This window comes from Pseudomonas sp. WS 5010 (genome assembly GCF_012985565.1).
GTDB lineage: Bacteria > Pseudomonadota > Gammaproteobacteria > Pseudomonadales > Pseudomonadaceae > Aquipseudomonas.
In genome coordinates this window covers 57,672-269,629 of sequence record NZ_JAAQWQ010000007.1, presented here as the reverse complement: position 1 = coordinate 269,629, position 211,958 = coordinate 57,672, and the positions used below count along the sequence as shown (strand labels likewise).

General features: G+C 61.0%; 199 protein-coding genes, 3 tRNA genes and 2 pseudogenes (1 of these 204 only partly in view). 105 read left to right on the top strand and 99 right to left on the bottom strand.

The window, feature by feature from the left end; genetic code table 11:
• Positions 1-230 precede the first annotated feature (230 nt).
• From HBO11_RS24380 to HBO11_RS24370, 3 genes are read left to right on the top strand one after another with little or no spacing between them, the layout of a single operon-like run.
• Complete coding sequence (locus HBO11_RS24380; RefSeq protein WP_169954800.1) at positions 231-890, top strand: paraquat-inducible protein A; 660 nt, start codon at positions 231-233, stop codon at positions 888-890.
• On the top strand, positions 877-1,500 hold the full coding sequence (locus HBO11_RS24375) for a paraquat-inducible protein A (protein WP_169954801.1): 624 nt from the start codon (positions 877-879) through the stop codon (positions 1,498-1,500). Before HBO11_RS24380 ends, HBO11_RS24375 begins: the two co-directional genes overlap by 14 nt.
• Positions 1,493-3,796, top strand: coding sequence for an MlaD family protein (locus HBO11_RS24370; protein ID WP_169954802.1), 2,304 nt, complete (start codon positions 1,493-1,495; stop codon positions 3,794-3,796). The genes HBO11_RS24375 and HBO11_RS24370 overlap by 8 nt, the downstream gene beginning before the upstream one ends.
• Positions 3,797-3,865: 69 nt before the next feature.
• Here the strand turns inward: HBO11_RS24370 and mksF are convergent, their stop codons facing one another.
• Genes mksF through mksB form a run of 3 tightly spaced genes read right to left on the bottom strand, consistent with a single transcriptional unit; the run spans position 3,866 to position 8,671 of the window.
• A complete protein-coding gene (gene mksF, locus HBO11_RS24365) occupies positions 3,866-6,706 on the bottom strand; it encodes an Mks condensin complex protein MksF (RefSeq protein ID WP_169954803.1) in 2,841 nt (946 codons plus the stop codon).
• The gene (gene mksE / locus HBO11_RS24360) at positions 6,703-7,404 is read right to left on the bottom strand and encodes an Mks condensin complex protein MksE (RefSeq protein ID WP_169954804.1); all 702 of its coding nucleotides are present in this window, start codon (positions 7,402-7,404) and stop codon (positions 6,703-6,705) included. Before mksE ends, mksF begins: the two co-directional genes overlap by 4 nt.
• Positions 7,394-8,671, bottom strand: a complete 1,278-nt coding sequence (gene mksB, locus HBO11_RS24355; protein WP_169954805.1) for an Mks condensin complex protein MksB — start codon at positions 8,669-8,671, stop codon at positions 7,394-7,396. Before mksB ends, mksE begins: the two co-directional genes overlap by 11 nt.
• A gap of 229 nt (positions 8,672-8,900) precedes the next feature.
• Between mksB and HBO11_RS24350 the strand changes: the two genes are divergently transcribed.
• Both HBO11_RS24350 and rimI read left to right on the top strand, forming a co-directional pair.
• Entirely contained in the window at positions 8,901-9,647 is a 747-nt protein-coding gene (locus HBO11_RS24350; RefSeq protein ID WP_169954932.1) for an energy transducer TonB, read from the top strand.
• Positions 9,640-10,092 carry a ribosomal protein S18-alanine N-acetyltransferase gene (rimI, locus tag HBO11_RS24345; protein WP_005784514.1) on the top strand — a complete coding sequence of 151 codons (453 nt, stop codon included), beginning with the start codon at positions 9,640-9,642 and terminating at the stop codon, positions 10,090-10,092. Before HBO11_RS24350 ends, rimI begins: the two co-directional genes overlap by 8 nt.
• 134 nt (positions 10,093-10,226) lie before the next feature.
• Here the strand turns inward: rimI and HBO11_RS24340 are convergent, their stop codons facing one another.
• The gene (locus HBO11_RS24340) at positions 10,227-10,631 is read right to left on the bottom strand and encodes a serine kinase/phosphatase (RefSeq protein ID WP_169954806.1); all 405 of its coding nucleotides are present in this window, start codon (positions 10,629-10,631) and stop codon (positions 10,227-10,229) included.
• Between the two features lie 138 nt (positions 10,632-10,769).
• On the opposite strand from HBO11_RS24340, the gene can reads away from it, so the two are divergent.
• Positions 10,770-11,414 carry a carbonate dehydratase gene (gene can, locus HBO11_RS24335; RefSeq protein WP_169954807.1) on the top strand — a complete coding sequence of 215 codons (645 nt, stop codon included), beginning with the start codon at positions 10,770-10,772 and terminating at the stop codon, positions 11,412-11,414.
• On the opposite strand, the gene HBO11_RS24330 is transcribed toward can, so the two are convergent.
• The 3 genes from HBO11_RS24330 to HBO11_RS24320 form a co-directional block, all read right to left on the bottom strand.
• The gene (locus tag HBO11_RS24330) at positions 11,411-11,935 is read right to left on the bottom strand and encodes an SET domain-containing protein-lysine N-methyltransferase (RefSeq protein ID WP_169954808.1); all 525 of its coding nucleotides are present in this window, start codon (positions 11,933-11,935) and stop codon (positions 11,411-11,413) included. The two genes, can and HBO11_RS24330, sit on opposite strands and share 4 nt — an antisense overlap.
• Positions 11,936-12,105: 170 nt before the next feature.
• Positions 12,106-13,275 (bottom strand): hypothetical protein, encoded by a 1,170-nt coding sequence (locus tag HBO11_RS24325; RefSeq protein WP_169954809.1) that lies wholly within the window; start codon positions 13,273-13,275, stop codon positions 12,106-12,108.
• A 652-nt stretch (positions 13,276-13,927) separates the two neighbouring features.
• On the bottom strand, positions 13,928-15,346 hold the full coding sequence (locus HBO11_RS24320; protein ID WP_169954810.1) for a TIGR00366 family protein: 1,419 nt from the start codon (positions 15,344-15,346) through the stop codon (positions 13,928-13,930).
• Between the two features lie 183 nt (positions 15,347-15,529).
• Between HBO11_RS24320 and HBO11_RS24315 the strand changes: the two genes are divergently transcribed.
• Complete coding sequence (locus HBO11_RS24315; RefSeq protein WP_169954811.1) at positions 15,530-16,813, top strand: MFS transporter; 1,284 nt, start codon at positions 15,530-15,532, stop codon at positions 16,811-16,813.
• 253 nt (positions 16,814-17,066) lie between these two features.
• A complete protein-coding gene (locus tag HBO11_RS24310; protein WP_169954812.1) occupies positions 17,067-17,963 on the top strand; it encodes a cation diffusion facilitator family transporter in 897 nt (298 codons plus the stop codon).
• Positions 17,964-17,966: 3 nt separating this feature from the next.
• Here the strand turns inward: HBO11_RS24310 and HBO11_RS24305 are convergent, their stop codons facing one another.
• Positions 17,967-18,641 (bottom strand): heavy metal response regulator transcription factor, encoded by a 675-nt coding sequence (locus HBO11_RS24305; RefSeq protein ID WP_169954813.1) that lies wholly within the window; start codon positions 18,639-18,641, stop codon positions 17,967-17,969.
• Between the two features lie 182 nt (positions 18,642-18,823).
• On the opposite strand from HBO11_RS24305, the gene HBO11_RS24300 reads away from it, so the two are divergent.
• Genes HBO11_RS24300 through HBO11_RS24290 form a run of 3 tightly spaced genes read left to right on the top strand, consistent with a single transcriptional unit; the run spans position 18,824 to position 24,396 of the window.
• Entirely contained in the window at positions 18,824-20,047 is a 1,224-nt protein-coding gene (locus HBO11_RS24300) for a TolC family protein (protein ID WP_169954814.1), read from the top strand.
• Positions 20,048-20,064: 17 nt separating this feature from the next.
• On the top strand, positions 20,065-21,228 hold the full coding sequence (locus HBO11_RS24295) for an efflux RND transporter periplasmic adaptor subunit (RefSeq protein ID WP_169954815.1): 1,164 nt from the start codon (positions 20,065-20,067) through the stop codon (positions 21,226-21,228).
• Between the two features lie 18 nt (positions 21,229-21,246).
• Positions 21,247-24,396 carry a CusA/CzcA family heavy metal efflux RND transporter gene (locus HBO11_RS24290; protein ID WP_169954816.1) on the top strand — a complete coding sequence of 1,050 codons (3,150 nt, stop codon included), beginning with the start codon at positions 21,247-21,249 and terminating at the stop codon, positions 24,394-24,396.
• Between the two features lie 11 nt (positions 24,397-24,407).
• On the opposite strand, the gene HBO11_RS24285 is transcribed toward HBO11_RS24290, so the two are convergent.
• From HBO11_RS24285 to HBO11_RS24270, 4 genes are all read right to left on the bottom strand, one after another.
• Positions 24,408-25,814: a heavy metal sensor histidine kinase gene (locus HBO11_RS24285; protein ID WP_169954817.1), complete on the bottom strand. Its 1,407-nt coding sequence runs from the start codon at positions 25,812-25,814 to the stop codon at positions 24,408-24,410.
• A complete protein-coding gene (locus HBO11_RS24280) occupies positions 25,811-26,485 on the bottom strand; it encodes a heavy metal response regulator transcription factor (RefSeq protein WP_169954818.1) in 675 nt (224 codons plus the stop codon). The genes HBO11_RS24285 and HBO11_RS24280 overlap by 4 nt, the downstream gene beginning before the upstream one ends.
• Positions 26,486-26,719: 234 nt before the next feature.
• Positions 26,720-26,914, bottom strand: a complete 195-nt coding sequence (locus HBO11_RS24275; RefSeq protein WP_169954819.1) for a hypothetical protein — start codon at positions 26,912-26,914, stop codon at positions 26,720-26,722.
• 174 nt (positions 26,915-27,088) lie between these two features.
• A complete protein-coding gene (locus HBO11_RS24270) occupies positions 27,089-28,417 on the bottom strand; it encodes an OprD family porin (RefSeq protein WP_169954820.1) in 1,329 nt (442 codons plus the stop codon).
• A 258-nt stretch (positions 28,418-28,675) separates the two neighbouring features.
• On the opposite strand from HBO11_RS24270, the gene HBO11_RS24265 reads away from it, so the two are divergent.
• Together HBO11_RS24265 and HBO11_RS24260 are read left to right on the top strand one after the other, a co-directional pair.
• On the top strand, positions 28,676-29,008 hold the full coding sequence (locus HBO11_RS24265) for a DUF2790 domain-containing protein (RefSeq protein ID WP_169954821.1): 333 nt from the start codon (positions 28,676-28,678) through the stop codon (positions 29,006-29,008).
• 103 nt (positions 29,009-29,111) lie between these two features.
• Complete coding sequence (locus HBO11_RS24260) at positions 29,112-30,428, top strand: PAS domain-containing methyl-accepting chemotaxis protein (protein WP_169954822.1); 1,317 nt, start codon at positions 29,112-29,114, stop codon at positions 30,426-30,428.
• On the opposite strand, the gene HBO11_RS24255 is transcribed toward HBO11_RS24260, so the two are convergent.
• Both HBO11_RS24255 and HBO11_RS24250 read right to left on the bottom strand, forming a co-directional pair.
• Positions 30,421-30,957, bottom strand: a complete 537-nt coding sequence (locus HBO11_RS24255) for a GNAT family N-acetyltransferase (protein ID WP_169954823.1) — start codon at positions 30,955-30,957, stop codon at positions 30,421-30,423. The genes HBO11_RS24260 and HBO11_RS24255 overlap by 8 nt on opposite strands.
• A 72-nt stretch (positions 30,958-31,029) precedes the next feature.
• Complete coding sequence (locus HBO11_RS24250) at positions 31,030-31,914, bottom strand: LysR family transcriptional regulator (protein ID WP_169954824.1); 885 nt, start codon at positions 31,912-31,914, stop codon at positions 31,030-31,032.
• A 95-nt stretch (positions 31,915-32,009) separates the two neighbouring features.
• Between HBO11_RS24250 and HBO11_RS24245 the strand changes: the two genes are divergently transcribed.
• Positions 32,010-33,410: an MFS transporter gene (locus HBO11_RS24245; RefSeq protein WP_169954825.1), complete on the top strand. Its 1,401-nt coding sequence runs from the start codon at positions 32,010-32,012 to the stop codon at positions 33,408-33,410.
• Between the two features lie 22 nt (positions 33,411-33,432).
• Here the strand turns inward: HBO11_RS24245 and HBO11_RS24240 are convergent, their stop codons facing one another.
• A complete protein-coding gene (locus tag HBO11_RS24240; protein ID WP_169954826.1) occupies positions 33,433-34,242 on the bottom strand; it encodes an AraC family transcriptional regulator in 810 nt (269 codons plus the stop codon).
• Between the two features lie 154 nt (positions 34,243-34,396).
• On the opposite strand from HBO11_RS24240, the gene ddlA reads away from it, so the two are divergent.
• Positions 34,397-35,491, top strand: coding sequence for a D-alanine--D-alanine ligase (gene ddlA, locus HBO11_RS24235; RefSeq protein ID WP_169954827.1), 1,095 nt, complete (start codon positions 34,397-34,399; stop codon positions 35,489-35,491).
• 116 nt (positions 35,492-35,607) lie between these two features.
• On the opposite strand, the gene ggt is transcribed toward ddlA, so the two are convergent.
• Positions 35,608-37,452, bottom strand: a complete 1,845-nt coding sequence (ggt, locus tag HBO11_RS24230; RefSeq protein ID WP_169954828.1) for a gamma-glutamyltransferase — start codon at positions 37,450-37,452, stop codon at positions 35,608-35,610.
• A 203-nt stretch (positions 37,453-37,655) separates the two neighbouring features.
• On the opposite strand from ggt, the gene HBO11_RS24225 reads away from it, so the two are divergent.
• The 4 genes from HBO11_RS24225 to HBO11_RS24210 all read left to right on the top strand — a co-directional run bounded on the left by HBO11_RS24225 (position 37,656) and on the right by HBO11_RS24210 (position 44,050).
• Positions 37,656-38,156, top strand: a complete 501-nt coding sequence (locus tag HBO11_RS24225; protein ID WP_169954829.1) for a sigma-70 family RNA polymerase sigma factor — start codon at positions 37,656-37,658, stop codon at positions 38,154-38,156.
• Positions 38,156-39,103 (top strand): FecR domain-containing protein, encoded by a 948-nt coding sequence (locus HBO11_RS24220; protein ID WP_169954830.1) that lies wholly within the window; start codon positions 38,156-38,158, stop codon positions 39,101-39,103. The genes HBO11_RS24225 and HBO11_RS24220 overlap by 1 nt, the downstream gene beginning before the upstream one ends.
• A gap of 125 nt (positions 39,104-39,228) precedes the next feature.
• The gene (locus HBO11_RS24215; protein ID WP_262381107.1) at positions 39,229-41,712 is read left to right on the top strand and encodes a TonB-dependent receptor; all 2,484 of its coding nucleotides are present in this window, start codon (positions 39,229-39,231) and stop codon (positions 41,710-41,712) included.
• Between the two features lie 283 nt (positions 41,713-41,995).
• On the top strand, positions 41,996-44,050 hold the full coding sequence (locus tag HBO11_RS24210; protein WP_169954831.1) for a TonB-dependent receptor: 2,055 nt from the start codon (positions 41,996-41,998) through the stop codon (positions 44,048-44,050).
• A 105-nt stretch (positions 44,051-44,155) separates the two neighbouring features.
• Here the strand turns inward: HBO11_RS24210 and HBO11_RS24205 are convergent.
• Positions 44,156-44,232, bottom strand: a tRNA-Met gene (locus HBO11_RS24205).
• Positions 44,233-44,692: 460 nt separating this feature from the next.
• Here HBO11_RS24205 and HBO11_RS24200 point away from each other — a divergent pair.
• The gene (locus HBO11_RS24200) at positions 44,693-45,910 is read left to right on the top strand and encodes an MFS transporter (RefSeq protein ID WP_169954832.1); all 1,218 of its coding nucleotides are present in this window, start codon (positions 44,693-44,695) and stop codon (positions 45,908-45,910) included.
• A gap of 37 nt (positions 45,911-45,947) precedes the next feature.
• Here HBO11_RS24200 and HBO11_RS24195 read toward each other — a convergent pair whose 3' ends face one another.
• The gene (locus HBO11_RS24195; RefSeq protein ID WP_169954833.1) at positions 45,948-46,499 is read right to left on the bottom strand and encodes an RNA polymerase sigma factor; all 552 of its coding nucleotides are present in this window, start codon (positions 46,497-46,499) and stop codon (positions 45,948-45,950) included.
• A gap of 261 nt (positions 46,500-46,760) precedes the next feature.
• Here HBO11_RS24195 and sctW point away from each other — a divergent pair, with 261 nt between their 5' ends.
• The 11 genes from sctW to sctU are packed head-to-tail and all read left to right on the top strand — an operon-like array spanning position 46,761 to position 56,915.
• Positions 46,761-47,852 carry a type III secretion system gatekeeper subunit SctW gene (gene sctW, locus HBO11_RS24190; protein WP_169954834.1) on the top strand — a complete coding sequence of 364 codons (1,092 nt, stop codon included), beginning with the start codon at positions 46,761-46,763 and terminating at the stop codon, positions 47,850-47,852.
• Complete coding sequence (gene sctV, locus HBO11_RS24185; protein WP_169954835.1) at positions 47,849-49,945, top strand: type III secretion system export apparatus subunit SctV; 2,097 nt, start codon at positions 47,849-47,851, stop codon at positions 49,943-49,945. Before sctW ends, sctV begins: the two co-directional genes overlap by 4 nt.
• Positions 49,946-49,954: 9 nt before the next feature.
• On the top strand, positions 49,955-50,860 hold the full coding sequence (locus HBO11_RS24180; RefSeq protein WP_169954836.1) for an FHA domain-containing protein: 906 nt from the start codon (positions 49,955-49,957) through the stop codon (positions 50,858-50,860).
• Complete coding sequence (locus HBO11_RS24175; protein WP_169954837.1) at positions 50,857-52,215, top strand: FliI/YscN family ATPase; 1,359 nt, start codon at positions 50,857-50,859, stop codon at positions 52,213-52,215. Before HBO11_RS24180 ends, HBO11_RS24175 begins: the two co-directional genes overlap by 4 nt.
• The gene (locus tag HBO11_RS24170) at positions 52,202-52,627 is read left to right on the top strand and encodes a YscO family type III secretion system apparatus protein (RefSeq protein ID WP_169954838.1); all 426 of its coding nucleotides are present in this window, start codon (positions 52,202-52,204) and stop codon (positions 52,625-52,627) included. Before HBO11_RS24175 ends, HBO11_RS24170 begins: the two co-directional genes overlap by 14 nt.
• Positions 52,624-53,082: a type III secretion system HrpP C-terminal domain-containing protein gene (locus HBO11_RS24165; protein WP_169954839.1), complete on the top strand. Its 459-nt coding sequence runs from the start codon at positions 52,624-52,626 to the stop codon at positions 53,080-53,082. Before HBO11_RS24170 ends, HBO11_RS24165 begins: the two co-directional genes overlap by 4 nt.
• Positions 53,079-54,101 (top strand): FliM/FliN family flagellar motor switch protein, encoded by a 1,023-nt coding sequence (locus HBO11_RS24160; protein ID WP_169954840.1) that lies wholly within the window; start codon positions 53,079-53,081, stop codon positions 54,099-54,101. Before HBO11_RS24165 ends, HBO11_RS24160 begins: the two co-directional genes overlap by 4 nt.
• Positions 54,098-54,751 carry a type III secretion system export apparatus subunit SctR gene (sctR, locus tag HBO11_RS24155; protein ID WP_169954841.1) on the top strand — a complete coding sequence of 218 codons (654 nt, stop codon included), beginning with the start codon at positions 54,098-54,100 and terminating at the stop codon, positions 54,749-54,751. Before HBO11_RS24160 ends, sctR begins: the two co-directional genes overlap by 4 nt.
• A gap of 7 nt (positions 54,752-54,758) precedes the next feature.
• Positions 54,759-55,022 (top strand): type III secretion system export apparatus subunit SctS, encoded by a 264-nt coding sequence (gene sctS, locus HBO11_RS24150; protein ID WP_169954842.1) that lies wholly within the window; start codon positions 54,759-54,761, stop codon positions 55,020-55,022.
• A gap of 10 nt (positions 55,023-55,032) precedes the next feature.
• The gene (gene sctT / locus HBO11_RS24145) at positions 55,033-55,821 is read left to right on the top strand and encodes a type III secretion system export apparatus subunit SctT (RefSeq protein WP_169954843.1); all 789 of its coding nucleotides are present in this window, start codon (positions 55,033-55,035) and stop codon (positions 55,819-55,821) included.
• Positions 55,818-56,915, top strand: a complete 1,098-nt coding sequence (gene sctU / locus HBO11_RS24140) for a type III secretion system export apparatus subunit SctU (RefSeq protein ID WP_169954844.1) — start codon at positions 55,818-55,820, stop codon at positions 56,913-56,915. Before sctT ends, sctU begins: the two co-directional genes overlap by 4 nt.
• Here the strand turns inward: sctU and HBO11_RS24135 are convergent.
• From HBO11_RS24135 to HBO11_RS24055, 17 genes are all read right to left on the bottom strand, one after another.
• Entirely contained in the window at positions 56,912-57,274 is a 363-nt protein-coding gene (locus HBO11_RS24135; protein WP_169954845.1) for a transcriptional regulator, read from the bottom strand. The two genes, sctU and HBO11_RS24135, sit on opposite strands and share 4 nt — an antisense overlap.
• A gap of 5 nt (positions 57,275-57,279) precedes the next feature.
• Positions 57,280-57,483, bottom strand: a complete 204-nt coding sequence (gene hrpT / locus HBO11_RS24130) for an HrpT family type III secretion system protein (RefSeq protein WP_169954846.1) — start codon at positions 57,481-57,483, stop codon at positions 57,280-57,282.
• A complete protein-coding gene (gene sctC / locus HBO11_RS24125; RefSeq protein ID WP_169954847.1) occupies positions 57,480-59,621 on the bottom strand; it encodes a type III secretion system outer membrane ring subunit SctC in 2,142 nt (713 codons plus the stop codon). Before sctC ends, hrpT begins: the two co-directional genes overlap by 4 nt.
• Before the next feature lie 408 nt (positions 59,622-60,029).
• On the bottom strand, positions 60,030-60,248 hold the full coding sequence (locus HBO11_RS24120; protein WP_169954848.1) for a hypothetical protein: 219 nt from the start codon (positions 60,246-60,248) through the stop codon (positions 60,030-60,032).
• A 94-nt stretch (positions 60,249-60,342) separates the two neighbouring features.
• A complete protein-coding gene (gene sctL, locus HBO11_RS24115) occupies positions 60,343-60,933 on the bottom strand; it encodes a type III secretion system stator protein SctL (RefSeq protein ID WP_169954849.1) in 591 nt (196 codons plus the stop codon).
• A gap of 555 nt (positions 60,934-61,488) precedes the next feature.
• A complete protein-coding gene (sctJ, locus tag HBO11_RS24110; RefSeq protein ID WP_169954850.1) occupies positions 61,489-62,283 on the bottom strand; it encodes a type III secretion inner membrane ring lipoprotein SctJ in 795 nt (264 codons plus the stop codon).
• Positions 62,284-62,289: 6 nt separating this feature from the next.
• Positions 62,290-62,448 (bottom strand): type III secretion system rspB, encoded by a 159-nt coding sequence (locus HBO11_RS24105; protein WP_169954851.1) that lies wholly within the window; start codon positions 62,446-62,448, stop codon positions 62,290-62,292.
• Between the two features lie 310 nt (positions 62,449-62,758).
• Positions 62,759-63,103, bottom strand: coding sequence for a hypothetical protein (locus tag HBO11_RS24100; protein WP_169954852.1), 345 nt, complete (start codon positions 63,101-63,103; stop codon positions 62,759-62,761).
• Between the two features lie 46 nt (positions 63,104-63,149).
• A complete protein-coding gene (locus HBO11_RS24095; RefSeq protein WP_170059003.1) occupies positions 63,150-64,073 on the bottom strand; it encodes a sigma 54-interacting transcriptional regulator in 924 nt (307 codons plus the stop codon).
• A gap of 425 nt (positions 64,074-64,498) precedes the next feature.
• Complete coding sequence (ychF, locus tag HBO11_RS24090; RefSeq protein WP_099167955.1) at positions 64,499-65,599, bottom strand: redox-regulated ATPase YchF; 1,101 nt, start codon at positions 65,597-65,599, stop codon at positions 64,499-64,501.
• A gap of 22 nt (positions 65,600-65,621) precedes the next feature.
• Positions 65,622-66,206 carry an aminoacyl-tRNA hydrolase gene (pth, locus tag HBO11_RS24085; protein WP_003208389.1) on the bottom strand — a complete coding sequence of 195 codons (585 nt, stop codon included), beginning with the start codon at positions 66,204-66,206 and terminating at the stop codon, positions 65,622-65,624.
• Positions 66,207-66,374: 168 nt separating this feature from the next.
• Positions 66,375-66,974, bottom strand: coding sequence for a 50S ribosomal protein L25/general stress protein Ctc (locus HBO11_RS24080; RefSeq protein WP_169954853.1), 600 nt, complete (start codon positions 66,972-66,974; stop codon positions 66,375-66,377).
• Between the two features lie 138 nt (positions 66,975-67,112).
• Positions 67,113-68,054, bottom strand: a complete 942-nt coding sequence (locus HBO11_RS24075) for a ribose-phosphate pyrophosphokinase (RefSeq protein ID WP_003171603.1) — start codon at positions 68,052-68,054, stop codon at positions 67,113-67,115.
• Between the two features lie 45 nt (positions 68,055-68,099).
• Positions 68,100-68,174, bottom strand: a tRNA-Gln gene (locus tag HBO11_RS24070).
• A 36-nt stretch (positions 68,175-68,210) separates the two neighbouring features.
• Entirely contained in the window at positions 68,211-69,059 is an 849-nt protein-coding gene (ispE, locus tag HBO11_RS24065; RefSeq protein WP_169954854.1) for a 4-(cytidine 5'-diphospho)-2-C-methyl-D-erythritol kinase, read from the bottom strand.
• A 1-nt stretch (position 69,060) separates the two neighbouring features.
• Positions 69,061-69,678 carry a lipoprotein insertase outer membrane protein LolB gene (lolB, locus tag HBO11_RS24060; RefSeq protein ID WP_070996768.1) on the bottom strand — a complete coding sequence of 206 codons (618 nt, stop codon included), beginning with the start codon at positions 69,676-69,678 and terminating at the stop codon, positions 69,061-69,063.
• Positions 69,679-69,682: 4 nt separating this feature from the next.
• Entirely contained in the window at positions 69,683-71,407 is a 1,725-nt protein-coding gene (locus tag HBO11_RS24055; protein ID WP_169954855.1) for a tetratricopeptide repeat protein, read from the bottom strand.
• A 182-nt stretch (positions 71,408-71,589) separates the two neighbouring features.
• On the opposite strand from HBO11_RS24055, the gene hemA reads away from it, so the two are divergent.
• The 6 genes from hemA (at position 71,590) to HBO11_RS24025 (ending at position 76,957) form a co-directional block, all read left to right on the top strand.
• Positions 71,590-72,879: a glutamyl-tRNA reductase gene (gene hemA / locus HBO11_RS24050; protein WP_169954856.1), complete on the top strand. Its 1,290-nt coding sequence runs from the start codon at positions 71,590-71,592 to the stop codon at positions 72,877-72,879.
• Positions 72,876-73,958, top strand: coding sequence for a peptide chain release factor 1 (prfA, locus tag HBO11_RS24045; protein ID WP_169954857.1), 1,083 nt, complete (start codon positions 72,876-72,878; stop codon positions 73,956-73,958). The genes hemA and prfA overlap by 4 nt, the downstream gene beginning before the upstream one ends.
• Positions 73,959-74,789, top strand: coding sequence for a peptide chain release factor N(5)-glutamine methyltransferase (prmC, locus tag HBO11_RS24040; protein WP_169954858.1), 831 nt, complete (start codon positions 73,959-73,961; stop codon positions 74,787-74,789).
• Positions 74,783-75,538, top strand: a complete 756-nt coding sequence (locus tag HBO11_RS24035) for a molybdopterin-synthase adenylyltransferase MoeB (RefSeq protein WP_169954859.1) — start codon at positions 74,783-74,785, stop codon at positions 75,536-75,538. The genes prmC and HBO11_RS24035 overlap by 7 nt, the downstream gene beginning before the upstream one ends.
• Positions 75,531-76,325 (top strand): glutamate racemase, encoded by a 795-nt coding sequence (murI, locus tag HBO11_RS24030; RefSeq protein WP_169954860.1) that lies wholly within the window; start codon positions 75,531-75,533, stop codon positions 76,323-76,325. The genes HBO11_RS24035 and murI overlap by 8 nt, the downstream gene beginning before the upstream one ends.
• Positions 76,326-76,438: 113 nt before the next feature.
• On the top strand, positions 76,439-76,957 hold the full coding sequence (locus HBO11_RS24025; protein ID WP_169954861.1) for an acyloxyacyl hydrolase: 519 nt from the start codon (positions 76,439-76,441) through the stop codon (positions 76,955-76,957).
• 122 nt (positions 76,958-77,079) lie between these two features.
• Here the strand turns inward: HBO11_RS24025 and HBO11_RS24020 are convergent, their stop codons facing one another.
• The 12 genes from HBO11_RS24020 to HBO11_RS23965 form a co-directional block, all read right to left on the bottom strand.
• A complete protein-coding gene (locus HBO11_RS24020; RefSeq protein WP_169954862.1) occupies positions 77,080-77,385 on the bottom strand; it encodes a YkgJ family cysteine cluster protein in 306 nt (101 codons plus the stop codon).
• Positions 77,386-77,439: 54 nt separating this feature from the next.
• Positions 77,440-77,919 (bottom strand): DUF2878 domain-containing protein, encoded by a 480-nt coding sequence (locus tag HBO11_RS24015; RefSeq protein WP_169954863.1) that lies wholly within the window; start codon positions 77,917-77,919, stop codon positions 77,440-77,442.
• The gene (locus tag HBO11_RS24010) at positions 77,912-79,183 is read right to left on the bottom strand and encodes a cyclopropane-fatty-acyl-phospholipid synthase family protein (RefSeq protein ID WP_169954864.1); all 1,272 of its coding nucleotides are present in this window, start codon (positions 79,181-79,183) and stop codon (positions 77,912-77,914) included. Before HBO11_RS24010 ends, HBO11_RS24015 begins: the two co-directional genes overlap by 8 nt.
• Positions 79,170-79,973 (bottom strand): DUF1365 domain-containing protein, encoded by an 804-nt coding sequence (locus HBO11_RS24005; protein WP_169954865.1) that lies wholly within the window; start codon positions 79,971-79,973, stop codon positions 79,170-79,172. Before HBO11_RS24005 ends, HBO11_RS24010 begins: the two co-directional genes overlap by 14 nt.
• Positions 79,970-81,217, bottom strand: a complete 1,248-nt coding sequence (locus HBO11_RS24000; protein ID WP_169954866.1) for an FAD-dependent oxidoreductase — start codon at positions 81,215-81,217, stop codon at positions 79,970-79,972. Before HBO11_RS24000 ends, HBO11_RS24005 begins: the two co-directional genes overlap by 4 nt.
• Positions 81,214-81,996 (bottom strand): SDR family NAD(P)-dependent oxidoreductase, encoded by a 783-nt coding sequence (locus HBO11_RS23995; protein WP_169954867.1) that lies wholly within the window; start codon positions 81,994-81,996, stop codon positions 81,214-81,216. Before HBO11_RS23995 ends, HBO11_RS24000 begins: the two co-directional genes overlap by 4 nt.
• Positions 81,993-82,415 (bottom strand): nuclear transport factor 2 family protein, encoded by a 423-nt coding sequence (locus HBO11_RS23990; protein ID WP_169954868.1) that lies wholly within the window; start codon positions 82,413-82,415, stop codon positions 81,993-81,995. Before HBO11_RS23990 ends, HBO11_RS23995 begins: the two co-directional genes overlap by 4 nt.
• Entirely contained in the window at positions 82,408-83,853 is a 1,446-nt protein-coding gene (gene phrB, locus HBO11_RS23985) for a deoxyribodipyrimidine photo-lyase (protein ID WP_169954869.1), read from the bottom strand. Before phrB ends, HBO11_RS23990 begins: the two co-directional genes overlap by 8 nt.
• A complete protein-coding gene (locus HBO11_RS23980; RefSeq protein WP_169954870.1) occupies positions 83,854-84,789 on the bottom strand; it encodes a MerR family transcriptional regulator in 936 nt (311 codons plus the stop codon).
• A 3-nt stretch (positions 84,790-84,792) separates the two neighbouring features.
• Entirely contained in the window at positions 84,793-85,764 is a 972-nt protein-coding gene (locus HBO11_RS23975) for a DUF523 and DUF1722 domain-containing protein (RefSeq protein ID WP_169954871.1), read from the bottom strand.
• Between the two features lie 101 nt (positions 85,765-85,865).
• Complete coding sequence (locus tag HBO11_RS23970) at positions 85,866-86,081, bottom strand: TIGR02450 family Trp-rich protein (RefSeq protein WP_169954872.1); 216 nt, start codon at positions 86,079-86,081, stop codon at positions 85,866-85,868.
• Positions 86,078-87,064, bottom strand: coding sequence for an FAD-dependent oxidoreductase (locus HBO11_RS23965; protein ID WP_169954873.1), 987 nt, complete (start codon positions 87,062-87,064; stop codon positions 86,078-86,080). The genes HBO11_RS23970 and HBO11_RS23965 overlap by 4 nt, the downstream gene beginning before the upstream one ends.
• A gap of 197 nt (positions 87,065-87,261) precedes the next feature.
• Between HBO11_RS23965 and HBO11_RS23960 the strand changes: the two genes are divergently transcribed.
• Positions 87,262-88,161, top strand: a complete 900-nt coding sequence (locus HBO11_RS23960; protein ID WP_169954874.1) for a TIGR01777 family oxidoreductase — start codon at positions 87,262-87,264, stop codon at positions 88,159-88,161.
• A 14-nt stretch (positions 88,162-88,175) separates the two neighbouring features.
• Positions 88,176-89,198 (top strand): ferrochelatase, encoded by a 1,023-nt coding sequence (gene hemH / locus HBO11_RS23955; RefSeq protein ID WP_169954875.1) that lies wholly within the window; start codon positions 88,176-88,178, stop codon positions 89,196-89,198.
• A gap of 156 nt (positions 89,199-89,354) precedes the next feature.
• Here hemH and HBO11_RS23950 read toward each other — a convergent pair whose 3' ends face one another.
• From HBO11_RS23950 to algW, 3 genes are all read right to left on the bottom strand, one after another.
• The gene (locus HBO11_RS23950) at positions 89,355-90,074 is read right to left on the bottom strand and encodes a DUF4198 domain-containing protein (protein WP_169954876.1); all 720 of its coding nucleotides are present in this window, start codon (positions 90,072-90,074) and stop codon (positions 89,355-89,357) included.
• 12 nt (positions 90,075-90,086) lie between these two features.
• Positions 90,087-92,195 (bottom strand): TonB-dependent siderophore receptor, encoded by a 2,109-nt coding sequence (locus tag HBO11_RS23945; RefSeq protein ID WP_169954877.1) that lies wholly within the window; start codon positions 92,193-92,195, stop codon positions 90,087-90,089.
• A 75-nt stretch (positions 92,196-92,270) separates the two neighbouring features.
• Positions 92,271-93,431 (bottom strand): Do family serine endopeptidase AlgW, encoded by a 1,161-nt coding sequence (gene algW, locus HBO11_RS23940; RefSeq protein WP_169954878.1) that lies wholly within the window; start codon positions 93,429-93,431, stop codon positions 92,271-92,273.
• Between the two features lie 102 nt (positions 93,432-93,533).
• Between algW and HBO11_RS23935 the strand changes: the two genes are divergently transcribed.
• The 3 genes from HBO11_RS23935 to cysN all read left to right on the top strand — a co-directional run bounded on the left by HBO11_RS23935 (position 93,534) and on the right by cysN (position 97,367).
• Positions 93,534-94,292: a Nif3-like dinuclear metal center hexameric protein gene (locus tag HBO11_RS23935; protein WP_169954879.1), complete on the top strand. Its 759-nt coding sequence runs from the start codon at positions 93,534-93,536 to the stop codon at positions 94,290-94,292.
• 249 nt (positions 94,293-94,541) lie between these two features.
• A complete protein-coding gene (cysD, locus tag HBO11_RS23930) occupies positions 94,542-95,459 on the top strand; it encodes a sulfate adenylyltransferase subunit CysD (protein WP_029295601.1) in 918 nt (305 codons plus the stop codon).
• Between the two features lie 9 nt (positions 95,460-95,468).
• Complete coding sequence (gene cysN / locus HBO11_RS23925) at positions 95,469-97,367, top strand: sulfate adenylyltransferase subunit CysN (protein ID WP_169954880.1); 1,899 nt, start codon at positions 95,469-95,471, stop codon at positions 97,365-97,367.
• 174 nt (positions 97,368-97,541) lie between these two features.
• On the opposite strand, the gene HBO11_RS23920 is transcribed toward cysN, so the two are convergent.
• The 3 genes from HBO11_RS23920 to HBO11_RS23910 are packed head-to-tail and all read right to left on the bottom strand — an operon-like array spanning position 97,542 to position 100,940.
• Positions 97,542-98,441 carry an acyltransferase gene (locus HBO11_RS23920; protein ID WP_169954881.1) on the bottom strand — a complete coding sequence of 300 codons (900 nt, stop codon included), beginning with the start codon at positions 98,439-98,441 and terminating at the stop codon, positions 97,542-97,544.
• On the bottom strand, positions 98,442-100,541 hold the full coding sequence (gene pta, locus HBO11_RS23915) for a phosphate acetyltransferase (protein ID WP_169954882.1): 2,100 nt from the start codon (positions 100,539-100,541) through the stop codon (positions 98,442-98,444).
• Positions 100,542-100,601: 60 nt separating this feature from the next.
• Positions 100,602-100,940, bottom strand: coding sequence for a DUF3565 domain-containing protein (locus HBO11_RS23910; protein WP_169954883.1), 339 nt, complete (start codon positions 100,938-100,940; stop codon positions 100,602-100,604).
• On the opposite strand from HBO11_RS23910, the gene HBO11_RS23905 reads away from it, so the two are divergent.
• The 3 genes from HBO11_RS23905 (at position 100,909) to HBO11_RS23895 (ending at position 103,302) form a co-directional block, all read left to right on the top strand.
• The gene (locus HBO11_RS23905) at positions 100,909-101,394 is read left to right on the top strand and encodes a peptidylprolyl isomerase (RefSeq protein ID WP_017476012.1); all 486 of its coding nucleotides are present in this window, start codon (positions 100,909-100,911) and stop codon (positions 101,392-101,394) included. The two genes, HBO11_RS23910 and HBO11_RS23905, sit on opposite strands and share 32 nt — an antisense overlap.
• A gap of 136 nt (positions 101,395-101,530) precedes the next feature.
• Positions 101,531-102,013 carry a glutathione peroxidase gene (locus HBO11_RS23900; protein WP_169954884.1) on the top strand — a complete coding sequence of 161 codons (483 nt, stop codon included), beginning with the start codon at positions 101,531-101,533 and terminating at the stop codon, positions 102,011-102,013.
• A gap of 185 nt (positions 102,014-102,198) precedes the next feature.
• Positions 102,199-103,302 carry an NADH:flavin oxidoreductase gene (locus HBO11_RS23895; protein ID WP_169954885.1) on the top strand — a complete coding sequence of 368 codons (1,104 nt, stop codon included), beginning with the start codon at positions 102,199-102,201 and terminating at the stop codon, positions 103,300-103,302.
• Between the two features lie 93 nt (positions 103,303-103,395).
• Here the strand turns inward: HBO11_RS23895 and HBO11_RS23890 are convergent, their stop codons facing one another.
• The 3 genes from HBO11_RS23890 to cysZ all read right to left on the bottom strand — a co-directional run bounded on the left by HBO11_RS23890 (position 103,396) and on the right by cysZ (position 106,485).
• Positions 103,396-104,598 (bottom strand): glycosyltransferase family 1 protein, encoded by a 1,203-nt coding sequence (locus HBO11_RS23890; RefSeq protein WP_169954886.1) that lies wholly within the window; start codon positions 104,596-104,598, stop codon positions 103,396-103,398.
• A 55-nt stretch (positions 104,599-104,653) separates the two neighbouring features.
• The gene (locus HBO11_RS23885) at positions 104,654-105,646 is read right to left on the bottom strand and encodes a cytochrome-c peroxidase (protein WP_169954887.1); all 993 of its coding nucleotides are present in this window, start codon (positions 105,644-105,646) and stop codon (positions 104,654-104,656) included.
• Positions 105,647-105,729: 83 nt separating this feature from the next.
• Complete coding sequence (cysZ, locus tag HBO11_RS23880; protein WP_169954888.1) at positions 105,730-106,485, bottom strand: sulfate transporter CysZ; 756 nt, start codon at positions 106,483-106,485, stop codon at positions 105,730-105,732.
• Positions 106,486-106,777: 292 nt separating this feature from the next.
• Here cysZ and trxB point away from each other — a divergent pair, with 292 nt between their 5' ends.
• Entirely contained in the window at positions 106,778-107,740 is a 963-nt protein-coding gene (gene trxB, locus HBO11_RS23875; RefSeq protein WP_169954889.1) for a thioredoxin-disulfide reductase, read from the top strand.
• Between the two features lie 184 nt (positions 107,741-107,924).
• Here trxB and HBO11_RS23870 read toward each other — a convergent pair whose 3' ends face one another.
• The 5 genes from HBO11_RS23870 to HBO11_RS23850 form a co-directional block, all read right to left on the bottom strand.
• A complete protein-coding gene (locus tag HBO11_RS23870; protein ID WP_169954890.1) occupies positions 107,925-108,263 on the bottom strand; it encodes a HopJ type III effector protein in 339 nt (112 codons plus the stop codon).
• Positions 108,256-108,552: a DUF1244 domain-containing protein gene (locus HBO11_RS23865; protein ID WP_057437796.1), complete on the bottom strand. Its 297-nt coding sequence runs from the start codon at positions 108,550-108,552 to the stop codon at positions 108,256-108,258. Before HBO11_RS23865 ends, HBO11_RS23870 begins: the two co-directional genes overlap by 8 nt.
• 24 nt (positions 108,553-108,576) lie before the next feature.
• Positions 108,577-108,948: a dihydroneopterin triphosphate 2'-epimerase gene (folX, locus tag HBO11_RS23860; protein ID WP_057437798.1), complete on the bottom strand. Its 372-nt coding sequence runs from the start codon at positions 108,946-108,948 to the stop codon at positions 108,577-108,579.
• A gap of 55 nt (positions 108,949-109,003) precedes the next feature.
• The gene (folM, locus tag HBO11_RS23855; protein ID WP_169954891.1) at positions 109,004-109,711 is read right to left on the bottom strand and encodes a dihydromonapterin reductase; all 708 of its coding nucleotides are present in this window, start codon (positions 109,709-109,711) and stop codon (positions 109,004-109,006) included.
• Between the two features lie 61 nt (positions 109,712-109,772).
• Positions 109,773-110,333, bottom strand: a complete 561-nt coding sequence (locus tag HBO11_RS23850) for an antibiotic biosynthesis monooxygenase (protein ID WP_169954892.1) — start codon at positions 110,331-110,333, stop codon at positions 109,773-109,775.
• A gap of 214 nt (positions 110,334-110,547) precedes the next feature.
• On the opposite strand from HBO11_RS23850, the gene HBO11_RS23845 reads away from it, so the two are divergent.
• The gene (locus HBO11_RS23845; protein WP_169954893.1) at positions 110,548-111,507 is read left to right on the top strand and encodes a MerR family transcriptional regulator; all 960 of its coding nucleotides are present in this window, start codon (positions 110,548-110,550) and stop codon (positions 111,505-111,507) included.
• 2 nt (positions 111,508-111,509) lie between these two features.
• On the opposite strand, the gene HBO11_RS23840 is transcribed toward HBO11_RS23845, so the two are convergent.
• Positions 111,510-112,115, bottom strand: a complete 606-nt coding sequence (locus HBO11_RS23840; protein ID WP_169954894.1) for a hypothetical protein — start codon at positions 112,113-112,115, stop codon at positions 111,510-111,512.
• Positions 112,116-112,173: 58 nt separating this feature from the next.
• Positions 112,174-112,641: a PAS domain-containing protein gene (locus tag HBO11_RS23835; RefSeq protein ID WP_169954895.1), complete on the bottom strand. Its 468-nt coding sequence runs from the start codon at positions 112,639-112,641 to the stop codon at positions 112,174-112,176.
• Between the two features lie 103 nt (positions 112,642-112,744).
• Between HBO11_RS23835 and HBO11_RS23830 the strand changes: the two genes are divergently transcribed.
• Positions 112,745-113,200 carry a flavodoxin gene (locus HBO11_RS23830; protein WP_169954896.1) on the top strand — a complete coding sequence of 152 codons (456 nt, stop codon included), beginning with the start codon at positions 112,745-112,747 and terminating at the stop codon, positions 113,198-113,200.
• On the opposite strand, the gene HBO11_RS23825 is transcribed toward HBO11_RS23830, so the two are convergent.
• Positions 113,181-114,077 (bottom strand): LysR family transcriptional regulator, encoded by an 897-nt coding sequence (locus HBO11_RS23825; RefSeq protein WP_170059002.1) that lies wholly within the window; start codon positions 114,075-114,077, stop codon positions 113,181-113,183. The genes HBO11_RS23830 and HBO11_RS23825 overlap by 20 nt on opposite strands.
• A gap of 92 nt (positions 114,078-114,169) precedes the next feature.
• Between HBO11_RS23825 and HBO11_RS23820 the strand changes: the two genes are divergently transcribed.
• The 9 genes from HBO11_RS23820 (at position 114,170) to HBO11_RS23780 (ending at position 124,691) form a co-directional block, all read left to right on the top strand.
• Positions 114,170-114,562 (top strand): CidA/LrgA family protein, encoded by a 393-nt coding sequence (locus tag HBO11_RS23820; RefSeq protein WP_169954898.1) that lies wholly within the window; start codon positions 114,170-114,172, stop codon positions 114,560-114,562.
• Entirely contained in the window at positions 114,552-115,238 is a 687-nt protein-coding gene (locus HBO11_RS23815) for an LrgB family protein (RefSeq protein WP_169954899.1), read from the top strand. Before HBO11_RS23820 ends, HBO11_RS23815 begins: the two co-directional genes overlap by 11 nt.
• Positions 115,239-115,389: 151 nt before the next feature.
• Entirely contained in the window at positions 115,390-116,172 is a 783-nt protein-coding gene (locus tag HBO11_RS23810) for a class II aldolase/adducin family protein (protein WP_169954900.1), read from the top strand.
• The gene (locus HBO11_RS23805) at positions 116,172-117,116 is read left to right on the top strand and encodes an alpha/beta hydrolase (protein ID WP_169954901.1); all 945 of its coding nucleotides are present in this window, start codon (positions 116,172-116,174) and stop codon (positions 117,114-117,116) included. The genes HBO11_RS23810 and HBO11_RS23805 overlap by 1 nt, the downstream gene beginning before the upstream one ends.
• Before the next feature lie 181 nt (positions 117,117-117,297).
• The gene (locus HBO11_RS23800; RefSeq protein ID WP_169954902.1) at positions 117,298-118,209 is read left to right on the top strand and encodes an SDR family oxidoreductase; all 912 of its coding nucleotides are present in this window, start codon (positions 117,298-117,300) and stop codon (positions 118,207-118,209) included.
• Between the two features lie 482 nt (positions 118,210-118,691).
• Entirely contained in the window at positions 118,692-120,482 is a 1,791-nt protein-coding gene (locus HBO11_RS23795; protein WP_169954903.1) for a DUF1302 domain-containing protein, read from the top strand.
• A gap of 30 nt (positions 120,483-120,512) precedes the next feature.
• The gene (locus HBO11_RS23790; protein ID WP_169954904.1) at positions 120,513-121,880 is read left to right on the top strand and encodes a DUF1329 domain-containing protein; all 1,368 of its coding nucleotides are present in this window, start codon (positions 120,513-120,515) and stop codon (positions 121,878-121,880) included.
• Between the two features lie 36 nt (positions 121,881-121,916).
• Positions 121,917-122,099 (top strand): hypothetical protein, encoded by a 183-nt coding sequence (locus HBO11_RS23785; protein ID WP_170059001.1) that lies wholly within the window; start codon positions 121,917-121,919, stop codon positions 122,097-122,099.
• 51 nt (positions 122,100-122,150) lie between these two features.
• Positions 122,151-124,691, top strand: a complete 2,541-nt coding sequence (locus HBO11_RS23780) for a LuxR C-terminal-related transcriptional regulator (RefSeq protein WP_169954905.1) — start codon at positions 122,151-122,153, stop codon at positions 124,689-124,691.
• A gap of 294 nt (positions 124,692-124,985) precedes the next feature.
• Here the strand turns inward: HBO11_RS23780 and HBO11_RS23775 are convergent, their stop codons facing one another.
• The gene (locus tag HBO11_RS23775) at positions 124,986-125,774 is read right to left on the bottom strand and encodes an IclR family transcriptional regulator (protein WP_169954906.1); all 789 of its coding nucleotides are present in this window, start codon (positions 125,772-125,774) and stop codon (positions 124,986-124,988) included.
• Positions 125,775-125,893: 119 nt separating this feature from the next.
• On the opposite strand from HBO11_RS23775, the gene hmgA reads away from it, so the two are divergent.
• The 4 genes from hmgA to HBO11_RS23755 all read left to right on the top strand — a co-directional run bounded on the left by hmgA (position 125,894) and on the right by HBO11_RS23755 (position 130,593).
• Positions 125,894-127,177, top strand: coding sequence for a homogentisate 1,2-dioxygenase (gene hmgA / locus HBO11_RS23770; protein ID WP_169954907.1), 1,284 nt, complete (start codon positions 125,894-125,896; stop codon positions 127,175-127,177).
• A 3-nt stretch (positions 127,178-127,180) separates the two neighbouring features.
• The gene (gene fahA, locus HBO11_RS23765; protein WP_170059000.1) at positions 127,181-128,479 is read left to right on the top strand and encodes a fumarylacetoacetase; all 1,299 of its coding nucleotides are present in this window, start codon (positions 127,181-127,183) and stop codon (positions 128,477-128,479) included.
• A gap of 12 nt (positions 128,480-128,491) precedes the next feature.
• Positions 128,492-129,127, top strand: a complete 636-nt coding sequence (maiA, locus tag HBO11_RS23760) for a maleylacetoacetate isomerase (protein WP_169954909.1) — start codon at positions 128,492-128,494, stop codon at positions 129,125-129,127.
• A 110-nt stretch (positions 129,128-129,237) separates the two neighbouring features.
• Complete coding sequence (locus HBO11_RS23755; RefSeq protein WP_169954910.1) at positions 129,238-130,593, top strand: aromatic acid/H+ symport family MFS transporter; 1,356 nt, start codon at positions 129,238-129,240, stop codon at positions 130,591-130,593.
• Positions 130,594-130,674: 81 nt separating this feature from the next.
• Here the strand turns inward: HBO11_RS23755 and HBO11_RS23750 are convergent, their stop codons facing one another.
• Positions 130,675-131,478: a transglutaminase family protein gene (locus HBO11_RS23750; RefSeq protein WP_169954911.1), complete on the bottom strand. Its 804-nt coding sequence runs from the start codon at positions 131,476-131,478 to the stop codon at positions 130,675-130,677.
• A gap of 185 nt (positions 131,479-131,663) precedes the next feature.
• Here HBO11_RS23750 and HBO11_RS23745 point away from each other — a divergent pair, with 185 nt between their 5' ends.
• The gene (locus tag HBO11_RS23745) at positions 131,664-132,683 is read left to right on the top strand and encodes a Glu/Leu/Phe/Val dehydrogenase (protein WP_170058559.1); all 1,020 of its coding nucleotides are present in this window, start codon (positions 131,664-131,666) and stop codon (positions 132,681-132,683) included.
• A 53-nt stretch (positions 132,684-132,736) separates the two neighbouring features.
• On the opposite strand, the gene HBO11_RS23740 is transcribed toward HBO11_RS23745, so the two are convergent.
• Positions 132,737-132,997 carry a YebG family protein gene (locus HBO11_RS23740; RefSeq protein WP_003188807.1) on the bottom strand — a complete coding sequence of 87 codons (261 nt, stop codon included), beginning with the start codon at positions 132,995-132,997 and terminating at the stop codon, positions 132,737-132,739.
• 333 nt (positions 132,998-133,330) lie between these two features.
• Between HBO11_RS23740 and HBO11_RS23735 the strand changes: the two genes are divergently transcribed.
• Positions 133,331-133,780 carry a phosphate-starvation-inducible PsiE family protein gene (locus tag HBO11_RS23735; protein ID WP_169954913.1) on the top strand — a complete coding sequence of 150 codons (450 nt, stop codon included), beginning with the start codon at positions 133,331-133,333 and terminating at the stop codon, positions 133,778-133,780.
• Position 133,781: 1 nt separating this feature from the next.
• Here the strand turns inward: HBO11_RS23735 and HBO11_RS23730 are convergent, their stop codons facing one another.
• The 3 genes from HBO11_RS23730 to HBO11_RS23720 all read right to left on the bottom strand — a co-directional run bounded on the left by HBO11_RS23730 (position 133,782) and on the right by HBO11_RS23720 (position 137,095).
• Complete coding sequence (locus HBO11_RS23730; protein WP_169954914.1) at positions 133,782-134,099, bottom strand: DUF3509 domain-containing protein; 318 nt, start codon at positions 134,097-134,099, stop codon at positions 133,782-133,784.
• Between the two features lie 269 nt (positions 134,100-134,368).
• Positions 134,369-135,658 carry a serine/threonine transporter gene (locus tag HBO11_RS23725; protein ID WP_169954915.1) on the bottom strand — a complete coding sequence of 430 codons (1,290 nt, stop codon included), beginning with the start codon at positions 135,656-135,658 and terminating at the stop codon, positions 134,369-134,371.
• 60 nt (positions 135,659-135,718) lie between these two features.
• Positions 135,719-137,095, bottom strand: coding sequence for an L-serine ammonia-lyase (locus HBO11_RS23720; protein ID WP_169954916.1), 1,377 nt, complete (start codon positions 137,093-137,095; stop codon positions 135,719-135,721).
• A 137-nt stretch (positions 137,096-137,232) separates the two neighbouring features.
• Here HBO11_RS23720 and HBO11_RS23715 point away from each other — a divergent pair, with 137 nt between their 5' ends.
• Both HBO11_RS23715 and HBO11_RS23710 read left to right on the top strand, forming a co-directional pair.
• Positions 137,233-138,180 (top strand): LysR substrate-binding domain-containing protein, encoded by a 948-nt coding sequence (locus HBO11_RS23715; protein WP_032857665.1) that lies wholly within the window; start codon positions 137,233-137,235, stop codon positions 138,178-138,180.
• 212 nt (positions 138,181-138,392) lie between these two features.
• Positions 138,393-138,800 (top strand): HPF/RaiA family ribosome-associated protein, encoded by a 408-nt coding sequence (locus HBO11_RS23710; RefSeq protein ID WP_099167987.1) that lies wholly within the window; start codon positions 138,393-138,395, stop codon positions 138,798-138,800.
• A gap of 195 nt (positions 138,801-138,995) precedes the next feature.
• Here the strand turns inward: HBO11_RS23710 and fecA are convergent, their stop codons facing one another.
• From fecA to HBO11_RS23695, 3 genes are all read right to left on the bottom strand, one after another.
• Positions 138,996-141,341 carry a TonB-dependent Fe(3+) dicitrate receptor FecA gene (gene fecA, locus HBO11_RS23705; RefSeq protein ID WP_169954917.1) on the bottom strand — a complete coding sequence of 782 codons (2,346 nt, stop codon included), beginning with the start codon at positions 141,339-141,341 and terminating at the stop codon, positions 138,996-138,998.
• Positions 141,342-141,432: 91 nt separating this feature from the next.
• Positions 141,433-142,377, bottom strand: coding sequence for a FecR family protein (locus HBO11_RS23700; protein WP_169954918.1), 945 nt, complete (start codon positions 142,375-142,377; stop codon positions 141,433-141,435).
• Positions 142,374-142,862 carry a sigma-70 family RNA polymerase sigma factor gene (locus HBO11_RS23695; RefSeq protein ID WP_169954919.1) on the bottom strand — a complete coding sequence of 163 codons (489 nt, stop codon included), beginning with the start codon at positions 142,860-142,862 and terminating at the stop codon, positions 142,374-142,376. Before HBO11_RS23695 ends, HBO11_RS23700 begins: the two co-directional genes overlap by 4 nt.
• Positions 142,863-143,188: 326 nt before the next feature.
• On the opposite strand from HBO11_RS23695, the gene HBO11_RS23690 reads away from it, so the two are divergent.
• The 8 genes from HBO11_RS23690 (at position 143,189) to dacB (ending at position 151,683) form a co-directional block, all read left to right on the top strand.
• Positions 143,189-143,491 (top strand): DUF3649 domain-containing protein, encoded by a 303-nt coding sequence (locus HBO11_RS23690; RefSeq protein ID WP_169954920.1) that lies wholly within the window; start codon positions 143,189-143,191, stop codon positions 143,489-143,491.
• On the top strand, positions 143,488-145,062 hold the full coding sequence (locus HBO11_RS23685; RefSeq protein WP_169954921.1) for a PepSY-associated TM helix domain-containing protein: 1,575 nt from the start codon (positions 143,488-143,490) through the stop codon (positions 145,060-145,062). Before HBO11_RS23690 ends, HBO11_RS23685 begins: the two co-directional genes overlap by 4 nt.
• Positions 145,062-145,388 carry a DUF3325 domain-containing protein gene (locus tag HBO11_RS23680; RefSeq protein ID WP_169954922.1) on the top strand — a complete coding sequence of 109 codons (327 nt, stop codon included), beginning with the start codon at positions 145,062-145,064 and terminating at the stop codon, positions 145,386-145,388. Before HBO11_RS23685 ends, HBO11_RS23680 begins: the two co-directional genes overlap by 1 nt.
• A 6-nt stretch (positions 145,389-145,394) precedes the next feature.
• Complete coding sequence (locus HBO11_RS23675; RefSeq protein ID WP_169954923.1) at positions 145,395-145,973, top strand: RNA polymerase sigma factor; 579 nt, start codon at positions 145,395-145,397, stop codon at positions 145,971-145,973.
• A complete protein-coding gene (locus HBO11_RS23670) occupies positions 145,970-146,947 on the top strand; it encodes a FecR family protein (RefSeq protein WP_169954924.1) in 978 nt (325 codons plus the stop codon). Before HBO11_RS23675 ends, HBO11_RS23670 begins: the two co-directional genes overlap by 4 nt.
• A gap of 528 nt (positions 146,948-147,475) precedes the next feature.
• Positions 147,476-147,625 (top strand): type B 50S ribosomal protein L36, encoded by a 150-nt coding sequence (gene ykgO / locus HBO11_RS23665; protein ID WP_020297337.1) that lies wholly within the window; start codon positions 147,476-147,478, stop codon positions 147,623-147,625.
• A 110-nt stretch (positions 147,626-147,735) separates the two neighbouring features.
• The gene (locus tag HBO11_RS23660; protein WP_169954925.1) at positions 147,736-150,159 is read left to right on the top strand and encodes a TonB-dependent receptor; all 2,424 of its coding nucleotides are present in this window, start codon (positions 147,736-147,738) and stop codon (positions 150,157-150,159) included.
• Between the two features lie 69 nt (positions 150,160-150,228).
• Entirely contained in the window at positions 150,229-151,683 is a 1,455-nt protein-coding gene (gene dacB / locus HBO11_RS23655) for a D-alanyl-D-alanine carboxypeptidase/D-alanyl-D-alanine-endopeptidase (protein ID WP_169954926.1), read from the top strand.
• 63 nt (positions 151,684-151,746) lie between these two features.
• On the opposite strand, the gene HBO11_RS23650 is transcribed toward dacB, so the two are convergent.
• The gene (locus HBO11_RS23650; protein WP_169954927.1) at positions 151,747-152,622 is read right to left on the bottom strand and encodes an AraC family transcriptional regulator; all 876 of its coding nucleotides are present in this window, start codon (positions 152,620-152,622) and stop codon (positions 151,747-151,749) included.
• A gap of 136 nt (positions 152,623-152,758) precedes the next feature.
• Between HBO11_RS23650 and HBO11_RS23645 the strand changes: the two genes are divergently transcribed.
• Positions 152,759-153,670, top strand: a complete 912-nt coding sequence (locus tag HBO11_RS23645; RefSeq protein ID WP_169954928.1) for a DMT family transporter — start codon at positions 152,759-152,761, stop codon at positions 153,668-153,670.
• 118 nt (positions 153,671-153,788) lie between these two features.
• Here the strand turns inward: HBO11_RS23645 and norR are convergent, their stop codons facing one another.
• Positions 153,789-155,330: a nitric oxide reductase transcriptional regulator NorR gene (gene norR, locus HBO11_RS23640; RefSeq protein WP_169954929.1), complete on the bottom strand. Its 1,542-nt coding sequence runs from the start codon at positions 155,328-155,330 to the stop codon at positions 153,789-153,791.
• A 156-nt stretch (positions 155,331-155,486) separates the two neighbouring features.
• On the opposite strand from norR, the gene hmpA reads away from it, so the two are divergent.
• Positions 155,487-156,668: an NO-inducible flavohemoprotein gene (gene hmpA, locus HBO11_RS23635; RefSeq protein ID WP_169954930.1), complete on the top strand. Its 1,182-nt coding sequence runs from the start codon at positions 155,487-155,489 to the stop codon at positions 156,666-156,668.
• Positions 156,669-156,909: 241 nt separating this feature from the next.
• Complete coding sequence (locus HBO11_RS23630; protein WP_169954931.1) at positions 156,910-157,416, top strand: disulfide bond formation protein B; 507 nt, start codon at positions 156,910-156,912, stop codon at positions 157,414-157,416.
• Between the two features lie 553 nt (positions 157,417-157,969).
• Here HBO11_RS23630 and HBO11_RS28815 read toward each other — a convergent pair.
• Positions 157,970-158,184 (bottom strand): annotated as a pseudogene (locus HBO11_RS28815) (hypothetical protein).
• 27 nt (positions 158,185-158,211) lie between these two features.
• Here HBO11_RS28815 and cyoA point away from each other — a divergent pair.
• Genes cyoA through cyoE form a run of 5 tightly spaced genes read left to right on the top strand, consistent with a single transcriptional unit; the run spans position 158,212 to position 163,036 of the window.
• Positions 158,212-159,150 carry a ubiquinol oxidase subunit II gene (cyoA, locus tag HBO11_RS23625; RefSeq protein ID WP_029300208.1) on the top strand — a complete coding sequence of 313 codons (939 nt, stop codon included), beginning with the start codon at positions 158,212-158,214 and terminating at the stop codon, positions 159,148-159,150.
• A gap of 3 nt (positions 159,151-159,153) precedes the next feature.
• Complete coding sequence (gene cyoB, locus HBO11_RS23620; protein WP_057444528.1) at positions 159,154-161,172, top strand: cytochrome o ubiquinol oxidase subunit I; 2,019 nt, start codon at positions 159,154-159,156, stop codon at positions 161,170-161,172.
• Between the two features lie 3 nt (positions 161,173-161,175).
• Positions 161,176-161,802, top strand: coding sequence for a cytochrome o ubiquinol oxidase subunit III (gene cyoC / locus HBO11_RS23615; RefSeq protein ID WP_038446230.1), 627 nt, complete (start codon positions 161,176-161,178; stop codon positions 161,800-161,802).
• Positions 161,802-162,137: a cytochrome o ubiquinol oxidase subunit IV gene (gene cyoD / locus HBO11_RS23610; protein ID WP_029300215.1), complete on the top strand. Its 336-nt coding sequence runs from the start codon at positions 161,802-161,804 to the stop codon at positions 162,135-162,137. The genes cyoC and cyoD overlap by 1 nt, the downstream gene beginning before the upstream one ends.
• 11 nt (positions 162,138-162,148) lie before the next feature.
• Positions 162,149-163,036, top strand: coding sequence for a heme o synthase (gene cyoE / locus HBO11_RS23605; RefSeq protein ID WP_029300217.1), 888 nt, complete (start codon positions 162,149-162,151; stop codon positions 163,034-163,036).
• A gap of 485 nt (positions 163,037-163,521) precedes the next feature.
• Here the strand turns inward: cyoE and HBO11_RS23600 are convergent, their stop codons facing one another.
• The 8 genes and pseudogenes from HBO11_RS23600 to HBO11_RS23565 form a co-directional block, all read right to left on the bottom strand.
• Positions 163,522-164,226 carry a hypothetical protein gene (locus tag HBO11_RS23600; protein WP_169956220.1) on the bottom strand — a complete coding sequence of 235 codons (705 nt, stop codon included), beginning with the start codon at positions 164,224-164,226 and terminating at the stop codon, positions 163,522-163,524.
• A gap of 107 nt (positions 164,227-164,333) precedes the next feature.
• A complete protein-coding gene (locus HBO11_RS23595) occupies positions 164,334-165,251 on the bottom strand; it encodes a GTP-binding protein (protein WP_169956222.1) in 918 nt (305 codons plus the stop codon).
• The gene (locus HBO11_RS23590; protein ID WP_169956224.1) at positions 165,248-166,984 is read right to left on the bottom strand and encodes an amidohydrolase; all 1,737 of its coding nucleotides are present in this window, start codon (positions 166,982-166,984) and stop codon (positions 165,248-165,250) included. Before HBO11_RS23590 ends, HBO11_RS23595 begins: the two co-directional genes overlap by 4 nt.
• Before the next feature lie 132 nt (positions 166,985-167,116).
• A complete protein-coding gene (locus HBO11_RS23585; RefSeq protein ID WP_169956226.1) occupies positions 167,117-168,298 on the bottom strand; it encodes an aminotransferase class I/II-fold pyridoxal phosphate-dependent enzyme in 1,182 nt (393 codons plus the stop codon).
• A gap of 21 nt (positions 168,299-168,319) precedes the next feature.
• Positions 168,320-169,009 (bottom strand): ABC transporter permease subunit, encoded by a 690-nt coding sequence (locus HBO11_RS23580; protein WP_057437876.1) that lies wholly within the window; start codon positions 169,007-169,009, stop codon positions 168,320-168,322.
• 12 nt (positions 169,010-169,021) lie between these two features.
• Positions 169,022-169,735, bottom strand: a complete 714-nt coding sequence (locus tag HBO11_RS23575; protein WP_169902072.1) for an ABC transporter permease subunit — start codon at positions 169,733-169,735, stop codon at positions 169,022-169,024.
• A gap of 18 nt (positions 169,736-169,753) precedes the next feature.
• Positions 169,754-170,527, bottom strand: coding sequence for a transporter substrate-binding domain-containing protein (locus tag HBO11_RS23570; protein WP_169956230.1), 774 nt, complete (start codon positions 170,525-170,527; stop codon positions 169,754-169,756).
• Positions 170,528-170,574: 47 nt separating this feature from the next.
• Positions 170,575-171,339: pseudogene (locus tag HBO11_RS23565) on the bottom strand (ATP-binding cassette domain-containing protein); the annotation flags it as partial.
• 323 nt (positions 171,340-171,662) lie between these two features.
• On the opposite strand from HBO11_RS23565, the gene HBO11_RS23560 reads away from it, so the two are divergent.
• The 3 genes from HBO11_RS23560 to HBO11_RS23550 all read left to right on the top strand — a co-directional run bounded on the left by HBO11_RS23560 (position 171,663) and on the right by HBO11_RS23550 (position 176,473).
• Entirely contained in the window at positions 171,663-172,547 is an 885-nt protein-coding gene (locus HBO11_RS23560) for a LysR substrate-binding domain-containing protein (protein ID WP_029300234.1), read from the top strand.
• Positions 172,548-172,665: 118 nt separating this feature from the next.
• Positions 172,666-174,273, top strand: coding sequence for a 5-guanidino-2-oxopentanoate decarboxylase (locus HBO11_RS23555; RefSeq protein ID WP_169956232.1), 1,608 nt, complete (start codon positions 172,666-172,668; stop codon positions 174,271-174,273).
• 166 nt (positions 174,274-174,439) lie between these two features.
• Entirely contained in the window at positions 174,440-176,473 is a 2,034-nt protein-coding gene (locus HBO11_RS23550; RefSeq protein ID WP_169956234.1) for a c-type cytochrome, read from the top strand.
• Positions 176,474-176,524: 51 nt separating this feature from the next.
• On the opposite strand, the gene HBO11_RS23545 is transcribed toward HBO11_RS23550, so the two are convergent.
• The 5 genes from HBO11_RS23545 to HBO11_RS23525 form a co-directional block, all read right to left on the bottom strand.
• Positions 176,525-177,538: a diguanylate cyclase gene (locus tag HBO11_RS23545; RefSeq protein WP_169956246.1), complete on the bottom strand. Its 1,014-nt coding sequence runs from the start codon at positions 177,536-177,538 to the stop codon at positions 176,525-176,527.
• Positions 177,539-177,688: 150 nt separating this feature from the next.
• Positions 177,689-179,608 carry an alkaline phosphatase D family protein gene (locus tag HBO11_RS23540; RefSeq protein WP_169956248.1) on the bottom strand — a complete coding sequence of 640 codons (1,920 nt, stop codon included), beginning with the start codon at positions 179,606-179,608 and terminating at the stop codon, positions 177,689-177,691.
• A 113-nt stretch (positions 179,609-179,721) separates the two neighbouring features.
• The gene (locus HBO11_RS23535; RefSeq protein ID WP_169956250.1) at positions 179,722-181,959 is read right to left on the bottom strand and encodes an ATP-binding protein; all 2,238 of its coding nucleotides are present in this window, start codon (positions 181,957-181,959) and stop codon (positions 179,722-179,724) included.
• Positions 181,956-182,570 (bottom strand): biliverdin-producing heme oxygenase, encoded by a 615-nt coding sequence (locus tag HBO11_RS23530; RefSeq protein WP_169956252.1) that lies wholly within the window; start codon positions 182,568-182,570, stop codon positions 181,956-181,958. The genes HBO11_RS23535 and HBO11_RS23530 overlap by 4 nt, the downstream gene beginning before the upstream one ends.
• Before the next feature lie 202 nt (positions 182,571-182,772).
• Entirely contained in the window at positions 182,773-183,150 is a 378-nt protein-coding gene (locus HBO11_RS23525; protein ID WP_169956253.1) for a response regulator, read from the bottom strand.
• Between the two features lie 192 nt (positions 183,151-183,342).
• Between HBO11_RS23525 and HBO11_RS23520 the strand changes: the two genes are divergently transcribed.
• The gene (locus tag HBO11_RS23520; RefSeq protein WP_169956255.1) at positions 183,343-184,275 is read left to right on the top strand and encodes a hypothetical protein; all 933 of its coding nucleotides are present in this window, start codon (positions 183,343-183,345) and stop codon (positions 184,273-184,275) included.
• Positions 184,276-184,292: 17 nt separating this feature from the next.
• On the opposite strand, the gene HBO11_RS23515 is transcribed toward HBO11_RS23520, so the two are convergent.
• Entirely contained in the window at positions 184,293-185,012 is a 720-nt protein-coding gene (locus HBO11_RS23515) for an SDR family oxidoreductase (RefSeq protein ID WP_169956257.1), read from the bottom strand.
• A gap of 174 nt (positions 185,013-185,186) precedes the next feature.
• Here HBO11_RS23515 and HBO11_RS23510 point away from each other — a divergent pair, with 174 nt between their 5' ends.
• Positions 185,187-185,747: a hypothetical protein gene (locus HBO11_RS23510; protein ID WP_169956259.1), complete on the top strand. Its 561-nt coding sequence runs from the start codon at positions 185,187-185,189 to the stop codon at positions 185,745-185,747.
• A 55-nt stretch (positions 185,748-185,802) separates the two neighbouring features.
• Positions 185,803-186,186, top strand: coding sequence for a cytochrome c family protein (locus tag HBO11_RS23505; protein ID WP_169956261.1), 384 nt, complete (start codon positions 185,803-185,805; stop codon positions 186,184-186,186).
• 63 nt (positions 186,187-186,249) lie between these two features.
• Here HBO11_RS23505 and phnX read toward each other — a convergent pair whose 3' ends face one another.
• The 5 genes from phnX to HBO11_RS23480 form a co-directional block, all read right to left on the bottom strand.
• Positions 186,250-187,077, bottom strand: coding sequence for a phosphonoacetaldehyde hydrolase (phnX, locus tag HBO11_RS23500; protein WP_169956263.1), 828 nt, complete (start codon positions 187,075-187,077; stop codon positions 186,250-186,252).
• An 83-nt stretch (positions 187,078-187,160) separates the two neighbouring features.
• Complete coding sequence (locus tag HBO11_RS23495) at positions 187,161-188,033, bottom strand: LysR substrate-binding domain-containing protein (RefSeq protein ID WP_169956265.1); 873 nt, start codon at positions 188,031-188,033, stop codon at positions 187,161-187,163.
• Between the two features lie 22 nt (positions 188,034-188,055).
• Positions 188,056-189,351, bottom strand: coding sequence for an MFS transporter (locus HBO11_RS23490; RefSeq protein ID WP_169956267.1), 1,296 nt, complete (start codon positions 189,349-189,351; stop codon positions 188,056-188,058).
• A gap of 93 nt (positions 189,352-189,444) precedes the next feature.
• Positions 189,445-190,536, bottom strand: a complete 1,092-nt coding sequence (gene psrA / locus HBO11_RS23485; protein WP_169956269.1) for an iron-containing alcohol dehydrogenase PsrA — start codon at positions 190,534-190,536, stop codon at positions 189,445-189,447.
• A gap of 143 nt (positions 190,537-190,679) precedes the next feature.
• A complete protein-coding gene (locus tag HBO11_RS23480; protein ID WP_169956271.1) occupies positions 190,680-191,054 on the bottom strand; it encodes a VOC family protein in 375 nt (124 codons plus the stop codon).
• Positions 191,055-191,380: 326 nt separating this feature from the next.
• On the opposite strand from HBO11_RS23480, the gene HBO11_RS23475 reads away from it, so the two are divergent.
• The 11 genes from HBO11_RS23475 to ribD all read left to right on the top strand — a co-directional run bounded on the left by HBO11_RS23475 (position 191,381) and on the right by ribD (position 203,126).
• Complete coding sequence (locus HBO11_RS23475) at positions 191,381-192,100, top strand: LuxR family transcriptional regulator (RefSeq protein WP_169956273.1); 720 nt, start codon at positions 191,381-191,383, stop codon at positions 192,098-192,100.
• 199 nt (positions 192,101-192,299) lie between these two features.
• Positions 192,300-192,902, top strand: a complete 603-nt coding sequence (locus tag HBO11_RS23470) for an acyl-homoserine-lactone synthase (protein WP_169956275.1) — start codon at positions 192,300-192,302, stop codon at positions 192,900-192,902.
• A gap of 180 nt (positions 192,903-193,082) precedes the next feature.
• Positions 193,083-193,703: a GTP cyclohydrolase II RibA gene (gene ribA / locus HBO11_RS23465; RefSeq protein WP_169956276.1), complete on the top strand. Its 621-nt coding sequence runs from the start codon at positions 193,083-193,085 to the stop codon at positions 193,701-193,703.
• Positions 193,700-195,382, top strand: coding sequence for a hypothetical protein (locus tag HBO11_RS23460; protein WP_169956278.1), 1,683 nt, complete (start codon positions 193,700-193,702; stop codon positions 195,380-195,382). Before ribA ends, HBO11_RS23460 begins: the two co-directional genes overlap by 4 nt.
• A gap of 29 nt (positions 195,383-195,411) precedes the next feature.
• Positions 195,412-196,416 carry an SUMF1/EgtB/PvdO family nonheme iron enzyme gene (locus HBO11_RS23455; protein WP_169956280.1) on the top strand — a complete coding sequence of 335 codons (1,005 nt, stop codon included), beginning with the start codon at positions 195,412-195,414 and terminating at the stop codon, positions 196,414-196,416.
• Between the two features lie 35 nt (positions 196,417-196,451).
• On the top strand, positions 196,452-197,795 hold the full coding sequence (locus tag HBO11_RS23450) for an MATE family efflux transporter (protein WP_169956282.1): 1,344 nt from the start codon (positions 196,452-196,454) through the stop codon (positions 197,793-197,795).
• A gap of 21 nt (positions 197,796-197,816) precedes the next feature.
• On the top strand, positions 197,817-198,365 hold the full coding sequence (locus HBO11_RS23445; protein WP_169956284.1) for an NAD(P)H-dependent oxidoreductase: 549 nt from the start codon (positions 197,817-197,819) through the stop codon (positions 198,363-198,365).
• Positions 198,366-198,386: 21 nt separating this feature from the next.
• Complete coding sequence (locus HBO11_RS23440) at positions 198,387-199,334, top strand: methyltransferase (RefSeq protein ID WP_169956286.1); 948 nt, start codon at positions 198,387-198,389, stop codon at positions 199,332-199,334.
• Positions 199,331-199,987 (top strand): LicD family protein, encoded by a 657-nt coding sequence (locus tag HBO11_RS23435; protein WP_169956288.1) that lies wholly within the window; start codon positions 199,331-199,333, stop codon positions 199,985-199,987. The genes HBO11_RS23440 and HBO11_RS23435 overlap by 4 nt, the downstream gene beginning before the upstream one ends.
• A 99-nt stretch (positions 199,988-200,086) precedes the next feature.
• Entirely contained in the window at positions 200,087-201,979 is a 1,893-nt protein-coding gene (locus tag HBO11_RS23430; RefSeq protein ID WP_169956290.1) for an aminotransferase class I/II-fold pyridoxal phosphate-dependent enzyme, read from the top strand.
• 25 nt (positions 201,980-202,004) lie between these two features.
• Positions 202,005-203,126 carry a bifunctional diaminohydroxyphosphoribosylaminopyrimidine deaminase/5-amino-6-(5-phosphoribosylamino)uracil reductase RibD gene (ribD, locus tag HBO11_RS23425; protein WP_262377042.1) on the top strand — a complete coding sequence of 374 codons (1,122 nt, stop codon included), beginning with the start codon at positions 202,005-202,007 and terminating at the stop codon, positions 203,124-203,126.
• 240 nt (positions 203,127-203,366) lie between these two features.
• Here ribD and HBO11_RS23420 read toward each other — a convergent pair whose 3' ends face one another.
• From HBO11_RS23420 to HBO11_RS23410, 3 genes are all read right to left on the bottom strand, one after another.
• Entirely contained in the window at positions 203,367-203,738 is a 372-nt protein-coding gene (locus HBO11_RS23420; protein WP_169956294.1) for a PH domain-containing protein, read from the bottom strand.
• A 34-nt stretch (positions 203,739-203,772) separates the two neighbouring features.
• Positions 203,773-204,102, bottom strand: a complete 330-nt coding sequence (locus HBO11_RS23415) for a hypothetical protein (RefSeq protein WP_169956296.1) — start codon at positions 204,100-204,102, stop codon at positions 203,773-203,775.
• A 94-nt stretch (positions 204,103-204,196) separates the two neighbouring features.
• Positions 204,197-204,281: transfer RNA gene (locus HBO11_RS23410), tRNA-Leu, on the bottom strand.
• Positions 204,282-204,389: 108 nt separating this feature from the next.
• Here HBO11_RS23410 and queA point away from each other — a divergent pair.
• The 6 genes from queA to HBO11_RS23380 all read left to right on the top strand — a co-directional run bounded on the left by queA (position 204,390) and on the right by HBO11_RS23380 (position 210,463).
• The gene (gene queA, locus HBO11_RS23405; RefSeq protein WP_169956298.1) at positions 204,390-205,439 is read left to right on the top strand and encodes a tRNA preQ1(34) S-adenosylmethionine ribosyltransferase-isomerase QueA; all 1,050 of its coding nucleotides are present in this window, start codon (positions 204,390-204,392) and stop codon (positions 205,437-205,439) included.
• 5 nt (positions 205,440-205,444) lie between these two features.
• A complete protein-coding gene (gene tgt / locus HBO11_RS23400) occupies positions 205,445-206,560 on the top strand; it encodes a tRNA guanosine(34) transglycosylase Tgt (RefSeq protein WP_032858353.1) in 1,116 nt (371 codons plus the stop codon).
• A 43-nt stretch (positions 206,561-206,603) separates the two neighbouring features.
• On the top strand, positions 206,604-206,942 hold the full coding sequence (yajC, locus tag HBO11_RS23395) for a preprotein translocase subunit YajC (protein ID WP_003175975.1): 339 nt from the start codon (positions 206,604-206,606) through the stop codon (positions 206,940-206,942).
• Positions 206,943-207,004: 62 nt separating this feature from the next.
• The gene (gene secD, locus HBO11_RS23390) at positions 207,005-208,873 is read left to right on the top strand and encodes a protein translocase subunit SecD (RefSeq protein ID WP_169956300.1); all 1,869 of its coding nucleotides are present in this window, start codon (positions 207,005-207,007) and stop codon (positions 208,871-208,873) included.
• Positions 208,874-208,882: 9 nt separating this feature from the next.
• Positions 208,883-209,797 (top strand): protein translocase subunit SecF, encoded by a 915-nt coding sequence (gene secF, locus HBO11_RS23385; RefSeq protein WP_169956302.1) that lies wholly within the window; start codon positions 208,883-208,885, stop codon positions 209,795-209,797.
• A 123-nt stretch (positions 209,798-209,920) separates the two neighbouring features.
• Positions 209,921-210,463, top strand: a complete 543-nt coding sequence (locus HBO11_RS23380) for a glycine zipper 2TM domain-containing protein (protein ID WP_029298576.1) — start codon at positions 209,921-209,923, stop codon at positions 210,461-210,463.
• Between the two features lie 182 nt (positions 210,464-210,645).
• Here HBO11_RS23380 and suhB read toward each other — a convergent pair whose 3' ends face one another.
• Positions 210,646-211,461: an inositol-phosphate phosphatase gene (gene suhB, locus HBO11_RS23375; RefSeq protein WP_003175971.1), complete on the bottom strand. Its 816-nt coding sequence runs from the start codon at positions 211,459-211,461 to the stop codon at positions 210,646-210,648.
• 145 nt (positions 211,462-211,606) lie between these two features.
• On the opposite strand from suhB, the gene trmJ reads away from it, so the two are divergent.
• Positions 211,607-211,958, top strand: the 5' portion of a protein-coding gene (trmJ, locus tag HBO11_RS23370) for a tRNA (cytosine(32)/uridine(32)-2'-O)-methyltransferase TrmJ (RefSeq protein WP_169956304.1). Its footprint extends 419 nt past the window's final position; only the first 352 of its 771 coding nucleotides appear in the window; its start codon is at positions 211,607-211,609; the stop codon falls past the right edge of the window.

The window sequence follows — 211,958 nt, the reverse complement described above, 5'->3', positions numbered from 1 at the left end:
GCAGTGAAACGATGCATCGCCGATGGTAGTGTGGGGTTTCCCCATGTGAGAGTAGGTCATCGTCAAGATTAAATTCCGAAACCCCAATTGCGAAAGCAGTTGGGGTTTTGTTTTGGGCGGTCGAAAAGGCGCTGGCATAACACCATTGTTCATCCCGACAAATTTGCACAGTTATTTCTCAACCAGAACACTAGAATAGACGCCTGATCATTTTAGACTTAGAGCCCTATATGTCCGACCCGGTTGATACCACCCAGGTGTCCGACCTACCGCTGGAGGACCTGGTTGCCTGCCACGAGTGCGACTTGCTGATGCGCAAGCCAGAGCTTGCGCACGGTGAAAAGGCCCAATGCCCGCGCTGTGGTTATGAGATGTACGCCCACCGCTACAATGTCGTCGAGCGCAGCCTGGCCTTGGTGATCGCAGCGTTATTGCTGTACATCCCGGCGAACTTTTTACCCATCATGCAGCTCAACCTACTCGGGCAGTCTTCTGAAGACACGGTCTGGAGCGGTGTAGTCGCCCTGTTCAATACCGGGATGCAAGGCGTCGCGGTGGTGGTGTTCCTGTGCAGCATGGGCATCCCGTTGCTCAAGCTGCTGTGCCAACTGGCGGTGCTGCTGAGTATTCGCTGGAACATAGGCCGCAGCTACGGCCTGTTGCTCTACCGTATTTATCACCATATGCGCGATTGGGGGATGCTTGAGGTCTACCTGATGGGCGTGCTGGTGGCGATTGTAAAGCTGGCCGACATGGCCGCCCTCAGTGTAGGCCTGGGGCTGGCCTGCTTTGTCAGCCTGTTGATGGTTCAGGTGCTGCTGGAGGTGGTCATGTCACCTCACCAAATCTGGCAGGCATTGTCCGGGGAGGACGAACATGCGGGCGATTGATGCTGGCATTCTGATCTGTACCGAATGCCACGAACTCAACAGGCAGGACCCGGAGACCGACGAGCAAACCTGCACCCGTTGCGGTGCGTTGGTCCATGCCCGCCGTCCGAACAGCCTGATGCGCACCTGGGCTTTGCTGATTACTGCGGCAATTCTGTACATTCCGGCTAACCTGTTGCCAATCATGACGATCAACTCCCTGGGGCAGGGTGCGCCGAGCACTATCATGGCGGGCGTGATCGAACTGGTTCAGCACGGTATGTTCCCGATTGCCGCCGTGGTGTTTATTGCCAGTATCCTAGTGCCGACCTTCAAGCTGGTGGGCATCGCCCTGTTGCTATTCTCGGTGCAGCGTCACCAGCCGCTTTCCGCCCGACAACGCATTATCATGTACCGCTTTATCGAATTCATCGGTCGCTGGTCCATGCTGGATATCTTCGTGATCGCCATTCTGGTGGCGGTCGTTAACTTTGGGCGACTTGCCAGTATCGAGGCCAATCTCGGTGCCGTGGCGTTCGCCAGTGTGGTGATCTTGACGATGTTTGCCGCAGTAACTTTCGATCCCCGACTGATTTGGGATAACACGGAGTCGGACGACGACCATGACTGATTTGCCAAAGGCTAAAACCCGCCCCGCTTCGAACTGGTCGGCCATTTGGGTACTGCCGTTGATCGCCCTGGTGATTGGCGGCTGGCTCGGATGGCGTGCCTACACCCAGACGGGCATCGAGATCCAGGTACGCTTTGAAAGCGGCGAAGGTATCCAGGCCAACAAGACCGAAGTGGTCTACAAAGGCATGCCCGTGGGCAAGGTCAAGACCCTGGCCCTGGATGACGAGGGCAGCAATCGCGGGGTGATTGCCACCATCGAGATGAACAAGGATGTCGAGCAATACCTCAAGGCCAATACGCGCTTCTGGCTGGTCAAGCCCAGCGTGAGCCTGGCCGGGATCACCGGCCTCGAAACCCTGGTCTCGGGCAATTACATCGCCGCCAGCCCAGGTGACGGCGAGCCTACGCGCAAATTCAAGGCGCTCTCCGAAGAGCCGCCATTGTCCGACGCCAAGCCCGGCCTGCACCTGACCGTCAAGGCCGAGCGGCTCGGCTCGCTCGACCGTGGCAGCCCGGTCTTCTACAAACAGATCCAGGTTGGCCAGGTCAAAAGCTACCTGCTGTCAGCCGATCAAAACACCGTCGAGATAAAAGTCTATATCGAGCCGACCTACGCCAACCTGGTGCGCAAACATACGCGTTTCTGGAACGCCAGCGGCATCAGCATCGACGCCAACCTGTCCGGGGTCAAAGTGCGCAGCGAGTCCCTGGCCAGCATCGTCTCCGGGGGGATTGCCTTCGCCACGCCGGAAAACCGCAAGGACAGCCCGCCCACCGACCCAAGCCTGCCGTTCCGCCTGTACGAAGACTTCGACGCCGCCGCCGCGGGCATTCGCATCAAGGTCAAGCTCAGTGACTTCGAGGGCCTGCAAGCCGGGCGTACGCCGGTGATGTACAAAGGCATCCAGGTCGGCAGTCTCAAGGCCCTCAAGGTCGACTCCGACCTGTCCAGCGCCAGCGCCGACCTGACCCTCGACCCATTGGCCGAAGATTACCTGGTGGAAGGCACACAATTCTGGGTAGTCAAGCCGTCCATCTCCCTGGCCGGTATCACCGGTCTGGAAGCCCTGGTCAAGGGCAATTACATTGCCATCCGTCCCGGCGACAAAGGCGCCAGTCCCCAACGTGAGTTCGTCGCCCGGCCCAAGGCGCCACCGCTGGACCTGCGCTCCCCAGGCCTGCACCTGGTCCTGCTCACAGAAAACCTCGGCTCCCTGGAGGTTGGCAGCCCGATCCTCTACAAACAGGTCAAGGTCGGTTCGGTCCAGAGCTATCAGTTCTCGCGCAAGCGCAAGCAGCTGGTGATCGGTGTGCATATCGAGAAGGAGTACGAAGGCCTGGTCAACGGCTCGACGCGTTTCTGGAACGCCAGTGGCGTGACACTGACCGGCGGGCTCACCGGCGGTATCCAGGTCAAAAGCGAATCCCTGCAGAGCCTGATGGCCGGTGGCATCGCCTTTGAGACCCCAGAGCCAAACGTACCGCTGAGAAATCGCATCCCGCGTTTCCGCCTGTTTGCCGATCACGAAGCTTCCACCCAGCGTGGCACCCTCATCACGATCAAGGTTGACCGCGCCGACGGCCTGCGCCCCGGTACGCCGGTTCGCTTCAAAGGCCTGGACGTGGGCAAGATCGAAAGCGTCGACCTGAGCGCCGACATGCAGTCAGTGATGCTTAGTGCACGCATCACCGAAGTGCCTGAGCGGATCGCCCGCACCGGCAGCCAGTTCTGGGTGGTCAAGCCGGAGTTGGGCTTGATGAAGACCGCCAACCTGGAAACCCTGGTCACCGGCCAGTACATCGAAGTCTTGCCGGCGGTGAAAAGCACCGGGGCACAAAAGAACTTCGTGGCCCTGGCCCAACCGCCCGAGGCTAACGTGCAGGAAGCCGGCTTGAGCCTGGTCCTCAGCGCGGCCCGCCGCGGCTCGTTGAAAGTCGGCGTGCCGGTTACCTACCGCGAAGTCACGGTGGGCAAGGTCACCGGCTACGAGTTGGGCAAGACGGCCGACCGTGTGCTGATTCATGTGCTGATCGAGCCCAAGTACGCCCCGCTGGTGCGTGGCGGCAGCCGTTTCTGGAACAGCAGTGGCTTTGGCCTGGACTTTGGCCTGTTCAAGGGCGCGACAGTGCGTACCGAATCCCTGGAAACCCTGGTCCAGGGCGGCATCGCCTTTGCGACGCCGGATGGCGAGCGCATGGGCAACCCGGCACTGCCCGAGCAGACCTTCCCGTTGTTCGACAAGTTTGAAGACGAGTGGCTGATCTGGGCGCCGAAGATTCCCCTGGGTAAATAAATCCAGGAGCCACAAAAAAGGCCGCGATCCAAAAGATCGCGGCCTTTTTAATGCCTTGGTAGGCGCCGATCAGACCTCATCCAACTGCGGCTCATCCGCCTGCACATTCACCGTCGCCTTCACCACATCATGGCGGCGGATGTACTTCCAGTCCGCCTCATCGATGTAGATCCCGTTCGGCCCACTGCCGCCCTCCAGGTCGATCGCCACCTGGGCGGAAACCTGCGGCTTCACACTGGCCAGGATCGGCACAAAGCCCAGTTGCAGGCTAGTCTCCAGCAATGCTGCCTGGTTCTTCTCATCGATATCCGCCGCCTCGTCGAGGTAGTACGGCAGGCGCACGCGACCGGCCTGGTCGCGGTCCATCAAGTGCAGCAACAAGTACATGTTGGTCAGAGCCTTGATGGTCATGGTGGTGCCGTTGGACGCAGCGCCATCGATGTCGGTGTGAATGATCGGCTGGCCGTTGACCTTGGTAATCTCGAACGCCAGTTCGAACAGGTCCTTGAGCCCCAACTGGTTGTGGTTGGCGGCCACCAGGCGTGCCAGGTATTCCTTGGCCTCTTCGTTTTTGTTGTCCTGCTCGGCGCTTTGGCTGAGGTCGAACACCGACAGGGTTTCGCCTTCCTCATACTGACCGGCACTGTGAATGATCTGGTCGATATGCTTGAGCGCTTCCTTGTTCGGCGCCAACACGATACGGAAGCTCTGCAGGTTGGATACCTGGCGCTTGTTGATCTCGCGGTTGAACAGGGCCAACTGGTGCTCGAGGCTGTCGTAGTCGCTGCGGATATTGCGCAAGGTCCGCGCGATATCAGTCACCGCCGCGCGGCGCGCCTTGCCCAGGGTCAGGGCTTCGTCGGTGCGGTGCGCGTAAGCATTGATCAACAGGTGCAGGCGGCGCTCCATATCGTCTTCGCTGTCGAACTTGGCCACGCCCTTGAGGCGCACCTGGGCGTACAGCGCGTCGATCTGCCCGTCGGCGCGCAGCAACCCCTGCCAGCTGTCCTGATAGTCATTGAGCAGCGGCAGCAGATTATCCATGGAGTCGTCGACCGGATCCATGAACGGCGTGCCAAACGGCAAGTCGGCCGGCAACAACTGGCGACGGCGCAGGGCGTCATCCAGGGTGCGCTGCTTGGCTTCCATATCGCCGATCTGGCGGCCGACCAGTTGCAGCTTGGCCGACAGCTGCTGCACACGTTCGGTAAACGCATCGCTGGAGCGCTTGAGTTCATCCTGGGCGGCTTCCATCTGCGCCAGGTTTTCCAGCTTCTCGCCTTCCTCGGCACTCAGGGTCTGGGCGCGGCGGTAGTCTTCCAGGGCTTTCTGCGCATCGAGTACCTGCTGGTACAGCGCTTCGGTCTGGGTCTTGCTTGCCGCGCGGTCAGAGGCCACCGCCTGCTGGGTCTTGAGTTGCTTGAGTTCTTTTTCCAGGCGCTCCTTCTGGTCGCGCAATGCCGCGCGATCCGCCAGGGCCTGCAAGGCAGGGGGCTCGATGTGCGAGATGTCGATGGACAGCCCCGGTACTTCAAAGCGCTCGCCCTTGAAGCCATCGAGGATCAGCTCCAGGGATTTGACCCACTGGCCGTCTTCATCCAGGGTGATGCCATGCTCGCCCAGCGGCAGGCTGAACAACGAACTGTTGAACAGACGCATCAGACGCTCGACGTCCTGCTGTGAGAATTCTTCCCGCAGCTTGGCGTAGCTGTTGTTGTCGGCGTGATCGAGTTGTTGCTTGACCGACTTCAGGCGCTTTTCCAGGTCGCGCAGGCGCTCATCCAGGTCCTCGGCGCTGAACTGTCGCGATTGCGCCAGGGCGCCGGCCAGTTCGTCGTGGGCATCCTTGGCCGCCAGCAGTTGCTGCTCCAGGACCTTGACGTCATCCACCAGGGCAAAGCGATGCTTGAGCACCGACAACTCGCCCAGCCAGCGCTGGATGCCGCTGATTTCCCGCTCCAGGCGCATCAGCTCCTGGGTGCCGCCGCGCTGATCGTTCTGCAGCGCGTCCTGCTCGTTGCGGTAGTGTTCGGCCTGGATTGTCAGCTCTTCCTTGCGCGCGCTGGCGTAGTCCGACCAGGTGCCCAGCAGCGAATCGAGCAACGGCGACAGGCGATGCAGTTTGCCGCGCAGAATGTCGCGCTGTTTCACGCCATTGGCCAAGGCCTCGACCAATGGGCCGGCGGCTACCAGTGAGTTGTAGTCCTGCTCCATGCGTCGCACATCGCGGAACGCTTCTTCACACGCCGCAATGTAATCCACACTGCCCGAGCGCAGGCTGTGCTCGAACGCATCGAGGAACAACTGCTTGAGTTTGGCCGCGGTGATTTCGCGCATGTGCAGCAGGTTGATAAACAGCGCACGGAAGGTCTTCAGGCTCTGCTCGCTGGTGGAGCGCAGCGGAATCAGGGTCAGGTCCAGCGGGATCGAGGTATGGCCACCCACCAGCAAGCGCCGCAGCTCATCGGGCTTGAGCTCATAGGCCTTCAGGCCCTCGCGCTCAAGGTTGGTGAACAGCTCTTTCTGGCGCAGGCAGGTGTCGTTCTTCTGATAGTGGGCCAGGTCCAGCTTGCCGGCGTAGGCAAAGAACTGGTGACCGAAACCGCCCCCCGGGCCGCGCCCGACCACGCCAATCACGTGCGGGCCGTGGGGCAGGGAGACTTCGACGAGGATGTAGCTGGTGTCGGTGGCGAAGTAGAAGCGCCGCGACTGTTCCAGGGTGTACTTGCCGAAGCTCATGTCCGACATGCGCGCCAGGATCGGGAACTGCAAGGCGTTGATCGAAGCCGATTTACCGAGGTTGTTTGCGCCATACACCGACAGCGGCTCTTCCAGCGGGAACAGGCCCAGGCTGTAGCCGGCGGTGTTCAATAGGGCGAAGCGGCGAATGCCATAACGTTCCTTGCTCATGCATCGGTCTCCTGTTCTTCGGCAATGGCACGGGCGAGGGCATCTTCTTCGCTTTCAAACTCACTCAAGTCCAGCGGGTCATCGGTCTGCAGCAGCTTTTCATCACTGTCTTCGTCGATGATCACCGGCGCCGGCAACGGCAGCACACTGTGGACGCTGGCCGCCAGGTCGCGGTCGGCCTGGACCGACAGGCACACGTCGAGGAAACGGTGCATCGGTGGCAGGAAGCGGTAAACACCGTTGTCTTCACCGGCAAAGCCGAGCTGGGTCATGCGGCGCATGATTTTTTCTTCCAGCTCCTCAACGGTCTGTACTTCGGCCTGGATAAACAGGTCGCGGTACTTCTCCAGCAACGAGGGCAGCTCATCGCGGCCCAGGCTGCCACCGTCGAGCACGGCAATCGGGTCGCGGCCCTGGTCGGCCAGGTGTTCGACGATGATGAAGGTGAACAACGCCAGGCGCTGCGCGGTCTTGTTCACCTGCGCGGCGGCCACGGCGGTGTCCGGCACGAAGTAATAGAAGCCACGGGTGTCGCATACCAGCTCAAAGCCCAGGGCCTTGAACAGCGTGCGGTACTGGTCCTGGAAGTTCGACAATTGCGCGTACAGCTCCGGGTCGCGGCGGCTGACGTGGTAACCCTTGAACAGCTCGCGAAAGATCGGCGCCAGCTGGGACAGTTCGGATAGATCAAGATGCATAGGGTGTGCTCGCAGAATTCTCGGCTACGTCGGTGCTGGCCGGGAGCAGGGCGAATGAGCGCAGGCTGACCTGGTGCTCGTGAGTGTGGTAATCCCGGCGTTCCAGGCGCTCGCGCTTGAAACGCTTCTCCCGCGACAAACGCGAGAACCAGTACAGCAACTCGTCGGTGGCCCCGTCCGGTTCCTGTTCCAGCAGCCAGGTCATCAGGTCCGGCATCGGCAGCGCGTCTTCGCAACGCTCCAGCATCTCCTTGACCGTGCGTGGTGCACGCTGGGCTTGGCCCTTGTGGGATTTGTGGGCCTTGGGGAACCGCGCAGGCTTGGGTTCGAAGTTCGCCAGGGCATACACATAGGCTTCGACCTGGCTGGCACTACCGAGGAAGGTACTTTGTGGCCGGGTGAACATCGGCATCGCCGCTTGCGGCACCGCGTCCAGGCCCTTGCGCCGGATCGCCGAGAGGGCCAGCGCCGCGCCACGGGTCACGGCGTTGTGCCGGCGTGCCTCTTCGCGCAGCGGCAGCAGCAGCTCGCGGGCATGACGCAGGGTCAGTTGGGCGCTGGTCTGCATTTCGAGGATGCGCGCGTGGGTGCGCAGCAACATATCGTCATCCACCAGGTGGCCCAGGCGCTGCTGTTCGGTGAGCATGCGCAGCAGCACGTTCTCAACCTTGCGCACGCCTTGCTCGAAGGCACCGTCGGCGTTCACCAGTTGGATCATCGGCTCGACGTACTCGTCCCAGGTCGCCAGGACCTCGGCATAGCGCTGGCGCAACGGGATTTGCCGGTCGCTGGTCTTGGCGCGGTCGGCCACGGCCGCGAGGGCCTGTTCGTCATTGGCGAGTTTTTTCAGCACGTCGCGCACGCGCATGTCCAGCAGCCGCAGTTGGCGAGCCAGGTCGTGGCCGTCGCGGATGTCGAAGGCGTCCTGGATATAACCGGCCAGGCGCTCGAGGTGGCGCAGGTAGGCTTCGATTTCCAGGCACAGGCCTAGCCGGTGCTCCTTGCGAAGATAGGCCAGGAAGTCATGGATCTGCGCGTTGAGCTCGAAACGGTTCGGGCTCTTGGCGACAGGCACCAGGATATCCAGGCGAATCCACACGTCCAGCAGGCTGGTGATGTCCTGTGGCGTGCTGTCCAGTTGTTGGGCGGCCAGTTGCGCGCGCAACTCGCCAAGGCTCAGGGTGCCTTGGTCGAAGTGTTCGCACAGTGGCTCAAGCAGGGCCCAGTGTTCGGCGAGGGCGCGCAAGACGCGCTTGGGTTCGATCATCGGAATGGCCGGCTGGTTGGCGAATTAAAAGCAGCGATTGTACTGCATCAGGCGCGGGATTTATCCACAGCCGGTCAGGGCGCGTTCGCGATGGGCGGTCAGCAATGCAGAGAAAATCATCAACGGTGGGCGATCGTCGTCGAAGGGCGGTAGAATCTGCGCTCTTTAGTTATCCACAAGTGGTCGCGCCTTGCTTATCGAGTCCCGACGTCGCGCTTACTTGACCGCCATGCAGGTGGTCAACTGGCTGCCGCGCACCGAATTGCCCTTTGCCGCCCCGTCGCGGCCCGAACTGCTGCAGCCGCTGGAACCGTTCGAGCCATTCGACGCCTCGGGCGAGGAAGCGGCGCCGCCGGTTGCGCTGGTAAAGCCTGTGGCCGAGGTGCCTGTGCGGCCATCGGAGCGGGTCAAGATCGAAGTGCCACGCCCTTCGGCGGCGCCCAAGCCCGCTGCAGTGGCCGACGCTGCCCCGGTGGCCAAGGCCCCGGTCGTGCCGCCACCGCGTTTTGCCTTGCAATTGCTGCGGGCCGGGCGCTGCCTGTTGCTGGTCGAGCTGCCCACCGGCGAACGTTTCCAGGCGCGTGACCCGGCCTACCTGCTGCTCAAGGACATGCTGCGCGCTGCCGGCCTGCCCGACAGCCCGCAGATCGTCGGCGAGCCGGTGCGCTGGCCGCTGCTGGTGCGCGGCAATATGGACCAGGGGCCGGACGCCGCGCGTGACTTCGTGCAGGGCTTTGTCTCGGCCCGCCTGGAAGATGAACCCTGTGTGTGCCTGTGGCTGATCGGCCTGCCGGCCGTGCGATTTGCCGGCGAAGCCAACGCCGAGGCCTGGTACCGCGAACTGCAGGTCGAAGGCCTGGGTTCGGTCTGGGCCTTGCCGGGCCTGGAATTATTAATGGAAGAGCCACAGCGTAAGGCTGATGTCTGGCAAGCCATGCGCCGGCTGATGGCGCGCTGGAAAACAACCGATGAGTGAGGCTTTATCCTTCCGCCCGATGACCGAGGCTGACCTCGACGCCGTGCTGAAAATCGAATACGCGGCGTTCAGCCATCCCTGGACCCGTGGCATCTTTCTCGACGGGCTGGGCAAGTACCAGATCTGGTTGATGTTCGAAGGCGAGCAGCAGGTGGGCCACGGCGTGGTGCAAATCATCCTCGATGAAGCGCATTTGCTGAACATCACCGTCAAGCCGGAAAACCAGGGCCGCGGCCTGGGCCTGGCGCTGCTGGAGCACCTGATGTCCCGGGCCTATGCCGCCAGTGCGCGGGAATGCTTCCTGGAAGTGCGCGATAGCAATACCGGGGCATTCCGCCTGTATGAGCGCTACGGTTTCAACGAAATCGGCCGTCGCCGCGATTACTACCCGGCCGTCGGTGGTCGCGAAGACGCCGTCGTCATGGCCTGCACCCTGGTCGACTAAAACACACGATCCCGTGTGGGAGCAGTCTTATGTGGGAGCTGGCTTGCCTGCGATAGCGGTGGTGAATCCAGCGCCGCTATCGCAGGCAAGCCAGCTCCCACACCGCCATGCTTCACCATAAGTCAGGCGCTGTGTCAGCGGTTGCCGTCGACCGGATCAATGTCCGCCAACTCGGCTTCATCCAACCCATTACCGCCGCCAATCTCGTCCTCATCGACGATACTCAGGTCCCAATCCGCCTGCTCGCCTTCACCTTCTTCGCGGGCATCGCGCGCGCCATCTTCATGGATCAGGGTTTCGGGGCTCATATCATCATCCGTGGGCTCATGATCCGCCGTCGAAGCCCCGGTCATTCCGGCCTCGCGCACCCGCTCGTCGGGCATCAGGTGCTCGCGCTCTCCACGCGGGATCTCATCGCCGATTTCCGCCGTCGGCTCTTGCTCGTCAAAATCCAGCTCGCGCATCGAGCCCATGCGATCTTCGTTGTCATCAATCGGTGCCGGCGTCGGGGCGCCGTAGGGACGTCGTGATTGCGTCATGGCCAATCCTCATACTGTGGGGCTTATAGTGTGTGGACAGGCCCGGCCTCCCAAAGATTCAAGCTAATTTGCGTGAGGCGTGACCTGGGCGAGAGGTTGTCAGTCACAAAACTGCGCATCATTCCTGAGGCTTTCCTGATGAACGAACTACAAGACCTGCTTGATAACAACGAACGCTGGGCGGATGCGATCAAACAGGAAGATCCCGAATTCTTCGCCAAGCTTGCCCGCCAGCAGACCCCGGAATACCTGTGGATCGGTTGTTCGGACGCCCGGGTACCGGCCAACGAGATCGTCGGCATGCTGCCGGGCGACCTGTTTGTGCACCGCAACGTGGCCAATGTGGTGCTGCACACCGACCTCAACTGCCTGTCGGTGATCCAGTACGCGGTGGATGTGCTCAAGGTCAAACATATCCTGGTCACCGGCCATTATGGCTGCGGCGGCGTGCGTGCTTCGATGCAGGACCGCCAGTTCGGCCTGATCGACGGCTGGCTGCGTACGATCCGTGACCTGTACTACGAGAACCGCGAAGTACTGGCCCAGTTGCCCACGGAAGAAGAACGCGTCGATCGCCTGTGTGAACTCAACGTCATCCAGCAAGTGGCCAACGTCGGTCACACCAGCATTGTGCAGAACGCCTGGCATCGCGGGCAGAGCCTGTCGATCCACGGTTGCATCTACGGGATCAAGGACGGCCGCTGGAAAAGCCTCAACGCCACCATCACCGGGTTCGAGCAACTGCCGCCGCAGTACCGCCTGCGCCCGATCGAGGCCATTTAATAGCGTTTGCGCTGGCGCCACTGTTCCATGAACAGTTGGCCCTCGGCGTTCAAGGGCTCTTTCATGCCGGTGATCCAGCCTCGGCAGTTGCCGGCGCCGCAACGGCACGGGAACTGCCGGAACAGCACGTCCTCGGTGCTGGCGTAATCCATGGTCAGCAGCGCGCCGGGGCGGATCGCCTGGATCGACCACAGCTCCAGTTCGCTGATATCGAGGAACACATTCGGGTCGCATGAATGCAGGAGCAAGCCGCTGAACCATGGGTCGTACAAGTGGATGCGCGAAGACACCTGCAGCGTGTGCAAGCGCCGTTCGCTCAGGGCGTGCCCGGAAATCTTGGCGATACGCACTCGGCTGTCGAAGGCGACCTTGGCCTTGATCCCGGTTCCACGTCCGTTGCGGGTGCGCACCACCTCGAAGTCACGACGCGAGGGGTAACCTTTTTTCGCCAGCAGTGTTGCGAAGGGATACAGACAGTCACTCGCGGCCGCAGGTGCTTCTTCCATGACTTGGGTTTTCATAGGGCTCCTTGTCGGGCTGCATCGACCTCCTGATATTGATTAGACTGCCGGTCTTGCAGCAAATGGGCACCGTCCCAGATTTACGCAAAAAAACGCCGATAGCTACTGTCAAATCTGACAGTAGCTATCGGCGTTTTTTTGCGTAAGACAATGCTGATAAAGCCAGGAACCTACAGGGCCGGCGCCGGCACAGAGGCTTCTGGCATGGGGCTTTTCAGGCGCTTGAGCTGGGCCTTGATCGACGCGTTGCTACATTTTTCCTTGGCCTGCTCGGCGGGCAGCTCTCGCACCGAGGTATAGAACAATTCACAGGTCTGCTCCTTGCGCGTCACCTGCCAGGTATTCATGCAACCCTTGAGCAGCACATTGGGGTCGCTGGCGGGCTGCTGGCCCATTCCAGCCTGCCAGCAGGCGGCGCTCAAGTCCTGGCCCATGACTTTCAAGCCGGCCTCGTCGGCTTTCTGTTCGTCACCGCCGTAGCTGGCCGGGTCGGCGGCGTACCAGATGTAACTGGGGTGATTGGCCCCCAGTACGGCGACATAGCTGCCCTCGGCCGGGCTGATCTGCCCCAGGCCCAATACCCCGAGAGTTTGCCCGTACTGTTGCTGGATCCAACTGCGTACCGGTGCGCCGAAGGCGACCATGGGCAATGAGCCTGTGGGGTGCAGGCTCAACTCGCGAACTATCCGGGTCTGGTACTCGGTGAAGTAGCCATAGACCCCTTCCAGGTCCTTGCCAGCCGTGGAGGGCGCGGCAATCGGCGCAATATCGATGATGGTCTGGTATTCCGGGGTCTGGGCCGCCGCTATGCCATTGGCGGTCAATAACGTGGCCCAACGGTCGGTGGTGGCCGACTCCAGGTAGTCCTGGTAATGGGTCAGGGAGTAGTCGGGCGGGAAATGCATCAACTCGATGCTCTTGCGGTTCTCCAGGGCCATGCCCAGCGGCAGGAACAGGTACCAGCTAAATTGCCATTTGCCATCGCGGTTCAACTGGCTGGCGCCTTCATAGGCCAGGTCGGCGGTATTCAACAACGCGGTCAAGGGCTGGCCATAGCCATCGGGTACACCGGTAAAGTGCGCGCGCACCTGATCCTGCTGGGTTTTCACACTGACCCTGGCCCGACTGTAGCCATCACGTTGCAAACTCTGGGTCAGGTAGTGTTCAACTGTCTGTTCCAACGTCAGCGGCCGAAAGCAGATCACACTGCAATTGTTGGGGTAGGCGAACAATTGCCTGACCCGTTGCGCAGTGCCCAGGTCGAGTTCGACATCGGCTTGTACGACCGTGCTCACACTAAGTGCGACAAGGGTGAAGGACAGCCTGGTCAGTTTAAACATGCGTGTTTCCTTGTCAGCTAAAGCCCGTCTGCGCGGGATGAATGCCTACCCTCACACAGTAGCGGCTGACCGGGAAAATGCGTCGGCAAATGCGGTTTTTTTGTAGGGCTTGGCCGCCTCTCATATATCGTGACGTGCAACGCATTGCTTCGGTTATCCATGGGATTGCAATTAGACCCGAGGTAGTTGCAACACTTGTAAGTGTTCAATATAGGCTGCGAAGCCGGAATGCTTGCTGAGAAGTTAGCCTTTAAACGATACAACAGGCTTGAAAAGATTTTTGTTAGGGTTTGACTCTGCAAAGACTATTCTTCCCGCCGGTTGGCCGAACGCCGATTTGAACTGTTTGAATTTTTTTAGCTGGGGGTTTTGCTGTTGGCTGGCTTCTTGGGTGTTGCCCGCCTCAGCACTGTTTGAGAGGCAGGCATGTTAGTTGTAGGCGTGATATTCATGGGCGCTCCAGTTATAGCTCTAAATAATTTAGTGGTGGTCTCTTAGTTAAGTTGAAGATTGTCCCGTGCTACTAAAAGACACTATGTAGTTGGTTTTACAGTAGTGGTGGGTTCCCTCCTTGAAATGTTCAGTGAGGGAAAAAGGCGCTCAATGTCGGCCTGGCTGCACCCGCCACAACGACGGGCGCAACGTCCAATGACTAAGGCATCACCGGCGGCATGTACTTCAAGGTGGTCCCCAGCGCCCACAGTAAAAACAGCACCAGCGGCGTGTGCACCAGCAGTTGCACAAACGAGAAACCAATCAAGTCCCGTGCCTTGAGTCCCAGTACGCCGAGTAATGGCAGCATGTAGAACGGGTTGATCAGGTTCGGCAGGGCCTCGGCGGCGTTGTAGATCTGCACGGCCCAGCCCAGGTGATATTGCAGGTCATTGGCCACCTGCATCACGTACGGCGCCTCGATGATCCATTTGCCGCCGCCCGATGGGATAAAGAACCCCAGCACCGCCGAATACACGCCCATCAGCAGCGCATAGGTGTCGTGGGAGGCGATGGAGGTGAAGAAGGTCGAGATATGGTGGGCCAGGGTCTGGCCGTCACCGCCCTTGACCACGGTCATCAGCGCCGCGATGGAGCCGTACAGCGGGAACTGGATCAGCACCCCGGTGGTGGTCGGCACCGCGCGGGCCACGGCGTCGAGGAAGCTGCGCGGGCGCCAGTGCAGCAAGGCGCCGGCCATGATGAACAGGAAGTTATAGGTGTTGAGCCCCGAGATCGCGCTGATCGCCGGCTTGGTCGAGAACTCATGGAACAGCCAGCCGGCAGCCAGCAGCGCCAGCAAAATGGTCAGCAGCGGGCTGTGTTCCAGCCATTCTCCCGGACGGCTTGGCGGTTGTGGCTTGGGCAGGTTGAATGCCGGGTCTACGCCACACGCCTTGGCGTCACGGGCCGAGTTGGGGCCCGGTGCGGTGACGTAGGCGATGATCAGCGACACCACGATCAACGCCAGCAACAGCACCCCCGATTGCCACAAAAAGATGGTGTCGGTGAAGGGAATGGTCCCGGTGATCGCCAGGATCGAAGGCGGCAGGCTGGCCGGGTTGGCCTGCAATTGTGCGGCCGATGACGACAACCCCAGCGCCCACACGGCGCCCAGGCCTAGATAGGCCGCCGCGCCGGCCGCGCGATAGTCCATGCGCAAATCCGTGCGCCGGGCCAGGGCTCGCACCAGCAACCCGCCGAACACCAGGGACAGGCCCCAGTTGAGCAACGAGGCGACCATCGAGATCAATGCCACCCACGCCACGGCCGAGCGGCCGTTTTTCGGGATGCGCGCCAGGCGGTCAATCAACTTCACGGCGGGTGGCGAGCTGGCGACTACATAGCCGCCAATCACCACGAAGGCCATTTGCATGGTGAACGGGATCAGGCTCCAGAAACCATCGCCGAAGGCCCTGGCCGCTTCGGTGGGCGCGGCGCCCATGCCCAGGGTCGCCACGGTGACAATGATCACGGCGAGGGCGGCAAACACCCAGGAGTCAGGAAACCAGCGTTCGGCGAAATTCGAGCAACGCAGGGCGAAGCGGGCATAACGGCTATCTTCGATAGGATCGGCCACGTGGGATTACCTCTTGTAGTTATTTTGGCAAGGTATCGCCGCATCTTGGCCCACGGCCATTTATTTGGGAATGTTGTTATTTTCATGGATCAATGAGTAAACCCAATATATCCGCGGCGATTGCCAGGATCCGGTCCAGCTCATAACCTGCACGCCATTTTGTCTGTCTGCCGAGCTTCTTTCATGACTGCCAGCACTTATCCACAGGCGCAGCGTTTTTCCCGCTCCGACTACAAGACCCTGGGCCTGGCCGCCTTGGGCGGTGCCCTGGAAATCTACGACTTCATCATTTTCGTATTTTTCGCCCTGACCTTGAGCCAGCTGTTCTTCCCCCCGGAAATGCCCGAATGGCTGCGCCTGCTGCAAAGCTTCGGGATTTTCGTCACCGGCTACCTGGCGCGGCCATTGGGCGGGATCCTGATGGCGCACTTTGCCGATCACCTGGGGCGCAAGCGCGTGTTCAGCCTGAGCATCCTGATGATGGCCCTGCCGTGCCTGCTGATCGGGATCATGCCGACCTACGCACAGATCGGTTATTTCGCGCCGCTGATCCTACTGGCGCTGCGGGTCTTGCAGGGCGCGGCGGTGGGCGGTGAAGTGCCCAGCGCCTGGGTCTTCGTCGCCGAACACGCGCCGGCCAACCACCGCGGTTATGCCTTGGGTTTCCTGCAAGCCGGGCTGACCTTCGGTTACCTGCTGGGGGCATTGACGGCGACCTTGCTGGCGCAGATGTTCACCGCAGAACAAATCCTGGATTACGCCTGGCGCTTCCCGTTTCTGTTGGGTGGGGTGTTTGGCGTGATCGGTGTCTGGCTGCGGCGTTGGCTGAGTGAAACCCCGGTGTTCCTGGCCATGCAGGCGCGCCGCCAGGCCGACGCCGAACTGCCGCTGCGCACGGTGTTGCGCGACCATCGCCAGGCGTTGCTGCCGGCCATGTTGCTGACCTGTGTGCTCACCTCGGCGGTGGTGGTGCTGGTGGTGATCACGCCGACCATGATGCAGAAAACCTTCGGCATGAGCCCCAGCCACACCTTCGCCCTGAGCGCACTGGGCATCGTCTTCCTGAACATCGGTTGCGTACTGGCCGGCTTGCTGGTGGACCGCATCGGCGCCTGGCGCGCGGTACTGGTCTACAGTCTGCTGTTGCCGGTGGGCATCGCCGTGCTCTACGCCAGCCTGATCGCCGGCGGCGTGTGGCTGGGCGCGGCCTATGCCATTGCGGGGTTGAGCTGCGGGGTGGTGGGCGCGGTGCCATCGGTGATGGTCAGCCTGTTTCCAGCGCAGATTCGTGTGTCGGGTATTTCCTTTACCTACAACATTGCCTACGCGCTGTGGGCGAGTACTACGCCTTTGATGCTGATTGCATTGATGCCCAGCAGCCCGTGGATCTGCGTTTTTTACTGTGTAGTGATGGGCGCAGTCGGCGTGGCCAGTGCATTGCGGTTTGGCCGGCGCCCGGTGTTTTAAAGCCGCCGCATACCCCCTGTGGGAGCTGGCTTGCTCGCGAAAGCAGTGGGTCAGTCAACATCAATGTTTGCTGGGCCGACGTCTTCGCGAGCAAGCCCGCTCCCACAGGGGATCTGCGCTTAACTGACTGGCATTGGGGCTTGCCCATGTGGTTAACACCCCGCTGGCAGCGCTATGACAATTGTGAAATCCATACCAAAGGTTTCCCCTTATCGCTCTATGATCAGCGCACATCCCCCCACGAGGAAACGCCATGAGTGCAGGACACAGCCACGCCACCGTACGCGCCGGCCACGAACGCAAGTTATGGCTAGCCCTGGGCCTGACCGGCAGTTTCATGATTGCCGAAGTGATCGGCGCCTTTGTCACCGGCAGCCTGGCGCTGTTGTCCGACGCCGCGCACATGATGACCGACACCCTGGCCCTGGCCATCTCCCTGGTAGCCATCCAGGTCGCCAAGCGCGCCGCTGACCGCAAGCGCACCTTTGGTTATGCGCGTTTTGAAATCCTCGCCGCCGCGTTCAATGCGTTGCTGCTGTTCGGGGTGGCGTTCTACATCCTCTACGAGGCTTACCTGCGCCTGCAGGCTCCGGCCGAGATCCAGTCCACCGGCATGCTGGTGATTGCGGTGCTGGGGCTGATCGTCAACCTGATCTCCATGCGCCTGCTCAGCGCGGCCAGTGGCGAGAGCCTGAACGTCAAGGGTGCCTACCTGGAGGTCTGGAGCGACATGCTCGGCTCCATCGGCGTGATCATTGCGGCCGTGGTGATCATGCTCACTGGCTGGGCCTGGGTCGACTCGGTGGTGGCCGCGGTGATTGGCTTCTGGGTCGTGCCCAGAACCTGGACCCTGCTCAAGGCCAGCATGAATGTGCTGCTGCAAGGCGTGCCGGACGGCATCGATATCGACGCGGTCGAGCAGGCCATCTGCGCGGTGCCTGGGGTCAAGGAGGTGCATGACTTGCATATCTGGGCCCTGACTAGCGGCAAGAACGTGCTCAGCAGCCATCTGGTGGTGGAGCCGGCGCTGGGCAGCGAGCAGCAGATCCTCGCCCAGGTGACCGAGTTACTGCACGAACAATTCGATATTTCCCACGTCACCATCCAGATCGAAGGCGAGGGTTTTCATCCGGAACCGATCGCGCACTGACCGCTATTCGCGGTCTTCCAGCACGTAGCCAACCCCGCGCAAGGTGTGGATCAACTTGCGCTCGAACGGGTCGTCGATCTTCGCCCGCAGGCGGCGGATCGAGACCTCGACCACGTTGGTGTCGCAATCGAAGTTCATGTCCCACACAAACGAGATGATTTGCGTGCGTGACAGCACCACGCCGCTCTGGCGCATCAGCAGGTGCAACAGGGCGAATTCCTTGGTGGTCAGGTCAATGCGCTGGTTGCCGCGAAAGGCCCGGTGGCGACCCTGGTCCAGTTCCAGGTCGGCCACCCGCAGCACGTCCGGCACCGCCGCCTCGACGCTGCGGCGCATCAGGGTGCGGACCCTGGCCAGCAGTTCGGGAAACTCGAAAGGCTTGACCAGGTAGTCGTCGGCGCCCAGTTCCAGGCCTTTGATTTTGTCGGCCAGGCGGCCTTGGGCGGTGAGCATCATGATTCGCGTGTTGCTGGTCTGGCGGATCCGCTGCAGCACATCCCACCCGTCCATGAGCGGTAGGTTCACATCCAGAATCACCAGGTCATAGGTGTGTTGCCGCGCCAGGTGTACGCCGTCGGCGCCGCTGGCCGCGCAATCGACCACATAGCCACTTTCGCTCAGTCCCTGATGCAAGTACTCGGCTGTTTTCAGTTCATCTTCGATAACCAGGATGCGCATGTCGAGGGTGCCTCGGTGCAAGGGAAAGTATCTGCAATCGCCGCGAAGGTTAAAGCAAAAGCCCGGACCAGAGCCTTTGCTAACGGATTTGTAATGTTTCGGCCACCCCTCTGATAAGTAGCGAAAGTTACATTGCCCCTGCTTGGATTTGTCCGCCAACTCATGGGTGTGGAACGCTTGTTATGCCAACGTTTTTAAGAACAATTGTGTGCTCCGTAGTGGGGGTCTTGGCGATGGCCCAAGTGGCAAGCGCCCAGACCCTGACCCTCGAATCGGCCCTGCAAAGTGCGTTTGCCGACAACCCGGACCTGGCCGCTGCGCAATGGGAAATCGACATCGCCCAGGGCGGTCGGCAGCAGGCCGGGCTGATCCCCAACCCGGTGGCCTCCTGGGACGCCGAAGACACCCGCCGCAGCACCCGCACCACCACCGTCAAGCTAAGCCAGACCCTGGAGCTGGGCGGTAAGCGCGGGGCGCGCATCGATGTGGCCTCGCGGGCACAAGATGCGGCGGCCCAGGAGCTGGAACAGCGGCGCAATCTGTTGCGGGCCGAAGTCATCGATGGCTTTTATGGCGCGCTGCGGGCCCAGGAACGCCTGGAGCTGGCGCAACGCTCAATGGCGCTGGCCGAGCGCGGCCTGGTGGTTGCCAATGGCCGGGTCACGGCGGGCAAGTCGTCGCCGGTCGAAGCCACTCGCGCCCAGGTGCAGGTCTCGGAAATCCGCCTGGAGCGCAGCCGTGCCGAGATTGGCGTGAGCGATGCCTATCGCCGCCTGGCCGCCATCACCGGCAGCGCCAACATCAGTTTTGAGCGTGTCGAGGCAGGTGCCGTGAATACGCCAGCGCTGCCTTCGGCCACCCAACTGCTGGCGCGCCTGGAGAGCACCGCCGAGCTGCGCCTGGCGCAGTTGCAAATCCAGCAACGGGAGGCCGGCCTGGGCCTGGAAAAGGCCCAGCGGATTCCCGACCTGGATATATCCATCGGCAGCCAGTACGACGCCAGCGTGCGCGAGCGGGTGAACCTGGTGGGCGTGTCGATGCCGATCCCGCTGTTCAATCGCAACCAGGGCAATGTGCTGGCCGCCAGCCGCCGAGCCGACCAGGCCCGGGACCTGCGCAACGCCACCGAGCTGCGCCTGCGCACCGAAACCCGCCAGGCCCTGGACCTGTGGGCGACGGCCAACAATGAGGTGAGTGCCTTTAATAAAGTGATCCTGCCCGCCGCCCAAAGCGCAGTGGACAGTGCCACCCGTGGCTTTGAGATGGGCAAGTTCAACTTCCTCGATGTACTCGACGCCCAGCGCACCCTGATCGCCGCCCGTACCCAATACCTCGCCGCACTCGCCCAGGCCACCGACGCCTGGGTGCGCATCGAACGGATTTACGGCGACCTCGCCCGCATTTGATCTTTCAGGAGTTCCCCATGAACAAACAACAAGGCCTGGCTTTGGCCGTCGCAGTGGCCATTGCCCTCGGGGCGATGGTGTTTTGGCCGGCCACCAGCGTGGCGCCCCAGGCACCGGTCGCAAGCGTCGAAGCGCCGGAGGAGGAAGAGGAAGAGGGTGTGCTGGTGCTCAACGAGCAGCAGATCCAGGCTGCCGGCATTCAATTGGCCAAGGCCCAGCCCCGGCAGATCAGCACACTGCTGTCGCTACCGGGCGAGGTGCGCTTCGACGAAGACCGCACCTCCCATATCGTGCCCCGTGCCGCGGGTGTGGTGGAGTCGGTCAAGGTCAACCTGGGCCAGAAGGTCAAGCAGGGTGAGCTGTTGGCCGTGATCGCCAGCCAGCAGATTTCCGATCAGCGCAGCGAGCTGGCGGCCAGCGAACGCCGGGTCGAACTGGCGCGCACTACGTTCCAGCGCGAGCGTCAGTTATGGCAGGACAAGATCTCTGCCGAACAGGATTACCTGCTGGCACGCCAGACCCTGCAAGAAGCCGAGATCGCCCTGAACAACGCGCGGCAAAAAATGAACGCCCTGAGTGGCAGCACGGTCCTGGCCGGCGGCAATCGCTATGAATTGCGTGCGCCGTTTGCTGGCGTGGTGGTGGAAAAACACCTGGGCGTCGGCGAGGTGGTGAGTGAGACCAGTGCCGCCTTCACCCTGTCGGACCTGTCCCAGGTGTGGGTCACCTTTGGCGTGTTTCCCAAGGACTTGAACAAGGTCCAGGTGGGGCGGCCGGTGAAGGTCAGCTCCACGGAAATGGGCACCGACGTGATGGGCACCGTGGCCTATGTCGGCAACCTGCTGGGCGAGCAGACGCGTACCGCGACGGTGCGGGTCACCGTGGCCAACCCCGACGACTCCTGGCGCCCCGGGTTGTTCGTGGCGGTGCAGGTGGCGACGGATAGCTACTTGGCAGCGGTCAGCGTGCCGGTGGATGCGATCCAGACCGTGGAAGACAAACCCTCGCTGTTTGTGCGCACCGCCGAAGGCTTTGTCACCCGCCACGTTGAACTGGGTGTCAGCGAAAACGGCTTTGTCGAAGTGCGCCAGGGCCTGGAGGCCGGCGCCCAGGTGGCGACCGTTGGCAGCTTCGTCCTCAAGTCCGAGCTGGGCAAGGCCTCGGCCGAGCACGCCCATTGATCCTGCGAGTGATTCCCCATGTTTGAACGTCTGATTCAATTTGCCATCGAGCAGCGCATCATCGTGCTGCTGGCGGTGTTGTTGATGGCCGGTGTCGGCATCGCCAGCTACCAGAAACTGCCGATCGACGCAGTACCGGACATCACCAACGTCCAGGTGCAGATCAACTCGGCGGCGGCCGGCTTCTCTCCGCTGGAGACCGAGCAGCGCATCACTTTCCCCATCGAAACCGCCATGGCCGGCCTGCCGGGCTTGCAGCAGACCCGCTCGCTGTCGCGCTCGGGCTTGTCCCAGGTCACGGTGATCTTCAAGGACGGCACCGACCTGTTCTTCGCCCGCCAACTGGTCAACGAGCGCCTGCAAGTGGCCCGCGAGCAACTGCCGGACGGCATTGAAACAGCGATGGGGCCGATTTCCACGGGCCTGGGGGAAATTTTCCTGTGGACCGTGGAGGCGCAAGACGGCGCGCGCAAGGAAGACGGCTCGGCCTACACCCCGACGGACTTGCGGGTGATCCAGGACTGGATCATCAAGCCGCAGTTGCGCAACGTACCCGGCGTGGCCGAGATCAATACCATCGGCGGCTTTGCCAAGGAATACCAGATCGCCCCGGACCCCAAGCGTCTGGCGGCCTACAACCTGACCTTGAGTGACCTGGTGACGGCGCTTGAGCGCAACAACGCCAACGTCGGCGCCGGTTATATCGAGCGCAGCGGCGAGCAGTTGCTGATTCGCGCGCCGGGTCAGGTGGCGTCCATCGACGACATCGCCAATATCGTGATCAACACCGTGGACGGCACGCCGATCCGCGTGCGCAATGTGGCCCAGGTCGATATCGGCCGTGAGTTGCGTACCGGCGCGGCCACCGAAAATGGTCGCGAGGTGGTGCTTGGCACGGTGTTCATGTTGATCGGCGAAAACAGCCGCACCGTGTCCCAGGCGGTGGCGAAAAAACTCGAAGAGATCAACCGCTCCCTGCCCGAAGGCGTGGTCGCGGTCACGGTCTACGACCGCACCAACCTGGTGGAAAAAGCCATCGCCACGGTGAAGAAAAACCTCTTCGAAGGCGCGCTGCTGGTCATCGTGATTCTGTTTTTGTTCCTCGGCAACATCCGCGCGGCGTTGATTACCGCGATGGTGATCCCGCTGGCCATGTTGTTCACGTTTACCGGGATGTTCACCAATAAAGTCAGCGCCAACCTGATGAGCCTGGGCGCGCTGGACTTCGGGATTATCGTCGATGGTGCGGTGGTGATCGTCGAGAACGCCATCCGCCGCCTGGCCCATGCGCAGCAACGCCATGGCCGCCTGCTGACCCGCAGCGAACGCCTGCACGAAGTGTTCGCCGCCGCCAAGGAAGCGCGCCGCGCGCTAATCTTCGGGCAACTGATCATCATGGTGGTGTACCTGCCGATCTTCGCCCTGACGGGCGTTGCCGGGAAAATGTTCCACCCTATGGCATTCACCGTGGTCATGGCCTTGCTGGGCGCGATGATTTTGTCGGTGACCTTTGTCCCGGCGGCGATTGCGCTGTTCGTCACCGGCAAGGTCAAGGAAGACGAAAACTGGGTGATGCGCAATGCGCGCCGGGGTTATGCACCGGTGCTGGATTGGGTGATGGCACACCGTACCTGGGCGTTTGGCCTGGCGCTGTTGACCATCGTGGTGTCTGGCGCCGTGGCCAGTCGCATGGGCAGCGAGTTTATTCCCAGCCTCAGTGAAGGTGACTTCGCCCAGCAAGCCTTGCGCGTGCCGGGTACCAGCCTCACGCAGTCGGTGCAGATGCAGCAGCAACTGGAGAAAACCTTGATGGAACAGGTGCCGGAAATCCAGCGGGTATTTGCCCGCACCGGCACCGCAGAAATCGCCTCCGACCCGATGCCGCCGAACATTTCCGACAGCTACCTGATGCTCAAGCCCAAGGACCAGTGGCCGGACCCGAAAAAATCCCGCGAGGCCCTGATCGCCGATATCCAGCGCGCCAGTGCGATTGTGCCGGGCAGCCAGTACGAGTTGTCGCAACCGATCCAGCTGCGCTTCAACGAGCTGATTTCCGGGGTGCGCAGTGACGTGGCGGTGAAGGTGTTTGGCGATGACCGGGACGTGCTGAACAAGACCGCCGGGGAAATTGCCGAAACCCTTCAGAAGCTCAATGGCGCCTCGGAAGTGAAGGTGGAACAGACCTCCGGCCTGCCGGTGCTGACCATCAATATCGACCGCGACAAGGCCGCGCGCTTTGGCCTGAACGTGGGCGACGTGCAAGACACCATCGCGGTGGCCGTGGGTGGGCGCCAGGCCGGCACGATGTATGAAGGCGACCGACGCTTTGACATGGTGGTGCGCTTGTCGGAAACCTTGCGTACCGATATCGAGGGCTTGTCGCGGCTGTTGATCCCGATCCCGGCGCTGGCCGGCAATACCACGGGGCAACTGGGCTTTATCGCCTTGTCGCAAGTGGCCAGCCTGGACCTGGTACTGGGCCCGAACCAGATCAGCCGCGAAAACGGCAAGCGCCTGGTGATCGTCAGCGCCAACGTGCGCGGGCGGGATATTGGCTCGTTTGTCGCAGAAGCCGAACGAGTGATGGCAGAGCAGGTGAAAATCCCTGCCGGCTACTGGACCACCTGGGGCGGCCAGTTCGAACAACTCAAGGAAGCGTCCGAGCGCTTGCGGGTGGTGGTACCGGTGGCGTTGCTGCTGGTGTTCGGATTGCTGTTCATGATGTTCAACAACCTCAAGGATGGGCTGCTGGTGTTCACCGGGATTCCCTTCGCGTTGACCGGCGGGATCATGGCGCTGTGGCTGCGGGATATTCCGTTGTCGATTTCCGCCGGGGTGGGCTTTATCGCGCTGTCGGGGGTGGCGGTGCTCAATGGCCTGGTGATGATCGCGTTTATCCGCAACCTGCGTGAGGAGGGGCGCTCGCTGTCGGTGGCGATCAACGAAGGCGCGCTGACCCGCTTGCGCCCGGTGTTGATGACCGCGTTGGTCGCGTCCCTCGGGTTTATCCCCATGGCCCTGGCCACCGGCACCGGCGCCGAAGTGCAGCGGCCGCTGGCGACGGTGGTGATTGGCGGGATTATTTCTTCGACGCTGCTGACGTTGCTGGTATTGCCTGCGCTTTACCACTGGGCCCATCGCCGCGATGAAGAGCAGGCAGCGTCTTGATCGCGGGGGCGCTAGGGGACTTGTGGGCTGGCCGGGCGGTTGGGAAATATCAGCCGGAACAGGGTCACCTCGCCCGGCACACTGCTGGCCTCGGCCTGGCCCTGGTGCAGGCTCATGATCGAACGCACGATCGCCAGCCCCAACCCGGTGCCACCTTCGGAGCGGGCGCGGCTGTTGTCGGCGCGGTAGAAACGCTCGAACAGGTGGGGCAGGTGTTGCGCTTCAATCCCCGGGCCCGGGTTGCTCACGGCCAGCGATATGCGCTGCTCGTGGCTGTCGACCTGCAGGGCGATACGCGAGCCGTGCGGGCTGTGGCGGATCGCGTTGGACAGCAGGTTGGAAATGGCCCGCTGAATCATCAACCGATCCCCCTGGACCCAGGCGTCGCCGGCCTGGGTCAACTTCAACCCTTTGTCTTCGGCGCTCAAGGCAAACAGCTCCATGACCCGCAGCGTTTCATCCCGCAGGTTCACCGTGGTAAACGAAGCCCGCGCCGCCGGATGGCTGACCTGCGCCAGAAACAGCATGTCGGCGACAATCCGGGCCAGGCGGTCCAGCTCTTCGGTGCTGGACTCCAGCGCCGACTTGTACTCGTGCGGCGCCCGGGCGCGGGACAGTGTGACCTGGGCCTTGCCCATCAGGTTGGTCAGGGGCGCGCGCAGTTCGTGGGCCAGGTCGTCGGAAAATTGCGACAACTGCTGCACGCCAGCGTCCAGCCGATCGAGCATCACGTTGATGCCCCGGGCCAGTTCGCTGAGTTCCCTGGGCAGGTTCTCGACGGACAGGCGATGGCTCAGGTCCTGGGTGGTGACTTTGCCGGCGACGCGGCTGAATTGCTGCAACGGCGCGAGCCCGCGCTGCACCAGCCACCAGGCGCCCATGCCAATCAGGATCAGCAACATTGGCAGGGCGATGACCGTGGATTGCAGGTAGGCACTGAGCAATGCCTGATCGTCGGAACGGTCCAGGGACAGCAACACCCGTACGTTTTCCCCGGTGTGCAGGCGCATCAGGCTCGACGCGCTGAGGATCTGGTTGTCGCGGCCATCGGTCCAGTTGAGAAAACCCAGGGTTTGCCCGGCGGCAAAGTCCAGCAGCAACGGTTCCTGGGGCCTGGCGCCGACGCTCAGCAGCACCGCGTTGGCGGGCGCCGGGCCGATGATGGTCAGGTAGAAGTTGTCATGGCCCATCACCAGGTCCAGCAGTGAATGGGGCCGGGCGCTGATGTCGCGGGTGTTGAGGTCCTGGAGCAGGCTGTGCTGGATCTGCTCCATCTTGCTTTCCAGGCCCTTGCGCGCGAGGTTTTCCAGCTCGTGGGTGAGGGCCAGGTACGCCAGGCTCGCCAGCAACACCACCAGGCCTGCCCCCATCAGGCTGACGGTGAGCCCCAGGCGCATGGATAGACTGCCGGATCTCATTGGCGCACTTCCAGCACGTAACCCACGCCACGAATGGTATGGATCAGCTTGACCTCGCTCTGGTCATCGACCTTGGCCCGCAGCCGGCTGATCGACACCTCCACCACGTTGGTGTCGCAGTCGAAGTTCATGTCCCACACCAGGGAAATGAGCTGCGTGCGCGTCAGCACCTCGCCACTCTGGCGCATCAATACCTGCAATAGCGCGAACTCTTTGGTGGTCAGGTCAATGCGCCGCGTGCCCCGGTAGGCGCGATGGCGACGCGGGTCCAGCTCCAGGTCCGCGACGCGGAAGATCTCCGGCATCGCAATTGGCTCACTGCGCCGCAGCAACGAGCGCACCCTGGCCAGCAACTCGGGAAACTCGAAGGGTTTGACCAGGTAATCATCGGCGCCCAGGTCCAGGCCCTTGATCTTGTCGGCCAGACGGCCGCGGGCGGTGAGCATCATCACCCGCAGGGTGCTGTCCCGGCGCAGTTGTTCGAGTACCTGCCAGCCGTCCTTGCCCGGCAGGTTGACGTCCAGGATCACCAGTTCATAGCGCTGCTGCCCGGCCAGGTGCAGGCCGTCGATGCCGCTGGCGGCACGATCGACGACATAACCACTCTCGCTCAAGCCTTGATGCAAGTAGTCGGCAGTTTTTGGTTCGTCCTCAACCACAAGGATACGCATGCAGATTGACCTCTTACTGATAAGCAAACAGGCGACGGGAGCTACACCGAGTAGGGTTGTAGTCCCAAAAGTAGGAAAATTCTGAGCCTTGAAGTAGCTTCAGGGTCAAGGGCGGCGTTGGATGATATCGACCGGGCAAAAAAAAGCGCCCGTGAGGGCGCTAAAAATTCATCTCCTTCCAAAGGAGCTCCACAAAAAAAGCTTCAAGAGATGAATGTGCACAGGGTGCGCCGCTCAGGTGGCCTTTGGGGCCGGCGTATCCGAGGGGGTGGGTGTTTGCTCGGTCACGGCTTGGCTGCCGTGGATCTGTTGCTGTTGCTGGCGAAACTCGACCAGCAACTGGCGGGATCGCTCACCGCCGTCGTCGGCCAGGGCAGCGCTGGATGCCGCGCTGATGACAGCGATGAATAAAATGTGCAGTGGCTTCATGAACGTTCTCCGCAAAAGACCCGTGCCGTTAGTTCGCGGTCGGTCGATGCAGGCAGTATATGAAGTGCAACTTAACGAGAACGTGAGGCGCATATTACAGTTCTGACAGGCTGCAAATTGTGAAGAAGTGCTAGTCAACGGCAAGTGAATGTAAGCACTTGCCGTTGAGTGTCATCAGAGGATGGCCAGCGGGTATTCCATGATCAGCCGGAATTCTTCCAGGTCCGACTCAAAGGCACTCGAGCGTACCGTCGCCTGGCGAATGCGCACCGACAGATCTTTCAGGCTGCCGCCCTGAAACACGTACTTGGCCTCGATGTCGCGCTCCCAGCGGCGCTGGTCAGTGAGCGGGTCACCCAAGGCGTCGCGGCGCATGTACACCGAGTTGGCGTTGCTGTAGTCAGCGCCCGTGCCCTTGCCATAGCGGGTCATGAACGACAGGCCGGGGATGCCCAGGGTCTGCATGTCGAGGTCATAACGCAGCGCCCACGAGCGCTCCTTGGGCGAGTTGAAGTCGCTGTACTGGATCGAGTTGTCGAGGAAGATCGAGTCTGACTGGCGCAGGTAATCGAAGTCGTTGTTGCCATTGTTGCGCTGGTGGGACAGGGCCAGGCGATGGGCACCGACCTTCACCCCAAGCTTGGCGCTCCAGATATTGTTGTTGAGCTCGCCCAGCAATCGCTTGCCCTCGTCCTGGGCGTTGTAATAGTTGAAGCCGGCAAACATCGCCACCTCTTCGGTCAGCGGAAAATTGACCGCTGTACCGAAGTAGTACTGGTCCCATGCGTCCTTGAGGCGGCTGCTGTACAGGCTCAGGCTCCAATGTTCAGTGGCCTGGTAGTCGCCGCCGAAGTAGCCGACCCAGGGTGCATTCACATTACCTGCGTAAAACGTCGCAAAGCCCTCGCGCATGCCGCTTTGGGTGGGCTGGCTCATGGCGTGCAGGCGCCCACCTTGCAGGGTCAGGCCTTCCAGGCTGGTGTTTTCCAGGGTCACGCCCCGAAAGCTTTCCGGCAGCAGGCGTGAGTCACCGTAGTGCACCACCGGGGTTTGCGGGAAGACGTCGCCGACTTTGACCACTGTATCGAGCAGGCGCATTTTTACCGCGCCGCCGAGTTTGCTGTAGTCGTCTTCGGGGCGGTTGCCGCTGTCCACCGGCAGCATGCCGAATGAGCCCTTGCCGCCGCTGCGCCCGGTGCCGGAATCGAGCTTGAGACCGTACATCGCGAACGCATCCAGGCCAAACCCCACGGTGCCCTGGGTGAACCCGGACTCGAACTTGCCGATCAGGCCCTGGGCCCACGCTTCTGAATAGCCATTGCCGGTCGGGCTGGACTGGCCCTTGCGGTCATCGCGGTTGAAGTAAAAGTTGCGCGCCAGCACGTTCAGCGTACTGCCTTCGATAAAGCCCTCGGGTTTGTCTTCGGCGGCCATGCCTGCCAGCGGTGCAGCGCCGGCCAGTGCCGCGATGATGGAAAGGGAAAGTGTGCGGTTAGTGCGCATGTATCGCTCCTCGGTGTTGGCAGCTATGAGCTTTTTTAGTCGCCTTGGGCGTTCTTATTGGAGAGCTATCCCTGATGCGGGGAGCCCGGCTCATAGTTGCAAACAGCGGATAACGCGGAGGTGGCACGCGCATTACAATTTTGCCAGTTCAGCGCTCTATTACGGATACGTAATGCGCCCGTGAAGCTGCTGACAGGAAGTGTTGGTTACCCTCGAGCCTGAACTTTCAACGACTTGAAATCAGACGAGGACACTTTAATGAAGCGTTTAACACGAGCCCTGGGCGTAGTGGTTTTTGCTCTGTCCATGGGGGCGATGGCCGAAGGGGGCGGGGATCGCGCCATCGCGCAAATGATGGAAAACAACCAGCAGGCCATGGCTCGCTACGCTGCCAACCAGGGCAAGCCGGCGCCTGAGGTGCAGGCCTATCGGTATGGGATGAAGCTGGATATCGCCCGGGTGGTGAGCGTCACGCCGCCGGTCCGTAGCTGCAAGGTGGTGCCCTCGCGCATGACGTATGAAGACTCCAGCGGCCAGCTTAAGACCCTTGAATATCAGGTCATGGGATTGTGCCGGAACAACGGCAGTTGAGGTGCTGAAAAAATAGTTGAGTCAGGGCCTCAAGCACTCTTCAGAAAATGCTGGATGCGCCGATGGTTAGACAATCCACTATTGACTGCCCTCCGGTGTTCCTATGTTCAATACCCGCTTGAAGCAGGAGCTGTCCGCTCTTCGCGAAGAACTGTCCAGCCTGCAGCAGGTCAAGGAAAGCCTGGAGAGCGAGATGCTGGCCCTGAGCCTCGACCCCGAGGGCCGGATCGAGTCGGTCAACCAGAACTTTCTCGAAGAAATGCTCTACAAGTCCAGCGACCTGCTGGGCCATGCCATCCATGGGTTTGTGCCCGAGCATGTGAAACGCGACGAGTTCCAGCAGCGCTTCAACAACGCCTTGAGCCGTGGCGAACATTTTGCCGGCACCGTGCGCCTGCTGCGCGGCAATGGCAAGGAAGCGTGGTTGCGCTCCATCGTGCAGCCGGTGCGGGGTGCGGATGGGCGTATCAAGCGGTTTTCGGTGTACTCCAGCGACCTGACCCGCACCATCGAGGCGTCGCGCGAGCACGAAAACCTGATCACTGCGCTGGTGCGTTCCACGGCGGTGATCGAGTTTGACCTCAATGGCAATGTGCTGGGCGCCAACGAGCGCTTCCTGCAGGGCATGGGTTACAGCCTGGCGCAGATCCAGGGCAAGCATCACCGCATGTTCTGTGAGCCCCAGGATTACAACAGCGCCGAGTACCAGGCGTTCTGGAAACGCTTGAACAGTGGTGAATTTGTCGCCGGGCGCTTCAAGCGCGTTGATGCCCATGGCCGCGAAGTCTGGCTGGAAGCGTCCTACAACCCGGTGCTGGATGCCAACGACCGACTGTACAAAGTGGTCAAGTTCGCCACGGTGATCACCGACCAGATCAATCAGGAACGCGCGGTGGCCGAGGCCGCCAACATTGCCTACAGCACCTCGTTGCACACCGACAGCAGCGCCCAGCGCGGTACCGCCGTGGTCACCCAGGCGGTGGAGGTGATGCGTGACCTGGCCAAGCACATGGAACAGGCCGGCGAGGGCATCGAGGCGCTCAATGCCCAGTCCCAGGTGATTGGCAGCATCGTCAAGACCATCAGCGCGATTGCCGAGCAAACCAACCTGCTGGCGCTCAACGCCGCCATTGAGGCCGCCCGTGCCGGCGAGCAGGGGCGCGGGTTTGCGGTGGTGGCCGATGAAGTGCGGCAGTTGGCCTCGCGTACCAGCAAAGCCACTGAAGAAATCGTCGGCGTGGTGCGTCAGAACCAGGACATGGCCCGCGATGCCGTGGCGCTGATGACCGATGGCCGGTTGCAGGCCGAGCAGGGATTGTCCCTGGCGGCAGAGGCGGGCACGGTGATCGTCGAGATCCAGGACGGCGCGCAGAAAGTGGTGAGTGCGGTTGGCCAGTTTGCCAATCAGTTATCTACCTAGATGCGTGGCTCAAGGCCGGGGCATGTACCTCGAACAGCAGCAGGTCGAACCACTGCCCATCGAGCAGGAACGCCTTGCGTGAATGCCCGTACTGGGTAAAGCCGCTGCGCTGCAACACCCGCAGCGAGCCCGGGTTCTCTGGGCGTACAGTGGCTTCGATGCGCTTGAGGGCGTGCTCGCCAAAGGCTTTCTGCAGGCCCAGTGCCACGGCCTGTCTTGCCAGGCCGCGGCCGGTGAACTCGGCCCCCATGCGATAGCCCAGGGACGCCGAGTGATAGTAGCGGCGGCGCACCTGGGTAAAGTTGATGCGCCCCACCAGCACGCCGTTTTCGCGGATCAGGTACTGATAGGCGCGGTCTTCACTGGCCTCCAGCAGTGCGTTTTCGATGGCGCGCTGTACCCCTTCGACGTTGTAGTACGCCTCGGGCCGGGCATTGATCCAACGTTCGAAAAAGGCCCGATTGGCCAGTTCGAACGCCAGCAGCTCGTTCACGTCATCCCACTGGGGGGGCGTCAATGTCAGGTTCATCCGTGGAAAACCTCGCGGTGGCGATAGCGCATCCTTTCTTCTCACACTCGGGGCGCCGGGTTCAAGTTCTGCTTACCATTGCGCCTGTGCCAAGGCATCGGCAAAGGTGATCAGCTTCGGCGAATACTGGCGTGACGGTGGATACACCAGGGAAATTGCGCGGCTGCGACCCGCATAGTCCTGTAGCAATGGCACCAGGCGCCCGGCGGCGAGGTCGTCGCGCACGGCAAAATCCATCACCTGGGCAATCCCGAAGCCGCCCACCGCGCCGTCCACCAGGGCATCGCCAAGATCGAAAATCAACCGCCCCTCCACATTCACATCGCGCACCTTGCCGTCGAGCATGAACTGCCAGTCCACCATCCGCCCGCTGCGCAGGTTGCGCACCGTGAGGCAGTTGTGGTCGCGCAGTTCTTCGACGGTTTGCGGCGTGCCAAAGCGGGCCAGGTAGGTGGGGGAGGCGACGGTTACCCAGCGCAAGGGCCTCAAGGCGCGGGCAATCAGGCGCTGGTCCTGGATCTCGCCGGTGCGCAGCAATGCATCGAAACCCTCGTCGACAATATCCACCAGGCGGTCGGTCATCACCGCTTCGATGCGCAACTCGGGGTAGCGCAAGGTCAGCTCCCCGATCACGGGCATCACCACCTTGCGCCCGAACAACGACGGGGTGCTGATTTTCAGCAAACCGGAAGGTGTGCAGCGCCGATCGAGCATGAGCTTTTCGGCTTCGGCCAGCTCGGCCAGCAACGGTGCGCTGCGTTCATACAGCATTTGCCCATCCGGGGTCAGGCTGACGCTGCGGGTGTTGCGTTGCAGCAGGCGTACGCCCAGCTCGGCCTCCAGGCGCGAGATAGCACGGGACAAGCCCGATTGCGTGAGCCCCAGGTCAGCAGCAGCGCGGGTGAAACTGCGGGTTTCGGCGACGCGTACCAGCAGGCGAACGGCGTTCAGGTCCATGATTAAAGTCATAACTGAAAGAGTGTTATGGCTATTTATCATCTGTTGGGCATGAAAGACACTGGCCGCACTCTTTTTTTGCACAGGATGTTGTGATGCCCGCCACTCCCTCAAGTCGCCCCTCGGGCTGGATGCTGATGTTGCTGGCTACTGCGCAACTGATCATCGCCCTGGACGCGACTATCGTGTTTGTTGCCTTGCCGCAGATCGGCAGCCACCTGGGCTTTTCTGCCCAGCAATTGCAGTGGGTGGTCAGTGCCTACACCGTGGCGTTTGGCGGTTTTCTATTGCTCGGAGGCCGGGCCACGGACTTGCTGGGCAAGCGCCGTTTGTACCGGGTGGGCCAGTCGTTGTACGCGCTGTCGTCGTTGGCGGCGGTACTGGGCGGTAGCGCGTTGCTGCTGGTGCTCGCGCGTGCGGTGCAGGGGGTGGGCGGCGCGCTGTTGTTTCCGGCGACCCTGGCCTTGATCAACACCCACTACGCCGAAGGGCCGCAGCGCAACCGGGCGTTTGCGGTCTGGAGCGCGGCATCCGCTGCCGGGCTGGCGTTGGGGGCGTTGCTGGGTGGCGTGCTGACTCAGTGGTGGGGCTGGGAGGCGGTGTTTCTGGTCAACGTGCCGTTGGCAGGTGGCTGTGCCCTGGCGGCGCGCTACTGGATCCCGGCCGACGGTGAGCGCAGCCGTGGCCGCAGTTTCGATCTGAGCGGTGCGTTGACCGTCACGGTCGGCGGCACGCTGCTGGTGTTCGCCCTGGTGCAGGGGCCGGAGTGGGGCTGGACGGCGCCCGCGACCCTGGGCTGCATGCTGCTGGCGCTGGTCTTGCTTGGGCTGTTCGCCTGGATTGAACACCGTGGCCGCGACCCATTGATGCCGCTGCGCCTGCTGGGCTACCGCGAGTTGCGCATGGCCATGGTCCTGACGGCGGTGTTTATGAGCAGCTTTGGCGTGCAGTACTACTTCCTCGCGCTGTACTACCAGCAGGTCTACGGCTACAGCGTGTTGCAGGCCGGGCTGGCGTTCTTGCCGGCGACGTTGGTGTGTACTTTGGGGATCTGGCTGGCGGAGCGCGCGCTGGTAAAAATCGGCTTGCGCAACACCCTGGTCAGCGGCCAGTTGGCGGGGGCGCTGGGGATTGCCCTGGTGTGCCTGGCGCTGCCCACCGGCGCGGGATTCTGGTGGTTGTTGCCTGGGATCTTTATCTTGAGCCTTGGTCAGGGCATGACCTGGACCGCGATGTGGGTGGCCGCAGGCCTGGGTGTCAAACCGGGGGAGCAGGGTGTGGCGGCGGGCATGGCCTCGACCACGCAGCAGATCGGCGGCGCGCTGGGGTTGGCGGTGCTGGTGTCGCTGGCCAATGCCGGTGGGGCGACGGGGGCGGGTCAAGCCCAGGGCATCGAGTTGGCATTGTGGTGGAGCGCGGGGATTGCGCTGGCCGGGGCGGTGGTGGCGATGCGGCTGCGAGCTCCACGGCAGGAGGCGCTAGCCGAAGCCACATAGGCTGCCCACCGTTGATCGGGTTTTAGCGGCCGAGCATCTTCACCCACCGCGACGGTGGTATGCCAAAGGTGCTGCGAAACTGTCGGGTCATGTGGCTCTGGTCGGTGAAGCCTGCGATCAGCGCCGCATCCACCAGTGACTGGCCCTGGCCCAGCAGATTGCGCACCAGGTCGAGGCGGCGCATGGTCAGGTAGCGATAGGGACTGGTGCCGAACAACAGGCGAAAGTCCCGCGACAAGGCCCAGCGATCCCGCCCGCAGTGCGCGGCCATTTCATCCAGGGTGATGCTGCGCCCCAGGGCGCTGTGGATAAATTCCCGGGCGCGTTCGGCGGCCTGGTAATCAAACGTCTTGCGGCTGACGCTGATACCCGACGCGTTGTTCAGGGCATGGGCCAGGTCGAACAACGCGTCCTGCTCCTGCATTGGGTCCAGCGGGCAGTCGAGCTGCTGCACAAAGGCCTGGCAGGCCCGGTGCAGCCATGGGTCGTTGGACAGCCCGTTGTGGATAAACGGCAACGGCTTGCCGCCGAGAATCTGCTGGATCTGCGCCGGCTCCACATAAATCATCCGATACTTGAAGCCCTCGTCGCTGCCGGCCCAGCCATCGTGGACCTCATCCGGATGGATCACCATGGTCGTGCCCGGCAGGCTGTGAGTCTGGCTGCCGCGATAATGAAAGCTCTGCACACCGAACAGGGTATGGCCGATGGCGTAGGTATCGTGGCGATGAGGGTCGAAGCCGAACCCGGAGAAATACGCCTCGATCCGCTCCAGCCCGCTGGCATGGGGCGCCCGGTGCAGCCAGTCGATGTTTGCGGTGGGTTTGCCCATGGGATGTTTTTCGAAAGATGTCGGATGGAGTTACGTTAACTGAGTCTGGGGCGGCTGTCTGCCAGGGTCTTGTACGATTGTGCGCGGCTTCAACGGTGGCAAATTGCTGACCGCTCGTGGTAATAAGCCCTACATTTCCAATGTGAGGCAGGCTATGAGCAAGTTGCGGGTGGGTATTATTTTTGGCGGGCGTTCGGCCGAGCATGAAGTGTCCTTGCAGTCGGCCCGCAACATCGTCGACGCCCTTGATCGCACACGCTTCGAGCCGGTACTGATCGGCATCGACAAGGCCGGCCACTGGCACCTCAATGACACCTCGAACTTCCTGCTCAACCAGGAAAACCCGGCGCTGATCGCCCTCAACCAGTCCAACCGTGAACTGGCGGTGGTGCCGGGCAAGGCCAGCCAGCAATTGGTGGAAACCTCGGGCCAGGGCTTGCTGGAACATGTCGATGTGATCTTCCCCATCGTCCATGGCACCCTCGGCGAAGACGGTTGCCTGCAGGGGTTGCTGCGCATGGCGGACCTGCCGTTCGTGGGGTCCGACGTGCTGGGCTCGGCGGTGTGCATGGACAAGGACATCAGCAAGCGCCTGCTGCGCGATGCCGGTATCGCGGTGGCGCCCTTCATCACCCTCAACCGCGGCAACGCGGCACGCACCACCTTCGACCAGGCCCGGCAAAAGCTCGGTTTGCCGCTGTTCGTCAAACCGGCCAACCAAGGCTCCTCGGTGGGCGTGAGCAAGGTGGCTGACGAAGCCCAGTACCTGGCTGCAATTGAACTGGCCCTGGGTTTCGATGAAAAAGTGTTGGTGGAGTCTGCCGTCAAAGGCCGCGAAATCGAATGCGCGGTGCTGGGCAACGAGCGTCCCATCGCCAGCGGCTGTGGCGAGATCGTGGTACGTGACGGCTTCTATTCCTACGACAGCAAATACATCGACGACCAGGCCGCCCAAGTACTGGTGCCGGCGGATATCAGCGCCCAAGCCAGCGAACGCATTCGGGCCCTGGCCGTTGAGGCCTTTAAAGTGCTGGGCTGCGCCGGGCTGGCGCGGGTCGATGTGTTTCTGTGCGAGGACGGTGAAGTCCTGATCAACGAGGTCAACTCACTGCCCGGTTTCACCCGCATCAGCATGTACCCCAAGTTGTGGCAGGCGGCGGGGATGAGCTACAGCGAACTGGTCAGCCGCCTGATCGAACTGGCACTGGAGCGACATACGGCGCGCAAGGGGCTGAAGATCAGTCGCTAAGCTTCAACCGCCATCGCCGGCAAGCCGGCTTCTACAGGGTGTGGCGTATCCTGCCGTTAACCTTGTAGGAGCCGGCTTGCCGGCGATGAGGCCCGTAAAGGCGATACAACCCTGGGTCAATCCCCCAACGCTTCCCCCTCACGCCGCGGATCCGCGCCACCACTCCAGGTCGCCTTACCCTGGGCATCACGTACTCGCACGATGGCCTGGGTGCCGCTGGTCATCTCGATCTCGCTCAAGGTGTGCCCTCGCGCCTTGAGCGCCGCCTTCAATTGCTCGCTGAACAGCCCTTGCTCCAGCTCGGTCGCGCCGTTGCGGCTGCCGAAGTTGGGCAGGCTGATGGCGGCTTGCGGGTCGAGGCTCCAGTCGAGCATGCCCACCAGGGATTTGCTCACGTATTCGATGATCTGCGATCCGCCGGGAGAGCCGACCGTGGCCAGCAGCTCGCCGCTTTGGCGGTCGAAGACCAGGGTCGGCGCCATGGACGAACGGGGGCGTTTGCCCGGCTCGATGCGGTTGGCTACCGGCTGGCCGTTTTCCTCGGGGATAAAGGAAAAGTCAGTCATCTGATTGTTCAGCAGGAAGCCCTGGACCATCACGTGGGAACCGAACGCGGCTTCGATGGTGGTGGTCATCGACACCGCGCCGCCCTGGTCATCCACGGCCACCACTTGGGAGGTGGAAATACGCAGTGGCGAGCGATCCGGCGCGTAGGCCACCTGAACCCCCGCCGGTTGGCCGGGCGTGGCCGCGCCCATGCTGCGCTCACCCACCAATGCGGCGCGGCTGGCCAGGTAGCCGGGGGCGACCAGCCCCGCGACCGGCACTGGGACAAAGTCGGTGTCGGCGATGTATTGGGCGCGGTCGGCATAGGCCAGGCGATCGGCCTCGGCAATCAAATGCACGGCCTCGGGTACGGGTTCCAGGCCGGCGGCTGTTGCGGCCTGCACCGGCTTGAGCGGCGCCAGGGCCCAGCGTGGGTCGCGGGCTTCGAGGGCCTGCAAGGTGCCGAGGATCTGCGCAATGGCCACCCCGCCCGAAGAGGGTGGCGGCATGCCGCACACTTGCCAGCGCTTGTAGTCGGTACACAGCGGCGCGCGTTCCTTGGCGCGGTAGCCCTGGAGATCGTTCAGCGCAAGGCGGCCAGTGTTGTGATGGCCCTGGACCTTGCGTGCAATCTCCTCGGCGATTGGACCGCTATAGAGTGCCTCGGGCCCCTCCTTGGCGATACGCTTGAATACATTGGCCAGCGCCGGGTTTTTCAACAGCGTGCCCGTGGCTTTCGGGCTGCCGTCGGCGTTGAGGAAGTACGCCGCCATGTCCGGTGACTGGCTGATGTAGCGGTCGGCGGCGATCAGGCTGTGCAGGCGCGCAGAAATCGCAAAGCCTTGTTCGGACAACTGGATCGCCGGTGCAAACAACTGCGCCCAGGGCAGGCGACCGCTGTGTTCGTGGGCCATTTTCAGCGCGCGCAGCACACCGGGGGTGGCAACCGAACGACCACCGATCTGCGCCTGGGCAAAGGCCATCGGTGTGCCGTCGGCATTCAACAGCATATCGGCCGTGGCGCTGGCCGGTGCGGTTTCACGGCCGTCATAGGCCCGTACCTGCTTGCCATCCCACAGCATGATAAAGGCGCCACCGCCGATCCCCGAGGACTGCGGCTCCACCAGGGTCAGCACCGCTTGCATGGCGATGGCCGCATCGATTGCCGAGCCGCCCAGGCGCAGGATCTTGCGCCCGGCTTCGGCCGCCAGCGGGTTGGCCGCCGCCGCCATATGGCGCTCGGCGTGGCGTACTTTCATGTCGGTGCGGTAACCCGAGCCCAGCTCCGGGGCGGGCGGCAGGTCGGGGGTGCTGGTGCTGTGGCAGGCGCCGAGGCTGATGGCGGCGGCGATCACCGAAAGGCTGGTGAGGCGCTGCAAGCGTAGGTTGAAAAGCACGCGCTGAACTCCGTTCATTTTGAGAATGATCTGTTGTCCCTGGGATGATGCTTTGCGGTAAATCGCACCTGGCAGATATCTGCGGGGAAGGAGGGCGGACACTAACAGCGGGGATGCAAGAGCGTCAAAAACCGATGGGTAACAGAATCGATCTTGCGCAAATCCCGTGCGGGCAAGACAATGCGATTAATTATCAATTGAATTATTGGTCTTTACCGCCCATGTCCGCTCCCGATCATGCTGCGCTGCACGTGTTGTACAGCGAACACAATGGCTGGCTCAAAGCCTGGCTGCGCGCGCGCATGGGCAATGCCAGCGATGCCGCGGACCTGGCGCAGGACACCTTCGTGCGCCTGTTGACCTCCCGGGACGTGGCACAGATTCGCGAGCCGCGGACCTACCTCAGTGCCATCGCCCGGGCGCTGATGATCGACAAGTTCCGCCGCCGTGCGCTCGAACAGGCTTATCTGGAGGCCCTGGCCCTGCGCCCGGAACCCCTGGAGATTTCCCCGGAAACCCGCCTGCTGATCTTTGAAACCCTGGTGGCGGTGGACACCTTGCTCGACGGCCTGGGCGAACGTACCCGGCAGATTTTCCTCGCGGTACAGCTGGAAGGCTTGAACTATGTGGCGACCGCCGAGCGTTACGGCGTGTCCGTCACCACGGTCAAAAAGCACTTGATCCGCGCCATGACCCGCTGCCTGCTGCTCACGGAAGATTGATGAGCACCGCCCTGGATATCCAGACCCTGGAAGCCGCGGCCACCTGGTACGTGCAACTCAAGGGGACGAACCCTTGCGATGCCGACCGCCAGGCCTGGCGCACCTGGCTGCAGGCAAGTCCCCAGCATGCGCGGGCGTGGGCCCGGGTGGAAAAACTGCACAGCCAATGGGCCGGCCTGCCGGCGGATGTGGCGTTGCCCACGCTCGCTGGTGGGCGCGCCCGGCGCCGGGAGGTGTTGAAGATCCTTGCGGTGTTGCTGGCGGTGGGCGGCAGCGGTTGGCTGGCCACCGAGACCGTGCCTTACCAGGCGCTGATGGCCAATCAACGCACCGCTACCGGCCAGCGTCGCCATCTGCGTCTTTCAGATGGCAGCCAGGTCGACCTGAACACTGACAGCGCCATGGATATTGTCTTCAGCGGGCAACTGCGCGCGATCCATCTGCACCGTGGCGAGATTCTGGTGCAGACCGCCCGCGATGCCCTGGGCCGGCCGTTTGTGGTGCAGACGCCCCAGGGTACGGTGCGCGCCCTGGGCACGCGTTTCACCGTGCGCTGCGGGCCCGGTCACACCGATGTGTGTGTGATCGAACAGGCGGTGGAGTTGCGTCCCCTGGATAACCCCGCGCAGGTCTTGCGCCTCGATGCCGGGCAGCAGTCCGGTTTCAATCGCCAGCAGGTCGGCCCGATGACTGCGGCCCCGGCAGGCGCAGGCGCCTGGAGCCAGGGGATGTTGACGGTACTGGACTGGCGCCTGGCGGATTTCCTCGCCGAGTTGGGGCGCTATCGTGCCGGCGTGCTGCGCTGTGCGCCGGCGATTGCCGACCTGCGCCTGAGCGGGGCGTTTCGCATTGATGACACCGACACCGTCCTTGACAACCTGCGCCAATCCCTCGCGGTCAATGTGCGTTACGTGACGCGTTACTGGGTCACGGTGGAACCTGCCTGAGCGACCGCTGCTTTTTTTTGCGAATTATTCCCATTGGCGGTTGCTGATTTTCATTTTCGTTCGGCCATGTACCGAAAGCAGCGATTACGACTGTTGCTATGTTCTGCCAACGGAAGGAAACCCCCATGTCACGATTCTCTCTGCGGGCCGCCCGGCCGCTTGCCAAGGCGGTGCACCTGGCATTGGCCCTTGGTGCCTTTTCGGCCCTGAACCTGGCGCCAACCCAGGCCATGGCGCAAAGCCTGCCGGTGGTCTACCAGATCCAGCCGGGCGCCCTGGGCTCGGCGTTAAGCCTGTTTGCCACGGCCGCCAACGTCACTTTGTCGTTCAGCAGCGAGCAGACCCAAGGCATGACCACGCCGGGCCTGAGCGGTACTTATAGTGTCGAGGAAGGCCTGTCGCGCCTGCTCGCCGGCAGCGGCTTGCAGGCCCAGCGCCAGGGCAATGGCACTTACATCCTGGTGCCGGCGGTGCAGGGCGACACCCTGCAATTGGGCGCTACCACCATTTCCGGCCTGGGGACTACCAGCGAGGACACGGGGTCCTACACCGTGGCGTCGACCCAGACCGCGACCAAGCTCAACCTTTCGCTGCGCGAAACCCCGCAGACCGTCAGCGTGATCACTCGCCAGCGTATCGATGACCAGAACCTGCGCAGCATCGGCCAGGTGCTGGAGCAGACGCCGGGGATCAACGTACAGAGCCCCGGCAGCGACCGCTTGTATGTATTTTCCCGTGGGTTGGCCATCGACAACTATCAGTACGATGGCATGCCGACCACATCCTTCGCGTTCAGTCAGGCATTGCCCCAGGCCTTGTCGGACATGGCCATCTACGACCGGATTGAAGTGCTGCGTGGCGCTTCGGGCCTGATGTCGGGCGCCGGTGATCCGTCCGGCACGGTGAACCTGATCCGCAAGAAACCGACCGATACGTTCAAGGGCTACGTCAGTGCCGGGCTGGGTTCGTGGGACTTGTACCGCAGCGAAGTGGACGTGTCCGGGCCCTTGACCGAAACCGGTAACCTGCGTGGCCGGGCGGTAGCGGCGTATCAGCAGGGCAACAGCTTCACCGACCATTTGCAGCAGGAAAAGACCATTGTGTATGGCGTGGTCGAAGCCGATTTGAGTGAGACCACCCTGCTGACGGCGGGCGTGGAATACCTCGATAACGACCCCAAGGGCTTTTCCACCACCGGCCTGCCGCTGCTGGACAGCAATGGCAAGCGCCTGCACACCTCGCGCTCCGACAACCCGGCCAGCCGTGACAGCAGCAACCGCCAGGAGTCGGTCAACACCTTCGCCTCCATCGAGCAGAAACTGGCCTATGACTGGACCCTGAAAGTCTCCGCCAATGCCATGTATGGCACCCGCGACTACGACTCGATCATCGTCGGCACCACCACAGGCTTCGTGAATGCCCAGACCGGCAATGGCCTGAGCTATACCGCCACCAAGGGCGACAACACCCAGGAACAGAAAGGCCTGGATATCATGTTTTCCGGCCCGTTCCAGCTGATGGGGCGCGAGCATGAGCTGGTATTTGGCTTCAACTTCCAGGACTACGAAAACCGTCGTAACGGCTTCGGCAACCTGCTGGCCGACGGCACCAGCAACAACGGTGTCAGCGGCAAGCCGGTGAATATCTACAGCTGGAACAACTATGCACCGCATGCGTCCTACAACTTCAACCGCGAAGACGACAACATCGACCAGTGGCAGAACGGGGTTTACCTGGCCACGCGCCTAAAACCCAGTGATGAGCTGTCGGTAATCCTCGGGGCACGGGTCAGCAACTATCGGTATGACGCCTCGCTGCATTACAACGTGGCGAACATGGTGCGCTTCAACACCGACGACAGCGTGCGGGTCAATGGTGAGGTCACGCCATATGCGGGCGTGGTCTATGACCTCACGCCCAACCACTCGCTGTACGCCAGCTACACGAGCATTTTCAAACCCCAGCCCTACCGTGACAGGAGCGGCAGGCTGCTGGACCCGCGTGAGGGCAACAACTACGAAATCGGCCTCAAGAGCGACTACTACGGTGGGCGCTTGAACACCTCTGTTGCCTTGTTCGAGGTCGACCTGGAGAACGACGCCGTGGCCGATGGCATGGTCGCCGGCAGTGACACCCTGACCGCCTATGCGGCGAAAAAAACCAGGACCCGGGGGGGGGATATGGAAGTCAGCGGCGAGCTGCTGCCCGACTGGAACCTTGCCGCCAGCTACAGCCACAGTGTGGTCAAGGATGAGCAGCACGAACGCGTCAAAAGCAGCATCCCCGCCGACCTGGTCAAGGTCTGGACCACCTACCGCCTGCCCGGCGAACTGGAGCGCCTGACCCTTGGCGGCGGGGTGAACTGGCAAAGCGCGATCAACCTGACGGTGGACTCCTGGCGCTTCAGCCAGCCCGCCAAGGTCAAGCAGGGCGACTACGCCACTGTCAACCTGATGGCCCGCTATCAACTGACGCCACAATGGTCCGCGACCGCCACGCTCAACAACCTGCTGGACAAGAAGTACATCAGCTCCCTGGATGGCAACTTCTACAGCGGTTCCTACGGGGAGCCGCGAAACTTCATGCTGAGCACCAAATACGCTTTCTGATGGCATTGCTGCCCCGCAACGGTCCTGATTCAGGCCATTGCGGGGCGGCGAGCAGGGCATTAATTCGAATTTTTAGTAAATACTTTAACGTTGCAAAATATCCTCTGATTGACGATTTAATCGGATTTTCGCTGTATTTAGCAGAAAATAAATCTATTTGAAATGTATGGAATTGTGTCGACATTGTCATAAATGCTTTTCTAAATGATAAAGATTTGCATTACACTCCGCGACCTTTAGTGCTCCGTCTTGGTGCATATCGGCTCAACAAGGACTGTTTGCAATGAATAATCCCCCCTACCTGTTCAGCTCTCTTTTCCTGGCCGTCGGCATGCTGATCGCCGCCCCGGCGTTGCAAGCAGAAGAGATTGGTGAGGTCGATAAACACGCCGTCACCGAACTCGACACCTCGTTCGTCACCGCCACCGGCGGCGCCACGGACCTGCGCGATGCACCCGCGAGCGTCAGCGTGATTACCCGCGAAGAAATCGAGCGCCAGCCGGTGTATGACCTCAACACTCTGCTGCGGCGTGTGCCCGGCGTTACCGGTGGCTTCGGCCCGGTGGGCGAGCAATCGAAAATCAAACTGCGTGGCCTGGACGACAAGTACACCTTGATCCTGGTGGACGGCAAACGCCTCGGCGGTTCCGGGGATTTGAGCTATCGCCGCGACCTGGCGCGCCAGGACCTGAACTGGATCACCCCGAACATGATTGAGCGCATCGAGATCGTGCGCGGCCCCATGTCTTCGCTGTACGGCTCGGATGCCATGGGCGGGGTGATCAACATCATCACCCGCAAGGTCTCGAGCACCTGGAGTGGTTCGGCCAACGTCAACACCACGATTCCCGAAGACTCCGACCGGGGCCAGACCACCCAGACCAGCCTCAACCTGTCCGGGCCATTGACTGAGTCGGTGGGCCTGCGCCTGGGCGCCAACCTGACCCGGCGGGCCGCCGATGAGGTCACGGCGCGTCTGGATAAGGATGGCGAGTTCATGTACGGCGACGGCGCTGGCGGCGCCAAGGACCACAGCGTCAACGCCTTGCTCGACTGGAAGATCAACGATGAGCAGAGCCTGTCGTTCGAGGCCGTGCATGGTGTGGAGCGGTCCTGGTCGAGTAAAAAGACCTTTGGTGACTGGGGCGAAACCATTGGTGGCAGCTTTGGTCCTGGCCGTTTGATTCGTGACAGCTACTCCGTTTCCCACAGCGGGGACTGGAGTTTCGGCACCTCGAAGGTCGACCTGTACCTGAACAAATTCAAGAACGATATCGACTGGGGCAAATCCAGCGCCGAAGAAAAAATCGCCGAAGGCAGCCTGAACATTCCGTTTGAATTGCTCCTCAGCCAGCGCATGACCGTGGGCGGGCAGTGGAAGCGTGAAGAGCTGACCAACAGCGACACCCTGGGCACGGTGCCCGTGGACTATCAGGGCGCTGCGGTTTCCGGCTCGTCGCTCAAGGGGGACTACTCGGCCGCGTTTATCGAAGACGAGTTGTACCTGCTCGACAACCTGGCCCTGACCCTGGGCAACCGTTTCGACCACAGTCAAGACTACGGCAACCACAACAGCCCGCGGGCGTACCTGGTCTACCATCCGCACCCGGACTGGACCGTGCGCGGTGGTGTGTCCAAGGGCTTCCGTGCGCCAAGCCTGAAAGAGGGCAGCGCCGGTGCCGCCACCGAGTCCGGCGGTCGCGGTTGCGGCTCGTTGAAACCCCTGGGTTATGTGAGCGGCAGTTGCTGGATGGCGGGTAACCCGAACCTGTCGCCAGAGACCAGCGTCAACAAGGAAATGGGCGTGTCCTTCGACCGTGATGGTTGGGAAGCCAGCCTGACGTACTTCCATACCGACTTCGAAGACAAGATCGAATATGCGCCACTGGGCCAATTCCAGGGTCGCTGGTGGACCATGCTGGAAAACGTCGAAAAAGCGCGCACCCGCGGCTGGGAAGGCTCGGTTCGCGTGCCGCTGACCGACTCCCTGGACTGGCGCACCAACGCCACCTACATGCTGGAAAGCAAAAACCTGTCCACCGGCGAAGACCTGATCAGCGCGCCCAAGTTGTCTGCTTTCAGTGCAATCAACTGGCAGGCCACCGACAAGCTCAACACCGAACTGTCGGCGCAGCATGTGGGTAAACAGCGCGGGGTGGGCAATGACTTCGTCAAGTCCTACACCACCTACGACCTGACGGCGAACCTGGCCGTGACCAAGTGGCTGACGCTCAATGGCGGCGTGCAGAACCTGCTGGACGAAGATGCGCGGGATGGTTCGACGACGTTCTATGTGCCGGGCCGGGCGTTTTTTGCCGGGGCGACGACTTACTTCTAAGGTGTAGACATGGCCCGTGAGCTATAGCTGCTCGCGGGCTTGCTCTCCAGGATTTCTGCGGGCATAAAAAAACGGCCTACCTTTCGGTAAGCCGTTTTTAGTACTTGGTGGCTACACAGGGACTTGAACCCCGGACCCCAGCATTATGAATGCTATGCTCTAACCAACTGAGCTATGTAGCCAAGTGGCGCGCATTATTCGCGGAGAACGGGAATGCGTCAAGCGCTTTTTTTGAAAATTTATCTACGCTATCAACTGTTTAAGCAAAAACATCGGGTGAGGCGACCAGTGGCTGGGGATTTGTGCGGTTCCTCAGGTCGCGAAAATCAAAGTGTGGGAGCGGGCGTGCTCGCGATGACGGTGGGCCAGCCAATACAGGAGTTGACTGACCCACCGCCATCGCGGGCAAGCCCGCTCCCACCTTTGATGTGGGGTGTTCTTACCAGGTACAAGGCCGAAGGATTCTCTAGGAAATGTCCCTCAAATTAGACGGATCCATCTTGTTGGCCCTTTACAACCCATGAGCGCTGCATCGATTCACCTACTCGTTAGCCTGCTAACGGGATAGCCTTCCTGCCCCGAAAAATGGCACATTGTCGCACCTGCACCTGTGCATCCATCTGCTGTACGGAAACGTTCCTCATGGCTCTTACCAATTCCCAGCCTTCAGTGGCTACGACGCCGGCCGCGGCGCAATCCAGCCCGTTGGTCATGCGTATCATCGGCGCCGTGGCGCTGGCGCACTTGATCAATGACTTGATCCAGGCGGTGTTGCCGTCGATCTACCCGATGCTCAAGCAAAGTTATGGCCTGACGTTTACCCAGGTCGGCCTGATTACCCTGACGTTCCAGCTCACGGCCTCGCTGCTCCAGCCGTGGGTGGGGTATTACACCGACCGCCATCCCAAGCCGTTCCTGCTGCCCTGCGGGATGATCTGTACGCTGGTGGGGATTTTGATGATGTCCCAGGTCGGCAGTTTCCCGCTGATCCTACTGGCGGCGGCGTTGATCGGCATTGGTTCCTCGACCTTTCACCCGGAGGCGTCCCGCGTGGCGCGCCTGGCCTCGGGTGGGCGCTATGGCCTGGCGCAGTCGACCTTCCAGGTTGGCGGTAACGCAGGTTCGGCGTTTGGCCCGTTGCTGGCGGCGGCGATCATCATTCCGTATGGCCAGGGCAATGTGGCGTGGTTCGGCTTGTTCGCGGTATTCGCCCTGGGTGTGCTGTATGCGATCAGCCGCTGGTACCGCAACCATTTGAACCTGTTCAAGCTCAAGCAGGGCCAGGCCGCTACCCACGGCCTGTCGAAAAACCGCGTGCTCGGTGCGTTGGTGGTGCTGGGGCTGTTGGTGTTTTCCAAGTACTTCTACATGGCCAGCTTCACCAGTTACTTCACCTTTTACCTGATCGAGAAGTTCGACCTGTCGGTGGCCAGCTCGCAGTTGCATCTGTTCCTGTTCCTGGGGGCGGTGGCGGCGGGCACGTTCTTTGGCGGGCCGATTGGCGACAAGATCGGCCGCAAGGCGGTGATCTGGTTCTCGATCCTGGGTGTGGCGCCTTTTACCCTGCTGTTGCCCCATGTCGACCTGTTCTGGACCAGCGTGCTCAGTGTGGTGATCGGCTTTATCCTGGCTTCGGCGTTCTCGGCGATTGTGGTTTACGCGCAGGAATTGGTACCGGGCAATGTGGGAATGATCGCCGGGGTGTTCTTCGGCCTGATGTTCGGGTTTGGCGGGATTGGTGCGGCGTTGCTGGGCTACCTGGCAGACATCCACGGCATCGAGTACGTGTACACGCTGTGCTCGTTCCTGCCGTTGCTCGGGGTGCTGGCGATTCTGTTGCCACGTTCGAAGAAGGCTTGAAGCCGGGGGAGGGCCCTATCCATGGGCATTCCCTCTCCTATTGGAATGGATGAGATTTTGTCGCGCGTTTGAGCTGTTCCCGTGCCCGGGACAGGCGGGAACGGACGGTACCAATCGGGATCGCCAGGGCATCGGCGGTGTCCTGGTAGCTACCGTCGGTTTCCAGTGAGGCATACAAGGTGTTGCGCATTTCCAGGGGCAGGTTCTGGATTGCGCTGAGGGTGTTTTCCAGCCGGCGGTTGATCTCGAATTGGCGCGCCAGGTCCTGCTCTTCGTTATGTCCATGGGACAGCGACTCATCGAACTCGCAATGCACCGGCTTGGCATAGAGGCGGCGGAAGTGATTGCGGATCAGATTCAGCGCGATCCCGCACATCCACGTGCTTAATGATGCCTGCGCGCTGAAGTGATGGCGGTTACGCCAGGCCTCCAGGTACGTCAGTTGCAGGATGTCGTCCGCATCCTCCGGGTTCAATACGCGTTTATGAATGAACCGGCGCAGGCGTTTGTGGTGGTCGTCGGACAGATCTTGGATGGATTGGCCAGGGTCACGGGGAAGATTAACTAAAACACTGATAGGGATATCCATGATTTTTCCTCAGGGTATAAGCAGTCGAAATGGCTTCGACGAGAACCCTGTTAGCACCGCTTGTGCCAATCGGAAATTGTCTGTATCTAATTGATATATATAGCGAAATATCTTGTTTTAGGTGTTTTTCATGCAAGAGCTTGCGCAAGCCGCCGTGGGTTTGTGCGGGTATTTTCATTGCTGATGCAAAGCGGATGAGGATGGAACCGTATGGGCTGTCCCAGCCACACAAGGATACGAATCTCTTGTGCTGGCACTCCCATGAAAGTCGATCCCAATCTTGAAGTGCAAACCCCCGCGCCCCTGAATCAACCGGCCCCGGCACGGATTGAGGGTGGGCTGCCGGTTCCGATAAACGCTCCGGTTGCTGACGATCTGAGTGTGCTGTTCACCCAGGAGGTCGAATTCAATGGCCGGGCGCTGGGCCAGCGCCAACTGGGCCTGCGGGCCCCAGCGGCCGAGCAGTTGACGCAGCTCTATGATCAACTGGGGCACCCGGCGCAGACGACAATGGCGACCGTTGCCCGTAACGTCAGGGTGCAACTGCTGGTCGGCGCCAAGGTCGGCAAGTTGATGGATATCACGGGCAACGACCCGGCGCGCGCGTATGTGGTGCTCAAGCACGTGGCGCTGCAGGCGGACGCCGAGGGGCGTACCGCCGAGGCGAGCCTGGCGCGCAGTTCGCTGGTTGACCTTGAGGCCCACTACAAACCACAGATCCAGGCGGGCCTGAACACCGCACTGGCATTGCAGGCCGGCAGTGATGACCCGCAGCTGCGCCAGGCGGTGCGCAGCCTGTATTACACCAGCGTGGTCACGACCCAATCGCTGGCGACCATTATGCAGTCGCTGCTGGGGCTGTTCGGGGGCGGGGACTTTGAGTCCGGGCTCAAGCTGATCCGCCGCGCCCTGGCCGACGATATTGCCGCGCAGACCTCTTCGGTAGACCGGGGCCAGTTGCGCACCCTGTTGCTGGGCTTGAATGACTGCAGCCGCCTGAGTGGTGTGCTCGCCCGCTGCAAGGATCTGATCGGCAAGTTCCTTCTGTTGTACCCCGAACTTCCCCTGGACGCGGTGGGCCTGTTGCAGCGCTTGCTGGGGTATGCGGCCAGCGGTCTTGCGCCCCACGAAATCAAGCACCTGGCCCGGGACCTGGGGGGCGATCAGTGGGCTCACCAATTACAGTCGCTGAGCACCTTTTTCCCGGAGCTCAAGGCCTTGCCGCTGGCCTGGTGGTGTGATGCAAGACGGCGCGAGGAGGCACTGAACAGCTACAAGCAGGTCCTGCTGGAGTACGCCACCCAGGAGCGAGGCACGCGGCATACCCACACGTGGCCGGAATTGAAGGCATGAGTGCTTTGCGGGCCATCAACGGCGTGCTGTTGAAGGTTGCACAACGCGCCGAGGTGCTGGGCGCGGTGGTGGTCATGGCCATTGTGTTTATCTTTATCGTGCCGCTGCCCACCTGGCTGCTGGATATCCTGATCGCCCTCAATATCTGTATTTCTTGCCTGTTGATCGTGCTGGCGCTGTACCTGCCGGGGCCGCTGGCGTTTTCATCGTTCCCGTCGATCCTGCTGCTGACCACGATGTTTCGCCTGGCGCTGTCGATTGCTACCACGCGCCTGATCCTGCTGGAGCAGGACGCCGGCGACATTGTCGAGGCGTTCGGCAACTTTGTGGTGGGCGGCAACCTCGCGGTGGGCCTGGTGATCTTCATGATCCTGACCCTGGTTAACTTCCTGGTGATCACCAAGGGTTCGGAGCGGGTTGCGGAAGTGGCGGCGCGTTTCAGCCTGGACGCGATGCCCGGCAAGCAAATGTCCATCGACAGCGACCTGCGCGCCGGCCTGATCGACGGCAACCAGGCCCGGGACAAACGTGAGCAACTGTCACGCGAAAGCCAGTTGTTCGGGGCCATGGACGGGGCCATGAAGTTCGTCAAGGGCGACGCCATCGCGGGGCTGATCATTGTCGTGATCAACTTGCTGGGCGGTTTCGCCACCGGCATGTTCCAGCATGGTATGAGTGCCGGCGAATCCATGGCTTTGTACTCGGTACTGACCATCGGTGACGGTCTGATCGCGCAGATTCCGGCCCTGCTGATCTCGTTGACCGCCGGCATGATCATCACCCGTGTAGCGCCTTCCGGGCGCAATAAAGGCAGCAACAACATGGGCGCCGAGATTGCCCGGCAAATGACCAGCGAGCCCAAGAGTTGGATGATTGCCTCGGTGGGCATGCTCGCCTTCGCCACGCTGCCGGGGATGCCCACGGTAGTGTTCATCCTGATTTCGTTGATGACCGGCAGCCTCGGCTATTTCCTGATGCGCCGCCGCCAGCGTGAGGAACAGTCGCAGGAACCGGCCACCGATACCGTCCCCCCAGAGCAGAACGGGGTGGAGGATCTGCGCGGCTTTGACCCGTCGCGGCCGTACCTGTTGCAGTTTCCGCTGGCCTTGCAGGAGAGCCCGCTGGTATCGGATGTGATCCACGGGGTGCGCCAGAGCCGCAATAGCCTGGTGACCCAGATTGGCTTGACCCTACCGCCGTTTGAAGTCGAGTTCGCCCCGGCATTGGCCGACGATGAGTTTCGTTTCTGCGTGCATGAAGTGCCGATATTGAAGGCCACGCTGGGACATTGGGTGGGCGTGGAAATGGCGGCATTTGCGGGCGAGCCCGCAAGCGGCAGCAGGGGCCTGGCGGAGCGCGACGAACAGGATTGGATGTGGTTTGCCCCCGATGACCCGCTGCTGGCGGACGAGCATCTGGCGCGCTCGACGGCCTACAGCCTGCTCCAGGAGCGCATGACGCGAGCGATGCTGCTCAGCGGCCCGCAGTTTCTCGGCATCCAGGAGAGCAAGGCGATTCTCAGTTGGCTGGAGTTCAACCAGCCGGAATTGGTGCAGGAGCTGCAGCGGATCATGCCGTTGTCGCGTTTTTCGTCGGTGTTGCGGCGCCTGGCCGGCGAGGGCGTACCGTTACGGGCGGTGCGCCTGATTGTCGAGGCGTTGATCGAGCACGGCCAGCATGAACGTGAGCCGGATGCCCTGGCCGACTATGCGCGTATTGCCCTCAAGTCGCAGATCCTGCACCAGTACAGCGAAACCGATGGCCTGCATGCCTGGCTGTTGTCACCGCACACCGAAAACGTGTTGCGCGATGCCCTGCGCCAGACCCAGACCGGGGTGTTCTTTTCTTTGGATAACGAAAGCAGTGCGGCGCTGGTCAGCTTGCTCAAGCAGGCCTTCTCCGTGCGCCCCAAGAGCAAAAGCGTGCTGCTGGTTGCGCAGGATCTGCGCAGCCCCTTGCGCACCTTGTTGCTGGAGGAGTTCAACCATGTGCCGGTGCTGTCGTTTGCCGAGTTGAGTGCATCGTCCAAGGTCAAGGTGCTGGGGCGTTTTGATCTGGCCCAGGAGAATCTGTTTCGAGAGGAAGTGGCATGAGGCCTGGCGATGTTTGAGCTACGAGTGCTGGATGGTTCGCGCCAGGGGGCGGCGTTGCCGCTGTTTGGCGGGCAATGGAGTATTGGTGCCCATCCGGAGGCTGACCTTTCGCTATATGACGAGGGGATTGCCGAGCGCCATGTGGTGCTGCGCTATATCGAGCAGTGCTGGTCGGTACAGGCCCAGGAGGGACTGGTGCGCGCCAATGACGGTCGGCTCCTGGCACAGATTGCCGACCTGGCACTGGATGTGCCGTTTTCGATTGGCAATATTCGACTGTGTGTGACCCTGGCTGATCAGCCGTGGCCGCAAGCTCCGGCTGCCGCGCCTGTTCCGTCACCCGCCAGGTCGGTCAAGGAGGCGGCTGCGGGGCTGACGTTGTCGTCGATCTCCGGGTCGCAGCAAAAGCGGTTGATCAGCCTGGCGGTGGTGGTCGCGGCCATCATCATGGCGGTGGGGCTGGCCACAACGGGAGAGCACGAGGCCCAGGCATCGTTGATGCCGGTACAGAACCAGAAAAGCGCGCTGGACTCACCCTACGAAGTCCGTCAGCAACTGCTGAACATGCTCGTCGAGCGGGAGTTGAGCCAGCGCGTCAGCCTACAGGTGGTGAATGGCCAGGTGGCGCTCGACGGTGATGTTTCCCAGGAGGATGTGGGGGTGGTATCACGCATGCTCAGTCGTTTTGGCGAGCAGTTCGAGACGCCTGTACCGGTGATCAGCCGGGTCAAGGAGCGCAGCTCGGTGTTCCCGTTCAAGATTCTGCAGATCGTCGGCGGGCCCAATGGCCATGTGGTCCTGGATGAAGGCAGCCGCCTGTTTGTCGGGGATGAAGTAGATGGCTTGCGCCTGGTGCTGATCGACAACAGCAAAGTGGTGTTCGACGGCGTACAGCGCTATGAGGTGCGCTGGTGAGTGCCGAATTGCAGGCACGCCTGGCCGCCTGGCAGCAGGACCGATCACAGGCACTGGCCAATTTCGCACCGGTCTCGGTGCGTGGGCGGATCCAGCGGGTCAATGGCATGTTGCTGCAATGCCGCTTGCCTCATGCGCGTATCGGCGATTTGTGCCAGGTGGAAAAGGCCACGGGCGACTACATGCTGGCCGAGATCATTGGCTTCGATCAGCAGGATGCGGTGCTCAGCGCCTTGGGCAATCTTGAAGGCGTGCGGGTGGGCGCCAGTGTCGAGCAGTTGGGCGTCTCCCATCGGGTGCGTGTCAGTGATCAGCTGTTGGGCCAGGTACTGGACGGCTTTGGGCGCCCGATCACGGGGCAGGGCGCCAGTGCATTTGTCGAGGCGCAGGCCGAAGACACCAGCCTGGTGTTGTGCGAGGCGCCGTTGCCCACCGAGCGGCCGCGGATTCATCGGGCGTTGTCCACCGGGGTCCGTTCGATCGATGGCCTGCTGACCTTGGGCGAAGGCCAGCGCGTCGGCCTGTTTGCGGGCGCCGGTTGTGGCAAGACCACCTTGCTCGCGGAGATCGCGCGCAACGTTGACTGTGATGTGATTGTGTTTGGCCTGATTGGCGAGCGTGGCCGCGAGCTGCGCGAGTTCCTCGATCACGAACTCGATGACCAGTTGCGGGCCAAGGCGGTGTTGGTGTGTGCGACGTCCGACCGCTCGAGCATGGAGCGCGCCCGGGCCGCCTTCACCGCCACTGCATTGGCCGAAGGTTATCGACGCAAGGGCAAGCGGGTGCTGTTGCTGATCGACTCCCTGACCCGTTTTGCCCGGGCCCAACGTGAAATCGGCCTGGCTGCCGGTGAGCCGCTGGGGCGTGGCGGCCTGCCGCCGTCGGTGTACAGCTTGCTGCCGCGCCTGGTGGAGCGTGCCGGGCTGACCCGCGAGGGGGTGATCACGGCGATCTATACCGTGCTGATCGAGCAGGACTCCATGAGCGATCCGGTGGCCGATGAAGTGCGCTCGCTGCTCGATGGCCATATCGTCTTGTCACGCAAATTGGCCGAGCGCGGCCACTATCCGGCGGTGGATGTGCTGGCCAGCCTGTCACGGATTTTGAGCAACGTCGCCGAGCCCGTGCATATCCAGGCCGGGACGGCACTGCGCCGCTTGTTGTCGGCGTACCAGCAGATCGAGTTGATGCTCAAGCTGGGGGAGTACCAGCCCGGCAACGATGCCCTGACTGACCTGGCCGTGGACAGTCGCCAGGCGGTGGATGGCTTCCTGCGCCAGGACTTGCGCGAACCGGCATCGATGTCGATGACCCTCGATCAATTGATGAGCCTGACGACCCATGTCCCTTTCTGAAATCGACACGTTGCGGCGCCTGCGCAGGCATCGGGCCGACCGTGCCGAGCGGGCGCTGCGTGAGGCCAAGCGGCACCAGCAAGCCTTACTGGCGCAAATCCAGCAGGCGCAAGACGCACTTGAGCAAACCCGCCTGGAGGAAATCCAGAAGTCCGCGCAGTTGTTGAATCAGCATCAAGGGCAGGTGCTCTCACTGCAGCAACTCAAGGCCTGGAGTACCCAGGAGCGCTCATTGGCTGCCGGAACCCAGCGCGAAGAAGGGCAGCTGCAGGCACTACAGGGCCGGCGCGAGGAACAGGTGGTTCACGTCGCCACTGCGCAAAAGCAAGTCACCCAATGCCTGCGCGAGGTTGAGAAGCTCCAGGAGTTGTCCGTTTTATTGACCCAGGAAGAGGTACAGGAAGAGCTATGACGCAAGTTCCAGCAAGCAAGCCTGAACGACCGCGCCCCCGTGAGCCACGCGCGGAACAGGAGCCTGCGCTGTCGGGTGTGGTGCATTGGGAGCAAGGACTGTTGTTTGCCCAACTGCTGGGCGGTGATGCGGAGGGTGCAGGTTACGGCACCTCGGCATCGGCAGCCGGAGTGTCAGCCGATGCCTTGATGATCGAGGCGATGACGGCGCAATTGACTCCCCGGATTCACGGGAGCGCGCAATGGCCTCTGCACGCGGTGCTTTACCTGCCGCGCCTGGGGCGGATCAACGCCAGCGTGCGCCGTGAACAGGGGGGCTGGAACATCGAGCTGGCGGCAGAGCAGGAACTTGCCGCGCGCTGGCTGACCGGCGTGCGGCAGGGCTGCCAGGAGCGCCTGGCCGAGGTGCTGGGCCAGCCCGTCGATTTGCATCTGGTCAATGTGGGCGCGGCATGATCATGCCTGCTTTAGCGCTGCCGCAGGTCAAGAGCGCCACGGTTGCGGCACGCCTGCGACTGGGGCGAGGCCTGCGCATGCCGTTCCAGGTGACGGGCCAGCACGGAGAGCTGCTGCTCGAGCCTGGGCGTGCGCCCAGGAGTGCTGCCGCGCTGTACTTCGAAAGTGCCTGTGGGCTATTGGCCTTCAGCGAGCCAGGGCCAATGTTCAGCCTGCTGGGGGAGTGCCCGGTGACGCTGGCAGAGGCCGGCAATGATCCGGATTCCTGGTTCTGGGAGTTATTCCAGCATCACTTGAGCCCTCAAGTGCGAGCGCTGTTCGGTTACCTGCGGCTGCGCACGGCCCCTGGAAAACTGAACTTCGGTTGCCGGCTCACGGTGACGCTGGGGCCCTCCAGGGTGGTGGGGTATCTGTTGCTGGCCCCCGAGAGCTTGCTGGCGCTGTGTGAGACCGGGCGCTGGCAGCCGACGGCCTTGCCATTACCGCCCTCGTTTCAGTTGGCGATTGCCGTGACGCTGGGGCGCTTGCTGCTGCCCGTGACGCAGGTGCGCAGCCTGCGTGCCGGCGACGTGCTGATGCTCGAACAAGCCTTTTTTGATGTGCGGGGCAATGGCCAGGTGCGCGCTGGCAAGCATCGCTTGCGCGGGTGCATTGACGATGAATCCGGGCCTGTGTGCCTGACACTTACATCTATCGAGGAAACGTCCGTGGACGAGGATCTTTCAGCACAACACTACTCGGAGTATGAAGACAATGATCTTGATGAACCGGTGGTGGATGTCTTTGGCCATGAGCCTTTCGACGAGTTGAGCATGGCCCTGAATGTACGCTGTGGCACCCTGAACCTGACCCTTGGCGAGCTGCGCAACCTGGCCCCTGGCGCGGTATTGAGTATCGCCGGCTACGCCCCCGGCATGGCTGGCCTGTACTACGGCGACCGGCCGATTGGCCAGGGCCAGTTGGTCGAGATGGATGGACGCCTGGGCTTGCAGTTGTCCCGTGTGATTTTCGCGCGATGACGCTGCAGGGGGTTGAACCCCTTATCCTGGCGCTGTTCATCGGGGCATTGGCCTTGATGCCGATGCTGTTGATCGTGTGCACGTCCTTTCTGAAAATCATCATTGTGCTGATGATCACCCGTAACGCCATCGGCGTGCAGCAAGTGCCCCCGAGCATGGCGCTCAACGGCATCGCGCTGGCGGCAACGTTGTTCATCATGGCGCCGGTGGGCTATGCGATCGTCCAGAACGTCAAGGACGCCCCGGTAGACCTGAGCAGTGTGCAACGGCTCCAGGAGACGGGGCTGGTGGCCATCGAGCCGCTGCGCCTGTTCATGACCCGCAACACCGACCCCGACATCCTGACCCACCTGGTGGAAAACACCGCCCGCATGTGGCCCCCGGAAATGGCGCAAAACGCCCACCGTGACGATCTCATGTTGCTGATCCCGGCCTATGTGATCTCGCAATTGCAGGCCGGGTTCGAGATCGGCTTCTTGATCTACATCCCGTTCATCGTCATCGACCTGATTGTCTCCAACCTGCTGCTGGCCCTGGGCATGCAGATGGTCTCGCCGATGACCATTTCCCTGCCCCTGAAATTGCTCCTGTTCGTGCTGGTTTCCGGGTGGTCGCGGCTGCTCGACAGCCTGTTCCTTTCTTATCTGTGAGTGATCTATGGAACCGATCGTGCTGTTCAAGCAGGGCATGCTGCTGGTGGTGGTGCTCTCGGCGCCGCCGCTGATCGTCGCGGTGATTGTCGGGGTGATGACGTCCCTGGTGCAGGCCCTGATGCAGGTGCAGGACCAGACCTTGCCCTTTGGGGTCAAGCTGGTTGCCGTCGGCATAACCCTGATATTGACCGGGCGCTGGATCGGCGTGGAGTTGATTCAACTGATCAATATGACCTTCGACATGATTGCCCGCTCGGCACTGAACTGAGGAACAGCCTTTGCTCCTTTATCTGGAATTTTTGCCCAGCCTGCTGATCAGCATGGCCCGCATCTACCCGTGCATGTTCCTGGTGCCGGCGTTTTGTTTCCAGCATGTGCGCGGCATGACCCGGCACACGATTGTGATGGTGCTGGCCTTGTTCCCTACGCCCGGCATCCATGCCGCGTTGATGGGCAAGGATTACTCGGCGCTGCTGCTTGCCGGGCTGGTGCTCAAGGAAGCGGCCCTGGGCCTGTTGCTGGGGGTGTTGCTGTTCATGCCGTTCTGGATGGTCGAGTCGGTCGGCGCGTTGCTCGATAACCAGCGAGGCGCCTTGGCGGGCGGGCAACTCAACCCCTCGCTGGGGCCGGATGCCACGCCGGTCGGGCATCTGTTCAAGCAGTTGGCGATTTTTCTGTTGATCACCACCCTCGGGCTGGGGGCGTTGACGCAGGTGATTTGGGACAGCTATCTGATCTGGCCACCCACGGCCTGGGTGCCACTGCCCGCAGTCAATGGTTTCAGCGTGTTCCTGGGGCTGCTCGGCGATACCTTCGTGCACATGATGCTCTACGCCGCGCCGTTCATCGCGGTGCTGTTGCTGCTGGAATTCGGCTTTGCCCTGCTGGGGCTCTATAGCCCGCAGTTGCAGGTGTCGACCCTGGCCATGCCGGCCAAGAGCCTGGCAGGCCTGGCCTTTTTACTGCTGTACTTTCCCCTGTTGGAAGATTTGATCGCCGGGCGCATGGGCCTTTTGCTCGACCTCAAGCACTCCCTGGGCGTGATGATTGGGGGCGTGGGGTCATGAGTGACTCAGGCGAGAAAAAACACGCGGCGACCCCCAAGAAACTCAAGGACCAACGCAAGAAAGGCCAGGTCGCACAGAGCCAGGACGTGGCCAAGTTATTGGTGCTTACCGCGATCAGCGAGATCGCTCTGTTTACTGCCCAAACCAGCCTGCAGCGCTTCCAGCAGTTGATGGCGCTGCCGTTTTCGCGCATTGGCCAACCGTTTGTTCGCGCCCTGGAAGAGGTGTTGATGGACGGCCTGGTGGTGTTTTTTTCGTTCGGCCTGTTGATGTGTGGGGTAGCGATTGCCGTGAAGCTGATGAGCAGTTGGCTGCAGTTCGGTTTTTTGTTCGCTCCGGAGAGCTTGAAGCCGGACTTCAATCGCCTCAACCCGCTCAATCAGGTCAAGCAGATGTTTTCTGCCCAGTCAGTGATCAACCTGTTGATGGGGCTCGCCAAGGCATTGCTGCTCTCGTTGATTCTGTATGTGGTGATCACCCCGTCCTTGGGGGTGCTGATCAACCTCGCCACCAGCGACCTGCAAAGCTACATCGTGGCGCTGATTACCTTGTTCCGCCATTTGCTGCACGCCTGCCTCGGGCTGCTGCTGGTGCTCGCGCTGGTCGACCTGGCCATGCAGAAGTACTTCTTTGCCAAGCGCATGCGTATGACCCAGGTGGAGGTGGTCAAGGAGTACAAAGACATGGAGGGCGATCCTCACGTCAAGGGCCAGCGCCGCTCCCTGGCCTATCAACTCGCCCAGGAAGAACCCAAGGTCAAGCTGCCCAAGCTTGAAGAGTCCGACATGCTGGTGGTCAACCCGACGCACTATGCCGTGGCGCTGTACTACAGGCCTGGCAAGACGCCGCTGCCCATGTTGGTCGACAAGGGCACGGATGCCCAGGCCCGCAAACTGATTGGCCGGGCCAAGGCTGCTGATGTGCCGGTGATCCAGTGTGTGTGGTTGGCGCGCATGCTGTATGAACGCAAGCTGGGCGCGCCGATCCCGCGGGAGACCTTGCAGGCGGTGGCGTTGATCTATCGCACCTTGCGTGAGCTGGATGATGAGGCCAAGCGCCAGACCCTGGAGCTGCCGGAGTTGGCGCGCCGCTAGGGCGCGCGGTGCACATCCAGGGCCTCGAGCCTGGCCAGGGAGAGCAGCCGGCTGACGATGTCATCGTGCGAATGGCCTTTTGGCGACCATGCATGCCAGATCACCAGGCTGCCCTTGGCATCGAGATAGACAAAGCAGCCATCGAACCCGATCGCGTGGGCAAAGCGCCGCTTCAGCACCTGGTCCAACTGGCCAGGCTGCAACGCCTCAGGCGCAATCTGCAAGGCCAGGCCGGCTTGGCGCCCGGCATTCAGACGGCACAGGCCAATGCCCGGACACAGCGACTGGTAGGCGACATTGCCGCTTACCAGATTGTCCAGGAGTACCTGGCGACGCGCACCCTCGTCGGGCAATCCCATGGTTGTCATTGCTCCAGCGAGATCGTCTGGTAATCGGCCCTTTCGCCCGAGGGGCCGGGTTCGACCCGCATCTGCGGCGGCCACCAGACCACCAGCTTGCCGGCGCTCGATTGTGGCCGTGAACAGGAGTCACCTTTGCACGTTGGTGTACAACCGCCCATCAACAGAGCCAGTGCGAAGAGGGTGATGCCGGCGAGTGGTTGTTTCATGGCGCAGTCTTCCGTGTTGGGGTGAGCAGGGACGGGCGGGAGATACCGATGTGTTCATCCTTGACCACCGGGCGCATGGCGATGAACACCTCAGCCTCTTCGCCCGGCTTGAGCCAGGCCCGTGGCCAGACGCTGACGGCCAGGGTCTGGGCGTTGCTGCATTCGTTTTCATCGATGCGCACGTTGCGTTTGAACTGGTTGCGCATCACCACCACCGCCACGTTGAACTGCGGGCCGGCGTACCACTGGCTGCGTTCGGTATTGAGCGCCAGCAACTCGCGAGGGTTGCACAAGGTGTTCAGGCCCAGGGGCATGGGCGCGGCCTTGAAGGCATCGGGTACCTGGCCGGTGACGAGGTGGGCGAGGGCGCTGGTGATCTCGCTGCGCTTGATCACCGGCGGGTGCCCGGCATAGCGCCTGGCCAACGGCTTGAGGGCTGCTTGCAGTTCCACCTGGTCGTCCTGGGGCAAGTAGCGTGACGGGTCGGCCTGGTCGCCGATCACCCGTGGGGTCAGGATAAACAGGCGTTCACGCCGGTTGTTTTTGCGCTGGGTTGAAGAAAACAGCGCCTTGCCCAGCAAGGGAATATCCCCCAGTACCGGCACTTTGTTTTTCTGGTCGGCGCTTTCGGTGACATGGAACCCGCCGACCACCAGCGAGCGTTTTTCCGCCATCACCGCCTGGGTGCTGACCTTGCCCCGGCGCACATCGGGGCCGATGCGCTCAGGGTTGGACTCGTCGAAGTTGCCGTCCTCGATATCCACCGCCAGATAGACCTGGTGGCTGCCGCGCGAGGTGATGACCCGCGGCACCACCTGGAAACTGGTGCCCACGGTGATGGGCAAGATGGTTGCGTTTTCGACGCCGGCGGTCAGGTACTGGGTGCGATTGAAGTCAATCACCGCCGGCTGGTTTTCCAGGGTCAACACTGACGGGTTGGACACCATGGTCGCCAGTCCCTTGGCCTCCAGGGCCCGGATGTCGGCGTAGAAGCGGTCACGGTTCTCGATCGATATTTGCGCGGAGGTGCCGGGCGCCATGTTCACACCGGCGCGAAAGCGACTGTTCTGAAAGCCCCAGTTGACCCCGAACTCGCGCAGTTGCGTGCGCTCGATATCAAGGATGATGGCGTCTATCTCCACCAGCTTGCGTGCCACATCGAGTTGAGCGATCAGTTCGCGGTACATTGCCTGGCGCTCTGGCAGGTCATAGATCAATACCGCGTTGTTACGCACATCGGCCTCGACACGGATCTTGCCTCGGGCAGGCGGTGCACGGGATGTGAGCGCCATGCTTGGCCCCGTCTGCCCCAGGGACGCTTGCGAGCCGAGCATCTGGTCCAGCATCGGGTTGCCCAGGCGGGGCAGGATCGGGGTTATGGGCGAAGGCTGCGATGACGAGGTGGGGCGTGGGTTCATTGACGACAGTGCCGAGGCATCGCGAGGCTCCAATAACCCGCGCAACATGCTGGCAACCCCCGGGATGACCAGCTTTTCGCCACGGTAATCAATCGGGCGGTCCGCCGCGTTGGCGAACTTGAGCGGGAACGTCAGCACGCTCTGTTTTTCGTCGGGAGATTTACGCTGGCTGCTGAAGTTCTTGATCTGCTCGATATAGCGCTTGGGGCCTGAGACCAGCACCACGCCATCGTCGGGCAGTTCGCCCCAGCCAAAACGGCTATCGAGCAGGCCAATATCGGTCAATGCCTGCTTCAAGTCAGCCACGGTCTCGGCGGACACCTCCAGGCGCGCGGACTCTTGCTGGTCCAGGGTGCTGATGTACAGCGTGTTGTTGTACATGTACCACTGGAAGCGGTGTTCTACCCCCAGCCTGTCGAGCATCGACTGCGGGGTGTTGGCGCGTATCTTGCCATTGACGTTGCCCTCCAGCAGGCCGTCGATCTGCAATTGCGTGCCAAAGGTCTGGGCGAAATCCTCCAGTACATCGCGCACCGGCTTATGTTCGGCTTCATAGGCGTATGCGGTGTTTTTCCATTCGGCGGGGATAGCGGCGAGGGGGCTCTGCAAGGGCGCCAGCAACCAGGGCAGCACCAGCAGGCAGCACCAACGGCGGCTTTTTTGGGGGGATGCAGGCGAGACGGCGCGCAAGCAAGTGCGCTTGTGGTTTTTGTTATACATGGAGCGTTCCCTGATTAGTGCGGCAGCGATCGGAGTGACGTGGGCTGGAACCTTGGGGTTGGTTTTGTGAGGCGCGTAATCATTGCGCGCCAGGTATCGCGCTGGTTGAGCAGGGCTTCGAGACTGTCCAATAGATGCTTTTCGCCGGCGCTGTGCGGTAGACACTGGACGAGCCAGAGCACACCCGTTGCAGGCGCCTGGGCGAGCGCTCCCTGAAAGTGACGCAGGCTTGCATTGCCCAGGCGCATCCAGGTGTGGAGGTGTGATTTGTCAGGCCGGCTTGAGGTCAGTTGGACGCGCAGTAACAGGGTGTCAGAACCGCGGCTGAGGATTATTTCGTCGTCATCCTCAAACAGTATTAGTTCTTCAGTACGGCTGTTCAACCAGTTACAAAGTAGCTCCTTCAATTTACTGCCCGCTGTCCAGGCCAGACTTGAGCAGCATATGCCTGGCTCTAATATGCTCGGTGTAAACGTATTCGGATTTGCGATTCTTCCTCAGCAGTTCGTAGAACAAAGCCATATCTTCCTCAGATCCAGAGTTGTCTTCCATCAAGTCGCGGACATCGTTTCTAGTGAGCTTCGCATCCTGTACAAGTCGTGCTCTATAACCTTCGTAGTAGTTCATGGCTTCGCTCCTTTTGTGTTTCCTCTCTGTGGTTTGTATTTCGAATTGGTTCCAGATGTAGCCATTTATTTTGGATACATATGCGTGTTTAAAATCAGCTGCCCAAGAACTTGTCGCTTTGTTCCTGGAAACTATCGCGCATGGCGGCCCAGCCGATACAGAAGTCTCCCTCTTCGGTCTGTAGCAGCAGTGTTTGAGGTTTGACCGTATCGTCAGCACGCAACGCCCAGAGCGTATTGTTGTGGCCGGCCAGGAAGTGCCTGGCGGCTTCCAGTTCCTGTGGATGGCATAGCAAAGCCGCCTTGACCAGCGGAACCTGGCTCGCCATCAATTGCTTGATCAGGGCCGCCATGCGTTGTGCAGGGGGCGTTTCTTCGAGCAGCAGATCAATAGCCTGGTTGGCGATAGACGAGGCATAGCGCTCAAGGTTGTCGTACATCGCCTGGCGCTCGACTTCCCAGCGTTTGAACTGCGCATCGGCACGTTGCCAGATCTCAAGGCCGGCCTGTTCCAGGAGCTTTTCACGCTGCTTTTCTGCCAACTTCAGCAATTTCCTGGCCTGGGCCTTGGCGTGTTCCAACACAGTGTTGGCCTGGGCATAACCCGCCAGCGTTTCGCGGGGGATCAGGGTTTCGGGAGTGGCAGCGGCACCTTTGGGCAAGTCGATTTTGTGTCGGCAAAACATCGTTTTCAGTCTCCATGGTCCTTGGCGTAAGGCGCTTTACCGTCGCTGTTGATCGTTGCAATCCGCCAGACTACGGCGTGCCAAAGGGTATCGAGGCGACTGTACGAGTCGCCCAGCGAAAGGGCGTTTTTCTCCAGCTCCAAGACGCGCCTGCGAGAAAACCTCAATCTGATTCTCTGCCAGGTTGGCGGGCTGACCCAGGTTCGTAGTAATTGCAGGGGGTCGTCATCGGGCAACAACATATCTGCAGGCAACGCCTTGGAGAGTCGGTTGCACCACTGGAGGAGGCTTTCATTCAATAGGCTGGCGTGGCTCGGGCGACACGTGCTGTCGACCAATGCCAGCACCAGGTCCAGTTGGTCCGGCGAGGCGAGCGCCAATTGAAGCAGGGTGGGCTGGGGCGGAGGAGGCAGGCAGGGGGCGATGCCGTATATCTTGCCTACCCATGAATGCCGACTGCGATACAGCCCATTCAGCGCAGGGTGTTCATCAGCCGCTCTCCAATCTTCACGCGAATACATCCAGGGGGTTGCCCACCACTGGACCCAAGCCAGGTTACTCATCGGGCGCGTGGGCCGGGGCGTTAGGGGATGGCGGCGGCAGTACGCGCTGGCCTCGGATCCGCCAGAACGTTACAGCGAGAATCAGCAGCACCAAAACGATCAGGGTGAATGTGACACTGGCCCGCCAAAATCCAATGTCGTCCCCGGGAACCAGGAATGGACCGAAATAGGCCAGGCGTTGCTGCTCCATGTAGGCCGTTGCCGGGACGAATACCACGGTCAATTTTTGCGGGTTTTCGGCAGTGTTGGTCATGCCAGGGATACTGCTGGCAACCAGCCGGCGCACACGGGCCTGGATGTTGTCGGGGTCGAGCCGGGGATCGTGTTTGATGAACACCGATGCGGAGGCGGGTTGCACCGGTTCACCCGGTGCGACTCGCTCGGGCAACACCACGTGTACCCGGGCGACGATGACTCCGTCGATGTTCGACAGCGTTGTTTCCAGCTCCTGGGACAAGGCATAGATATAGCGCGCCCGTTCCTCAAGCGGGGTCGAGATGACCCCTTCCTTGCGGAACGTCTCGCCCATGGTGGCGCGGGCGGCCTTGGGCAATCCCACTGCATCCAGGGTACGTACGGCGCGCCCGATGTCGGATGCGTTGACCATCACGACAACACCGTCTTTGGCGGGAACTTTGCTGGCGCGTATATGTTTGTCTGCCAACTCTGCGAGGACCTCGTTGGCTTCCTGCTCAGAGAGTTGACGGTGAAGTTCGACACGTTCACTACAGGCATTGAGCATAAATGAAAACGCTAGAACTAATGCAATACGCAGGGTGCGAGTCATGTTTATCTACTGAAGATTGCAGATTTTATCCACGCATTGTGCGGTTTTACCGACACTCTTGACGAGTAAATGCGTGAGCAATAGCGTATCGGACAGTTGGTCCGGGTATTTGCGCGCCTCGTCAAACTTATCGTCGCCACTCAGGGCACGCAGACTTTTGGTCATGCGTTGGGTTACGGAGGATAGTTTGCCTGATGCCTCGGAAAGCATACTTTGTGGCGTCGTATAAGTTGTCGTCGAATTTGCCGGCATTGACGGTGCCATGATTGAGGCAAAAAAGTTCACGTCGGTACTAGAGACAGATGAGTCTTGTGCGCTTGCGGCGCCAGCAAGATTATTCTCTTCAAAAGAACTTACTCTTCCTATAAACATATGGCGCCTATTACGTAAGTACTCAGGAGGGGAGGTGTAGCGCAGACTTTAAGTGGCCTTCCCGCTATCAAGCACCAGGAAGGCCAGAGGGCTGCCGGACTGATTACAAACGGAGTGCGTCAGCGGCTGTTTTTATACCTGCGGTATTTTGGTTCTCCGCAGTTTTCCAAGCGTTTTTCACACCATCTGCCCTCTTTTTTGCTTCTGCGGCTTCAAGGCCCGCGTCGGCCTGTTCTACACTCATACCACCAGCGCCGCTGCCGTAAGGGTTAGATCCGGAAGAGCCAATAGAACCGATACTCATATTTTTTACTCCGTACTTAACGTTGATCTCACTGGAATAGGGCGATCCTGAGAGGTGGTGTGTCACATCCAGTTTCGCTGTTCCATGATTTATGTGGCGCAGAAGATGTATGCGTTCCACGTGTTTCTGGAGGGTGTATTTCAAAAGGTGTAACTTTTTCAGCGCCGTGCGGGTGAGTTGTGCAAGGTACTCAGGTCAGTGATATTTCCAGTTGTTTCATCCGGTAATAAAGTGTGCGCTTGGCAACGCCTAGTTCGATGGCCACCACGTCGACGTTGTGGGCGTGGCGGTTCAGTGAGGCTTCAATCAGGGATTTTTCTATCTGCTGTAGCCGCTCCTTGAGAGGCATGTTCATGTCTGCGCGCGCTGCCTCGGGGACGCAAAGGGGGGCTAACCCCAGGACGAAACGCTTGGCCGTCGAACGCAGCTCGCGGACATTCCCCCGCCAGGGATGACACAGTAATTGTGTTAACAGGTGGCTGGGGGGGGGCGGCACAGGGCATTTGAAATACTCGGCCTCCTGCCGGATCATTTTCAGGAACAAGGGGATGATGCGATCTCGTTGCTCGCGCAGCGGCGGCAGGTTGATGTTGACCACGTTCAGGCGAAAGTACAGATCGCGCCTGAACGCTCCTTGCTCGACCATCTCATGCAAGGATTGCTGCGCGGAGGCGATCACGCGCATATCCACTGGAATAAATCGGGTTGAGCCCAGGCGCTCAACCCCCCGCGACTCCAACACCCGCAGCAATTTGGCCTGCAGGGTCAGCGGCATGCTGTCTATTTCGTCAAGATACAAGGTCCCCAGGTGCGCGGCCTCGACAGAACCTGCACGTGACTGCATCGCCCCTGTGTAGGCCCCGCTGTTGACACCGAACAGTTGGCTTTCGGCAAGGCTCTCCGGTATTGCCGCACAGTTGAGTGCGACGAAATTCCCCCGCCGCCCCGATAAGCAATGAACACGTTGCGCCAAGGTGTCCTTACCCGTCCCCGTTTCCCCCAGCAGCAGCATGTCAATGTTGAGCGGGGCGGTATTTATGATAGTTGTTTCGATGTCTGGGTATTCGTTGAATGGTGTATCTGTTTCAACTTCGTTCTGATAGGAGGCCGACATATTGCTATTGCTCCAATAGAGTTGTCGCTTCACTATTGTTTGAATTAGCGAATGATATTGACCAGTAGACCGCAAAATATCCAGGTTGTCATCGCGAAAGGATGTTGGAATGCGCCGCTGTTGTGCTTTAAGTGTTTAGGGCGTTGTTCTTGGGAAATATTCAAGTTTTTGTAGGAAGGTTATTTGTAGCTGTTGGTAGGAGAAGTCTTAAATGATTTATGAATGTTATTGATTAGGCAAATCTCATGCTTGAAGTGGTTGCGTCCTGTTTTTTAGATGTCTTTATTAAAAATATTTAACGATTGCTTGATGTTTCATGGGGCGCTTGAGCTGTTGGAGATCGGTATCGTTATTGGTGCGGCCATAAAAAAAGCCGATGCTGGGCATCGGCTTTTTTTGTGGGGGCATAGGCCGCCGGTGAAGCGTTATACGTTGAAGCGGAAGTGCATCACATCGCCATCCTTGACGATGTATTCCTTGCCTTCCAGGCGCCATTTGCCGGCTTCCTTGGCCCCGGCTTCGCCCTTGAACTGGATGAAGTCGTTGTAGGCGATCACTTCGGCGCGGATAAAGCCTTTTTCGAAGTCGGTGTGGATCACACCCGCAGCCTGTGGCGCGGTGGCGCCAACCTTGACGGTCCAGGCACGCACTTCTTCGACACCGGCAGTGAAGTAGGTCTGCAGGTGCAGCATTTCGTAGCCCGCACGGATCACGCGGTTCAGGCCAGGCTCTTCCAGGCCCAGGGCCTCGAGGAACATGTCTTTCTCTTCGCCGTCTTCCAGCTCGGCGATTTCCGCTTCGATCTTGTTGCACACCGGTACAACCATCGCGCCTTCTTCTTCGGCAATGGCCATGACCACGTCGAGCAGCGGGTTGTTTTCAAAACCGTCTTCAGCCACGTTGGCGATGTACATCACAGGCTTGGTGGTCAGCAGGTGGAAGCCTTTGATCACGGCCTTTTCGTCGGTGCTCATGCTCTTCATCAGGCTGCGTGCAGGCTTGCCCAGGGTGAAGTGTGCGATCAGCTGCTCAAGCAGGGCCTTCTGGACCACTGCGTCCTTGTCGCCGCCCTTGGCGTTGCGCGTGACCTTTTGCAGTTGCTTTTCGCAGCTGTCGAGGTCGGCGAAGATCAGTTCCAGGTCGATGATCTCGATATCGCGTTTTGGGTCGACGCTGTTGGAGACGTGGATCACGTTCTCGTCTTCAAAGCAGCGGACCACGTGGGCGATGGCATCGGTTTCACGGATGTTGGCGAGGAACTTGTTGCCCAGGCCCTCACCTTTCGACGCGCCAGCCACCAGGCCTGCGATGTCGACGAACTCCATGGTGGTCGGCAGGATGCGCTTGGGATTGACGATGGCCGCCAGGGCCTCCAGGCGCGGATCGGGCATTGGCACGATACCGGTGTTGGGTTCGATGGTGCAGAAGGGGAAGTTCTCCGCCGCAATACCGGACTTGGTCAGGGCGTTGAACAGGGTGGACTTGCCGACGTTAGGTAGGCCGACGATGCCGCAATTGAATCCCATGGTGTTTCCCCTCGGATAAGAGTCAGGCCTTCTGGCTGTGCAGGTTTTTCATCGCACGGTTCCATTCACCGGCGAAGATATCCGGCAGCACGCCGAGGGCAAAATCGATGCTGGCATCGAGTTTTTCCTGTTCGGCGCGTGGCGCACGACCCAGGACGAAATTTGAAACCATACTGGCAACGCCTGGGTGGCCAATGCCGAGCCGCAGGCGGTAGAACGTATTCTGATTGCCCAACTGCGCGATGATGTCGCGCAGGCCATTATGACCGCCGTGGCCGCCGCCTTGCTTGAGCTTGGCAACGCCGGGTGGCAGGTCCAGTTCGTCATGGGCCACCAGGATTTCCTCGGGTTTGATCCGGAAGAAGCCCGCAAGCGCCGCGACAGCCTGGCCGCTGCGGTTCATGTAGGTGGTGGGAATCAGCAGACGAACATCCTGACCCTGATGCGAGAAGCGCCCGGTCAGGCCAAAATATTTGCGATCGGCCACAAGGTTTACACCTTGGGCGTGGGCGATACGCTCAACAAAAAGGGCCCCCGCGTTATGCCGGGTCTGTTCGTATTCGGCGCCTGGATTTCCCAGGCCAACGATCAGTTTAATGGCAGTCACGACAGGGGCCCTTCCTTTGGAGTTGTGGATAACATCGCCGCAACCAACGGGCGGCGAAAGTGGACAACAAGAGATCATTTACTCAAGAGTAAACGCCGCGTTATCGCCCGCTTTCTCGCTACGTTTCGGTCCGCGATGTTTCCTCAAGCTCCGGCATTACAGAGTGAATTACTCTGCAGCGCCTTCTTCAGCTTCTGGTGCAACGCGCGGAGCGTGAACGTTTGCAACAGCTTTGTCATCACCGTGAGCCAGTGCGACGAACTCAACGCCTTTAGGCGCCTTGAGGTCGGACAGGTGGATGATGTCGCCGATTTCAGCAGCCGACAGGTCGACTTCGATGAACTCAGGCAGGTCTTTCGGCAGGCAGGTCACTTCGATCTCGGCTACAACGTGCGAGATTTCGCCGCCTTTCTTGATCGGAGCAGCTTCGCCAACGAAGTGCACAGGTACGATAGCGGTCAGTTTCTGACCGGCTACAACGCGTACGAAGTCAGCGTGCAGCACGTGGCCTTTAGCTGGGTGACGTTGCAGGGCCTTGATGATGACGTTCTGCTTTTTGCCACCTACGTTCAGCTCGATGATGTGGCTGTAGGCCGCATCGTTTTCGAGCAGTTTGGCAATTTCTTTAGCCAGCATGCTGATGGATTCAGGGGCTTTTTCGCCACCGTAGACTACAGCTGGAACCAGGCTTGCGAGACGACGCAGGCGGCGGCTCGCACCTTTCCCCAGGTCGGAACGCACTTCAGCATTCAAAGTAAAATCGTTCATGTTGTATCTCCAAAATAACCACATTCGCCCCAGCGTTTGCGACCAGCGCTAAAGGCGATATGGGCAAAAAAGCCCCGCCCCAGCAGAGTGCTGGGGCGGGGCGCTTTTCGTCAGGTTGATGCTGCCAAGGTTTGACCCTTAGCGGAACATCGCGCTGATCGATTCTTCATTGCTGATACGGCGAACCGCCTCAGCAACAACCGGGGCGATATCCAGTTGACGGATACGCGCACAGGCTTGAGCAGCTGCGGACAACGGGATGGTGTTGGTCACCACCAGTTCGTCCAGCACGGAGTTCTCGATGTTCTCGATCGCTCGGCCCGACAGCACAGGGTGTGTGCAGTAGGCGAAGACTTTAGCCGCACCGTGCTCTTTCAAGGCTTTTGCCGCGTGGCACAGGGTGCCGGCGGTATCGACCATGTCATCGACCAGAATACAGGTACGCCCTTCGACATCACCGATGATATGCATCACTTCAGAGTGATTGGCTTTCTCACGGCGTTTGTCGATGATCCCGAGGTCCACGCCCAGGGATTTGGCAACAGCCCGTGCACGCACGACGCCACCAATGTCCGGGGACACGATCATCAGGTTTTCAAAGCGCTGGTCTTCGATGTCATCCACCAGGACGGGGGAGCCGTAGATGTTATCTACTGGAATATCGAAGAACCCCTGGATTTGGTCAGCGTGCAGGTCAACCGTGAGAACACGGTCGATACCTACCACGGTCAGCATGTCAGCGACGACTTTCGCGCTGATAGCCACACGTGCAGAACGCGGACGGCGATCCTGACGGGCATAACCAAAGTAAGGGATTACAGCTGTGATTCGAGTCGCTGAGGAGCGGCGGAAGGCATCAGCCATCACGACGAGTTCCATCAGGTTATCGTTGGTCGGAGCGCAAGTCGGCTGAATAATGAAAACATCTTTACCGCGGACATTTTCATTGATCTCGGCTGTAATCTCGCCGTCGGAAAATTTACCGACAGAGATGTCACCGAGAGGGATATGCAGCTGACGTACAACACGCCGAGCCAGATCGGGGTTGGCATTCCCCGTAAAGACCATCATCTTGGACACGCGCAGTACCTAGAGGCTGAGGGTAACCTGGATGAGTATAGAAAATGGCAGGGGCGGCTGGATTCGAACCAACGCATGGCAGGATCAAAACCTGCTGCCTTACCGCTTGGCGACGCCCCTGTATCTGTTGCAACGAGTACCCAGTACTCGGTTCCTTTAGAGCAGACTTTGCAACTTGCGATGCAACATCGAAACGTTGCTTCCCTTTGCTACAAACCCTGTAAGGGTCTCTGTAAGAAGGGCCGAGACTTTATCAGCTTCAGCTTTGTTTGGGAAGCCCCCAAACACACAACTTCCAGTTCCGGTGAGTTTTGCTTCGGTAAATTTACCTAACAAATTCAAAGCGTTACGTACATCTGGATAACGCCTTGCTACCACCGGTAAGCAGTCATTTCGACTGTTTCCCTTGGGAACGGGGCGCACTTTAATGGGAGAAGAGTTACGTGTCAACAACGGATCTGAAAAAATTTCTGCTGTACTTACAGATACTTGCGGAACAAGCACGACATACCACGGCTCTTCGGGGTCTACGGGTGTGAGTTTTTCCCCGACACCCTCAGCAAATGCGGCGTGTCCACGCACAAAAACCGGGACGTCGGCGCCCAGGGTCAGGCCCATTGCGGCCAGGCGATCTTCGTCCCAACCCAGTTGCCATAAGTGATTGAGACCGAGCAGGGTGGTCGCGGCATTCGAGCTGCCGCCGCCGATGCCGCCGCCCATGGGCAGGATTTTATCGATCCAGATATCGATGCCCAGCGTACAACCGGATTGCTGCTGAAGTTTTTTTGCGGCCTTCACGATCAGATTGCTGTCGTGGGGTACATCGGCAAATTCGGTGTGCAGTTGAATCACGCCATCGTCGCGCACGGCGAAGGTCATCTCGTCGCCGTAGTCGAGAAATTGAAACAGCGTCTGCAACTCGTGGTAGCCGTCTTCACGACGACCGAGGATGTGCAGCATCAAATTGAGCTTGGCCGGGGACGGCAGCGTCAGGCGTTCAGTCATGTCACTGCCCCAGTTTGCGTGGTTGCCAGTCTTTGATCACCAGCGTGACATCAAGGTTGGAGCCGTGCAGCTTGATACGTTCGGGCAGCCAGTAGCCGCTTTGTTCCACGTAGCTCAAGTATTCAACCTGCCAGCCATCCTGTTCCAGGGTGGCCAGGCGACTGTCGCCATTGAGGCTCAGGCGGCTCTTGCTGTCAGGTGCGGGCAGCCCGCGAACCCACCAGACCAGGTGCGAGACTGGCAGCTTCCAGCCGACCTGCTCTTCGAGCAAGGCCTCCGGTGACGGCGCTTCGTAGCGGCCCTGGTTGGCTACCTCGAGGCTCACTTGTCCCGGTCGACCGGTCAGGCGTGCAGCGCCACGGCCCAGGGGGCCGGAGAGGCGGATGTCGTAATAGTCTTGGCGTTGCAGCCAGAACAAGGTGCCGCTGCCCGAATCCTTCGGTGCGCGAACCCCGATCTTGCCCTCGATCTGCCAGCCATCAATGCTGCTGAGCTGATCCTTGTGCTGTCGCCATTGTGCCGGGTTGCCCTGGCCTTCGACGGACTCACGGGCACCGAAGCCCGCACAACCGGCGAGCAGGGCGATAAAACTGAAAACGATGGCGTGGCGCAAAAACATAGAATTAAAGAGTCTCGGATCCGGTCAGGCGCTTGATGGTGCTGCGCAGGATAGGGCTGTCGGGTTGTTCCTTGAGGAACTTGGCCCAGATTTGTCGGGCTTCGCGCTGGTTGCCTTTGGCCCAGAGCACTTCGCCCAGGTGCGCGGCGACTTCCTGGTCGGGGAACCGCTCCAGGGCCTGACGCAGCAGGCGTTCGGCCTCGTCGAGGTTGCCCAGGCGGTAATTCACCCAGCCCAGGCTGTCGAGCACCGCCGGGTCTTCCGGGTTGAGCTGGTGGGCCTGTTCGATCAGGGCCTTGGCCTCGGCATAGCGCGTCGTACGGTCTGACAAGGTGTAGCCCAGGGCGTTCAGTGCCATGGCATTGTCCGGGTCGCGCTTGATGATCAGGCGCAGGTCTTTTTCCATCTGGGCCAGGTCATTGCGTTTTTCGGCCTGCATGGCGCGGGTGTACAGCAGGTTCAGGTCGTCGGGGTATTGCAGCAGGGCCTGGGCGAGGATTTTCCAGGCGCGCTCCCCCTGATTGTTGGCCGACAAGGTTTCGGCCTGGATCAGATACAGCTGGATAGCGTAGTCCGGCTCGGCATCACGGGCAGCGGCCAGGCGTTTTTCGGCTTCGTCGGTGCGGCCGTTATTCATCAGGATATCGGCCTGGCGCAGTTGTGCCGGCAGATAGTCATTGCCGGGGCCGACCTGGGCGTATTCGATCAGTGCGCCTTGCGGGTCATCCCGTTCCTCGGCGATGCGCCCCAGGTTCAGGTGGGCCGAATCGACATGGCTTTCCCGCGCGATCAGGTCTTCCAGGTAGCCCTTGGCTTCTTCCCAGGCCTTGGCTTCCAGGCAGACCAGTGCCAGGGAGTAACGCAATTCGTCATCGTCCGGGTATTGCTGGACCAGGCTGGCGAACTCGACCTTGGCGTCTTCCATGCGGTCCTGTTCCACCAGCATGCGAGCGTAGGTCAGGCGCAGGCGCTTGTCGTTCGGATACTTCTTGATGCTTTTTTGCAGCAGGGGCAAGGCTTCCTTGCCGCGATTGAGGCTTTGCAGCAGGCGTGCGCGCAGCAGCAGCGGGGCGATTTCACCTTCTTCCGGCGGGTTCTGCTCCAGCAGCTTGAGAGCCGCTTGCGGTTCATCATCCTGTTGCAGCAGCAGCGCCTTGCCAAAGACCAACTGGCCATTGCTTGGGTGCTTTTGCAGCAGGCGGTCGAAACTCTTCATCAGGCCATCGCGGGTGTCCTGGTCGGTGTCGGCGGCCGACAGGGCGAGGAAGTCGAAATGGGTGTCGCCCTTGCCCTGCAAGACTTTCTCCATATAGACCATGGAGTCGTCGTAGCGCCCGGCACGTGCCAGCTGGATCGCCGCGGCGCGCTGGGCTTCCAGGTCGTCCGGGGCGTTTTTCGCCCAGATCAGCGCGGTATCCAGGGCGGCCTGGTCTGCGCCCAGGTACTCGGCGATGCGAAACGCGCGCTCGGAGATCCCCGGGTCCTGGGTGTTGATGGCCTGGGTCACGTAGTTATCCAGGGCAATGTCGAAACGATTGCGCTGGCCGGCCAGCTCCGCGCTCAGCAGGCTGAACACTGTTTCTTCGCTGAACGAGGAATAAACCTTGGGTTTTTCAGGGGCGGGGGTGCTGTCTTCCACCGGCGCAGGATTCTGCGGCGATACGGGGGCCATGGACTGGCAGCCGCCGAGGAAGGCAAGGGCAAGGAGCAACGCGGAAGATCTATTCATATAGGAAGAGGACGACTAACCTGCGGTCGGATCATCATGACACAAGCCCTCGGCCAAACATAACCGAGTCTCAATTGGCGCCTTTATAGACACAAGGCATTAGGACAATAGACGACGGTGGTTGTTCTGGATGAGTCGAAGTAGGACAATTGTCGGCTTCTCGACATCATCAGCGATATTGAATGGCCTTCCTTGCTCTGGGTATCAACCACAAGACTGCTTCTGTAGACGTCCGCGAGCGCGTGGCGTTTACCCCGGAGCAGTTGGTTGAGGCTTTGCAGCAGCTGTGCCGGCTCACCGACAGCCGCGAAGCTGCGATCCTTTCCACCTGCAATCGCAGTGAGCTCTATATAGAGCAGGAACATCTTTCGTCGGATGGGGTGCTGCGCTGGCTGGCTGATTACCATCATTTGAGCCTGGATGACCTGCGCGCCAGCGCTTATGTGCATGAAGATGATGCGGCAGTTCGTCACATGATGCGTGTGGCATCCGGGCTCGACTCCCTGGTTTTGGGCGAGCCGCAGATCCTCGGCCAGATGAAGTCGGCCTACGCCGTGGCCCGTGAAGCCGGGACCGTGGGGCCGTTGCTGGGGCGTCTGTTCCAGGCCACCTTCAATTCGGCCAAGCAGGTGCGTACCGATACGGCGATTGGCGAAAACCCGGTCTCCGTGGCATTCGCCGCTGTCAGCCTGGCCAAGCAGATCTTCAGCGACCTGCAACGCAGCCAGGCCTTGCTGATCGGCGCCGGCGAGACCATCACCCTGGTCGCCCGGCACCTGCATGACCTGGGGGTCAAGCGGATCGTGGTGGCCAACCGAACCCTGGAGCGCGCCAGCATCCTGGCCGAAGAGTTCGGCGCCCACGCGGTGTTGCTCGCCGACATCCCGGCGGAACTGGTGCGCAGCGATATCGTCATCAGCTCCACCGCCAGCCAGTTGCCGATCCTTGGCAAGGGCGCGGTGGAAAGCGCGCTGAAGCTGCGCAAGCACAAGCCGATTTTCATGGTGGATATCGCCGTTCCCCGGGATATCGAGCCGGAAGTCGGCGAGTTGGACGACGTTTACCTCTATAGCGTCGACGACCTGCACGAAGTGGTCGCCGAAAACCTCAAGAGCCGCCAGGGCGCTGCCCAGGCCGCCGAGGAAATGGTCGCGATCGGCGCCGATGACTTCATGGTGCGCCTGCGCGAGCTGGCCGCCGTGGATGTGCTCAAGGCCTATCGCCAGCAAGGCGAGCGCCTGCGTGACGAGGAATTGATCAAGGCCCAGCGCCTGCTGGCCAATGGCGGCAACGCTGAAGATATCTTGATGCAATTGGCCCGTGGCCTCACCAACAAGCTGTTGCATGCTCCCAGCGTACAGCTTAAAAAACTGACAGCCGAAGGCCGCCTCGATGCGCTGGCCATGGCCCAGGAACTCTTTGCCCTCGGTGAGGGCGCGTCAGACAGCTCTTCGGATAAAAAACTGCAATGAAAGCGTCACTGCTCAATAAACTGGACGTGCTCCAGGACCGTTTCGAAGAACTGACCGCCTTGCTCGGCGACGGCGAGGTTATTTCCGATCAGACCAAGTTCCGTGCCTATTCCAAGGAATACGCCGAAGTTGAGCCGATCGTGACCACCTATTCGCAACTGCTCAAAGTGCAGGCCGACCTCGAAGGCGCCCAGGCGCTGCTCAAGGACAGCGACCCGGACATGCGCGAAATGGCCGTGGAAGAAGTCCGCGAAGCCAAGGAAAAGCTCGTCGAGCTCGAAGGCGACCTGCAACGCATGCTGCTGCCCAAAGACCCTAACGATGGGCGCAACGTCTTCCTGGAAATCCGCGCTGGCACCGGCGGTGACGAGGCGGCGATCTTCTCCGGCGACCTGTTTCGCATGTATTCGCGTTATGCCGAGCGGCGCGGCTGGCGCGTGGAAATCCTCTCCGAAAACGAAGGCGAGCACGGCGGCTACAAGGAAATCATCGCCCGCGTCGAAGGCGAGAACGTCTACGGCAAGCTGAAGTTCGAATCCGGCGCGCACCGCGTACAACGTGTGCCCGCCACCGAGTCCCAGGGCCGTATCCACACCTCGGCCTGCACCGTGGCGGTATTGCCAGAACCGGACGAGCAGGAAGCCATCGAAATCAACCCGGCGGACTTGCGCGTCGACACTTATCGCTCATCGGGCGCCGGTGGCCAGCACGTCAACAAGACTGACTCGGCGATCCGCATCACCCACTTGCCGTCCGGCATTGTGGTGGAGTGCCAGGAAGAGCGTTCCCAGCACAAGAACCGGGCGCGGGCCATGTCCTGGTTGTCGGCCAAGCTCAACGACCAGCAGACCAGCGCCGCGGCCAACGCAATTGCCAGCGAGCGCAAGTTGCTGGTGGGCTCGGGTGACCGCTCCGAGCGCATTCGCACCTATAACTACGCCCAGGGCCGGGTCACCGACCATCGGGTCAACCTGACCCTGTATTCCCTGGACGAAATCCTTGCCGGTGGCGTGGACGCAGTGATCGAGCCGTTGCTCGCCGAATACCAGGCCGACCAACTGGCCGCGATAGGTGAATAAATGACCATTATTGCCAGCTTGTTGCGCGCCGCCGACCTGCCAGATTCGCCTACCGCCCGCCTGGACGCCGAATTGCTGCTGGCCGCTGCCTTGGGCAAGTCCCGCAGCTACCTGCACACCTGGCCGGAAAAAATCGTCAACAGCGAAGACGCGCTGCGCTTTGCCGATTACCTGCAACGTCGCCGCAGCGGTGAGCCGGTGGCCTATATCCTCGGCCAGCAAGGCTTCTGGAAGCTCGACCTGGAAGTCGCGCCGCACACCCTGATCCCACGCCCGGACACCGAGTTGCTGGTGGAAGCAGCCCTGGAGTTGTTGCCCGCCACCCCGGCCACTGTCCTGGACCTGGGCACTGGCAGCGGCGCCATCGCCTTGGCCCTGGCCAGCGAGCGCCCGGCCTGGCGCGTGACGGCGGTGGATCGCGTGCTCGAAGCGGTGGCCCTGGCCGAGCGCAATCGCCAGCGCTTGCACCTGGATAACGTCACGGTGCTTAACAGTCACTGGTTCAGCGCCCTGAAAGATCACACCTATCACCTGATCATCAGCAACCCGCCCTACATTGCCGACAGCGATCCGCACCTGGTGGCGGGCGATGTGCGTTTCGAGCCGGCCAGCGCACTGGTGGCCGGCCACGATGGCCTGGACGACCTGCGCCTGATCATCGCCCAGGCGCCGCAGCACCTGGAGGCTGGTGGCTGGTTGCTGCTCGAACACGGTTATGACCAGGCCCCGGCCGTGCGTGACTTGCTGCTGACCCAAGGTTTCGAAGAGGTCCACAGCCGTATCGACCTCGGCGGCCACGAGCGCATCAGCCTGGGGCGCCGGCCGTGCTGACCGATCAGGAGCTGTTGCGCTATAGCCGACAGATCCTGTTGCAACAGGTGGACATCGACGGCCAGTTGCGCCTGAAAAACAGCCGCGTGCTGATCGTCGGTCTCGGCGGCCTCGGTGCCCCGGTGGCGCTGTACCTGGCGGCTGCCGGCGTGGGTGAGCTGCATCTGGCGGACTTTGATACCGTCGACCTGACCAACCTGCAACGCCAGATCATCCACGACACCGACAGCGTTGGCCTGAGCAAAGTGGACTCGGCCATCCGCCGCCTGAGCGCGATCAACCCCGAGGTCCGGCTGGTTGCCCATCGCACGGCGCTGGACGCCGACTCGCTGGCCGCCGCCGTGGCCGATGTGGACCTGGTGCTCGACTGCTGTGACAACTTCACCACCCGTGAGGCGGTGAACGCGGCGTGCGTGGCGGCTGGCAAGCCCCTGGTCAGCGGCGCGGCGATTCGCCTCGAAGGCCAGCTCTCGGTGTTCGACCCACGCCGCCCGGAAAGCCCCTGCTACCACTGTTTATATGGGCACGGCAGCGATACCGAATTGACCTGCAGCGAAGCCGGCGTCGCCGGCCCATTGGTAGGCCTGGTCGGCAGCCTGCAAGCCCTGGAAGCCCTGAAGCTGCTGGCTGGCTTTGGCACACCGCTGGTTGGGCGCCTGCTGTTGATCGACGCCCTGGGCACACGTTTTCGCGAACTGCGGGTCAAGCGCGACCCCGGTTGCAGCGTCTGCGGTAGCCAGCATGGTTAAGGATGCACCGATTGGTGTGTTCGACTCCGGTGTCGGCGGTCTGTCGGTGCTGGACGAAATTCATCGGTTGTTGCCCCATGAATCGCTGCTATACGTGGCGGATTGCGGGCATATCCCCTATGGCGAGAAAACCCCTGCATTCATTCGCGAACGTTCGCGGGTGGTCGCAGAGTTTTTCCGTGGGCAGGGCGCCAAGGCCTTTGTGATTGCCTGCAACACGGCAACCGTGGCGGCGGTCGCGGATTTGCGCAGTGATTACCCGGACTGGCCGCTGGTGGGCATGGAGCCAGCGGTCAAGCCAGCCGCCGCCGCAACCCGCAGCGGTGTGGTCGGGGTGCTGGCCACTACGGGCACCCTGCAAAGTGCCAAGTTCGCTGCGCTGCTGGATCGTTTTGCCACCGACGTGCGGGTGATTACCCAGCCATGCCCGGGGCTGGTGGAGCTGATCGAAGCCGGCGACCTGGACAGCCCGGCGCTGCGCCAGATGCTGCAAGGTTATGTCGCGCCGCTGGTCGAGGCCGGATGCGACACCATCATCCTTGGTTGCACTCACTATCCTTTCCTCAAGCCGCTGCTGGCGACGATGCTGCCACCGTCGATCATCCTGATCGACACCGGGGCGGCCGTGGCGCGCCAACTGCAACGCCTGCTGGGTGAGCGTCAGTTGCTGGCCGAGGGCAATCCTCGGGCCGCGCAGTTGTGGACCAGCGGTGATCCGCAACATCTCAGAAATATCCTACCCACACTATGGAAATTCAGCGGCGTTGTGCGAAGCTTCGCCCTGTGAAAAATTCGTGAAATAGCGGGTTTTCCGGCTGAACTTCTGCGTTGTCCGTGATTTCTATAGCTCTTGATGAGCAGTACAAAACCATACAACTTCGTTTGGAAAGGATGTTTCTTATGAGGCGCTTGTTCTGTTTGGCTGCGATTGCGGCCGTCGTGGTGGGACACTCGGTTTCGGCCCAGGCTGCCGGCCTGGAGTTTGCGGTGGGGCATACCAGCGATTCGACCATGACTTATCGTCTGGGCCTGCAATCGGACTGGGACAAGAGCTGGTGGCAGAGCGATGTGGGGCGCCTGACTGGCTACTGGAGCGGCGCTTATACCTTCTGGGACGGTGACGAACGGGCGAGTGTCAGCAGCCTGTCGTTTTCGCCGGTGTTTGTGTATGAATTTGCCGGTGAGTCGGTCAAACCCTACATCGAAGCGGGGATCGGCGTGGCGCTGTTCTCACGCAGCCGGGTCGAAGACAACAACATTGGCGGCGCTTTCCAGTTCGAAGACCGCCTGGGCTTTGGCTTGCGCTTTGCCGGTGGGCACCAGGTGGGGATCCGTGCCACGCACTATTCCAACGCTGGCATCAGCAGCCACAACGATGGTATCGAGAGCTATTCGTTGAACTACACCATGCCGCTCTGATTTTCCCAGCACAGCAGAACCCATGTAGGAGCGGGCTTGCCCGCGATGCAGACGACTCGGTGCTTCAGACAAACCGAGGTGATGCTATCGCAGGCAAGCCAGCTCCCACATTTGCCCTGGGATCAGCGGTAGACCGTCGCAATCCCCAGGCGCTCTTCAAGGCACTCCGGCGCGCCCATCTCGAATTCCCGGCAAATCAGCGGTCGTTTCTCATAGATCGTGCACATCATCGTGTCGCGATCCAACGCCGCGCACCAGCCGTCGTCCAGGCGCAGCATGACTTCGCCGCCCCAATCGTCCGTATCGATAAAGCGATCAGGCACGCCAGTGTCGGTGATCAGCATGACTTCCAGCTGGCAGCAGCAGGCTGCGCACGTGGAGCAGGTGACGGCAGGTTCGGTGATTTGGGTGTGAGGGATGGTGGTCATAGGCGCGCAGTGTAAGGCAAGCCGGTCTAGCGCGTGTGAAAGCTCTGACAAACGTCAGCGCGCGAGCCGGTGCAGGCCAGGAAATACCACAGCCCACAGCAGCGCGATTGCCACCAGGGTTGGCACGGTGGCAAAGCCGAAGCTCACACCGGCCAACTGGCTGCCGGCGTAGTACGACAGCGGCCCGCCCGCAGCTCCGAGCAGGCTTGCGCGCCACCAGGGCCGGGCGCTCCAGGCCAGGCAGTGGCGTAGGGTGGTCGCCAGCAGCGCCCACAGCAGGATCAGCCACGCAGGAATCAACGGGCCTGGATCACTGAATTCAAACACCCCGAGCGTGCGCAGCAGCGTGTCCAGCAGGGTGCCCAGCACGGTCACGCTCAAGATCAACCGCCACTCAACGGCCCACGAAGTTATCCACAGCAGGTGGACCGCCAGCACGCCCAGCCCGACCAACAACCACAGGCTGTCACCACCGATCACACAGGCAAACCAACCGCACTGGAACAACGCGGCGTTGGCCAGGTTTTTAAGCATTGAAGCGCCCGAGCAACGGTTGTGTCACCGCGCAGGGCTTGGCCAGCAGCAACTGCGCGGTGCCGATGGTGCGTTCCATAAAGCCGCCTTCGCAGTAGCACAGGTAGAACTCCCACAACCGCAGGAAGTATTCGTCGTAGCCCAGTTCCGTCAGTCGACCGTGGGCGCGGCGAAAGTTCTCATGCCACAAGCGCAAGGTTCGCGCGTAATGCAGGCCGAAATCCTCCATGTGCAACAGGTTCATATCGGTGTCGCGGCTGACGATCTGCAACATCTTCTGTACACAGGGCAAGGCACCGCCGGGGAAGATGTAGCGCTGGATGAAGTCGACGCTGCCCTTGGCCTGTTCATAACGTTGTTCGCGAATGGTGATGGCCTGCAACAGCATCAACCCGTCGCTCTTGAGCAAGTGCGCGCATTGCTTGAAGTAGGTGGGCAGGAAACGATGGCCCACGGCCTCGATCATTTCGATGGACACCAGCTTGTCGTATTGCCCGCTCAGGTCGCGGTAGTCCTGCAACAGCAGCGTCACCTGGTCCTGCAGCCCCAAGGCCTGGATGCGCTGTTCGGTGTAGGCAAATTGCTCCTTGGACAAGGTGGTCGTGGTGACCTGGCAGCCGTACTGCTGCGCTGCATACAGGGCCATGCTGCCCCAGCCGGTGCCGATTTCCAGCAGGTGGTCCGATGGCTTGAGTGCCAGTTTCTGGCAAATGCGCTCCAGCTTGTTAAGTTGTGCCTGCTCCAGCGTGTCGTCGGCGGTAAGGAACTGCGCCGCCGAATACATCATGGTCGGGTCAAGAAACTCCTGGAACAGGTCGTTACCCAGGTCGTAGTGGGCGGCGATGTTTTTTTGCGAGCCCTTGCGGGTGTTGCGATTGAGCCAGTGCAAGCCTTGGGTGAGCGGGCGGGCCAGCTTGGCCAGGCCGCCTTCGAGGGCGTCCAGTACATCGAGGTTGCTGACCATCACGCGCACCACGGCGGTCAGGTCCGGGCTGCTCCAGAACCCATGGATAAACGCCTCGCCGGCACCGATGGAACCGTTGGCGGCCACCAGGCCCCACACCGCCGGGTCGAGGATCTGGATCTCCCCCAGCAAGTGCGCTTCCCGTGCGCCGAACACCTGGCGCTCGCCGTCCTCGATCACCACCAGTTGGCCATGGCGCAGCTTGCCGAGTTGGCGCAGCACGGCTTTGCGCAACAGCGCGCCGGTCAGGCCGTTGACGTTCAGGCGGTTGGATTTGACCGATAAGCTAGGGGATTTCATGGCGACGATCCTTGGGATAGCCAATTGCACAGGCGCCATCGGCGGCCTGATGGGGAAAAATCGGGGTGCGTTTAAAAAGCAGGCGCAGCGCTTGCCAGTAGATGGCCAGGCAGGTCTTGGCGGTCATCCACGGAAAGCGCCGCAAGTAGCGATGCAGGCTGGCGCGGTCGAGGGCTTCGCGTTGCAGGCTCAAGGTGGCATCGAACACCTTGGTCTCGCCTTGCCAGTCGGCCATATGCACGCCCAAGCGCTGGCTCGGCGGGCTGAAGCTCATGCGGTATTCCAGGTCTCGGGGCAAAAACGGCGACACATGAAACGCCTTGGCCACCGCGAAATGCTGATGCTCGCCAACCGCCAGGGCCTGGGCCGGCAGCACGTAGTGATAACGCTCGCGCCATGGCGTGTTGGTCACTTCACAGACAATCGCCGCCAGTTGCCCGTCGGCCTCAAAGCAATAGAAGAAACTCACCGGGTTGAACGCCAGGCCCCAACTGCGGGCCTGGGTCAGCAGGCAGATGTTGCCCTGGGGGGTATGCCCCAGCGCCGTGCCGACCACTTGGCGCACGGCATCGATCAAGCAGGTGCCGTCGCGGGTCAATTCACGCAGGTAATCCTGCTGGCGAAACGCAAAGGGCGCGAAGCGGCCATGACCTGCTAAGGGCGACAGCCCCAGCACCTGTTCCTGTTCGCTCAGATCCAGGTACAGCAGGCCGATGCGATAGCGAAAGGCATGGCCTTTGGGGGTGAAGCGCCGGTGGGCGATCCAGCCGCTGTAGAGCGCGCTGTTCACAGGGTTTCCCCAAAGGCTTGGGCCACGCGCAGGGCGCTGACCACGCCGTCTTCATGAAAACCGTTGGCCCAGTAAGCCCCGCAATAATAGGTGTGCCGGGCGCCATGCAGTTCTTCCCAGCGCGCTTGCGCCGCCACCGCTGCCAGGCTGTATTGGGGATGGGCATAGGTGTAGCGGGCGAGAATCTTCAGCGGGTTGATAATCGCCGTCTGATTGAGGCTCACACAAAAGGTGGTGGGGCTGTCGATGCCTTGCAGGATGTTCATGGCATAGGTGACGGCTGCCGGCTTGTGCGTGCTGGCGTCCATCCGATAGTTCCAGCTGGCCCAGGCCAGTGGGCGATCGGGCAGCAAGCGGGTGTCGGTGTGCAGGGCCACGTCATTGTCGGCGTAGGTTATCGCCCCAAGAATCTGCTGTTCAGCCTGGCTGGGATCGTCCAGCAGGGCCAGGGCCTGGTCGCTGTGGCAGGCGAAGACGACCTTGTCGAAAATTTCACGGCCATCGGCACTGTGGATAACCACGCCTTCTGGTGTGCGCTCGACTTTTTGCACCGGGCAGTTGAGGCGGATCTGCTGGCCAAACGAGCGGGTCAGCGGCTCGATGTAACGACTGGAGCCACCCTCGATCACGCACCACTGCGGCCGATTGTTCACCGACAGCAAGCCGTGGTTCTTGAAGAACCGCACGAAGAACTGCAGCGGGAACCCGAGCATGTCCGCCAGGGGCATCGACCAGATCGCCGCGCCCATGGGCACGATGTAGTGGCGGATAAACCGCGGGCCGTAGTTGCCCGCCTGCAAGTATTCGCCCAGGGTCATCTGTGCGCTGATGCGCTGCTCCTGCAAATCCAGGGGCGCCTGGCGATTGAAACGCAGGATGTCGCGCAACATGCCCCAGAAACCCGGGGACAGGAGATTGCTGCGCTGGGCGAACAGGCTGTTGAGGTTGTTGCCGTTGTACTCGACATTTTCCTCAGGGTCGCACACCGAAAAACTCATTTCGGTCGGCTTGAACGGCACGCCGATCTGCCCCAGCAGGCGGATGAAGTTGGGGTAGGTCCAGTCGTTGAACACAATAAACCCGGTGTCCACCGCATACCGCGTGCCCTCGACGGTCACGTCTACCGTATGGGTATGGCCGCCAATCCGGTCGGCGGCTTCGAACACCGTGATGTCGTGACGGCGGCTGAGCAGATAGGCACTGGTCAGCCCGGAAATACCGCTGCCGATTATGGCGATCTTCACAGGTCGTCCTTCTGCGGCGGCGGGCTGCGCAGCATGCGTTTGCCGATGATCAGTTGCGCGCGGTTCGGCAGTTTCGACAGTGGCCACAGGGTGGCGATGAACAGCGCTGGGAAGGCGATTTCCAGCGGGCGTTTTTCCAGTTTGCCGAAAATATGCCGCGCGGCCTTGTCGGCCGGCCAGCTCAGGGGCATGGGGAAATCGTTGCGTTCGGTCAGTGGCGTATCGACGAAACCGGGGCTGACTACCGTGACATCAATGCCTTCGGGAGACAGGTCGATGCGCAGGGATTCGAACAAGTAACGCAGGCCGGCCTTGGACGCGCCATAGGCTTCTGCGCGGGGCATCGGCAGGTAGGTGACGGCACTGGCGACCCCCACCAGGTGCGGGTTGTGACCGGCACGCAGCAGTGGCAGCGCGGCTTCGATGCAATAACTGCTGGCCAGCAGGTTGGTGCGCACCACGTGTTCGATAATCGACGCATCGAACTGCCGGGCATCCACATACTCGCAGGTGCCGGCATTCAGGATCACGGTGTCCAGGGCGCCCCAGGTCTGTGCGATCTGCTCGCCGATTTCCCGTACGATCTGGCTGTTGGTCAAGTCTCCGGCCACCACCAGCACTTGGCCGGGGTAACGTTGGGCCAGTTGTTCCAGCGGCGCCTTGGAACGTGCACTCAGCGCCACCTGCGCGCCACTGCCGAGCAACTCTTCGGCCAGGGCGGCACCGATGCCACTGCTTGCTCCTGTCAGCCAATAACGGCGTGGCGATTTCAGGCTCATGCCATTCTCCCTTTCAACCAACGGACCAGCCGGCCAAGTACCGGCAGGTGTTCGTAAAGCAGCGCTCCAGCATCAAAGTAATCGCGGTGCCGGTAGACCTTGTCGTGCCATAGCAGGTGGGAGCAGCCTTGCACCTGAATCTGTTGGCCGCCCGCCAGGCGCGGGTGGCAGAAACTCATGGTCCAGCGTAGATAACCCTCGCCTTCGGCCACGTGGTCGAAGCCGTGGAAGTCAAAATGCAGTTGATTGACGTTGCTGTAAAGCTCGGCGAAATACGCATTCAGCGCGCTGATGCCGTGGACCTGGTGCAGTGGATCGCTAAACGATATGTCCTGGCTGTACAGGCTGTCGAGCCGGTGCAGGTTGTGTTTGTTAAGACCGGCGAAAGACTCGGCAAACTGGCGCAGGAAATCACTCATACCCACCTCCTGCCGCCTGGCGCGGGGGCAGGGCACGAAAGGCCGCCAGCGCCCGCTCGCGGGAAGACTTCAGGTCGACGATGGGCCGTGGGTAGTCGGCCACGCCAAACAGGCCGCCGACGGCGTCGGGGTTGTGCACTTGCTTTTTGTTCAATCCCGCCAGTTGCGGCAGCCACTGCTTGATAAAACGCCCTTCGCCGTCGAATTTCTCGGACTGGCTCAACGGGCTGAAAATGCGGAAATACGGCGCCGAGTCGGTGCCGGTGGACGAACTCCACTGCCAGCCTCCGTTATTGGCCGCCAGGTCGCCGTCGATCAGGTGCCGCATAAAAAAGCGCTCACCCTCGCGCCAGTCGATCAAAAGGTTCTTGGTCAGGAACATCGCCACCACCATGCGCAGGCGGTTATGCATCCAGCCGGTTTCCAGGAGCTGGCGCATCGCGGCGTCGATGATCGGCAGGCCGGTGCGTGCCTCTTGCCAGGCGGCCAGGTCGGCGGGGGCGTGGCGCCAGGCCACGGCTTCGGTTTCCGGGCGAAAGGCACGATGGCGCGACACCCGTGGGTAGCCCACCAGGATATGTTTGTAGAACTCACGCCACAGCAGCTCGTTGATCCAGGTGATTGCACCGATATCGCCGCTTTCGAATTCACCCTGGTTGCTTTGCAGCGCCGCATGCAGGCACTGGCGCGGCGAGACCACGCCAGCAGCGAGGTACGCGGAGAGTTGGCTGGTGCCGGGCTTGGCCGGAAAGTCGCGTTCGTCCTTGTAGTAGCTGATCTGGGCCTCGGCAAATTGCCCGAGGCGCCGCTGTGCCTCGTCTTCACCGGCCGGCCACAGGGCGCGCAGGGTGTCGCTGGGCGGGATGAATCCTCTGACCTGTTCGGGAACCTCGTCGCTGGCCAGTGCCAAGGCCGCCTGGGCCTTGGGCGTCGGCACCCGGCGTGGCAGGGCACTGTGCAGGCGGTTGTAACAGACCTTGCGAAACTGGCTGAACACTTGGAAGTAGGTGCCGGTCTTGGTCAGTACGCTGCCGGGTTGGAACAGCAGTTGGTCCAGGTAACTGTAAAAATCCACCCCTTGTGCTTCCAGGGCCTGGGCTACGGCGGCATCACGCCGGCTTTCGTGGATCCCGTACTCTTCGTTGGCGTGGACGGTCTCGACCGCCAAGGCCTGGCACAGCTCGACCAATACCTGTGGCACTTGATCCCATGTATCCGCGTGGCGGATCAGCAGTGGGATATTCAATTCACCCAGGGCCTGGCCCAGGCACTTGAGGTTGCGCAGCCAAAAGTCGACTTTGCACGGCGCATCGTCATGGGCCAGCCATTGCTGCGGCGTGATCAGGTACACCGCCGCCGTCGGGCCACGCTGGCAGGCGGCAGCGAGGGCGGTGTTGTCATGTAGGCGCAGGTCGCTGCGCAGCCAGATCAGGTGCATTTAAAGAAGCCCACGCTGGATCAGGAGCTGATGGGCCGACAACGGGTCTTCGGCCAGCAACAGTTCAGGGATGTCTTGGGTTAATACCGCCAACTCGGCCTGGTGGATGCACACCGTTGGTCCGGCGAGGAGGATTGGGCAACTACTGCCGCTCAAGAGTTTCGGCAGCGCCGCCAGATTGATGGCCTTGCTGGAGTAGAGCACCACGGCGCGTGGTTGCAGGTGTTCGACCGCCAGGGCCAGTTCGCCGGTGGGCAACGGCCAGTCGAAGACTTCCACCGGGCAATCGGCGCTGCTGGCCAACCAGGCGCTCAACCACAGGTGCGGCTCCAGCGGCAGGTCGCAATGGTTGATCAGCAATAACGGGGAGCCACTGAGTTGGCGATTGTTGTGATACATCCGCGCGCCAAATTTGCTGCGCAGCCAAGAGTGGAAAAACACCCGCTCCATCTGCGCGCCGAACTGGCCTTGCCAGCGCTGTTCCAGTTCCTTGAGCAGCGGCAGCAACAGTTGCTCGCACAGGGTGCGCGGCGGGTAGAGGGCCATGGCCTGGTTGAACACATCATCGACCCGGCGCTCGGCCAGTTGGCTGATGGCTTGCACCAGGGTCTGGCGTAGGCCCTGCCATTCGTTTTCGCCGCTGTCGTCCACCGGCTGGGCGCTGTCGATCAACTGCTTGACCTGACTGACCGGCACGCCACGGTTGAGCCAGGTCAGGATGGCCTGGATGCGCTGCACATGCTCGGTGTTGAACAGCCGATGGCCCTTGGGCGTGCGCTGCGGCACGATCAGGCCATAGCGCCGTTCCCAGGCACGCAGGGTCACGGCGTTGACCCCGGTCTGGCGCGCCACTTCGCGAATCGGCAGCCAGCCTTGTTCCAGGGCCTGGGCGACGTCTTCGACGGGGTGGGTGGGGTGGTGCAGGGAAGCATTCATGGGTTAGATCGCATTACGCAGGCTGAGATTTTCCGGATGCGGTTGCAGGTAGGCCTGCTGCGCGATGTAGCGGTCCGGATGTTGGCGAAAGTGATGTTTGAGCAAGGTCAGCGGCACCACCAGCGGCACGATACCGTGGCGGTATTGGCCGATCAGGGTTTGCATCTCCTGTTTGTCCTCGGCGCTGAGGGCTTGCTTGAGATAGCCGCTGATGTGCTGCAGCACGTTGGAATGGGTGCCACGGGTGGCGCACTTTTTCAGGGCACTCATCAGCTCGCTGAAATAGTCCCTGGCCAAGGCATGCAGGTCGCAGCCCTTGCCCATGCTGCCCAGCAGATGGCCGAGGCTTTTGTAGTGGGCCGGGCTGTGGGCCATCAGCAGGTATTTGTAGCGCGAGTGAAAGGCCAGCAGGCGGTGGCGGGTCAAGCCCTCGGCCAGTAGTTGCTGCCAGCTGGCATACACAAACACCCGGGTGAGGAAATTTTCGCGCAGCACCGGGTCATGCAGGCGGCCATCTTCTTCCACTGGCAGATTGGGGTGGCGGGCGCAGAATGCCTGGGCATAGATGCCGCGCCCGCCGCCATCCACCGGGGTGCCGTTGTCGCGGTAGACCTTGACCCGTTCCAGGCCGCACGACGGTGACTTCTGCATGAAGATGTAGCCGCACAGGTCGGTGTGCTCGGCGGCCATGTCCTGGCCGTAGGTGTCCAGCGCGGCGGTCACGTTCAGTTCGCGGTGCACCGTGCCCACGGCCTGCGGTTGCTGCGGGTCGCCCACCAGGCGAATCGGCTCACGGGGGATGCCCAGGCCGATGGCCACTTCCGGGCACAGGGGCACGAAGTCGAAGTAGTCAGCGAGGGTCTGGCTGCACAGAGGGGATTGTTTGTGCCCGCCATTGAAGCGCACGTTCTCGCCGAGCAGGCAGGCGCTGATGGCGATCTTGGGTTTGCCGGTGGCGGACACAGGGGTGGACATGGCAAAACCTCTACAAGATTCCTGTACAGCATGTAATTCCTGTACAACTTAATCTCATCATAGGTCTGAAGCTATACAAGTCAAATTATTTGTACAGGTTTTTACTGCCAGCCGATTTTCCACTGCCCGGCATCTTGCAGGCTTTGCCAGGCCAGGCGCTCTGCGCGACGGGTCAGGACCGCTTGCAGTTCTATCTCCAGCACGCGGCCTTGTTCATCGCGAAACAACTCAGTGACCAGGAAATGCTTTTCCTTGTGCCGAGGCTGGGTGGCGGTCCATTTCGAGAGCAGTAATTTCGCCGGGTTGATGCGCTTCATTGCAGGTGCTCAAGCAGGCGCCGCGCGGCTTCCTGGCCGCTGAGCCATGCGCCTTCGACCCTGCCTGACAGGCACCAGTCGCCGCATACGTAGAGGCCCAGGTCGGCATCCGCCAGCACTCCCCATTCATGGCTGCCCGCCGGGCGGGCGTACAGCCAGCGGTGGGCGAGGCTGAAGGAGGGCGCCGGCATGCTGCAATGCAGCAGTTCGGCAAAGGCGCCGTGGAGCAGTTCGATGATGGCTTCCTTGGGCAGGTCCAGGTGCCTTTTGCTCCAGGCACTGGTGGCGTGCAGGATCCAGGTGTCTGGCGTGGCGTCACGCCCTGGTTTGCTGCGGTTGCGGGCCAGCCAGTCGAGGGGGCTGTCTTGTACGAAACAGCCTTCCATCGGCGTATCCAGCGGCGTGTCGAATGCCAGGGCGACAGCCCAGGTCGGGTCCATTTTCACCCCGGCCGCCGTGCTCGCCAGTTTGGGCGCCGCCGCCAGCAATGCCGTGGCCTGGTGGGCTGGGGTGGCGATGATCACATGGCTGAAGGGGCCATGGTTGCCGCCGTCGGCGTCCAGCAGGTTCCAGTGTTGCTGGCCCTGGAACACTTCGGTGATCCGGCAGCCAAACTCCACCGGCAGGTCATCCAGCAATGCACGGGTGATGGCGCTCATGCGCGGGGTGCCGACCCAGCGGGTCTGTTCGTCGGGGGAGGGGCTCAGTTGGCCGGATTGGCAGTTGTAGAGTTGCGGTTCCCACTCGGCGGCCCAGCCATTGGCTTGCCAGCGTTGCACTTCATTGACGAAGCGCCGGTCGCGCGCAGTGAAGTACTGCGCGCCCAGGTCCAGTGCACCGGCCTCGCTGCGCTTGCTGGACATACGCCCGCCACTGCCACGGCTTTTATCGAAGAGTTGTACAACGTGCCCGGCATCTTTTAACGCTCGGGCGGCCGAAAGTCCGGCGATGCCGGTACCGATGATCGCGATGGGAACAGTCATGGGAGGCCTCGTTTTACCGTTGGGTACAGACTACGCCGACACCAATAGCTGTACAATATTGTTTTTTGGTATAAGTTTCGGCATGCCTGAATGTGTCGCGTGACCTATGGTTAAACCCAGGTCGCGGCCGATTAAAAAGATCCCTGCTTATAAAATAGACCAGCGATGCCCGGCCAACGTTACAGGAGGAAGATCTCATGCATATTTTGCTGACCGGCGGTACAGGTCTGATCGGCCGCCAGCTCTGCCAGCACTGGAGCGCCCAGGGGCATCGGTTGACGGTCTGGAGCCGCAACCCCGCGCAGGTCGCCACGTTGTGCGGTGCGCAGGTGCAGGGCGTGGCCCGTTTGCAGGACGTGACGCAGCCGGTGGATGCCGTTATCAACCTGGCCGGCGCGCCGATTGCCGACCGCCTCTGGACCCACAAACGCAAGGCGCTGCTGTGGAGCAGTCGCATCAGCCTGACGGAAACCCTGCTGGCCTGGCTTGAAGGCCTGGCGGTAAAACCTGCGGTATTGATCAGCGGTTCGGCGGTGGGCTGGTACGGCGATGGCGGTGAGCGCGAGCTGACCGAAGCCAGCGGCCCGGTGCAGGACGATTTCCCCAGCCAGTTATGCATTGCCTGGGAAGAAACCGCCCAGCGCGCCGAAGCCTTTGGCCTGCGGGTGGTGCTGGTGCGTACTGGCCTGGTGCTAGCGGCGCAGGGCGGCTTTTTGTCGCGGCTGTTGCTGCCCTTCAAGCTGGCGCTGGGCGGGCCTATCGGCAACGGTCGGCAGTGGATGCCGTGGGTGCATATCAAGGATCAAATCGCCCTGATTGATTTTCTTCTGCACAAACCTGACGCCAGCGGTCCTTATAATGCCTGCGCGCCGCAGCCGGTGCGTAACCGCGAGTTCGCCAAGACCCTGGGCCAGGTGCTGCACCGCCCGGCGTTCATGCCGATGCCGGCGTTTGCCTTGCGGGTGGGTTTGGGCGAGTTGTCCGGGCTGTTGCTGGGCGGGCAGAAGGCGTTGCCCGAGCGGTTGTTGGCCGCCGGTTTCACTTTTCAGTTCACTGAGTTGCACGCGGCCCTGGACGACTTGTCCAGCCGCCTCTAGAGATAGGATGTTGCATGACGGATCACGCGTTGTTACTGGTCAACCTGGGCTCACCGGCGTCCACTTCGGTGGCCGATGTGCGCAGCTACCTCAATCAGTTTTTGATGGACCCGTATGTGATTGACCTGCCGTGGCCGGTCCGGCGCTTGCTGGTGTCGCTGATCCTGATCAAGCGTCCCGAGCAGTCGGCCCACGCCTACGCTTCGATCTGGTGGGATGAAGGCTCGCCGCTGGTGGTGCTCAGCCGTCGCCTGCAACAGCAGATGACTGCGCAGTGGACCCAGGGCCCGGTGGAGCTGGCGATGCGCTATGGCGAACCGTCGATTGAGAGCGTGCTGACTCGCCTTGCTGGCCAAGGTATCCACAAAGTCACGCTGGCGCCGTTGTATCCACAGTTTGCCGACAGCACCGTGACCACGGTGATCGAAGAAGCGCGGCGTGTGGTGCGCGATCAGCAGCTCAACCTGCAGTTCTCGATCCTGCAACCGTTCTACGACCAGCCGGAATACCTCGACGCCCTGGTGGCCAGTGCCAAGCCGCATTTGCAGCAGGATTACGATCACCTGCTGTTCAGCTTCCACGGCCTGCCGGAGCGGCACCTGAACAAGCTCAACCCCGGGCATTCCCTGGAAGGCGCGGGCGACTGTTGCGCCAATGCGTCGCCGCAGGTGCGCACCACCTGTTATCGCGGGCAGTGCTTCAGCGTCGCCCGCGATTTTGCCGCGCGCATGGGCCTGGCGGACGATAAATGGTCGGTGGCGTTCCAGTCGCGCCTGGGCCGGGCGAAGTGGATCGAACCCTATACCGAGGCCCGCCTGGAGGCCTTGGCCCGGCAGGGGGTGAAGAAGTTGCTGGTGATGTGCCCGGCGTTTGTCGCCGATTGCATCGAGACCCTGGAAGAGATTGGTGATCGCGGCCTGGAGCAGTTCCGCGAAGCCGGCGGTGAGGAGTTGGTGCTGGTGCCGTGCCTCAATGATGATCCGCAATGGGCGGCGGCGCTCAATACCTTGTGCGAAAGAGCGCCTGTCAGCCTCTAGTGTGGGGGCTTGTGTAGGAGCTGGCTTGCCTGCGATGCAGGCACCTTGGTGTGTCATTCATACCAAGGTGATGCTATCGCAGGCAAGCCAGCTCCCACACAAGTCAGCCCCAGGCAAGTCCTACACAAGCAGGCTCCCACATGGCTTCAGTGGTGTTCACTCATGATGGGGCTGGCCGAGGAAGGTCAGTGAGCTGAACAGCGCGCGCGCCTGTACCTCGCTGTCACCCTTGACCGGCACTTCTGTCTTCGCCGCAATCACATTCAACGCCTCGTTGCGCACCAGTACCTGGGCCCGGCCATCCTTGTCGGTCTCGGTGCTCAGGGTATTGGGCGCGCTGCGGTAGTCACCAATCAACTTGATCCCGGCGGCAGGCTTGCCGTCGATCAGCACCCGTACGGGCAGCGATTGGCCGGGGCCGACGGTCAGCGGGTCGACCTCGGGCACAATCACCATTCTCAATTGATCCAGCTTGGGCAGCTTGGCCCCGGCCTGATAGATCGCCAGGCTGTACTTCAGGGCCTGGGTGGTTTCGACGGCGCCAGGTACCTGGCTGCGGCCCTTGTTCACCCACTTCTTGTCCGGGGTTTGCGACCACAAGCCGTTATCAAAGGCCACCGCCAGCACGGCAGGCGGCTTGAGCGGTTGCAGGCGCGCCTGATCGTCCAGGCGCTGCACGGTCACCGGGATCATCCGGCCACTGGAGTCGTAGGCCCAGGCGCCGCTGACTTTCCTCGCCTTGAAGGCTTCATCCTCGGCACCGTGGCCGTAGACCACCTCGACATGGCCCCGGCGTTGTTCGGTCCACAGGCCATGGGCCGAGACCTGGGTGGCGAACAGCAGGCCGAGCACGGCCAATGATTTGAGCGCTTGCATGGTGAGGTCCTTTTACAGGTTGAGGGTCAGGCTGACGGTGAAGTTGCGCGGCTCTCCGGGGTTGACCCAGTAGTTGCTGTAGGAGCGCTCGTAATACTTTTCGTCGAACAGGTTGTTGAGGTTCAGGCCCACGGTGACGTTATCGCTGGCCTTGTAATGGGCCAGCAGGTCGACGGTGTGGTAGGCCGGCAACTCGAAGCTTTTACCGGCCTCGCCCGAACGGTCGCCGACGTAGGTAAACGCCGCGCCCAGGTCCGAGCCACGCAGGGCGCCATCCTGGAACTCGTACACGCCCAACAGGCTGCCACTGCGCTTGGCCACGCCGAGAATGCGGCTGCCGGTGGGGATCTCTTTGTCGCCCTTGGTCACTTCGGCATCGATGTAGGCAAACGCGCCAATCACCCGTATGGCATCCGTCAGTTGCCCAGTCAGTTGCAGGTCGAAGCCCTGGCTGCGGGCCTTGCCGATGGCGCGCTTGGTGTCGGTGGCCGGGTCCGTGGCCAGGGTGTTTTCCTTTTCGATATGGAAGGCGGCCAGGGTAGTGCTCAGGCGGTCGTCGAACAGCTCGCTCTTGATCCCCACTTCATAGCCGATGCCTTCCTCGGGCTTGAGGAAATTGCCGGCTGCGTCCAGCTCACTTTGCGGTTTGAACGAGGTGGAGGCGTTGGCAAACAGGCCCACTTGCGGGGTCAGTTGATACAGCAGGCCCGCCCGTTGGGTCATGACATCGTGGGTTTTCTGGCTCTTGGCACCGTTCCGGGTGAAGTCCTCCGAGCGTTGCTCGACATGCTCCAGGCGCACGCCAACCACACCGCGCAGGCGGTCGGTAAAGACGATCTGGTCTTGCAGGTTCAGCGCCTGGCTTTTCACCTGGGTGAAAAAATCACTGCCGGTGCGCTCGCCATTGGGCTTGGGCTGGCCATAGACCGGACGGTAGATATCAATCGGGTAACGGCCGGCGATGGCGGTCACCCGTTCTTTCTTGCGGTAGTCCTCGTACTCGGTGCCGATCAGCAGTTCATGCTGCCAACTGCCCACCTCGAACAGGCCGCGCAACTCCAGTTGGGTGATGCTGTCGTGCCAACCCATGGAGCGTTGGCGGTAGCGGCGGTTGATGGTATGGCCGTCGGCATTCAGCGCGCGGTTTTCCGACGCTTCGCCCCACAGGCTGCCCTGTTTGTAGTGGCTGGCCAGGCGCAGCTTCCAGGCATCGTTCAAGTGATGTTCGAGGGTGGCTTGCAGGCGGTTGTTGTGGTTGTCGATATCGCCGTCGTTGGGCTCGCCGAGGAAGGTCGAGCGGGACATGCCGCTCCAGCGGTTGTTGGGGGCGACGAGGCCGCGGTCGAAGGTCGAGCTGTGGCGCACGAACTCACTTTCCACCAGCAGGCTGGTGTCCGGGTCCAGTTGCCAACTGAACGAGGGCGCGACAAACACTCGCTTGCTCTGCACATGGTCGCGGAAGCTGTGGTTGTCCTCCACTGCCAGGTTGACCCGCGACAGCACATTGCCTTCGCTGTCCAGCGGGGTGTTCATGTCGATGGCGGTACGGTAGCGGTCCCAGCTGCCGGCGCTGGTCTGCACGGTGGTGAAGGCTTCGGCTTGGGGCTTCTTGGTGACAATGTTCACCGTGCCGCCGGGATCACCACGGCCATACAGGCTGGCGGCGGGGCCCTTGAGCACTTCGATGCGTTCGATATTGGCCACGTCCGGTGTGCTGGGGTAGCCGCGGTTGGCGCTGAAACCGTCCTGATAGAACTGCGAGGTGGTGAAGCCACGAATGCTGTATTCGTAAAGGGTCAGGCCACCAAAGTTGTTCTGCTTGGACACGCCGCCGGCAAATTCCAGGGCGCGCTCGACGTTGTTGCTGCCCAGGTCCTTGAGCACCGTGGCGGGAATCACACTGATCGATTGTGGGATATCGCGCAGGGCCGTGTCGGTCTTGGTCGCGCTGGCCGAGCGGGTTGCGCGGTAGCCCTTGACCGGGCCGGTGGCGGACTCATAGGCCTCGCCGGTGATGCTGGTGGTGCCCAGTTCAAGGGGGTGGGTGTCTTCGGCAAACACCGGGTCTACCAGCAATCCCAAGGCGAGACCGGCCAGGGGCGCAAACTTTCGAGACGTCATGGTCTAACATTCCAATATCAATATTGAAATAATATAACATGACTATTGAGAGTGTATCTCTTTAAGGATCGTCGTTTATTCCTGCTCTTTCACCGTTGCCGGTGCCGGCGGCGGGCGCAGGCCCACTTCGGCCAGCAGCTTGATTTCCTTGCCGTTGCGCATCACCTGGATCGCGACCTTTTCCGTTGGTTTGATTCGCGCCACCTGGTTCATCGAACGCCGGCCATCGCCCGCCGGTTCGCCGTCGATGCTGAGGATCACATCGCCCACCTGCATACCGGCCTTTTCCGCCGGGCCGCCGCGCAGGATGCCGGCAATCACGATGCCTGGGCGCCCGGTCAGGCCAAAGGACTCCGACAGCTCCTTGGTCAGCGGCTGCACTTCAATCCCCAGCCAGCCGCGAATCACCTGGCCGTGCTCGATGATCGACTTCATCACTTCCATCGCCAGCTTGACCGGGATCGCGAAGCCGATGCCTTGGGAGCCGCCGGATTTGGAGAAGATCGCGGTGTTGATGCCGGTCAGGTTGCCACTGGCATCCACCAGCGCGCCGCCGGAGTTGCCCGGGTTGATCGCCGCGTCGGTCTGGATGAAGTCTTCGTAGCTGTTGAGGCCCAGTTGATTGCGCCCGGTGGCGCTAATGATGCCCATGGTCACCGTCTGGCCGACGCCGAACGGGTTGCCGATCGCCAGCGCCACGTCACCCACGCGCAGGCCCTCGGAGCGGCCGATGGTGATGGACGGCAGGTTCTTCAGGTCGATCTTCAGGACGGCAAGGTCGGTTTCCGGGTCGCTGCCCACCACCCGCGCCAGGGTTTCGCGGCCATCACGCAGGGCCACGACAATCTGGTCGGCGCCGGTGCTCACATGGTTGTTGGTCAGGATGTAGCCTTGCGGGCTCATGATCACCCCGGAACCGAGGCTCGACTCCATGCGGCGCTGCTTGGGCGAGTTGTCGCCGAAAAAGCGCCGGAACTGTGGGTCTTCGAACAGTGGGTGCGCCGGTTTATTGATGACTTTGGTGGTGTACAGGTTGACCACCGCAGGCGCGGCCACCACCACCGCATCGGCGTAGGTCACCGGGCCCTGTTGCACCGCGCTGGTTTGCGGCGCCTGTTGCAGGTTGACGTCCAGGCTTGGCAGGCCGACCCATTGCGGATAACGCTGAATGATCAGCATCGCGATCAGCACGCCGGCCAACAATGGCCATCCAAAATAACGCAGTGCCTTGAGCATCAAGTAAGTCCTGACAGGTTGCAGGGGGCGCGGGAGCGCCCATAATGTCGCGCATTATACGAGGCCGCGAGCGCCTCTGAACGGGATATTTAGGAGTCTTTTATGGCCGTCGCCCTGAGCACCTTGGTTGAAGAAGCGGATCGCTACTTGAACAGTGCGAAAATTGCCGATTACTGCCCCAATGGCCTGCAGGTCGAAGGCCGGCCGCAGGTGTTGCGCATTGTCAGTGGCGTGACCGCCAGCCAAGCGCTGCTCGACGCGGCGGTGGAGGCCAAGGCCGACCTGGTGCTGGTGCATCACGGCTATTTCTGGAAAGGCGAAAGCCCGTGCATCACCGGCATGAAGCAGCGCCGCCTCAAGACCCTGCTCAAGCACGACATCAGCCTCTTGGCCTACCACCTGCCGCTGGACCTGCACCCGGAAGTGGGCAACAACGTGCAATTGGCCCGCCAGTTGGACATTACCGTCGAAGGCCCGCTGGACCCGGACAACCTCAAGGTCGTGGGGCTGGTGGGTTCCCTGGCCGAGCCGCTGTCGGCGCGGGATTTCGCCCGGCGCGTGCAGGAAGCCATGGGCCGCGAGCCGTTGCTGATCGAAGGCAGCGCGATGATCCGCCGCGTGGGCTGGTGCACCGGCGGCGGCCAGGGCTACATCGACCAGGCCGTGCTGGCCGGGGTGGATTTGTACCTCAGCGGCGAAGCCTCGGAGCAGACCTTCCACAGCGCCCGGGAAAACGACATCAGCTTTATCGCCGCCGGCCATCACGCCACCGAGCGTTATGGCGTGCAGGCCCTGGGCGACTACCTGGCCCGGCGCTTTGCCCTGGAACACCTGTTTATCGATTGCCCCAACCCGATCTAAGCCCCCATTGCGTCCACTGTAGGAGCCGGCTTGCCGGCGATGAGGCCCTTGAGTCATGCATTGATTTCAAGGACGCCATCGCCGGCAAGCCGGCTCCTACGGGGCGATGTACGGCCAAACGAGGCGGTATATCCATATACCGTTTCGATCTAGCTGGCTCCCTGAATAGAAGAAGGTGCTGTGCTAGCATGCCCCGCTCGAACACGGCCCGCAGGCCGTCCAAAAAGAATCGTTTTTCCGTGAGTAGCCATGGTCGATAAACTGACGCATCTGAAACAGCTGGAGGCGGAGAGCATCCACATCATCCGTGAGGTTGCCGCCGAGTTCGACAACCCGGTGATGCTCTACTCCATCGGCAAAGACTCCGCCGTGATGCTGCATCTGGCGCGCAAGGCATTCTTCCCGGGCAAGCTGCCGTTTCCGGTGATGCATGTGGACACTCAGTGGAAATTCCAGGAAATGTACAAATTCCGCGACCGCATGGTCGAGGAACTGGGCCTGGAGCTGATCACCCACGTCAACCCGGACGGCGTGGCGCAGGGCATCAACCCGTTTACCCACGGCAGTGCCAAGCACACCGACATCATGAAGACCGAAGGCCTGAAACAAGCCTTGGACAAGTATGGTTTCGACGCAGCGTTCGGCGGCGCCCGTCGCGATGAAGAGAAATCCCGCGCCAAAGAGCGCGTGTACTCGTTCCGCGACAGCAAGCACCGCTGGGACCCGAAAAACCAGCGTCCGGAGCTGTGGAACGTCTACAACGGCAACGTCAACAAGGGCGAGTCGATCCGCGTGTTCCCGCTGTCCAACTGGACCGAGCTGGATATCTGGCAGTACATCTATCTGGAAGGTATCCCGATCGTGCCGCTGTACTTCGCCGCCGAACGCGAAGTGATCGAGAAGAACGGCACGCTGATCATGATCGACGACGAGCGCATCCTCGAGCACCTGTCCGACGAAGACAAAGCCCGTATCGTCAAGAAGAAAGTACGTTTCCGTACCCTTGGCTGCTACCCGTTGACGGGCGCGGTGGAGTCCGAAGCCGAGACGCTGACGGACATCATCCAGGAAATGCTCCTGACGCGAACTTCCGAGCGCCAGGGCCGTGTCATCGACCACGATGGCGCCGGCTCGATGGAAGACAAAAAACGTCAGGGTTATTTCTAAGGGGTTGTCATGTCGCACGTATCTGATTTGATCAGCGAGGACATCCTCGCCTACCTGGGCCAGCACGAACGCAAGGAAATGCTGCGCTTTCTGACCTGTGGCAACGTCGACGACGGCAAGAGCACCCTGATCGGGCGCCTGCTGCACGACTCGAAGATGATCTACGAAGACCATCTGGAAGCCATCACCCGCGATTCGAAGAAAGTCGGCACCACCGGTGACGATATCGACCTGGCATTGCTGGTCGACGGCCTGCAGGCCGAGCGTGAGCAGGGCATCACCATTGATGTGGCCTACCGCTATTTCTCCACCGCCAAGCGCAAATTCATCATCGCCGACACCCCCGGCCATGAGCAGTACACCCGCAACATGGCCACCGGTGCGTCCACCTGTGACCTGGCGATCATCCTGGTGGACGCGCGCTACGGCGTGCAGACCCAGACCCGTCGCCACAGCTTTATCGCCTCGCTGTTGGGCATCAAGCACATCGTCATCGCGATCAACAAGATGGACCTCAACGGTTTCGACGAGAGCATTTTCGAGTCGATCAAGGCCGATTACCTGAAGTTCGCCGATGGCATTGCGTTCAAGCCGAGCACCATGGCCTTTGTGCCGATGTCGGCGCTCAAGGGCGACAACGTGGTGAACAAAAGCGAGCGTTCGCCGTGGTACACCGGCCAGTCGCTGATGGAGATCCTCGAAACCGTCGAGATCGCCAACGACCGCAATTACACCGACCTGCGTTTCCCGGTGCAGTACGTCAACCGTCCGAACCTGAACTTCCGTGGTTTTGCCGGCACCCTGGCCAGCGGCATCGTGCACAAGGGCGACGAAGTCGTGGTGCTGCCGTCGGGCAAGAGCAGCCGCGTCAAATCCATCGTCACCTTCGAAGGTGAACTGGAGCACGCAGGCCCAGGCCAGGCCGTGACCCTGACCATGGAAGACGAGATCGACATCTCCCGTGGCGACCTGCTGGTGCATGCCGACAACGTGCCGCAAGTCACCGATGCCTTCGACGCCATGCTGGTGTGGATGGCCGAGGAGCCGATGCTGCCGGGCAAGAAATACGACATCAAGCGCGCCACCAGCTATGTGCCGGGTTCGATCACCAGCATCGTGCATCGTGTGGATGTGAACACCCTCGAGGAAGGCCCGGCCAGTGCCTTGCAGTTGAACGAGATCGGCCGGGTCAAGGTCAGCCTCGATGCGGCCATTGCCCTGGACGGTTACGCCAGCAACCGCACCACCGGCGCCTTTATCGTGATCGACCGTTTGACCAACGGCACCGTGGCTGCGGGCATGATCATCGCCCCGCCGGTCAGCCATGGCAGCGCCGCGCAGCACGGCAAGTTGGCCCATGTGGCCACCGAAGAACGCGCCCAGCGCTTCGGCCAGCAGCCGGCCACCGTGTTGTTCAGCGGCTTGTCGGGCGCTGGCAAGAGCACCCTGGCCTATGCGGTCGAGCGCAAACTGTTCGATATGGGCCGTGCGGTGTTTGTGCTGGATGGGCAGAACCTGCGCCATGACCTGAACAAAGGCCTGCCCCAGGATCGTGCCGGGCGTACCGAGAACTGGCGGCGTGCGGCCCACGTGGCGCGTCAGTTCAACGAAGCCGGCCTGCTGACCCTGGCGGCCTTCGTCGCACCGGATGCCGAAGGCCGGGAACAGGCCAAGGCGTTGATCGGCAGTGACCGTTTGCTGACCGTGTACGTGCAGGCCTCGCCGCTGGTGTGTGCCGAGCGTGACCCGCAAGGCCTGTACGCCGCCGGTGGGGATAACATCCCTGGCGAGTCGTTCCCGTACGACGTGCCGTTGAATGCTGACCTGGTGATCGATACCCAGGCACTGTCGCTGGACGACAGCGTCAAGCAAGTGCTGGAGCTGTTGCGCCAGCGCGGCGCGATCTAAACCTCGCCGCCACAAAAAAGCCCGCCACCGAGCACTCGGTGGCGGGCTTTTTTCACACTCTAAAGGTCAACACCGTCAATGTGGGAGCTGGCTTGCCTGCGATTGCAGGAGGCCAGGCAATGCACTTACCTCTGACAGACCGCTATCGCAGGCAAGCCAGCTCCCACATAGTGATCACCTATTGCCTGGGTACTCGATGTGAAGTCGGCTCAGCAGAGCATCCTTGTCTTCCCATAACTGGTTGATCCAGCCCTGGAACGCCAGCCGATATTCCCCATCCTGCTCATAATTCTTGCCAATGAACTCGGCCGGGATCTGCACCTCTTCAAACTGCACCACCACCTCCTGCACATTGCCGCACAGCAAGTCCCAGAAACCCGGGCGGCCGCCCGGATAGTGGATTGTCACGTTGACCAATGACTTCAACTGCTCACCCATGGCATCCAGCACAAACGCAATGCCACCAGCCTTGGGCTTGAGCAGGTAACGAAACGGCGACTGCTGCTGCGCATGTTTGCCTGGGGTGAAGCGTGTGCCTTCGGCAAAGTTGAAAATACCCACCGGGTTGTCGCGAAACTTCGCACAGGTCTTGCGGGTGGTTTCCAGGTCCTTGCCTTTCTTCTCCGGGTGTTTTTCCAGGTAGGCCTTGGTGTAGCGCTTCATGAAGGGGAAGCCCAGCGCCCACCAGGCCAGGCCAATCACCGGCACCCAGATCAGCTCCTGCTTGAGGAAAAACTTCAGCGGACGGATCCGCCGATTGAGCACGTACTGCAGCACCATGATGTCGACCCAGCTCTGGTGGTTGCTGGTCACCAGGTACGAGTGCTGGTAGTCCAGGCTTTCCAGGCCCTTGAGGTGCCAGCGGGTGCGGCGTACCAGGTTCATCCAGGTGTTGTTATTGCTGATCCAGGCCTCGTGGGTCTGGTTCATCAGCCATTCGCTGAAGCGCTTGGCGAAGGGCAGTGCCTTGAACAGCGCGACGATAAACAGGAATGAACACAGCAGAATTGTGTTCAACGCCAGCAACAGCGAGGCGATCACCCCACGCAGGGGGGCAGGCAGGAATTCCAGCATTTAGGCATCCATAGGTCGGTTGGCGGCTTGAATCGCGGTCAGGGCGATGGTGTAGACGATATCGTCCACCTGGGCCCCACGGGGCAGGTCGTTCACGGGTTTGCGCAGGCCTTGCAGCATGGGGCCGAGGCTGACGCAATCGGCACTGCGTTGCACCGCCTTGTGGGTGGTGTTGCCAGTGTTGAGGTCGGGGAATACAAAGACCGTGGCCTTGCCCGCCACCAGGCTGTTGGGCGCCAGTTGCCGGGCGACGTTTTCGTTGGCGGCGGCGTCGTACTGCAAGGGGCCGTCGATCAGCAGCGAGCTTTGTTGCTCGTGGGCCAGCAGGGTGGCTTCGCGGACTTTCTCCACTTCCTCGCCACTGGCCGAGTCACCGCTGGAATAGCTGATCATCGCCACGCGTGGGGTGATGCCGAAGGCGGCGGCCGAGTCGGCGCTTTGCAGGGCGATTTCCGCCAGTTCCGCAGCGCTTGGGTGTGGGTTCATCACGCAGTCGCCGTAGACCAGCACCTGCTCGGGAAACAGCATGAAAAACACCGATGACACCAGGGTGCAGCCCGGCGCCGTTTTAATCAGCTGCAAGGCCGGGCGGATGGTATTGGCGGTGGAGTGGATGACCCCGGAGACCAGGCCGTCTACTTCATCCAGCGCCAGCATCATGGTGGCGATCACCACGGTGTCTTCCAGTTGCTGCTCGGCCATCGGTGCGTTGAGGCTTTTGCTCTTGCGCAGCGCCACCATGGGCTCGACATAGCGCTCGCGGATCAGGTCCGGGTCCAGAATTTCCAGGCCTTCAGGCAGCTCGATGCCATGGGCGCGGGCTACGGCTTGGACATCGGCCGGCTTGGCCAGCAGCACGCAACGGGCAATGCCGCGGGCCTGGCAGATGGCGGCGGCTTGCACGGTCAGCGGCTCGCTGCCTTCGGGCAACACAATGCGCTTGTTGGCGGCCTGGGCGCGCTGGATCAACTGATAGCGGAACACTGCCGGCGACAGGCGCATCTCCCGTGGCGTACCGCAACGCTGGTGCAGCCAGCGCGCATCCAGGTGGCTGGCGACGAAATCGGTGATGATCTCCGCACGTTCGCGGTCATCAATCGGGATTTCCTTGTTCAGGCTGTTGAGCTGGTTGGCAGTGTCATAGGAGCCGGTACTCACCGACAGCACCGGCAACCCGGCCTGGAATGCGCCACGGCACAGGTCCATGATCCGTGGGTCGGGCAGGGTGTCGCTGGTCAGCAGCAGGCCGGCCAGGGGCACGCCATTGATCGCGGCCAGGCTGACGGCGAGGATGATGTCGTCGCGATCCCCCGGCGTCACCACCAGCACGCCGGGCTTGAGCAGCTCCACGGTGTTGCGCATGGTGCGCGCGCAGATGATGATTTTGTTCATGCGCCGAGTTTCATAGTCGCCGGCGTTGAGCACTTGCGCGCCCATCAGGTCGGCCACATCGCGTGTGCGCGGGGCGTTGAGCTCGGGCTGGAACGGGATGCAGCCGAGCAGGCGGAAATCGCCACTGCGCAGCAACGGCGAATGCTCCTTGAGGCGGGCGGCGAAGGCCTCCATGCTCTCGTCGGTCTGCACCTTGTTGAGGATCACCCCCAGTACTTTCGGGTCTTTCGGGCCGCCGAACAGCTGCGCCTGCAATTCCACACGGCCGGACAGTTCGGTCAGCACCTCGTTTTCCGGGGCCGAGACGAGGATGACTTCGGCATCCAGGCTTTTTGCCAGGTGCAGGTTGACCCGTGCCGCATAGCTGGCGCTGCGGGTCGGCACCATGCCCTCGACAATCAGCACGTCCTTGCCCACGGCCGCCTGTTGATAAAGGGTGATGATTTCTTCGAGCAACTCATCGAGCTGGCCATCGCCGAGCATCCGCTCGACATGGGCCAGGCCCAATGGCTGCGGTGGTTTGAGGCCATGGGTACGGGCCACCAGCTCGGTGGAGCGCTCAGGCCCCGTGTCGCCGGGATGGGGCTGGGCAATGGGCTTGAAAAAGCCGACTTTCAGCCCGGCCCGTTCAAGGGTACGCACCAGCCCAAGGCTGATGGAGGTCAGACCCACACCAAAATCGGTGGGCGCGATAAAAAAAGTCTGCATGCGAATTCTCTGAAGGTGCATGGCTTCGGTGGTGCGCTATGGCTGCGCGCCGACCGGGAATCAGCTGCCAAGGGTATCGTTATCCGGGCGCTGCGCACACCAGCCACAGGCAAAGGGCTGGCCTATTTTTGCCAGGCGTTGCGCCGGATCCATCACCCAGCCCCGGGATTGCCAGGGCGGCTGGTGGCGCAGGTGCTGCGTATGGCCGCAGGACAGCGCGGCGACCCAGTGACCATCTGCATCCTGGTGAAATCCGACGACCGTCGGGTCACCGGATCGACTCCGTCTGTCCGGGTTGTGTTCGCTTTCGGGCAAATCCTTGTTTAGACTTGTCCGTTCTTCATTCTTATGCAAAAGGTCTCGCCCCATGCCGATCGCCGCCAACAAGGCTGTCTCCATTGACTATACCCTGACCAACGACGCTGGTGAGGTCATCGACAGCTCCGCCGGCGGCGCGCCGCTGGTCTACCTGCAAGGCGCAGGTAACATCATCCCTGGCCTGGAAAAGGCCCTGGAAGGCAAAGAGGTTGGTGATGAACTGACCGTTGCCGTAGAACCTGAAGATGCCTACGGCGAGTACTCGGCCGAACTGGTCAGCACCCTGAGCCGCAGCATGTTCGAAGGCGTCGACGAACTGGAAGTGGGCATGCAGTTCCACGCCTCCGCTCCGGACGGCCAGATGCAGATCGTGACCATCCGCGACCTGGACGGCGATGACGTGACCGTCGACGGCAACCACCCGCTGGCAGGCCAGCGCCTGAACTTCCAGGTCAAGATCGTTGCCATCCGCGACGCTTCCCAGGAAGAAGTGGCTCACGGCCACGTACACGGCGAAGGTGGTCACCACCATTGATTGACGGGCCACGTCCAGTCAGTTGAAAAGAGAGGCGCCTTCGGGCGCCTTTTTTGATTGGCGGCTATTCTTGCCGACTTGGCGGCTGTAATCTCGAATGGCCGTTACACAGAATATGGGAAACCTGGAGTTCTTCATGAGTGCTTTCCACGACCTTAAACTCAAAGCCCTGGATGGTCAGGAGCTGCCTCTGGCGCCCTACAAGGGGCAAGTCGTGCTGGTGGTCAATGTCGCCTCCAAATGTGGGCTGACTCCACAATATGCCGCGCTGGAAAACCTCTACCAGCAATACAAGGGCCAGGGTTTCACCGTGCTGGGCCTGCCGTGCAATCAGTTCGCAGGCCAGGAGCCTGGGACCGAAGAAGAGATCCAGGAGTTCTGCAGCCTCAACTATGGCGTGAGCTTTCCCCTGGGCAGCAAGCTTTCGGTGAACGGCCCTGATCGCCATCAGTTGTACCGCCTGCTGGCGGGTGAGGGGGCAGAGTTTCCGGGGGATATCACCTGGAACTTCGAGAAATTTTTGCTGGGCAAGGATGGGCGAGTATTGGCGCGGTTTTCTCCGCGTACCGCGCCTGATGATCCGAGCGTGGTCCAGGCCATCGAAAAAGCCTTGGCCTGACCTGCTGTAGGAGCGGGCTTGCCGGCGACCCGCAGTAACGGCCATCGCCGGCAAGCCGGCTCCTACGGTTTTTTATGTGGCTCACGGCTTTTACCCCTTAATCACCGCAATCAATAGTGCTATCCAGCACTGCCCGTGCTCCATATTATCCGCATCATAAAATCCCTCTCGTGCGGAGTGCTCCCATGCCTGTCCAAGCCTTGTTCAAACCTTTCCAGCTCGGTGCGCTGCAATTGCCGTCCCGTGTGGTCATGGCGCCGATGACCCGTTCGTTTTCCCCGGGTGGCGTACCCAATTCCAAAGTGATCGAGTACTACCGCCGTCGCGCGGCGGCCGGCGTAGGCCTGATCATCACGGAGGGCACAGTGGTGGGCCACCAGGCTTCCAACGGTTATCCGAACGTGCCGCATTTCTACGGTGAAGCGGCATTGGCCGGCTGGAAGAAAGTGGTCGATGCGGTGCATGCCGAAGGCGGCAAGATCGTCCCGCAGTTGTGGCATGTCGGTAGCGTGCGGCGCATTGGCACCGAGCCGGATGCCAGCGTCCCGGCCTATGGCCCGATGGAAAAACTCAAGGACGGCAACGTGCTGGTTCATGGCATGACGGTCGAGGATATCAAGGAGGTGATTGCCGCCTTCGCCCAGGCCGCCAAGGATGCCCAGGCCATCGGCATGGACGGCGTGGAAATCCACGGCGCGCACGGTTACCTGGTCGATCAGTTCTTCTGGGAAGGCAGCAACCAGCGTACGGACGAATACGGTGGCAGCCTGGCCAGCCGTTCGCGCTTTGCCATTGAGTTGATCCAGGCCGTGCGGGCCGCCACAGGTCCTGGATTTCCGATCATTTTCCGTTTCTCCCAATGGAAGCAGCAGGATTACACCGCGCGCCTGGTGCAAACCCCCGAGGCGTTGGGTGAGTTTCTCAAGCCGTTGTCTGACGCGGGCGTGGATATTTTCCACTGCTCCACGCGGCGTTTCTGGGAGCCTGAGTTTGAGGGGGCCGAGCTGAACCTGGCGGGTTGGACCCGTAAGCTCACCGGCAAGCCGACCATCACCGTGGGCAGTGTCGGCCTGGATGGCGAGTTCCTGCAGTTCATGGTCAACACCGACAAAATCGCACAGCCGGCAAGCCTGGAAAAACTGCTGGAGCGCTTGAATAACGACGAGTTCGACCTGGTGGCCGTGGGGCGTGCGCTGCTGGTCGATCCGGATTGGGCGCTGAAAGTGCGTGAAGGGCGTGAGGGCGATATCTTGCCGTTCAGCCGTGAGGCGTTGACTACCCTGGTTTAAGGGGGGAATTGACGGGCTCTATCGCGGGCAAGCCCGCTCCTACATTGGAATGCAAGCAACCTGTGGGAGCGGGCTTGCCCGCGATAGGGCCCGTCAGGTCAGCTTCGAGCTGCCCGTCTCCAGCAAGTCCTCGCCACACGCCCCGCGCAGTTGATGTTCAAACCGCTCAATAATCGCCGGCCAGCCCTGGCGACTGGCATGCTGGCGCGCATTCAGGCGCACGCGGCGTAAACTCTCCGGCTCTTCCAGCAACCAACTGGCGGCATCGCAAAACGCATCCTCATCCCCCGGCATCGCCACGGCACCGCTGTAGCCGTGGCGGATATGCTGGGTGGCGGCCGCCTGGTCGTAGGCCACCACACCCAGGCCCGATGCCATGGCTTCCAGGACCACGTTGCCAAAGGTCTCGGTGAGGCTGGGGAATAGAAACAAATCCCCGGACGCATAGTGCCGGGCCAGCTCCTCGCCGCGTTGCGTGCCGCAGAACGCTGCTGCCGGGAGGGTCTTCGCCAGGGCTTCGCGCTGCGGCCCGTCGCCGACGACGATCAGCTTCAAGCGACGCTGTGGATAAGTCGCCTGCAACGCCTCGAAGCAACGTTTGAGCAAACCGAGGTTTTTTTCCGGTGCCAGGCGTCCGACATGCAGGACGGCAATATCTTCATTACCCAGGCCCCATTGCTCACGTAAGCCATTGTCACGCCTGGCCGGGTGGAACAATTGGCTGTCGACGCCGCGTGACAACAGGTCCAGGCGCTCGAAGTGGCGGCGCTCCAGCTCCAGGCGCTGGCTGACGCTGGGCACCAGGGTCAGGGTGGAGCGGTTGTGGAACCAGCGCAGGTAGTGGGTCAGGAAGCGGCTGAGCATGCCCAGGCCGTATTGGCTGGAATACTGCTGGAAGTTGGTATGGAAACCGCTGACCACGCTGATCCCCAGGCGCCGTGCCGCACGCAAGGCGGACAAGCCCAGCGGGCCCTCGGTGGCAATGTACAGCACGTCCGGGCGCTGGCGTTTCCAGCGCCGCAGCAGCTTGTGCATCGAGGACTGGCCCCATTGCAGGCCGGGATAGCCCGGCAAAGGCCAGCCGCGACACAGCAGCAGGCCGTCGTCACTGATGCGACTCAAGTCGCCACCCTGGCGCGGGCGCACCAACTCCACCTGATGCCCGCGCGCGCGCAGGCCATCACACAGGCGGCCAAGGGTGTTGGCCACGCCGTTGATTTCCGGTGGGAAGGTTTCGGTAATCAGGGTGATGTTCAGGAAGGCTGTCGTCATGCAGCCAGTGTCGGCGCGGGCCATGTCGCCATTGTGTCATCGCAATGACGGATTTGTGACGACAGGGCCCGGCATTGGCTTAGTTGAACGGCGTAGGACGCGGGGTCTTGGCCGAGGACGGCGGCAGGATCGGCAGCTTGAAGTCCGGCTGGTCGCCGGTCAGGGTGTCGAGGAACGCGACAATCTGGCTAACCTCATCGGTGCTCAACTTGCGGCCCAATTGCAGGCGGGCCATGACGTCCACCGCTTCGCTCAGGTTCCAATAGGCACCGTCGTGGAAGTAGGGGTAGGTCAGGGCGACGTTACGCAAGGTCGGCACCTTGAACATCATCCGGTCCTGATCCTTGCCGGTCAGGCCGGCCACGCCCTGGGCCGGGTTCTTGGTGGCGTAGGGTTCGACCATGCCCATTTTCTGGAAGGTGCTGCCACCGACCGCCTCGCCGTTGTGGCAGGCCACGCAGCCGATGTTCTTGAACAACTGGTAGCCCTGGGCAGCCGTGGCGCTGATGGCTTTTTTGTCGCCCAGCAGCCAGCGGTCGAATGGGGCGTTGGGGGTGACCAGGGTTTCTTCGAAGGCCGCGATGGCGTTGGTCACATCGTCGAACTTGATGCCGTCATCGCCATACACTTTCTTGAACGAGGCCTGGTACTGGGGGATTGAGCGCAGCACGTCCACCGCCAGGTCATGGGTGAAGCCCATTTCGCCCGGGTTGGCGATCGGGCCGCCGGCCTGCTCCTGCAGGGTCGCCGCGCGTCCGTCCCAGAACTGCGCGACGCTCATGCTCGAGTTGAGCACCGTCGGTGAGTTGATCGGCCCCTGGTGCCAGTTATGCCCGATGGAGGTGGGCAGATTGTCGCTGCCGCCCATGCTCAGGTTGTGGCACGAGTTGCAGGAAATGAAGCCGGACTTGGACAAGCGTGGGTCGAAGAACAATTGCTTGCCCAGTTCGACCTTGTCGGCATCGGTGATCTTCGCCGGTTGTACCGGCAATATGGGCTCATTGGCGGCGGCGGCCCCCCAGGCCTCACCGCCCAACATCAATCCGAACATCAGCATCAACGGTCTGTACATGGTGCGCTCCCCACAGGCTTATAGTTTTAATAACCATGTGCTCTGTATGGGCAAATCGCCATGATCCAGGTCAATCGAACAGCCTAGGGGTTTTTCGCCAGCATCGTTTCGGCGCCTTGCTCACGCACCCAGAACAACGTCGCCCCGGCCACCGCTGCTGGCATCATCAGCAGGTTGACTACCGGCACCAGCAGCACCAGGTAGACGATCCCGCCAAAGCTCATGCTCTGCCAGCGCTTCTGGCGCAGCCAGGCGAGCATTTCGTTCCAGCCCAGCTTGTGGTTGTCGGCCGGGTAGTCGATGTATTGGATCGCCATCATCCACACCCCGAACAGCAGCCACAGCGGTGCGGCAATCAGGTTGACCACCGGGATGAACGACAGGATAAACAGGCCGATGGCCCGGGGCAGGAAGTAGCCCAGTTTGCGCATTTCCCGGGCCAGGGTGCGCGGGACCATGGCAAACAGCTCGGCCCAGCTGAAGGCGGGGAAGTCATCGGTGCCGCGCACCACCACTTCGACTTTTTCCGCGAGAAAGCCGTTAAACGGTGCAGCGATGATGTTGGCGAGCATGGTGAAGCTGAAAAACACCATAAACGCCACCAGCAGCACGAACAGCGGCCACAGGATGTAGCTGAGGAAACTCAGCCAACTGGGCAGCGTCGGCATCAAGGTGTCGACCCACAGGCTGAACTGATGGCCAGCAAAATAGATCAATCCGACGAACAGTATCAGGTTGATCGCCAGGGGCAGCAGGACGAACAGGCGCAGGCCTGGGCTCAAGACCAGTTTCAGGCCTTCACGCAGGTATTGTGGGCCTGACAGAACGGGGGCGGGCATGGATAACTCCGGGCAAAAGGGCGAACGCGCCGACCTTACCGGCTTTGCCGATACGGTGAAAGCACGGTCAGCAAGCCGACATTAACGGTAACAAACATGTTGATTAATAGGTGCCACGGAATAGAGACCGCCTATGAGCTGGATTGTTAATCCGTATTTCCTTAATCTTGCCCCCCTCTATACGCTGCACCCATTATTTTCAGGGCCTGCGAGTTCAAGCCTTCCCCAAGTGCTTCGCGGTCCTTTTTTATTCCAGCCGCCCTGTAGTCCGGGCGGTCGATAGGAGTGAGTCATGTCTGATACCCGTCATTCGCGAGTGATTATTCTCGGTTCCGGCCCTGCCGGTTACAGCGCTGCGGTCTACGCGGCCCGGGCCAACCTCAAGCCGTTGCTGATCACCGGCATGCAGGCGGGTGGTCAGTTGACCACCACCACTGAAGTCGACAACTGGCCGGGTGACGTCCACGGCCTGACCGGCCCGGTGTTGATGGAGCGCATGAAAGAACACGCCGAGCGTTTCGAGACCGAAATCGTCTTCGACCATATCAATGCCGTGGATTTCTCGAAAAAGCCCTACAGCCTGACCGGCGACAGCGGCGTCTACACCTGTGACGCGCTGATCATCGCCACTGGCGCCAGCGCTCGCTACCTGGGCCTGCCATCGGAAGAAGCGTTCATGGGCAAGGGCGTTTCCGCCTGCGCGACCTGCGACGGTTTCTTCTACCGCAACAAGCCGGTGGCTGTGGTCGGTGGTGGTAACACCGCAGTGGAAGAGGCGCTGTACCTGGCCAACATCGCCAGCACCGTGACCCTGGTTCACCGCCGCGAAACTTTCCGCGCCGAGAAGATCCTGATCGACAAGCTGCACGCGCGGGTTGCCGAAGGCAAGATCATCCTCAAGCTCAACGCTACCCTGGATGAAGTCCTGGGCGACAACATGGGCGTGACCGGTGCGCGCCTGAAAAACAACGATGGCAGCTTCGACGAGCTGAAAGTCGACGGCGTGTTCATCGCCATCGGCCACACCCCGAACACCTCCCTGTTCGAAGGCAAGCTGACCGCCAAAGATGGTTACCTGGTAGTGCAGGGCGGCCGTGAAGGCAATGCCACTGCAACCAACATCGAAGGGATCTTTGCCGCTGGCGACGTGGCTGACCATGTCTACCGCCAGGCCATCACCTCGGCCGGCGCCGGTTGCATGGCGGCCCTGGATGCCGAGCGTTACCTCGACGGCTTGAAAGACGCTTCTTTCTAAACCGTTGCCATAAAAAAACCGGCCAAAAGGCCGGTTTTTTTGTGTGTAACTGGACGAACAGCGCAATCTCAATTTGGCAATCCAATCAATGTGGGCGCTGGCTTGCCTGCGATGGCGGTGTGACAGCCACCACCGCCATCGCGGGCAAGCCCGGCTCCCACATTGACCGGGTTTGCAAGCTGGATCAGCGGCGGGTCAAAGGCGGCTGGACAAACTTCACTCCCGCCAACCCATGCTCGATCAGCGCGCGGATATTGGCGTGATCCGTGCCCTCAGGCGTCGCCAGCACCGAACGATAATGCTCGCCAAACGCCAGCAAGGCCTGCTGGTCGCTCAACCCTTCCAGCAGCGCCAGGCCCAGGGTCTTGCACGAGCCTTCGTTCTGCCCGGCGGCGTTTTCTACGCTGCCATTGGTGAAGGCTTGTGGCAGGTAGTCGTAGCCGGCGGCGATAAAGGCCAGGGTGTCGGCAAAGAGGTGTTCGCCGCTGTCGAGGCTGGTGCGCAGGGTGTTCAGGTCAGTCATGGGGTTTTCCTTTGGCAAACGCCGCTTGTTGTTCGGCGCTGGCTTCTTGCTGGTATTGGGCTTTCCACTCGGCGTACGGCATGCCGTATACCACTTCGCGGGCGTCATCGAGGCTGACCTCGATCTGGCGTTCGTCGGCCTCGGCCTTGTACCACTTGGACAGGCAGTTGCGGCAGAAACCGGCGAGGTTCATCAGGTCGATGTTCTGCACATCCTTGCGGCTGTCCAGGTGCGCTACCAGCCGGCGGAAGGCGGCGGCTTCGAGTTCCAGGCGTTGTTGGTCGGTCATGGGATTCACACAGATTCAGGGGGGTTAACGGCTGGCTGCCAGGGTGATCGACACCGACTCGGCAAAGCGCAGCGCATGGGGCTTGTCGACTTCGACTTCGGCGTACAGCACCGACTCGTTGCTCATCACCAGGTCCAGCAGCTCCTGGGTCAGGCGTTCGAGCAGGGCGAAGCGGTTGCCTTCGACGTGGGCGATGATGGCCTTGGTGATGGTGCGGTAGTTCAAGGCGTGGTCGATATCGTTGTCGCGCACGGCGTCTTGTGCGGCATACAGGATGGTCAGGTTGATCAACACATCCTGCTTGTTGAGGATCTCTTCCTCGTTGATGCCAATAAATGTACGCAGACACAGGTCCTTGACCCGGATGCGCGCCATACCTGGTTGAAGTTGTGGCATTGCTACTTGCTCCGTCCAATCAGTTGCAGGAACCCCAGGCCGCTGGTGTTCGGGTTTACTTGACATGCCGCCCGCCATTGACGGTCAGGGTGGTGCCGGTCACATAAGGGTTGTCCAGCAGGTAACGCACGCTCTGGTAAATCACCTCGGGCCCGGGTTCGATACCCAGTGCCGACTTGGCCAGGACCTTGGCACGATAAGCTGCGTCGTCGCCGTCGTTGAACATCACCATCGCTGGCGCGATGCCATTGACCTTGATCCGGGGCGCGTATTGGGCGGCGAAGGACAGGGTCAGGCTGTCGAGCCCGGCCTTGGTGGCACAGTAGGCAATATGCTGGCGGCTGCCCTTGCGGGTCACGTCGTCGCTGATGTGCACAATGTCGGCCGGCGTCGAGCGCCGCAACAACTCAGCACAATGCAGGTTGATCAGGTACGGCGCAAGCATGTGCACGCTGAACATATCGATAAAGGCGTTGGCCTCGTCACCGGGTGTTTCTGGGGCCCAGGTCGAAGCATTGTGGATGATCGCCCGCAGGCTGTCGGTATGGGTCTTGAGTTCGCTAATGAACGCCAGGATACCGGCCTCGGACGAGAAGTCGGCAAACACGCCAATCGCCCCGCGCTCGCGCAGGGCCTGCACGCCTGGACGTTCACTGCGATAGCTGAAGATCACCGGTTGCTGTGCATCCAGCAGGCGCTGGGCGCAATGCAGGCCGACACGTTGGCCGGCGCCGGTAATCAGGATCGGTGCGGGAGAGGTCATGGGTGGCTCGGGTCGCGGGCAAGCTAAAACTATACCAGCGACCGGCCTGTTGCGGATCGGCTCAAACGGCCGCTTCGGCAGGTTTTACCCGCGGCGGGGCAGGATTGAGCCAGCCTGCCAGCAAATGGGTCGACAGCGGAATGAACAGATAGACCATCAACGGCGTCAGGGCCAGGGTGCTGACCAGCACGCGGCTGAACATGCCCAACTCGGCGAGCAACGGCTCAAGGCCAAAGTTGAACAGCAGTGAAACCGGGAAAAACGCCAGCCAGATCGCCACGGCCTGTTTCCAGCGCGGCGGACGCTGGCCCACGGCACCAAACCAGCCCTCCATGCCGCTGACCCGATGCTCCATGGGGTTGGCGAACAATTCGCTGCCACGGCCCAGCCAGGCGCTGCGCGAGGCCGAGAACTCCCAGGCATGCAGGGTCTGCTCGTCGGCGAAGCGGAAGATGATCTGGAATTCGCCGCCATCGGCAGGCGGGGCAAGTACGCCTGAACCCAGGTAGCCGGGGAAGTCCGTGGCCAATTGCTCGCCTTCGCGCAGCCAGCTCATCATGTCTTGATAACGGCCTTGGGCAGCACGGCGTGCAACCATCAAGGTGACGGGTTGGGTAGACATTGTGTATCTCCGAATGTGTGGGCGCGTTGCACCGGGTAGGTGGCGTCCCAGGCGAAGCCGCAGGGTAGGGTGGCGACGCAAAAAAACAGGCAAGGATTATTCCTGATTTGACGAAATACGCCAGCGGCATTGGACGGCTGGGCAGATCCCTTGAAAAAGACAGGTATAAAAGCGTTAAATGGGATCCAACTACGTGCCAATCTTCGGTCCTTTGATGTCTGTAATCACAGCTCCATCCCCCGGTCTTGAGCAAGGTGCCCTACGCACTGGCGATGAGTTGTTCCCGATTCGTGAAGTCTCAAGATTGACAGGTATCAATCCGGTCACCCTGCGCGCGTGGGAGCGCCGTTATGGGTTGATCCAGCCGGTGCGCACCGAAAGTGGGCATCGCCTGTACACGCAGAAGGACATCGAGACCGTTCATCGCATTCTGGATTGGATCGAGCGTGGTGTGGCGGTCAGCAAAGTCGGCAAGATCCTCGCTCGGGACGATGGGCAATCGTCATCACTGCACCACCTGCAGGAAGGCAGCGACCATCATGAATGGGCCCAGTGGCAGCAGCAGATGCAAACTGCCATCGGTGCGTTTGATGAGCTGCAACTGGAGCGCCTGTACGGCCAGGTCTTTGCCGCGTACCCCGCTGCGGTGGTGTTCCAGGACATCCTGATGCCCCTTTGGCACCAGTTGTTGCGCCATCAGGGACGTTTCGGCCAAGCCAGCGAATGGCTGTTTTTCGACAGCTTCCTGCGTGCGCGGATCTCCCAGCGCCTGCAACTGGCCCGCGCTGGCCGCACGCCGCAGGTATTGCTGGCGGCGATTGCCGGTGAGTGCCGCGAACTGGAACTGCTGGTGGCCGGGCTCATGCTCGGTGGTGATGAACGGGTGGTGCATGTGCTGAGCGTCGGCCAGCCCCTGGATGAGTTGACGCTGATCTGCGAGAAGATCCGCCCGCAGGCCCTGGTGCTGTTCTCCAATCGCGCGCCAACCCACGAACTACCCAAGCGCCTGGGGCGCCTGGCCTTGACCCTGGACTGTCCGCTGCTGCTGGCCGGTGATGCCTCGGACATGGCCCAGCAGCAACTGGCAGGTAGCGTTATCGGTTGCCTGGGCAGTGAAGGAAGGTTGATGCAGCGGCGCTTGCGGCAGTTTCTCAGTGGAACCCTGGATACCTGAGATCAGGCATGCACTTCAGGGTGGGCCAGGCGATGCTGTTGCAGGATGAACTGGCGCAGGCGCTCGGTTTCATCCACATCGCCCTGGTTCAAGCGGTAGGCAAACAGCCCGCGCGCGGTCTCGCGTTCCAGGGTGCCACGCACCGCAATTCGCTCGTAGCCAGAGGGGCTGAACCACATCGAGAACGTCCTGGGTGGTTTGCTACGGCCCCGGGACTGCACCAGCAGGCCCTTGAACGACACTTCATGCACCCACAGTGAACCAGGCTGGCCCCTGACATTTTCCAGGGCCACCGGCTCTTCGAGCACCAGGCGCCACGGCCGGATCATCGGCCCGTCTTCGAAAATGCTCGGCACCCCAAGGCGCAAGTGCAGCGCATGGAACTCGTCTTCCACCAGTTGCAGAGGAAAGGTCATTTGCTGGTTATCGAACTGCGCCTGGATCGTCACCTGCTCATGGGCCGCCAGGCGCGTGAGCAGGTCGCGGATCTGCGCGCCGCCGTTGACCGTCAGGCTCGACGACACATCCCGCACATTCAGTTGTGGGTTGTGGTGCATGTTCTGGATGAAGTCCAGTTCGTCCTGCGTCAAAAGCGCGTCGCGTTGCATTGATGTGGCTCAAGGAAATGCGTGATTAAACGGATTATCACCCTAAAGACCGTATTTTCTAAAGTTTGTTAGATCCGCTCGTCGCCCGGAGCGCGGCCAACTCGGCTGTAAGCTGCGCCACCTGGGCTTCCAGCTGGGCAACACGCTGCTGGGCCTTGACCTGAACCGTGACGTCTTTCTGCACGCCGACGAAGTAAGTCTGCCCATCCGCCTGGTTATAAACCGTCGATAATGACAGCTCATTCCAAAAGTGCGTGCCGTCCTTGCGGTAATTGCGCAGGATTTCCCGGCAGGCTCCGCCACTGTCCAGGGCTTCGCGAATGGCCATCAGCGCTGGCTGGTCACGGTCGCCTGACTGCAGGAAGCGGCAATCCTGATAAAGGATGTCGTCCAGGTTATAGCCGGTCATGCGTTCGAAGGCCGGGTTCACGTAAATCAGCGGCTTGTCCTTGCCTTCCCGTTCCGCCACGACAATCCCGTCGTTGGAAGCATTGACCACCATCTGCATCAGCTTGGCGTTGATCATTGAACGATCCATAGCGTGTTTGTGGATTTGTTAGTGTAGGGCAACCGAGCCGGCTGCCAGCTGTTAATATCCCAGGTTTTCACTCAACTACAGGATCAGATTGATGAAAGTCGCCATCCTTTCCGGCTCGGTCTATGGCACGGCAGAAGAAGTTGCCCGCCACGCCATGGGTATCCTCAACGCAGCCGGTTTCCAGGCCTGGCATAACCCGCGGGCGACCCTGGCCGACGTGCAGGCCTTCGCCCCGGACGCCTTTCTGGCCGTCACTTCCACCACCGGCATGGGCGAACTGCCGGACAACCTGATGCCGCTGTATTCGACGATCCGCGACCAACTGCCCGCCGCCTGGCGCGGTTTGCCAGGTGCGGTGATCGGCCTGGGCGACGCCAGCTACGGCGACACCTTCTGTGGCGGCGGCGAGCAGATGCGCGAGCTGTTTGGCGAGTTGGGCGTGCGTGAAGTGCTGCCGATGCTGCGCCTGGATGCCAGCGAAAGCGTCACCCCGGAAGCGGATGCCGAGCCCTGGCTGGCGGAGCTGGTCACGGCACTGCGCGGCTGATCGGGTACTCGCGCAAAAGCGCGAGCCAGGCCTGGGCGGCTTTCGACAGATAGGCGCCTTTGCGCCAGATAAAGGCGATGTCCCAGCGTAGGAAATTGGGCGCCCTGAGTGTCAGGCGCACCACACCGGGGCGCTCCAGGCCGCGCGCGACCACACTGGGCAGCAGCACTACGCCCTGGCCTGCGGCCACCAGTGCGACGAGAAAATCCGCCTGGCCGCTGCGCCCACTTTCCCGCGGCGTGAAGCCCAGTTGCTGGCAGGCCTGGAGCAGCCGGTCATTGAGCACAAAGCTGCGCTGGTACATCAAGAACGGCGTGTCGGCCAATTCCTCCAGGCCAATCTGGGCCCGCTGTGCCAACGGGTGGTCCACGGGCAGCAGCGCATCCAGCGGCTCATCGCAGAAGGCTTGCCAGGCAAACGCCGGATCGGTGGGCAACAGGCTGCCGCCGACGTCCAGCTCACCCGCGAGAATGGCCTGCTCAATATTGCGGCTGCCGCCTTCAAGTAATTGGATGCTGACATTGGGGTAGCGCCGGCGATATTCGGCAAACAGCCCGGCAAACAGTGTATCGCCCCCCAGTTGCGGCAGGCCCATGCGCAACTCGCCACGGGTCATTTGATTCAGGTCGTCCAGCTCACTCACCAGCTCGGTCTGCAAGCGCAACATGGCTTCGGCCCGTTGCAGCACCACCTGCCCGGCGGCGGTCAGGCGCACGTGCGAACCGATGCGGTCGAGCAGGGGGGTACCGAGGCTCTGTTCCAGTTGCGCCACTTGCTTGCTCACGGCGGACTGGCTGATATGCAGGGTTTTCCCGGCCTGGGTAAAACCGCCACGGTGCACCACTTCGATAAAACTGCGCAGCTGTTTGAATTCCATTGCACCAATTCCAGTTTGGAATGGATTGCAGTCTAACAATTCGCTTTGGGGATGCCAGAGGGCTCTTTAAAATGAGGGCCTGCGAGGAACCCATGTCGACTAAACGTTTCACCTTCAAACACCTGGGCCGGCTGCTGGTTGAGCTGCTGGTATTGCTGGCGATCTACCTGCTGGGCTGCCAACTGGCCGTATGGCTGGCCTGGCCGATCCCCGGCGGAGTGATTGGCCTGGGCCTGCTGTTGCTGGTGTTCGCCAGCGGCCTGATCAAGCCGGCGGCCCTGCAATTGGGCGCTGGCATGCTGATGGCAGAAATGCTGTTGTTTTTTATCCCGGCGCTGATGAGCCTGCTCGATTACGGTGGCCTGCTGCGCCATGACGGCTGGCGGATCATGCTGGTGATCGCCCTCAGTACCCTGATGGTGATGCTGGTCACGGCGTTTACCGTCGAACTGGTCTGCCGCTGGAAGCTGCGCCATGAAGCTTGAACTGATGCCGCTGTTCTGGCTGGCCCTGACCCTGCTGGCCTATGGTTTCAGCCGCTGGATCTACCGGCGCACCGGGCGCTACCTGCTGTCACCGCTGATTTTGGTGCCCGCGCTGCTACTGGCGGTGGCCGTACCGCTGAACACCGCCTATGCCGAGTACGCCACCGACACCCATTGGCTGATGCTGGTACTGGGCCCGGTCACGGTGGCATTCGCCATCCCGATCTGGCAGCAGCGCCAATTGTTGATGCGGCACTGGTCGGCGTTGCTCCTGGGGATGCTGGCCGGTAGCGCCGCGTCCATTGGCACCTCCTTTGGCTTGGCCAAGGCGCTGGCCCTGGACAGCGCGGTGACGATGTCGTTGGTGCCACGCTCGATCACCACCCCCTTTGCCATGCCCCTGGCCCACGATCTGGGCGGCGTACCGGAGCTCACGGCGGTGTTTGTGATGTTCACCGGTGTGTTCGGCGCCATGCTCGGCGGGGTCCTGCTCAAGTGGCTGCCGCTGCGCAGTGCCTTGGCGCGGGGCGCGTTGTTTGGGGTGGGCGCCCACGGAGCGGGCGTCAGCCGTGCCCACGAAGTGGGCGGCGAAGAAGGCTCGGTGGCCGGGCTGGTGATGGTCCTGACGGGCTTGCTCAACCTGTTTGCCGCACCTTTACTGGCGTCGCTTCTCTGACACCACATTGTACGAATCCGAACTATCCTCATGGTTGACTCGCTCGGTCATCAAGCTGGCTGCCAACGCAACTACGGCAGGCCTGTGGTCTGACTAGACTGGCCCTTCAGCCCAAAAATAATAAGAACACCACCGCGTCGAGGTCCTTGCCGTGAACCTAGCCCCCGTTCCATCGATACAGAGTGTAAAAGACCAGGTCAGCGCCGCCGAATGGCAGGCACGGATCGACCTGGCCGCCTGCTATCGCCTGGTGGCCATGCATGGCTGGGATGATCTGATTTTCACCCATATCTCGGCCAAGGTGCCGGGCACCGAAGACTTCCTGATCAACCCGTTCGGGCTGATGTTCCACGAAATCACCGCCTCCAGCCTGGTCAAGGTCGACCAGGCCGGCAACAAGCTGATGGACAGCCCCTACGAGATCAACCCGGCGGGCTATACCATCCACAGCGCGGTACACGAAGTACGCCACGACGTGGTCTGCGTGCTGCACACCCACACGGCGGCCGGGGTGGCTGTATCGGCGCAGAAGCAGGGCGTGCTGCCCATCAGCCAGCAGTCGCTGTTCGTGCTCTCGAGCCTGGCCTATCACGCCTACGAAGGTGTGGCGCTGAACCACGAGGAAAAGGCCCGCTTGCAAGCCGACCTGGGGCCGAGCAATTTTTTGATGCTGCACAACCATGGCCTGCTGACCTGCGGCGCGACCATTGCCGATACCTTCCTGATGATGTTCACCTTCCAGCGCGCCTGCGATATCCAGGTGCTGGCGCAAAACGGCGGGGCCGAATTGATCGCCATCGAGCCGCAGATTCTGGCGGGGGCCAAGGCCATGATTGCCGGTGTGACCAAGAGCGCCCAAGGCATGGGCGGCGCGCTGGCCTGGCCGGCGCTGCTGCGCAAGCTTGATCAACAAGACCCTGGATACCGACTCTGATGCCACTGGCCGAGATCCCCCTGAGCGCCTGGCGCAAGCGCGGGCAGAGTTTTGTCTTTCGCGGGCAGACCATCCGTTACTGGGTGGCCGGGCAGGGCGAGCCCTTGCTGCTGATCCACGGTTTCCCCAGCGCCAGTTGGGATTGGCATTACCTCTGGCAGCCGCTGGCCCAGCGCAACCTGGTGATTGCCTGCGACATGCTCGGCTTTGGCGACTCGGCCAAGCCCCTGGACCACACCTATTGCCTGCTGGAACAGGCCGACCTGCAACAGGCCCTGCTGGCCCATCTGCGGATTCAACAGCCGGTGCATGTCATGGCCCATGACTACGGCGACAGCGTGGCCCAGGAACTGCTCGCCCGGCACTATGAGGGGCGGTTCCAGCTGGCCAGTTGCGTGTTTCTCAATGGCGGGCTGTTCCCCGAGACCCACCGCGCGGCGCTGGTGCAAAAACTCTTGCTCAGCCCGTTGGGCTGGATGATCGGCCGCGCATTCGGGCGCAATGCCCTGGCCGACAGCTTCAAGCAGATCTTCGGCCCCGACACCCGCCCCAGCGAAAGTGCCCTGGATGACTTCTGGAGCCTGATCGAAAACAACGATGGCCCACGGATCCTGCACAAACTCATCGCCTACATCCCCCAGCGCCGCCGTCAACGCGAGCGCTGGGTGGCGGCGATGCAGCGCGGCGAAGTGCCGTTGCGGGTGATCGATGGCGAAGTCGACCCGATCTCCGGCGCGCATATGGTCGCGCGCTACCGCGAGCTGATACCGGATGCCGACACGGTGTTACTGGCCAACATCGGCCACTACCCGCAGATTGAAGCGCCGGTGCAGGTGCTCAAGCATTACCTGGCGTTTCGCGAGGGTATCGAGGCCAGCAAAGACCAGCTATGGGAACTGGCTTGTGTGGGAGCTGGCTTGCCTGCGATGGGTACACCTCGGTAAATCAGTTGTACCGAGGTGATGCAATCGCAGGCAAGCCAGCTCCCACACAAGCCAGTTCCTATACGAGCCGATCATCCCCGTGCCTTATTGCGCACCATTCACCCCCGCCCGTATTTATTGTGACCACAAGCCCCGTGCCTGACACTCAACCCATCGTCCACTGTCTTCGCTGGAGTTCCCTATGAGTGAGTCTGTGCAGTTCCAAGATAAAGTCGTGATCGTCACCGGTGCCGGGGGTGGCTTGGGGCGTGCCCATGCGCTGCTGTTCGCCAGGCACGGGGCCAAGGTGCTGGTCAACGACCTTGGCGGCTCGACTCAGGGCGAAGGCGCCAACGCTTCGGCGGCCGACCGTGTGGTGGCCGAGATCCGCGAGGCCGGCGGGATTGCCGAGGCCAACCACGATTCGGTGACCGACGGCGAAAAGATCGTGCAACACGCCCTCGAGGTGTTTGGCCGCATCGACGTGGTGGTGAACAACGCCGGGATCCTGCGTGACAAAACCTTCCATAAAATGGAGGACAGCGACTGGGACCTGGTTTACCGCGTGCATGTCGAAGGTGCCTACAAAGTCACCCGCGCCGCCTGGCCGCATCTGCGCGAGCAAGGCTACGGACGGGTGATTTTCACCGCCTCCACGTCGGGCATCTACGGCAACTTCGGCCAGTCCAACTACGGCATGGCCAAGCTCGGCCTGTATGGCCTGACCCGCACCCTGGCGCTGGAGGGGCGCAAGCACAACATCCTGGTCAATGCCATCGCACCTACCGGCGGCACGCGCATGACCGAAGGCCTGATCCCGCCGCAGGTGTTCGAAAGGCTCAAGCCTGAACTGGTCAGCCCGCTGGTGGTGTACCTGGGCAGCGAGGCGTGCCAGGAAACTTCTGGGCTGTTTGAAGTGGGCGGCGGCTGGATCGGCAAGACCCGCTGGGAACGCAGCCTGGGCGTTGGGTTTGACCCCGAGGCGGGCTTCTCGCCAGAGGATGTGGCGGCGCATTGGCAGCAGATCTGCGACTTTGAAGGGGCGGCCCATCCCAAGGACAACATCGAAGCCTTGAAAGAGATGATGGACAACCTGCAGAAATACAGCCTGTGATCGTTACCTGAAAAACAGTCAATCCTGCGGGGCGCTTATGGCGCCCCGCTTTGTTTCAGGCATAAAAAAGGCCGCTGCATAAGCAGCGGCCGAAGTAAGACGTTGGATCAAGGAGCTACAAATCAACGTCAGTGAACACCGGTAACAGACTGAAAATACGCTTCAATCCGTCGAAAACTGGCTTTCGTGAAGCAGGCGGTTCGCCTTGAAAGCCCGGTAAGAATAGTCCGTTGTAACAGAATGAAAAACACTGATTCAGGACAAGGACTGTTACCAAAACAACAACAGTGGCGCGCCTGACGGGCGGGGTATCCATTCTCTTGATGGCGCTCCATCCACTGCGTCGATAGCCCCGCCAATACCCACGCTAGAGCCTGCGTTAATCCTTTGGAGCGACACAACGAATACCTCCTTGGTGCGCTTATCGCTCCTGATGGCGGGCAGTAGGGTGGGGCCTTCTGTCACACCACCGGGGAAGACGCATGACAAAAACAACAATGCGCGCCATCTTCAGGCCACAGGCGCTGGCCGCTGCGGTTGCTTTGGGTTGCTGCGTTCAGGCGCAGGCTGTTTCATTCAATATCGGCGAGATCGAGGGGCAGTTCGATTCGTCGCTGTCGGTGGGTGCCAGCTGGGGCATGCGCGATGCCGACCGCAAGCTGGTGGGCACGGTCAACGGCGGCAGTGGCCAGGCTTCCACCGGGGATGACGGGCGGCTGAACTTCAAGAAGGGCGAAACCTACTCGAAAATCTTCAAGGGCCTGCACGACCTGGAGCTCAAGTACGGCGATACCGGGGTGTTTGTACGGGGCAAGTACTGGTACGACTTCGAACTCAAGGACGAAGACCGTGAGTTCAAGCCGATCAGCGACCACAACCGCAAGGAAGGCTCCAAATCCAGCGGTGCACAGATCCTCGATGCCTTCGTCTATCACAACTATTCCCTGGGCGACCTGCCGGGCACCGTGCGTGCCGGCAAGCAGGTGGTCAGTTGGGGCGAAAGTACCTTCATCGGCAACTCCATCAACAGCATCAACCCCGTCGACGTCTCGGCCTTCCGCCGGCCTGGCGCCGAGATCAAGGAAGGCCTGATCCCGGTGAACATGCTGTTCGCCTCCCAGGGCCTGACCAACCAACTGACCGTGGAAGGCTTCTACCAGTTGGAATGGGACCAGACCGTACTGGATAACTGCGGCACCTTCTTTGGTGGCGACGTGGCGGCCGATGGCTGCACCAATAACTACACGGTCGGCAGCCCGGCGATCCGCCCGCTGCAACCTGTGGCCGCGGCGTTCGGCCAAGGCTTTGGCGTGACCAACGAAGGGGTGATCGTGCGCCGCGCCGCCGACCGTGATGCACGGGATTCCGGGCAGTTCGGCATGGCCTTGCGCTGGCTCGGCGATGACACCGAGTACGGCCTGTACTTCATGAACTACCACAGCCGCACGCCGACCGTGGGCACCCTCACGGCCAACACCAACCTTGCGACCATCGGCAATATCATCAATACCGCCAACGGCATTGCCCCCGGCAGCGGCGCCGGCCTGGCGCAGAGCGTGATGCTCGGACGCGGCCAGTACTACCTGGATTACCCGGAAGACATCCGCCTGTACGGCGCCAGCTTTTCCACGACCCTGCCCACCGGCACCGCCTGGACCGGAGAAATCAGCTACCGCCCCAACGCCCCGGTGCAACTCAACACCACCGACCTGACCCTGGCCCTGGTCAACCCGATTGCCGGTAACACCGTGTCGCCGATCAAGAGCTCATTCGGCGCTGACAACACCGGCTACCGGCGCAAGGAAATCACCCAGTTCCAAACCACCATGACCCAGTTTTTCGACCAGGTGCTGGGCGCCGAACGCCTGACCGTAGTGGGCGAGGCGGCCATCGTGCGGGTGGGCGGGCTGGAGAACAAAACCAAGCTGCGCTACGGCCGTGATTCGGTCTACGGCCAATACGGTTTTGGCGGTGATACCGACGGCTTCGTCACGGCGACTTCCTGGGGTTATCGCGCCCGGGCGATCCTGGACTACAACAACGTGATCGCCGGGATCAACTTCAAGCCCAACCTGTCCTGGTCCCATGACGTCAAGGGTTACGGCCCCAATGGCCTGTTCAACGAAGGGGCCAAGGCGCTCAGCGTCGGGGTCGATGCGGACTACCGCAACACCTACACCGCGAGCCTGAGCTACACCGACTTTTTTGGCGGTGACTACAACACCCTGACCGACCGTGACTTCCTCGCCCTCAGCTTTGGCGTGAACTTCTGATTCGGCTAAAAAAGAACAAGGACAACAACCATGCGTAAGATGATTTTGCAGTGCGGTGTACTGGCCCTCAGCCTGGTGGCCGCCAACGTGATGGCCGCCGTGTCACCGCAAGAAGCAGCCAAGCTCGGTACGACCTTGACCCCAGTGGGCGCCGAGAAAGCCGGTAACGCCGATGGCTCGATCCCGGCCTGGACCGGTGGCATCCCGAAAAACGCCGGCGCGGTGGACAGCAAGGGCTTTTTGGCCGACCCGTTTGCCAATGAAAAACCGCTGTTCGTGATCACCGCGGCCACGGTCGACAAGTACAAGGACAAACTGTCGGACGGCCAGGTGGCGATGTTCAAGCGCTACCCAGAGACCTACAAAATCCCGGTCTACACCACCCACCGCACGGTCAACCTGCCCGACGATATCTACGAGTCGATCAAGCGCAGCGCGCTCAACGTCAAGTCGATCAACGACGGCAACGGCCTGGAGAATTTCACCGGCAACCGCTACTACGCCTTCCCGATCCCGAAAAATGGCGTCGAGGTGTTGTGGAACCACATCACTCGCTATCACGGCGGCAACCTGCGACGCATCATCACCCAGGCCACACCGCAGACCAACGGCAGCTACACGCCGATCCGCTTTGAAGAAGAAGTGGCAGTGCCACAACTGATCCCGGACATGGACCCGGCCAAGGGCGCCAACGTGCTGACCTTCTTCAAGCAGTCGGTCACCGCGCCCGCCCGCCTGGCGGGTAACGTGCTGCTGGTACACGAAACCCTCGACCAGGTGAAAGAACCGCGCCTGGCATGGATCTACAACGCCGGCCAACGCCGCGTGCGCCGTGCACCGCAAGTGGCCTACGACGGGCCGGGCACTGCGTCCGACGGCCTGCGCACCTCGGATAACTTCGACATGTTCTCCGGTGCGCCAGACCGCTACGACTGGAAACTGGTGGGCAAGAAGGAAATGTACATTCCCTACAACGCCTACAAGCTCGATTCGCCGTCCCTTAAATATGACGACATCATCAAGGCCGGCCACATCAACCAGGACCTGACCCGCTACGAGCTGCACCGGGTCTGGGAAGTGGTGGGCACGGTGAAACCAAGCGAGCGGCACATCTACGCCAAGCGCCACATGTACATCGACGAAGACAGCTGGCAAGTGGCGCTGGTGGATCACTATGACGGCCGCGGCCAACTGTGGCGCGTTGCCGAAGGTCATGCGCAGTTCTACTACAACCACCAGACCCCGGCCTACACCGTCGAGACCCTGTACGACATCATCGCCGGCCGCTACATCGCCCTGGGCATGAAGAACGAAGAGAAGAGCAGCTTTGTATTCGGCTTCAACGCCAAGGCGGCGGACTACACCCCATCGGCCCTGCGCGCCTCGGGCGTACGCTGACCTAAGGTTGTAAACCCAATCACTGTGGGAGCTGGCTTGCCTGCGATGGCGGTGGACCAGGCAAAACCCATCAACCTGACCCACCGCCATCGCAGGCAAGCCAGCTCCCACATAGGCTCGGGTTTTAACCTGCCAATCCTGTGCCGGGCTCAAATGAAGCCCGGCTTTTTTATGCCCGGCAATCAGCCCGCTGAATACTTCTTCAACAACGCCCATTGACAGGACTACGGTAGACCGCACGCCGCATAACAATAAAAAAGGGACGTTGTAATGACCGCCATGACCCGTCGCCTGGATCGCCCTGGATTCATGCCACGTCTGTCTTCCCACCATTTGCTGCGCCCACGCCTGGCCGAGCCGTTGCTGGGGGCCGAGGCGCGGGTCCGGTTGCTGTGCGCGCCGGCCGGTAGTGGCAAGAGTGCCTTGTTGGCCGAATGCGCCCTGCAGGCCCCGGCGAGTTGCCAAGTGTATTGGCTGCCCCTCAACGGTGCGGCCCTGGACCCGCTGGATTTCTGTCAGCGCCTGGCCCAAAGCCTGGGCCTGGTGTTTGTCGATCAAGCCAGCTTGTTGCTCGACCTGAGCCGCTGGCAAGCGCCGGCCTGGCTGTTTCTCGATGACTATTGCCGGGTGGCGGCGCCCGCATTGGATGCCTTGCTCGATCGGGTGCTGGCGGCCAGCAGCCCGGCCTTGGTCTGGTGGCTGGGCGCGCGGCGCCGGCCGGCCTGCAATTGGCCACGGCTGTTGCTCGATGATGAGTTGTGGGAGTGCGGCGGCACCGAGTTGGCGTTCGATCAGCGCGAGGTCCAGCAACTGCTCGAGCATCACGCCGCGGGCGGGCAGGCTGCCGATAAAGTCCTGCAGTTCAGCGCCGGCTGGTGCGCCGGCGTGCGTATCGCCCTGCTCGAAGGCGACAGCCATCCCGACAGCGGTGCCTGGCATGGGCGCTCCCAGACCTTGCTCGATTACCTGCAACACGAACTGTTCAGCACCTTGCCCGAAGAGTTGGAGGAGGCCTGGCGCGTGTTGGCGCACCTGCCGCGTTTCAACCCGGGGCTGTGCGAACACCTGTTCGGGTTTGGCGATGGCGCCGACTACCTGCGCGAGCTCCAGGCCCTCGGCGCGTTTATCGAGCCCTGGGAAGATTCGCCGGAGTGGCTGCAGGTTTTCGCGCCCCTGGCCCAGTTACTGCGCGACGAACCCTGGCCGGCCCGGCGTTCCTGGCACCGGCGCGCCTGCCAATGGTTTACCGCAGCCCAGGACTGGCAGGCGGCGTTTGAGCAGGCGCTGCTGGCTGAAGAGTACGAAGTGGCGGTCAGCCTGTTGGAGCACTTCAGCTTTGAAGACTTGTTCCGCCAGCAAAACGCCGTGCTGTTGTTGCGCCTGCATGAGCAACATGGCGACGAGTTGATGCTCGGCTCGGCGCAACTGGTGGGGCTGGTCACGGCGGCCTTGCTGTTTGCCGGGCGTTTCGACCAGGCCGCGCAATGCATCGATCAACTGGCGCGCTTCACCCCGCAACCCACCGCCGCGCTGCAACGCCACCTGCTGGCGCGCTGGCAGGCGCAGTGGGGTTGGTTATTGCACCTGGGTGGGGAAGCGGTGCCTGCGCGTGGGCATTTTCTGGAGGCATTGAATGACTTGCCGGACAGCGCCTGGACGTCGCGCCTGATGTGCCTGTCCGGGCTGACCCAGCAAGCGCTGTTGCGCGGCGAACTGGACGTGGCCCAGGCGCTCAATCGCGAGGCGCTGTGCCTGGCGCGGGCCCATGGTTCGTTGCTGCTGGAAGCGGTGCTGGAGCTTGATCATGCACAACTGCTGGAACAGCGGGGCGCACCGTACCGGGCCCAGAGCCTGTTGGAAGGCGTGCAGGCCATGCTGGTGCAGCAGCGCCTCAAGGCCGGGCCGCTGATGGGCCGGATTGCCTTGCGCCGTGGGCACCTGGCACTGCGCCAGGGGCATGACGCGATGGCTACCGACTGCCTCGAAGCCGGCCTGGGCATGTGCCTGCATAGCCAGGATAAGCGCGTGCTGTACGGCTTCCTCGGGTTGGCGATGCTGGCGGCCAACCGTGGCGACTACGCCCAGGCGTTTATCCAGTTGCGCGACGCCGAGCGCCTGATGCAGCGCCGGCAGGTGCCCGACACGGTGTACCGGGCGGTGTTGCTGTTGCTCAGTGGGCACTTTTGGTTGCAGCAGGGGCGCGCCGAACTGACCCTGGAGGCCGTCAGCCGGGTGCTGCGCCACTATCATGGCCCGCAGGCGAAACAGGCACCGCCGGCGACCCTGGAGCTGATCCCCCGGCTGGAATACTTGCTGGTGCTGGCCCAGGTCAAGCTGCGCCGGGCCGAGCAACCCATCCAGCGGCTCACGGCCTTGCTCGATACGGCCCGCGAGCGTGGCATGCAGTGCCTGGAAGTGGAGTTGCACCTGGTGTTGGGCGAGGTGGCCTGGCAACTGGGCGAGCGCGCGAACGCGGTGCGCGCGCTGCAAACCGGGCTGGCCCTGGCGGCGCGCTGCCAGGTGCAACAGGCGGTGCGCGAACTGCGTCTACGCCAGCCGGGGTTGCTCAGTGAACTGGGGCTTGAACCTCAGGATGCAGTGGCGGCGCCAGGGGAAAACCCGTTGAGCCAACGGGAACTGGAGGTGCTGCAACTGATCGCGCTGGGCAACTCCAACCTGGAAATTGCCGACTTGTTGTTTATCTCGCTGCACACGGTGAAGACCCACGCGCGGCGGATTCACAGCAAGTTGGGGGTGGAGCGGCGCACCCAGGCCGTGGCCAAGGCCAAGACCCTGGGCCTGATGGCCTGATTACTCCCAGCAACGCCGATCAACAGGTGGGAGCTGGCTTGTCGGGTCGCCGCATCGCTGCGATAGCGGTAGGCCAGTCAACACATCCTTACATGACCCACCGCCATCGCGGGCAAGCCCGCTCCCACAGGGGATCTCGGCTGGGCACAGGACTTTGCACACACCACACACCAACTGTGGGAGCTGGCTTGCCTGCGATGACGGTGTATCAGTCGCAGAATGTATCACCTGACCCACCGCCATCGCGGGCAAGCCAGCTCCCACATTGGCCTGTGTGCATTCAGTATGGGTGGATCAGGGTTGATAACCCATCCGCCAACTCACCGCCTGGCTCGCCGCCAGCAATTGCCGGGCCGCCGGTCCATCTTCATCGGCATGGAACAACGACGTCGGCCCCACCACCGTCATCACCGCCACCACCTGGCCCATGGCATTCAAGACCGGCGCCGACAGCGCATCGACCCCGGGCATCAGCAAGCCATGCACAAAGTGCAGGCCCCGCTGGCGAATCTGCGCACAGGCCTGCCCATACGCCTGGTCGTCCGCCAGCGCATGGGCGGTGCCGGCCTGGATCTCCTGCGTGCGCAGGTCGACGGTTTCGCGCTCTGGCAAAAAGGCGCTGAACACCAGGCCCGTGGATGAGCTGAGCAGCGGCAGCACCGACCCCAGTTGCGTCACCACCGTGACCGCGCGTACCGCCGGCTCGATATGCACCACCGTTGCGCCGTGGTTGCCCCACACCGCGAGAAAGCAGGTTTCATTCAACTCGTCGCGCAGCTGCGCCAGGGGCAGGGTGGCGACTTTCAGCACGTCCATGCTACCCAGCGCCGCCAACCCCACGCGCAAGGCTTCGCGGCCCAGGCCGTAATGGTTGGTGGCCGTGTTCTGTTCGGCAAACCCCGAGGCAATCAACGCCTGCAAATAGCGGTGGACCTTGCTCGCGGGCATCTGCACATGTTCGGCCAGGCGCGACAGGGACGTGGCCGGCGACAGTTCGGCCAGGGCCTTGAGGATGTCGGTGCCGACTTCGGCCGAGCGGACTTTCTGTTTACCGGTGTCGCGGGGGGCGGGGGGCTTTTCCATGGAGAGCGTGTGTCCGAAAGACGAATGGCGGTCTTTATAGCTTGACGGTCGATACGGAGCAAATTACGTTATGCGTAACTGGATTACGATAAAAACAACTTCCTTACTGAGGACGATCCATGACCCTCGATTACCAATCGGGCTTTGGCAATGAATTCGCCAGCGAAGCCTTGCCAGGTGCACTGCCGGTCGGCCAGAACTCCCCGCAAAAAGCGCCCTACGGGCTGTACACCGAACTGTTCTCCGGCACCGCCTTCACCATGGTGCGCAGCGAAGCCCGGCGTACCTGGATGTATCGCATCCAACCGTCGGCCAATCACCCGGCATTCATTAAGCTGGAACGACAACTGGCCGGTGGCCCGCTGGGCGAGGTGACGCCCAACCGCCTGCGCTGGAACCCGTTGGATGTACCTGCAGAACCCACCGACTTTATCGACGGCCTGGTCGGCATGGTGGCCAACGCCGGCGCCGAGAAACCCTCCGGCATCAGCATCTATCACTACCGTGCCAACTGCTCCATGGAGCGGGTGTTCTTCAACGCCGACGGCGAACTGTTGATCGTTCCCGAGCAAGGCCGCCTGCGCATCGCTACTGAACTTGGGGTGCTGGAGGTCGAGCCGCTGGAAATCGTCGTGCTGCCACGGGGCCTGAAATTTCGCATCGAACTGCTGGATGCCCAGGCTCGCGGCTACGTCGCCGAAAACCACGGCGCGCCGCTGCGCCTGCCGGACCTGGGGCCGATTGGCAGCAATGGCCTGGCCAACCCCCGGGACTTCCTGACCCCGGTCGCCCACTACGAAGACCTTTCACGGCCCACGCCGCTGGTGCAGAAGTTCCTCGGCGAGCTGTGGGGCTGCACCCTCGATCACTCGCCGCTGAACGTGGTGGCCTGGCACGGCAATAACGTGCCGTACAAATATGACCTGCGCCGCTTCAACACTATCGGCACAGTAAGTTTCGATCACCCGGATCCGTCGATCTTTACCGTGTTGACCTCGCCTACCAGCGTCCACGGCCTGGCCAATCTCGACTTCGTGATCTTCCCGCCGCGCTGGATGGTGGCCGAAAACACCTTCCGGCCACCGTGGTTCCACCGCAACCTGATGAACGAATACATGGGCCTGATCCAGGGCGCCTACGACGCCAAGGCAGAAGGTTTCCTGCCCGGCGGCGCGTCGCTGCACAGTTGCATGAGCGCCCACGGCCCGGATGGCGAGACCTGCACCAAGGCCATCGCCGTGGACCTGGCGCCGCACAAAATCGATAACACCATGGCCTTCATGTTCGAGACCAGCCAGGTGCTGCGCCCGACCCGCTTCGCCCTGGACTGCCCGCAACTGCAAAACACTTACGACGCTTGCTGGGCCACGCTGCCGGCAACCTTCAACCCGAATCGGAGATAAACCATGACTCAGTCCACTCTCACCCGTAGTTGGGTGGCCTCGGCCAACGGTCACCCGGATTTCCCCTTGCAGAACCTGCCCCTGGGCATCTTCAGCCTCAACGGTTCGGCACCGCGCAGTGGCGTGGCGATTGGCGAGCATATTCTTGATCTGCAAGCGGCCCGTGACCTGTTTGACGGTGAAGCGCGCCGCGCCATCGATGCCATGGCGGACGGCCAACTGAACGCCTTCTTCGAACTGGGCCGTGGCCCACGGGTGGCACTGCGCGAACGCCTGCTGGAACTGCTCGCCGAGGGCAGCAGCCAGCAAGCCAAGCTGCAAGCCCTGGGTGCCCAAGTGTTGCCATTGGCGGCTGATTGCCAGATGCACCTGCCAGCGAAAATCAACGATTACACCGACTTCTACGTCGGCATCGAGCACGCGCAGAACGTCGGCAAACTGTTCCGCCCGGACAACCCCTTGTTGCCCAACTACAAGTACGTGCCAATTGGTTACCACGGCCGCGCGTCGACGATCCGCCCGTCCGGCACCGAGGTGCGCCGGCCCAAGGGCCAGACCCTGCCAGCCGGCCAGACCGAACCGACCTTCGGCCCGTGCGCACGCCTGGACTACGAACTGGAGCTGGGCATCTGGATCGGCCAGGGCAATGCCATGGGCGACTCGATTGCCATTGGCGACGCCGCCGAGCACATCGCTGGCTTCTGCCTGCTCAACGACTGGTCGGCCCGCGATATCCAGGCCTGGGAGTACCAGCCGCTGGGGCCGTTCCTGTCGAAAAGCTTTATCACCAGCATCTCGCCCTGGGTGGTCACGGCTGAAGCCCTGGAGCCGTTCCGCAAGGCCCAGCCCGCACGCCCGGCTGGCGATCCACAACCGCTGCCGTACCTGCTGGACACCCGCGACCAGGCCGCTGGCGGCTTTGATATCGAACTGGAAGTGCTGCTGACCACCGCCGCGATGCGCGAGCAGAACCTGGCGGCCCATCGCCTGACCCTGAGCAACACCCAACACATGTACTGGACCGTGGCGCAAATGGTCGCGCACCACAGCGTCAACGGCTGCCAGTTGCAGGCCGGCGACCTGTTTGGTTCGGGCACTTTGTCGGGCCCGGAAGCGGGGCAGTTCGGCAGCCTGCTGGAAATCACCGAAGGCGGCAAAAAGCCGATCGAGCTGGCCTCCGGCGAAGTGCGCAAGTTCCTTGAAGACGGCGACGAAATCATCCTGCGCGCCCGCTGCACGCGTGATGGATTTGCCTCCATCGGCTTCGGCGAATGCCGTGGCACTGTGGTCGCCGCGCGCTAAGGGGGCGAGGGGATGGAACTCTATACCTACTACCGTTCCACATCGTCCTACCGGGTGCGCATCGCCCTGGCGCTCAAGGGCCTGGACTTTACCGCGCTGCCGGTCAACCTGCTGGTGCCCAAGGGCGGCGCCAACCGCCAGCCCGAATACCTGGCGATCAACCCCCAGGGCCGTGTCCCGGCCTTGCGTACCGACGAGGGCGAACTGTTGATCCAGTCGCCGGCGATCATCGAGTACCTGGATGAACGTTATCCACAGGTGCCGCTGCTCGCCAAGGACCTGGCAGCCCGCGCCCATGAGCGCGCGGTGGCCTCGATCATCGGCTGTGACATTCACCCGTTGCACAACTCCAGCACCCAGAGCCTGTTGCGCCAGTGGGGGCATGACGAGGCGCAATTGCTGGAGTGGATCGGGCACTGGATCAGCCAGGGCCTGGGCGCCGTGGAGCAATTGATCGGCGAGCAGGGTTACTGCCTTGGCGACCAGCCTGGGCTGGCGGATACGTTTCTGATCCCGCAGTTGTACGCGGCAGAGCGCTTCAAGGTGGCACTGGATGGCTACCCACGAATCCTGCGCGTCGCAGCCTTGGCTGCCAAACATCCTGCATTTATCCAGGCCCATCCCTCCAACCAACCTGACACCCCCTAACCCCTGCAGGAGCCGGCTTGCCGTCGATGGCGCTTCACCTGATACACCGCCATCGCTGGCAAGCCAGCTCCTACAGGCGGATATCCAATAAAAAAAACAGGTACCTTGCGATGCACAATCAGATTGCCAGCTTTCGCGCGGCACTCGACGCCCGTCCGGTGTCGCGCTACCAGTGGTTGATTCTCCTGTTGTTGGCGTTGTTGCTGGTCACCGATGGTTACGATGCCCAAGTGTTGGGCTACGTGGTCCCGGCCCTGGCCCAGGACTGGGGCCTGGAAAAAGCCGCCTTCGGCCCGGTGTTCAGTGCCAACCTGCTGGGGCTGACCTTAGGTTCCCTGGCCGTGACGCCCCTGGCGGACCGCTTCGGCGTGCGCCGCATCCTGCTCGCCTGCGTACTGATCTACGCCAGCCTCACGGTGCTGATGGTATTCGCCAATTCCCTGAACACGCTGATGGCCGCACGCTTTATCTGCGGCATTGGCATGGGTGGCGCGATGCCCAGTGCCATGGCCTTGATGTCGGAATATTCGCCACCGCGTATGCGCACGTTGATGGTGACGCTGGCGGCCTGTGGTTTCTCGTTCGGTGGCGCGGCGGGTGGTTTTGTCGCGGCGGGTTTTATCGACAGTTTCGGCTGGCAGGCGGTGTTCCTCGCCGGTGGTGTGACGCCGTTGCTGCTGTTTCCCTTCCTGGTATGGCTGCTGCCTGAATCCTTGCCACGTTTGTTGCGCGATGCGCCGCCCTATGCGCGCCTGCAGAAAGTCACGGCGCGCATGCTGCCTGGTTGGCAGGCGCCGGCGGCCAGCGAAGAACAGAATCGCCAGGAGCAGGGCAGCAAGCTGACGGTGGTGGAGTTGTTTCGCAATGGCTATGCCCGGCCGACGCTGCTGATCTGGTCGACCTTTTTTGTCAGCCTGATCCTGCTGTACTTCATGATCAGTTGGTTGCCATCACTGTTGCTGGAAAGTGGCATGGCCTTGAACAAAGCCAACCTGGTGACCTCGATGTTCCTGTTCGCCGGCACGTTGGGCGCGATTGGCATGGCCTGGTTTGCCGACCGCCTGAAAAGCAAGGTCCGCCTGCTCTCCGGTGTGTTGGCGGCCGCGGCGGTGTGCACGATTCTGCTGGGGCTCAATCACGACAACCCGCGTTACCTGGTGGCGTTTGTGTTTGCGGCGGGCTTTTGCATCATCGGTGGCCAGTTGACCCTCAATGCGTTTGCCAGCAACTTTTACCCGGCCCATGTACGTGCGACGGGCACGGGCTGGGCGCTGGGTGTCGGGCGGTTTGGTTCGATCCTCGGGCCGCTGTTTGGCAGCATGTTGCTGGCGATGCAGGTACCGGTGCAGCAGATTTTCTTCTTCTGCGCAATTCCGGCGGTGATCGCCGCGCTGCTGATCATTCAGGTGCGCTCCCCCGAGACCAAGGCGCCGGTTGAGATCCTCCAGCACCCGCTTGAATCCTGAAGGGCAACCCCCTTATTTGTAGGAGCTGTCGAGCCCCGGCGAGGCGGCGATGAGGGCGACGCGGTTCACCGGTCGCCCCCTTTAATGCACCACCGCCCCAGGCGGCAAATGCCCCAGCCGCTCCGTCAGACGCAGCCGCTGCACCGGGTCTTCACTGAGCAACAGCGCGTGCTCAAGATCGAAGCGCTCGGCATTCGGGCAATCCAGGTGCTTGTACAGACTGGCCCGCGCCAGATAGTCGGCGGCGCTGGCATCGCCCAGTTCCAGCACGCGCTCGGCGTCGATCAGCGCCGCGAGGTGATTGTCATTGGCCAGGTGCAGTTGCCGCAGGTTGCGCGACAGCCGTTGCAGGATCAGCCGTGGCTCGGCGCTGCGCAGGTGCTCGGCTTGCAACTTGAGATTGGGGCCGTACTGGCGTTGCAGCAATTCGCGGCAATCGTTGGGGTACAGCCGCCGCCCGCCACAGGGGTCGAGCAAATGATCGGCACCGCTTACCCGTAGCAGGAAGTGCCCGGGGAAGTTGACCCCGACCATCGGGATCTCCAGGCGCCGCGCCAACTCCAGGGCAATCAGCCCCAGGGCCAGAGGCTGTCCGCGGCGGCGCTGCAACACCTTGTCCAACAGCGCGGCGGCGGGGCGCAAGGGGGTGAAGTCATCCTGGGCGAACCCCAGGTCGTTCAGTATCCGCAGCAACGGTTGGCCCAGCTCATCGGCCGGCAGCAGCGGCATGCCGAGGCTTACCTGCTGTTGCAGCACCGCGAAGTCAGCCAGGATCGCCCGTGGCTCCACGGCGGGGTCGTGCTCGGCAGCGATCCATAAGGCGGCTTCAAACAGCGCCGCAGGCGAGCGGTGCAGGCAGTCGAAAAAGGCTTGGCGGGGATTCATTGCATTCTCCGTCGGATGTCTCGTTTTAGCCTTGCCGAGAACTTTCGTCCAGCTTCTTGAGAACCAGCCTACTTGTTTATGTCACAAAGCCTGAAATTACGGTCGGCTTATTCCCGCGTGCTCCGGCAATCTTTTACCGGCGGCCTATACTTGGCGACTACAAGAAGTGATTCGGGAGCTTGACGATGTTTGCTCTCATGCACAGCACCCGCCTTGAATCCCTGCACCTGAGCGTTGACCCGGTGAGCGGGTTGAAGGCGGTCATTGCCATTCACAGCAGTCGCCTGGGGCCGGCCCTGGGCGGCTGTCGCTACCTGGCCTACCCCGACGACGAAAGCGCCGTGGCCGACGCCGCGCGCCTGGCCCGAGGCATGAGCTACAAAGCCGCGCTGGCCGGCTTGCCGGTGGGCGGCGGCAACGCTGTAATCATCCGCCCGGCCCATGTGGAAAGCCGCGCCGCGTTGTTCGAAGCCTTCGGCCGGTGCATCGAGCAACTCGATGGCCGCTACATCACCGCCATCGACAGCGGCACCTCCGTGGCAGACATGGACTGCATCGCCCAGCACACGCGCTTTGTCACCAGCACCACCGCCGCCGGCGATCCGTCTCCCCATGCGGCCATGGGCGTATTCGCCGGCATCCGCACGGCCGCCATGGCCCGCCTGGGCAGCGACAACCTGGAAGGCCTGCGTGTGGCAATCCAGGGCCTGGGCAACGTCGGCTACGCCCTGGCCGAACAACTGCACGCCGCTGGCGCCGAATTGCTGGTGAGCGATATCGACCCTGGCAAAGTGCAACTAGCCATGGAGCAACTGGGCGCCCACCCGATTGCCAACGACGCCCTACTCAGTACCCCATGCGACATTCTCGCGCCGTGCGGCCTGGGCGCTGTCCTCAACCGCCAGAGCGTCGCCCAACTGCGCTGCGCCGCCGTGGCCGGTTCCGCCAGCGCGCAGCTGACCCACCTGCAAGTGGCCGACCAATTGGAAGCGCGCGGCATCCTCTACGCACCGGACTATGTGATCAACTCCGGCGGCCTGATCTACGTCGCCCTCAAGCACAGTGGCGCGGACCTGGCGACCATCACCGCGCACCTGTCCAACATCGGCACACGCCTGACCGAAATTTTCGGCCACGCTCAAGCCGAAAAACGCTCACCCGCCCGAGTGGCCGATGAACTGGCCGAGCGCCTGCTGTACGCCTAGCCCTTATTAAAAAGGCCCTGAATCAACGATCCAGGGCCTGTTCAATTCGGGCTTTATTCCGCCGCCGGGTTCAGCAACTCGGACAACGCATCCGGCTGGCTCTTGAACGCCTTGGCAAACACATCGCGATTCTTCGCCATGTAGATCCCGGCTTCCTCCACCTGCTGCTCGCTCAGGGACGGCACGGCTTTTTGCAACACTTCTGCCAGCAACTCAGCGAGTTCAAGCATCTTGTCATGACGGTCAGCTTCGGCTTTATCCATGAACAAACGCTCCAGATCTCGGCTGCTGCGGTATACCACTTCGACGGCCATTCACCACCTCACATGCCTTCACGATAGTTGTCTATTGCGACTACTGTATTTATATACAGCTAAAAGGATAAGCCAATCCAGGGGGTTTGGGTAGCAGCTTTTTAATGTAGTTGGGAAATGGGGTTTGTCAGATGTCAGTGCCGCAGTCGCAAACCCCAAAAGGCAAGAGTAAGTGTCTCATGTCATTCCACCATCATCTCATTCTGCAATCTCTGGCCTTCTTTCTGCATGCAGAGAAATCGTCATGCCAAACGGGCATTATCCCCCGCGAGTCGAAGCATGGCTTAGGCAGTGGCAAATAGTTGGCTATTTTTTAAACAGTGGTGGTGAGCAATGACAGAAATGAAGTGGGCCGACAAAGTGCGCAAAAGCCTGCACGCGAATGCAGATTCCCTGGGCAATCTGGCGGTGGAGGCGTTTCACTACCTCGCGCTTTTTGGTATCGGTGCAATCACCGCTTATGCGGCAATAATGACCTTTATCGACATGTTGCAAAAAGGCGGCATCAGCGTTGATGACATCCTGCTGCTGTTTATCTACCTGGAGCTGGGCGCCATGGTGGGGATCTATTTCAAGACCAACCACATGCCGATCCGCTTCCTGCTGTACGTGGCGATCACCGCATTGACCCGCCTGCTGATCGGCGACGTGTCCCACCACAACGCCCCGGACTTGGGCATCATTTACTTGTGTGGCGGGATTCTGTTGTTGGCGTTCGCCATCCTAGTGGTGCGTTTTGCCTCGTCGCGTTACCCATCAGTCAAGGAAAAGTCCGACTCCTGAGTCAGAGCCCGGCTGTGATTGGCGGCCGGGTGCTCGGCGGGCGCTGCAACAGCTTGTGACTGTCGCCGTCGGTCATCACTGCCAAAATCTCCATGGCGCTGTGCCCCTGTTCAATGGCAATGCCAAATTGCACGCTTTGCACCAGGCGTTTGAGCCGTTGTGGGTCGTTGCGCTGTTCGGCGCTGATCATGCGTTTGGCAACTACGCCGCTGTCGTCGGACAGGGTCAGCATGATGCTGCCGTCCAGGCGCTGGATGCTCAGGTTGACCCGGTATTGGGGGGTGAACGTGTCGGTGATCAGCTGAAAAGGATTGTCCATGGTGCGTTACCGCCTGATAAGAACATGCACTGATTGACGACCGGTATGGCGATTGGTTCGTGTTGCCTGACCACCGGTCGCAAGCTCCGTTTTCCTTCATGGGGTGTACAGCAAGGGCCGTGCCGTACAGCTATTTTTCTGACAACGAGTTGTCCCTGTGGGAGCGGGCTTGCCTGTGATTGCGGTGGATCAGCCAACCATTGCGTGACTGATGTACCGCTATCGCGGGCAAGCCCACTCCCACAAGTTGATCTTTGCAGTGGGCTGTTTCAGGGCACCAGCGAGAAAATGACCGCAGACAGCGCAATCAGCCCCACCAACACCACAAACACATTCGACACCTGGCCCGAATACTGGCGCAAAGATGGCACGCGCCGGATTGCGTACATCGGCATCAGGAACAGCAAACACGCAATGATCGGCCCGCCGAGGGTTTCGATCATGCCCAGGATGCTTGGGTTGAACGTGGCCACGGCCCAGCAGCTGAGGATCATGAACACCGCGGTGCAGCGTTCCAGCCAGCGCGCCGACAGGGTGCGGTTGCGGCCACGCAGGGATTTGACGATCAGGCCCTGGAAGCCTTCGCTGGCGCCGATGTAGTGGCCGAGGAAGGATTTGGTGATGGCCACCAGCGCGATCAATGGCGCGGCGTAGGCAATAACCGGGGTTTGGAAGTGGTTGGCCAGGTAGGACAGGATCGAAATGTTCTGCGCCTTGGCGGCGGCGAGGTCGGCGGGCGACAGTGCCAGCACGCAACTGAAGCAGAAGAACATCACCGTCAGCACCATCATGCCGTGGGCCATGGCCAGGATGCCGCTGCTCTTGCGTTCGGCTTGGGCGCCGTACACGCGTTTCTGGTCCACGGCGAAGGCCGAGATGATCGGCGAGTGGTTAAACGAAAACACCATCACCGGGATCGCCAGCCACAGGGTCTTGAAGAACACCGGCAGGGGCATGCCCTCGCTGGCCGAGGCGAAGAACGCGCCGTTCCAGTTGGGGATCAGGCTCAGCGCCAGCAGCAGCAAGGCGGCGACGAACGGGTAGACCAGCACGCTCATGGCCTTGACGATCACGCCCTGGCCGCACCGCACAATGGCCATCAGACCGAGGATCAGCACCAGGGACAGGATCGCCCGTGGCGGTGGGGTCATTTGCAGTTGGTGTTCCATGAAGCTGCCGAGGGTGTTGGTCAGCGCGACGCTGTACACCAGCAGGATCGGGAAGATGGCGAAGAAGTACAGCAGGGTGATCAGCTTGCCGGCACCGACGCCGAAATGTTCTTCCACTACGTCAGTGATGTCGCCGGATTTGCCCGACAGCACAAAGCGCGTCAGCCCACGGTGGGCGAAGAAAGTCATGGGGAAGGCCAGCAGCGCCAGCACGATCAGCGGCCAGAAGCCACCGACCCCGGCGTTGATCGGCAGGAACAGGGTGCCAGCACCGATGGCGGTGCCGTAGAGGCCCAGCATCCAGGTGGTGTCGTGTTTGCTCCAGCCGCTCGTTACGGTTTGTGTGGCAGAAGCGGGATTTTCGGCAGCAGGTGTACGTACATCGGTCATCGTTATTGCCTCGTTATTATTTTTGCGCGGGCTCACGTATGGGGCGGGTAGGCGTGCTCCTCAGCACTCCACCCAGCTGACCGCCAGGCCGCCCCGTGAAGTTTCTTTGTATTTGTCATGCATATCGGCGCCGGTATCGCGCATGGTGCGGATCACCCGGTCGAGGGAAATGAAGTGCTTGCCATCGCCGCGCAGGGCCATTTGCGTGGCGTTGATGGCTTTGACGGCGGCGATGGCGTTGCGCTCGATACAGGGCACCTGGACCAGGCCGCCCACGGGGTCGCAGGTCAGGCCAAGGTTGTGCTCCAGGCCGATTTCGGCGGCGTTTTCCAGTTGCTCGGGGGTGGCGCCAAGAATATCCGCCAGGCCAGCGGCGGCCATGGCACAGGCCGAGCCGACTTCACCCTGGCAGCCGACTTCGGCACCGGAGATCGAGGCGTTTTTCTTACACAGGATGCCGACGGCGGCTGCGGCCAGGAAGAAGTTGACTACATCGTCGTCGGACGCGTCGGCATTGAACTTCATGTAGTAGTGCAGCACTGCAGGGATGATCCCGGCCGCGCCGTTGGTCGGTGCGGTGACCATGCGCCCACCGGCGGCGTTTTCTTCGTTGACCGCAAGGGCGAATAGGTTGACCCATTCCATGGCCGACAAGGTCGAGGTGATCACATTCGGTTTGCCGATTTCCAGCAGGCTGCGGTGCAGCTTGGCGGCGCGGCGCGGCACATCCAAACCGCCGGGCAAGATGCCTTCATCGCGCAGGCCTTGCTCGACGCACTCGCGCATCACCGACCAGATATGCAGCAGGCCGCTACGGATTTCTTCGTCGCTGCGCCACGCGCGTTCGTTGGCCATCATCAATTCAGAAACACGCAGGCCATGCTTGTTGCACAGGGCCAGCAGTTCGACGGCGCTGGAAAAGTCGTAGGGCAGTTCTACATCGCTGGTGGGAGCAATACCCGACTCGGCTTCCGCTGCCTCGATAATGAAACCACCGCCCACCGAGTAGTAGGTCTGTTCGGTCAACAGGCCGTTTTTGCCGTAGGCATGCAGGGACATGGCGTTGGGGTGGTAGGGCAGGCTTTCCTCCAGCAGCAGGAGATCGTGCTGCCAGTTGAAGGAGATTTCTTGGGTGCCGGCAAGCAACAAGCGGCCAGATTCGCGCAACTGCTGGATGCGCGGCCCGATGGAGGTAGGGTCCACTCGATCAGGCCATTCTCCCATCAACCCCATTACGCAGGCACGGTCGGTGGCATGGCCCACGCCGGTAGCCGACAGTGAACCGTACAGGCGCACTTCCACGCGCTGGGTTTGCTCCAGCAATTGTTGGTCGGTGAGGGCCTGGGCGAAGGTTGCCGCTGCCCGCATGGGGCCGACGGTATGGGAGCTCGACGGGCCAATGCCCACCTTGAATAGATCAAAAACGCTGATAGCCATGCTAAAGCCTTACAAGCAATGGAGTAGGAATCGCTGCCATGTTTTGTAGGACAAGCGGAAGTGGCGCGATACTGAGCCTCTAGATCGGCACTGACCAACGAATTATCCTAAGACACCCTTTAGCAGGACTAAACTCTATGGCTCGCCCGCTTCATGCCCAGACCTATGTCTGGTTGCACGTATTTGCCTGCGCCGCACGGCATTTATCCTTCACGCGCTGCGCCGAAGAACTGCACATCACGCCGGGGGCGGTCAGCCAGCAGATTCGCCAATTGGAAGAACGCCTGGGCTTTCGCCTGTTTCATCGCCGGGCGCGTGGCGTGGAGCTGAGTGCCGAGGGGCAGCGGTTGGCGATTACGGTGAGTGAGGCCTACGGCAGCATCGATGCCGAGTTGCAGCGCCTGGATGCGGGGATGATCAGCGGCACCTTGCGCCTGCGCTCGATTCCGTCATTTCTCGGTAAATGGCTGACACCGCGCCTGCCGCGTTTGCAGCAGCGTTTCCCGGATATCCAACTGCGCCTGGTGGCCGAAGACAGCAGCATTGCCCTGCACGAAGGCGACTTCGACCTGGCCATCGACCTTAACGACGGCAGCTATCCGGGTTTGTTATCCACAGCCTTGCTCGATGAGCAGATATTCCCGGTGTGCGCGCCGAGCCTGCTGCGCGGACGGCCGCCGTTGCACGGTCCGGCCGACCTGGCCCACTTCCCGCTGTTGCACGACATCACCGCCTGGCGTGGGAGTTATGAGTACGCCGAGTGGGAGTTTTACCTGAATGCTATCGGCTATCACGACGCCGACGTGCGGCGCGGGCATACCTTCAACCGCAACCACCTGACCATCGAGGCCGCCATTGCCGGCATGGGTGTGGCGATTGCCCGGCGCACCCTGCTCAATGACGAATTGGAGCGCGGCACCCTGATCGTGCCGTTCGGGCTCGCGGTGCCGAATCACAAGCGCTACGTGCTGTTGTATGCGCCAGGCGCGCTGAACCATCCCGGCGTGCGTGCGGTGCATGACTGGCTGGTGGAAGAGGCGGGGATTTTTCGCGGATTGCACCCCTTGGGAGAGGGGCAATTGTGAGGATTTGCCCGGGTGGGCGGGTGTACCCAACTCCCGACCATAACAGCGCTTTGGGCGATTGTCAGACTTAATTTGTAATGTAGGATTTATCTTTGAATAGGGGTTGAATTGTTCCCTCAGGTGCTCAATTGTGTAATCAAGAGGTCATGGTTTCACCGCATCGGTGTTGCAGTTGTGACCTCTGGCGAGCTAGCTGAAATAAGGGAAACACTATGCAAATCCTAGTCAACAGCGATAACCATATTGAAAGCAGCATCCGACTGGAGGAGTGGGTACGTACTACCATTGAGAGCACGCTCGAACGTTATGAAGAAGACTTGACCCGCATCGAAGTCTTTTTGAAGGATGAGAACGGCGACAAGCCGGGCCCACACGATTTAAGTTGCCGCCTGGAAGCGCGGCCAAAGGGTCATCAACCGATTTCGGTCATCCATAAAGCCGACACCCTGGAACAAGCCATCGACGGGGCGGCCACCAAGCTGGATAACGCGCTGGAGCATCTGTTCGGCAGATTGCAAGGCAAGCCGCGTGCAGAGAAACGCACGCCCAACAACCAAGTCGATGAAGCCGGGCTTGAAGAGGAATTCCTGGAAAACGAACAGGCTGCGCTTAACAGCTGATTGCTGAATGTTTTTCAACCCCATACAAAACGGGCCTGCAGATGCAGGCCCGTTTTTTTGTGGCGAATATATATCAAATGTGGGAGCTGGCTTGCCTGCGATGGCGATCTGCCATTTACTGAAGTTGCAGCTGACCCACCGCCATTGCAGGCAAGCCAGCTCCCACATAAGCCAAGAGTGTATTCAGGCTATTCGTCAGAACGCGACCGAGGTCTGCACATACACCGTGCGCGGCTCACCCACGTATTTGCCCTTGTTGTTATCGTCAAACGAACGGGTGAAGTACTGGGTGTTGAAGATGTTCTTCACCCCCACCGCCACATTCAAATCCGACAACTGCGGGCCGAAGTCGTACGCCGCGCGGCTGCTGAACAGCATGTAGCCGGGGATGCGCCCATTGCTGCCATCCACGCTTTCGGCCTGGGTGTTGGCGTTGTCGGCGAACTGGCTGCTCTGGTAGGTGCTGTCCAGGTTCAACTTCCATTGGCCCTCGGTGTAGCCAACGCCCAGGGTGCCTTTGTGCTTGGACGAGAAGGGCACGCGGTTGCCTTTGTTCGGGCCGTCTTCGCGGATGGTTGCATCGACATAGGCGTAGCTTGCGTACACATCAAAGCCGGCCAGCGCGGGGCTCAAGCCGTCGAGGGCGTAGTTGAGGCTGGATTCGATGCCCTGGTGCCGGGTTTCACCCCGGGCGATCACCGAGTCGTTGGTCTGGTTGCTTTCATACTGGTTGTCGAAGTTGATCAGGAACGCGCCGATTTCTGCGCGCAGCGCGCCATTGTCGTAGCGGGTGCCGACTTCCCAGGTGCGGGCCTTTTCCGGCTTGACCGCGCCGCTGCTTACGCGGTTGGGCATCTGGCTGTACTGCACGCTGCCGAAGGAGCCTTCGGTGTTGGCGTACAGGTTCCAGTCGTCAGTCAGGTGATACAACACGTTCAACGCCGGCAGGGCGGTGTTGTAGTCGCCCTTGTATTTGACGTCGGTCAGGTTGTTGGTTTGCTGGGACTTGATCATCTCGTAGCGGATGCCAGGGGTTACGGTCCACTTGCCGATATCGATGCGGTCGTCGATAAAGAATGCGTTGGCTTCGGTGCCGCCGCGGGTGTCGCGGTCGTTGCGGCTGTCGGTATTGGGCAGTTGCTGGTTGGCGCTGATCGGCGTGCGGTAGCGCAATTCGTGCCCGGCCTCGTTGATGTAGCGGTAACCCACGCCAACCTCGTGGCTGGTCGGGCCGAGGTCGAAGCCTTGGGCCAGGCGGGTTTCCAGGCCGCGTACCCAATACTCGCGCGGTGACAGCGAAAGGAAGCTGCCCTGGTCCAGATAGCCGCTGCGCAGGGTCTTGGTAAAGAAGCTGTTGACGGTGAATTCCCGGCGATCTTCCTGGTAGCGATAGCCCACGTTAAACATCGTACGGCGGCCCCAGAATTTGTCGTAGGGGCGGGTGGACTGATACGGGTCGGCCTTGTAGGCCGCCGTGCTCAAGCCACCGGGCATATCGGCCTGACCTTCGTAGTACTGGGCCATGGCATTGAAGCTGTTGGCTTCGTCCAGTTGGTAATTGCCCTTGAGGATCAGGTCGTCGATTTGTGTGTCGCTGTGTTCGCGCCAATCGCCGCCGTGGGTGCCGGAATACAGCAGCGCGCCGCCCAGGCCATTGTCGGCGGTGCCGCCGGCCAGCAGATTGCCGGTGGTCTTGAAGCCATCGTGGCTGGAAGACGGGCTGGTCTCGGTCTGCAGGCCGCCCTTGACCGTCGGTGCATCAGGAATTGCCCGGGTCACGAAGTTGACCACGCCGCCGACGTTCTGCGGCCCGTAACGCACCGCGCCACCGCCGCGTACCACGTCCACTGCATCCATGTTGCCCATGCTGACCGGCGCGAACGACAACTGCGGCTGGCCATACGGCGCGAAAGGCACCGGAATGCCGTCCATCAATACCGTCGAGCGCGACGCCAGGCGCGGGTTGAGCCCGCGAATACCGAAGTTCAGCGCCATATCGTGGCTGCCGGTGCCGTTGTTTTCCGGCGCGTTGACCCCGGGAATACGATTGAGCACGTCACGGGCCTGGGTCGCCCCCTGGCGCTCGAATTCTTCGCGGCGAATCACATCACGGGCGCCGGGGTGTTCGAAGACGTTGGTTTGCGCCGCGTCGCCCAGCCAGTCGCCCACCACATTGGAGGTGCCCAGCTCCAGGGTGGCCGGCGCGTTCAGTGGTTGCAGGCTGTAGGCATTGTTACCTTCGGCGCGGGCTTGCAGGCCGGTGCCCTTGAGCAATGCGTTCAAACCTTGCAAGGTGGTGTAGTTGCCCTGCAGGCCCTGGCTTTGCGCGCCGGCAGTCACTTCGGAGCCAAACGAAATCAGCACGCCGGCCTCGCGGCCAAACTGATTCAGCGCCGCTTCCAGGGACGTCGGGGCGATGTGATAAGGCTTGGCCTCGGCCGCCATGGCGTAGGGCAGGGCGCTGAAACTGAGGCTGGCGCCCAGCAGCAAGTGGCGCAGCGTACGGGCAAGTGGCGTCAGGCGAGTCGGTTGCTGGGGCATGAAGAACGTTCCTCAGAGGTGGGAAACAGGGTGGCTTTCCCTCTCTGTCACGCGAGGTACGGAAAACGGCTCACAGGTGCCTGAAAATAATTCAGGCGCGGGCTTCGACACTGACCCAATAGCGGGTAAAACGCCGAATTTTGACCGGCAGGCTGATTTGCAGCAGGTCGAGGATGCGTTCGCTGTCGTCCAGCGGGTAGCTGCCGGAAATCAGCAGGTTGGCCACTTGCGGATCACACTGCAATTGGCCCCGGCGATAACGGCTCAGTTCCTCGAGGAAATCTGCCAGGCGCATGTGCGACGCCACCAGCATGCCGTCGGCCCAGGCACCGGTGTTGGCATCAGTGAGGCGCGGCGTATCCCAGCCTTTGCGGGTGAGGTTGGCCTGGTGGGATTTTTCCAAGGTCAGCGGTAAGCCGCTGTAGGACCTGGGTGCAATCTCGACCTGGCCATCCAGCACGGCGACCTGGGTGTGATCATTGAACTGGCGCACATTCACCTGCGCTGCCCGGGCGGTGACGATGCCCTGGCCGGTGATGATCTGCAACGGGGTGCTGGCGCGCAGCAATATCTCGCCCTCGAGCAGGTGGATCAGGCGCTGTGGGCCATCGAATTGCACATCCACCGCACTGGCGGTGTTGAGTTGCAGTTGGCTGCCGTCGGCCAGTTGGACCTTGCGCCGCTGGCCGAAGGGGCTGCGGTAGTCGGCGGTCAATGGCGCGATCAAGTGCTGCTGGCGCAAGCCCCAGGTCGCTGCCGAACCGGCGCCGAGGATCAGCAACAGCTTCAGCGCCTGGCGCCGACTGTTCGATTGCGGTGCGTTCAGTGCCGCGTGGGCCAGGGGCGAGGGCATTGCGCGCAAGCGCTGGTTGACCCGCTGTATATGCTCCCACGCCCGTTGGTGCTCGCTGTGGGCATCCAGCCAGCGCTGCCAGTTTGCCTGCTGGCGCGGGTTGAGCGGGCCTTGCTGCATTTGCATCAGCCACTGCACCGCCTGTTCGGCGACCTGGGTCGAGAAGTTCGCGGCGCGGTTCATAGGGCGAAATAGCAGCGCATGGCGGCTTTATTCAAATGTCGTTTGACGGTGGCGATGGAGATCCCAAGTTCGGCAGCGATTTGCCCGTAGGTCAGGCCGTCGAGCTGGGCCAGCAGGAAGGCGCGCTTGACCGGCACGGGCAAACCGTCGAGCAACTGGTCCAGTTCCATCAGGGTTTGCAGGATGATCGCCCGCTCTTCTTCCGATGGTGCCGCAAGTTCCGGCATTTGCGCCAAGGCGTCGAGGTAGGCGCGCTCCAGGTCCTGGCGGCGGTAATGGTTGAACAACACGCGCTTGGCGATGGTGGTGAGGAAGGCGCGGGGCTCGATCAGCGTCGGGGTTTCGCGGGCGGTCAACACCCGGATAAACGTGTCCTGGGCCAGGTCGGCGGCGCTGTGCGGGCAGCCGAGCTTGCGTCGCAACCAGCCGGTCAGCCAGTGGTGATGGTCGTGATACAGGACTTCGACGGTATTGGACGGCCGCAACGCGAACACTCCGGCAGCATCAGCATGCTTTAGATAACGAGAATTGTTCGCATTGTAGGGTGGGCGGGTGGCATTCGGCAATCAGCATAAGACCGATAGCCGCTTTTATCGCCACAGAACCCTGTGGGCTGGCTTGTGTGGGAGCTGGCTTGCCTGCGACAGCATCATCTTGTTCTGCCAGACACACCGAGGTGGCTGCATCGCAGGCAAGCCAGTTCCCACACAAGCCCCACCTCTGTTTTTGGTGCCCGCTTCATCCGTTCTCTTTTGCTTATGAGAATATTTATCATTAGACTCTCGCCCCTGACGAACCAGGCGCCACTGGCATGAAAAGCAAAGCATCACTTCCTCTTTCCTACCGGCTCGGTGTGACGTCGCGGCTGCTGGCGGCTGTTGTCGGCGGCTATGTGCTGGCGTCCCTGGCCAGCGTGTGCCTGACCTTCTGGCTGCCAATCTCCCGCGCCGATGCGGTGGTCAGCGGCATGCTCAGTTCCTTTGTGTTCTACCTGCTGGCGGTGATCTGGTGCTTTGCCTGCCGCAGTGCGGCCCGCGCCTGGTTTGGCGTGCTGGTGCCCTGCGCGATACTGGCCACCCTGGCTGGCCTGGCCTATTGGATGGCACGCCCATGAAAGAGGGTTTCCGTCAGGCCATGGCCTGGTTGCACACCTGGGCCGGGTTGATTTTCGGCTGGTTGCTGTTCGCGATTTTCCTCACCGGCACCCTGTCTTACTTCAAGGGTGAAATCACCCACTGGATGCAGCCCGAAGTGCCAGCCCATTCGGTGGACGATGCGCGCAGCGTGGCGGTGGCGCAACGCTACCTGGAGCAGCACGCACCCACGGCGGCCCGTTGGTTTATCGGCTTGCCCAACAGCCGCGACCCTGGTTTATCGGTGATGTGGCAAGACAAGATCGACCCTGGCCGGCGCGGCAATTTCATCGAGAAAATGCTCGACCCGGTCTCCGGCGAACAACTCCAGGCCCGGGAAACCATGGGCGGCGAGTTCTTCTACCGGTTCCACTTCCAGTTGCAGATGCCTCATCCGTGGGGCCGCTGGTTGTCGACCATCGCGGCGATGGTGATGTTCGTCGCGCTGATCACCGGGATCATCACCCACAAGAAAATCTTCAAGGACTTCTTCACCTTCCGCCCGCGCAAGGGCCAGCGCTCCTGGCTCGATGGGCACAACGCGGTGGGCGTGCTGGTGTTGCCGTTCCACCTGATGATCACCTACAGCAGCTTGGTGATTTTCATGACCATGGTCATGCCTGCCAGCATCCTCGCGTCTTATGACGGCGACACCCGTGGGTTTTTCAATGAGTTGTTCCCGGCCACCGACAACGCCCCGGCCCTCGGCCAGCCGGGCAAGCTGCTGCCTTTGGCGCCGCTGGTGGAGCAGGCCCGGGCGCAGTGGGGCGGTGGTCATGTGGGGCGGCTGGCGGTGAACAACCCTGGCGATGTGAATGCCTCGGTCAACGTCTCCCGCGCCGGCTCTGACCGGGTGGTGCATGATTTCGGCAGCACCGTGTCCTTTAATGGCAGCACCGGCGAATTGCTGCGGGTCAGTGCCGAGCAGTCGCTGCCGATGGCAATCAGCGGCAGTTTCTACGGCCTGCATATGGGTCACTTCGCCGGCCCGGTGCTGCGGTGGTTGTACTTTATCTGCGGCCTGGCGGGCACGGCGATGATTGGCACCGGCCTGGTGATCTGGCTGGGCAAGCGTCAGCTCAAGCATGCCAAAACCGGGGTGATGCCGTTTGAGTTGCGCCTGGTGGAGGTGTTGAACCTTGCCAGCATGTCCGGGCTGGTCATCGCCATTGCTGTGTTTTTCTGGGCCAACCGCCTGCTGCCGGCGAGCTTCGCCGAACGTTCGGACTGGGAGGTGCAGAGCTTCTTTATCGCCTGGGGCCTGACCTTGCTGCACGCCATGCTGCGCCGTGGCCGCCGCGCTTGGGTCGAGCAACTGGGCCTGGGCGCCGTACTGTTTATGGCGGTGCCGCTGCTCAATGCGCTGACCACTTCCCAGCACCTGGGTGTGTCGCTGGCCAAGGGCGATTGGGCCATGGCCGGCTTTGACCTGACCTGCCTGGGCAGCGGCCTGTTCCTGGCCTGGGCCGCCTGGAAGATGCAGCACCGCAGCGCCGGCCAACCCCGTGCCGAGCGGGCCCGCCCACTGACCCTCAAAGGCGAGGTGCACTGATGTTGCTGGCCTTGTTGCTGTGCTACGCAGGCTTTGTTGCGCTGTGCCTGTCCCTGGACCGTCACCATGGCGAGTTGCTGCACAGCAAACCTTCGCCACGGCGGCGCCTGGGGTTGCGCGTGGGTGGCTGGCTGCTGTTGGGGCTGTCGATCTGGCCGGCGGTGCACCTGGCCGGCTGGAGCCGGGGCCTGGTGGACTGGTGTGCGGTGCTGATGCTCAGTGGGCTGTTGCTGGTGTTGCTGTTGCCGTATCGGCCAAGGCTGGCCTTGATCCTCGCGGGCGTTGGCCTGCTGGCCAGCCCCGTTGTGGCCTTCGCGACCCTCTGAGCACCGTTGATGATCACCACGCCGCCCGAGCCCCAGGATCACCCTCACGCTGAATCGTCGGGCGGGCGCGCACATTTCCTACAGGTGTTTTTGTCCCAGCGCTCACAGATGGAGGCGTTGGTCAGCCGCCGCGTAGGCTGTCGTGCGACGGCGGCGGACCTGGTGCAGGATTTGTTCCTGCGCTTCTGGCGCCGACCCCTGGTGCAGGTCGAAGAACTCAGCACCTACCTGCTGCGCTGCGCCGGCAATATTGCCATCGACCACCTGCGCAGCGAAAACGCGCGGGTGCGCGGCACTGAAGGCTGGTTGCCGCAGCAGCAGGATCATCATGGCTCCGAGCCCCAGGCTGCGCTGGAAGCGGGCAACGATCTGCGCCATGTGGAAGCGGCGCTGCGCAGTTTGCCGGAGCGTACGCGGCAGATCTTTTTGCTCAACCGCATCCACGGGCGCAAATACGCCGAAATCGCCAAGGCCATGGGCCTGTCCCAAAGTGCCGTGGAAAAACATATGATGCGTGCCCTCGAAGCCTGCAAAGCCAGCCTTCGGCAAGCCCATCCGCCACGCTCGCCAGGGAAAGCACCGTGAACGTCACCCCGACGCCCGCCCAGGAACAGGCCGCCCTGGCCTGGCTCAGCCTGTTGCACGATGCGCCCAGCAGTGGTGACCAGGCCACCTTCAGCCACTGGTTGCGCGCCGACCCGGCCCACGTCGAGGCGTATGCCCAGGCCCAGGTGCTGTGGGAATTGAGCGAAGTGCCGGCGCGCACCCTGGCCGCCGAAGACGCGTTGGCCCTGCAGCGTTACCTCAAGGCCATGGACGGCGCAAAACGCTCCCGTATGCGCCGCTGGTCGGCGGCACTGGCGATGGCGGCGTGCCTGGTGCTGATGGTGTCGATGGGCGCCGGTTGGCAGCCACAGCGCTGGGTCGATGACCTGGGCGCCGATTACGTCAGTGCGCCGGGTGAGGTCAAAACCGTGACCCTGGCCGATCAAAGCCAAGTCACCCTGGATGCCGACAGCGCGATTGCCGTGGATTTCAGCCACGGCGAGCGGCACATCCAACTGCGCCGTGGCGCCGGCTTTTTCAGCGTGACCCACACCGGGCAAGCCTTTGTAGTGCACGCAGGCAGTGGCGAAGTGCGGGTGTTGGGCACGCAGTTCGAAGTGCGCCTGCAACCGGCGGGCGCCCAGGTGACGGTGTTGTCGGGGCGGGTCGGGGTTACACCCTCGACCCAGGGTACTCAGCAGATTCTGACGGCCGGCCAGCAAGTGGCCTACGCCGAGGGTGTGGCTGATGAGCGGCATGCGGCGGACAGTGAATCGCGCCTGGGCTGGCGCGACGGCTGGCTCAACTACTACAAGACCCCGCTGGCCGATGTGCTCAAGGACCTTGGCCGTTACTACCCTGGCCGCATCCTGCTGCTTGATGACGAACTCGGCGCCCGCCGGGTCAGCGGCAGCTTCCCGAGCAAGGACCCGGAGGCGGTGCTCAACGCATTGCAAGCGGTGCTGGGTTTTGAGCAGCACAGTGTGTTGGGGCGGTTGATCGTCGTCCGCTGAAAACCAGCCACCCCCTGTGGGAGCGGGCTTGCCCGCGATGGCGTCTGGAAGAGCTGCGCAACCCTTCAGGAGCCATCGCAGCATGAGTATCGACACAACTCGCTCTGTGTACATATCCATTCCTGCGGTCACGGCCACTTAGGGTTCCGCCCTTACGGCGGGTCACTTTTGGGACCCAAAAGTAACCAAAAGGTCCTCGCCCCACCACTCGGTGCCTCGCCTAGGCTCGGCATGCCCGCAGTCAGGCAGTGCTCCGTGGGCCCGCCGCGATCGGCCATCCCTGGCCGTGTCGCGGCTACCCCGGCATCCATGCCGGGGTGCCCACTGCGCAATACCTGCCTGCGGCCAGCGTGGTTTAACGGGGCGCCTGAGATCAAAAGCCAGATCAAAAGCACAGCAACAGCAGAGCCAGAGCGCGAAGCTGCGTTCCTGTGGGAGCTGGTTTAGGGGAAGGTCCGAACAAAGGTTGATAACTATTCTTATTTACATTTATGATACGTTATTACATCCCTATCAAGGAGCCACCCCATGAAAGTCCTGTCCTCACTCAAAGAAGCCAAGAACCGCCATCGCGACTGTCAGATCGTCAAGCGCCGGGGGCGGATCTATGTGATCTGCAAATCCAACCCACGCTTCAAGGCCCGGCAGGGCGGGGCGAAAAACAAGAACAAAGGCTGAGGGTGAAATTATTTTCAATTTCACCTGAGGTAAAACCCCGCGCCATTCGTGTAGTGCTTGAAACTGCGATCAATTCGCATTAACAGCGTTCTCTACACGGGTTCTCAAGTATGAAGTCCAGGGCAAAGTCGGCGGCAGGCAGTTCGGTTAAACAGTGGCTGGGAGCCTCCCTTCTGGCCGCTTCCGGCCTGGCATTACAGCCCCTGAGCCTGGCGCAAGCGGCGCAGGAGCAGAGCGCAGTCTTCAGTTTTGCACTGCCGGCCAAGCCGTTGCCCCAGGCGCTGAGCGATTTCAGCCGGGTGACCGGCATCAGCGTGGTCTACACCGACGAAGCTCCCTACAACCTCAACGCCCCGGCCGTCAGTGGGCGGATGAGCGCCGCCCAGGCCATGCAGCGCCTGTTGGGTAACTCCGGCTTGACCTTCCGCCAGATCGACGCCCGCACCCTGGCCCTGGAACCGCTGCCTAGCGAAGGCGCGGTCAATCTTGGCGCCACCACCATCAGCGGCGTCAACCAGCAGCAAGCCACCAGCTACCAGCCACCGCCCACCAGCTCGGTCATGCGCTCCCAGGGCCTGCTGCTGGAAACCCCGCAAACCGTGAACATGGTGCCGGCCCAAGTGATGCGCGACCAGGTGCCGCGCAACCTCGACGATGCCTTGGCCAACGTCAGCGGCATCACCCAGGCCAACACCTTGGGCAGCACCCAGGATGCGGTGATGCTGCGGGGCTTTGGCGACAACCGCAATGGCTCGGTCATGCGCGACGGCATGCCCGTGGTGCAGGGCCGGGCGCTGAACGAAACCGCCGAGCGCGTCGAAGTGCTCAAGGGCCCGGCGTCGTTGCTGTATGGCATCCAGGACCCGGGCGGGGTGATCAATATTGTCAGCAAGAAACCCGAGCTGACCCCATCCACCGCCCTGACCGTGCGCGGCTCGACCTATGGCAGCGGTAAGAACGGCAGCGGCGGCAACCTCGACACCACCGGCCCGATTGGCGACAGCGGCCTGGCTTATCGTTTGATTCTCGACCACGAAGATGAGGATTACTGGCGCAATTTCGGCACTTACCGCGAAAGCCTGATCGCGCCATCCCTGGCCTGGTACGGCGACGCCACCAAGGTGTTGCTGGCCTACGAGCACCGCGAGTTTCTCTCGCCGTTCGACCGTGGCACGGCCATCGACCCCACGACCAATCACCCCCTGGATATCCCCGCCACGCGCCGCCTGGATGAACCGTTCAACAATATGGAAGGCCGCTCCGACCTGTATCGCCTTGAGGTCGACCATGACCTGAACGACGACTGGAAGGCCCACTTCGGCTACAGCTGGAACCGCGAAACCTACGACGCCAGCCAGGTGCGCGTGAGCAAGGTCAACGCCAACGGCGTGCTGACGCGCAATATGGACGGCACCCAGGGCGCGCTGACCACCGACCGCTTCACTACCGTCAGCCTCGAAGGCAAGGTGGACGTGGCCGGCATGCGCCATGACCTGGTGTTTGGCCTGGATGACGAATACCGCAAAATCTACCGCGCCGACCTGATCCGCCAGGCCAGCCGCAGCGTGTTCAACTACAACGACCCGGTGTACGGCCGCGAAGTGGCGGGCACCACCGTCAGCGCGCCGGACAGCAACCAGACTGACCTGCTGCGCAGCGACTCGGTGTTTTTCCAGGACGCCATCCACCTGACTGACCAGTGGATCCTGGTCGGCGGGGCGCGTTTCCAGACGTACGACCAGTACGCCGGCAAGGGCCGCCCGTTCACGGCCAACACCGACAGCAACGGCCAGATGTGGGTGCCCCGCGCCGGCCTGGTGTACCGCTACACCGATGAGCTGTCGTTTTATGGCAGCTACACCGAATCGTTCAAACCCAACTCCACCATTGCGCCGCTGGACAACAAGATGGTGATCGACGGCAGCATCGCCCCGGAACAGTCCAAGTCCTGGGAGCTTGGGGCCAAGTTCGATATGCCGGGGCGCATTACCGCCAACGTGGCCTTGTTTGATATCCACAAACGCAACGTGCTGGTGTCGATCACCGAGGGCGCGACCTCGATCTACAGCGTCGCCGGCAAGGTGCGCTCCCGTGGCCTGGAAATGGACCTGAGCGGGCAGTTGACCGACCAGTGGAGCCTGATCGGCAGCTATGCCTACACCGATGCCGAAGTCACCGAGCACCCGGCCTACAAAGGCAAAGGCCTGCAAAACGTGGCGAAAAATTCCGGTTCTGTTTCAGCCGTGTACGACTTCGGCACTATCGTCGGCGGCGACCAGCTGCGCGTCGGTGCCGGTGCGCGTTACGTCGGCGAGCGGGCCGGCGATGCACTCAATAGCTTCGACCTGCCGGGCTACACCGTGGCCGATGCGTTTGCCACCTATGACACCAAGGTCGACGGGCAGAAGGTCAAGTTCCAGCTAAACGTGAAGAACCTGTTTGACCGCACCTACTACACCTCGGCCGTCAGCCGGTTGTTTGTGTCCATGGGCGATGCGCGCCAGGTGTCGTTGTCCAGCACGTTGGAGTTCTGACCGTCGGCGATGACGCTGGCGGCCTGAGCTGCTAGCGTTGCGCTCTTTGAGGATTGCCGGGACGGTTTGATGCAGTTGGGACGATGGATACACACCAGCGCCATGCTGGTGGGCGTAAGCCTGTTGTTGGGTGGCTGTGCCAGCCCTTCGAAAACCGGCGAGCAGGCGCTGGAGCAATTGCTGGCCGATCCGGCCCTGGCCGGGGCCAGCGTTTCGTTGATGGTGCGTGACGCCCGCAGCGGCAGCACGCTGTACCAGCACAACCCCCGCACGCGGCTGGTGCCGGCCTCCAGCCTGAAACTGCTGACCACGGCGGCGGCCATGGATGTACTGGGCCCGCAGTATCGGTTTTCTACGCAGTTGCTGAGCACCGGCAGCCGACAAGGCTCGCGCCTGCTGGGCAATCTGTACCTGCGAGGCCTGGGCGACCCGACGATCCAGTGGGCGGATTACCAGGCCCTGGCGGCGAACCTGGCCGCGCAGGGCATCCGGCAGATCGAGGGCGACCTGGTGTTCGATGACAGCTGGTTCGACGCCGAACGCCTGGGTGTGGATTGGGCCCACGACGACGAAGACAAGTATTACGGCGCGCAGATTTCCGCACTGACCGTGTCGCCCAATGCTGATTTTGATGCGGGCACCTTGATCGTCACGGCCAAGGCACCCATGGCGGTCGGCCAACCGCTGGGCGTCACCCTCAGCCCGCCTACTGATTATGTGCAACTGAGCAACCTGGCGCTCAGCGGTCCGGGCAACAGCTATGGGCTCAATCGCCAGCATGGCAGCAACCTGCTGCGCCTCAGTGGCACGCTGACGCCGGGGACGCAAAGCCGGCAATGGGTCAGCGTGTGGGAGCCGACGCAACTGGTGGCCAATCTGTTCGCCCAGGCCTTGGCGCAGCAGGGGATCAGCGTGCAGGGTCGGCGCGTGATCGGTGGTGTCAGCCCGGCCACCGCCACGGTGTTGGCGACGCACCAGTCGGCGCCGTTGCAGGAGCTGATCCGGCCCTTGCTCAAACTGTCCAACAACAGCATGGCCGAAGCGTTGCTCAAGGCCATGGGACGTCAACAGGCCAACGCCGGCACGGCGGCGGCCGGGGTTGCGGCGGTGGCTGACTTTCTCAAGCGCCAGGGCCTGGACCCGGCAACATTAAGCCAGGTGGATGGCTCGGGTTTGTCGCGACGTAATCTGGTGTCGGCGCAGAACTTCACCGACCTGTTGCTGGCCATGGGCAAACAGCCATGGTTCAACGCCTGGTACGACGCGCTGCCCATCGCCGGTAACCCGGATCGCCTCGGTGGCGGCAGCCTGCGTTACCGCCTGCGCGGGACTGCGGCGCAAAACAACCTGCAGGCCAAGACGGGGTCGATGGGTGGGGTGTCTTCGTTGACGGGCTACATCACCGATGCGGGTGGGCGGCGGTTGGTGTTTTCGATGCTGACCAACAACTATGTGGTGGAGGGGAGTCGGATCAAGGCGTTGGAAGATCGAGTGGCCGTGGTCCTGGCGCAAAGCCGCGATTGAACAATGTGGGAGCAAGCCCGCTCCCACAAAATCCCATGCCCTATTAGTTCTGTGTCAAGGCAACTAGGGTCGGAACGCCTGCCGATATTCCCCCGGTGTCGCTCCCATCGCCTGGCGAAACCGGTTGGTAAAGTGGCTGGCACTGGAGAACCCGCATGCCAGGGCAATCTCCCCCAGCGGCATTGACCCGCTGCGCAACAGGGCCTGGGCCTGCGCGAGGCGGCGGGTCAGCACATATTGGTGGGGCGGCAGGCCAAAGCTTGTGCGAAACATCCGCGCAAAGTGGTATTCCGACAAGGCGCACAGCCCCGCCAGTTGCCCCAGGCTGATCGGCTCGGCCAGTTGCTGCTCGATGTAGTCCACTAACTGGCGGCGTTGATGCGCCGCCAATCCGCCCTTGAGCCGCAAGCCTTCGCGCAGGCCGACCTGGCTGAGCAGGGTGTGGCTGAGCATTTCATGGGCCAGGCTACTGGTCAGCAGGCGTTCGGCGGGTTCCTGCCAGTTCAGCCCGATGAGTTGGTGAAAGCGCCGGGCTTGCTGCGGGTCTTCCAAAAATGTGCTTTCGCGCAGTTGCAGCGCCCGGGGTTCGCGGTCCAGCAGGGTGATGCAACCCAGGGCAAATTGCTCTGGGCTGAAGTACACGTGGGCCAGGCGGATCTCGCCGTTGATCACCCAGGCCGACTGATGTTCGGCGGGCAGGATGCACAATTTATCGGGGCCGCCCTTGGTGCCGGGCTGGCCACGGCGAAATGTCTCGGTGCCGCCGCCCACGTAGCAGGACAGGGTGTGATGGCTGGGCGCTTCGTAGTCCTGGGAGTCGTGGTGGTTGCTCCACAAAGCCGCAGACAAGCCGTCACCGAGCTCGGCGCACAGCTCAAGGCGAGCGTTGGGCGAACTGTTCAGGGCTTTGAAGACTTGTAGGTTTTCCAGTGCAGGCATGGGGTTCTCTCCGACGCCTTGCATCCTACTCCCGGCGGCCGGCGCTGTGATCCCTCGGCCCGACAAAAGCGCAAGAATCTGCAAGTGCCTGGCAGCAAGGCGGGGTGAAACTGTGGCTCAACCACCGGAGTGCGCCATGAACCTATCTTTGTATTTACTGACCGTGCTGATCTGGGGCACGACCTGGATCGCCCTCAAGTGGCAGTTGGGCGTGGTGCAGATTCCGGTCTCCATCGTCTATCGCTTCGGCCTGGCGGCGCTGGTGCTGTTTGTGTTGCTGCTGCTCAGCCGCAAACTGCAGGTGATGAACCGCCGTGGGCACCTGATCTGCCTGGCCCAGGGCTTGTGCCTGTTTTGCGTGAACTTCATGTGCTTCCTCACGGCCAGTCAGTGGATCCCCAGCGGCCTGGTGGCCGTGGTGTTCTCTACCGCGACGTTGTGGAATGCGCTGAATGCCCGGGTGTTCTTCGGCCAGAAAATCGCGCGCAATGTATTGCTGGGCGGTGGCCTTGGTTTGCTGGGCCTGGGGTTTTTGTTCTGGCCCGAACTTGCCGGGCACACCGCCAGCCCCGAGACACTGTTGGGCCTGGGCCTGGCGCTGTTGGGGACCCTGTGTTTTTCGGCGGGCAACATGCTGTCGAGCCTGCAACAGAAAGCCGGGCTCAGGCCGTTGACCACCAACGCCTGGGGCATGGCCTATGGCGCGTCGATGCTGGCGCTGTACTGCGTAGTGCAGGGCATTCCATTTGAGATGGAGTGGAACACCCGCTACATCGGCTCGTTGCTGTACCTGGTGATCCCCGGGTCGGTGATTGGCTTTACCGCCTACCTGACCCTGGTCGGCCGCATGGGCCCGGAGCGGGCGGCGTATTGCACCGTATTGTTCCCGGTGGTGGCGCTGAACGTCTCGGCGCTGGTCGAAGGCTACCAATGGACCGCCCCGGCGCTGGCCGGGTTGGTGCTGGTGATGCTGGGGAATGTGTTGGTGTTTCGTAAGCCCAGGGCGGTTGCAGCTGTGAGCCCGCTTTTTCAACCGAAGCAAACCTAATGTGTAAGAAGATCTAATGTAGGAGCTGGCTTGCCTGCGATAGCGGTGAATCAGCAATGCCTATGCTGACTGACCCACCGCTATCGCAGGCAAGCCAGCTCCCACAGGGTGATTCGCGTTACTTCAGGCCCAGGCGCTTGGCCATGCGCCCCAGGTTGGCGCGGTCCAGGCCCAGTTCGCGGGCGGCGCTGGCCCAGTTGTGCTGGTGGCGCTCCAGGCAAGCGCCGATGACTTGCCTCTGGTAGTGCGCGGTCGCCTGGCGCAGATCGCCGGTCACCGGTGCGAGTTCCACGGGCGCTTCGATCAATGGCGCAGATTCATTGGGTAGGTCGAGGTCCTTGGCACTGAGGCTGAGGATCTTCGGCCGCTCGCGGCAATTGCCCAGGGCCTTCAGCGCGCTGCGGCCAATCAAGTGTTCCAGCTCTCGTACATTCCCGGGCCAGCCATAGGCCAATAACGCCGCCTGGGCATCGCTGGTCAGGCGCAGGCTGCCCAGGCCCATGCGCGAGCGGTTCTGTTCAAGGAAAAAGCCTGCCAGCAGCAACACATCGCGCCCGCGTTCACGCAGGGCCGGCACTTGCAGGGGGTACACGCTCAAGCGGTGATAGAAGTCGGCGCGGTAGCGGCCGTTGCGTACTTCCTCGGCGAGATCGCGGTTGGTGGCGGCGATCAGGCGCACGTCCACTTGGTGCTCCTTATCCGAACCGAGCCGCTGCAACTGCCCGCTTTGCAGGACCCGCAGCAGCTTGGCCTGGACCGTCAGCGACAACTCACCCACTTCATCGAGGAACAGGGTGCCGCCATTGGCTAATTCAAACTTGCCCCGACGCTCATTCAGCGCGCCGGTAAACGCGCCGCGCACATGGCCGAACAGCTCGCTTTCCACCAGGGTTTCCGGGAGGGCGGCGCAATTGAGGCTGATCAACGGTTTCTCGGCGCGGGGCGAGGCCGCGTGGATGGCCTGGGCCACCAGCTCCTTGCCAACCCCGGTCTCGCCGGTGATCAACACGGTCAGGTCGCTGCCGCCCACCAGTTTGATTTCTTCCACCAGGCGTTTGTGGGTCTTGCTCTGGCCGATCATTTCCTTGTGCTGCTGGCCGCTGGCCTGGCGATAGATTTCCGCGCGCTGGTGTTCGTCCTCGGCACGCAGGGCCAGGTGTTCCATGCGTTCGGCCACATTGACCGTGGCGGCGGCGAGGCTGGCGAAGGCCTGCAAGGCGTCCAGTTCGACGCGCTCGAAGCGTTCGGTGTCGAGGGCATCCAGGGTCAGCAGGCCCCAGGGATGATCGTCGACAAACAGCGGGCAGCCCATGCAGTCGTGGACTTCCAAGTGCCCGTGCAGGCCATCGACCAGGCCGTCGTAGGGGTCGGGCAGTTCGCTGTCGCTGTCGAAACGGGTCGGGCCGGGGCTGCTCAGCAGCACGGCAAAGCGCGGGTGTTCGCTGATCTTGAAGCGCCGGCCCAGGGTGTCCGGGCTCAGGCCGTCCACGGCCAGCGGCACCAGCCATTCGCCGTCCAGGCGCAACAGCGCGGCGGCGTCGCAGGGCAGCAGGGTGCGCATGGCTTGCAGCAGGCGTCGGTAACGTTCGCCTTCCGGCAGTTCGCGGGACAGGTCAGCCACCAGTGGCAGCAGGGTGGTGAGCAGGGAGTGTGCAGTCATAATGACTCCTTGTAGTCCTAATGACTATAAAGTGTAGGAGGTCATATTGACTACTTATAAATTAACTCACTGATAAATATAGGTTTATTAGTTGGCACGAATACTGAGTGCTACAGGGTAATCAGTCAGAAGCCCCAAAGGCTCAGGAGTCTCCCCATGCTTAGCGTTCAAGACCGTGCCATCGTCAAGTCCACTGTGCCGCTGCTGGAAAGCGGTGGCGAAGCCCTGATCACCCACTTCTACCGCATGATGCTGTCCGAATACCCCGAAGTGCGCCCGCTGTTCAACCAGGCCCACCAGGCCAGCGGCGACCAGCCCCGTGCCCTGGCCAACGGCGTGTTGATGTACGCGCGGCATATCGACCAGTTGGACCAGTTGGGCGACCTGGTGGCCAAGATCATCAACAAGCACGTGGCCCTGCAAATCCTCCCGGAGCACTACCCGATTGTCGGCAACTGTCTGCTGCGGGCGATTTCCGAGGTGCTGGGTGACGAAATCGCGACCCCAGAAGTGATGAGCGCGTGGGGCGCGGCCTATGGTCAGTTGGCCGACATCCTGATCGGCGCAGAAAGCGCGATCTACGACGAAAAAGCCCAGGCCGTTGGCGGCTGGCGCGGGGCGCGCCCGTTTTTGCTGGTCAAGCGTGTGGAGGAGAGCAGTGAAATCATCTCCCTGTACTTTGCCCCGGTGGACAACGGCCCAATCCTCGCTGCCGAGCCCGGCCAGTACATCGGCCTGAAGCTGATCCTCGATGGCGAAGAAGTGCGCCGCAACTATTCATTGTCGGCGCGCACCGACGCGGGCCTGTACCGCATCAGTGTCAAGCGCGAAGCGGGCGGGCGCGTGTCCAACTATCTGCATGATCAGATGCATGTGGGCGCGACCATCGACCTGTTCCCGCCATCGGGGGAATTCACCCTGGTGCCCAGCGACAAGCCCTTGGTGCTGATCAGCGGCGGGGTGGGCATCACTCCCACCCTGCCGATGCTGGAAGCGGCGCTGGCCACCGAGCGCCCGGTGCACTTTATCCACTGCGCGCGTAATGGCGGCGTGCATGCGTTTCGTGATTGGGTCGATGCCCTGGCTGCACGTCATCCGCAATTGCAGCGCTTTTACTGCTATGCCGAAGACGACGGCATCAGCCCGGCGGCGGACAAGCTCGGCATGCTGACCCAGGAGCAACTGGCGGCGTGGTTACCTGAGGAGCGTGATGTGGATGCCTACTTCCTGGGGCCTAAGGGCTTCATGAGTGCGATCAAGCGTCACCTCAAGGCTTTGGGTGTGCCTGAGAAGCAGAGCCGGTATGAGTTCTTCGGGCCGGCGGCGGCGCTGGAATAAGCGGCCGCTCTTCAGCACCGTATTGGCGTCTTCGCGAGCAAGCCCGCTCCCACAATTTGATGTGTGAATACATTCAAATGTGGGAGCGGGCTTGCTCGCGATGAGGCCCGAAAGACCACCACATTAATGTGTCGTTAACCCGCCTGCGCCTAAGATGCCGACGCCTACTGCTAAATTTTCACCTCCTGTGTGTAAACTTGCGGCCATTGGCACACCCATCATTAGGCAAAGGGAAACGGGGATGATTGACGAAATGCGGTTGGGGCGGGAGCGGCGCTTCCTGGTGTTGCTGGGGATCATCTGCCTGGCGCTGATCGGTGGCGCACTCTATATGCAGATAGTGCTGGGCGAAGCGCCATGCCCGCTGTGCATCCTGCAGCGCTATGCCTTGCTGCTGATTGCGCTCTTTGCCTTTATCGGCGCGGCCATGCGTACCCAACGCAGTGTCACGATCTTTGAAGTGCTGGTCGTGCTCAGCGCCCTCGGCGGTGTCGCTGCCGCCGGGCATCATGTGTACACCCAGTTCTACCCGGCCATCAGTTGCGGCGTCGATGTGCTGCAGCCGATTGTCGATGACCTGCCCCTGGCGAAGATCTTCCCCCTGGGCTTCCAGGTCGATGGTTTCTGCAGCACGCCATACCCGCCGGTGCTGGGCTTGTCCCTGGCGCAGTGGGCGCTGGTGGCGTTCGTGTTGACGGTGATCCTGGTGCCCCTGGGCATTTACCGCAATCGCAAGCACAGCGCTTAAATCGTCCTACAAAACGCCCCGGTCCTGCTGATGCAGGCCGGGGCGTTTTTGTGTGCGGGGATTTTGTGAAAGGACCGTGACGCCGGACAAGATTGGCGGCGCGCAACGTGCGACACGTTGTCACACTGAGGGCGTCGCAGGACGTTTCCCACCCCGCGCCAGGGCGCTTAATCGACCATTGGTCGGGGGCTGCTGCCTGTCACTTTCCACCCCGGCCGACCCCGCGCACGGCGTGCTCTCGAGAACTTCTGGTGATCGGCGAATGCCTTGTTTTTAGCGGGCTTGCCTGGGGTTTGGCGACCCTGAAAGGGGCCTTGAGGTGCGACACATTAGGCAATAACACAGCATTTTTTGTGGTTTTTGTTGAGAATCAAACGCGATAGGATCCCGAACCTTTGCAACAATGGCGCAGGATTATTGCTGGAATCGATAAAAATTATTTCTTTATAAGTCATGGTTTATACATCGCTAGCTAACTACAATCGCCCGCACTGAGTGTCCGGTGCTGCTCAACCCTGAGCAAATAGGGCGGTCGAGAGGCGAAAACATTGCTTCATGCGACCCCAGGTGCCGGCAGCCTTTCAACTATCCGCACCAAATGGAATTGGTCTGTAACAAGGCCTTTGACCAACGAAATCGAATAAGAATTCACCGCCAGACCTGGACGTGTCGATCAGCGCATGAAGCGCCGGGCAGGCCCTTATTCAATCGAAGAGAAATGCCAACCCTTGGCAGGGTGAAGTGTTGGCGATCAAAACCCAACTGCATTGCGCAAGCTGCTTTAGAGGTCGTGAGATGAGTAAAAACAGGTACACCCGATTACTAGGCATAGTGCCGCTTTTCGGCATGTTATTGCTGGGAGGCTGCAACTGGACGCTGCTCGACCCTGTGGGTCAGGTCGGCGTGGAGCAACGTAACCTGATCATCACGGCCACTTTGCTGATGCTGTTGGTCGTGGTGCCGGTGATCGTGATGACCTTCGCGTTCGCCTGGAAATACCGCGCGTCCAACACCAAGGCCACCTACGCGCCGAAGTGGTCGCACTCCACCAAGATCGAGATCGCGGTGTGGCTGGTACCTGTACTTATCATCATCGCCCTGGGTTACATCACCTATAAGTCGACCCACGAGCTGGACCCTTACCGTCCGCTGGAATCCGACGTGCCGCCAATCACTATCGAAGTGGTCGCGCTGGACTGGAAGTGGCTGTTCATCTATCCCGAGCAAGGGATCGCCACCGTCAACAAGATCGTGTTCCCGGCCAACACCCCGATCAACTTCAAAGTGACCTCGGATGCGGTGATGAACTCGTTCTTCATCCCGGGCCTGGGTGGCCAGATCTACGCGATGGCGGGCATGCAGACCAAGCTGCACCTGATTGCCAACCAGAACGCCGAGCTCGACGGTATCTCCGCCAACTACAGTGGCGCGGGCTTTACCGGCATGAAATTCAAAGCAATCGCCACCACCCAGGAAGACTTCAATGCCTGGGTACAAGAAGCCAAGAGCTCACCAAAACAGCTTGAAAAAGCTGAATACGAAGCCCTTGCCAAGCCAAGCCAGAACAACCCTGTAGAGCTGTACTCCTCGTACACGCCGGACCTGTTTCAGAAAATCATCGATAAGTATGAAGGGATGAAACCAGGCAAGCCGGTCAAGCACGAGAAGAAAGAAGTGGCTGCTGTGGAAGGGACGGACGCAAATTCGCATTCAGCTGCCGGGGCAGAGGAGTAAACGATGTTTGGTAAATTAAGTTGGGAAGCGGTCCCATTCCACGAGCCGATCGTGATGGTGACCATCGCCATGATCGCGCTGGGTGGTCTGGCGCTGTTTGCGGCAATCACCTACTTCAAGAAGTGGACCTACCTGTGGACCGAGTGGCTGACGTCGGTCGACCACAAGAAAATCGGCGTGATGTACATCATCGTCGCCATGGTCATGCTGCTGCGTGGTTTTGCCGACGCCATCATGATGCGTACCCAGTTGGCCATGGCCACCGAGGGTTCGCCTGGCTACCTGCCGCCTGAACACTATGACCAGATCTTCACCGCCCACGGTGTGATCATGATCATCTTCATGGCGATGCCTTTCTTCACCGGCCTGATGAACCTGGCAGTGCCGCTGCAGATCGGTGCGCGTGACGTTGCGTTCCCGTTCCTCAACTCCCTGAGCTTCTGGCTGCTGGTTTCCGGCGTCGTGCTGATCAACCTGTCCCTGGGCGTCGGCGAATTCGCCAAGACCGGTTGGGTTGCCTATCCGCCGTTGTCGGGGCTGCAATACAGTCCGGGCGTGGGGATGGATTACTACATCTGGGCGCTACAGCTATCCGGGCTGGGTACGACGCTGACGGGGGTCAACTTCCTGGCCACCGTGCTGAAAATGCGTACCCCAGGCATGAAGCTGATGGACATGCCGATCTTCACCTGGACCTGCACCTGGGCCAACGTCCTGATCGTGGCTTCGTTCCCGATCCTGACCGCTACCCTGGCCCTGCTGACGCTTGACCGTTACATGGATTTCCACATTTTCACCAATGAACTTGGTGGCAATCCAATGATGTACGTGAACCTGTTCTGGGCATGGGGTCACCCTGAGGTGTACATCCTGATCCTGCCAGCGTTCGGTATCTTCTCCGAAGTGATCTCGACCTTTACCGGCAAGCGCCTGTTCGGTCACCACTCGATGGTCTACGCCTCGGGCGCGATCTCCGTACTGGGCTTCATGGTCTGGCTGCACCACTTCTTCACCATGGGTTCGGGGGCCAGCGTCAACGCCTTCTTCGGCCTGGCGACGATGCTGATTTCGATCCCGACGGGGGTGAAGCTATTCAACTGGCTGTTCACCATCTATCACGGCCGCCTGCGCTTCACCAGCCAGGTTCTGTGGACCCTGGGCTTCATGGTGACCTTCGCCATCGGCGGCATGACCGGCGTACTGCTGGCCATCCCGGGTGCTGACTTCGTGCTGCACAACAGCCTGTTCGTGATCGCGCACTTCCACAACGTGATCATCGGTGGTGCGGTATTCGGCTACATCGCTGGCTTCAGCTTCTACTTCCCGAAAGCGTTCGGCTTCAAGCTGCACGAAGGCTGGGGCAAGGCTGCATTCTGGTTCTGGATCACCGGCTTCTTCGTCGCGTTCATGCCGCTCTACGCACTGGGCTTCATGGGCATGACCCGTCGTCTGAACGCCACTACCAACCCTGAGTGGGTGCCGTACCTGTACGTCGCCATGTTCGGTGCGGTGATGATCGCTGTCGGTATTGCCTGCCAGTTGATCCAGCTGTACGTGAGTATCCGTGACCGCAAGCAAAACGCCTGCGACTCCGGCGACCCATGGAATGCACACACCCTGGAATGGTCGACTTCGTCGCCACCGCCGTTCTACAACTTCGCCGTGCTGCCTAAGGCCGAGACCATCGATCCGTTCACCGAAGCCAAGGAAAACGGTACTGCGTACCAGCGTCCTGTGCGCTACGAGCCGATCCACATGCCGAACAACACCGCCACTGGCGTGGTGATGGGCGCGCTGTTGACGGTCTTCGGTTTCGCGATGATCTGGCACATCTGGTGGCTGGCCATCGCAAGCCTGGCTGGCACCGTGATCTATTTCGTGATCCACGCGGCTCGTGATGATCAAGGCTACATGGTGCCGGTCGACGTGATCGAGCGCATCGAAGCCGAGCAGCACGCTCGCCTGGTAGCCGAGAAGAAGATTCCGGCCAACCGTGTTGAAACCTCGTTGGAACAGGCTTAAACCATGTCGAACTTAGTGACCAATGCTGGACACGCCCATGTCGATGACCATGGGCACGATGACCATCACCACGACTCGGGCGAGATGACCGTATACGGTTTCTGGCTCTACCTGATGACCGACTGCATCCTGTTTGCATCGATCTTCGCGGTATACGCGGTACTGGTAAACAACGTAGCGGGTGGCCCATCGGGCCACGACATCTTCGAACTGAATTACGTACTGGGCGAAACCGCCTTGCTGCTGTTCAGTTCGATCACCTACGGCTTCGCCATGCTGGCGTTCTTCCGTGGCAACAAGGCGGGCGTGCTGAAGTGGCTGGGCCTGACCTTCCTGCTCGGCCTTGGCTTTATCGCCATGGAGATCAACGAGTTCCACCTGCTGATCTCCGAAGGCTACGGCCCTAGCCGTTCCGGCTTCCTGTCGGCGTTCTTCACCCTGGTCGGTACCCACGGTCTGCACGTCACCGCCGGTCTGATCTGGATGGCGATCATGATGTACCAGGTCAACAAGCATGGCCTGACGTCGACCAACAAGACCCGCCTGAGCTGCCTGAGCCTGTTCTGGCACTTCCTGGACGTGGTCTGGATCTGCGTCTTCACCGTTGTCTACTTGATGGGGACTCTGTAATGGCTAATGCACACTCCCATGACAGCCATGATGCGAGCCACGGCAGCGTAAAGTCTTACGCTATCGGCTTCATCCTGTCGGTGATCCTGACGATCATCCCGTTCGGCCTGGTGATGTACCCAACCTTGCCGAAGGCCACGACACTGGCCATCGTGCTGTTGTTCGCGGTGATCCAGGTGGTTGTCCACCTGTATTACTTCCTGCACCTGGATCGCTCCCAGGCCCAGCGCAACAACGTGATTGCGTTTGTGTTCACGGCCATTGTGATCCTGCTGCTGGTCGGCCTGTCGTTGTGGATCATGTTCAGCATCCACACCTACATGATGGCGAAGTGAGGTAAGACCCGATGTCGCTCAAGCACTTTATCCAAATCACCAAACCGGGGATCATTTTCGGTAACGTGCTTTCTGTGGCAGGCGGTTTCTTCCTGGCCTCCAAGGGGCATGTCGATCTGGCCATCTTCCTGGCGGCAATGATCGGCACTTCCCTTGTTGTGGCATCCGGTTGCGTGTTCAACAACTGCATCGACCGTGACATCGATATCAAGATGGAGCGCACCAAGAATCGTGTGCTGGTCCAGGGCCTAATCTCCCTGAAACTGGCACTGATCTTCGCGACCGTCCTCGGTGTTGCCGGCGTGGCATTGCTGTACACGGTGGCCAATCCGCTGGCGGCGTTGTTTGCCGTGATCGGCTTTGTCATCTACGTCGGCCTCTACAGCCTGTACCTCAAGCGCAAGTCGGTTCACGGCACGCTGGTGGGCAGCCTGTCGGGGGCGATGCCGCCGGTGATTGGTTATGTCGCTGTGACCAATAGCTTCGACATGGCTGCGCTGGTGCTGCTGGTGATGTTCAGCCTGTGGCAGATGCCGCACTCCTACGCCATTGCGATCTTCCGTTTCAACGATTACCTGGCGGCTTCGATTCCGGTATTGCCGGTCAAGCGCGGCATCCAGGTGGCGAAGAAACACATCCTGCTCTACATCCTGGCCTTCCTCGTGGCGACCTTGATGTTGACCTTCAGTGGCTACGCCGGCATGAGCTACCTCGCCGTCGCCGCGGCCATGGGCATGTACTGGTTGTACATGGCCTGGACCGGCTACAAGGCGGTGGATGACACTGTCTGGGCGCGCAAGTTGTTCGTCTTCTCGATCTTCACCATCACGGCCTTGAGCGTGATGATGTCCCTGGATTTCCAGGTGCCGAAAGAGTTGCTGCTGACTTACGCCCACTGAGTTGGGATGCAATGAAAAGCCCCGCCTTCGAGAGAAGCGCGGGGCTTTTTTGTGGGGGTGGTTTGGTATGAGTACATATCCATTTCTGCGGTAACGGCGGCCTAGGGTTCCGCCCTGACGGCGGCTCACTTTGGAAAAGCCCCAAAGTAAGCAAAGGGCTCTTGCCCCACCACTCGGTGCCTCGCCTAGGCTCGGCATGCCCGCAGTCAGGCATTGCTCCGTGGGCCCGCCGCGATCGGCCATCCATGGCCGTGTCGCGGCTACCCCGGCATCCATGCCGGGGTGCCCACTGCGCAATACCTGCCTGCGGCCATCGTGGTTTAACGGGGCGCCTGAGATCAAAAGCAACAGCAAAACCAGAGCGCGGAGCTGCTTACCTGTGGGAGCGGGCTTGCTCGCGAAAGCGGTGTATCAATCAACAAATAAGTGACTGACACTGCGCATTCGCGAGCAAGCCCGCTCCCACATTTAGAGGGGGGTAGGGCTTATTGCTGGGCGATGCTGTAACCGTCAAACGCAGTCTGCTGTTGCAGCGCGGTGACGATGCTCTTGCGCGTCAAAGGCTGCTCGACACCGGAGTTATCCACAAAGCTCTCACTCTCAAGCTCCGCTTCATCCCCTTCGCCCACAAAGCTGAACCCCAGGAACTCCAGCGCCTCGCGGTCGACATTGAGCTTGGAGCGCGGCGTGCGCAGCGGCAGGGTCACGCTGATCCCGTCCTTGCTGATCACAAACACTTCCAATTCCTTCTTCGCCCGCGCGGCCTTGCCCTTGCCGGCGCTCGGGTTGCTGATGGCCTGGTGGGTCTGGTTCAGCACCTTGAGCGCCAGGCCATACACCAGTTCCTGGAACTCGGGGTCGTCCTTGAAGCTGGACAGGATGCGGCTGATCGAAAACTTGCTGCTCAGGTCTTCCAGGGCGGCGTTGTCGGCCGCTTCGGCGTCCTTGAGCTGTTTGAGCTGGCCCATCAGGTCGTAGGCCTGGTCATCGTCGAAGGCGTCGTGGGCCTGGCGGATGGCGATGCGCAATTCGCGGATCTGGTCGCTTTCCTTGGAGGTATGGAACGCGTCCAGCACCATTTCACTGATGTTCTTGGCCGCTGGCACATGCTGTGAAAGATTGATGGCGTTTTCGTATTCAGCTTTGGATTGCAAGGTGACTACGGATTCTTCAGTACGGGAATCGGACATTGAAATTTCACTACTTCTGTAAGCGGGGAGACGAAAAAGCGTCGGGCATTTTCAAGGGCCAGGGTAGCAAGGTCAAGGCGGCACTCTGCCTTCATCGTCATCCGCGTCTACAGGCCCTGTATCTCTTGCAGTTGTGTCTCCAGCCGCTCCCGCAGCTCGCTGCCACGTCGGGCGATGAACACCAGTTGCGATGAATCCTGCGCATGCTCGCCGCCGGCCAGGGTGAACTGGCTGCGGTTGCCCACATGTTGCAACCAGAAGGGTTGGTCGTTGCCCTGTAAATGCACCAGGCCTTTGAGGCGGAACAAATCCTTGGGCAGTTGCCCCAGCCAATCGCGCAGGGCTTTGGCCGGCAGGGCCTGGGTGCCCTGCCAGGTCCAGCTTTCGAACAGTTCGTGGTGCGGCGCCGGCACCGGCGTCAGGCCGTTGCGTGGGTTGCGTTCGCCCAGCAGCAGGGCGTCGGGGATCTGCGCCTGAACGGTACTGATCACCCGCGTACGCGCTCCGATCTCGGTGCGCAGGCGCTGCAGTTCGGCGGCGCTGACCAGGTCGGCCTTGTTCAATAGCACCAGGTCGGCACACGCCACCTGGGCCCTGGACAAGCGCGCGAATTCACCTTCCAGGGTGCTGTAGCCGCTGGCGTCCACCAGGGTGATCACCGTATCCAGGTACAGGTGCGCCTTGAGTTGTGGATAACCCAGGGTTTGTACAATGCGTTGCGGGTCGGACACGCCGCTGCACTCGATCACGATCCGATCCAGGCGTGGGCGCATCTGGCTCAGGCTCACCAGTTGCGCCAGCAGGTCCTCTTGCACGGTGCAGCAGATGCAGCCGTTCTGCAGGCTGAACACGGCGTCGGTGACTTCGGCGATGATCGCCGCATCGATATTCAGCTCGCCGAAGTCATTGACGATCACCGCCATGCGCCCATGTTGCGGCTGCTGGGCGATACGGTTGAGCAGGGTGGTCTTGCCTGCGCCGAGAAAGCCCGAGACTACCGTGACCGCAATACGCTCGCTATTCATTCGATCACCGGCGGCAGGCCTTGCCACACGGCTTGCAGCGCCGTGCCTTCAAAAGTGTTGAGGCGGTCGTACACCGGCCGCCCATCGACCAGGGTCAGCAGCACCTGGGTCTGGTGGATGTAGTTGCGCGCGGGCTGGGCGAACAGGTCGCGGTCGATCACGATCAGGTCGGCGCACTTGCCCACCTCCAGGCTGCCGGTGGAGTGCTCCAGGCCCATGGCGTGGGCGCCGTTGAGGGTCGCCACTTGCAGTGCCTGCTCCAGGGTGATCGGCTCGCCGAAGCAGTCCGGTTCCTGGTTCCAGGGGTTTTGCCGGGTGACCATGGTTTCCAGGGCCAACCACGGGTCAATCGAGGCCACCGGCCAGTCGGTGCCCATCACCGCCAGGCCGCCTTCGGCCAGCACGCCTTTGAAGTCGTAGATGCGCTTGAGGCGCTCGGCGCCGTAACCTGAGCGGGCGCCGCTGGCAAACGGCGTCGGGTACCAGGCAGCCGGGGAGAACTCGGCGATCACGTTCAGCGCCTTGAAGCGCTTGAGGTTGCCCGGATGTAGCAGGGTGCTGTGGGCACATTGGTGACGAATGCCGCTGTCACCGTTGACCCGCCGCGCCTCGGCTACCGCATCGAGAAATACATCGGAAGCGCCGTCGCCGGTGCAATGGGCGATCACCCGCAGGCCGCGCCGGTCCATGTCCACCACCATGTCGGTGATATGTTCCGGGGTCAGGTTGAGCTTGCCGCGCCAGGTGGAGTCGGCTGCCCAAGGGGTCATCAGGTACGAAGACTTGGGCTCCACGGTGCCGTCGAAGTGGAACTTCACCGCGTTGGCGTTCAGCCGCGCGCTGCGATAGTAGTGACGCTCGCCGCCGAGCAATTCCCAACGCCGGCGCACCGGGAAGATGTCGTCCTGCCAACTGATCGCGGCTTCCACGCGCAGGCTCAATTCGCCCGCGTCGTCCAGCTCCTTGAGGGCGTCCAGGCGTCGCTCGCAGACGTGAACATACTTGGTCGCGGTAACGCCACGCGAGCTCTGGAAATGCACGCCGTCGCGATAGGCCCGGCGCAGCACCGCCACCGGGGTCGGCGGCATGGCCGCGTGGATCAGCGCGTAGGCGCCGTCGATCATCAGGCCGTTGGGCTCGCCGCTGAGTTCGTCGCGCTCCATATAGCCGTTGCGCGGGTCGGCGGTGTGGCGGTCGATGCCGGCTAGTTTCAAGGCGCAGGAGTTGACCATCATGGTCCCCCACATACGGTCCAGCAGCGCCACCGGGCGGTCCGGCATGATGCTGTCGAGCCACTCGCGCCCTGGGGTCAGGCCGGCTTCGCGGAAGGTATAGCGCACCCAGTACTGGCCGTAGATCCAGCCGTCGCCTGGGTGGGCATCGGCGTAGGCGTGGATCGCTGCCGCCAGTTGTTCGGGGGTGGGATCTTCGATGCCCACGTCCAGGTCATCGCTGTAGCGTGGCGCCAGGGCGAGGTCCGGATGGGTGTGCATGTCGTGCAGGCCGGGCATGCAGAATGCGCCCAGCAGGTCGTGCTGGCGGGTCTGCGGGCCGATCAGGTGTTGCAGGTCGGCGAGTGTGCCGACTGCGATAAAACGTCCCCCGCGAATCGCCACCGCATCGGCCCATGGCTGGGCCGGGTCGAGGGTGTAGAAACGGCCGTGGTGCAACACCAGGTCAGCGTGCTCGCCGACAACGGAGTGGGTGGAAGTGAATTGGTCGGAAGCGGTCACGGGGGAAACCTCAATATTCAGAAGCGGCGACGATCAAAGGGTGGGAGCTGGCTTGCCTGCGATGGCATCACCGTGGTGTGCCTGTGGGACCGAGTTGCCCGCATCGCGAGCAAGCTCGCTCCCACATAAAACTCAGCGGTTGGCGCGCAGGCCCTCGACAAACCCGGCAATCCGCTGGCAAGCGTCTTTGAGGGTGTCGTCGGCGACGGTAAAGGAGATGCGCACAAAGCCTTCGGCACTGGCGCCAAACGCCTGGGCATCGAGCACCGACACCCCGGTGGCGCGGAACAGCTGCCAGGCAAAGTCCATGCTCGACAGCCCCGTCCGGCGCACGTCCACCAGCATGAACATCCCGGCCTGCGGTACCCGGCAATCAAGGTCGGCGATGTCACCCAGACCGGCCACCACCAGGTCACGCCGGCGGCGATACACGGTGCGCGCATCGCTCACCACCTCGTCATCCAGCTCCAGGGCCTTGATCGCCGCTTCCTGGATAAACCCCGGCAAGCCATAGAGCATGCACAGCAGCAGGTTATCCAGGTGGCCCACCAATGCGGTCGGCGCCACCACCCAGCCCACGCGCCAGCCGGTCATGGCATGGGTTTTCGACAGGCTGTTGAGCACCACGGTGCGCTCGGCCATGCCCGGCAGCGAGGCGATGCTCAGGTGCGGCTGGTCGTAAGTGATCTGGCCGTAGACCTCATCGGAAATCACCCACAAGTCATGCTCGCGGGCGACTTCGGCCACCAACTCCAGCTCTTCACGGCTGTAGACGTTCCCGGTGGGGTTGCACGGCGTGGCCAGGGCAATGCCCCGGGTCTTGGCGCTAATGGCTTTTTCCAGGGCCGCGCGGGTCAGGCGAAAGCCGTTGGCCGCCGGTTGCTCGATGGTCGCGATGCGCGCACCGGAGGCGTGGATGCATGCCTCGTAGGTCAGGTACATCGGCTCCGGCACCAGCACTTCGTCGCCATGGCTGAACAGGCACAACGAGGTGGCGAACAGGCCGTTTTGCGCACCGGCCACCAGGGCCACGTTATCGGCGTGTACGGCGATGCCTTGCAGACGGCTTTGCTTGGCCGCAATCGCCTCGCGCAGGGCCGGTCGGCCGAGGACGTGGGTGTAATGGGTGTCGCCGGCGCGCAGGGCGTCGACGGCGGTTTCGCAGATGGCACTGGCGGTGGCGAAGTCGGGATCGCCGACGCTCAACACAATCACATCTTCGCCACGGCCACGGGCTTCGACGGCCGCGTAGTGAATATCCCAGGCGCTGACGGACTCGCCACTAATGCGCTCGACAAACGGTGAATAACGCATCCTTGTTCTCCTAAAATTGATTCAAGCCTGGCGCTGCGGGACTTTGCCCCAGCGCGAGAAGACGTGTTCGATCACGAACGCCAGGACAATGTAGATCACCGCCACCGCCAACAGGGGCTCATACACCCGCAGCGTCTGTGCCCGCACCAGGTTGGCGGCGCCGAGCAGGTCGGTGACGGCCACGGTGGAGGCCAGCGCAGTCGCCTTGAGCAGCAGCACGGTTTCGCCCACCAGCGTCGGCTTGACCAACTCCAGGGCCCGTGGCAACCAGACCCGGCGCAGCACCATCAGGCGCTTCATGCCAAACGCCCGCGCCGCTTCCAGTTCGCCCCGTGGCACGGCGCGCAGGGCACCGCGCAGCACTTCGCCGACATAGGCGCCGACACACAAAATCAGCGCCAGGGCCACGTACCAGAAACCTTCACGCAAGTACGGCCAGAGGAAGCTGCCGCGAATCAGCGGGTAGCTGGCAAACACGCTGCCCACGCCGTAATACAGGATGTAGATCTGCACCAGCAGCGGCGTGCCCCGGAATACTGCGGTATAGGCGCGCAACGGCCCGCTGATCAGTGGGTTGGACGACAAGCGCCCCAACGCCACCAGCACCGCCAGCAAGAAGCCAAACACCCCGGACAAGGCCAGCAACTTCAGGGTGATGCCCAGGCCGTGCAGCAGTTCGTTGCCAAAACTGTTGATCCATGAAAAGTCCATCGGCTGCGCTCCTTAGTGCTGCGGCATCCAGCGGTTGATCCGTCGCTCGAACACCCGGAAGGCGCCGTTGGAAATCAGGGTGATGATGAAATACACCGCCGCCACCGCCAGGTAGAACACCAGGTAATGCTTGGTGGAACCGGCCGCCTGTTTGCCCACCGAGAGCAACTCGCTGTAGCCGACGATGCTGATCAGCGCGCTGTCCTTGACCAGCACCAGCCACAGGTTTGACAGGCCGGCCATGGCAAACGGCAACATGCTCGGCAGCAACACCCGGCGCACCAGCAGCCAGCGCTCGATGCCAAAGGCCCGCGCCGCTTCCAGTTGGCCCACGGGAATGGCCTGGATCGCGCCGCGAATGATCTCTGCCGAATACGCGCCCTGGACGATGCCCAGCACCAGCACGGCGGCGATAAAACCGTTGACCGTCACGCTCTCGCGGCCCATGGCGGCCATCGCCATGTTCAGCAGGTCGGTGCCGGCGTAATACAGCAGCAAAATCAGCAGCAGCTCCGGCACCGCGCGGTACAGCGTGGTGTAGAGGTTGGCCAGGCGCACCATCCAGCGTGGGCCCTTGAGCTTGATCATGGCCACCAGCAGGCCGATGCCCAGGCCCAGCACAAAGGCCCCGGCGGAAATCTGCAAGGTCACCACCGCCCCCTGGAGCAGGGCGTTGAGCCAGCCATCGGCGACGAACAGCTGGGTGAGTTCGGACAAAGAAATCATGGCGCGTTCCGTTGGACGTTATTGCGCGGAAATATCGACGCTGAAATAGCGGCTGCGAATTTTGTCGTAGGTGCCGTCAGCCTTGAGCGCCGCCAGTGCGGTGTTGAGCTGCTCGCGCAGGCTGTCATCACCCTTGCGCACCGCGGCACCGATGCCGGACCCAAACAGCGGGTCTTTGGGCGCCAGGCCCTTGTCGGCCAGGCCGCTGCCGGCATCAGACTTGAGCATCGGCTCGATGGTCAGGGCGTCGGCGAGCATCACGTCGATCCGCCCGCTTTGCAGGTCGGCGGTCATGTCGTCCTGGGTGTTGTAGTAGCGCAGGGTCGAGCCCTTGGCGTAGTAGGCCTTGAGGTAAGTGGCGTTGGAGGTCGAGCCCTGCACGCCGATCAACTTGCCCTTGAGGCCTTCGGGGGTGGTGACCAGCTCCAGGCTTTTGTCGGCGACCCACATGGCCGGAGTCTGGTAGTACGGGGCGGTAAAGGCGATGACCTTTTCGCGCTCCTCGGTGATGCTCAGGGAGTTGAGGATCACGTCGATCTGGCTCGATTGCAGCGCCGGGATCAAACCGTCCCAGGACACTTCCTTGAGCGGACACTGGGCTTGCAGGCGTTCGCACAGGGCCTTGATCAGGTCCGGCTCGAAGCCGCTCCAGGCGCCATTGCCGGCTTTTTCGGAGAACGGCGGGTAGGGTTCCAGGGCGATGCCGAAGACGATTTTCTCGGCGGCAATTGCACTGTGGGACAGCACGGCGAGCACGCAGCCGGCGGCGAGGGATTTCAGAGAGTTATGCATGGCTTGACCCTTTCGAAGTTATTGTTTTGAAGGATGGAAGCGGCAGTTCAAACGCGATTGTCCTGGGCCATGACGAACTGGCGGCAACGCTCGCTGGTGGGGTTGTGGAAGACTTGCTGGGGCGTGCCTTCTTCTTCAACCAACCCTTGGTGCAAAAACATGACCTTGCTCGATACATCGCGGGCAAACGCCATTTCGTGGGTGACGAGGATCATGGTGCGGCCTTCTTCGGCGATGCCCTGGATCACCTTCAGCACTTCGCCGACCAGTTCCGGGTCGAGGGCCGAGGTGGGTTCATCCATCAGCAACACGCGCGGGCGCATGGCCAGGGCGCGGGCGATGGCCACGCGCTGTTGCTGGCCGCCGGACAGGAAGGCGGGGAAGGTATCGCGCTTGCTGGCCAGGCCGACTTTTTCCAGCAGGTGCTCGGCGTGGGCGATGGCGTCCTTGCGGTCTTCACCCAACACATACACCGGTGCTTCGATGACATTTTCCAGCACGGTGCGGTGGGGCCACAGGTTGAAGCTCTGGAACACCATGCCCAGTTGCGTGCGCAGGCGTGCCACCTGGTCAGGATCGGCGATCAGCGGGTTGCCGGCGCGGTCCTTTTTCAGGCGCACTTCTTCGCCGTTGATGCGCAGGCTGCCGCTGCAGGGGATTTCCAGGAGGTTGATGCAACGCAGCAGGGTGCTTTTGCCCGAACCGCTGGAGCCGATCAGCGACACCACATCGCCTTCATTGGCGCGCAGGGAAATGCCTTTGAGAACATGGTGCGCGGCATAGCTCTTGTGCAAAGCATCGATGGCGACCACCGGGGTGACTGGGTTCAAGGGTTTTCCCTCTTTATTTTTGTAAATTGATCAACCTGGACACCGCCCCCTGTAGGAGCTGGCTTGCCAGCGAAAAACGCCAGAACACCGCATTTATCCAGAATGCCCACGTCATCGCTGACGACCATCGCCGGCCAGTCTTGGAATGCCGTGATGCAGGTCGAGAATAGCCACTGGCCACTTGAGGTCAATCGAGCATTTTTCGCTCGATATTGAAATTTAATTCAACTGTCCCGCGCGCCGGCGGCTATGTCTCAGGCGCGATTGCGGCTATGGTGCGGGTATCTTTGAGCAGGTGAACATCCATGCGTTACCCCTCCATGACCGCCTTGCGGGCGCTGGACGCGGTGGCCCGGCTGGGCAGCGTGTCCGAGGCCGCGACCGAGCTGAACCTCACCCCCAGCGCCATCAGCCACCAGATCAAGAGCCTGGAACAGACCCTGGGTTTTGCCCTGACTGAGCGCACCGGGCGCAATATCCGCATCACCTGGCAGGGCGAGCGCTATGCCCGGGATATCCACGGGCTGCTGGCCAATATCCTCGAGGCCGGGCAGCGTTTCGATGGCCAGCAGGTCAGCGGGCGCCTGTGTATCAGCAGCCCGGCGGGGTTTGCCACCTATTGGTTGTGCACCCATATCGCCGACTTCCAGGCACTTTATCCACAGGTCGAACTGCACCTGATTTCTCCGCGCACCCCGGACGACACCAGCGACCACGGCGCCGACCTGTTTATCGCCTACGGCATGGGCGACTGGCCCAACCAGCATGTGCAGAAGATCGTCTCGCTGCGCTACTTCCCGGTGTGCAGCCCGCGCCTGGTCAACACCATGGGCGGCCTGAAGAACCCGGAACACCTGGCCGGTGCGCCGTTGCTGCATATGATCGACTACTCCGACTGGCGCGTTTGGCTGGCCGCCGCCGGGGCGCCGAATGTGGACGTGCAGCGCGGCATCGTGTTTGCCGATGCGCACTTTGTGCAGTCGGCGTGCATCGCCAGCCAGGGTATCGCCATGGGCGACAACCTGATCAGCGGCGAGGCCCTGGCCAGGGGCTTGCTGGTGCGGCCGTTCGAGACCGAGATTGAGTCCAACCGTGGCTATTACCTGGTGGCCGATCACCAGAAAGTCGAGCGCCCGGTGGTACAGGCATTTGGCGAGTGGGTGAAATCGCAGCTGGGTGGCGGGCTTTGACGCGCGGCAATCCGTGAATTTTTTTTGCCAATGGCCGGTAAATTTTTTGCTTGTCCGCCCTCCGAGCGCGCCCTAAGGTCTGGCCAATCGACACAGAACAATAAGAAGGAAATGAGCAATGACCACCTGCGCCCAGTCCCTGGTTCGCCTGCTGGAAGGTTATGGGGTAGATACCCTGTTCGGCATCCCCGGCGTGCACACCGTCGAGCTCTATCGCGGCCTGCACGGCAGCCGCCTGCGCCATGTCAGCCCGCGCCATGAGCAGGGCGCCGGCTTTATGGCCGACGGCTACGCCCGCGCCAGCGGCAAGCCGGGGGTGTGTTTCATCATCACCGGCCCCGGCATGACCAATATTCTGACCGCCATGGGCCAGGCCTATGCCGACTCGGTGCCGATGCTGGTGATTTCCACCACCAACCGCCGCGAACACCTGCGCCTGGGCCACGGGCACCTGCACGAGCTGCCGGATCAGCGCGCGATGGTCGCTGGTGTGTGTGCGTTCAGCCATACCCTGCAATCGCCGGAGCAATTGCCGGAATTGCTGGCCCGCGCCTTCGCCGTGTTCAAGTGCGCGCGCCCACGCCCGGTGCATCTGGAAATCCCCCTGGATGTGCTGGACATGCCCGCCGTGGACCTCAACCTGATGCCCCGCAGCCTGCCAGGCGCCCCGGCCCCGGCGCCGGCCTCGCTGCGGGCGGCGTTGAGCCTGCTCAATGAGGCGCGGCGGCCGCTGATCCTCGCCGGCGGCGGCGCCCGTGATTGCGCCGAAGTCTTGCAGCAACTGGCCGAACGCCTGCAAGCGCCGGTGGCCCTGACCACCAATGCCCGTGGCTTGCTGCCCATGGGCCACCCGTTGTTGCTGGACGGCGTGCAGTCTTCCAGGCACGGCCGCTCGTTGTTTGACGAGGCCGATGTGATCCTCGCCGTGGGCACTGAACTGGGAGAAACCGACTACGATTTCTTCGGCCTTGGCCCACTGAAATTCAAGGCGCCGCTGATCCGCCTGGATATCGACCCGATGCAAGTCATGGGCGTGCAACGCGCCCATGTCGGGCTGGTGGGCGATGCCCGCGAAGGGTTGCAGGCGCTGCTGGATGAGGTCCGCCCACCCGCCCCGAGCGGGCGTTGGGCACAGGACAGCGTACAGCGCGTCAACCGCCTGGAGCGCGAGACGTGGAATGCCAAGCAGCAGGGGCTGCAAGGCCTGCTGGACCTGCTGCGCGACAGCCTGGTCGACCCGCTGATCGTCGGCGATTCGACCCAGCCGGTGTATCAGGGCGCGGTGGGCTACCAGGCCCCGACGGCCAACAGTTGGTTTAATGCCGGTACCGGCTACGGCACCCTCGGCTACGGATTGCCAGCGGCAATTGGCGCCAAGCTGGCCAAGCCCGAGCGGCCGGTGGTGGCGCTGGTGGGCGATGGCGGCCTGCAGTTTGCCAGCAACGAACTGATCGCGGCCCGCGAGGCCGGCATCGGCGTGATCCTGGTGGTGTGGAACAACCAGTGCTACGGCGAGATCCGGGACTATATGCAGGCCCGGGAAATCACGCCGCTGGGGGTGGATATCCTGACCCCGGACTTTGCCGCGATGGCCCGCAGTTGCCACGTCGCCCACCACACGGCCGACACGCCACAGGCCTTGCACGCGTTGTTGCAAAGCCTGGCCGCCACCCCTCAACCGGTGATGATCGAACTCGACGCTGCGCACTACCTGCAAAACGCCTGAACCGCTTCGGCCCTGATCCATATCAACGGGCCACCATCGAAAATCCGCTACAACACAACCGGGGCTTACCCAGCCCCGGTTATCCGCCTGATGACCTCATAAAAACGAAGACAAAACCTGTACCCAGGGGCCAACCCCCAGGCCAGGTTATTAAAGGAATAATGCGATGGCCCTTTCTCTGTCACGTTTGGCCTTGATGGGGGCGACGCTGTGTCTTGCGCTTCCCCTGCACGCCAACGAACCCGCCAAACCCGATACCGAACTGATCGCCCAGGGCAAATACGTTGCCCAACTGGGTGACTGCATCGCCTGCCACACCGCCAAGCAAGGCGCCGAGATGGCGGGTGGCCTGGAGCTGAACACGCCCATGGGCACCATCTACTCCAGCAACATCACCCCGGACCGTGAGACCGGGATTGGTCAATACAGCTTCGAACAGTTCGACCGCGTGATGCGCGAAGGCGTGACACCGGCCGGTATGAACCTGTACCCGGCGATGCCGTATCCGTCCTACGCGAAGATGAGCGAAGAGGACATGCGGGCCCTGTTCGCCTACCTGATGCAAGCCGTCGAGCCGGTGAAAAAGGCCAACCTTGAGGCAGACATGGGCTTCCCGTTCAACCAGCGCTGGGGCCTGGCGTTGTGGAATTTCATGTTCCTCGACAAACAACCGTTCCAGCCCGACCCGGCCCGGGATGCCGTGCTCAACCGTGGCGCCTATCTGGTCCAGGGCCTCGGCCACTGTGGCTCGTGCCACACCCCACGCGGTATCGCCTTCCAGGAAAAAGCCATGAGCGACGCCGGCAGCAGCGGCGAGCACTACCTGGGCGGGGAAACCGTCGAACACTGGCGTGCCTTGAGCCTGCGCAACCTGTGGACGGTGCAAGACACCGTGCAGTTGCTCAAGACCGGGCAGAACCGCTTTGCCACCGTGTCGGGCAACATGGTGGACGTGATCCGTCACAGCACCCAGCACTTCACGGATGCCGACCTGACGGCCATTGCGACGTATCTCAAATCCCTGCCACCGGGCAAGGACGACTTGCCGATGCCGGCTGTCGCCAAAGGCCCTGTCGAACTGCCCAAGGACTTGTTCACCAGCCGGGGCGGCCTGGGCTATATGCAGTTTTGCAGCGATTGCCACCGCAGCGACGGCGCGGGCGTGAAGGGCCTGTTTCCGGCATTGGCCGGCAACGCCGGCGTGGTGGCCAGCAACCCGACCTCGCTGCTGCACATCACCCTCACCGGTTGGGAAACCGCCGAGACCGCCGCCCATCCCCGGGTCTACACCATGCCGGGCTTCGCACGCCTGGGGAATAACGAAGTAGCGGAAATCCTCACCTTTGTGCGCACGCGCTGGGGTAACGAAGGCACGCCAATCAGCACCGCCCAGGTGAAGAAAATGCGTGACCAGCTCAACCCGGTCAGCACCGACTCCTCGGCGTTCGAGACGCCGCGCCTGGCCAACCTGCTGGCGGCGCCGAATGCCGACCAGGTGGTACGCGGCATGCGCCTGCACCTGCAAACCAAGGAACTGCTGCCCGAGAATGTCGGCAACTCGCTGAACTGCACCAGTTGCCATCTCAACGCTGGCACTGTGGCTGATGGTTCGCCGTTCGTGGGTGTGTCGGCATTCTTCCCCAGCTACGCCCCGCGTGCTGGCAAGGTGGTGAGCCTGGAAGAGCGCATCAACGGTTGCTTCCGCCGCTCGATGAATGGCAAGCCCGTGCCACCACAATCGGCGGACATGCAGGCGATGGTGGCGTACTTCGACTGGATGAAAAACAACACCAAGCCCGAGGACAAAGTCCCCGGCCGTGGCGTAGGCAAGATCGACCCGGCCATCAAGCCCGACCTGGCCAATGGCGAGCAGGTCTACGCCAAGCAATGCGCGGTGTGCCACGGCAACGACGGCGAGGGCCTGGCCCGCGCCGACGGCAGCCTGGTGTACCCACCGTTGTGGGGCGATCAGTCCTTCAACATCGGCGCCGGCATGGCCCGCACCTACACGGCGGCAGCGTTCGTCAAACGCAACATGCCGATCGGCTTCCACGAGAAATTCCCACTGGGCCAGGGCGGCTTGTCGGACCAGGAAGCGGTAGACGTCGCTGCCTACTTCTCGCAAAAACCACGCCCTGACTTCCCGGACAAGGTGAAGGACTGGCCGAACGGCGGTAAGCCGGTGGACGCGCGTTACTGATCTGGGCTCCTACAGTCTGGTGTAGTGCGGACTGTCGGAGCCTGTGCGCGGTTACTGTGAAACCCGGTCCTTGCCCGCTGCCTTGGACCGGTACAGCGCCTGGTCTGCCCGGGCCATCAGGTTGGTGGGGGGCTCGTCAGGGAGGCGTTGCGCCACCCCCAGGCTCAAGGTCACCTTGAAATCGCCCACGGGGGGGATGTCGTGAATGGCCTGGCGGATGCGCTCGGCCATCTTCCTGGCGGTTTCCATGGTGCTTTTGGGCAGGACCACCATGAACTCATCGCCTCCCCAGCGCGCGAGCAGGTCGCCCTGGCGCACGCAGTGTTCCAGGCGTTCGACCACCCGCAACAGCGTGGCATCACCTACGGCGTGACCGTGCTGGTCGTTGATGGGCTTGAAGTCATCGACATCCATGGCAATCACCGCCAACGGCAGGCGAAACCGCTGGGCGCGCTCGCACTCCTCCAACAGGACTTTTTCCAGGCGATAGCGGTTGGCAATCCGGGTCAGGGTATCGCGCTCGGCCAAGGAGCGGTTTTCGTCCAGTTGCAACTGCAGTTGCTGGTTGACCCGCGACAGTTCGCGGGTGCGTTCGGCTACCAGCGCTTCAAGGGATTGGTTGCGCCGCTCTAGCTGTTCCAGGGAACGTTTGCGTTGATGAATGCTGCGGTGGGCGCCGACCATGCGCCACACCGAGCCATCGGGGTTGTGGGCGATGATGTAGCCTCGGTCTTCGATCCACAACCAGGTGCCGTCTTTTTTGCGACAGCGATATTCGGCCTGATAAAGGGGGGTGCGACTGTTGATGTAGTCGTCGAAGAGTTTCATCACATGGGGGTAATCGTCGGGGTGGATCACGCTTTCCCAGGTGAAAACCGTGTTTTCCAGGGAGTGGTGATCGTAGCCCAGCATTTCGTACCAGCCGGGGTTGCGATAGACAAACCCGGTGTTGGCATCCCAGTCCCAAATACCATCGCTGACCAGTTCCATGATGGCATGGACCAGGTCGGCGTTGACGTCGAAAAACTCACTTTTCAACGGATCAAAATCGGATGTATCGCCCATCTGCGCGCTCCCTGCGAGGATGCTGGCTCACTGTGGCCAGTCAGGTGTTAACGCCGATACTCCGTGGCTGCGCGTACTGTACAACGAGGTTTGCCGGCTTAGAAGGGGCGATGAAAATGTGGCTAAACGCCATTATTGGCGCCGTCCGGGCTATTGCGGTTCCAGCATGCGCGTGGGTGGCGTGCCGTTGGCGTTGTGCTGGTAAATCGCCTCGGGCTGGCCCTGCTCGTTGAAAAACACCTGGCCGATGCCCGCACTGTTCCACAGGCGCTCGCCGGCCTCGGCATGTTCCGGGATGTATGGCACCACTTGCATGCGGCGACGGCGGGTGAGCCAGTTCAGGGGCGAACGGGGTGAATATAGCCAGCGATTGAGGCGATCGAACCATTCCAGCAGGCGGGGCGGGAATTGGTTCTTGATGCCACTGCTGGTGATCTGCCAGATATGCGGCCCGGCATTGCGCTGGCGGATCAGTACTTTGTAGACGAACGAGTAATGCACATCCCCCGACAGAATCACGTAGTTACCCGGGGTGCGCGAGTGGCGGAAGATATTCAGGATCACCTGCGCGGCGCCACGATGGGCCATCCAGTTTTCCGCATCGACCAACAGTGGGTAGCCGCACCAACTGAAGACTTTCTGCACCGTCTCGATCAGCTTGACGCCGAAGATCGGCGCGGGCGACACGATGATCGCCGAAGGGTGGTCGAGCAGTTCCTGTTGCAACTCGCTCAAGGCTTCCCAGTCCAGCAGGCCGGAGGGTTGCTTGAGGGTGGATTCGCTGCGCCAGCGCCGTGTGCGGGTGTCGATGACCACCAGCGCCGGAGTGGTGGGCAGCACGTAGTGCCACTGCTGGAACTTCAGGAGGTCTTCGAGCAACTGGTCCTGGGCGGGCGCGGACAAATGGTTGGCGTGGTCCTGGGCCGTCGCCGTCAGGGCCAGGGTTTTTTCCACGAGTGGGGCGAAGGCATCGGGGTTATTGCCCCAGCCCTGGCAGAGCATATAGGCGAGCAGGGCGTTGCCGATGATGCGCTTGGAGAACGGGTGGCCATAGGCGGTCTGTTCCCATTGGGCGCTGAGGTTCCAGTCATCGGTGATGTCGTGATCATCGAAGATCATCAGGCATGGCACATGGGCGAACACCCGGGCCACTCCACCCAGGCCGTCGCGAAACTTATCCACAGGCACCTGCTCGCGGGCGTAGCGCTCCTGTTCCTTGGGCGTGAGCCCGCTGGGAGGTTGTGCGGCGATCAGGGTCCAGGGTGTCGGCGACCAGGCCAGCAGGTACATCGCCACGAGTTCGGCAAAAGTCACCAGGTGGTTGTCGGCGGTGCTGCTGGTGAAGATGGGCTTTTTCACCCCGCCAAAAAAGCGTTCGCGCAGGGTCTCGTTGCTTTCCAGGGCCGGCAGCAGGTCCGCGCGATGGTAGTAGCTGGCGGGGTGGTCGTAGAGCTTGGCGCTGTCGTCCACCACGGCGCCATCGAGGTGCTCGTCGAACAGGCCCAGGCGTGCAATCAGCCCGTGGATGGCGCGCAGCATCGGCCCGGCCACATCGTCGGCGTACACCTGGTCGCCACTCATCATCAACAGGGCCGGACGCTGGGTCAGGCTGCGGTCTGCGGCCAGCAGGCGATCGGCACAAAGCAGGCCTTCATCGGCGTAATGGTGCGGTTTGCGGCAAGAGCCGTGCAGCAACTGGTGGATACGGCTGTGCAGGATGAAATCCGGGGTCTTGGCACCTGGGTACAGCAGGTGCGGGGCCCATTGGATGATACCGGCTCCATCATTGATCAGCAGGTCGTAGCTGATGGGGACGTCCTGGGGCAGCGGCGTGGCCAGCGGTACATCGATCAGGTGGATAAAGGCTGCGCGGCCCACGGGGATCACCTGGCAGCGGGTGGCGTCGAGTTCAATATCCAGAACGCATGGGTGCTGGTCCTGGCTGAACTGCAGCCGCAGGGTCAATGCCAGCGCGCGACTGCCCACCAGCCACAACACCAGGCGCCCCGGCTCCAGGCGGCGCAACAGGGGGCCGGCGAGGACGGCGGGCAAAGTCTCGGGTTGCAGCATGAAAACATGGCTCTGTGCGGGATTGGACTGGCTAGGTTAACGCAGTGGATGTCGGTGTTTTGTCAAAGCAACCAACACCTGTAGGAGCCGGCAAGCCGGCGCCTACAAAACGGTCAGCACAAGCCCGCCACCTTGGGTACGGTAAAGCGAAACTCGCTGCCTCGCCCCAGTTCGCTTTCGGCCTCGATCCGCCCGCCGTGGGCCTGGACGATACCCTGGCTGATGTACAAGCCCAGGCCACTGCCCGTCGGGTTGTTTTCGCCCTTGGTCCAATAGCGGTCAAACACGTGGGGCAGTTGCTCGGGGGCAATGCCTTCGCCGGAGTCGCGCACCGCAAATACAATCTCCTCGCCATTGCTCATCGCCGAAATCCCGATATTGCCCAGGCGTGGGGTGAACTTGATGGCGTTGCCGATCAGGTTCGACAGCACCTGGAACAGGCGCTCCGGGTCGGCATTGATTTGCAGGCCGGGTTCGGCGTTGAACGACAGGTCGACGCCCTTTGCCAGAGCCAGGGGGGCGAGCAGTGCATAGGCCTCTTCAAAGATCTGGCTGACCTCCAGTTGCACGGGCCTGACGGTGTAGCGGCCGGCCTCGATCTTGGAGGTGTCGAGCAAATCTTCGAGCAACACATTCATGCGTCCGGCGGCTTGCTGCATGGTGTCGATGGCCGAGGAAATACGCCGCGAAGAATGGGTGCCATCGGAGCTGAAGGCCTTTTGCATCATGCCGCAGAGCATCGAAATGATGGTCATCGGGTTGCGCAGGTCGTGGGACACCACTGCCACCAATTCATCACGGGCACGCACCGCCTGCTGCTCGCGCAGGACCTGGCGTGACAGGTCGTTTTCCAGGGCTGAACGGCGCAGGTCGTTGGCGGCAAAACGGTCGCCGTGGCTCCACTTGGTGGAGATGCCGGCCATTTCCACTTTCCAGATTTCAAACGAGGTGCGTGGGCGAAGGCGCAGGCCCGTGTCGGATTTTTCCAGGGCCAACGGTTTCTTCGGGTCGCCACTCCACTGGATGTTCTCTTTGACTTCCGGACGGAACCACAGCACGCCATTGTCCACCGGCTTGGGCAGGCTCATGGCGAGGACGCCGCTGGCCACTGGCTGGTAGTCCGCCGCCGGTGGGTAGAGCGCTGACAAGTGGTGGCTGGCAAACACCGGTTGCCCGGTTTCCTGTAGCCATTTGTGCAGCGCACGGATCTGCGCCGGCTCCGGGCAGTGGCCGTAGCGGTGCAGTTGCTGGCCGTCAATGATCGCCACGCCACCGGCCTGCGCCAGGTCCATCAACACTTGCGGGTATTGGGCCAGGCCATCGAACACATTGTCGGTGGCAGCGTTCATCGCCTGGTTGAGCACGCCCAGTGCCGCGACCTTTTCCTCGCGCTGGCGGCTGGTGTCCAGGGCTTCCATGGCGCTGATCTGCAACGACAGCACCTGGCCGATGGTCTGGCAGGTAGTGCGTAAGTCGTTGGGCACGTGTAGTGGCGTGCGGTTGCCGCAACTGATCAGGCCCCACAGCTTGTCGCCCTTCATCAGGGAAATGCTCATGGACGACAGCACGCCCATGTTCTTCATGTATTGGCAGTGGATCGGCGACACGCTGCGCAGGGTCGAGAAGCTCAAGTCCAAGGGTTGCCCGGTGTCCGGGCGTAGCTTGGGCAGCAGTGGCACCGGCTCGTAGTCGGCATTGGGGATGATCCGCAGCCAGTTGGTGCGGTACAGCTCGCGGGCCTGCTCCGGGATGTCGGACGCCGGGAAGAACAGGCCGTTGAACAGTTCCATGGACGGCGCGGATGCTTCAGCGATGACCTGGCCGTGGCCTTCCTCTTCGAAGCGATAAATCAGCACCCGGTCGTAGCCCGTCATGGCCTGGATTTCACTGACGCTGATTTCGTACAAGGCTTGCAGGGTTTTCGCTGACTGCAAACGTTGCAACATCTTGCCCAGGTTACTGGTGCGGCCATTCTGTGGCTTGGGCTGGAAATGCTTGTGCAACGGCTCGAACTCCAGCACCAGCACGCCCTGGTGGCGATGCAGCAGGCCCTCGAACTCGGCGCCGTTGAGTGTGACGTGCAGCGCCGGGGCGTCGATGAAACTGGATTGGCTGGCCATCTGCTTCACGAGGTTGGCATTTTCCGCTCCCAGCAGCGTGTCCAGTGTCTGGCCGAGCAAGGCATCGGGCTGGTGATTGAACAGGCTGGCGACGTTGGCACTGACCTGCACGATCTGCAGGTCCGGTTCGCGCAGGGTCAGCAGCACGCCATGGGGCTGGATCGCGCCGGGAAAACGAATGGGCTCGTCGGCGCAGTTGGCAAGTAATTCTTCAAAATCCTGGGGTTTCACAGCAATACCTCCTGGCCGTCGAGCCATTGCTCAAAGCAGCGGAATGTCGAGCAGGCCGCGTCCACCGCCTGCTGACGGCCGAGGTCGTCCAGCGGGACGTGGCCCAAATAGTCGAGGAAATCTTTCCAGCGCCGACCGGTCTCGGCACCGTATACATTGAGAAAGGCCCCGCCGTTGCTGGCGTCCAGCGCCAGGCGTTGGGCCATCTCCCGGCGCAGCACCTGGCCGCCGAGGGTCGCGCCTTCCAGCACATACAGCGCCCCCAGGCAGGCGGCCGGTGTGTCGAGGCGGGGTAGCGCAGGGCAGACGGGCAACCCGGCAATTGCCTGGTTGGCCAAGCCCAAGGCGTTCAGGTCGGTGTGCAAGGTCGGCGTCTTTACCCGCAGGGCCTGGTCGAATCCCACGGGAATCAAGCCACTGGCGTACAGTCGCGATTCCATTGGGCGGTAAAAACCGTAGTAAGCCTCAAGCAATCGCTGATACCAGCCGGCATCCAGTTGTGCAGAAAAGAACGGCAAGCGCTTTTCCAGGGCCACGTGTAGCAGACCTGTGCCTGAACGCAGGGCTTCAAGCAGGGAGGGCACACCAACGTCATGGGCCTGTGGATGCATTCAATAAGCTCGAGCTGGTGGGCCAGGGCAGGCCATGGCTGGCGCGTGGATAAGGGTGGGGCGCAATTCTATACAACCTATAGTCTTTATCTGATGGGATGTGTTGATAAATCTGACATTGGCGTCAGAAATATCAAAACTTACCCAAAGAAAGACCTCACGGCTTAGCGCGAAGTTCGATTGTGTAGGTGTCGCGATGCCATTAGTGCAGGGAAGGGCCCTGTTCCAGGGCGGTTTGCACGCAGTGCAGCAGCCTTTCGGTGCTCCATGGCTTGGGCAGGAACTTCACCGTATGGCCCAACTGCGCCGCCATCACCGTATTGCCCGACGTCAGCACGACGGGCAAGGACGGCCAGCGATGGGCCACCACCTTGCTCAGGTCATAGCCATTGAGCAGGCCGGGCATCTGGATATCGCTGACAATCAGGTCCACCGGGTCACTGGTGCGCTCGAGGAAAATCATCCCTTCATCGGCTGAAGAAAAAGACGTCACCACCGCGCCGAACTCCTCCAGCACATCCACCATCAACGAGCGAATGATCTCGTCGTCTTCCAATACCAATATCGATGGCTGAGCCATGATCACTACTCCACCATCCGGGTTGAGTAAGGTGGAGTGGGCTGTCAGCGGATAGGTTCGATTGGATGTTTTTTATTCGATGGGTGGTCATTTGATCGTATTAGAGGGCGCAGTAAACCGCCGTTGCTTGCGGATTACGCGTGGGATAAGCCAGGATGTGCAGCGCGAAAACTCACAGCAAGGGATGCTAGTGTGAAAGAACTGATTGGGGCGTTGATCGTCGTTTCCACCGTTTTGTTCGGGTGTACCGGGGTGTTGGTCGCCGTTGCGTTCGGCACCAAGAAAAGTCGCCTGCAAATACTCAAGACCTTGAGTGGCATGAGCCTTGGTCGCGACCGCTTTATCGGGATCGCCCAGTTGTGGGCCAACCTCTTCCAGCGGGTGTTCGGGAGTACGTTCCTGGCCAGGCGCCAACTGATCAGCATCCCGCTGTACACCTTGCTGGTGTCGCTGGTGTTTTTTGTGGTGTGGCTGCTGGATCTCTACCTGTTTAAAAATCCCGAGCACGTGTTCAATGTGCCGCCGCCGCCGAACGTGCTGCAAGCCATCAAAGACTTCTATGGCAAGGGCCTGCTGGTGGCGATTGTGATCGACTGCGTGACCATCCAGTTGACCAAGTGGAGCATCAACGTGGGTATGCGCCGCGGGTTTGGCTCGTGGCGGTTCCTGTGGTGTTTTTCGGCGACGATTGCCTTGGCCTACGTGCTGTTCAGCGTGGCGGTCTACTGGTTTCGCTGGTCGGACGCGAACGAACTGTACGCCTTGCTGCCCGCTGACGAAGTGCGGCCGACCATAGCCTTCGACCCGTTGCGCAATGTGCTGTATGCGATAGCGCTGTTTCAGCCCGTGACGTTTATCTATGCCACGTCCGAAGGCTTTATCTCCAGTTACTTCATGCCCGAGCCGATCCTGTTTTACTGTGCAGTCACCGGAACTCTCTCGCTGCTGACCATCACCGTGGCCTACCAGTTCGCCAGGGGCGCCGACCTGCTGCGACGGTTGTGCATGGGCTTTGTCAGCCACGTCGGCACGCCCCGGACCAACGCCATGAGTGTGGTGTTCATGATGCTGTTGGGGCTGGTGTTGGTGCCGTTGTGTCTGATGGCTATTTATTTGGCCGTCTGAAGATTCGGCTCATTCAGTCAGAAGCGCTCATCCATCAGGGCCGGCAAGGTCAGTTCCTTGACGAAGCTGGCCGATGACAGGCTCAACGCCATGCGCACCACCTGCACCACGTCGTGTACCGGGATCAATTGCCCGTCGCCGCGCTGCTCGGCCTCAAGCCGGGAGGTGCTCAATGGATCCACGGTATTCAGGTAACCCAGGTTCAGGCAGGTCACGCCCAGGCGCTGGTGCCGATAACCTTCGCGCAAGGCATCGGCCATGCCGCGCAAGGCGAACTTCGACGCACCGAACGTCACCTCCGGGCGCCCACTCTGGGGTAGGCCTGAGGTCGAGCCGGTAAAGATGATGCGTGGGTTGGGGCTTTTTAACAGCACGGGCAGCAGGCGCTTGATCAACAGCAAAGGCGCGGTGATGTTGCAACTGACGATGGCTTCCAACTGCGTGTCTTCATCCTTGAGGAAGCTGTAAGCCGCATCGAATGCCTGTTCTTCCCAGATACCCAGGTTATAGATCAGCGTGTCCAGGCCGTCCTGTGCCACTGCCTGCTCGATGAACTGCGCGGCCTGCGCCGGTTGACCAAGATCGGCTTCTACCCACGACACTTCGGCGCCGGTGCTGGATAGCAGGTCGGTTGGACGGCTGCGCGAGACACCGATCAAGGTATCCCCCACGCCGCCCAGACCCTCCATAAAAGCCCTGCCCAAACCCTTGCTAGCACCGACCACCATGGTTCTCATCGATCTCTCCTGAACTGACGTGCTGATGGAAAGTGCGCATGCAAACAGAGGGCGAGAGTGATGGCAATTGAATGGCTGTATCCAAATGTTTTGCCGGGGCAGGGCGCGATTTTTCTTCGGCTGATTTAGAGTGGTGGCTCTTTGCTACTTATTCGGCTGATGCCAAGGAAGAAAATGAAACGGATCGAACGCGACTTCATCACCCTGTTTAATTGCTTGTGGTATCAGGATTTTCCGGTGGACGTCGATGCTGTCACCAACCGTTCCGGTTGGACGATTCATGTGGGGCTGGTGGTGCGCGAGTGCGCGAAGTTGCTCGGCGCGCGGGCCTATTTCGAACAGAGTCGGCGCACGGATGCCGTCTTGCGATTTCCCGACAAAAGCGTCCTGTCCCATGTCGAATGGGAGTGGGATGAGCCACATAACAAAAAAGTGAAGGAAATCACCAAGCTGTTTGAGCAATCGGAACCTGCGGCGTTTTCCACCTTCATTTCCTACAGCACCATCGACCATTTGCCCGCAGCGATCGAGAAGGCTTCCAGGCTCTGGGCCGAGGCCAGCAAACCGCTGATTTTCTTCATCGTGACCTTTGAACAGGTTGGGCGCGACCGGCATTTCCTGGAGCTGCAAACGCATTTTTTCAGCCGTGGCAAACACAAGAGAGAACGCGTACAGCCCGCCCTGCCTTGGCAGATCAACCGGGCGCGCTTCAACAACGTGGACGAGAACAAGTAAACCGCAGGCATAATTGCCGCCTCTACTGCCTGAAGCCCTCGACCTGGAGCCCCTGATGAAACCCGCTGCCTTACTGACCCTGTTGTTCACTGCCATGCTTTTCAACACTTGGGCGGTGGCGGCAGGCGACGCCGAGGCAGGCGCCAGGCTGTTCACCAAGACCTGTGGCGGTTGCCACAGTGTCGGTCTGAATGCCCGTGGCGGCTTCGGGCCTCAGCTCAATGGGGTGATCGGGCGGCTGGCGGGCACCACGGCGGACTATCAGTATTCCGACGCGATGAAAAATTCGGGCGTGGTATGGACCCGGGAAAAGCTCGCGGCCTATATCGAGAACCCGAAGAAAGTGGTGAGTGGCACGCGCATGATTTTCTGGGGGATCAGCGATCAGGAGAAGATCGAGAATCTGCTGGCGTATCTTGAGACCTTCCAGGGGCAGTAGCCGGGTACAGCCAAATCCATTGTAGGAGCCAGCAAGCCGGCTCCTACAGGTCAGGTGTCGATTTCAGCTGCCTTGTGGGGTTTCCCCGCGCGCCAGCCGCGCATTGATGTCGTCGATCACCGCCGGCAGGTCGACGATGGTATCGATCAGGTAATGCGGCCGCGACCCTTCAAACATCTGGCTAATACGCTCGCGCTCCTGCGCCAGCTCGGCGGCTGGCAGCGCCTGGTATTGCGCGTAGGTCAGGCCCAGGGCGTTACCGGAGCAGGTCAGCGCCACCGTCCACATGCCGGCACTGCGCCCTTCCAGGATCCCCGGCCAGGTGTCATCGACCTTGACGCACGCCGCCACATCGCTGATGCCCAGGGCAATCACGTTGGCCAGGGCCTGGGCCGGATGCGGGCGGCCATTGGGCACTTCGTCAGTGGCCACGACATGGTCGGCCACGTAGCCATTTTGCCGCGCCAGCTCGACCACCTTGGTCATCACCACCGCCGGGTAACCGGAGCACGAGCCAATCTTCAAGCCCTTGCCTCGCAGGGTTTCAATCGCCTCCAGCGCGCCGGGAATCACCGCCGAGTGCAGGGCGATCTTCTCGATCTGCAGCGGCATGAAGCGCTCATACAGGGCGGTGACGTCGTCGTCGGTCGGCTGGCGGTTGAACACCGCACGATAGCGCTCGGCAATCTGCGGCTGATTGCACAGGGTGCGGATGTGATCCCACTTGCCCATGCCCATTGGCCCGCGCGCTTCCTCCAGGGATACGGCGACGCCGAACTCGGCAAAGGCCTCGACGAAAATCTGCGTGGGGGCAAAGGAGCCGAAGTCGACAACGGTGCCGGCCCAGTCCAGGACCACGGCTTGCAGCTTGGAAGGTGGTTGGTAGTTCATGGTGGATCTCCATTTTCGGGTATGAGCAGGCCGTCCCTCGATAAATGAGGTAAGCCGGTTGAGTGCAAAAAGGGTGAAGCCAATCAGGTAGCCGGTATGGGGCTGGCCTCGAACAGTTCGGCGATCATCGGGCGGTTGCGCCGGATGCCCAGGCAACAAAGGTGGTAGTCGATGGAAAACGGGTGGTCGACAAAGGTGATCGGTGTGGTGCCCGGTGTTTGGGCATATTCCACCGCCGACACAAAGCCAATGCCGATGCCCTTGGCGATGGCGTGCACGATCGCCTCGCGGCTGTTGAGCTGCATCACGCAGTTGAGGTCCACCCCCAGGCGCTTGCAGCTTTCTTCCACCAGTTGCCGGGTGCGCGAGCTGCGTTCGCGCATGACCCAGCGCTCCTGGCTGATTTGCGCGACGTGCACTTCTTTCTGCGCTGCCCAGGGATGGTCGTCGCGCACCACCGCAATGATCGGGTAGCGCCGGTACAACTGCGTATCGAAGCGTTGGTCAAACTCCGAGAGGGCCAGGATTGCCACGTCGATATCAAAATTGAACAGGCGGTCGAGGGTCTCCTTCTCTGGGGAAAACGAGGTCTCCAGCTCGATATCCGGATGGCGCTGCATCAACTCGTACGTCAGGTTCATGGCGATCGGCGGCGAGACCGCGCCCAGGCGCAACATCCCGGTCTTGCGCTGCTTGAAGCTGTGCAGCAATTGCATGGCTTCATCCTCCTGGCCGAACAGGCCCTGGGTGATCCCGTAGAGCGCATGGCCGGCGGAACTCATCTCGATAAAGCGCCCACGGCGGTGGAACAACTCCACCGAGAACTGCTTTTCCAGGGCATTCACCTGTTCGCTGACCGTTGGCTGGCCGACGCTCAGATACTCGGCGGCGAGGGTGAAACTGCCGGTCTTCGCCACCGCATGAAAGGAACGTAGCCACTTGTGGTACTGGTACATAACGCATCCTGTTCCAGGGGCATCAACGGCGGATAAACAGGGCCACCACCGCGCTGCACAGGCAGGCCGAGGTGACGACGATGAAGATCAGCGACGTATTGCCGGTACTGTCGAGCATACTGCCGATCAGGGGTTCCGCCAGGCCAGCAAACAGATAAGACGAGAAGTTCATCACACCCGTGGCCGTGCCTGCGCGCTTGGCGCCCACCAGGTCCGGGCACAGCGCCCAGAAGCTGGACGCCGGGCCGTAGACAAAGAACCCGCAGAGAAACAGCGCCACCAGGCCGATCGCGCTATGGGGCGGCAGGCTCCACATCCACAGGCTGGTGGCGGCGCCGAGGAACATATAGAGCATGATCGCCAGGTAGCGTTTGGAGCCGAACAGCTTGTCCGACACCCAGCCATTGCTCAGGGCGCCGACGGCCATGCCCACCGGCAGGGCGACGGTGATCCACTTCGGATCGACCATGCTGTCGCCGCTTTTCCAGTTGGCGCCGAGAAAGTGCACCGGCACCCACACGATCAGGCCGTAGCGCGCAGCGTTCTGGAAACCCAGGGACACGGCGGCAATGATCAGGCGTGCGTTTTTCAGCACGGCTTTATAGCGCTGGGCCGAGGTTTCTTCTGCGCCGTGGGCCACTTCATGGCCCTTGTCCGCGGCGTTGGCCACACCGGTATCGGCCAGGGGTTCGAAGCCCAGGTCCTGCGGGCGTTCGCGGGCCACCAGGTAAAACAGGATGCCGCCGGCCAACATCAGCAGGACCGGCAGGCGGAAGATCCAGCGCCATTCCAGTTGCAGCACCTCCAGCACCACGATGGAGGTCACATAAGACAGCACCGACGCACAGCCTGCGGCGAATACATAGAAGCCATAGACCCGGCCGCGCTCGCTGGCACTCCACCAGTTGGAGATCAGGCGGCTGCCCGGCGCCCAGCCCAGGGCCTGGAAGTAACCGTTGATGCCCCACGGCAAAATCAACCCGGCAAAACCACTGGCAAAACTGGTGACCCAGTTGGCGCCACATGACAGCACGGCGCCCAGGGTCATGATGCGCCGACCACCGAACTTGTCGGCCAGGTTGCCGTTGATCGCTTGGCCGATGGCATAGGACCAGAGCATGGCGGCCGAGATCCAGCCCAGCACTTCCTTGGTCAGGCCGAACTCGGCTTGTATCCCCGGGATGGCGAAACCGAAGGTCTGGCGCCCGGTGTAGAAAAACAGGTAACAAAACATCGCCGCCAGCAGCATGCGCCACTGGGCAACACGGAACGACGCCGAGCGAACGGCAGGGACAGGCAGGGTGTGTGCACGATTCATGATGTTTTCCTTATTGTTATTCGCCCCCGAGGCCGCAGCGACGGGGAGGCACCCTTTACAGGTGCAAGAGGAAAGACTGAATTGCGTTGCCGCCTAGGCGGCTTGGGTACCGATAAAGTTTTTGCCGCGCGCGCCTTGCAGGGCGAAGCGGATCATCGCGGCGGCCTCGGTGGGCGTGACGCCGTAGTCGGCAAACTCGGTTTTTACCTCCAGGCTGTGCAGGAAGTTGCGCAACCGGGTCTGGGCTTTATCCAGGTCATCGCCGAACACCCGTTGCAGGGTGCGATCCCGGGACGCGTCATGCCCCCACGCCAAACCCAGGACCAGCGGCAGGGTGAAGGAGCAGGCGATGCCATGGGGCAGGCCGTGGTGCAGGGTCATCTCGTAGGAAATGGAGTGGGCCAGCGCAGTCTTGGTGTTGGAAAACGCCAGGCCGGCCTTGAGCGCGGCCAGGGCCATGCGTGAGCGTAATTCCTGATTGCTGAGGTCACGCCGCAGTTGCGGCAGGCACTCCAGGATGTCTTCGATGGCCGATACCGCGAAGGTGTCAGAAATCGGATTGGCGTTGATGTTCCAGATCGCCTCCAGGGCGTGGGACAAGGCGTCCAGCCCCGTCGATACCGTGACCCCGGCCGGTACGGTCAGCATTAGCTGTGGGTCGACAATCGCCACCTTCGGCCAGGTGCAATCCAGGTGCAGGGAATATTTCTTGTGGCTGGCCGAATCCCAGATTGTCGCCCAGGGCGTCACCTCACTGCCGGTGCCCGCGGTGGTCGGCGCTGCGATCAGGGTCTTGCAGTGTGCCGGCACAAACGGCTGGCCGGTCGCCAGCAATGCCAGCAACTCATCGAACTGCCCGGACTCGGTGCCGACAATCAGCGCTTTGGCCGTATCAATCGCACTGCCGCCACCGACGGCCAGCACCACATCGCAATCCCCGGCTTGCAGCCAGAAGCGCTCGTAGGTTTCACGCAACTGCGCGACATCGGGATTGGGCTGCACATCCTCGACGACATACACCAGACGCTCGCCCAGCAATGCCTGGATCCGCTCCACCAACCCCAGCCCACGGGCCTCCGGGAAGGTGACAAGGGCGACAGTCTGCTGGGCGGTGATACTGGCCAGGTCTTGCAGGCAGCCCCAGCCGAAGCGGGTGTCTACCGGGTTATGGAATCGGGCGGTCATGGCGGGTTCCTGGTTTTTGTTGTAGGAAGTGGCGCCAATAGTCGGGGAGGGTGGGGGAGAGCTCAAATCGATAGATTGGGGGGATGGATTGGTTGGGCCGATAGTGGGACACACAGCTGCACTGGGGCAGTGCCCAGGTCTTTTTAGCGGTTGACCTTCCAGGGCGGGTTCAAGCGGTTTTCACCTGCCCAATAGAGTTTGATGCAGTTGCCTGACGGGTCATGAAGGATTGCTTCGCGCCACAGGTAGGGCATATCGGTGGGTAGTTGATCGAAGGTTATCCCCTTACTGATCAGGTCACTCACCCAGCGATCCAGCGGTTCATGCTCGAAGTAGATTACCGCGTTGTTACCCCCTGCGGTTTCAACCAGGGATAAGGAAAATGTCGCTCCATTGCCGGGGCACGAAAATCGACAGTAGTGATCGGTGGAGACTATCTGGGTGAAACCCAGCGTTAAATAGAACGCGACGGCGGCCGGCATATCCGTCACGGGCAAGGTCACTTGGTTCATATTCATCGTTGATTCCTCAGGAAACGCTGAAAAGTCCAGCGATGACCGCTGACGACCTGTGTGCTTGCGAAGGTCGTATACCTCAGCTAGCTTGCTCAGCGTCGGTTCGCAATGATCAGGTTACATCAGGAGCTATGAGAGTGCATGGATGCGCAGTGCTTCGTAGAAATACAGGTACCACAAGGTACTGGCCTTCATCCTTCAGTGCACGAAGCAGTGCTGTTTCATCAGTGCAGTTGGCCATAATTCAAAGTCGTATTTATAGCCGTCATTATTAGGAATCCACCAGTGACTGGTCGGGTGATTACTACAATACCTAAGGTGATTATTAAATGGATTTTATTGATGAACTTGTGCGGTTGAATGAGTTGGAAACCCAGGATCAGTGGTTTTCAGCTATCGAAAAAATCAACGACAAGTATGGGTTTACCAAAGTCCTGATCGGGTTACTTCCCAAGTATGATGCCGATTTGAGTGCTGCGATGATTGTCAGTAACTATCCGATGGCCTGGCGAAGTCGTTATGACCAATTGCGTTATGCAACTATTGATCCTGTGGTTGTTTATTCGTTTAAAAATGTCAGGCCCGTTGTCTGGGATGAGTCATTGTATTGCACGCCCCGCCAACGAGAGTTTCGCGAAGAGGCCAACGCTTATGGACTTTCCAGGGGGATCACTTTTCCCCTGCATGGACCTCAGGGACAGTTCGGTACTTTCAGTCTGGCGGTAGACGCTCAAGACATTGCTGGAACGACACGTCATATCAATGCCATGATTCCAAAATTATCCATTCTCAAAGATGTCATTCTGCAAAGCGCTTTGGACGGTGCGGGCAAGTTGACTGGAGCAAGGGTGATTTCCCTGACGACTCGTGAGAAAGAGATTCTCAAGTGGTGCGCTGTCGGGAAAAGCTCCTGGGATATTTCCAGGATCTGTGGCTGTTCGGAAGCCAATATCAATTATCACTTTGCGAGCATCAACACCAAGTTTGGCGTTGCGTCCCGTCGGGCTGCCGCAGTGAAAGCTGTTTCGCTCGGGCTGATCAGCCTCTAGCGCTGCCACAATCTCCTTTCTATATCCAGGCACCCGCTCTGGCTTCACGGTCAGCGGGTTATCTGTGGTTTTTTGAAGGAGGGGCAACCGGCCATCATGCATTGGATCCAAAATCAATGCAACTGGTTACCCTACTAGTATGACCATTCTGTTAAGGCGGATAGATTGAGGTTTAAGTGTTCGTAGGGAAGGGAATCCAGTGCATTTCACAATCGGTCGGCGGGATGAAATAGATAGTGAACAACTGTGCGCCATGCATAGGCTGCGCGCAGATGTTTTTAAAAAGCGTAAGGGCTGGGATGTTGCAATCATTGCCGATATGGAAATTGATGGTTATGACGCGCTGGAGCCTCTCTACATGCTGATCAAGGATGGCGGAGACAGTGAGATCAAAGGGTGCTGGCGTTTATTACCTACTACAGGCCCCTACATGCTCAGGGATACTTTCTCCGAATTGCTTGAAGGGCGACCAGCGCCTGTTTCTTCCCAGGTATGGGAACTCAGTCGATTTGCCGTAACCCCTCGATATCCCGGTAACAAGGGGTTTTCCGACTTTACCCTGGAGGCCGTAAAGGCCATCGTTGCCTATGGTGTCGAGCAACATATCCAGGGTTATGTGACGGTTACAACGGTAGCGGTAGAGCGAATGTTGATCAGGGCTGGCCTGGTGATCACCCGGCTTGGGCCGGTACGTGTCATTGGCCAGGAAAAGGCCATTGCCCTGGAAATAGATCTGGGTGCGGTGACTCAACGCGCGCTGTTTGGCGTATCCAGAAGTTGTTGTGGCGCTACGTTGCAGTAGCTAACGATCCGCAGGGTGGCGGCCAGAGCAATCGGTCGGCATCGCTAACCAGAGTACGAAACTTCAAGTCGTTCGAAGTGATGTGCCCGGATTGGTTTGTCTTCGTAAATGTACTCTTCCTATAAAAAGCTGCAGGGCGAACCGCCTTGCCGAATAACTGTCGTCCAGGGAAACAATAAAATGGCTACGATTATTAAGGAAGTCGATATACCACTCATGTTGGACAGCGAAGTGGTTGCCACTTTCATTTCATTCGATGACTTGAAAGATCCTGTTGAGCATATTGCTATTCGCCTGGGCGGGTTCATGGCCGACGGTCAGAAGTTGCCGTTGGTCAGATTGCATTCCGAGTGTTTGACCGGTGATATTTTTCACTCCATGAAGTGTGATTGTGGCGACCAACTTTCAGAGTCACTACGCCTGATTAACGAAGTAGGTGGGTATTTGATTTACCTGCGCCAGGAGGGCCGGGGCATCGGTTTGTATAAGAAGCTGGAGGCCTATGCACTGCAGCAGCATTCAGGTGTGGATACATATGAAGCCAACAATATGCTCGGATTTGCCGATGACTTGCGCGATTACTTTGATGCTGCACAGATGCTGCAAGCATTGGGTTGCCCGAAAATAATCTTGCTTACGAATAACCCGGAAAAAGAGTTGCAGCTAAGAAACCTGGGTATCGAAATTATCGAGGTCAAGTCCACTGCCATGCATATTGGCAAGCATAACGAAGGCTATATAAAAGCAAAAATAGAAGTAACCAATCACCAGTTCACTGCCCAGGCAGGGGGTACTCAATGATTCAGCATCAGGCACCTATCAGCGGTCTCTCACTGTTTGAGCAACAGTACATTGCAACGGCAGGCTACGATAACCAGATAATTTTGTGGAATGCACAAACACGCCAACCCCTGCAACGCGGCTGGCATGACCATTTGGCCAACTACTGTGATTTTTCCCCTGACGGCAGCCTGTTGGTGACGGCGAGCAGTGATGGTTCGACCCGGCTTTGGAGCGTGCCTGAGTTTAAATTGCAATGTGTCATGACCAGCCACAGTGATGACGTCATGCAGGCCAAGTTTTCTCCCGATGGTGAGAAAATCGCCAGTTGCTCTTACGACAGTAGTTTGTCGGTGCATCACAAAGATGGAAGTTTCATCTGCAAGATGCAAGGGCATAGTGGCCTGGTAGAGAGCTTCGATTGGACAGCCGACAGCCTGCAACTTTTGTCCTGCGGCACCGATGGGACCATTCGTGCCTGGGACGCGGCCACCGGGGAGTGCCTGGCGATCAAGGAGACGGAAGGCCACGATATGGACGCCTTGGTGACGCTCTCGGCGGGGGTCTTTATCGTTGGCAATAATGACGGTGAACTTCAGGTCATCAATGGCAATACGGTTGTAAGTACCTATAAGGGGCACCGCTCCAGCGTCAAGAAGCTGGTGAAGTCAAAGTTCGACAATAGTCTGCTGAGCCTGGGGTATGACGGGGTCGCGGTGCTGTGGTCGATCGAGGGGCAGACTCTGGTGGAGTGGAAACGTTCTGAGTATCCGAAGGAGATCTGGGCGCGCTCGGCGGAGTTTCAAAGACGCGACAAAATCTATTTCGCGACGTTTGGTTCTACGTTCGCCATTTGGGATATCGCCCGCAACCATTGGGACCTTGAGGGCTTTGTCCCTTCGGCCAGCTTGAACTCGGTGTATGCGGCAGAAGGCGTTATCTACAGTATTGGCGATGCGGGTCTATTGAAGGCCGATGGCAAAGATATGGGCGGGCCACAATCGCTGTGCAATTTTGTGGTGAAGACCGGACCGGTCCTGGTATGTGGCGGACAGACCGGACAAGTGTTTGATGTCCTGAAAAACCGTGTGGTTTATGCCCATCACGCCCCTCTCAACTGCGGGGTGAACTTTAAGTTGGATGGCGAGCAGCGCCTGGCGGTGGGGAGTTATTCCGGCGATATCATCATCTTCAAGGTTAACGATCGGCACTTGGAGTTTGTGTCCTGCCACAAGATTCATGAAAACGCGATCAAGGGCATCTCGTTGCATGGCAACTGCCTTTATACCGGGTGCGCCGATGGTGAAATCGGCGTAACCGATATCCGCTCTTATGAAGTGATCAACAAGATCACGCATGCCCATGAGGGCATATTGAATGACCTCTGTTCCTATGCAAGCGGTGTTGCCACGGTGTCCCGGGATCTGACCCTGAAGTTATGGGGTGAGCCGAGGGCGGCGATTCCCAGCCGTCACACTCACTCCATCAAGTGCATCGCGTCGAACGACGACGGCAATTTTATCGCCACTGGCAGTTATGGAGGCACCGTCGATATTTACGACTGCACGGCCCGGGAGTGGTTGGGCAATGTGCGAAAAGTCAGTGCGGCAGGTATTTCCTCCCTCACCTGGGACGACGAAAAACAGCGTTTCCTGGCGTCGTCCTATGACGGGCGTATTTATGCCGTCGAGCTTGGCTGACCTTTAATTTTCAGCGTGGACTTATAACAATGAATGCACGAGAAAAAGTAGTTGTGGCAGAGAAATGTACGGTCACATCACCGCTCGATCCCTGTGAACAACCTGTTGTCTATCAACCTCAAACCGGGTTGCTTGAAACGTTGGAGCGGATGAACCGTTTCCGGGAAACGCCAGAAGCCGCAGCATTACTGCGCAGTTTCGAGGAGTCGACCGACTTGTCCCGGCGTTTGCAATTGGGCACGGAGTTGGCGATCAAGGGCGATCCCCGGATCATCGCGGGCGCGCTGAATAATCTGGTGTCCATTCCTGCGGGCGAGGCACATATTGGTATCGATGAGTCGAAAATCGATGCAGTCGTGCGTGAATATGCCGATGTGGGGGTTATTCGCGACTGGATTCTCAAGGAAGTACCTCGGCATACGGTGTCCCTGGCGGGCTTCAATATTTCGAAGTATCCGGTGACCAACCTGGAGTACCTGGCGTTTTTACGGGATTGCCCCAACGCTGAGGTGCCGACGTCCTGGCCTTTGCGGGCGTTTCCTTTGCACTACGCCAACCATCCGGTGTACTCGGTGAGTGCGGGCGCGGCGGATGCGTTCTGCGCCTGGCTTTCGGCCAGGACCGGCAGGACCGTGCGCTTGCCTGACGAGGCGCAATGGGAATACGCCGCCGGTGCCGGCGAGTTTGAGTACCCATGGGGCAACGAGGCCAGGACCGAAAACGCCAATACCGCCGAGCTTGGTCTGTTATCCACGACGCCGGTCGGTGTTTTCCCACAGGGCGCATCGCCGTTCGGCCTAATGGACATGGGCGGGAACGTCGAGGAATACACATCGAATGATTACGACGCGTATCCCAATGGTCCTTTTGTCATGGACGACTTGATTTCCGAGAGCCGGCCGACCTATCGAATCACCCGGGGCGGTTGTTTTGGCCGTTTTGCCGATCTATGCCGGGTTTCCCGGCGGCACGGGTTGAGCATTACCCCCTATGCCTCGTTGTATGCCGTGGGTTTTCGAGTGGTTGCCGAGTGAGACTGCGCGCGTTCGGAGCCCAGGACTTGTGGCGGTTGAGCAAAGATATCAACAGCCAGGCCATGCACACCATGTTGTCGTTCAGCGCCCTGATGATCGCGAATGCCATCGACATGGTGTTCATCGCTCACCTTGGTCATGAGTCTCTGACGGCAGCAAGCCTGGCCAGCCCTTTCATGTGGTTGATGAACACGATTGCCATGGGCATTGCCCTGGCGATCAGTGTCCATGTGTCCAAAGGGCAGGAAAGGGCCGAGGGCAATACCGTTATCGATGTGTTGCTGCCTGGCCTGCTGATGGGTGCCGTGGTCTATGGGGTCGTGCTATTGGGCGCAGGCCTGAACCTTGAGGCAGTGCTTGGAGCGATGGGGGCAGCGCAATCCATTTATGAGCAAAGCGAAGGCTATTTAAAGACTTGGCTGTACGGCTTCATTATTACCCTCACGTTTGCCATTTCCACGGCATACCTGCGTGGTCTGTCATTGTTCAAAACCCAGGCCATCGTGGTTGCGGTGGTTTGCCTGATGAACATTGTGCTCGATCCACTGCTGATGTTTGGCGTGGGTGGTTTCGACGGATTTGGCCTGGTCGGTTCGGTGTATGCCGCCTGGCTGGCACAGGCCTTCGGGGCACTTGTATGCATTTACTTTGGCGTCAGGAAAACCCGTGCCACCGGTCCCCGCAATCTGGGGGTGGGCAAGATAATCAAGGCCGCCGCGAACATCTCCCGATTGGCCTGGGTGACCAGTTCCACCGCAACCTTCTGGCCCATTTCTGGAATCGTGGCCACTTATCTGATCTCTAAACTGGGAGACGCGGAAGTTGCAACCATGGGGGTTATTTCAAAACTGCAACCCTTGATCATGATTCCCGTGTGGGGTCTGTCAGCGGTCACCACCGTGCTGCTGAGCAAGGCATTCGTTCAACAGCAGCAGGGCCAGGTAGGGATGATTTTCAAGTCCGGCTATGGACTGGTCCTGGTGTGGCAAACCGTCGTGGCATTGCCGTTCATTGTATTTGCCCTGCCGGTGGCGCGTTTCATGTTGGGTGGATATGAAGATGCACTGCCCTTTGTAGTGACGTACTTGATGATCATCCCGATCACGGTATTCGGCAGAGGCATGCTGTACCTGGCCGTTCATGGGTTGCCAGCGATTGAAAGAGCCAGGACCGCCATGGCGATTGATGCGGTGTATGTCCTGTTGCTTCACACAGGCTGTTATTGGGTGGGTTATCTGTTTAACGATTTCAATCTGGCCCTGCTGATGTTGTTGGCGTTGAATCTGCTGGGAGGCGTGCTGGCTGTCTGGGTGGCTAGAGGCGCCCGGCGCTCCCTGCCCATGCCGAAAACGCAGCACCGGCCGATGGAAACTATTTGATATTTACCGACGGGAGCGACTATGGAAGTGCTGATTATCGCTGGTAGCCCAAGAATGGATTCGCAAAGTTCGAGGGTTAGTAGAATCCTGGAAGATTATTTACGTGACTATTCAGTATTTACACCGACAGTCCTGAATTTGGCAACACAGCCCATCGGCCCTGAGAGTGATGAACTTGCAAGCAGGGCCGAGGCCTTCATTGTTATCGCGCCGGAGCACTCAGGCATGGCTCCGCCGGTACTCAAGGAGTTTTTTGTTTCCAGCGAGTACCCGGTGCTGGCGCACAAACCGGCATTGATTGTTTCGATTTCCAGCGGCATGGGGGGGAGTTACCCCGTCCTGGATCTACGTGCCACTACTTATAAAAATACAAAAATCTGCTACATGCCGGATCACCTGATTATTCGTGAAGTGCATAACTTTGGGGCGGATATGAGCAGCAGTCTTCATCCTGGTCTGGGGCGGCGTATCAGCGCCTGCGTGCAAATGCTGGAGTTGTACGCGCGCCAACTTTCGGTTGTTCGTGCTGCCCTGTTGGGGGTTGGTGCGGCGATCAGCTACGGCATGTAATCCTTATGGGCTGGATCGACTATGAAACCACAAGAACTTCACCAGTTGGTGTTCAACTTCAGGGCGGCTCGTGCTGTCATGTTCGCGGTACAGGCAGGCCTTTTTGAAGAGCTTTGCCAGGAAGACCTGACGATTGATGAACTCGTTGCCCGGCTTGAATTGCATCGTGTGTCTACAACGATCCTCCTGGAAACCCTTGTGCAACTCAACATCCTGAACAAACAAGGCATGCACTACAGCGTTGCGCAGGATCTTCGGGCCACGTTGCGCCGGGATACCGCGGGGTCGATCGCCAACTTGCTATTGCTGGACGCCAACCATTGGTCGAACTGGTCGGTGGCGGAGGACTTCTTCCGTCCGGGGCAGGCCACGTCGTTTGCCTATGACCGGCAGAGCAATTTTGCGGTGGCCATGCAACAGGGCGTCGGCGAGATGAATGTGCGTTTGGCCCAAGTGCTGCTAGCCCATGCCCCTCGGCATATCGTGGATGTGGGGAGCGGACCGGGATTGTTGATTGAACAAGTGTTGGGAACGGCGACTGATCTTAAGTACACGCTGGTGGATTTTGCGAGAACCCTGGACATAGCCAAGGGGAACCTGAGTGCTTATAAACAGTTTGATGTGAACTTCCTACCCCATGACATCGTGCTCGGGAAGTTGCCGATAGAGGCCGATTGTATTGTTATTTCGCGACTGTTGATGGGCTTTGACGAAACCGAGGCGAAGCAGATTCTGGGGAATATCTGTCATGGCCTGGTACACAACGGTGTGCTGGTAATCAATGAGTTCGATACCGATACGAAAGTAGGCGCATTGATGTCGTTGGATATGCTGGTTAATTGTGGGGCGAGAGTCTATGGCCGGGATCAACTTGCGAAACTTCTGGATGAGTTGGGCTTCGAGATAGTTTCAGAGCAAGCCACTACGGTATTCACTCGCGCGTTGTCTGCCAAAAGGAAAGGGATATGAGTCAAGAAAAACTTGGAAAGACCCCCCAGGTGTTTGTCGATCAGCTCTACGATGGACTTGAAGTGATTAATGACATTTTTACCGCCAATGGGCTCGAGTATTGCCTGGCGGCGGGTACTTTGCTGGGGGGCGTGCGTCATACCGGTTTGATTCCTTGGGACGACGATGCTGATCTCTATATTCTCGAGGCCGATATCGAAAAGTTTTTTTCTTTGGAGCAGCAATTTGCCGAACGGGGTTATCGCCTCAGTCAACAGCCTTGGGAACTATGGGGCGGTTATAAGGTGTTCTCGACAGCGGGCATTTCCATGCCGGAAGAGAACAATCGCGATTACTTATATCCCTCTGTGGACATCTTTCCGTTGTCCGAACAGGACGGGTATCTTCGCTATACCAGTCACCTGGCATTGGCCAATTGGCCCCGCGAGTATCTGACAGTGGAGGATTGGCATTCCCGAGGCGCTATGCGTTTTGGGCATCTCGATTTACCGGCTCCTGACGCATTGGCCTCCAGGCGCTATCTGGAGCGTGCGTACGGTAACGAATGGAGTAGCCATGCAGCCAAGGGGTTTGACCATCGGTATGAAGTTGATCTGGATACCGAGAAAGTGACCCTGAGTGACTTTCGGTGTGCGGTAAAAACCCGAGCCTGAACCCAGGCCGTCCCTGTTGATAGTCCAGCGTTACAAGGCGCCTTTAGGTAATCAACAGGTTTCGCTACTTCGCTTTTGCTCTGCAACAGGTGAACTGTGATGAAAAAAGCTATTGTCCTTGCCGCAGGCATGGGGTCTCGTCTTGGACGAGCCTCTGACTCTACTCCCAAGCCACTGACTGAGGTCAATGGCCTTAGTATCCTGGCTAATGCACTGAATATTCTCGTCGAGGCGGGTTACCAGGAGGTTGTAGTGGTGATCGGCTACAAGGGTCTGAAGATACGGGCCTTTGTCGCGGCGCTGGAGTTGCCGGTGACCGTGCGATTTATCGAAAACGCAGAGTGGGCCACTACCAATAATTTGTATTCGTTGTATCTGGCCTCCCATGAACTGGAAGGCGAGGAGGGGGTCACGTTGCTGGAGGGCGATATTTTCTTTCGCGCCTCGGTGATTACGGCTTTGGACGCACAAAGCGGTCGCGAATGCCTGGCAGTTGTCTCACCACTTACCCCACTGATGGAAGGCACCTTTGCCGAGGTGGATGCCCATGGACTTATCCGGCAGTTTGGTAGCAGCAAAGCTGATGATCATCTGACCGCCGATAGGCCACTCAAAACGGCCAATATCTATTACTTGTCAGCCCAATTCTGCAAAAAATATTTGATCGGAGAACTTGAACGGAACGTCAGGAACAACCGGTTGAATGACTATTACGAAGTGACTTTCAAAACTGCGTGTACGCAAGGTATGGGGTTCAAGGCAATTGAAGTCGATCCGGGCACCTGGATTGAAATAGATAACTTATATGACCTGCGTATCGCGTCTTATCAGTTTTCCGAGCATAAGCATGCGTTGCTTTCCAGCCAGCATGGGGGGTATTGGCGCTTCCCTGTGACCGACCACGCCCTCATCTACAACCTGCACTTCCCGCCTGCGGGGCTGAAGAAGCTGATGGTTGACCGCTTCGCTGACATCGCCCTCAACTATCCTGCCTCGGCGGGTGCGAGCCTGCCGCTATTGTCGGACTTCCTGGGGGTGCCTACCGAAAACCTGGTGATTGCCAACGGTGTCTCGGAAATCATTCGTCTGATGCCCAGGCTCTTTGGCGGCAATTTGCTGGTGTTCGAACCTTCGTTCAATGAATTTGCCAATGCCTTCCCCGTGGAGCGTGTTACGACGATCAGATTGACTGCGCAAAATCAGTTTGCGCTGGATATCGAGCACACGCTGCGCGTCATTGAGCAACAAAAGCCGAGTGCGATTGTGTTGGTGACGCCGAACAATCCCACGGGCGGGCTTATTCCCAAGGATACGATCCTGGAACTCTATAGGCGTACCCGGGATCAGGCGCCCTATCTGATAGTGGACGAGTCATTTCTTGATTTTTCCGGCGATGCACGGGATCAATCGTTGCTCCACGACCTCTTGGTTTTGCCAAGAATCATCGTACTAAGGAGCATGAGCAAAACCTTCGGTATTGGCGGCCTGAGGCTGGGGTACGCGGCCAGTGCGGACCAGGACTGGTTGGACGCTTTGCGTAAGGAACTGCCGATCTGGAACATCAACGGATTTGCCGAGGAGTTCATGCTCAACCTTCCGCAATACCGTAAAGAATATGCGGCCAGTTGCGCCCAGGTGCGCAGCGAGACGGATGATCTGGTTGCGCAGCTACGTGAAATCGAGGCCTTTGAGGTATTCGCTACGGCCAGCAACTTTGTGTTGTGCCGCTTGCAACCGGGCTACCCGTCGGCCCCGGAACTGGCTGCGTTGCTGGTTGATAACTTCAGCATCTTCATTAAGGAATGCAGCGGAAAAGTCATGGATGACGCCGATCGATACTTGCGCATTTCCTCCAGGAATCGTGAGCAGAACGACAGGCTTATTGACGCGTTAAAACATGTATTGCTTCTGGACGACTACACACTGTGCGTTCGAACTGGCGTCAAACTGACCCGCACAGCCCTCAGTCAAGATGCAGCGCTCAGCGAGTGATGACCCTATGAACCCGATTGAGTGCATGCAAAGGGCAATCGAGCTGGCGCAGTTGGGACTGTATTCCACCAGCCCCAACCCGCGCGTCGGGTGCGTCATCGTCAATTACGGGCGCATTGTCGGCGAGGGCTGGCATGTCCGGGCAGGGCACGCCCATGCTGAAGTGCACGCCCTGCGCCAGGCAGGCGCCGCCGCTGCCGGCGCAACGGCTTATGTGACGCTGGAGCCCTGTTGTCATTTTGGCGCCACTGCGCCTTGCGCCGATGCACTGATCAGCGCCGGGGTGAAACAGGTGGTTATCGCCATGGTCGATCCCAATCCGCAGGTTGCCGGCCAGGGCGTCAGGCGCCTGCGTGCTGCGGGTATCAGTGTCGCGTTTGGCCTGCTGGAGCAACAGGCACGGCAGCTCAATCGAGGGTTTATCAAACGAATGGTCACTGGCCTGCCACTGGTGCGGGTGAAAATGGGTGTCAGCCTGGATGGCCGAACCGCCATGCACAGCGGTGAAAGCCAATGGATTACCGGGCCGCTGGCGCGGGCAGAAACCCAGCGCCTGCGGGCGCAGTCGAGTGCCGTCATCACCGGTGCGGACACGGTGCTGCGGGATCAGGCGCGGTTGACGATACGTAAGGCCGAGTTGCAGTTGGAGGAGTCCCAGGCTTGCCTGGCCATGGAGCGACCGCCCCTGCGTGTGCTGATTGACAGCCAAAGACGAGTGCCCCCGAACGCTGCCTTTTTCACCGCCGGCCCGACGTTGGTGGCGACCACTTCGACCTCGCTGACCGATCCGGGCGAGGGCCAGGAGTTACTGATGTTTGACGCGGTCGACGGGCAGGTGCCGCTTGAAGCATTGCTCAAGACCTTGGCAAACCGTGGAGCCAACGAGGTACTGATCGAGGCCGGCTCGCGGCTGGTGGCGGCGTTCGCGCGTTTGAACCTGGTGGATGAGTACATATTCCATATTGCTGCCAAGTTCCTGGGTTCAACTGCCAAGCCTGCGTTGGAGTGGCCGATCGACAAACTGGGTGAAGCTGTGAGGCTTGAATTCACGAGTGTCAGACCGTTGGGGGATGATATTTGTGTGATTGCGCGGCCGGCGGGTTCTGCAGTGCTGCATCCGGATAACAAGGCGTGCCATCAGGATTGATGTAATAGAACGCCTCATGCACGCACTGTTTACCGTCCTCAATGAAGCAACGGAACGAGGTGTTGGCGGTCAAGGGCAAGTGTCCGGTATGGTTGACGGAGGAAGGACTTGAGCGCTGGGTGAGAGAGTTGGTGTAGGCGGGTAGTTCTAGGGTGCCGGCAAGCCAGCTCCCACATTTGATGGCATACAGCCGCTGAATCACACGGCTTGCGGTAAAAAGACCTTGGTTTTACCGGCCGATCAACCCAGCAGGTGCTTGGAAATCAGCCTGGAGATTTCCACCATCGAGGTCTTGCCCGTGAACTCGAACTTCACTTTGCCCAATGACGAGAAGTAGATCTCCAACTCCGAATCCAGGTCGAACGTGCCGGAGGTTTCCACCGAGTACGCGACAATGTTTTTGTACGGCAGGGAAGTGAAGTCCTTCTTGCTGCCGGTGATGCCTTGCACGTTCACAGCGATGATGCGCTTGGTGGTAAACACCACACCGTCGCGCATGGCTTTGTAGGCATCGACCACGTGTTCGTCATCGAGCAGCATGGATGCAACGCGTTCGGCGTATTCATTGTTTTGCTTGAGCTTGAAGAAGCCTTTGTTGTTGAAGTCGATCATTGGGCGGTCCTTGTGGTGGGGCAGGGAGGGTGCGTTACAAGATGGCCTTGAGGTAGTCCTTAAGTGCGGCGAGTGGGGGCTTTAGTTCCTCCAGCGTCGAGGCTTGCCGGACTTGGGCCGCCAGCTTTTGCAACTCGCGGCCCATTACCGTGTTGGCACCCCCCAACGTCTCCAAGGCCAACTTCATGCATTCATCCAACTTGCGTTGGATAGTTGCCAGGTCGCCACTGCGCACCAACAGCCCAAACACCTCCCGCTCGTACCCGTCCATCACCAGATCGTCGCGCAGGATCGGGCTGCCATCTTCCGTCTCATGCACCAGCTTGAGGGCGAACAGAGCAACGGCTTCGAGTGTCAATTCCATGGTCCTGGGGCCTCTACTGTCTGGTGCGGGGGGAGATGATCACTTTTCTGCAGGCGAAAAAAAAGACCTTGAATTTCAAGGTCTTTTTTTAAGATGGTGCCCCGAGGGAGACTCGAACTCCCACTCCTTTCGAAAACGGATTTTGAATCCGCCGCGTCTACCAATTCCGCCATCAGGGCTCAATGGCGGCGAAGTATAGAGACGTGATTACCGTTGGTCAATCACGTTTCATGGTCTATTTTCACTATTTCCGCTAGACTTCCCGGCCCTGCTAGACGAACCCCATCATGCGCGTTGCTGACTTTACTTTTGAACTGCCGGATTCGCTGATCGCTCGCCACCCTTTGGCCGAGCGTCGCGCCAGCCGACTGTTGACCCTGGACGGGGTCAACGGTGCCCTTGCACACCGTCAATTTACTGATTTGCTTGAGCATTTACGCCCAGGCGACTTGATGGTCTTCAACAATACCCGGGTGATTCCGGCGCGGCTGTTTGGCCAGAAGGCTTCCGGCGGCAAGCTGGAAATCCTCGTGGAACGGGTGCTGGACAGCCATCGTGTGCTGGCCCATGTGCGCTCCAGCAAGTCGCCGAAACCGGGGGCGAGCATTCTGATTGATGGCGGTGGCGAGGCCGAGATGGTGGCGCGCCATGACGCGCTGTTCGAGCTCAAGTTTGCCGAAGAAGTGTTGCCGCTGCTGGAGCGTGTCGGCCATATGCCGTTGCCTCCTTATATAGACCGCCCCGACGAAGATTCGGACCGCGAGCGCTATCAGACGGTTTACTCCGAGCGCCTCGGCGCCGTCGCCGCACCGACGGCTGGGCTGCATTTTGACCAGCCGCTGCTGGAGGCGATTGCCGCCAAGGGTGTCGAGACGGCCTATGTGACCCTGCACGTGGGGGCCGGGACGTTTCAGCCGGTGCGTGTGGAGAACATCGAAGATCACCATATGCACAGCGAATGGCTGGAAGTCAGCCAGGCCGTGGTGGACGCGGTCAACGCGTGCAAGGCGCGTGGCGGGCGGGTGGTCGCGGTGGGCACCACCAGCGTGCGTTCCCTGGAGAGTGCCGCGCGCGATGGTGTGCTCAAGCCGTTCAGTGGCGACACCGATATCTTTATCTACCCAGGCCGGCCGTTCCATGTGGTCGATTGCCTGGTCACCAACTTCCATTTGCCGGAATCCACGCTGTTGATGCTGGTGTCGGCATTTGCCGGTTACCCCGAGACCATGGCCGCCTATCAGGCCGCCATCGATAATGGGTACCGTTTTTTCAGCTACGGTGATGCGATGTTTATCACCCGTAATCCGGCGCCGCGCGGCCCAGAGGAACAACTATGAGTCGTATGTCGTTTGAATTGTTGGCTACTGACGGTAAAGCCCGTCGCGGCCGCCTGACCTTCCCCCGTGGCACCGTGGAGACCCCGGCGTTCATGCCGGTCGGCACCTACGGCACGGTCAAGGGCATGCTGCCGCGTGACATTGTCGCCACCGGCGCCGAGATCATCCTCGGCAATACCTTCCACCTGTGGCTGCGCCCGGGCACCGAAGTGATCAAGAAGCATGGCGACCTGCATGACTTCATGAAGTGGCAAGGCCCGATCCTCACCGACTCCGGTGGTTTCCAGGTGTTCAGCCTGGGCGCCATGCGCAAGATCAAGGAGGAGGGCGTGACCTTCGCCTCGCCGGTGGACGGTTCCAAGGTGTTCATGGGCCCGGAAGAGTCGATGCAGGTCCAGCGTGACCTGGGCTCAGACATTGTGATGATTTTTGACGAGTGCACGCCGTACCCGGCCGATGAAGACGTGGCGCGGATCTCCATGGAGTTGTCGTTGCGCTGGGCCCAGCGTTCGAAGAATGCCCACGGCGACAACACTGCCGCGTTGTTCGGCATCGTCCAGGGCGGCATGCACGAAAGCCTGCGCAAGCGCTCGCTCGAGGGCCTGGACAAGATCGGCTTCGATGGCCTGGCCATTGGCGGCCTGTCGGTGGGCGAGCCCAAGCACGAAATGATCAAGGTGCTGGACTACCTGCCAGGCCTGATGCCTTCTGACAAACCTCGTTACCTTATGGGCGTTGGCAAACCAGAAGATCTCGTAGAGGGTGTGCGCCGCGGTGTGGACATGTTCGATTGCGTGATGCCAACCCGTAATGCCCGCAATGGGCATCTGTTCATTGATACAGGCGTGCTGAAGATCCGTAACGCGTTCCATCGCCATGATGATTCGCCGCTGGATCCCACCTGTGATTGCTACACCTGCCAGAACTTCTCCCGTGCTTATCTGCACCATCTGGACAAATGCGGGGAAATGCTGGGTAGCATGTTGAATACCATCCACAATTTGCGTCACTACCAAGTCCTGATGGCTGGTTTGCGCGAGGCTATTCAACAGGGTACATTGGCCGCCTTTGTCGATGCCTTCTATGCCAAGCGCGGGCTGCCTGTGCCGCCCTTGGACTGAGTTTCCCGACCCTAAGATTCACTATTTGCAACTGGAGTGCTAAATGAGCTTTTTTATCTCTAACGCTATGGCTGACGCCGCTGCACCGGCCGCTGCCGGTCCTATGGGCGGTGGTTTCGAGTGGATTTTCCTGGTCGGCTTCCTGGTCATCTTCTACCTGATGATCTGGCGTCCACAGGCCAAGCGCGCCAAAGAGCAGAAAAACCTGCTGGGCAGCCTGCAAAAAGGCGACGAAGTGGTCACCACCGGCGGTATCGCTGGCAAGATCACCAAGGTTTCCGATGCTTTCGTGGTACTGGAAGTCTCCGACACCGTTGAAATGAAGTTCCAGAAAGGCGCCATCGCCGCCACGCTGCCAAAAGGCACGCTCAAAGCGATCTGAGTAACAACTTTTACCAATCGACGGGGCGCGCAAGGCGCCCCGCGTCATAAGCGGGCGGCGTGATGCTGAACAAATACCCTCTGTGGAAATACGTACTGATCCTGGCGGTGCTGGCGATCGGTTTTATTTATTCCGCTCCCAATCTCTATCCAGATGACCCGGCGATCCAGATCAGCGGCGCTAGCACGTCGTTGCAAGTGACCGATGCCGACCTTGAGCGCGCGAGCAAGGCGCTTACCGAAGCCGGCTTGACGGTCAAGGCTTCCAGCCTGACGCCCAACGGCAAGGGCGGTTTGTTGCGCCTGGCCAAGCAAGAAGACCAATTGCCGGCCAAGGATGTTGTGCGCAAGGTATTGGGTGATGACTATGTAGTCGCACTGAACCTGGCACAAACCACTCCGCAATGGCTGCGCAGCCTCGGCGCGCACCCGATGAAGCTGGGCCTGGACTTGTCCGGTGGTGTGCACTTCCTGTTGGAAGTGGACATGGACAAAGCCCTCGATGCACGCATGAAAGTCTACGAAGGCGATGTGAAGAGCCTGCTGCGCAAAGAGCGCCTGCGTTATCGCAGCCTGCCGCAGCTCAACGGTGCCATCCAGCTGGGCTTTGCTGACGAAGCCACCCGTGAACAGGCACGCGCCCTGGTTCGCAAAAGCTTTAACGATTTCGACATTGTTCCTGCCGACCTCAATGGTCAGCCGGTGCTGCGTCTGGCGATGACCCCGGCCAAGCTGGCGGAAATCCGTGAATACTCCATCAAGCAGAACTTGACCACGGTACGTAACCGCGTCAACGAGCTGGGTGTGGCCGAGCCTCTGGTCCAGCGCCAGGGCGCCAACCGCATCGTGGTTGAGCTGCCAGGCGTGCAGGACACCGCTGAAGCCAAGCGGATTCTCGGCAAGACCGCCAACCTTGAGTTCCGTCTGGCTGCCGAGCCGGGTGCTTCCAAGGCTACTTCCGAAATGTTCGAGTTCCGCGAGGGCAATCGCCCAGCAGCGCAGATCGAGCGTGGCCTGATCATCACCGGTGACCAGGTGACGGATGCCAAGGCTGGTTTTGGCGAGCACGGCACGCCTGAAGTGAACATCCGCCTGGATGGTCATGGTGGCGAACTGATGAGCCGCGCCACCCGCAGCAACGTCGGTCGCAGCATGGCGGTGATCTTCATCGAGCAACGCCCGGTGACCACCTACACCAAGCAGATGGTCAATGGCGTCGAGAAAGACGTAGCCGTACAGACCTTCAAGGAAGAGAAGAAGATCATCAGCCTGGCGACCATCCAGTCGCCGTTGGGGGCTCAATTCCGTATCACCGGCCTGAACGGCCAGGGTGAGTCCTCCGAGCTGGCATTGCTGCTGCGTGCCGGTGGCCTGGCGGCACCGATGTACTTCGCCGAGGAGCGCACCATTGGTCCGAGCCTGGGTGCTGACAACATCACCAAGGGTATCGACGCTTCCCTGTGGGGCATGCTGTTCGTTTCGCTGTTCATCATCGCCATCTATCGCTTCTTCGGCATCATTGCCACGGTTGCGCTGGCGGTGAACATGGTGCTGCTGCTGGCCTTGATGTCGCTGCTGGGGGCTACACTGACCCTGCCGGGTATCGCCGGTATCGTACTCACCATGGGTATGGCGGTGGATGCCAACGTGCTGATCTTCTCGCGGATTCGTGAAGAGATCGCGGCGGGCATGAGCGTGCAACGGGCAATCAACGAAGGTTTCGGCCGGGCATTTACCGCGATTCTCGACTCCAACCTGACCACATTGCTGGTCGGCGGGATTCTCTTTGCCATGGGCACCGGCCCGGTCAAGGGTTTTGCGGTGACCATGTCCCTCGGTATCTTTACCTCGATGTTCACGGCCATCATGGTGACCCGCGCAATGGTCAACCTGATCTTTGGCGGGCGTGACTTCAAGAAGTTGTGGATTTAAGGGGCTGCCATGTTACGTACAATCAACTTCATGGGCGTTCGCAACGTTGCGTTCGGCGTCACTGTGCTCCTTACCGTCCTGGCGTTGTTCAGCTGGTTCCATAAGGGCCTGAACTACGGTCTGGACTTCACCGGCGGTACGCTCATCGAGCTGACCTACGAGAAGCCGGCCGATGTCACCAAGGTGCGTACCCAACTGAACGAGGCCGGTTACCACGAGGCGATCGTGCAGAGCTTTGGTGCGACCACCGACCTGCTGGTGCGGATGCCGGGTGAAGACCCGCAACTGGGCCACCAGGTGGCCGAGGCCTTGCTCAAGGTCGGTGGCGATAACCCGGCTTCGGTCAAGCGCGTCGAGTTCGTCGGCCCGCAGGTAGGTGAAGAGCTGCGCGACCAGGGCGGCCTCGGCATGCTGATGGCGCTGGCCGGCATCATGGTCTACCTGGCGTTCCGCTTTCAGTGGAAGTTCGGCGTCGGTGCCATTGTCTCGCTGATCCACGACGTGATCGTGACCGTGGGTATCCTGGCGTACTTCCAGATCACCTTCGATTTGACGGTATTGGCGGCGGTGCTGGCGATCATTGGTTACTCCCTCAACGACACCATCGTGGTATTCGACCGGGTTCGCGAGAACTTCCGGGTACTGCGTAAGGCGACGTTGATCGAGAACATCAACATCTCCACCACCCAGACCCTGTTGCGCACCATGGCGACGTCGATTTCCACTTTGCTGGCGATTGCCGCGCTGATGATCTTCGGTGGCGACAACCTGTGGGGCTTCTCCCTGGCGCTGTTTATCGGCGTCCTGGCGGGCACCTACTCGTCGATCTACATCGCCAACGTGGTGCTGATCTGGCTGAACCTCAACAGCGAAGACCTGATTCCTCCTGTTGCGACCGACAAGGAGGTCGACGACCGCCCTTGATGGGTGTTTGTTGATCCACTGTTGCAAAGAAGGCGTGAGTATTGAACTCGCGCCTTTTTTTTTGCTCCAAGGCTGGGTATAGCGCGGACGTTTCAGTCCGCTTGTGATGGTCAGGAGGTTCACGTGAACAAGTCGTTACTGGTTGGTGCGGTATTGGGTGCTGTCGGTGTGACTGCCGGGGGTGCTGTTGCCACCTACAGCCTGGTAAAAAGCGGCCCTGAGTATGCGCAAGTGCTGGCGGTGCAGCCGGTCAAGACCCAGATCAAAACTCCCCGTGAGGTCTGCAAGGACGTCACCGTGACCCGGCAGCGTCCGGTGCAGGATCAGCATCAAATCGCCGGCACGGTGGTCGGCGCCCTGGCAGGCGGCCTGCTGGGTAACCAGATCGGCGGCGGTACTGGCAAGAAGATTGCCACCGTAGCCGGCGCAGTGGGTGGCGGTTATGCCGGTAACAAGGTTCAGGAAGGCATGCAGAACCGTGATACCTACACCACCACGCAAACTCGCTGTAACACCGTCAACGACATCAGCGACAAGGTGGTCGGGTATGACGTGCGTTACAACCTGGATGGCAAGGAAGGATCGGTGCGCATGGAGCGTGATCCGGGTAGCCAGATCCCTGTGGATAAAGAGGGTCGCCTGATCCTCGGCCAGAATCAGCAGTAACCGACATATCCTGTAGGAGCCGGCTTGCCGGCGATAGCGGCGAATCAGTATTAAGCAAGATGGCTGGCCAACCGCTATCGCAGGCAAACCAGCTCCCACAGTGGGGTCAGTGGGTATTGGTTCTTGGTCAAATCCCGGGCATAAAAAAGCACCCCTAAGGGTGCTTTTTTGTGCTCGCTCGCTTAGCGCTTCAACGAAGCCGGCAGGTGCGGCTGGATCGCCGTCAGGACTGCCTTGAAGCATTTGGTGTTGCCTGCAACCACGTGACCCTTCTCCAGGAAGTCGTGACCACCGGTGAAGTCGCTCACCAGGCCGCCGGCTTCTTGAATCAGCAGGGCGCCTGCAGCCATGTCCCACTCGGACAGGCCCGACTCCCAGAACGCATCAAAACGACCGGCGGCCACATACGCCAGGTCCAGGCTGGCGGCGCCGGCGCGGCGGATGCCGGCGGTCTGGCCAACCAGGGCGCGGAACATGCCCAGGTAGTTTTCCAGGTTGTCCATCTGGTCGTCACGGAACGGGAAACCGGTGCCCAGCAGGGCGCCGTCCAGGCTGGTGCGACCGCTGACGCGAAGGCGACGACCGTTCAATTGGGCGCCACGGCCACGGCTGGCGGTGAATTCTTCCTGGCGAACCGGGTCCAGGACCACGGCGTGCTCCAGGCGGCCACGGTATTTGCAGGCAATGCTTACGGCAAAGTGCGGGATGCCGCGCAGGAAGTTGGTGGTGCCATCCAGTGGGTCGATGATCCACAGGTAGTCTTCGCCTTCGCCGCTACCTTTGTGCAGGCCGGTTTCTTCACCGAGGATGCCGTGGGTAGGGTAGGCCTTGCGCAGGGCGTCGATGATTTTCTGTTCGGCGGCGCGATCCACCTCGGATACATAATCCTTGGCGTCTTTTTCGTCGACCTTGATGGTATCCAGGCGCTCGATGGAGCGGAAGATCAATTCACTGGCGCTGCGGGCGGCGCGCAGCGCGATATTCAGCATGGGCTGCATGGATGTGTCACCTAAGGTTGTTAAAGAAAGCCGAGCATTCTAGCAGAAACTTTCTTCAGGTGAAGGACGACGTTCGCTTTCATGGCATAACCTTAGGCTGTTCTGTAAGATTTGCTCCCCTTTCCCGTGTCCGCGAGCGCCTCCCTTGCTGCAAAACATTCGTGTCGTCCTCGTCAATACCAGTCACCCCGGCAATATCGGCGGGGTGGCGCGGGCCATGAAAAACATGGGGCTGACGCGCCTGGTGCTGGTGGAGCCGCGTGTGTTCCCGCACCACGAAGCCGACGCTCGTGCCTCCGGCGCCAATGACCTCCTGGAAAAAGCCCAGGTCGTCGCCACCCTGGAAGATGCCCTGGTGGGTTGCAACCTGGTGCTCGGCACCAGCGCCCGCGACCGCCGCATCCCCTGGCCGCTGCTCGATCCCCGCGAATGCGGGGCCAAAGTGGTCGAAGAGGCGGCTGGCGGCGCCGAAATCGCCTTGGTGTTTGGTCGTGAAG

Coding starts and splice junctions, on each gene's coding strand:
- HBO11_RS24380 (WP_169954800.1), top strand. CDS start 231: ATGTCCGACCCGGTTGATACCACCCAGGTGTCCGACCTACCGCTGGAG.
- HBO11_RS24375 (WP_169954801.1), top strand. CDS start 877: ATGCGGGCGATTGATGCTGGCATTCTGATCTGTACCGAATGCCACGAA.
- HBO11_RS24370 (WP_169954802.1), top strand. CDS start 1,493: ATGACTGATTTGCCAAAGGCTAAAACCCGCCCCGCTTCGAACTGGTCG.
- mksF (WP_169954803.1), bottom strand. CDS start 6,706: ATGAGCAAGGAACGTTATGGCATTCGCCGCTTCGCCCTATTGAACACC.
- mksE (WP_169954804.1), bottom strand. CDS start 7,404: ATGCATCTTGATCTATCCGAACTGTCCCAGCTGGCGCCGATCTTTCGC.
- mksB (WP_169954805.1), bottom strand. CDS start 8,671: ATGATCGAACCCAAGCGCGTCTTGCGCGCCCTCGCCGAACACTGGGCC.
- HBO11_RS24350 (WP_169954932.1), top strand. CDS start 8,901: ATGCAGGTGGTCAACTGGCTGCCGCGCACCGAATTGCCCTTTGCCGCC.
- rimI (WP_005784514.1), top strand. CDS start 9,640: ATGAGTGAGGCTTTATCCTTCCGCCCGATGACCGAGGCTGACCTCGAC.
- HBO11_RS24340 (WP_169954806.1), bottom strand. CDS start 10,631: ATGACGCAATCACGACGTCCCTACGGCGCCCCGACGCCGGCACCGATT.
- can (WP_169954807.1), top strand. CDS start 10,770: ATGAACGAACTACAAGACCTGCTTGATAACAACGAACGCTGGGCGGAT.
- HBO11_RS24330 (WP_169954808.1), bottom strand. CDS start 11,935: ATGAAAACCCAAGTCATGGAAGAAGCACCTGCGGCCGCGAGTGACTGT.
- HBO11_RS24325 (WP_169954809.1), bottom strand. CDS start 13,275: ATGTTTAAACTGACCAGGCTGTCCTTCACCCTTGTCGCACTTAGTGTG.
- HBO11_RS24315 (WP_169954811.1), top strand. CDS start 15,530: ATGACTGCCAGCACTTATCCACAGGCGCAGCGTTTTTCCCGCTCCGAC.
- HBO11_RS24310 (WP_169954812.1), top strand. CDS start 17,067: ATGAGTGCAGGACACAGCCACGCCACCGTACGCGCCGGCCACGAACGC.
- HBO11_RS24305 (WP_169954813.1), bottom strand. CDS start 18,641: ATGCGCATCCTGGTTATCGAAGATGAACTGAAAACAGCCGAGTACTTG.
- HBO11_RS24300 (WP_169954814.1), top strand. CDS start 18,824: ATGCCAACGTTTTTAAGAACAATTGTGTGCTCCGTAGTGGGGGTCTTG.
- HBO11_RS24295 (WP_169954815.1), top strand. CDS start 20,065: ATGAACAAACAACAAGGCCTGGCTTTGGCCGTCGCAGTGGCCATTGCC.
- HBO11_RS24290 (WP_169954816.1), top strand. CDS start 21,247: ATGTTTGAACGTCTGATTCAATTTGCCATCGAGCAGCGCATCATCGTG.
- HBO11_RS24285 (WP_169954817.1), bottom strand. CDS start 25,814: ATGAGATCCGGCAGTCTATCCATGCGCCTGGGGCTCACCGTCAGCCTG.
- HBO11_RS24280 (WP_169954818.1), bottom strand. CDS start 26,485: ATGCGTATCCTTGTGGTTGAGGACGAACCAAAAACTGCCGACTACTTG.
- HBO11_RS24275 (WP_169954819.1), bottom strand. CDS start 26,914: ATGAAGCCACTGCACATTTTATTCATCGCTGTCATCAGCGCGGCATCC.
- HBO11_RS24270 (WP_169954820.1), bottom strand. CDS start 28,417: ATGCGCACTAACCGCACACTTTCCCTTTCCATCATCGCGGCACTGGCC.
- HBO11_RS24265 (WP_169954821.1), top strand. CDS start 28,676: ATGAAGCGTTTAACACGAGCCCTGGGCGTAGTGGTTTTTGCTCTGTCC.
- HBO11_RS24260 (WP_169954822.1), top strand. CDS start 29,112: ATGTTCAATACCCGCTTGAAGCAGGAGCTGTCCGCTCTTCGCGAAGAA.
- HBO11_RS24255 (WP_169954823.1), bottom strand. CDS start 30,957: ATGAACCTGACATTGACGCCCCCCCAGTGGGATGACGTGAACGAGCTG.
- HBO11_RS24250 (WP_169954824.1), bottom strand. CDS start 31,914: ATGGACCTGAACGCCGTTCGCCTGCTGGTACGCGTCGCCGAAACCCGC.
- HBO11_RS24245 (WP_169954825.1), top strand. CDS start 32,010: ATGCCCGCCACTCCCTCAAGTCGCCCCTCGGGCTGGATGCTGATGTTG.
- HBO11_RS24240 (WP_169954826.1), bottom strand. CDS start 34,242: ATGGGCAAACCCACCGCAAACATCGACTGGCTGCACCGGGCGCCCCAT.
- ddlA (WP_169954827.1), top strand. CDS start 34,397: ATGAGCAAGTTGCGGGTGGGTATTATTTTTGGCGGGCGTTCGGCCGAG.
- ggt (WP_169954828.1), bottom strand. CDS start 37,452: ATGAACGGAGTTCAGCGCGTGCTTTTCAACCTACGCTTGCAGCGCCTC.
- HBO11_RS24225 (WP_169954829.1), top strand. CDS start 37,656: ATGTCCGCTCCCGATCATGCTGCGCTGCACGTGTTGTACAGCGAACAC.
- HBO11_RS24220 (WP_169954830.1), top strand. CDS start 38,156: ATGAGCACCGCCCTGGATATCCAGACCCTGGAAGCCGCGGCCACCTGG.
- HBO11_RS24215 (WP_262381107.1), top strand. CDS start 39,229: ATGTCACGATTCTCTCTGCGGGCCGCCCGGCCGCTTGCCAAGGCGGTG.
- HBO11_RS24210 (WP_169954831.1), top strand. CDS start 41,996: ATGAATAATCCCCCCTACCTGTTCAGCTCTCTTTTCCTGGCCGTCGGC.
- HBO11_RS24200 (WP_169954832.1), top strand. CDS start 44,693: ATGGCTCTTACCAATTCCCAGCCTTCAGTGGCTACGACGCCGGCCGCG.
- HBO11_RS24195 (WP_169954833.1), bottom strand. CDS start 46,499: ATGGATATCCCTATCAGTGTTTTAGTTAATCTTCCCCGTGACCCTGGC.
- sctW (WP_169954834.1), top strand. CDS start 46,761: ATGAAAGTCGATCCCAATCTTGAAGTGCAAACCCCCGCGCCCCTGAAT.
- sctV (WP_169954835.1), top strand. CDS start 47,849: ATGAGTGCTTTGCGGGCCATCAACGGCGTGCTGTTGAAGGTTGCACAA.
- HBO11_RS24180 (WP_169954836.1), top strand. CDS start 49,955: ATGTTTGAGCTACGAGTGCTGGATGGTTCGCGCCAGGGGGCGGCGTTG.
- HBO11_RS24170 (WP_169954838.1), top strand. CDS start 52,202: ATGTCCCTTTCTGAAATCGACACGTTGCGGCGCCTGCGCAGGCATCGG.
- HBO11_RS24165 (WP_169954839.1), top strand. CDS start 52,624: ATGACGCAAGTTCCAGCAAGCAAGCCTGAACGACCGCGCCCCCGTGAG.
- HBO11_RS24160 (WP_169954840.1), top strand. CDS start 53,079: ATGATCATGCCTGCTTTAGCGCTGCCGCAGGTCAAGAGCGCCACGGTT.
- sctR (WP_169954841.1), top strand. CDS start 54,098: ATGACGCTGCAGGGGGTTGAACCCCTTATCCTGGCGCTGTTCATCGGG.
- sctS (WP_169954842.1), top strand. CDS start 54,759: ATGGAACCGATCGTGCTGTTCAAGCAGGGCATGCTGCTGGTGGTGGTG.
- sctU (WP_169954844.1), top strand. CDS start 55,818: ATGAGTGACTCAGGCGAGAAAAAACACGCGGCGACCCCCAAGAAACTC.
- HBO11_RS24135 (WP_169954845.1), bottom strand. CDS start 57,274: ATGGGATTGCCCGACGAGGGTGCGCGTCGCCAGGTACTCCTGGACAAT.
- hrpT (WP_169954846.1), bottom strand. CDS start 57,483: ATGAAACAACCACTCGCCGGCATCACCCTCTTCGCACTGGCTCTGTTG.
- sctC (WP_169954847.1), bottom strand. CDS start 59,621: ATGTATAACAAAAACCACAAGCGCACTTGCTTGCGCGCCGTCTCGCCT.
- HBO11_RS24120 (WP_169954848.1), bottom strand. CDS start 60,248: ATGAACTACTACGAAGGTTATAGAGCACGACTTGTACAGGATGCGAAG.
- sctL (WP_169954849.1), bottom strand. CDS start 60,933: ATGTTTTGCCGACACAAAATCGACTTGCCCAAAGGTGCCGCTGCCACT.
- sctJ (WP_169954850.1), bottom strand. CDS start 62,283: ATGACTCGCACCCTGCGTATTGCATTAGTTCTAGCGTTTTCATTTATG.
- HBO11_RS24105 (WP_169954851.1), bottom strand. CDS start 62,448: ATGACCAAAAGTCTGCGTGCCCTGAGTGGCGACGATAAGTTTGACGAG.
- HBO11_RS24095 (WP_170059003.1), bottom strand. CDS start 64,073: ATGTCGGCCTCCTATCAGAACGAAGTTGAAACAGATACACCATTCAAC.
- ychF (WP_099167955.1), bottom strand. CDS start 65,599: ATGGGATTCAATTGCGGCATCGTCGGCCTACCTAACGTCGGCAAGTCC.
- HBO11_RS24080 (WP_169954853.1), bottom strand. CDS start 66,974: ATGAACGATTTTACTTTGAATGCTGAAGTGCGTTCCGACCTGGGGAAA.
- ispE (WP_169954854.1), bottom strand. CDS start 69,059: ATGACTGAACGCCTGACGCTGCCGTCCCCGGCCAAGCTCAATTTGATG.
- lolB (WP_070996768.1), bottom strand. CDS start 69,678: ATGTTTTTGCGCCACGCCATCGTTTTCAGTTTTATCGCCCTGCTCGCC.
- HBO11_RS24055 (WP_169954855.1), bottom strand. CDS start 71,407: ATGAATAGATCTTCCGCGTTGCTCCTTGCCCTTGCCTTCCTCGGCGGC.
- hemA (WP_169954856.1), top strand. CDS start 71,590: ATGGCCTTCCTTGCTCTGGGTATCAACCACAAGACTGCTTCTGTAGAC.
- prfA (WP_169954857.1), top strand. CDS start 72,876: ATGAAAGCGTCACTGCTCAATAAACTGGACGTGCTCCAGGACCGTTTC.
- prmC (WP_169954858.1), top strand. CDS start 73,959: ATGACCATTATTGCCAGCTTGTTGCGCGCCGCCGACCTGCCAGATTCG.
- murI (WP_169954860.1), top strand. CDS start 75,531: ATGGTTAAGGATGCACCGATTGGTGTGTTCGACTCCGGTGTCGGCGGT.
- HBO11_RS24025 (WP_169954861.1), top strand. CDS start 76,439: ATGAGGCGCTTGTTCTGTTTGGCTGCGATTGCGGCCGTCGTGGTGGGA.
- HBO11_RS24020 (WP_169954862.1), bottom strand. CDS start 77,385: ATGACCACCATCCCTCACACCCAAATCACCGAACCTGCCGTCACCTGC.
- HBO11_RS24015 (WP_169954863.1), bottom strand. CDS start 77,919: ATGCTTAAAAACCTGGCCAACGCCGCGTTGTTCCAGTGCGGTTGGTTT.
- HBO11_RS24010 (WP_169954864.1), bottom strand. CDS start 79,183: ATGAAATCCCCTAGCTTATCGGTCAAATCCAACCGCCTGAACGTCAAC.
- HBO11_RS23995 (WP_169954867.1), bottom strand. CDS start 81,996: ATGAGCCTGAAATCGCCACGCCGTTATTGGCTGACAGGAGCAAGCAGT.
- HBO11_RS23990 (WP_169954868.1), bottom strand. CDS start 82,415: ATGAGTGATTTCCTGCGCCAGTTTGCCGAGTCTTTCGCCGGTCTTAAC.
- phrB (WP_169954869.1), bottom strand. CDS start 83,853: ATGCACCTGATCTGGCTGCGCAGCGACCTGCGCCTACATGACAACACC.
- HBO11_RS23980 (WP_169954870.1), bottom strand. CDS start 84,789: ATGAATGCTTCCCTGCACCACCCCACCCACCCCGTCGAAGACGTCGCC.
- HBO11_RS23975 (WP_169954871.1), bottom strand. CDS start 85,764: ATGTCCACCCCTGTGTCCGCCACCGGCAAACCCAAGATCGCCATCAGC.
- HBO11_RS23970 (WP_169954872.1), bottom strand. CDS start 86,081: ATGAAGCGCATCAACCCGGCGAAATTACTGCTCTCGAAATGGACCGCC.
- HBO11_RS23965 (WP_169954873.1), bottom strand. CDS start 87,064: ATGACTGTTCCCATCGCGATCATCGGTACCGGCATCGCCGGACTTTCG.
- HBO11_RS23960 (WP_169954874.1), top strand. CDS start 87,262: ATGCATATTTTGCTGACCGGCGGTACAGGTCTGATCGGCCGCCAGCTC.
- hemH (WP_169954875.1), top strand. CDS start 88,176: ATGACGGATCACGCGTTGTTACTGGTCAACCTGGGCTCACCGGCGTCC.
- HBO11_RS23950 (WP_169954876.1), bottom strand. CDS start 90,074: ATGCAAGCGCTCAAATCATTGGCCGTGCTCGGCCTGCTGTTCGCCACC.
- HBO11_RS23945 (WP_169954877.1), bottom strand. CDS start 92,195: ATGACGTCTCGAAAGTTTGCGCCCCTGGCCGGTCTCGCCTTGGGATTG.
- algW (WP_169954878.1), bottom strand. CDS start 93,431: ATGCTCAAGGCACTGCGTTATTTTGGATGGCCATTGTTGGCCGGCGTG.
- HBO11_RS23935 (WP_169954879.1), top strand. CDS start 93,534: ATGGCCGTCGCCCTGAGCACCTTGGTTGAAGAAGCGGATCGCTACTTG.
- cysD (WP_029295601.1), top strand. CDS start 94,542: ATGGTCGATAAACTGACGCATCTGAAACAGCTGGAGGCGGAGAGCATC.
- cysN (WP_169954880.1), top strand. CDS start 95,469: ATGTCGCACGTATCTGATTTGATCAGCGAGGACATCCTCGCCTACCTG.
- HBO11_RS23920 (WP_169954881.1), bottom strand. CDS start 98,441: ATGCTGGAATTCCTGCCTGCCCCCCTGCGTGGGGTGATCGCCTCGCTG.
- pta (WP_169954882.1), bottom strand. CDS start 100,541: ATGCAGACTTTTTTTATCGCGCCCACCGATTTTGGTGTGGGTCTGACC.
- HBO11_RS23905 (WP_017476012.1), top strand. CDS start 100,909: ATGCCGATCGCCGCCAACAAGGCTGTCTCCATTGACTATACCCTGACC.
- HBO11_RS23910 (WP_169954883.1), bottom strand. CDS start 100,940: ATGGAGACAGCCTTGTTGGCGGCGATCGGCATGGGGCGAGACCTTTTG.
- HBO11_RS23900 (WP_169954884.1), top strand. CDS start 101,531: ATGAGTGCTTTCCACGACCTTAAACTCAAAGCCCTGGATGGTCAGGAG.
- HBO11_RS23895 (WP_169954885.1), top strand. CDS start 102,199: ATGCCTGTCCAAGCCTTGTTCAAACCTTTCCAGCTCGGTGCGCTGCAA.
- HBO11_RS23890 (WP_169954886.1), bottom strand. CDS start 104,598: ATGGCCCGCGCCGACACTGGCTGCATGACGACAGCCTTCCTGAACATC.
- HBO11_RS23885 (WP_169954887.1), bottom strand. CDS start 105,646: ATGTACAGACCGTTGATGCTGATGTTCGGATTGATGTTGGGCGGTGAG.
- cysZ (WP_169954888.1), bottom strand. CDS start 106,485: ATGCCCGCCCCCGTTCTGTCAGGCCCACAATACCTGCGTGAAGGCCTG.
- trxB (WP_169954889.1), top strand. CDS start 106,778: ATGTCTGATACCCGTCATTCGCGAGTGATTATTCTCGGTTCCGGCCCT.
- HBO11_RS23870 (WP_169954890.1), bottom strand. CDS start 108,263: ATGACTGACCTGAACACCCTGCGCACCAGCCTCGACAGCGGCGAACAC.
- HBO11_RS23865 (WP_057437796.1), bottom strand. CDS start 108,552: ATGACCGACCAACAACGCCTGGAACTCGAAGCCGCCGCCTTCCGCCGG.
- folX (WP_057437798.1), bottom strand. CDS start 108,948: ATGCCACAACTTCAACCAGGTATGGCGCGCATCCGGGTCAAGGACCTG.
- folM (WP_169954891.1), bottom strand. CDS start 109,711: ATGACCTCTCCCGCACCGATCCTGATTACCGGCGCCGGCCAACGTGTC.
- HBO11_RS23850 (WP_169954892.1), bottom strand. CDS start 110,333: ATGTCTACCCAACCCGTCACCTTGATGGTTGCACGCCGTGCTGCCCAA.
- HBO11_RS23845 (WP_169954893.1), top strand. CDS start 110,548: ATGTCTGTAATCACAGCTCCATCCCCCGGTCTTGAGCAAGGTGCCCTA.
- HBO11_RS23840 (WP_169954894.1), bottom strand. CDS start 112,115: ATGCAACGCGACGCGCTTTTGACGCAGGACGAACTGGACTTCATCCAG.
- HBO11_RS23835 (WP_169954895.1), bottom strand. CDS start 112,641: ATGATCAACGCCAAGCTGATGCAGATGGTGGTCAATGCTTCCAACGAC.
- HBO11_RS23830 (WP_169954896.1), top strand. CDS start 112,745: ATGAAAGTCGCCATCCTTTCCGGCTCGGTCTATGGCACGGCAGAAGAA.
- HBO11_RS23825 (WP_170059002.1), bottom strand. CDS start 114,077: ATGGAATTCAAACAGCTGCGCAGTTTTATCGAAGTGGTGCACCGTGGC.
- HBO11_RS23820 (WP_169954898.1), top strand. CDS start 114,170: ATGTCGACTAAACGTTTCACCTTCAAACACCTGGGCCGGCTGCTGGTT.
- HBO11_RS23815 (WP_169954899.1), top strand. CDS start 114,552: ATGAAGCTTGAACTGATGCCGCTGTTCTGGCTGGCCCTGACCCTGCTG.
- HBO11_RS23805 (WP_169954901.1), top strand. CDS start 116,172: ATGCCACTGGCCGAGATCCCCCTGAGCGCCTGGCGCAAGCGCGGGCAG.
- HBO11_RS23800 (WP_169954902.1), top strand. CDS start 117,298: ATGAGTGAGTCTGTGCAGTTCCAAGATAAAGTCGTGATCGTCACCGGT.
- HBO11_RS23795 (WP_169954903.1), top strand. CDS start 118,692: ATGACAAAAACAACAATGCGCGCCATCTTCAGGCCACAGGCGCTGGCC.
- HBO11_RS23790 (WP_169954904.1), top strand. CDS start 120,513: ATGCGTAAGATGATTTTGCAGTGCGGTGTACTGGCCCTCAGCCTGGTG.
- HBO11_RS23780 (WP_169954905.1), top strand. CDS start 122,151: ATGACCGCCATGACCCGTCGCCTGGATCGCCCTGGATTCATGCCACGT.
- HBO11_RS23775 (WP_169954906.1), bottom strand. CDS start 125,774: ATGGAAAAGCCCCCCGCCCCCCGCGACACCGGTAAACAGAAAGTCCGC.
- hmgA (WP_169954907.1), top strand. CDS start 125,894: ATGACCCTCGATTACCAATCGGGCTTTGGCAATGAATTCGCCAGCGAA.
- fahA (WP_170059000.1), top strand. CDS start 127,181: ATGACTCAGTCCACTCTCACCCGTAGTTGGGTGGCCTCGGCCAACGGT.
- maiA (WP_169954909.1), top strand. CDS start 128,492: ATGGAACTCTATACCTACTACCGTTCCACATCGTCCTACCGGGTGCGC.
- HBO11_RS23755 (WP_169954910.1), top strand. CDS start 129,238: ATGCACAATCAGATTGCCAGCTTTCGCGCGGCACTCGACGCCCGTCCG.
- HBO11_RS23750 (WP_169954911.1), bottom strand. CDS start 131,478: ATGAATCCCCGCCAAGCCTTTTTCGACTGCCTGCACCGCTCGCCTGCG.
- HBO11_RS23745 (WP_170058559.1), top strand. CDS start 131,664: ATGTTTGCTCTCATGCACAGCACCCGCCTTGAATCCCTGCACCTGAGC.
- HBO11_RS23740 (WP_003188807.1), bottom strand. CDS start 132,997: ATGGCCGTCGAAGTGGTATACCGCAGCAGCCGAGATCTGGAGCGTTTG.
- HBO11_RS23735 (WP_169954913.1), top strand. CDS start 133,331: ATGACAGAAATGAAGTGGGCCGACAAAGTGCGCAAAAGCCTGCACGCG.
- HBO11_RS23730 (WP_169954914.1), bottom strand. CDS start 134,099: ATGGACAATCCTTTTCAGCTGATCACCGACACGTTCACCCCCCAATAC.
- HBO11_RS23725 (WP_169954915.1), bottom strand. CDS start 135,658: ATGACCGATGTACGTACACCTGCTGCCGAAAATCCCGCTTCTGCCACA.
- HBO11_RS23720 (WP_169954916.1), bottom strand. CDS start 137,095: ATGGCTATCAGCGTTTTTGATCTATTCAAGGTGGGCATTGGCCCGTCG.
- HBO11_RS23715 (WP_032857665.1), top strand. CDS start 137,233: ATGGCTCGCCCGCTTCATGCCCAGACCTATGTCTGGTTGCACGTATTT.
- HBO11_RS23710 (WP_099167987.1), top strand. CDS start 138,393: ATGCAAATCCTAGTCAACAGCGATAACCATATTGAAAGCAGCATCCGA.
- fecA (WP_169954917.1), bottom strand. CDS start 141,341: ATGCCCCAGCAACCGACTCGCCTGACGCCACTTGCCCGTACGCTGCGC.
- HBO11_RS23700 (WP_169954918.1), bottom strand. CDS start 142,377: ATGAACCGCGCCGCGAACTTCTCGACCCAGGTCGCCGAACAGGCGGTG.
- HBO11_RS23690 (WP_169954920.1), top strand. CDS start 143,189: ATGAAAAGCAAAGCATCACTTCCTCTTTCCTACCGGCTCGGTGTGACG.
- HBO11_RS23685 (WP_169954921.1), top strand. CDS start 143,488: ATGAAAGAGGGTTTCCGTCAGGCCATGGCCTGGTTGCACACCTGGGCC.
- HBO11_RS23680 (WP_169954922.1), top strand. CDS start 145,062: ATGTTGCTGGCCTTGTTGCTGTGCTACGCAGGCTTTGTTGCGCTGTGC.
- ykgO (WP_020297337.1), top strand. CDS start 147,476: ATGAAAGTCCTGTCCTCACTCAAAGAAGCCAAGAACCGCCATCGCGAC.
- HBO11_RS23660 (WP_169954925.1), top strand. CDS start 147,736: ATGAAGTCCAGGGCAAAGTCGGCGGCAGGCAGTTCGGTTAAACAGTGG.
- dacB (WP_169954926.1), top strand. CDS start 150,229: ATGCAGTTGGGACGATGGATACACACCAGCGCCATGCTGGTGGGCGTA.
- HBO11_RS23650 (WP_169954927.1), bottom strand. CDS start 152,622: ATGCCTGCACTGGAAAACCTACAAGTCTTCAAAGCCCTGAACAGTTCG.
- HBO11_RS23645 (WP_169954928.1), top strand. CDS start 152,759: ATGAACCTATCTTTGTATTTACTGACCGTGCTGATCTGGGGCACGACC.
- norR (WP_169954929.1), bottom strand. CDS start 155,330: ATGACTGCACACTCCCTGCTCACCACCCTGCTGCCACTGGTGGCTGAC.
- hmpA (WP_169954930.1), top strand. CDS start 155,487: ATGCTTAGCGTTCAAGACCGTGCCATCGTCAAGTCCACTGTGCCGCTG.
- HBO11_RS23630 (WP_169954931.1), top strand. CDS start 156,910: ATGATTGACGAAATGCGGTTGGGGCGGGAGCGGCGCTTCCTGGTGTTG.
- cyoA (WP_029300208.1), top strand. CDS start 158,212: ATGAGTAAAAACAGGTACACCCGATTACTAGGCATAGTGCCGCTTTTC.
- cyoB (WP_057444528.1), top strand. CDS start 159,154: ATGTTTGGTAAATTAAGTTGGGAAGCGGTCCCATTCCACGAGCCGATC.
- cyoC (WP_038446230.1), top strand. CDS start 161,176: ATGTCGAACTTAGTGACCAATGCTGGACACGCCCATGTCGATGACCAT.
- cyoD (WP_029300215.1), top strand. CDS start 161,802: ATGGCTAATGCACACTCCCATGACAGCCATGATGCGAGCCACGGCAGC.
- cyoE (WP_029300217.1), top strand. CDS start 162,149: ATGTCGCTCAAGCACTTTATCCAAATCACCAAACCGGGGATCATTTTC.
- HBO11_RS23600 (WP_169956220.1), bottom strand. CDS start 164,226: ATGTCCGATTCCCGTACTGAAGAATCCGTAGTCACCTTGCAATCCAAA.
- HBO11_RS23595 (WP_169956222.1), bottom strand. CDS start 165,251: ATGAATAGCGAGCGTATTGCGGTCACGGTAGTCTCGGGCTTTCTCGGC.
- HBO11_RS23585 (WP_169956226.1), bottom strand. CDS start 168,298: ATGCGTTATTCACCGTTTGTCGAGCGCATTAGTGGCGAGTCCGTCAGC.
- HBO11_RS23580 (WP_057437876.1), bottom strand. CDS start 169,009: ATGGACTTTTCATGGATCAACAGTTTTGGCAACGAACTGCTGCACGGC.
- HBO11_RS23575 (WP_169902072.1), bottom strand. CDS start 169,735: ATGATTTCTTTGTCCGAACTCACCCAGCTGTTCGTCGCCGATGGCTGG.
- HBO11_RS23570 (WP_169956230.1), bottom strand. CDS start 170,527: ATGCATAACTCTCTGAAATCCCTCGCCGCCGGCTGCGTGCTCGCCGTG.
- HBO11_RS23560 (WP_029300234.1), top strand. CDS start 171,663: ATGCGTTACCCCTCCATGACCGCCTTGCGGGCGCTGGACGCGGTGGCC.
- HBO11_RS23555 (WP_169956232.1), top strand. CDS start 172,666: ATGACCACCTGCGCCCAGTCCCTGGTTCGCCTGCTGGAAGGTTATGGG.
- HBO11_RS23550 (WP_169956234.1), top strand. CDS start 174,440: ATGGCCCTTTCTCTGTCACGTTTGGCCTTGATGGGGGCGACGCTGTGT.
- HBO11_RS23545 (WP_169956246.1), bottom strand. CDS start 177,538: ATGGGCGATACATCCGATTTTGATCCGTTGAAAAGTGAGTTTTTCGAC.
- HBO11_RS23540 (WP_169956248.1), bottom strand. CDS start 179,608: ATGCTGCAACCCGAGACTTTGCCCGCCGTCCTCGCCGGCCCCCTGTTG.
- HBO11_RS23530 (WP_169956252.1), bottom strand. CDS start 182,570: ATGCATCCACAGGCCCATGACGTTGGTGTGCCCTCCCTGCTTGAAGCC.
- HBO11_RS23525 (WP_169956253.1), bottom strand. CDS start 183,150: ATGGCTCAGCCATCGATATTGGTATTGGAAGACGACGAGATCATTCGC.
- HBO11_RS23515 (WP_169956257.1), bottom strand. CDS start 185,012: ATGAGAACCATGGTGGTCGGTGCTAGCAAGGGTTTGGGCAGGGCTTTT.
- HBO11_RS23510 (WP_169956259.1), top strand. CDS start 185,187: ATGAAACGGATCGAACGCGACTTCATCACCCTGTTTAATTGCTTGTGG.
- HBO11_RS23505 (WP_169956261.1), top strand. CDS start 185,803: ATGAAACCCGCTGCCTTACTGACCCTGTTGTTCACTGCCATGCTTTTC.
- phnX (WP_169956263.1), bottom strand. CDS start 187,077: ATGAACTACCAACCACCTTCCAAGCTGCAAGCCGTGGTCCTGGACTGG.
- HBO11_RS23495 (WP_169956265.1), bottom strand. CDS start 188,033: ATGTACCAGTACCACAAGTGGCTACGTTCCTTTCATGCGGTGGCGAAG.
- HBO11_RS23490 (WP_169956267.1), bottom strand. CDS start 189,351: ATGAATCGTGCACACACCCTGCCTGTCCCTGCCGTTCGCTCGGCGTCG.
- psrA (WP_169956269.1), bottom strand. CDS start 190,536: ATGACCGCCCGATTCCATAACCCGGTAGACACCCGCTTCGGCTGGGGC.
- HBO11_RS23480 (WP_169956271.1), bottom strand. CDS start 191,054: ATGAATATGAACCAAGTGACCTTGCCCGTGACGGATATGCCGGCCGCC.
- HBO11_RS23475 (WP_169956273.1), top strand. CDS start 191,381: ATGGATTTTATTGATGAACTTGTGCGGTTGAATGAGTTGGAAACCCAG.
- ribA (WP_169956276.1), top strand. CDS start 193,083: ATGGCTACGATTATTAAGGAAGTCGATATACCACTCATGTTGGACAGC.
- HBO11_RS23460 (WP_169956278.1), top strand. CDS start 193,700: ATGATTCAGCATCAGGCACCTATCAGCGGTCTCTCACTGTTTGAGCAA.
- HBO11_RS23455 (WP_169956280.1), top strand. CDS start 195,412: ATGAATGCACGAGAAAAAGTAGTTGTGGCAGAGAAATGTACGGTCACA.
- HBO11_RS23445 (WP_169956284.1), top strand. CDS start 197,817: ATGGAAGTGCTGATTATCGCTGGTAGCCCAAGAATGGATTCGCAAAGT.
- HBO11_RS23440 (WP_169956286.1), top strand. CDS start 198,387: ATGAAACCACAAGAACTTCACCAGTTGGTGTTCAACTTCAGGGCGGCT.
- HBO11_RS23435 (WP_169956288.1), top strand. CDS start 199,331: ATGAGTCAAGAAAAACTTGGAAAGACCCCCCAGGTGTTTGTCGATCAG.
- HBO11_RS23430 (WP_169956290.1), top strand. CDS start 200,087: ATGAAAAAAGCTATTGTCCTTGCCGCAGGCATGGGGTCTCGTCTTGGA.
- ribD (WP_262377042.1), top strand. CDS start 202,005: ATGCAAAGGGCAATCGAGCTGGCGCAGTTGGGACTGTATTCCACCAGC.
- HBO11_RS23420 (WP_169956294.1), bottom strand. CDS start 203,738: ATGATCGACTTCAACAACAAAGGCTTCTTCAAGCTCAAGCAAAACAAT.
- HBO11_RS23415 (WP_169956296.1), bottom strand. CDS start 204,102: ATGGAATTGACACTCGAAGCCGTTGCTCTGTTCGCCCTCAAGCTGGTG.
- queA (WP_169956298.1), top strand. CDS start 204,390: ATGCGCGTTGCTGACTTTACTTTTGAACTGCCGGATTCGCTGATCGCT.
- tgt (WP_032858353.1), top strand. CDS start 205,445: ATGTCGTTTGAATTGTTGGCTACTGACGGTAAAGCCCGTCGCGGCCGC.
- yajC (WP_003175975.1), top strand. CDS start 206,604: ATGAGCTTTTTTATCTCTAACGCTATGGCTGACGCCGCTGCACCGGCC.
- secD (WP_169956300.1), top strand. CDS start 207,005: ATGCTGAACAAATACCCTCTGTGGAAATACGTACTGATCCTGGCGGTG.
- secF (WP_169956302.1), top strand. CDS start 208,883: ATGTTACGTACAATCAACTTCATGGGCGTTCGCAACGTTGCGTTCGGC.
- suhB (WP_003175971.1), bottom strand. CDS start 211,461: ATGCAGCCCATGCTGAATATCGCGCTGCGCGCCGCCCGCAGCGCCAGT.